Annotated in this window: 252 protein-coding genes and 3 tRNA genes (2 of these 255 running past the window's edge); 156 read left to right on the top strand and 99 right to left on the bottom strand. The window is 56.9% G+C overall.

Annotated elements, in window-relative coordinates:
* Both Q0903_RS04315 and Q0903_RS04310 read left to right on the top strand, forming a co-directional pair.
* Positions 1–142 carry the final stretch of an ABC transporter permease gene (locus tag Q0903_RS04315; RefSeq protein WP_299413143.1) on the top strand. Its footprint begins 971 nt before the window's first position, so 142 of the gene's 1113 nt are visible here — the last part of the coding sequence; the start codon falls outside the window, past its left edge; its stop codon occupies positions 140–142.
* The gene (locus Q0903_RS04310) at positions 142–1722 is read left to right on the top strand and encodes an ABC transporter ATP-binding protein (protein ID WP_299413141.1); all 1581 of its coding nucleotides are present in this window, start codon (positions 142–144) and stop codon (positions 1720–1722) included. Before Q0903_RS04315 ends, Q0903_RS04310 begins: the two co-directional genes overlap by 1 nt.
* Here Q0903_RS04310 and Q0903_RS04305 read toward each other — a convergent pair.
* Together Q0903_RS04305 and Q0903_RS04300 are read right to left on the bottom strand one after the other, a co-directional pair.
* Entirely contained in the window at positions 1719–2240 is a 522-nt protein-coding gene (locus Q0903_RS04305; protein ID WP_299413138.1) for a cysteine hydrolase family protein, read from the bottom strand. The two genes, Q0903_RS04310 and Q0903_RS04305, sit on opposite strands and share 4 nt — an antisense overlap.
* Before the next feature lie 11 nt (positions 2241–2251).
* Positions 2252–2398, bottom strand: a complete 147-nt coding sequence (locus tag Q0903_RS04300; protein ID WP_299025555.1) for a hypothetical protein — start codon at positions 2396–2398, stop codon at positions 2252–2254.
* A 91-nt stretch (positions 2399–2489) separates the two neighbouring features.
* Between Q0903_RS04300 and Q0903_RS04295 the strand changes: the two genes are divergently transcribed.
* Entirely contained in the window at positions 2490–3365 is an 876-nt protein-coding gene (locus tag Q0903_RS04295) for a LysR family transcriptional regulator (RefSeq protein WP_299413136.1), read from the top strand.
* A 14-nt stretch (positions 3366–3379) separates the two neighbouring features.
* On the opposite strand, the gene Q0903_RS04290 is transcribed toward Q0903_RS04295, so the two are convergent.
* The 3 genes from Q0903_RS04290 to Q0903_RS04280 form a co-directional block, all read right to left on the bottom strand.
* Positions 3380–4906, bottom strand: a complete 1527-nt coding sequence (locus tag Q0903_RS04290) for a serine hydrolase (RefSeq protein WP_299413133.1) — start codon at positions 4904–4906, stop codon at positions 3380–3382.
* Positions 4907–5157: 251 nt separating this feature from the next.
* The gene (locus Q0903_RS04285) at positions 5158–5481 is read right to left on the bottom strand and encodes a hypothetical protein (protein WP_299025548.1); all 324 of its coding nucleotides are present in this window, start codon (positions 5479–5481) and stop codon (positions 5158–5160) included.
* On the bottom strand, positions 5468–6190 hold the full coding sequence (locus Q0903_RS04280; RefSeq protein WP_299413131.1) for an HAD family hydrolase: 723 nt from the start codon (positions 6188–6190) through the stop codon (positions 5468–5470). The genes Q0903_RS04285 and Q0903_RS04280 overlap by 14 nt, the downstream gene beginning before the upstream one ends.
* 107 nt (positions 6191–6297) lie before the next feature.
* On the opposite strand from Q0903_RS04280, the gene clpS reads away from it, so the two are divergent.
* From clpS to Q0903_RS04250, 6 genes are all read left to right on the top strand, one after another.
* Entirely contained in the window at positions 6298–6636 is a 339-nt protein-coding gene (gene clpS, locus Q0903_RS04275) for an ATP-dependent Clp protease adapter ClpS (protein WP_299025542.1), read from the top strand.
* Positions 6637–6639: 3 nt separating this feature from the next.
* Entirely contained in the window at positions 6640–7632 is a 993-nt protein-coding gene (locus tag Q0903_RS04270) for a class I SAM-dependent methyltransferase (protein WP_299413128.1), read from the top strand.
* A 19-nt stretch (positions 7633–7651) separates the two neighbouring features.
* Positions 7652–8452, top strand: coding sequence for an SDR family oxidoreductase (locus Q0903_RS04265; protein WP_299413125.1), 801 nt, complete (start codon positions 7652–7654; stop codon positions 8450–8452).
* Positions 8453–8527: 75 nt separating this feature from the next.
* Entirely contained in the window at positions 8528–9418 is an 891-nt protein-coding gene (hemF, locus tag Q0903_RS04260) for an oxygen-dependent coproporphyrinogen oxidase (RefSeq protein WP_299413122.1), read from the top strand.
* Positions 9419–9485: 67 nt separating this feature from the next.
* Positions 9486–9562, top strand: a tRNA-Met gene (locus Q0903_RS04255).
* A 589-nt stretch (positions 9563–10151) separates the two neighbouring features.
* Positions 10152–11069 carry a helix-turn-helix transcriptional regulator gene (locus Q0903_RS04250; protein WP_299413120.1) on the top strand — a complete coding sequence of 306 codons (918 nt, stop codon included), beginning with the start codon at positions 10152–10154 and terminating at the stop codon, positions 11067–11069.
* A 114-nt stretch (positions 11070–11183) separates the two neighbouring features.
* Here Q0903_RS04250 and Q0903_RS04245 read toward each other — a convergent pair whose 3' ends face one another.
* The 4 genes from Q0903_RS04245 to Q0903_RS04230 all read right to left on the bottom strand — a co-directional run bounded on the left by Q0903_RS04245 (position 11184) and on the right by Q0903_RS04230 (position 16533).
* Entirely contained in the window at positions 11184–12857 is a 1674-nt protein-coding gene (locus tag Q0903_RS04245; protein ID WP_299413117.1) for an ABC transporter substrate-binding protein, read from the bottom strand.
* Positions 12858–13265: 408 nt separating this feature from the next.
* Entirely contained in the window at positions 13266–14438 is a 1173-nt protein-coding gene (locus Q0903_RS04240) for an amidohydrolase family protein (protein ID WP_299413114.1), read from the bottom strand.
* Positions 14439–14482: 44 nt separating this feature from the next.
* Complete coding sequence (locus Q0903_RS04235; RefSeq protein WP_299025521.1) at positions 14483–15292, bottom strand: division plane positioning ATPase MipZ; 810 nt, start codon at positions 15290–15292, stop codon at positions 14483–14485.
* A gap of 140 nt (positions 15293–15432) precedes the next feature.
* Positions 15433–16533, bottom strand: coding sequence for a sodium-dependent bicarbonate transport family permease (locus tag Q0903_RS04230; protein WP_299413110.1), 1101 nt, complete (start codon positions 16531–16533; stop codon positions 15433–15435).
* 113 nt (positions 16534–16646) lie between these two features.
* Between Q0903_RS04230 and Q0903_RS04225 the strand changes: the two genes are divergently transcribed.
* A complete protein-coding gene (locus Q0903_RS04225; RefSeq protein WP_299413107.1) occupies positions 16647–17495 on the top strand; it encodes a LysR family transcriptional regulator in 849 nt (282 codons plus the stop codon).
* A gap of 67 nt (positions 17496–17562) precedes the next feature.
* On the opposite strand, the gene Q0903_RS04220 is transcribed toward Q0903_RS04225, so the two are convergent.
* The 4 genes from Q0903_RS04220 to rplS all read right to left on the bottom strand — a co-directional run bounded on the left by Q0903_RS04220 (position 17563) and on the right by rplS (position 19509).
* Positions 17563–18126 (bottom strand): hypothetical protein, encoded by a 564-nt coding sequence (locus tag Q0903_RS04220; RefSeq protein WP_299413104.1) that lies wholly within the window; start codon positions 18124–18126, stop codon positions 17563–17565.
* A gap of 201 nt (positions 18127–18327) precedes the next feature.
* Positions 18328–18741 carry an ATP-dependent Clp protease adaptor ClpS gene (locus Q0903_RS04215; RefSeq protein ID WP_299413101.1) on the bottom strand — a complete coding sequence of 138 codons (414 nt, stop codon included), beginning with the start codon at positions 18739–18741 and terminating at the stop codon, positions 18328–18330.
* A gap of 166 nt (positions 18742–18907) precedes the next feature.
* On the bottom strand, positions 18908–19129 hold the full coding sequence (rpmE, locus tag Q0903_RS04210; protein WP_299025506.1) for a 50S ribosomal protein L31: 222 nt from the start codon (positions 19127–19129) through the stop codon (positions 18908–18910).
* Positions 19130–19134: 5 nt separating this feature from the next.
* A complete protein-coding gene (gene rplS / locus Q0903_RS04205) occupies positions 19135–19509 on the bottom strand; it encodes a 50S ribosomal protein L19 (protein WP_299025503.1) in 375 nt (124 codons plus the stop codon).
* A gap of 303 nt (positions 19510–19812) precedes the next feature.
* Between rplS and ppk2 the strand changes: the two genes are divergently transcribed.
* Together ppk2 and Q0903_RS04195 are read left to right on the top strand one after the other, a co-directional pair.
* Complete coding sequence (gene ppk2, locus Q0903_RS04200) at positions 19813–20706, top strand: polyphosphate kinase 2 (RefSeq protein ID WP_299025500.1); 894 nt, start codon at positions 19813–19815, stop codon at positions 20704–20706.
* Positions 20707–20949 (top strand): YdcH family protein, encoded by a 243-nt coding sequence (locus tag Q0903_RS04195; RefSeq protein ID WP_299413097.1) that lies wholly within the window; start codon positions 20707–20709, stop codon positions 20947–20949.
* A 7-nt stretch (positions 20950–20956) separates the two neighbouring features.
* On the opposite strand, the gene Q0903_RS04190 is transcribed toward Q0903_RS04195, so the two are convergent.
* The 14 genes from Q0903_RS04190 to ffh form a co-directional block, all read right to left on the bottom strand.
* A complete protein-coding gene (locus tag Q0903_RS04190) occupies positions 20957–21805 on the bottom strand; it encodes a GNAT family N-acetyltransferase (RefSeq protein WP_299413095.1) in 849 nt (282 codons plus the stop codon).
* 3 nt (positions 21806–21808) lie between these two features.
* Complete coding sequence (locus tag Q0903_RS04185) at positions 21809–22552, bottom strand: polysaccharide deacetylase (protein WP_299413092.1); 744 nt, start codon at positions 22550–22552, stop codon at positions 21809–21811.
* Positions 22545–23342 carry a tRNA (guanosine(37)-N1)-methyltransferase TrmD gene (gene trmD, locus Q0903_RS04180; RefSeq protein WP_299413089.1) on the bottom strand — a complete coding sequence of 266 codons (798 nt, stop codon included), beginning with the start codon at positions 23340–23342 and terminating at the stop codon, positions 22545–22547. Before trmD ends, Q0903_RS04185 begins: the two co-directional genes overlap by 8 nt.
* The gene (locus Q0903_RS04175) at positions 23339–24127 is read right to left on the bottom strand and encodes a hypothetical protein (protein WP_299413087.1); all 789 of its coding nucleotides are present in this window, start codon (positions 24125–24127) and stop codon (positions 23339–23341) included. The genes trmD and Q0903_RS04175 overlap by 4 nt, the downstream gene beginning before the upstream one ends.
* Complete coding sequence (locus tag Q0903_RS04170) at positions 24127–24915, bottom strand: hypothetical protein (protein WP_299413084.1); 789 nt, start codon at positions 24913–24915, stop codon at positions 24127–24129. The genes Q0903_RS04175 and Q0903_RS04170 overlap by 1 nt, the downstream gene beginning before the upstream one ends.
* 2 nt (positions 24916–24917) lie before the next feature.
* Positions 24918–25454, bottom strand: coding sequence for a ribosome maturation factor RimM (rimM, locus tag Q0903_RS04165; RefSeq protein ID WP_299025479.1), 537 nt, complete (start codon positions 25452–25454; stop codon positions 24918–24920).
* Positions 25451–25600 (bottom strand): hypothetical protein, encoded by a 150-nt coding sequence (locus Q0903_RS04160; RefSeq protein WP_299025478.1) that lies wholly within the window; start codon positions 25598–25600, stop codon positions 25451–25453. Before Q0903_RS04160 ends, rimM begins: the two co-directional genes overlap by 4 nt.
* Positions 25600–26229, bottom strand: coding sequence for a 5,6-dimethylbenzimidazole synthase (gene bluB / locus Q0903_RS04155; RefSeq protein ID WP_299025475.1), 630 nt, complete (start codon positions 26227–26229; stop codon positions 25600–25602). Before bluB ends, Q0903_RS04160 begins: the two co-directional genes overlap by 1 nt.
* A 30-nt stretch (positions 26230–26259) precedes the next feature.
* Entirely contained in the window at positions 26260–26664 is a 405-nt protein-coding gene (gene rpsP / locus Q0903_RS04150; protein ID WP_299025472.1) for a 30S ribosomal protein S16, read from the bottom strand.
* Positions 26665–26678: 14 nt separating this feature from the next.
* Positions 26679–26981 (bottom strand): chorismate mutase, encoded by a 303-nt coding sequence (locus Q0903_RS04145; protein ID WP_299025469.1) that lies wholly within the window; start codon positions 26979–26981, stop codon positions 26679–26681.
* Positions 26982–27081: 100 nt separating this feature from the next.
* Positions 27082–27594, bottom strand: a complete 513-nt coding sequence (locus Q0903_RS04140) for a GNAT family N-acetyltransferase (protein ID WP_299413080.1) — start codon at positions 27592–27594, stop codon at positions 27082–27084.
* Positions 27591–28115, bottom strand: a complete 525-nt coding sequence (locus Q0903_RS04135) for a GNAT family N-acetyltransferase (protein WP_299413077.1) — start codon at positions 28113–28115, stop codon at positions 27591–27593. The genes Q0903_RS04140 and Q0903_RS04135 overlap by 4 nt, the downstream gene beginning before the upstream one ends.
* Entirely contained in the window at positions 28115–28447 is a 333-nt protein-coding gene (locus Q0903_RS04130; protein WP_299025461.1) for an NIPSNAP family protein, read from the bottom strand. Before Q0903_RS04130 ends, Q0903_RS04135 begins: the two co-directional genes overlap by 1 nt.
* Positions 28444–29943 carry a signal recognition particle protein gene (ffh, locus tag Q0903_RS04125; RefSeq protein WP_299025460.1) on the bottom strand — a complete coding sequence of 500 codons (1500 nt, stop codon included), beginning with the start codon at positions 29941–29943 and terminating at the stop codon, positions 28444–28446. Before ffh ends, Q0903_RS04130 begins: the two co-directional genes overlap by 4 nt.
* 295 nt (positions 29944–30238) lie before the next feature.
* Between ffh and Q0903_RS04120 the strand changes: the two genes are divergently transcribed.
* Together Q0903_RS04120 and Q0903_RS04115 are read left to right on the top strand one after the other, a co-directional pair.
* Positions 30239–31117, top strand: a complete 879-nt coding sequence (locus Q0903_RS04120) for a LysR family transcriptional regulator (RefSeq protein WP_299025457.1) — start codon at positions 30239–30241, stop codon at positions 31115–31117.
* A gap of 34 nt (positions 31118–31151) precedes the next feature.
* Positions 31152–32057 carry a DMT family transporter gene (locus tag Q0903_RS04115; RefSeq protein ID WP_299413074.1) on the top strand — a complete coding sequence of 302 codons (906 nt, stop codon included), beginning with the start codon at positions 31152–31154 and terminating at the stop codon, positions 32055–32057.
* A gap of 210 nt (positions 32058–32267) precedes the next feature.
* Here the strand turns inward: Q0903_RS04115 and Q0903_RS04110 are convergent, their stop codons facing one another.
* Entirely contained in the window at positions 32268–32609 is a 342-nt protein-coding gene (locus Q0903_RS04110; RefSeq protein WP_299027682.1) for a metalloregulator ArsR/SmtB family transcription factor, read from the bottom strand.
* Between the two features lie 232 nt (positions 32610–32841).
* Here Q0903_RS04110 and Q0903_RS04105 point away from each other — a divergent pair, with 232 nt between their 5' ends.
* The 7 genes from Q0903_RS04105 (at position 32842) to Q0903_RS04075 (ending at position 36795) form a co-directional block, all read left to right on the top strand.
* Positions 32842–33210 (top strand): AtpZ/AtpI family protein, encoded by a 369-nt coding sequence (locus Q0903_RS04105; RefSeq protein WP_299025451.1) that lies wholly within the window; start codon positions 32842–32844, stop codon positions 33208–33210.
* A gap of 11 nt (positions 33211–33221) precedes the next feature.
* A complete protein-coding gene (locus tag Q0903_RS04100; RefSeq protein ID WP_299025448.1) occupies positions 33222–33971 on the top strand; it encodes a F0F1 ATP synthase subunit A in 750 nt (249 codons plus the stop codon).
* 66 nt (positions 33972–34037) lie between these two features.
* Entirely contained in the window at positions 34038–34262 is a 225-nt protein-coding gene (locus Q0903_RS04095) for a F0F1 ATP synthase subunit C (RefSeq protein WP_011567586.1), read from the top strand.
* A gap of 84 nt (positions 34263–34346) precedes the next feature.
* Complete coding sequence (locus tag Q0903_RS04090; RefSeq protein WP_299025444.1) at positions 34347–34880, top strand: F0F1 ATP synthase subunit B'; 534 nt, start codon at positions 34347–34349, stop codon at positions 34878–34880.
* A gap of 4 nt (positions 34881–34884) precedes the next feature.
* On the top strand, positions 34885–35445 hold the full coding sequence (locus Q0903_RS04085; RefSeq protein WP_299025439.1) for a F0F1 ATP synthase subunit B: 561 nt from the start codon (positions 34885–34887) through the stop codon (positions 35443–35445).
* Positions 35446–35540: 95 nt separating this feature from the next.
* Positions 35541–36023, top strand: a complete 483-nt coding sequence (locus tag Q0903_RS04080) for a DUF2867 domain-containing protein (protein ID WP_299413069.1) — start codon at positions 35541–35543, stop codon at positions 36021–36023.
* Positions 36024–36177: 154 nt separating this feature from the next.
* Positions 36178–36795: a septation protein IspZ gene (locus Q0903_RS04075; RefSeq protein WP_299413066.1), complete on the top strand. Its 618-nt coding sequence runs from the start codon at positions 36178–36180 to the stop codon at positions 36793–36795.
* Between the two features lie 21 nt (positions 36796–36816).
* On the opposite strand, the gene Q0903_RS04070 is transcribed toward Q0903_RS04075, so the two are convergent.
* A complete protein-coding gene (locus tag Q0903_RS04070; protein ID WP_299413064.1) occupies positions 36817–37584 on the bottom strand; it encodes an FCD domain-containing protein in 768 nt (255 codons plus the stop codon).
* A 98-nt stretch (positions 37585–37682) separates the two neighbouring features.
* On the opposite strand from Q0903_RS04070, the gene Q0903_RS04065 reads away from it, so the two are divergent.
* The 3 genes from Q0903_RS04065 (at position 37683) to Q0903_RS04055 (ending at position 42063) form a co-directional block, all read left to right on the top strand.
* Positions 37683–38099 (top strand): hypothetical protein, encoded by a 417-nt coding sequence (locus Q0903_RS04065; RefSeq protein WP_299413061.1) that lies wholly within the window; start codon positions 37683–37685, stop codon positions 38097–38099.
* A gap of 118 nt (positions 38100–38217) precedes the next feature.
* On the top strand, positions 38218–41673 hold the full coding sequence (gene smc / locus Q0903_RS04060; RefSeq protein ID WP_299413058.1) for a chromosome segregation protein SMC: 3456 nt from the start codon (positions 38218–38220) through the stop codon (positions 41671–41673).
* A 42-nt stretch (positions 41674–41715) separates the two neighbouring features.
* On the top strand, positions 41716–42063 hold the full coding sequence (locus Q0903_RS04055; protein ID WP_299413056.1) for a hypothetical protein: 348 nt from the start codon (positions 41716–41718) through the stop codon (positions 42061–42063).
* Here the strand turns inward: Q0903_RS04055 and Q0903_RS04050 are convergent.
* From Q0903_RS04050 to cobD, 4 genes are read right to left on the bottom strand one after another with little or no spacing between them, the layout of a single operon-like run.
* Entirely contained in the window at positions 42053–42451 is a 399-nt protein-coding gene (locus Q0903_RS04050; RefSeq protein ID WP_299413053.1) for a rhodanese-like domain-containing protein, read from the bottom strand. The genes Q0903_RS04055 and Q0903_RS04050 overlap by 11 nt on opposite strands.
* Complete coding sequence (locus Q0903_RS04045) at positions 42448–43638, bottom strand: lytic murein transglycosylase (protein WP_299025412.1); 1191 nt, start codon at positions 43636–43638, stop codon at positions 42448–42450. The genes Q0903_RS04050 and Q0903_RS04045 overlap by 4 nt, the downstream gene beginning before the upstream one ends.
* Positions 43639–43659: 21 nt before the next feature.
* On the bottom strand, positions 43660–44592 hold the full coding sequence (gene cbiB, locus Q0903_RS04040; protein ID WP_299413051.1) for an adenosylcobinamide-phosphate synthase CbiB: 933 nt from the start codon (positions 44590–44592) through the stop codon (positions 43660–43662).
* The gene (gene cobD / locus Q0903_RS04035; RefSeq protein WP_299413048.1) at positions 44592–45572 is read right to left on the bottom strand and encodes a threonine-phosphate decarboxylase CobD; all 981 of its coding nucleotides are present in this window, start codon (positions 45570–45572) and stop codon (positions 44592–44594) included. The genes cbiB and cobD overlap by 1 nt, the downstream gene beginning before the upstream one ends.
* Before the next feature lie 171 nt (positions 45573–45743).
* Between cobD and Q0903_RS04030 the strand changes: the two genes are divergently transcribed.
* Positions 45744–46139, top strand: a complete 396-nt coding sequence (locus tag Q0903_RS04030) for a response regulator (RefSeq protein ID WP_299413046.1) — start codon at positions 45744–45746, stop codon at positions 46137–46139.
* A gap of 3 nt (positions 46140–46142) precedes the next feature.
* On the opposite strand, the gene Q0903_RS04025 is transcribed toward Q0903_RS04030, so the two are convergent.
* Positions 46143–47117, bottom strand: coding sequence for a glutathione S-transferase family protein (locus Q0903_RS04025; protein ID WP_299413043.1), 975 nt, complete (start codon positions 47115–47117; stop codon positions 46143–46145).
* Between the two features lie 174 nt (positions 47118–47291).
* Here Q0903_RS04025 and Q0903_RS04020 point away from each other — a divergent pair, with 174 nt between their 5' ends.
* Positions 47292–47633 (top strand): hypothetical protein, encoded by a 342-nt coding sequence (locus Q0903_RS04020; RefSeq protein ID WP_299413040.1) that lies wholly within the window; start codon positions 47292–47294, stop codon positions 47631–47633.
* A 77-nt stretch (positions 47634–47710) separates the two neighbouring features.
* Here Q0903_RS04020 and Q0903_RS04015 read toward each other — a convergent pair whose 3' ends face one another.
* Positions 47711–48880, bottom strand: coding sequence for a MalY/PatB family protein (locus tag Q0903_RS04015; RefSeq protein ID WP_299413038.1), 1170 nt, complete (start codon positions 48878–48880; stop codon positions 47711–47713).
* A gap of 100 nt (positions 48881–48980) precedes the next feature.
* Between Q0903_RS04015 and def (Q0903_RS04010) the strand changes: the two genes are divergently transcribed.
* The 5 genes from def (Q0903_RS04010) to Q0903_RS03990 are packed head-to-tail and all read left to right on the top strand — an operon-like array spanning position 48981 to position 51647.
* Positions 48981–49499 (top strand): peptide deformylase, encoded by a 519-nt coding sequence (gene def / locus Q0903_RS04010; protein WP_299413036.1) that lies wholly within the window; start codon positions 48981–48983, stop codon positions 49497–49499.
* A complete protein-coding gene (gene def, locus Q0903_RS04005; RefSeq protein WP_299413033.1) occupies positions 49496–49990 on the top strand; it encodes a peptide deformylase in 495 nt (164 codons plus the stop codon). The genes def (Q0903_RS04010) and def (Q0903_RS04005) overlap by 4 nt, the downstream gene beginning before the upstream one ends.
* A complete protein-coding gene (def, locus tag Q0903_RS04000; protein ID WP_299413031.1) occupies positions 49987–50484 on the top strand; it encodes a peptide deformylase in 498 nt (165 codons plus the stop codon). The genes def (Q0903_RS04005) and def (Q0903_RS04000) overlap by 4 nt, the downstream gene beginning before the upstream one ends.
* A gap of 5 nt (positions 50485–50489) precedes the next feature.
* Positions 50490–51404 carry a methionyl-tRNA formyltransferase gene (gene fmt / locus Q0903_RS03995; RefSeq protein WP_299413028.1) on the top strand — a complete coding sequence of 305 codons (915 nt, stop codon included), beginning with the start codon at positions 50490–50492 and terminating at the stop codon, positions 51402–51404.
* Between the two features lie 6 nt (positions 51405–51410).
* The gene (locus Q0903_RS03990) at positions 51411–51647 is read left to right on the top strand and encodes a hypothetical protein (RefSeq protein ID WP_299025384.1); all 237 of its coding nucleotides are present in this window, start codon (positions 51411–51413) and stop codon (positions 51645–51647) included.
* 74 nt (positions 51648–51721) lie between these two features.
* Here the strand turns inward: Q0903_RS03990 and Q0903_RS03985 are convergent, their stop codons facing one another.
* Genes Q0903_RS03985 through Q0903_RS03960 form a run of 6 tightly spaced genes read right to left on the bottom strand, consistent with a single transcriptional unit; the run spans position 51722 to position 54838 of the window.
* Positions 51722–52345 carry a TRIC cation channel family protein gene (locus Q0903_RS03985; RefSeq protein ID WP_299025381.1) on the bottom strand — a complete coding sequence of 208 codons (624 nt, stop codon included), beginning with the start codon at positions 52343–52345 and terminating at the stop codon, positions 51722–51724.
* On the bottom strand, positions 52342–52737 hold the full coding sequence (locus tag Q0903_RS03980) for a hypothetical protein (protein ID WP_299025378.1): 396 nt from the start codon (positions 52735–52737) through the stop codon (positions 52342–52344). The genes Q0903_RS03985 and Q0903_RS03980 overlap by 4 nt, the downstream gene beginning before the upstream one ends.
* Positions 52734–53189: a ribonuclease HI gene (gene rnhA / locus Q0903_RS03975; protein ID WP_299025375.1), complete on the bottom strand. Its 456-nt coding sequence runs from the start codon at positions 53187–53189 to the stop codon at positions 52734–52736. Before rnhA ends, Q0903_RS03980 begins: the two co-directional genes overlap by 4 nt.
* Complete coding sequence (locus tag Q0903_RS03970; protein ID WP_299413024.1) at positions 53182–53775, bottom strand: class I SAM-dependent methyltransferase; 594 nt, start codon at positions 53773–53775, stop codon at positions 53182–53184. Before Q0903_RS03970 ends, rnhA begins: the two co-directional genes overlap by 8 nt.
* A complete protein-coding gene (locus Q0903_RS03965) occupies positions 53772–54224 on the bottom strand; it encodes a DUF3429 domain-containing protein (RefSeq protein WP_299025369.1) in 453 nt (150 codons plus the stop codon). The genes Q0903_RS03970 and Q0903_RS03965 overlap by 4 nt, the downstream gene beginning before the upstream one ends.
* Positions 54224–54838, bottom strand: coding sequence for a LysE family translocator (locus Q0903_RS03960; protein ID WP_299025366.1), 615 nt, complete (start codon positions 54836–54838; stop codon positions 54224–54226). Before Q0903_RS03960 ends, Q0903_RS03965 begins: the two co-directional genes overlap by 1 nt.
* A gap of 199 nt (positions 54839–55037) precedes the next feature.
* On the opposite strand from Q0903_RS03960, the gene Q0903_RS03955 reads away from it, so the two are divergent.
* The 4 genes from Q0903_RS03955 (at position 55038) to Q0903_RS03940 (ending at position 59993) form a co-directional block, all read left to right on the top strand.
* Entirely contained in the window at positions 55038–55460 is a 423-nt protein-coding gene (locus tag Q0903_RS03955) for a VOC family protein (RefSeq protein WP_299413020.1), read from the top strand.
* Positions 55461–55895: 435 nt separating this feature from the next.
* On the top strand, positions 55896–57365 hold the full coding sequence (gene xylB / locus Q0903_RS03950; protein ID WP_299413017.1) for a xylulokinase: 1470 nt from the start codon (positions 55896–55898) through the stop codon (positions 57363–57365).
* A complete protein-coding gene (gene xylA, locus Q0903_RS03945) occupies positions 57362–58669 on the top strand; it encodes a xylose isomerase (protein WP_299413014.1) in 1308 nt (435 codons plus the stop codon). The genes xylB and xylA overlap by 4 nt, the downstream gene beginning before the upstream one ends.
* A 73-nt stretch (positions 58670–58742) precedes the next feature.
* Entirely contained in the window at positions 58743–59993 is a 1251-nt protein-coding gene (locus Q0903_RS03940) for a cytochrome c peroxidase (protein WP_299414473.1), read from the top strand.
* On the opposite strand, the gene Q0903_RS03935 is transcribed toward Q0903_RS03940, so the two are convergent.
* Complete coding sequence (locus Q0903_RS03935) at positions 59976–61484, bottom strand: CRTAC1 family protein (protein ID WP_299413011.1); 1509 nt, start codon at positions 61482–61484, stop codon at positions 59976–59978. The genes Q0903_RS03940 and Q0903_RS03935 overlap by 18 nt on opposite strands.
* The gene (locus Q0903_RS03930) at positions 61474–62676 is read right to left on the bottom strand and encodes an ROK family protein (RefSeq protein WP_299413008.1); all 1203 of its coding nucleotides are present in this window, start codon (positions 62674–62676) and stop codon (positions 61474–61476) included. The genes Q0903_RS03935 and Q0903_RS03930 overlap by 11 nt, the downstream gene beginning before the upstream one ends.
* 212 nt (positions 62677–62888) lie before the next feature.
* Here Q0903_RS03930 and xylF point away from each other — a divergent pair, with 212 nt between their 5' ends.
* From xylF to Q0903_RS03905, 5 genes are all read left to right on the top strand, one after another.
* Positions 62889–63902, top strand: coding sequence for a D-xylose ABC transporter substrate-binding protein (gene xylF, locus Q0903_RS03925; protein WP_299413006.1), 1014 nt, complete (start codon positions 62889–62891; stop codon positions 63900–63902).
* Positions 63903–64033: 131 nt separating this feature from the next.
* Positions 64034–65299 carry a sugar ABC transporter permease gene (locus Q0903_RS03920; protein ID WP_299413004.1) on the top strand — a complete coding sequence of 422 codons (1266 nt, stop codon included), beginning with the start codon at positions 64034–64036 and terminating at the stop codon, positions 65297–65299.
* A 10-nt stretch (positions 65300–65309) separates the two neighbouring features.
* Entirely contained in the window at positions 65310–66056 is a 747-nt protein-coding gene (locus Q0903_RS03915; protein ID WP_299025346.1) for an ATP-binding cassette domain-containing protein, read from the top strand.
* Positions 66057–66426: 370 nt separating this feature from the next.
* Positions 66427–67368: an ROK family protein gene (locus Q0903_RS03910; protein ID WP_299413002.1), complete on the top strand. Its 942-nt coding sequence runs from the start codon at positions 66427–66429 to the stop codon at positions 67366–67368.
* Between the two features lie 33 nt (positions 67369–67401).
* Entirely contained in the window at positions 67402–68400 is a 999-nt protein-coding gene (locus Q0903_RS03905; protein WP_299412999.1) for an aldose epimerase family protein, read from the top strand.
* Between the two features lie 418 nt (positions 68401–68818).
* Here the strand turns inward: Q0903_RS03905 and ispH are convergent, their stop codons facing one another.
* Both ispH and Q0903_RS03895 read right to left on the bottom strand, forming a co-directional pair.
* Positions 68819–69769 carry a 4-hydroxy-3-methylbut-2-enyl diphosphate reductase gene (ispH, locus tag Q0903_RS03900; protein ID WP_299412996.1) on the bottom strand — a complete coding sequence of 317 codons (951 nt, stop codon included), beginning with the start codon at positions 69767–69769 and terminating at the stop codon, positions 68819–68821.
* 74 nt (positions 69770–69843) lie between these two features.
* The gene (locus Q0903_RS03895; protein ID WP_299025334.1) at positions 69844–70395 is read right to left on the bottom strand and encodes an NYN domain-containing protein; all 552 of its coding nucleotides are present in this window, start codon (positions 70393–70395) and stop codon (positions 69844–69846) included.
* A 125-nt stretch (positions 70396–70520) separates the two neighbouring features.
* On the opposite strand from Q0903_RS03895, the gene folK reads away from it, so the two are divergent.
* From folK to recO, 12 genes are all read left to right on the top strand, one after another.
* The gene (gene folK / locus Q0903_RS03890) at positions 70521–71111 is read left to right on the top strand and encodes a 2-amino-4-hydroxy-6-hydroxymethyldihydropteridine diphosphokinase (RefSeq protein ID WP_299025331.1); all 591 of its coding nucleotides are present in this window, start codon (positions 70521–70523) and stop codon (positions 71109–71111) included.
* A gap of 72 nt (positions 71112–71183) precedes the next feature.
* Positions 71184–71537, top strand: a complete 354-nt coding sequence (gene rpoZ, locus Q0903_RS03885) for a DNA-directed RNA polymerase subunit omega (protein ID WP_299025329.1) — start codon at positions 71184–71186, stop codon at positions 71535–71537.
* Positions 71538–71580: 43 nt separating this feature from the next.
* Positions 71581–73734, top strand: coding sequence for a bifunctional (p)ppGpp synthetase/guanosine-3',5'-bis(diphosphate) 3'-pyrophosphohydrolase (locus Q0903_RS03880; protein WP_299412992.1), 2154 nt, complete (start codon positions 71581–71583; stop codon positions 73732–73734).
* Positions 73731–74414, top strand: coding sequence for a DUF2062 domain-containing protein (locus Q0903_RS03875; RefSeq protein ID WP_299025323.1), 684 nt, complete (start codon positions 73731–73733; stop codon positions 74412–74414). Before Q0903_RS03880 ends, Q0903_RS03875 begins: the two co-directional genes overlap by 4 nt.
* Positions 74407–75159 (top strand): pyridoxine 5'-phosphate synthase, encoded by a 753-nt coding sequence (locus tag Q0903_RS03870; protein ID WP_299025320.1) that lies wholly within the window; start codon positions 74407–74409, stop codon positions 75157–75159. Before Q0903_RS03875 ends, Q0903_RS03870 begins: the two co-directional genes overlap by 8 nt.
* On the top strand, positions 75143–76618 hold the full coding sequence (locus tag Q0903_RS03865; RefSeq protein ID WP_299412989.1) for an alpha/beta fold hydrolase: 1476 nt from the start codon (positions 75143–75145) through the stop codon (positions 76616–76618). The genes Q0903_RS03870 and Q0903_RS03865 overlap by 17 nt, the downstream gene beginning before the upstream one ends.
* A gap of 2 nt (positions 76619–76620) precedes the next feature.
* Positions 76621–77034 (top strand): holo-ACP synthase, encoded by a 414-nt coding sequence (acpS, locus tag Q0903_RS03860; protein ID WP_299412986.1) that lies wholly within the window; start codon positions 76621–76623, stop codon positions 77032–77034.
* A 53-nt stretch (positions 77035–77087) separates the two neighbouring features.
* The gene (gene lepB, locus Q0903_RS03855; protein ID WP_299025312.1) at positions 77088–77924 is read left to right on the top strand and encodes a signal peptidase I; all 837 of its coding nucleotides are present in this window, start codon (positions 77088–77090) and stop codon (positions 77922–77924) included.
* A complete protein-coding gene (gene rnc / locus Q0903_RS03850; RefSeq protein WP_299025309.1) occupies positions 77921–78607 on the top strand; it encodes a ribonuclease III in 687 nt (228 codons plus the stop codon). Before lepB ends, rnc begins: the two co-directional genes overlap by 4 nt.
* Positions 78604–79548, top strand: coding sequence for a GTPase Era (gene era, locus Q0903_RS03845; RefSeq protein WP_299025307.1), 945 nt, complete (start codon positions 78604–78606; stop codon positions 79546–79548). The genes rnc and era overlap by 4 nt, the downstream gene beginning before the upstream one ends.
* 67 nt (positions 79549–79615) lie before the next feature.
* Positions 79616–79945, top strand: a complete 330-nt coding sequence (locus Q0903_RS03840) for a DUF1491 family protein (RefSeq protein WP_299025305.1) — start codon at positions 79616–79618, stop codon at positions 79943–79945.
* Positions 79945–80670, top strand: a complete 726-nt coding sequence (gene recO / locus Q0903_RS03835; RefSeq protein ID WP_299412983.1) for a DNA repair protein RecO — start codon at positions 79945–79947, stop codon at positions 80668–80670. Before Q0903_RS03840 ends, recO begins: the two co-directional genes overlap by 1 nt.
* On the opposite strand, the gene Q0903_RS03830 is transcribed toward recO, so the two are convergent.
* The 3 genes from Q0903_RS03830 to Q0903_RS03820 all read right to left on the bottom strand — a co-directional run bounded on the left by Q0903_RS03830 (position 80654) and on the right by Q0903_RS03820 (position 83394).
* Entirely contained in the window at positions 80654–81049 is a 396-nt protein-coding gene (locus tag Q0903_RS03830; protein ID WP_299412980.1) for an META domain-containing protein, read from the bottom strand. The two genes, recO and Q0903_RS03830, sit on opposite strands and share 17 nt — an antisense overlap.
* A complete protein-coding gene (locus Q0903_RS03825; RefSeq protein ID WP_299025298.1) occupies positions 81046–81567 on the bottom strand; it encodes a TetR/AcrR family transcriptional regulator in 522 nt (173 codons plus the stop codon). The genes Q0903_RS03830 and Q0903_RS03825 overlap by 4 nt, the downstream gene beginning before the upstream one ends.
* Before the next feature lie 141 nt (positions 81568–81708).
* On the bottom strand, positions 81709–83394 hold the full coding sequence (locus tag Q0903_RS03820; protein WP_299025295.1) for an acyl-CoA dehydrogenase family protein: 1686 nt from the start codon (positions 83392–83394) through the stop codon (positions 81709–81711).
* A gap of 144 nt (positions 83395–83538) precedes the next feature.
* Here Q0903_RS03820 and Q0903_RS03815 point away from each other — a divergent pair, with 144 nt between their 5' ends.
* Entirely contained in the window at positions 83539–84306 is a 768-nt protein-coding gene (locus Q0903_RS03815) for a sulfite exporter TauE/SafE family protein (protein WP_299412977.1), read from the top strand.
* Here the strand turns inward: Q0903_RS03815 and Q0903_RS03810 are convergent, their stop codons facing one another.
* Complete coding sequence (locus Q0903_RS03810) at positions 84307–84669, bottom strand: helix-turn-helix transcriptional regulator (RefSeq protein ID WP_299025290.1); 363 nt, start codon at positions 84667–84669, stop codon at positions 84307–84309.
* A 173-nt stretch (positions 84670–84842) separates the two neighbouring features.
* Here Q0903_RS03810 and Q0903_RS03805 point away from each other — a divergent pair, with 173 nt between their 5' ends.
* Both Q0903_RS03805 and Q0903_RS03800 read left to right on the top strand, forming a co-directional pair.
* On the top strand, positions 84843–85748 hold the full coding sequence (locus tag Q0903_RS03805) for a LysR family transcriptional regulator (protein ID WP_299412974.1): 906 nt from the start codon (positions 84843–84845) through the stop codon (positions 85746–85748).
* Positions 85749–85820: 72 nt separating this feature from the next.
* Complete coding sequence (locus tag Q0903_RS03800) at positions 85821–86537, top strand: hypothetical protein (protein WP_299025286.1); 717 nt, start codon at positions 85821–85823, stop codon at positions 86535–86537.
* A gap of 99 nt (positions 86538–86636) precedes the next feature.
* Here the strand turns inward: Q0903_RS03800 and Q0903_RS03795 are convergent, their stop codons facing one another.
* Positions 86637–88235, bottom strand: a complete 1599-nt coding sequence (locus Q0903_RS03795; protein ID WP_299025284.1) for a phosphoenolpyruvate carboxykinase — start codon at positions 88233–88235, stop codon at positions 86637–86639.
* A gap of 402 nt (positions 88236–88637) precedes the next feature.
* Here Q0903_RS03795 and Q0903_RS03790 point away from each other — a divergent pair, with 402 nt between their 5' ends.
* The 7 genes from Q0903_RS03790 to Q0903_RS03760 are packed head-to-tail and all read left to right on the top strand — an operon-like array spanning position 88638 to position 93995.
* Positions 88638–89339, top strand: coding sequence for a response regulator transcription factor (locus Q0903_RS03790; RefSeq protein ID WP_259999162.1), 702 nt, complete (start codon positions 88638–88640; stop codon positions 89337–89339).
* A 9-nt stretch (positions 89340–89348) separates the two neighbouring features.
* Entirely contained in the window at positions 89349–91067 is a 1719-nt protein-coding gene (locus Q0903_RS03785) for a sensor histidine kinase (protein WP_299025280.1), read from the top strand.
* A 3-nt stretch (positions 91068–91070) separates the two neighbouring features.
* Entirely contained in the window at positions 91071–91502 is a 432-nt protein-coding gene (locus Q0903_RS03780) for an HPr kinase/phosphatase C-terminal domain-containing protein (protein ID WP_299412969.1), read from the top strand.
* Positions 91499–92395, top strand: a complete 897-nt coding sequence (gene rapZ / locus Q0903_RS03775; RefSeq protein WP_299025277.1) for an RNase adapter RapZ — start codon at positions 91499–91501, stop codon at positions 92393–92395. The genes Q0903_RS03780 and rapZ overlap by 4 nt, the downstream gene beginning before the upstream one ends.
* Positions 92392–92784: a PTS fructose transporter subunit IIA gene (locus Q0903_RS03770; protein WP_299025275.1), complete on the top strand. Its 393-nt coding sequence runs from the start codon at positions 92392–92394 to the stop codon at positions 92782–92784. The genes rapZ and Q0903_RS03770 overlap by 4 nt, the downstream gene beginning before the upstream one ends.
* Positions 92785–92796: 12 nt before the next feature.
* Positions 92797–93066, top strand: coding sequence for an HPr family phosphocarrier protein (locus tag Q0903_RS03765; protein WP_299025273.1), 270 nt, complete (start codon positions 92797–92799; stop codon positions 93064–93066).
* Between the two features lie 59 nt (positions 93067–93125).
* Complete coding sequence (locus Q0903_RS03760) at positions 93126–93995, top strand: lysophospholipid acyltransferase family protein (RefSeq protein WP_299027674.1); 870 nt, start codon at positions 93126–93128, stop codon at positions 93993–93995.
* A gap of 95 nt (positions 93996–94090) precedes the next feature.
* Here the strand turns inward: Q0903_RS03760 and Q0903_RS03755 are convergent, their stop codons facing one another.
* Positions 94091–94966 carry a 3-hydroxybutyryl-CoA dehydrogenase gene (locus Q0903_RS03755; RefSeq protein WP_299025271.1) on the bottom strand — a complete coding sequence of 292 codons (876 nt, stop codon included), beginning with the start codon at positions 94964–94966 and terminating at the stop codon, positions 94091–94093.
* Between the two features lie 159 nt (positions 94967–95125).
* Here Q0903_RS03755 and Q0903_RS03750 point away from each other — a divergent pair, with 159 nt between their 5' ends.
* Complete coding sequence (locus tag Q0903_RS03750) at positions 95126–95959, top strand: DUF6473 family protein (protein WP_299412964.1); 834 nt, start codon at positions 95126–95128, stop codon at positions 95957–95959.
* 66 nt (positions 95960–96025) lie between these two features.
* Here the strand turns inward: Q0903_RS03750 and Q0903_RS03745 are convergent, their stop codons facing one another.
* The 6 genes from Q0903_RS03745 to Q0903_RS03720 all read right to left on the bottom strand — a co-directional run bounded on the left by Q0903_RS03745 (position 96026) and on the right by Q0903_RS03720 (position 100261).
* Positions 96026–96952, bottom strand: a complete 927-nt coding sequence (locus tag Q0903_RS03745) for an FAD-binding protein (protein WP_299412962.1) — start codon at positions 96950–96952, stop codon at positions 96026–96028.
* On the bottom strand, positions 96952–97710 hold the full coding sequence (locus tag Q0903_RS03740) for an electron transfer flavoprotein subunit beta/FixA family protein (RefSeq protein ID WP_299025265.1): 759 nt from the start codon (positions 97708–97710) through the stop codon (positions 96952–96954). Before Q0903_RS03740 ends, Q0903_RS03745 begins: the two co-directional genes overlap by 1 nt.
* Positions 97711–97943: 233 nt before the next feature.
* Positions 97944–98516 carry a cob(I)yrinic acid a,c-diamide adenosyltransferase gene (locus Q0903_RS03735; protein WP_299025263.1) on the bottom strand — a complete coding sequence of 191 codons (573 nt, stop codon included), beginning with the start codon at positions 98514–98516 and terminating at the stop codon, positions 97944–97946.
* A gap of 4 nt (positions 98517–98520) precedes the next feature.
* On the bottom strand, positions 98521–98718 hold the full coding sequence (locus tag Q0903_RS03730; protein WP_299025261.1) for a twin transmembrane helix small protein: 198 nt from the start codon (positions 98716–98718) through the stop codon (positions 98521–98523).
* A gap of 59 nt (positions 98719–98777) precedes the next feature.
* Entirely contained in the window at positions 98778–99605 is an 828-nt protein-coding gene (locus Q0903_RS03725; RefSeq protein ID WP_299412959.1) for an SDR family NAD(P)-dependent oxidoreductase, read from the bottom strand.
* 74 nt (positions 99606–99679) lie between these two features.
* Positions 99680–100261, bottom strand: a complete 582-nt coding sequence (locus Q0903_RS03720; protein ID WP_299412956.1) for an SH3 domain-containing protein — start codon at positions 100259–100261, stop codon at positions 99680–99682.
* A gap of 196 nt (positions 100262–100457) precedes the next feature.
* Here Q0903_RS03720 and parC point away from each other — a divergent pair, with 196 nt between their 5' ends.
* Genes parC through Q0903_RS03705 form a run of 3 tightly spaced genes read left to right on the top strand, consistent with a single transcriptional unit; the run spans position 100458 to position 105284 of the window.
* Complete coding sequence (gene parC / locus Q0903_RS03715; RefSeq protein WP_299412953.1) at positions 100458–102761, top strand: DNA topoisomerase IV subunit A; 2304 nt, start codon at positions 100458–100460, stop codon at positions 102759–102761.
* Entirely contained in the window at positions 102742–104079 is a 1338-nt protein-coding gene (locus tag Q0903_RS03710) for a DUF898 family protein (RefSeq protein WP_299412950.1), read from the top strand. The genes parC and Q0903_RS03710 overlap by 20 nt, the downstream gene beginning before the upstream one ends.
* Entirely contained in the window at positions 104076–105284 is a 1209-nt protein-coding gene (locus Q0903_RS03705; protein WP_299412947.1) for a M48 family metallopeptidase, read from the top strand. The genes Q0903_RS03710 and Q0903_RS03705 overlap by 4 nt, the downstream gene beginning before the upstream one ends.
* Here Q0903_RS03705 and Q0903_RS03700 read toward each other — a convergent pair.
* Positions 105281–106633, bottom strand: a complete 1353-nt coding sequence (locus Q0903_RS03700) for a cytochrome P450 (RefSeq protein ID WP_299412945.1) — start codon at positions 106631–106633, stop codon at positions 105281–105283. The genes Q0903_RS03705 and Q0903_RS03700 overlap by 4 nt on opposite strands.
* 127 nt (positions 106634–106760) lie before the next feature.
* Here Q0903_RS03700 and Q0903_RS03695 point away from each other — a divergent pair, with 127 nt between their 5' ends.
* The 9 genes from Q0903_RS03695 (at position 106761) to nusG (ending at position 114083) form a co-directional block, all read left to right on the top strand.
* Positions 106761–107369: a hypothetical protein gene (locus tag Q0903_RS03695; RefSeq protein WP_299412942.1), complete on the top strand. Its 609-nt coding sequence runs from the start codon at positions 106761–106763 to the stop codon at positions 107367–107369.
* A gap of 145 nt (positions 107370–107514) precedes the next feature.
* Positions 107515–108690 (top strand): elongation factor Tu, encoded by a 1176-nt coding sequence (tuf, locus tag Q0903_RS03690; protein WP_299025203.1) that lies wholly within the window; start codon positions 107515–107517, stop codon positions 108688–108690.
* A 142-nt stretch (positions 108691–108832) separates the two neighbouring features.
* Entirely contained in the window at positions 108833–109495 is a 663-nt protein-coding gene (locus Q0903_RS03685) for a CatB-related O-acetyltransferase (protein ID WP_299412941.1), read from the top strand.
* Between the two features lie 239 nt (positions 109496–109734).
* The gene (locus Q0903_RS03680; RefSeq protein WP_299412938.1) at positions 109735–110577 is read left to right on the top strand and encodes a MaoC family dehydratase N-terminal domain-containing protein; all 843 of its coding nucleotides are present in this window, start codon (positions 109735–109737) and stop codon (positions 110575–110577) included.
* A gap of 1 nt (position 110578) precedes the next feature.
* Positions 110579–111820: a CoA transferase gene (locus Q0903_RS03675; protein WP_299025241.1), complete on the top strand. Its 1242-nt coding sequence runs from the start codon at positions 110579–110581 to the stop codon at positions 111818–111820.
* Positions 111821–111991: 171 nt separating this feature from the next.
* A tRNA-Trp gene (locus tag Q0903_RS03670) sits at positions 111992–112067 on the top strand.
* Between the two features lie 194 nt (positions 112068–112261).
* The gene (locus tag Q0903_RS03665; protein WP_299412935.1) at positions 112262–113065 is read left to right on the top strand and encodes a hypothetical protein; all 804 of its coding nucleotides are present in this window, start codon (positions 112262–112264) and stop codon (positions 113063–113065) included.
* A 78-nt stretch (positions 113066–113143) separates the two neighbouring features.
* Entirely contained in the window at positions 113144–113341 is a 198-nt protein-coding gene (secE, locus tag Q0903_RS03660) for a preprotein translocase subunit SecE (RefSeq protein WP_299025237.1), read from the top strand.
* 208 nt (positions 113342–113549) lie between these two features.
* Positions 113550–114083 carry a transcription termination/antitermination protein NusG gene (gene nusG, locus Q0903_RS03655; RefSeq protein WP_299025235.1) on the top strand — a complete coding sequence of 178 codons (534 nt, stop codon included), beginning with the start codon at positions 113550–113552 and terminating at the stop codon, positions 114081–114083.
* A gap of 127 nt (positions 114084–114210) precedes the next feature.
* Here the strand turns inward: nusG and Q0903_RS03650 are convergent, their stop codons facing one another.
* Positions 114211–115497, bottom strand: coding sequence for a LysM peptidoglycan-binding domain-containing protein (locus Q0903_RS03650; protein ID WP_299412931.1), 1287 nt, complete (start codon positions 115495–115497; stop codon positions 114211–114213).
* Positions 115498–115779: 282 nt separating this feature from the next.
* Here Q0903_RS03650 and rplK point away from each other — a divergent pair, with 282 nt between their 5' ends.
* The 9 genes from rplK (at position 115780) to Q0903_RS03610 (ending at position 129468) form a co-directional block, all read left to right on the top strand.
* A complete protein-coding gene (gene rplK / locus Q0903_RS03645; protein WP_299025231.1) occupies positions 115780–116205 on the top strand; it encodes a 50S ribosomal protein L11 in 426 nt (141 codons plus the stop codon).
* 1 nt (position 116206) lies between these two features.
* The gene (gene rplA, locus Q0903_RS03640; protein WP_299412928.1) at positions 116207–116905 is read left to right on the top strand and encodes a 50S ribosomal protein L1; all 699 of its coding nucleotides are present in this window, start codon (positions 116207–116209) and stop codon (positions 116903–116905) included.
* 175 nt (positions 116906–117080) lie between these two features.
* Complete coding sequence (locus tag Q0903_RS03635) at positions 117081–117638, top strand: hypothetical protein (RefSeq protein ID WP_299412925.1); 558 nt, start codon at positions 117081–117083, stop codon at positions 117636–117638.
* A gap of 313 nt (positions 117639–117951) precedes the next feature.
* The gene (gene rplJ / locus Q0903_RS03630) at positions 117952–118464 is read left to right on the top strand and encodes a 50S ribosomal protein L10 (RefSeq protein WP_299025225.1); all 513 of its coding nucleotides are present in this window, start codon (positions 117952–117954) and stop codon (positions 118462–118464) included.
* A 77-nt stretch (positions 118465–118541) separates the two neighbouring features.
* A complete protein-coding gene (rplL, locus tag Q0903_RS03625) occupies positions 118542–118913 on the top strand; it encodes a 50S ribosomal protein L7/L12 (protein ID WP_064224117.1) in 372 nt (123 codons plus the stop codon).
* Between the two features lie 171 nt (positions 118914–119084).
* Positions 119085–119516 carry a GFA family protein gene (locus tag Q0903_RS19735; protein ID WP_366141474.1) on the top strand — a complete coding sequence of 144 codons (432 nt, stop codon included), beginning with the start codon at positions 119085–119087 and terminating at the stop codon, positions 119514–119516.
* Between the two features lie 399 nt (positions 119517–119915).
* A complete protein-coding gene (gene rpoB / locus Q0903_RS03620; protein WP_299412919.1) occupies positions 119916–124055 on the top strand; it encodes a DNA-directed RNA polymerase subunit beta in 4140 nt (1379 codons plus the stop codon).
* Positions 124056–124165: 110 nt separating this feature from the next.
* A complete protein-coding gene (gene rpoC / locus Q0903_RS03615; protein WP_299412916.1) occupies positions 124166–128416 on the top strand; it encodes a DNA-directed RNA polymerase subunit beta' in 4251 nt (1416 codons plus the stop codon).
* 185 nt (positions 128417–128601) lie between these two features.
* On the top strand, positions 128602–129468 hold the full coding sequence (locus tag Q0903_RS03610) for a DMT family transporter (protein WP_299412913.1): 867 nt from the start codon (positions 128602–128604) through the stop codon (positions 129466–129468).
* On the opposite strand, the gene Q0903_RS03605 is transcribed toward Q0903_RS03610, so the two are convergent.
* The gene (locus Q0903_RS03605) at positions 129457–130272 is read right to left on the bottom strand and encodes a putative rhamnosyl transferase (RefSeq protein WP_299412910.1); all 816 of its coding nucleotides are present in this window, start codon (positions 130270–130272) and stop codon (positions 129457–129459) included. The two genes, Q0903_RS03610 and Q0903_RS03605, sit on opposite strands and share 12 nt — an antisense overlap.
* Positions 130269–131081, bottom strand: coding sequence for a putative rhamnosyl transferase (locus Q0903_RS03600; protein WP_299412908.1), 813 nt, complete (start codon positions 131079–131081; stop codon positions 130269–130271). The genes Q0903_RS03605 and Q0903_RS03600 overlap by 4 nt, the downstream gene beginning before the upstream one ends.
* 347 nt (positions 131082–131428) lie before the next feature.
* Here Q0903_RS03600 and rpsL point away from each other — a divergent pair, with 347 nt between their 5' ends.
* From rpsL to tuf (Q0903_RS03575), 5 genes are all read left to right on the top strand, one after another.
* Positions 131429–131800, top strand: coding sequence for a 30S ribosomal protein S12 (rpsL, locus tag Q0903_RS03595; RefSeq protein ID WP_025063456.1), 372 nt, complete (start codon positions 131429–131431; stop codon positions 131798–131800).
* Positions 131801–131893: 93 nt separating this feature from the next.
* Complete coding sequence (gene rpsG, locus Q0903_RS03590) at positions 131894–132364, top strand: 30S ribosomal protein S7 (protein ID WP_299025209.1); 471 nt, start codon at positions 131894–131896, stop codon at positions 132362–132364.
* A 90-nt stretch (positions 132365–132454) separates the two neighbouring features.
* On the top strand, positions 132455–134575 hold the full coding sequence (fusA, locus tag Q0903_RS03585) for an elongation factor G (RefSeq protein WP_299412906.1): 2121 nt from the start codon (positions 132455–132457) through the stop codon (positions 134573–134575).
* A gap of 35 nt (positions 134576–134610) precedes the next feature.
* On the top strand, positions 134611–135084 hold the full coding sequence (locus Q0903_RS03580) for a hypothetical protein (protein WP_299025205.1): 474 nt from the start codon (positions 134611–134613) through the stop codon (positions 135082–135084).
* Positions 135085–135129: 45 nt separating this feature from the next.
* Complete coding sequence (gene tuf, locus Q0903_RS03575) at positions 135130–136305, top strand: elongation factor Tu (RefSeq protein WP_299025203.1); 1176 nt, start codon at positions 135130–135132, stop codon at positions 136303–136305.
* An 849-nt stretch (positions 136306–137154) separates the two neighbouring features.
* Here tuf (Q0903_RS03575) and Q0903_RS03570 read toward each other — a convergent pair.
* Positions 137155–138195, bottom strand: a complete 1041-nt coding sequence (locus Q0903_RS03570) for a fatty acid desaturase (RefSeq protein WP_299412903.1) — start codon at positions 138193–138195, stop codon at positions 137155–137157.
* Between the two features lie 431 nt (positions 138196–138626).
* Between Q0903_RS03570 and rpsJ the strand changes: the two genes are divergently transcribed.
* The 12 genes from rpsJ to rplP all read left to right on the top strand — a co-directional run bounded on the left by rpsJ (position 138627) and on the right by rplP (position 145807).
* Positions 138627–138944, top strand: a complete 318-nt coding sequence (gene rpsJ / locus Q0903_RS03565) for a 30S ribosomal protein S10 (protein ID WP_005849850.1) — start codon at positions 138627–138629, stop codon at positions 138942–138944.
* A gap of 18 nt (positions 138945–138962) precedes the next feature.
* On the top strand, positions 138963–139835 hold the full coding sequence (gene rplC, locus Q0903_RS03560) for a 50S ribosomal protein L3 (protein WP_299412899.1): 873 nt from the start codon (positions 138963–138965) through the stop codon (positions 139833–139835).
* Positions 139832–140449: a 50S ribosomal protein L4 gene (rplD, locus tag Q0903_RS03555; RefSeq protein ID WP_299025197.1), complete on the top strand. Its 618-nt coding sequence runs from the start codon at positions 139832–139834 to the stop codon at positions 140447–140449. Before rplC ends, rplD begins: the two co-directional genes overlap by 4 nt.
* Complete coding sequence (locus Q0903_RS03550; RefSeq protein ID WP_299025195.1) at positions 140446–140742, top strand: 50S ribosomal protein L23; 297 nt, start codon at positions 140446–140448, stop codon at positions 140740–140742. The genes rplD and Q0903_RS03550 overlap by 4 nt, the downstream gene beginning before the upstream one ends.
* A 242-nt stretch (positions 140743–140984) precedes the next feature.
* Positions 140985–141191 (top strand): cold-shock protein, encoded by a 207-nt coding sequence (locus Q0903_RS03545; protein WP_299025193.1) that lies wholly within the window; start codon positions 140985–140987, stop codon positions 141189–141191.
* Positions 141192–141526: 335 nt separating this feature from the next.
* Positions 141527–142126, top strand: a complete 600-nt coding sequence (locus Q0903_RS03540) for a hypothetical protein (RefSeq protein ID WP_299412894.1) — start codon at positions 141527–141529, stop codon at positions 142124–142126.
* Between the two features lie 109 nt (positions 142127–142235).
* Complete coding sequence (locus Q0903_RS03535) at positions 142236–142877, top strand: DUF3047 domain-containing protein (protein ID WP_299412892.1); 642 nt, start codon at positions 142236–142238, stop codon at positions 142875–142877.
* A 289-nt stretch (positions 142878–143166) separates the two neighbouring features.
* Positions 143167–144009 (top strand): 50S ribosomal protein L2, encoded by an 843-nt coding sequence (gene rplB, locus Q0903_RS03530; RefSeq protein ID WP_299025187.1) that lies wholly within the window; start codon positions 143167–143169, stop codon positions 144007–144009.
* A gap of 3 nt (positions 144010–144012) precedes the next feature.
* Positions 144013–144291: a 30S ribosomal protein S19 gene (gene rpsS, locus Q0903_RS03525; RefSeq protein WP_187431139.1), complete on the top strand. Its 279-nt coding sequence runs from the start codon at positions 144013–144015 to the stop codon at positions 144289–144291.
* Positions 144292–144294: 3 nt separating this feature from the next.
* Positions 144295–144675, top strand: a complete 381-nt coding sequence (rplV, locus tag Q0903_RS03520) for a 50S ribosomal protein L22 (protein ID WP_299025181.1) — start codon at positions 144295–144297, stop codon at positions 144673–144675.
* Positions 144675–145382 carry a 30S ribosomal protein S3 gene (gene rpsC, locus Q0903_RS03515; protein ID WP_299025179.1) on the top strand — a complete coding sequence of 236 codons (708 nt, stop codon included), beginning with the start codon at positions 144675–144677 and terminating at the stop codon, positions 145380–145382. Before rplV ends, rpsC begins: the two co-directional genes overlap by 1 nt.
* A gap of 11 nt (positions 145383–145393) precedes the next feature.
* Positions 145394–145807: a 50S ribosomal protein L16 gene (rplP, locus tag Q0903_RS03510; protein ID WP_299025177.1), complete on the top strand. Its 414-nt coding sequence runs from the start codon at positions 145394–145396 to the stop codon at positions 145805–145807.
* Positions 145808–145933: 126 nt separating this feature from the next.
* Here rplP and Q0903_RS03505 read toward each other — a convergent pair whose 3' ends face one another.
* Entirely contained in the window at positions 145934–146515 is a 582-nt protein-coding gene (locus tag Q0903_RS03505) for a thermonuclease family protein (RefSeq protein WP_299412888.1), read from the bottom strand.
* A 143-nt stretch (positions 146516–146658) separates the two neighbouring features.
* Here Q0903_RS03505 and Q0903_RS03500 point away from each other — a divergent pair, with 143 nt between their 5' ends.
* Positions 146659–146871: a hypothetical protein gene (locus tag Q0903_RS03500; protein ID WP_299412885.1), complete on the top strand. Its 213-nt coding sequence runs from the start codon at positions 146659–146661 to the stop codon at positions 146869–146871.
* A 71-nt stretch (positions 146872–146942) separates the two neighbouring features.
* Entirely contained in the window at positions 146943–147929 is a 987-nt protein-coding gene (locus Q0903_RS03495; RefSeq protein WP_299412882.1) for a TauD/TfdA family dioxygenase, read from the top strand.
* A 4-nt stretch (positions 147930–147933) separates the two neighbouring features.
* Here the strand turns inward: Q0903_RS03495 and Q0903_RS03490 are convergent, their stop codons facing one another.
* Positions 147934–148542, bottom strand: a complete 609-nt coding sequence (locus tag Q0903_RS03490; protein ID WP_299412880.1) for a 2OG-Fe(II) oxygenase family protein — start codon at positions 148540–148542, stop codon at positions 147934–147936.
* Positions 148543–148591: 49 nt separating this feature from the next.
* Complete coding sequence (locus tag Q0903_RS03485; RefSeq protein WP_299412877.1) at positions 148592–150199, bottom strand: hypothetical protein; 1608 nt, start codon at positions 150197–150199, stop codon at positions 148592–148594.
* A gap of 398 nt (positions 150200–150597) precedes the next feature.
* Here Q0903_RS03485 and rpmC point away from each other — a divergent pair, with 398 nt between their 5' ends.
* The 30 genes from rpmC to Q0903_RS03335 all read left to right on the top strand — a co-directional run bounded on the left by rpmC (position 150598) and on the right by Q0903_RS03335 (position 172175).
* Positions 150598–150804, top strand: a complete 207-nt coding sequence (rpmC, locus tag Q0903_RS03480; RefSeq protein WP_299025165.1) for a 50S ribosomal protein L29 — start codon at positions 150598–150600, stop codon at positions 150802–150804.
* 15 nt (positions 150805–150819) lie between these two features.
* Entirely contained in the window at positions 150820–151056 is a 237-nt protein-coding gene (gene rpsQ / locus Q0903_RS03475; RefSeq protein ID WP_025059476.1) for a 30S ribosomal protein S17, read from the top strand.
* Positions 151057–151168: 112 nt separating this feature from the next.
* Positions 151169–151537, top strand: coding sequence for a 50S ribosomal protein L14 (gene rplN / locus Q0903_RS03470; RefSeq protein WP_025045929.1), 369 nt, complete (start codon positions 151169–151171; stop codon positions 151535–151537).
* Positions 151538–151539: 2 nt separating this feature from the next.
* Positions 151540–151845 carry a 50S ribosomal protein L24 gene (gene rplX, locus Q0903_RS03465; RefSeq protein WP_299025162.1) on the top strand — a complete coding sequence of 102 codons (306 nt, stop codon included), beginning with the start codon at positions 151540–151542 and terminating at the stop codon, positions 151843–151845.
* Positions 151845–152408 (top strand): 50S ribosomal protein L5, encoded by a 564-nt coding sequence (gene rplE, locus Q0903_RS03460; RefSeq protein ID WP_299025161.1) that lies wholly within the window; start codon positions 151845–151847, stop codon positions 152406–152408. The genes rplX and rplE overlap by 1 nt, the downstream gene beginning before the upstream one ends.
* 16 nt (positions 152409–152424) lie before the next feature.
* On the top strand, positions 152425–152730 hold the full coding sequence (gene rpsN, locus Q0903_RS03455) for a 30S ribosomal protein S14 (RefSeq protein ID WP_299025160.1): 306 nt from the start codon (positions 152425–152427) through the stop codon (positions 152728–152730).
* Between the two features lie 12 nt (positions 152731–152742).
* The gene (gene rpsH / locus Q0903_RS03450; RefSeq protein ID WP_259999300.1) at positions 152743–153135 is read left to right on the top strand and encodes a 30S ribosomal protein S8; all 393 of its coding nucleotides are present in this window, start codon (positions 152743–152745) and stop codon (positions 153133–153135) included.
* 10 nt (positions 153136–153145) lie between these two features.
* On the top strand, positions 153146–153679 hold the full coding sequence (gene rplF, locus Q0903_RS03445; protein ID WP_299025158.1) for a 50S ribosomal protein L6: 534 nt from the start codon (positions 153146–153148) through the stop codon (positions 153677–153679).
* 12 nt (positions 153680–153691) lie between these two features.
* The gene (gene rplR / locus Q0903_RS03440; protein WP_299025156.1) at positions 153692–154051 is read left to right on the top strand and encodes a 50S ribosomal protein L18; all 360 of its coding nucleotides are present in this window, start codon (positions 153692–153694) and stop codon (positions 154049–154051) included.
* Between the two features lie 140 nt (positions 154052–154191).
* Positions 154192–154773, top strand: a complete 582-nt coding sequence (gene rpsE / locus Q0903_RS03435; RefSeq protein WP_299025154.1) for a 30S ribosomal protein S5 — start codon at positions 154192–154194, stop codon at positions 154771–154773.
* Positions 154774–154775: 2 nt separating this feature from the next.
* Complete coding sequence (gene rpmD / locus Q0903_RS03430) at positions 154776–154964, top strand: 50S ribosomal protein L30 (RefSeq protein WP_299025152.1); 189 nt, start codon at positions 154776–154778, stop codon at positions 154962–154964.
* Between the two features lie 184 nt (positions 154965–155148).
* On the top strand, positions 155149–156144 hold the full coding sequence (locus tag Q0903_RS03425) for an acyltransferase (RefSeq protein WP_299412870.1): 996 nt from the start codon (positions 155149–155151) through the stop codon (positions 156142–156144).
* 137 nt (positions 156145–156281) lie between these two features.
* Positions 156282–156764, top strand: a complete 483-nt coding sequence (rplO, locus tag Q0903_RS03420) for a 50S ribosomal protein L15 (protein WP_299025148.1) — start codon at positions 156282–156284, stop codon at positions 156762–156764.
* Between the two features lie 117 nt (positions 156765–156881).
* Positions 156882–158246 (top strand): preprotein translocase subunit SecY, encoded by a 1365-nt coding sequence (gene secY / locus Q0903_RS03415; RefSeq protein WP_299025146.1) that lies wholly within the window; start codon positions 156882–156884, stop codon positions 158244–158246.
* Positions 158243–158893, top strand: coding sequence for an adenylate kinase (locus Q0903_RS03410; protein ID WP_299412866.1), 651 nt, complete (start codon positions 158243–158245; stop codon positions 158891–158893). Before secY ends, Q0903_RS03410 begins: the two co-directional genes overlap by 4 nt.
* The gene (locus Q0903_RS03405) at positions 158886–159056 is read left to right on the top strand and encodes a hypothetical protein (protein ID WP_299412863.1); all 171 of its coding nucleotides are present in this window, start codon (positions 158886–158888) and stop codon (positions 159054–159056) included. Before Q0903_RS03410 ends, Q0903_RS03405 begins: the two co-directional genes overlap by 8 nt.
* Positions 159057–159335: 279 nt before the next feature.
* Complete coding sequence (gene rpsM, locus Q0903_RS03400) at positions 159336–159704, top strand: 30S ribosomal protein S13 (RefSeq protein WP_299412860.1); 369 nt, start codon at positions 159336–159338, stop codon at positions 159702–159704.
* 15 nt (positions 159705–159719) lie between these two features.
* Positions 159720–160109 carry a 30S ribosomal protein S11 gene (gene rpsK, locus Q0903_RS03395; RefSeq protein ID WP_299025138.1) on the top strand — a complete coding sequence of 130 codons (390 nt, stop codon included), beginning with the start codon at positions 159720–159722 and terminating at the stop codon, positions 160107–160109.
* Positions 160110–160227: 118 nt separating this feature from the next.
* Positions 160228–161244, top strand: a complete 1017-nt coding sequence (locus Q0903_RS03390) for a DNA-directed RNA polymerase subunit alpha (protein WP_025059518.1) — start codon at positions 160228–160230, stop codon at positions 161242–161244.
* Positions 161245–161399: 155 nt separating this feature from the next.
* Positions 161400–161816, top strand: coding sequence for a 50S ribosomal protein L17 (gene rplQ, locus Q0903_RS03385; protein WP_298858249.1), 417 nt, complete (start codon positions 161400–161402; stop codon positions 161814–161816).
* 135 nt (positions 161817–161951) lie between these two features.
* Positions 161952–163328, top strand: a complete 1377-nt coding sequence (locus Q0903_RS03380; RefSeq protein ID WP_299414469.1) for a trypsin-like peptidase domain-containing protein — start codon at positions 161952–161954, stop codon at positions 163326–163328.
* A gap of 3 nt (positions 163329–163331) precedes the next feature.
* A complete protein-coding gene (locus tag Q0903_RS03375; protein ID WP_299412857.1) occupies positions 163332–164636 on the top strand; it encodes a replication-associated recombination protein A in 1305 nt (434 codons plus the stop codon).
* 31 nt (positions 164637–164667) lie between these two features.
* A complete protein-coding gene (gene crcB, locus Q0903_RS03370) occupies positions 164668–165048 on the top strand; it encodes a fluoride efflux transporter CrcB (protein WP_299412854.1) in 381 nt (126 codons plus the stop codon).
* Complete coding sequence (locus tag Q0903_RS03365) at positions 165045–166094, top strand: RluA family pseudouridine synthase (RefSeq protein ID WP_299025129.1); 1050 nt, start codon at positions 165045–165047, stop codon at positions 166092–166094. The genes crcB and Q0903_RS03365 overlap by 4 nt, the downstream gene beginning before the upstream one ends.
* On the top strand, positions 166091–166771 hold the full coding sequence (locus Q0903_RS03360; protein ID WP_299412851.1) for an HAD-IA family hydrolase: 681 nt from the start codon (positions 166091–166093) through the stop codon (positions 166769–166771). The genes Q0903_RS03365 and Q0903_RS03360 overlap by 4 nt, the downstream gene beginning before the upstream one ends.
* Positions 166772–166774: 3 nt before the next feature.
* The gene (locus Q0903_RS03355) at positions 166775–167488 is read left to right on the top strand and encodes an ATP12 family protein (RefSeq protein WP_299412848.1); all 714 of its coding nucleotides are present in this window, start codon (positions 166775–166777) and stop codon (positions 167486–167488) included.
* 197 nt (positions 167489–167685) lie between these two features.
* Entirely contained in the window at positions 167686–168702 is a 1017-nt protein-coding gene (locus Q0903_RS03350; RefSeq protein ID WP_299412845.1) for an amino acid ABC transporter substrate-binding protein, read from the top strand.
* A 157-nt stretch (positions 168703–168859) separates the two neighbouring features.
* A complete protein-coding gene (locus tag Q0903_RS03345; protein ID WP_299412842.1) occupies positions 168860–170098 on the top strand; it encodes an ABC transporter permease subunit in 1239 nt (412 codons plus the stop codon).
* Between the two features lies 1 nt (position 170099).
* Positions 170100–171398, top strand: a complete 1299-nt coding sequence (locus Q0903_RS03340) for an amino acid ABC transporter permease (RefSeq protein WP_299025118.1) — start codon at positions 170100–170102, stop codon at positions 171396–171398.
* Between the two features lie 12 nt (positions 171399–171410).
* On the top strand, positions 171411–172175 hold the full coding sequence (locus Q0903_RS03335) for an amino acid ABC transporter ATP-binding protein (RefSeq protein ID WP_299025116.1): 765 nt from the start codon (positions 171411–171413) through the stop codon (positions 172173–172175).
* Positions 172176–172225: 50 nt separating this feature from the next.
* Here Q0903_RS03335 and Q0903_RS03330 read toward each other — a convergent pair whose 3' ends face one another.
* The 8 genes from Q0903_RS03330 to ttcA all read right to left on the bottom strand — a co-directional run bounded on the left by Q0903_RS03330 (position 172226) and on the right by ttcA (position 180144).
* Positions 172226–172720, bottom strand: coding sequence for a histidine phosphatase family protein (locus Q0903_RS03330; RefSeq protein ID WP_299412839.1), 495 nt, complete (start codon positions 172718–172720; stop codon positions 172226–172228).
* The gene (locus Q0903_RS03325) at positions 172721–173407 is read right to left on the bottom strand and encodes a ferredoxin (protein ID WP_299412836.1); all 687 of its coding nucleotides are present in this window, start codon (positions 173405–173407) and stop codon (positions 172721–172723) included. It lies immediately after the preceding gene.
* Complete coding sequence (gene argB, locus Q0903_RS03320; protein WP_299025108.1) at positions 173404–174267, bottom strand: acetylglutamate kinase; 864 nt, start codon at positions 174265–174267, stop codon at positions 173404–173406. Before argB ends, Q0903_RS03325 begins: the two co-directional genes overlap by 4 nt.
* A gap of 36 nt (positions 174268–174303) precedes the next feature.
* Positions 174304–174954, bottom strand: coding sequence for a ribosome biogenesis GTP-binding protein YihA/YsxC (gene yihA / locus Q0903_RS03315; RefSeq protein WP_299025106.1), 651 nt, complete (start codon positions 174952–174954; stop codon positions 174304–174306).
* Positions 174954–175691 (bottom strand): MOSC N-terminal beta barrel domain-containing protein, encoded by a 738-nt coding sequence (locus Q0903_RS03310; protein WP_299414466.1) that lies wholly within the window; start codon positions 175689–175691, stop codon positions 174954–174956. Before Q0903_RS03310 ends, yihA begins: the two co-directional genes overlap by 1 nt.
* On the bottom strand, positions 175691–177520 hold the full coding sequence (gene yidC, locus Q0903_RS03305) for a membrane protein insertase YidC (protein WP_299412832.1): 1830 nt from the start codon (positions 177518–177520) through the stop codon (positions 175691–175693). Before yidC ends, Q0903_RS03310 begins: the two co-directional genes overlap by 1 nt.
* A gap of 119 nt (positions 177521–177639) precedes the next feature.
* On the bottom strand, positions 177640–179157 hold the full coding sequence (locus Q0903_RS03300) for a bifunctional diguanylate cyclase/phosphodiesterase (protein ID WP_299414463.1): 1518 nt from the start codon (positions 179155–179157) through the stop codon (positions 177640–177642).
* A 147-nt stretch (positions 179158–179304) separates the two neighbouring features.
* Positions 179305–180144, bottom strand: a complete 840-nt coding sequence (ttcA, locus tag Q0903_RS03295; protein ID WP_299412829.1) for a tRNA 2-thiocytidine(32) synthetase TtcA — start codon at positions 180142–180144, stop codon at positions 179305–179307.
* Positions 180145–180216: 72 nt separating this feature from the next.
* On the opposite strand from ttcA, the gene Q0903_RS03290 reads away from it, so the two are divergent.
* Entirely contained in the window at positions 180217–180750 is a 534-nt protein-coding gene (locus tag Q0903_RS03290; RefSeq protein ID WP_299412826.1) for a DUF3833 domain-containing protein, read from the top strand.
* Here the strand turns inward: Q0903_RS03290 and Q0903_RS03285 are convergent.
* Genes Q0903_RS03285 through rpmH form a run of 4 tightly spaced genes read right to left on the bottom strand, consistent with a single transcriptional unit; the run spans position 180690 to position 182261 of the window.
* Positions 180690–181460, bottom strand: a complete 771-nt coding sequence (locus Q0903_RS03285; RefSeq protein WP_299412824.1) for a hypothetical protein — start codon at positions 181458–181460, stop codon at positions 180690–180692. The two genes, Q0903_RS03290 and Q0903_RS03285, sit on opposite strands and share 61 nt — an antisense overlap.
* A complete protein-coding gene (gene yidD / locus Q0903_RS03280) occupies positions 181461–181688 on the bottom strand; it encodes a membrane protein insertion efficiency factor YidD (protein ID WP_299412822.1) in 228 nt (75 codons plus the stop codon).
* Positions 181685–182104, bottom strand: coding sequence for a ribonuclease P protein component (gene rnpA, locus Q0903_RS03275; RefSeq protein ID WP_299412820.1), 420 nt, complete (start codon positions 182102–182104; stop codon positions 181685–181687). The genes yidD and rnpA overlap by 4 nt, the downstream gene beginning before the upstream one ends.
* Positions 182105–182126: 22 nt before the next feature.
* Entirely contained in the window at positions 182127–182261 is a 135-nt protein-coding gene (rpmH, locus tag Q0903_RS03270) for a 50S ribosomal protein L34 (RefSeq protein ID WP_025063397.1), read from the bottom strand.
* A 296-nt stretch (positions 182262–182557) separates the two neighbouring features.
* On the opposite strand from rpmH, the gene Q0903_RS03265 reads away from it, so the two are divergent.
* The 4 genes from Q0903_RS03265 to Q0903_RS03250 all read left to right on the top strand — a co-directional run bounded on the left by Q0903_RS03265 (position 182558) and on the right by Q0903_RS03250 (position 186321).
* Complete coding sequence (locus Q0903_RS03265) at positions 182558–183295, top strand: VTT domain-containing protein (protein ID WP_299412818.1); 738 nt, start codon at positions 182558–182560, stop codon at positions 183293–183295.
* A 1-nt stretch (position 183296) separates the two neighbouring features.
* A complete protein-coding gene (locus Q0903_RS03260; RefSeq protein ID WP_299412816.1) occupies positions 183297–184715 on the top strand; it encodes an FAD-dependent oxidoreductase in 1419 nt (472 codons plus the stop codon).
* 64 nt (positions 184716–184779) lie between these two features.
* Positions 184780–186165: a HAMP domain-containing sensor histidine kinase gene (locus tag Q0903_RS03255; protein ID WP_299412814.1), complete on the top strand. Its 1386-nt coding sequence runs from the start codon at positions 184780–184782 to the stop codon at positions 186163–186165.
* A 79-nt stretch (positions 186166–186244) separates the two neighbouring features.
* Positions 186245–186321 (top strand) — tRNA-Arg (locus Q0903_RS03250).
* Positions 186322–186487: 166 nt separating this feature from the next.
* Here the strand turns inward: Q0903_RS03250 and maiA are convergent.
* The 6 genes from maiA to hmgA all read right to left on the bottom strand — a co-directional run bounded on the left by maiA (position 186488) and on the right by hmgA (position 193028).
* On the bottom strand, positions 186488–187105 hold the full coding sequence (gene maiA / locus Q0903_RS03245) for a maleylacetoacetate isomerase (RefSeq protein WP_299412813.1): 618 nt from the start codon (positions 187103–187105) through the stop codon (positions 186488–186490).
* Entirely contained in the window at positions 187102–187281 is a 180-nt protein-coding gene (locus Q0903_RS03240) for a DUF2783 domain-containing protein (protein WP_299025086.1), read from the bottom strand. The genes maiA and Q0903_RS03240 overlap by 4 nt, the downstream gene beginning before the upstream one ends.
* 3 nt (positions 187282–187284) lie before the next feature.
* A complete protein-coding gene (locus Q0903_RS03235; RefSeq protein WP_299412810.1) occupies positions 187285–188904 on the bottom strand; it encodes an FAD-dependent oxidoreductase in 1620 nt (539 codons plus the stop codon).
* Positions 188905–189214: 310 nt separating this feature from the next.
* Entirely contained in the window at positions 189215–190165 is a 951-nt protein-coding gene (locus Q0903_RS03230; protein WP_299412808.1) for an MBL fold metallo-hydrolase, read from the bottom strand.
* Between the two features lie 20 nt (positions 190166–190185).
* Positions 190186–191439: a fumarylacetoacetase gene (fahA, locus tag Q0903_RS03225; protein WP_299412805.1), complete on the bottom strand. Its 1254-nt coding sequence runs from the start codon at positions 191437–191439 to the stop codon at positions 190186–190188.
* Positions 191440–191666: 227 nt separating this feature from the next.
* A complete protein-coding gene (gene hmgA / locus Q0903_RS03220; protein ID WP_299412802.1) occupies positions 191667–193028 on the bottom strand; it encodes a homogentisate 1,2-dioxygenase in 1362 nt (453 codons plus the stop codon).
* A gap of 73 nt (positions 193029–193101) precedes the next feature.
* Here hmgA and Q0903_RS03215 point away from each other — a divergent pair, with 73 nt between their 5' ends.
* A complete protein-coding gene (locus tag Q0903_RS03215; protein WP_299025076.1) occupies positions 193102–193530 on the top strand; it encodes a MarR family transcriptional regulator in 429 nt (142 codons plus the stop codon).
* A 44-nt stretch (positions 193531–193574) separates the two neighbouring features.
* On the opposite strand, the gene Q0903_RS03210 is transcribed toward Q0903_RS03215, so the two are convergent.
* The 3 genes from Q0903_RS03210 to Q0903_RS03200 all read right to left on the bottom strand — a co-directional run bounded on the left by Q0903_RS03210 (position 193575) and on the right by Q0903_RS03200 (position 195696).
* Positions 193575–194069: a copper chaperone PCu(A)C gene (locus tag Q0903_RS03210; RefSeq protein WP_299412800.1), complete on the bottom strand. Its 495-nt coding sequence runs from the start codon at positions 194067–194069 to the stop codon at positions 193575–193577.
* 73 nt (positions 194070–194142) lie between these two features.
* Entirely contained in the window at positions 194143–194499 is a 357-nt protein-coding gene (locus Q0903_RS03205; protein ID WP_299412798.1) for a hypothetical protein, read from the bottom strand.
* Between the two features lie 120 nt (positions 194500–194619).
* Positions 194620–195696 (bottom strand): trypsin-like peptidase domain-containing protein, encoded by a 1077-nt coding sequence (locus Q0903_RS03200; protein WP_299412796.1) that lies wholly within the window; start codon positions 195694–195696, stop codon positions 194620–194622.
* 134 nt (positions 195697–195830) lie between these two features.
* On the opposite strand from Q0903_RS03200, the gene Q0903_RS03195 reads away from it, so the two are divergent.
* The 3 genes from Q0903_RS03195 to Q0903_RS03185 all read left to right on the top strand — a co-directional run bounded on the left by Q0903_RS03195 (position 195831) and on the right by Q0903_RS03185 (position 198868).
* Positions 195831–196502 (top strand): response regulator transcription factor, encoded by a 672-nt coding sequence (locus Q0903_RS03195; protein ID WP_299412793.1) that lies wholly within the window; start codon positions 195831–195833, stop codon positions 196500–196502.
* Positions 196499–197833, top strand: coding sequence for a HAMP domain-containing sensor histidine kinase (locus Q0903_RS03190; RefSeq protein WP_366141471.1), 1335 nt, complete (start codon positions 196499–196501; stop codon positions 197831–197833). Before Q0903_RS03195 ends, Q0903_RS03190 begins: the two co-directional genes overlap by 4 nt.
* Before the next feature lie 69 nt (positions 197834–197902).
* On the top strand, positions 197903–198868 hold the full coding sequence (locus tag Q0903_RS03185) for an NADPH:quinone oxidoreductase family protein (RefSeq protein ID WP_299412790.1): 966 nt from the start codon (positions 197903–197905) through the stop codon (positions 198866–198868).
* 2 nt (positions 198869–198870) lie between these two features.
* Here Q0903_RS03185 and Q0903_RS03180 read toward each other — a convergent pair whose 3' ends face one another.
* A complete protein-coding gene (locus Q0903_RS03180) occupies positions 198871–199848 on the bottom strand; it encodes a DMT family transporter (protein WP_299025064.1) in 978 nt (325 codons plus the stop codon).
* 81 nt (positions 199849–199929) lie between these two features.
* On the opposite strand from Q0903_RS03180, the gene Q0903_RS03175 reads away from it, so the two are divergent.
* The 11 genes from Q0903_RS03175 to Q0903_RS03125 all read left to right on the top strand — a co-directional run bounded on the left by Q0903_RS03175 (position 199930) and on the right by Q0903_RS03125 (position 209154).
* Entirely contained in the window at positions 199930–200448 is a 519-nt protein-coding gene (locus Q0903_RS03175) for a carbon monoxide dehydrogenase subunit G (RefSeq protein ID WP_299412788.1), read from the top strand.
* A gap of 68 nt (positions 200449–200516) precedes the next feature.
* Positions 200517–201449 carry an ABC transporter ATP-binding protein gene (locus tag Q0903_RS03170; RefSeq protein ID WP_299412785.1) on the top strand — a complete coding sequence of 311 codons (933 nt, stop codon included), beginning with the start codon at positions 200517–200519 and terminating at the stop codon, positions 201447–201449.
* The gene (locus tag Q0903_RS03165) at positions 201446–202207 is read left to right on the top strand and encodes an ABC transporter permease (RefSeq protein ID WP_299025058.1); all 762 of its coding nucleotides are present in this window, start codon (positions 201446–201448) and stop codon (positions 202205–202207) included. The genes Q0903_RS03170 and Q0903_RS03165 overlap by 4 nt, the downstream gene beginning before the upstream one ends.
* Positions 202208–202256: 49 nt before the next feature.
* Positions 202257–203054 carry a S49 family peptidase gene (locus Q0903_RS03160; RefSeq protein ID WP_299412782.1) on the top strand — a complete coding sequence of 266 codons (798 nt, stop codon included), beginning with the start codon at positions 202257–202259 and terminating at the stop codon, positions 203052–203054.
* 165 nt (positions 203055–203219) lie between these two features.
* Complete coding sequence (locus tag Q0903_RS03155) at positions 203220–204182, top strand: calcium/sodium antiporter (RefSeq protein WP_299025054.1); 963 nt, start codon at positions 203220–203222, stop codon at positions 204180–204182.
* Positions 204183–204192: 10 nt separating this feature from the next.
* Positions 204193–204972 (top strand): SDR family oxidoreductase, encoded by a 780-nt coding sequence (locus Q0903_RS03150; protein ID WP_299412779.1) that lies wholly within the window; start codon positions 204193–204195, stop codon positions 204970–204972.
* Positions 204973–205257: 285 nt separating this feature from the next.
* Positions 205258–207123, top strand: coding sequence for an excinuclease ABC subunit UvrC (uvrC, locus tag Q0903_RS03145; protein ID WP_299025050.1), 1866 nt, complete (start codon positions 205258–205260; stop codon positions 207121–207123).
* A gap of 147 nt (positions 207124–207270) precedes the next feature.
* Positions 207271–207936 carry a CDP-diacylglycerol--glycerol-3-phosphate 3-phosphatidyltransferase gene (gene pgsA / locus Q0903_RS03140; RefSeq protein ID WP_299412776.1) on the top strand — a complete coding sequence of 222 codons (666 nt, stop codon included), beginning with the start codon at positions 207271–207273 and terminating at the stop codon, positions 207934–207936.
* Positions 207936–208181, top strand: a complete 246-nt coding sequence (moaD, locus tag Q0903_RS03135) for a molybdopterin converting factor subunit 1 (RefSeq protein WP_299412774.1) — start codon at positions 207936–207938, stop codon at positions 208179–208181. Before pgsA ends, moaD begins: the two co-directional genes overlap by 1 nt.
* Positions 208182–208625 carry a molybdenum cofactor biosynthesis protein MoaE gene (locus tag Q0903_RS03130; protein WP_299025045.1) on the top strand — a complete coding sequence of 148 codons (444 nt, stop codon included), beginning with the start codon at positions 208182–208184 and terminating at the stop codon, positions 208623–208625.
* Between the two features lie 82 nt (positions 208626–208707).
* Positions 208708–209154: a universal stress protein gene (locus tag Q0903_RS03125; RefSeq protein ID WP_299412771.1), complete on the top strand. Its 447-nt coding sequence runs from the start codon at positions 208708–208710 to the stop codon at positions 209152–209154.
* 9 nt (positions 209155–209163) lie between these two features.
* On the opposite strand, the gene Q0903_RS03120 is transcribed toward Q0903_RS03125, so the two are convergent.
* From Q0903_RS03120 to ubiA, 3 genes are all read right to left on the bottom strand, one after another.
* Complete coding sequence (locus tag Q0903_RS03120; RefSeq protein WP_025059625.1) at positions 209164–209490, bottom strand: hypothetical protein; 327 nt, start codon at positions 209488–209490, stop codon at positions 209164–209166.
* Positions 209487–211385: an OmpA family protein gene (locus tag Q0903_RS03115; protein WP_299025037.1), complete on the bottom strand. Its 1899-nt coding sequence runs from the start codon at positions 211383–211385 to the stop codon at positions 209487–209489. Before Q0903_RS03115 ends, Q0903_RS03120 begins: the two co-directional genes overlap by 4 nt.
* A gap of 63 nt (positions 211386–211448) precedes the next feature.
* The gene (ubiA, locus tag Q0903_RS03110) at positions 211449–212423 is read right to left on the bottom strand and encodes a 4-hydroxybenzoate octaprenyltransferase (RefSeq protein WP_299412767.1); all 975 of its coding nucleotides are present in this window, start codon (positions 212421–212423) and stop codon (positions 211449–211451) included.
* Positions 212424–212435: 12 nt separating this feature from the next.
* On the opposite strand from ubiA, the gene Q0903_RS03105 reads away from it, so the two are divergent.
* The 3 genes from Q0903_RS03105 to Q0903_RS03095 are packed head-to-tail and all read left to right on the top strand — an operon-like array spanning position 212436 to position 215163.
* A complete protein-coding gene (locus Q0903_RS03105; protein WP_299412765.1) occupies positions 212436–213158 on the top strand; it encodes a 16S rRNA (uracil(1498)-N(3))-methyltransferase in 723 nt (240 codons plus the stop codon).
* Between the two features lie 52 nt (positions 213159–213210).
* Positions 213211–213738: a hypothetical protein gene (locus Q0903_RS03100; RefSeq protein ID WP_299412763.1), complete on the top strand. Its 528-nt coding sequence runs from the start codon at positions 213211–213213 to the stop codon at positions 213736–213738.
* 54 nt (positions 213739–213792) lie between these two features.
* Positions 213793–215163 (top strand): glutamate--cysteine ligase, encoded by a 1371-nt coding sequence (locus tag Q0903_RS03095; RefSeq protein ID WP_299025029.1) that lies wholly within the window; start codon positions 213793–213795, stop codon positions 215161–215163.
* Here the strand turns inward: Q0903_RS03095 and Q0903_RS03090 are convergent.
* The 9 genes from Q0903_RS03090 to pyrC all read right to left on the bottom strand — a co-directional run.
* Positions 215160–215738, bottom strand: a complete 579-nt coding sequence (locus Q0903_RS03090) for a DUF805 domain-containing protein (protein ID WP_299025027.1) — start codon at positions 215736–215738, stop codon at positions 215160–215162. The genes Q0903_RS03095 and Q0903_RS03090 overlap by 4 nt on opposite strands.
* 136 nt (positions 215739–215874) lie before the next feature.
* On the bottom strand, positions 215875–216219 hold the full coding sequence (locus Q0903_RS03085) for a hypothetical protein (RefSeq protein ID WP_299412760.1): 345 nt from the start codon (positions 216217–216219) through the stop codon (positions 215875–215877).
* A 33-nt stretch (positions 216220–216252) separates the two neighbouring features.
* Complete coding sequence (locus tag Q0903_RS03080) at positions 216253–216690, bottom strand: hypothetical protein (protein WP_299412757.1); 438 nt, start codon at positions 216688–216690, stop codon at positions 216253–216255.
* 11 nt (positions 216691–216701) lie between these two features.
* The gene (locus Q0903_RS03075; RefSeq protein WP_299412755.1) at positions 216702–217148 is read right to left on the bottom strand and encodes a hypothetical protein; all 447 of its coding nucleotides are present in this window, start codon (positions 217146–217148) and stop codon (positions 216702–216704) included.
* 33 nt (positions 217149–217181) lie between these two features.
* The gene (locus tag Q0903_RS03070; RefSeq protein WP_299025020.1) at positions 217182–217715 is read right to left on the bottom strand and encodes a MarR family transcriptional regulator; all 534 of its coding nucleotides are present in this window, start codon (positions 217713–217715) and stop codon (positions 217182–217184) included.
* A 97-nt stretch (positions 217716–217812) separates the two neighbouring features.
* Positions 217813–218469 carry a hypothetical protein gene (locus Q0903_RS03065; RefSeq protein ID WP_299025018.1) on the bottom strand — a complete coding sequence of 219 codons (657 nt, stop codon included), beginning with the start codon at positions 218467–218469 and terminating at the stop codon, positions 217813–217815.
* Complete coding sequence (locus Q0903_RS03060; RefSeq protein WP_299412752.1) at positions 218466–218750, bottom strand: hypothetical protein; 285 nt, start codon at positions 218748–218750, stop codon at positions 218466–218468. The genes Q0903_RS03065 and Q0903_RS03060 overlap by 4 nt, the downstream gene beginning before the upstream one ends.
* Positions 218747–219355 carry a glycerol-3-phosphate 1-O-acyltransferase PlsY gene (gene plsY / locus Q0903_RS03055; protein ID WP_299412749.1) on the bottom strand — a complete coding sequence of 203 codons (609 nt, stop codon included), beginning with the start codon at positions 219353–219355 and terminating at the stop codon, positions 218747–218749. Before plsY ends, Q0903_RS03060 begins: the two co-directional genes overlap by 4 nt.
* Before the next feature lie 15 nt (positions 219356–219370).
* Positions 219371–219572, bottom strand: partial view of a dihydroorotase gene (pyrC, locus tag Q0903_RS03050; RefSeq protein ID WP_299412746.1) — the final stretch only. 1073 nt of this gene lie beyond the right edge of the window; the window shows 202 of its 1275 coding nt (coding positions 1074–1275); the start codon falls outside the window, past its right edge; the stop codon is at positions 219371–219373.

Below are 219572 nucleotides of genomic sequence, written 5' to 3'. Positions count from 1 at the left end.
GACCTTGCAAGCCAAGCAGAACCTACAGGCACCATGGCTCGCCTTTACTGCTTTTTTCACCTTTGCGATCATGCTGTCGCTGCTGGTATTTATCTTTGAGGGGGTCCGCGATGCGTTCGATCCCAGAAAGACCTTTAGCTGATGACGCCTCTTCTGGATGTAAAAGACCTTCGCGTGTCCTTCCGTCAGGATGGCGCACTAACCCCTGCGGTTAAGGGCATTTCGTTTCATTTAGAGCGGGGTGAGACTGTCGCGCTGGTGGGAGAGAGCGGGTCGGGTAAATCGGTATCGGCGCTCAGCACGGTGAGCCTGCTGGGTGAGACAGCTTTTGTAGAAGGGTCCGTCACCTACGAGGGACAGCAGATGATCGGCGCAAATGATGCGCTGTTGCGCAAAGTACGTGGCAACGACATCAGCTTTATCTTTCAAGAACCGATGACGTCGCTCAATCCGCTGCACACGATTGACAAACAGCTGGCAGAATCGCTGACATTGCATCAGGGGCTGACTGGTGACGCGCTGCGACAACGTATTCTGGAATTGCTGGAAAAGGTCGGTATCAACGATGCTGAAAGCCGCATGGGGGCATATCCACACCAATTGTCTGGTGGCCAGCGCCAGCGTGTGATGATCGCGATGGCCCTAGCGAACAAACCTGACGTGCTGATTGCGGATGAACCGACCACCGCGCTGGACGTGACCATTCAGGCGCAGATCCTCGATTTGCTGAAAGATCTGAAAGACAGTGAAGGCATGGGCCTTCTGTTTATTACCCACGATTTAGGTGTAGTGCGTCGCATCGCTGATCGGGTTTGCGTGATGCAGCATGGCGAGATTGTGGAGCAAGGCCCGACCACCGAAATCTTTGACAATCCACAGCATCCTTACACGCAGAAACTGTTGGGTGCGGAGCCTACCGGTAGCCCTGCGCCTGTGGCAGAGGATGCCGAAACCATTGCAGAGACCGAGAATTTAAAAATCTGGTTTCCCATTCAGCAGGGTTTGCTGCGCCGAACTGTGGGGCATGTAAAGGCTGTCAACGATGCCAGCCTGAGCGTGCGCGCGGGCGAAACGATTGGCATCGTCGGAGAGAGCGGATCAGGCAAGACTACGCTGGCCCTCGCGATCATGCGCCTTATCGCCTCCGAAGGGGGAATCCGTTTCATGGGCAATGACGTGCGCAAATGGTCCACCAAGGAACTGCGGCGTTTGCGCAAGGACATGCAGATTGTGTTTCAGGATCCCTTTGGCAGCCTGTCCCCGCGCATGACCTGCATGCAGATTATCGCTGAGGGTTTGACGATTCATAATGTTGATCCGACGCGCGACAAGCGCGAGTTGGTACATGACGTGATGGTAGAGGTGGGTCTGGACCCAGCCACAATGGACCGCTACCCGCACGAGTTTTCTGGCGGGCAGCGCCAGCGTATTGCCATTGCCCGTGCAATGGTTTTGCGCCCGCGCCTGCTGGTTCTGGATGAACCCACAAGTGCGTTGGATATGACCGTGCAGGTACAGATCGTTGATCTGCTGCGCGCATTGCAGGTCAAGTACGGACTGGCTTATCTGTTTATCAGCCATGATTTACGGGTCGTGCGCGCGATGTCGCACCGCGTGATGGTGATGAAACGGGGCGATGTGGTCGAATACGGCGATGTTAATGCGCTGTATGATAATCCGCAGACTGAATACACGCGCACACTGTTGCAGGCCGCGACCTAGATTACTGTCGCATAGGCTTGCGCCAGACCTGACATGAACGCTGCTTGCACCTGTGCGGCCGTCAGTTTTTGCCCGCCAAAGCTGGCTGATTTGGCGCCGCAAGCCTCGGCTACCACCGTTACATCATAGCCCAGATCACGGGCCGCACGGACGGTGGCATCTATGCACATCTGGCTCATTGCGCCGATCACCGTGAGGTGGGTAACGTCATGTGCTGTTAAGTGCGCGTGCAGTTCCGTCTCGTGAAAGCTGTTGGGCCTGTGTTTCAGGATCACCTGCTCATCTGTTTTTGGTGCTACGCTTTGATGGATCTCCGCGCCTTCGGTCGCTGGTCGAAAGAAGGGCGCAGTAGCCGAGAGTGCCTCATGGCGGATATGGATGATATGGCTACCCGCAGCCCGTGCATCAGCAAGCACCTTGGCCGCAGCTGTCGCGACTTTGTCCATATCTTCCACCGGCCACAGACCGCCGGTGAAATAATCGTTTTGAATATCCACGAGAATCAGGGCATTTGTCATGTTGGATTTCCTTACAGTTTTGTTGGGTCAATGCAGCGGGTCTTGCGGCGTTTGAACCAGCGGTGGCGTTTGTTTTCAGGCACCGAAGGAACATCGGTCACGCAAATTTCTCCGGTGCGGGTGGCTGTCATAAAGGTATGGGCGTAAATATTGATCATGGTCTGTCTCCTCTTGTGTGCTCTGATACTTGACCGAGAGGAGTTAGGATGCGAGTCATGCATATTGACGACATGTAAGTAAGGATAACATATGGACTGGCGAAGTCTGCCGCCGCTCTCTGCTTTGCGGGCCTTTGCGGCCTTTGCAGAGAAAGGAAATGTTATTGGTGCCGGCGATGCGCTGGGGGTATCGCATGCAGCGGTCAGTCAACAGCTCAGGGTGCTAGAGACGCATTTGAACGCGTCGCTTCTTGATAGATCGGGCCGCGCCATGCGTCTTACATCCGAGGGCGAGCAGCTGGCGCGCGCATTGCGCGGTGGCTTTGCGTTGATGGGTGAAGGGGTAGCGGCGCTAACGGGTGCGCGCGATGCGCGGCCTTTGCACATCTCGGTCACGCCAACGTTTGCAGCCTCTTGGTTGATGCCGCGTCTTGCAGGCTTTCGTGCGGCCCATCCCCAGATTGATCTGATGATTGATCCCACGCCCGAGGTGGTCAGTTTGGGCCCTGATGGCATTGATCTGGCCATTAGGTTTGGCACAGGCAATTGGCCTGATCTGGACGATACGCTGCTATGGGAAAGCACGATGGTCGTTGTTGGCGCGCCTGCGCTGGTGGGCGATGCGCCTTACACTGATCTGGATGCTCTCGCGCAATTTCCGTGGATGGAGGAATTTGGCAATTCAGAATCGACCAGCTGGCTGGAGAAACACGGTGTTACCCGCCGCGCAGCTGGCATGTTGCGGGTGCCGGGAAACCTATTGGTGGATGGTGCGCGCGACGGGCAGGGGATAGCGGTGACTGTGCGCCGCTTTGTTCAGCGCGATATAGAGGCGGGGCGCCTGCGTGTGCTGCATGAGGAAAAAGGCGGCCGCACAGGCTATCACATCGTAACACGCAAAGGGGTTATGCGCCCGCCACTCAAGGCCTTTGTCACATGGCTAAAGCGCGAAGGGCGAAACCCTTAGTGCATGCGGGCTGTTTAGCCCGGTCCGATCATAAAACAGCTCACGTTGCGGGCCTTCAACCTGCGGCATGCAAGGTCCGCTGTCTCTCGTGTCATTCCAAGGAAGTTAGCATCAAACCCTTGGGGTTTTCGGATTACCTTGCGCAGTGAGCCATTAAGCGTGGCCATTTCAGCCAGTGCAGTTTTGATCAACACCTTCTCCGCTGCATAGCGGCTGCCGTACCGTCCCACATTCACACCCCAATGCTGCCCGCCAGAGGTCGAAACGCGTGTGACGACTTCTTGTGGGGCTTTGGCTTTTTTCGCTTTGGGTTGCGCGTCGATCACGACCAGCCCTTTGGGACGCAGGGTAGGACGGATTGATGCCGTAGCCGCCGCGAGTACCACGTTTTCGACAGGTTTGGCCGCAGGCTGGGGTTTGGGTGCCAATGCTGTTGGTGTTTCTGCAGGAGCGGTGGTTTCGACGGCTTGAGCTACGGCTGCGGTGATCGCGCTGCTAAGTACGTCGCTGATGCCGTCTTCGATCGGGGCAGCAGCAACCACAACGGGCGCAGTCGATCCGGGCCGTAGTTGAGGCCGTTTCGAGGTGCTGACCGCGCGGATCAGGCGGATTGTTTTGCCTTTGGCGCCTGGGGCAGGCTTGCTCTGTGGCGCGGCTGCTTCGGGGGAGGCCTGGGCAATATATTCGGGCGCTTTGGGTTTGCGTAGCGGTGCGCGTGATGGCGCACGGCGGAACCCGAGGTCCATCAGCTCGGCCACTTTTGCATTGCGCGATGTTGTGGACTTGCCGCCAAAAACCGTCACGATGATCCGCTCGTTCCCTCGCTCGGCAGAGGCGGTGAGGTTAAAGCCCGCTGCACGGGTATAGCCGGTCTTGATTCCGTCCGCGCCTTTGTATGCATTCAGAAAGCGGCGGTTGGTGTGATTGACCTTTCGCACGCCCGCGTCGGCAGTAATGCGCGAAAACAGGTTGTAGTACTGTGGGAAGTCATAAAGCAGGTGGCGCCCCATTACTGTCATGTCGCGAGCGGTTGACTGGTGTCCCGCTTCGGTCAGACCGTGGGCGTTTTTGAATGTAGTGCGCGTCATGCCCAGCTGCTTTGCGGTGCGGTTCATCCGACGGGCAAATTTCGCTTCCGAGCCCGAGATTGCCTCGCCAATTGCCGTTGCCGCATCATTGGCGGATTTGATCGCAGCTGCACGGATCAGATACCGCAGCGCAATGCGCTGACCAGTCTTGAGGCCAAGCTTGCTTGGCGGCTCGGCGGCGGCGTTCTTGGAAATACGTACTTTGGTATCCAGCGAGATTTCGCCCCGCTCGATCGCTTGGAAGGCGATGTAAAGGGTCATCATCTTGGTCAGGGACGCAGGGTGCAGTCGCGTTTCCGCGTTGCGGGCGTGCAGCACTTTGCCCGTCCGCGCATCGATGACATAGGCCGCATAGGGTGCTGCCATCGCACTAACCGGTACGAGAACGAACAGCCAAATAGCCGCAAGAATGAATAGCCCGAAACGGGCCGGCTGCATGCGCCGCACCTTCATGATAACCTGCCTAATTCTGCCTCTGACCCCCGATTTTTCGAGTGGCCGTGTTTTTGATTAACCAAAAACTAGCATGAATTAGCGCGTCTGATAACCCTTGTTTTGAACGTATTTAGGACAAATTCTGCGGCGCAGCATAGCACATATGGGTGTGATTCACGCGTTAACCACAACACCCGCCAATGTGGCAGGAATGTGGCAGCAATCGGGCAGGCTTTGCCCCAATTCGCCCCGCTGAATCGCGCATTGATTCAATCCAGCGTTACAGAGCGATAATGCGGCTCAAGAAACCCCAGCTCGATGCCCAGAATACAGGGTGCGGGAATTAACGGACGCAAGGCATCTTGTAGTGCGCCCAGCAGGCCCTGCATAAAGGCATCATCACGGTGCGATTTTTGCAGCATCCGCAGGCGCAGCAAGACGTGGGTGTGGTGTGTTTCTTCCAGTGCATAGGCGCGGCCTTTGCATTCACCTGCACCGTCGTCATGGCTGTGGATCGCCTGTTCTATTGCGGCTAAAACCGCAGCTGCATCCAGTGGGATTTGGGATGAATAGCTCAGGTCAGCTTGCGGCATTGATGTCTCCTTGGGTGAGGGTTTGGATCAGGTCGGGCAGATCGCCAAGTGTATCAATAGCGTGGTAGTTTGGATGGTCCGGCGGCTCTGCATGCTCGACCGCCCACGTTAGGCCATGCGGGGCATATACCCCCCAACCTCCGGCCTCAATCATAGGGATCACATCGGACGCCATGGAATTGCCAACCATCAGCCCCTGATCGGCACCTGTGCCATGGTGCGCGAAGATCTCATTATACACCGCAGGCGTCTTGGCAGAGACGATTTCGACCCCGTCAAACAGATCGCGCAAACCCGACTGGGCCAGTTTGCGTTCCTGATCCAGCAGGTCGCCTTTGGTAATCACCAGCACTTTATGGCTGTGGCGCAATGTCTCGACGGTGTCGGCAGCATGGGGCAGCAGGTCGACACTATGGCTCAGCATATCGCGGCCCGCGTCGAGCAGTTGAGAGATGACATGCGCGGGCACGCGGCCCTGCGTGACCTCGATCGCCGTCTCGATCATCGAGAGGGTGAAGCCTTTGATCCCAAATCCGTAATGCGGCAAATTCCGCCGTTCGGCTGCGAGCAGACGATCCATCAACGTGTCACGATCTGTATGCTCTGCCAGCAGATCGGCAAAGTGATCGTGTGTCATCGCAAAGAAACGCTCGTTGTGCCAAAGCGTGTCATCGGCATCAAAACCGATGGTGGTCAGGGTAGGGGGCATCGCGGTCCACGCTCCTTTTCTATGACACGCCTCTTTTCTAAAGGGCGCTTCACGTTATATAGACATCACAACACCCCGACGCACATGCAATAACCGCAGGAGCAGCAATGCACCTTGATCCAATACACATGGCAGACCCGCAAGACGGTGACGAGACCGAATTGCTTACCAAGGTTAAGCCCAAGACCAAGCGGCCGCCGCTGTATAAGGTTATGTTGTTGAACGATGATTTCACGCCGATGGAATTTGTTGTGCACGTGCTCGAACGGTTTTTCGGCCTCAACCACGCGCAGGCGTTCGAGATAATGCTGACTGTACACAAAAAAGGTCTGGCCGTTGTCGGCGTGTTTAGCCACGAGATTGCCGAGACCAAAGTCGCGCAAGTTATGGATTTTGCGCGCAGGCATCAACATCCGCTGCAATGCACGATGGAAAAAGAAGAATAACCAATGATTGATCTGCGATTGCCGCTGGCGCTGGACGGTGGCGGCCTCGAGTGGCCTGATGACGGCAAAATTGCTGTTTTCGGCCCACCTGCCGATGCTGATCTGGATGGTATCCCCAAGGACCGTGCCCAGATCATTCAGGATTTCTATCCTGCACATGCTGCTTGGGCGGCCCGTGATTACGATGCTGCTGTGGTCAGCGAGGGGCGGTATGCCGCCGCAGTGGTCTGCCTTCCCCGTGCCAAACAAGAGGCGCGTGCGATGATCGCGCAGGCCTGCGCCGCTAGCGATGGTGTGGTTGTGATCGATGGTCAGAAAACAGACGGGATCGAGAGTATTCTAAAAGCTATGAAAGCCCGTGTCGGCGTCCATGGCCCTGTTACCAAAGGCCACGGCAAGTTGTTTTGGATCGACGCGCCTGCCGCGGACTTTTTTACCGATTGGGCTGCTGGGCCTGCGCGGACAGAAGGTGGTTTCTGGACGGCGCCTGGCGTGTTTTCGGCAGATGGTGTTGATCTGGCTTCCGCCTTGCTGGCTGATGCGTTGCCTGCAAAGCTGGGTAAACAAATCTGTGATCTGGGGGCAGGGTGGGGGTACCTCTCGGCCCATGCGCTGACCCGCGAAGGTGTCGAGGCAGTGCATCTGGTAGAGGCGAATTACATGGCGCTAGAATGTGCGCGCCGCAATGTAGCTGACCCGCGTGCGCAGTTTCATTGGGCGGATGCCACCGAATGGGCGCCTGCGCATAAATTCGATACGATCGTAATGAATCCTCCGTTCCATGTGGGCCGCGCTTCCGAGCCGCAAATCGGACAGGCTTTCGTCGCGTCAGCGGCGCGTCTGTTGGCACCGCAGGGTCATCTTTGGATGGTAGCGAATCGCCATTTGCCCTATGAGGCAGAGCTGAAAACCCGTTTTGCGCAGGTCGAAGAAGTCGGCGGCGACGCGCGGTTCAAGCTATTCCATGCGTTGCGGCCCCTGCGAAAGCGCCGCTGACCCCGTCAAAGGACACACCATGTCTTTCTCTATCTCTGGCAAGACCGCAATCGTTACGGGAGCGGCCAATGGTATTGGCCTCGCCATTGCGCGCACCTTTGCCGACAAAGGCGCCAATGTGATGTGCGCCGATATGGATGAAAAGCGGCTCAAGGAAGAGCTGGGCGAAAAGCGGGACGAGGGTAACATCCGATTTTTCGCAGGCGACCTGCGGCAGCGTTTGACTATTGCCAATCTGGTATCGGCCACCATTGATGCCTTTGATCAAGTCGATATTCTGGTCAACGCCTCGCGGCAGGTTATGGCAACAGATGCCTTGAACGTGGATGATACCAGCGTCGAGACTCTGATAGACCAGAACCTGATGACCGCCCTGCGCCTGTCACAGCAAGTGGCCAAGCGGATGATGAAACAAGCAGAGGATCAGCCCGAGGGTCAGGTTGGCTCTATCATCAATCTCAGTTCGGTTGCCGCGCATCACACGCATCCCGAATTGATGGGCTATTCCATCGCTTCTGCCGCGCTGGACCAGATGACCCGCTCTATGGCGCTGGCGTTGGCGCCTCACCGGATCAGGGTAAATGCGGTATCATTCGGGTCGGTGATGTCCGCCTCGCTGAAGGCCTCGGTGGCCGAGAACCGTGAGTGGCGTGATGACATTCGTAGTCATACGCCCTTGGGCCGTATTGCCGCCCCCGGCGAGTTGGTGGAGGCGGTACAGTTTCTGGCCGCTGACAGCTCCAGCTTTATGACAGGCGAGGTGATGGTGGTCGACGGGGGCAGGTCCCTGCTGGATGCGGTCAGTGCGCCCGCGCACTAGCCCATAATCTGCCTCTGTTCACGCGGATATAAGTGTGCTGTAAAGTGTCAGAAATATCTGACAGAGAGCACGACCATGACAAACGCCTTCGAGACCGAAAAAGACCGTGCCAGCGCATGGTTCCGCACCCTGCGAAACGATATTGTCGCGGCTTTTGAAGGGCTTGAGGATGGTCACGATACGGGTCCGCTGGCCGATATGGATGCAGGCCGTTTCGAGGTGAGCGAGACAACACGCACATCAGAGGATGGGTCAGACGCAGGGGGCGGTCTGATGAGCGTGATGCGCGGTGGTCGCGTTTTCGAAAAGGTCGGCGTCAATATCTCGACGGTTTACGGTACCCTTGGCGCACGCGCGCAAAAGGCGATGGCAGCACGCGGTGTTCCGGGGATGGAGGATGATCCGCGCTTTTGGGCGTCTGGCATCAGCCTTGTGGCGCATATGCAAAACCCGCATGCGCCGGCGGTCCATATGAACACGCGCATGTTCTGGACTCCGGGCGCGTGGTGGTTCGGCGGGGGGTCCGATCTCAACCCATGTATCGAGTATGACGAGGATACGGCGCATTTCCACGCGACCCAGCAGCAGCATCTCGATCCCCACGGTCAAGATATCTACCCCAAGCTAAAGGCATGGGCGGACGAATATTTCTATATCCCGCACCGCAATCGTGCGCGTGGAGTTGGTGGCATCTTTATGGACGACCGCAACACAGGTGATTGGGAGGCGGATTTTGCACTGACCCAAGACATAGGCCGCGCGTTTCTGCCGGCCTATGTTCCGCTGGTGGAAAAGCGCAAGCCGCAGGTCTGGACAGAGGCTGACAAGGACGCACAGCTGATCCATCGCGGGTTATATGCTGAGTATAATCTGGTCTATGACCGCGGCACCAAATTCGGGCTTGAAACGGGCCATGATGCCAACGCTGTCTTGATGAGCTTGCCACCACTTGCGAAATGGGTTTGAGGCCGGCACATTTGGTGTTGTTTCTGGCTTGACGTAGGCCAGCCGCTATCATAGTTCACGGCGCAGCGGCGTTATAGCTCAGTTGGTTAGAGCGAACGACTCATAATCGTTAGGTCCCTGGTTCAAATCCAGGTAACGCCACCACTTCTCCCTTGTGTAACACTGTACGGTAGATCGCCAAAACTGCGTGCTTTTTACATGCGATCCTCTTGTACCTGTGGTGTTTGAGTTGAAAGCTGGTGGATTGCTATCCTTTTTAGATCGTTTTTATAGGCTGAAAGCCCCGCAATTTGAATCAGCCAAATATACTTTCTGCGCCGTGTTTTTCCGCACTATAGTGCTGCACGTAGGCGTTATGCGGATCACCGTCCGTGTAATCTTGCGAACTTTAAATGTTTATCCGGTGCATTTCTCATTCGACGATACAGATAGAGACCTGATTTGTGCAGGTGTTGATTGGACGGGAGGCGGGACATTCTTTGCAAGGTAGTAGATTGAAACAAGCGATGAGATAAATATGTTTGTTAACAATGTCATGGGTTGGTACCGATCTGCTTGCACATCGCTATAAACTGCTTGAAATGGTGATGTTTCAGTTGCCTGATTACAGTGGTGAGTGGATTGGCATGCAGAGAGATTAGCGTTATTTGCCGCATCTGGCGGCGGTATCTACCTGCGACAAATTGCGCATTCCATTGAGATATAGCCAAAAATAGTTGGGTGGTTGGGTGACATGCACTATCTTTCTATTATGAAAAATTCTGACACGCCTCTGAGTACGGATACCTCCCGCCATGCGCTGATCAGCAGGCTGGCCCGCCGCGTCCGCGAAGTACGCAAGCAAAAGGGTTTGCCCCGCCGCGTTGTATCGGAGCTTTCCGGTGTATCGCCGCGCTATCTTGCCCAGCTTGAAGCGGGTGAGGGGAACATATCCATCGCTCTTCTTGAACGGGTTGCGCGCGCGCTTGACGTTCCGATCGAGGCGTTGATCGCCCGAAAGATCACCGTTGATTCCGAAGCGCAGCGGATCGCACGTTTGTATGAGGGGGCCTCGGACGATGTGCGCGCCCAGATCAAGGCGCTGCTAGGGTCGCAGGTGCAGGGCAATCCGCGCACGGGGCGCATTTGCCTCATGGGCTTGCGCGGCGCGGGCAAGACGACCTTGGGCAAAGCTGCTGCCGATGCGCTTGGCCTGCCCTTTGTTGAATTGAGTACCATGATCGAGGACGAAACGGGTATGCCGCTTTCCGAGGTGCTGTCGCTCTATGGTGCGGATGGTTACCGCAGGCTGGAGGCCGAGGCGCTGGAGCAGGTGATCAAACGTACGGGTCCGGTGCTCATGTCTGTCTCTGGCGGTTTGGTCGAGCAAGAAGCGCCCTTTGCACGGCTGCTGGAGCGGTTTCACACCATATGGCTGCGCACCAGCCCCGCCGAGCACGTCGAGCGTGTGCGCGCGCAGGGCCATCTGGAGCCGATCAAGGATCAACCACTTGCTGTCGCGCAGATTAAGTCACTGATGGATAAGCGTGAGCCGCTGTACGCACGGGCAGAAGCGCAGATCGATACAGCTGGCCGCAGTGCAACGCGTTCGCTGCAAGACCTTGTGTCGTTGATTGTCACAGAAAAATTTGTGAAGAAACCTGATATGTAGTCGGCAGAAGCAGCGAAAAGCTGGTGCGTCAAATTATAATACTCAGAACAAAGAAAGGGCCGCGTTATACGCGGCCCTTTTGAGTATTTCACCGTTAACATGTGGTGAGGAGGGTTAGCTCCACGCCATACGTGCAGGGTGGTATTCAAAGCTGATGTGGTGCTCGGCACCTGTCAGGCCCTCTTTGGTGTGGTTGTAGAGCGAACGCCAATACGGCTGGATCGTCACACCTTCGTCCTGAATCATCTGCTGGCCTTTGGCCATCAGTGCACGGCGTTTCTCCACATCGGCGGTTGCCAGTGCTTCAGTCAGCAGCGCGTCGAAATCGGCGTTGGACCAGCCGAATTCATTCCATGCTTCTCCGGAACGATAGGCAAGCGCCCAAATCTGCACGCCCAGAGGGCGGTGGTTCCAGTTGGTGGAGGAGAAGGAGTACTTCGTCCAGTCGTTCCAGAACGTGGAGCCGGGCAGGATTGTCCGCTTTACCTTGATACCGGCATCGCGCAGCTGTGCGGCAACGGCGTCTGTCGTGTCCTTGCGCCACGCATCATCAATCGAGAACAACTCGTGCTCGAAATCAGCCATGCCAGCTTCTTCCATCAGCGCCTTTGCGCCAGCTGGGTCGACCTTGCGGGCAGGAATTTCCGCAAACTCGGGGTGCATCGGACCAACGTGGTGGTTCGCCGCGACCAGACCTTTGCCAGCGTAACCCAGCTCCAGCAGAACGCTGTTGTCTACAGCCATTGTCAGGGCCTTGCGCACCCGTACGTCTTCATAGGGGCGCTTGCCGTCAACTTCGGCCAACTGGTTCGGGCGGATCACGATTGTCGCCGCAGTGGCAATTGAGTTTTCGACCCAGCCGTCAAGGCCTGACATAATGTCGATGAATTCACCTTCCATGGAATAGAACGCATCCACTTCCTCGGCTTCTGCTGCGGCAATCCATGCGGAAGGGTCTGTGCCGTAGTCGATATACTCCAGACGGTCGATGTAGGGGCCGCCATACACTTCGGTGCCCCACCATGTGTGATCCGGGTTTTTGACCAAGACGGCCTTTACGCCCACTTCGAGGGATTCTGGCAGATAAGCGCCTGTTCCAATCGGGTTTTCCGTCATGGCGTTGGCATCAAACGAGCTGTGCACAATCGCGGCAGGATAATCGGCCATACCTGCGATCAGCGTAATGTCGGATGCTGGCAGGTTCAGTTTAACAGTGTGGCTGTCGACGATTTCGATCACGCCTTCACCCGCTTTACCGGAATCCGCGTCGATAAGGGTCGCAAAGCGGCCCGCCATGGAGTTGCCTTCAAGGGACTTGTCGCACCAGCCTTCGATGTTGCGTGCAACATCTTCGGCAGTGAAATCGTCGCCATTGTTCCACTTCACGCCCTTGCGGACATTCAGCGTATAGACGGTTGCGTCATCGTTGATTTCCCAGCTTTCCAGCAGCGCGGGAGAGAAGGTACCATCGTTTTCGTAGATCGCCAGATACTCCAGCCAGCCGCGGGAGAAGTTCGCGATCTGTGACCAGTCGTAGGTACGCGGATCTTTGAGGGCACGCACTTCTTGCTGCATCCGTACGGTGCCGCCCATTTTTTTGTTGCCGTGGCCATCTGCAACGGCGGGCGTTGGCAGGCCGATCATTGCGTAGGCAGTCGCAGTGGTTGCGCCAAATGCGCTGGCCATTGCCAAAAACTCGCGACGGTTGACCGGATCGGCTTTGGCCTGCTCGGCGCTGTCCAGAATGGACTGCGGCAGCGGCTTGCCGGTGCGTGTGGTGAATGTCATGTTCTTCCTCTCTGTTGTACAATGGCTATGTGCAGTTTGGCACACCGCCACGAAAGACCCGCTATGGGCTCTGGTGATCGCAGGTTTGTCCTGCTTTTCCGCTGGTCACTGCGCACAAATGCAGTTCCCAAACGCGGTGGACTTATGATTGAGGGATATTATTGGCGCGTCAACCCTGACGGGCCTTTGCTGCACATCACAAACTGCAGATCGCACCGTGTATTCTTTGGGGTCATTCCGCAAGATAGACCCTAGATGCCGGTTCATGAGCTGTCAGCGACATTTCTGGTCTGTTTGGGTCGCTGCCGGACCAGTCTGGCGCTGATCTGCCGCCGCGAACTGCCAACAGCCCTCCCGCAACAAACAGAGAATTTTCACATATATCTTGGTGGATGTGTCCGCGCAGGATCAGGTCAGCAATGATTGCATCGGGCGCAGCGGGTTTCTCCCTGCCACCAGGGCTTCACAGTCGGTGGCGACACTGATCAATAAGTGATCGAGTGGTGTATCTTCGATGTATTGCGGGTCGAAACCCAACGCGCGTCTTGCATCCGTTGTGATCATGTCCAGCCAGTGGGCCATCGGCGGGTCGAGGTGCGCAGCAAGTGCGGCCAGATGCAAGGCTGCCATAGGATCAAACTGTCCCATCGGGCAGAATGCATCTGCTACATTGTCCGATCCGACAAGCACGCTTACCCCTGCCGCGCGCAATTCGCGCAAACGTGTTATTCCACGCCGGTCAGGCGTACCAGTGCGGCGGTCCTGAAGGTAGAGGTTCGTTGTCGGCAGCGCGCAGACCGTGATTCCTGCCCGTGCCAGCTTGTCCGCGATGCGCGCAAATGCACCTTCGTCACGGTTCATCAGGCTGACAGCATGACCACACAGGATCGGCCCGTCAAAGCCTGTCTCAAGGGCGAGATCGGCAACCATTTCCAGACCATTCAAATCGGCCAGCCCTTCATCAACATGAAAATCCAGCGGCAGAGCGTGCTTTTGCGCGGCCTCAAACATCATCCTGATGCCATCGTGCATATGGGTATGATTTTGTACAAAGGCGCCCAAGGCACCTTTGGCCTGTGCAGCTGCTTGCGCCAGTTGCGCCGTGAATGCGCGATCAGCCATACGGTCAACACCCGTCAGCGGGCTGAGTTGGAGGGTAACTTGCGGGGTCTCTTGGGCGATCTCACGCAGGATGTGCCAAGAGAGTGGTGGTAAAATACCGTCACCCCAATCGACATGGCTGCGCAGGGTTGTCACTCCTGCTTCCTGTGCTTCGCTCAATCCGCGTGATGCGCGCGCGCGGATGTCTTGTGCGGTCCAATTGACTTTATCGTTGTATTGCGCGGCAATCGCTGTTGCCAGATCACCCGCAACGGGGCCAAGCCGCCCGATGGTATAGCATTTGTCCAGATGGCAATGCGGTTCTGTCAAAGGCGGGATGACGATAGGCGCAGGTTGTGATGACGCAACGGTGTCCAGACCAGTAAGCTTACCGCTGCGTATGACGGGTGCACCGATCAGCAGATCACCCTGTTTGTGACCTCCAAAAGCCGCAGGATCGCGCAGCAGGGTCTTTGGCACAGCAATACTGCTGGGAAGCTCACCGTGCAAATCAGAAGGTCCGCTCAAAAATCTGCATCAACGCCGGGTAGTTTCAGGGCCTTGATCAGGTCGCGCAATTCCTGTCGCGCGGCAATGTTCGAGATATTCAGCTGTTTGACACCAATGTCCTTAAGATCAAGCAGCGTCAGGCCGCGCGGAAACAGCTCGCGAAAGATCACCCGCTCGTTGAAACCGGGGGCAATGCGAAAACCGATACGTTTGCTCAGGTTCTGGATCGCGCGCTCCATCTTGTCTTTGTTGACCATGCGCTGTGCACCCATGCGGTTGCGCACGACGACCCAGTCGATCGGGGGCAGGCCTGCCTGTGCGCGCAACTGTCGGGCGTTCCAGACCATTTCGGAATAGACCGAGGGGCCTGTGATCTTGTCACCCGAAGCATCGGTGTGGGCCAGTAGATCAAAGTCGATGAAGCTGTCGTTCAGCGGTGTGACCAGCGTATCAGCAAGGCTGTGCGCGACTTGGCTCAGCCGCGTGTGCGAGCCGGGGCAGTCGATGAGAATGAAATCGTTGTTGGGCTCAAGCTCGGCCACTGCTGCGGACAGGCGATGGTCATAGACGTTTTCGCCCGGTCCCAGATCACTGGCGTTGACCTCTGGTAGTTCGTGGCAGGTGGGGCTTGGCAAGTCCAGTCCCGCTTCCTTGAGAAAGGATTTGCGATTGTCTGAATACCGCCCGAACGTGCGCTGCCGCAAATCAAGATCCAGCGCGCTGACCTTGTGGCCCATGCGCGCCAGCGCGGTGGCCACATGCATCGAAACAGTTGATTTGCCCGCGCCGCCTTTTTCGTTTCCGACGACGATAATATGCGCCATGCCCGATGCCCTTTTTGCCATGTCTGCGGTGTCCGCAGGATGTTGTTTTTCGCACTATATGTAGGGTTAGGGTCTTTGAAAAGCGCCTTACGCCCCATTGCGTGTGCAGTGGGGCGTAAGGGTCACGGATGAATCAGTGCCTACAGACCGATGAAAATTTCCGCCAGCCAGATCCACAGTGGAATACTCAGGATCGCGACAGGCGTACCGAGGCCGGTTGAGGCACCGACGTAGGCTGATGCATTCGCTTCGGGCAGAGCGCCGCGCATAGTGGGCGGGCCGGAAATATCCGAACTGGACGCCGCCATGATTGCCAGCAACACAACACCTCCCGCAGAGAACTCTGTGATCTGATGCGCTACCATGCCAAGGCCAAACCCGATCAGACCATGTACCAGTGGCCCAGTCAGACCATAGAGAACGTAGGCATGAGCCACTTTGCGCAGCTCTGACAGGCGCGCCCATGCCTCCATCCCCATAACCAGCATAAGGATTGACAGAAGCCCGCGAAACAGCGGCTCGTAAAAGCTTTCGTAGACGCTCTCTGGACGGCCCAGAACACCGATGGCGATGCCAAGCAACAGCGCAGAAATTGCTGCACTTTGTACCGTATCGGTCAGGATCGTACCGACAAGGCCATGGGGTGCGGGCTGTTTATCACTGGGCCTCGGGCGTTTAGGCAGACCAGAGGCCAACCCATCCATTGTCATTGTTGCCACACCGTTCTGTGGCAGAGCCGCGGCGGCTGTCTCGGCACTGCGCGCTGCCGACATCTTTGCCAGCACAATTGCTGTGACAAGGGCCGCGATGTCCATGAAAGGGTAGAGGGCAGCAATGAACCCCTCATAGGCAATACCTTCAGCGTCCAGCATCGCCATTGCCGCCGCAAGGGTCGAAGCGGAGACAGCCCCGAACAAGCCCGCCGTGGCGTAGCCGTCTATCTTTGATACACCGCGCCACCGCGCCAATGTGCTACTGCCCAGAACCACGATTGCAATGCCCGCAACGATTGCACAGACAGCAGGCACAGCGAGGGCGATCAGATCAGCCTCACGGATCGAAATGCCCGCCCCCAGCCCGACTTTGAGCAAGAGCAGCATAACCACGAATTTGTAAACCGGCTCTGGGACCGCTAATTTACTGCCCAATGCTGCCAGCATCATGCCGCCCAAGAGGAACGCCAGCGTCGGCTTTTGTAGCTGGCTGATGATTGTCACGACAACGTCCGAGATCATGTCCATGGTGAAACCCTTTGGTGTTAAGTCTGTTCGGGCGGGTATGACGGGTATGGTTAAGATAAAAAAATATATCTTTTAATCGCTATCGTTCTATTATTTGGAACGAAGGAGGCGTCATGCTTAATTATCACCATCTACGGTACTTCTCGGCGGTGGCGCATGAGGGCAACCTGACCCGCGCAGCCGAAAAGCTGAACCTGTCACAATCTGCCCTGTCCACGCAGATCAAGGCCTTGGAAGCGCGGCTGGGCCAGGCGTTGTTTGACCGTGTGGGTCGGCAGTTGGTGTTGACCGAGGTGGGGCGCATAGCCCTTGACCACGCTGATCGTATTTTTGCTACGGGGGCCGAGCTTGAGGCGACGCTGGCGCAAACTTCGACCATATTGCCGCCCTTTCGCGTCGGCGCGCTTTCGACGCTGTCGCGCAATTTTCAGATGCAGTTTTTGCGGCCTGTTCTGGCGCGTGGTGGCTATGAAGTGATCCTGCGCTCCGGCGGGCCCGAGTTGCTGGAAACGCTCGGTGCGCTGGGTCTTGACGTGGTGCTGACAACCGAGCCACCGCAGAGCGGCAGTGCGGGCGGTTTCACCACCCACCGCATCGCATCCCAGCGCGTGGGCCTGCACGGCGCCGCGCACCGTTTGCATCACAAAACGCTGTTCGATTTGCTAAGCAATGAGCCATTGATCCTGCCAATGGGGGCCATTCGCATGGGGTTTGACAGTCTCATCGCGCGGCTGGGTATCAAACCTGAGATCGTAGCAGAGGCGGACGACATGGCGATGGTCCGCCTGCTGGCCCGTGAGGACGCAGGCGTGGCGCTAGCCCCTGACGTCGTGCTGGCAGACGAGATCGCGTCAGGCCGTCTCGCCACTGCACCCTTCGATCTGGAACTGACCGAAACCTTCTACGCCATCACTGCCCCGCGCAACTTTCCCCATCCGCTGCTGGCGGAGCTTTTGGGATAAAACGTCGGGTGTAAATGCGGTCACATGCCTTCAACAACACGGTGCGGTGTGCGTTGGGCAGATCTCTTTATTCGCAGGGCTGTCGCGGCTTTGAATTGGGAATTTCGGCTGCGACGAGGTAGACAAAATCCAGCTCGTCGATTGTGGAAACAACCACCCTTACGGGCAAGTGTCTTTCGACCGTGCTCTCCAGAACTCTGGTGAATTTTGTGCTGCGCTCTCCACACTCGTTCACGCCGATAAAATCCCCATTCTGAATTACCTGATCGGCCCAGCGGTCAAACGCTGCGATGACATACTGTTTGTCTATTTTCCGACCAACCGCAGCGCTGGAGTGCCAAGACGTACTGCACCCATCAAATGTATCTGTTTTGTCAGTTATCGCTGAAAGGCTTACATGCGCGTCTTTTGCCATCCAAACTTTGCCTTGGGAATTTGGCACCAATGAAACCGCTGTCTTATGCGGCAACCGCTCCAATCCGTCAGTAATGATTGTACCCTCGGCCAAAAGCGGCGCAACGCATCTTTCAAAGAACATTTCGGTGATCCTGAGCGCCGGTGTGTTTGGCTGTGACGCTGCGGGATGCGCCGCAGCCACGATGAACAGGAGTACGCATAGTTTAAGTTTCATGACGCACCATTGAGGCAAAGAAGATCCGCCTCACATTAGCGACTGTTCCATCCTCTTCAACCAATCCAACGCCATCCTTTGTTCGAAGCACCGCACAAGCAGAAACCTTGCGTCGGAGTACATAGCTTTGCCCAATCGCAGGGTCAGGCAGCTTTGACTGAAAATTAGATTTTTGAACCATTATCGCGACTGAAATATAGATTACCGTTGGAGAAAGAAGACATAGATTACAATCAAAGCAACGACAGGAAACAGGACCAGCGATAAAAACGGACTTGCCTCACGCGTGGGTATAGATTTCGTATTTTGATACCTGTCCCAATCCTGCAAGCTGTCAAAATCGACATAGAGAGAAGCATCATCAGAAGGGTTTTGTACAATCTGGAACACGACAGGTTCGTTCATGTCCTCGATGAACAGATCTAACCGCTTCTGAATTGTTGGCAGTTGAGCTTCCGGAAATATCGCCACTAACCCATGGCCTTTAGAATGTATTTCGCACGTTTTCTCAAAGGCTTCCCGTTCGCTTCGGCCAAAAACGAAACTATGTAACTCGACCACATCTTCCATCGGTGTGGTGGTGTTGTTTTCGATCTCAATACCAAGTCTGCGCACGTGGCACTCCTCGATGATGTCGGGGAACAAATGATGTTTGGTCTAAAGCGCGATAGGGTTGCATGCTGCATTCTTCGGACGCTGCACGAACGCACATTCCTCCGGAACGCAAAAGGCGCACCTCTTTGTAGAGATGCGCCTGATACGTGTACCGCGTGGGAATGGCTTAGAAGCCCAGACCTGCGTACTTGTTCTTGAACTTGGACACGCGGCCACCGGTGTCCATCAGGCGGCCAGAGGCGCCTGTCCATGCGGGGTGTACAGTCGGGTCGATATCAAGCGACAGCTGGTCGCCTTCCTTGCCCCATGTGGATTTCATTTCCAGGATCGTGCCGTCGGTCATCTTGACGTTGATCGTGTGGTATTCGGGATGTGTATCGGTTTTCATGTGACTTACCCCTTGGGTGCTTTGTAGTGTGCATTCTCGACGATACGCGCGGATTTACCACGGCGCGAACGCAGGTAATACAGCTTGGCGCGACGCACGCGGCCGCGGCGGACCACGGTGATGCTATCGATATTTGTGGAGTGCAGCGGGAATACACGCTCCACACCTTCGCCGAATGAGATTTTGCGAACAGTGAATGCGCCGGCGATGCCTTTGCCGTGCTTGCGGCTGATGCAAACACCTTCATAGTTCTGTACACGTGTGCGCGTACCCTCGGTGACTTTAAAGCCAACGCGGATGGTGTCGCCTGCGCGGAAATCGGGGATTTCCTTGGCGAGTTCGGCGATATGTTCCGCCTCGATCTGTGCAATCAGGTTCATCTGATGCGTCTCCTATGATGCTCGTGGTATGCCACGAAGTTTTGATATGATCCCAGAGCTTCGGTCTGTACTAACGGGTCTGCGCACAGCCCACCGGAGGTAGCATCGTCTTTGCTTTTGGATGTTTGCGACAGCAAACGGGTCCGGAATCGCTTTTGCGGCCCAGACTGGGTGCCGTATAGGCGTTGCGCACAAACGGATCAAGGGCCGAGTGACCTTTGCGATGTTTGATTCATGTCAAAGCAGATTTGTCCCCAACGTCTATATTTGGACCCAACCAAAACGGCATCAGAGAGGGTTGGTATGGCTGGGGCAAAAAACGATCAGGGCAAGCACATCCGAAGCACGCAAATCACGGGTTTTGAACAAGGTGAATATCCTTACAAGACACGTTTGTCGCGCAAGGCCTATGAGGCTGAAAAGGCCGCACTGCAGGTAGAATTGCTGAAGGTGCAGCATTGGGTCCAAGAGACAGATCAAAAGTTCGTTTTGCTGTTTGAGGGGCGCGATGCGGCGGGGAAGGGCGGGACTATCAAACGCTTTACCGAGCATCTCAACCCTCGCGCGGTTCGCGTTGTCGCCTTGAACAAGCCCACCGACGAAGAGCGCGGACAGTGGTATTTCCAGCGCTATATCAAACACCTGCCAACGTCCGGTGAAATGGTCCTCTATGACCGCTCGTGGTACAACCGCGCGGGTGTGGAGCGGGTGATGGGATTTTGCGAGCCTGCCGAATACCTTGAATTCATGCGCCAGACCCCTGATTTTGAACAGATGTTGACGCGCAGCGGCATCCGTTTGTTCAAATACTGGTTCTCGGTCACTCAAGAGGAGCAAAAGCAGCGATTTTCCTCGCGTGAAACTGATCCGCTCAAACGCTGGAAACTCTCTCCCATCGACCGCGCCAGTCTTGATAAATGGGACGACTATACCGAGGCGAAGGAGGCAATGTTTTTCTATACAGATACGGCAGATGCCCCTTGGACGGTTATCCGCTCGAATGACAAAAAGCGCGCGCGCCTGACCTGTATGCGGCACTTTCTCTCACAGTTGGATTATCCCGAAAAAGACACAGATGTCGCCCGTGCCCCTGATCCCAAGATTTTTCATCAGGCCGAGGCGTTGTTGCAGCAATCGCAGCACATCCTCGCGTCCTCGCTACACCCCGAACACCGCAAATCCCAGAAAGGAAAATGAATGTCACATACCCCGCACGAACTTGCCGAGGAATTTCCCGATCAGATGGCGCAAATGGCCGAGTTGCGACAGAATGATGCCCACTTTGTCAAATTGTCTGACAGCTATCACACGCTCAACCGCGCGATCCACCGCGCCGAGACAGATGTAGAGCCGACAAGCGATGACAACATGACACGGATGCGCCGCGAACGACTGGGACTAAAGGACGAGATAGCAACCTATCTGCGCGCCCACGTCTGAGGCCGCTCTAGTATAGCTTCATGTCCATCAGGACGATCTCGGAATACATGTGGTCAATCTCGGAAGGGTACATGCTGGTGCCTTTGTAGAACCTTGGCACTTCGATATCCTCGACCACACCGTTTTGCGCATCTTTGATCAGGCGGCTGTCAACGCTCAACACAGCCGCTTGATATGGCAACAGCGTATCTGCAACTGCTTGGGCATAACGTGCCAGCAGATCAGGCTGGCCCACATACAACACCTCATGGGTGACATATTCATCGCGTTTTTGTTTGACTGATAGAACCAGCGTCAGCGGCCCGTCCGGTGTTTCGATCACAACGGGCCTGAGGTTGAGGTCGGCGTGATCGCGCAAAACCTGTGTATCCGCAGGGTTCATCACCGCCTCTGCCAATGGGTCAAAGCTGTGTGGCAATACGTTGCCTTCTGTGCTGCGCCAGACCCGCCGCTGCGCATCGAGTACTTTGAACCCGATCCTGTCCACCAACGGCAAAGCAGCCCTGGCGCTGGTGAGGTTGGTAGAAGTGACTTCGGGATCTGCCATCGCCTTGTGCATCAAGGCTTCGCCCAGCCCCATACCACGGTGGGTTTTCAGTACGTACCAAGACGTCAGATTGCGGTAGCGCCGGAGGCCGCGCGGCGTATGGCGCAAGCTGTCGTTCATGCCCATTACACCTACCAGCGTGTCACCATCTCGCGCGGTTACGGCAAATTCGCCCTGTGGCCCGCCCCAGCGGTTTGCCAGTAATCGTGTCCATCCATCGGCCCCCCATTTCGCGCGGGGGAATGCCGCATGCATAAACGCCTCGACCTCATCGCGCTGGGCGGAAGTGGCGAATGTGATATCTACCATAGCTTACAACTCCTGCATGCTGGGCACAGATACCCACAGCCCGCGTGTGTGCGCGAACAAGCGGTCGGTAAAGGCCCAGATCGCCGCATTGGTTTGCAGGTGGTGGGTGACATAGCCGATAGACTTGGCCGCGTCCCCCGTGCGGCGCGCGCGTAAATGGTCCAGCAACATCGTCAGCATCTTGTCCTCTCCGCGAAAGACGCGGTCGTATTTCCAGCGGATCGGGTCAAGGTGCGCGTCTACATGGGTAAGTCCCGCCACATTCGCAGCATCCCCGCGCCCTTCATACGCGGACAAGAACGTATAGCCCCAATCGGGCAGATGCCGCCGCGTAGCATCGCCAATGCGGTTCCACGGCGGTACGAAGGCAGGCAGCAGGCGGGGCATAGCCACAGCTTCCAGCATCTCCCATCCACGGCGCAGATCATCGCGTTGCAGCGCCAGATCGCGGGTGTCGCCCACCTCCGAGGCAGGTGTGCCTTTGGGCTCGTGATTGATGTGGCGCAGGCCATGTTGCAGCACAAAGGTATGATCCGTATCGCGCAAACGCGCCGCCAGATCGGGCGATACGCCATCAGGAATGACAGAGATGTGGGCAGGTATTTTGTGGGTCTGCGATAGTGTCAAAAGTTGCTCTAGTGCGGGTGTCACCTGCTGCGCATCATCATCGCGCCACCACAGGTGCGGGCGCAGGCCCGCCGCGCTCCATTCAGCCAGCTCAGCGTCGAGTGCGGCCCAATCAGCCATCCTCACGCGCCTTATGAGCTGCCCACAGGTCGGGCCGCCGCTCTTGGGTCAGCTTGTGCGACATCTCGCGCCGCCATTTCGCAATCTCGGCATGGTTGCCGGACATCAGAACAGCAGGGATATCGCGGCCCTGCCACTGCGCGGGTTTGGTGTATTGCGGATGCTCCAGCAATCCGGCGGAGTGGCTCTCCTCCACGGTGCTTTCTGCGTTGCCCAGCACACCGGGCAGCAAGCGCACGGTGGCGTCAATCATGGCTTGGGCCGCCAGTTCGCCACCGGTCATCACGAAATCACCGAGGCTGACTTCGGTGATGCCGTAATGCTCGATCACCCGCTCGTCCACGCCCTCGAACCGACCACAAAGGATGGTCACGCCCGCACAACCTGCCAGATCGCGGGCCATCGCCTGATCAAAGCGCTGTCCGCGCGGTGACATATAGAGGATGGGCCAGCGGCCTTGCGCGCGCCCCTGCACAGCCTCGATCGCGGGGCCGACCACATCGGCACGCAGCACCATGCCTGCACCTCCCCCTGCAGGGGTATCATCGACGTTGCGGTGCTTTGTCAGGCCATGGGCGCGCAGATCATGCGCATGGCACTGCCACTGGCCTTCTTTCAGCGCACGGCCCGTCAGGCTTGCGCCCAAAACACCGGGGAAAAGCTCGGGGAACAGTGTGAGGACATGCGCCTGCCAGACATGCACGTAATCAGGAGTGTCACGCATGAGTTCGCGGGGCTTGAGCGTGGGCATCACCCGCTGTTTGCCGTGGGAGCGGTTTGGCGAGGTCATTGCGGTTTTCCTTTGCCCAGAAGCGCGGCTTTTGCAGCATTGCGGGCCTGAGTGTCTGTATGGGTTCGGTTAATGTCCAGCATCGCCGCGAGCATAGCGTCATTGACCCGCTTGTTCTGCGCAGCCGCGGGTACGAGGCTGGCGCGGATTGCATCGGGCACATCACACAGGTCCAGCACCGGATCAGCAGGGCCGAGGGGCAGCAGTGCGCAGTCCTCCAGCGCAAAGCTGTGGACGGGGGCGGGTACACGGCTGGTGACATTCTGCACTATTCTGTCCAGATCGGGGGCGGCGGGGTATTGCGCGCAAAACGCCTCAAAATCCAGCGACATGCCCGAAGATTTGACATGCTCAGCCCATGCAGATTGCTGCCAGTCCTGAGGGTTACGTGTGCCAAAGCAGATTACTACAGGCGTGTTGGGAAAAGCCGTGCGCGCGCGCTCCCACATCAAATACAGCAGGACGGGTGCTGCGCGATAATCGGCCAAGGCACCGCGTCCAGGCATATGGCCCGACAATTCCTCTGCGCTCAGCAGCAGTGTGCGGCGGGGCATTCCAGGCAGATCCGTTAGCAGCGCGTCCAGACGGCGGCTGACCTTGTCCAGCGCTTCATCGGTGCCGTATGTAGAGTAGCCGCGTGTCGCATGGATCAGCTCTTGCATCTGGCCTTTGAGACGGATCGCAACAGCGGGCATCAGCGCCTTGCGATTGGCCCGCAGCACGGCCTGCACCGTCGATGTGCCGGTCTTGTGAAACCCCGCATGCAGTACGATTTTGCGTGGCATCAGCGGTTGGCCGCCATCAGGTCACGTCGCGCCTGACGCACAGTTTCGTCATCCAGCTTTGAGCGGTTGAGCCGCAGCAGAGTGTCCTTGATCGCTTGCGTCGGTGTTTCGTTCAGTGCGCCGGGGGGCGGTGTGACAAAAGTCGCGCGGCGCACGGAGGGGACGTCCAGAATATCCAGTACCGCGTTCAGGGGCCCCAGCGGTGTCGTGCTCATTTCTTCCAGTGCAGTGGCGAGAACCTTGTGTTTGGGAAGTTCCTCTCTGACCCGCTCAACGATTGTCGCCAGATCGGCAGAGCGTTTGAAACGTGTCAGATACTCGTCCTCTTCCATTGTCATCCGGCGCGCGCGAAGATGCTGCGCATAGCAACTGCGCAACCATGGCTCTGCAGCGCGGGTGGAGAAAAAGTAGATTTGTTCGGCGTCAGGATGGACCATCTCGAACGCAACAGCGATGGCTTTCATCACTTTTGGGGCCGCACTGTAATCGCGCAGGCCGTGACGCCATGGCATGTGGCCCGACAGGTCCTCGGATGAGATGATGAACTGCTCGGCACTGTCGCTTTCCAGTTTTTGCGCCAGTTCTGCGGCCTCGTATTTCACCATCCCCAGATCAACTTCGCCACGGCTGATACTATATGCGCGGGCGGCCTCACATAGAGGGATCATTCCGCCACGTAAGACAATGCGGACGTCTGGGCGCAATGCCGCGCGATTGGCGCGCAGGGTGTGCTGCAGGCTGGTTGTGCCTGTCTTGTGGAAACCGGCATGGATGATAAAGCGCGGCACGCTTAGCCGTCGGTCGCTGTTGGTGCGGCATCTGGCAAGATGCCCTCGGGTGGGTCTGCCACTATGCGCCGTGTGGCGAGATCAACTGTTGGTACTGCCGCCTTGGTGAAGGGAAGAAATGTGGTGGTGGACGAGCCGCTCAGCTGAAGCTCCAGCAGATCGTCGGCACCGTTGTTCTGCACGGTTTTGACACGGCCCAACAGCACGCCACCTGTATCAAAGACATCGCAGCCGATAAGGTCGGCATGATAGAATTCGTCATCCGGCAAAGATGGAAGCTGGTCGCGGTGCGCAAAGAGCTTGGTGCCGCGCAGGGCATCGGCCTCTTCTTTTGTGGCAACTTCTGGCAGGCGGGCTGAAAAACCCGTCTTGATGGGCCGCAGAATAGCCAGCGCAAAATTGCGATTGCCAGCCTCATCCGTAAGCGGGCTATAGTTTTCGATATCAGAAGGTACAGCGCAAAAACTCTTGACGCGCAACTCACCCTGAACGCCGTAAGCGCCTGAAATCACACCAACACAGACGTGACTATCGCTCATTGCAGTAGCTCCGAATCCACACAGATTGTGCCTGTCCACTGGCCTTCGCCTGCGCTGCATTCCGCACGCATCAGCATCCCGTTGAGGTGAAAGCCCAGCACAGCCCCGACGCAAAGGGTGGCCACGAATTTTAGTAGTCGAAACATTAGCGTTCCTCGATATGCAGGGCGGCGGCGCGTGCCTCCCAGCCTTTGGTTTCAAGCTCTGGTGTCAGGGATACATCGGCTGGCCAGCCAAGGCAAAGGTAAGCCACAAGCGACCAGTCTTGTGGTGCATCCAGATCACGGCACAACTGCTGCGGATCAAGCACCGAAACCCAGCCGATGCCCAGCCCGCGGGTGCGCGCGTGCAGCCACATTAGTGTGATGGCCCCGACAACCGAATAGCGGCGCATCTCGGGCATGGTGGCGGCGCCAAGGCCCGCGCCTTTGGCTGTGCTGTCATCGCAAAAAACAGCAATATGTTCAGGTGCTTGGTCCATCCCCGACAGCTTGAGAGAAGCGTAGAGCGAGGCCTTGTCCCCCTCATAACCCTCCAGAGCTTTTGCATTGGCGTGGCGGTAGTTTTCAAGGGCGGCAGCGCGCGCAGCCTTGGAACGTACACGGATAACGCGCCACGGTTCTGACAGGCCAACGGAGGGGGCAAGGGAGAGGGTGGAGAGACACTCGGTTACAAGCGCCTCATCCACGGGGTCTGTGCGGAACTGGCGCACGTCGCGGCGCCAGCGCATCAGATCGTCTAGCCCGGCACGAAACTCATCAGAAAACGCGTGCATGCCGGGCTAAACCTTATCATTTACAGCAGCTTACTCGGTTGCTGCTTCTTCTGCTGCGGGTGCTTCCTCGGCGGGTGCGGCTGCTGCTTCTGCGGCGGCTGCGGCCTTGTCTGCCTTCTCCTGAACGCGCTCTTGGGCTTTCTTGCCGGGCGTGCCTTTTTTCGGGTTGTTACGCTCGGTTTTGGGGCGTGCGCCTGCGGCTTCGAGCATACGCTGAACGCGCTCTGTTGGCTGTGCGCCTTCGCCCAACCAGTACTCGACCCGCTCCATGTTCATCTTGACGCGGTCTTCGCTGTCTTTTGGCAGCAGGGGTGCATATGTGCCCAGCTTTTCGATGTAGCGGCCGTCGCGTGGCATGCGGCTGTCTGCTGCAACGATACGGTAGAAGGGGCGCTTTTTGGAGCCACCGCGGGCGAGGCGAATTTTCATAGCCATGGTATTGATTTCCTTTAGGTTTTATCTTGGTGTTGTTCGTGGTGCTGAATGACTTCAGCGATGATGAAGTTGAGAAACTTCTTGGCGAATTCGGGGTCTAAGTCAGCCCGTTTCGCCAAATCTTCGAGCCGTTCGATCTGTGCGGTTTCACGCGTAGGATCGGACGGGGGAAGGTCGTGCTCGGCTTTGAGTTTCCCCACAGCCTGAGTGTGTTTGAACCGCTCGCCCAATGTATAGACGAGGATGGCATCGAGGCGGTCGATGCTGGCGCGGTGTCCCTTGAGGACCTCGGCGGCGAGTTTTACAGCGTCGGTCATAGGGCCTCCGATTTGGTGTGCAGCGGGGGGGTGCGGTGCGTACACTGGGCGTACACCCCCTGTACACCGCCGCGTCGCAGCATTGATGTGGCATTGAAAGTCATGCGGCCACCTTTGGGTGGCGGTAGACATGCATTGTCTCGCCCATGAGTGTGCCTTCCCGTTCGAACACGGCACCCAGTCGGGTGGCAAGCGCGATGGAGCGGCTGTTGTCTGGCGCGGGGTAGCTGACGATGCTGTCCAGCCCTAGATGCTGAGCGGCATAGCTGCGTGCGGCCTGTGTCGCCTCAAAGGCGATTCCGCGACCTTCGGCTTGGGCTGTGACGTACCACGCCAGTTCAGGCTCTTCCCAGTCGGGACCGTTCAAGATGCCTGTGCCACCCAGAAAGGCATCGCTTTCTCGGTCGGCGATGTACCACATGCCATGCCCGTAGAGCGCCCAGTTGCCAAAGACGGCCATCATACCGCGGCGTGCATCAAATGCACTGCGCGGCCCGCCGACAAAGTGGCTGCGATCGGACGCAAAGAAATCGGTCAGTGCGGGCACGTCGGCCAGTTTGGGCGCGCGCAGGGTCAGACGCTCGGTCTGGAGGGTGGGGACATCATAGATCATGCTGCCACCTTCGGGTGGCGGTAGACGTGCAGCAACATTCCGTCGACGGTGGTGAAATCATCTTCGCGCACAGCACCGAGGCGCAGGGCCAAGGCCGCCGAGCGGGTGTTTTCGGGTGTGGTGCAACTGACAGCAGTATCCCAGCCCAGCACGCTAAACGCATAGTCCAGCGAGGCGCGGGCGGCCTCTTGGGCGATGCCGCGGCCTTCGGCCTGCTTAAAAACCGACCACGCAATTTCCGGTTCGGGCCAGTCATCTGGGTAAAAGCAACCGACAACGCCAAGTGGCGCGTCTGTTGTCTTGTCCGCGACCATCCAGCGGCCATAGCCGCGCAGGTGCCAGTGGCCGATAATCTCGCCCAGTTTGTCAAACGCCTGTACCCGCGTGTTGGGACCGCCCAGATGGATCGCGCGGTCACTCATGCGGAAAGCGGCGAAGGCTTCAAAATCGCTCCATTGCGGGCAGCGCAAGCGCAAGCGCTCGGTCTCCAACGTGGGGATATGGAGGGTGACAGCGTTCATTAGAGGCCCAGCTCATCCACGGTGGCGCCGTCGAACAGCGGCTTGGTAAAGGAGCGGTCATAGCGGCGGATACATTTGGTCGCCTTGGCGTGGGCATAGGCACGCAGGCATTCGGGATCGTCCCACATACGCGCGCGGTAGGCCTCGTAATCGGCCAGTGACGGGAAGGAGAAGTGGCAATAGGCGATGTCGTTCGGCCCTTCATGCGGCATGTGATAGCCGTGATGGGTGCCGCCGAGTTTGACGACAAGGTGCAGCCACGCTTTTGCGTAGATCTCGAACTCCGCCAATTTGTCGGGGTCGATTTCGTATCTGACGGTGCAGCTGATCATTTCTTTTTCCCGAAGCCCGAAAGGCCAGCGGGCAGGGTGATGCCACCGCCGCCCATGCCGGGGAGTTTGGAGTTGCCCATCTGGCGGGCTGCGGCCTCAAGTGCTTTGGGGTCCATGCCTTGGGCCATTGCAGCAGGGTCCATGCCGCCCTTGCCCATCATCTGTTTCATCGCGGCTTTCATCATGCCGCCTTTGCCTTTGCCCATCTTTTTCATCATGTCGGACATCTGGCGCTGCATTTTCATCAGCTTGTTCAGGTCGGAGACTTCCATGCCCGCCCCTTTGGCGATCCGCTTTTTACGGGATGCCTGAAGCAGCGCGGGGTTGGCGCGCTCTTTTTTGGTCATGGAGTTGATGAGGGCGATTTGTTGTTTCAGGACGCGGTCATCAAGGCCTGCGTCCTCGACCTGTTTGGCCATTTTGCCCATGCCGGGCATCATGCCCATCATGCCCTGCATGCCGCCCATCTTGATCATCTGTTCCAGCTGCATTTTGAGGTCGTTCATATTGAACTGACCCTTCGCCATGCGCTTCATCATCTTTTCGGCCTGTTCGGCCTCGATGGTTTCCTGTGCTTTTTCCACAAGGGCAACGATGTCGCCCATGCCAAGGATACGGCCCGCGATACGCTCTGGCTCGAACGTCTCGAGCGCGTCCATCTTTTCGCCGAGGCCCACGTATTTGATGGGCTGGCCTGTGACGGCGCGCATCGAGAGCGCGGCACCACCGCGTCCGTCACCGTCCATACGGGTGAGGACGACACCTGTGATGCCGATACGGTCGTTGAAGTTTTGCGCGGTTTGCACAGCGTCTTGGCCTGTCAGGCCGTCGACGACCAGCAGGGTTTCGCGGGGGCTGACCACATCGCGGACCTGCTCGACCTGCGTCATCAGCTCTTCGTCGATGGACAGGCGGCCTGCGGTATCCAGCATATAGACGTCATAGCCGCCGAGGCTTGCTTGGGTCTTGGTGCGTTTGGCGATCTGGACGGGGTTTTCGCCTTTGACGATGGGCAGGGTGTCCACGCCGATCTGCATGCCGAGGATTGCCAACTGCTCCATCGCGGCGGGGCGGTTCACGTCGAGCGACGCCATCAGAACGCGCTTGCCGTCTTTTTCGGTCAGACGTTTGGCGAGCTTGGCTGTGGTAGTAGTTTTACCGCCGCCCTGAAGGCCGACCATCAGAATGGGAGCGGGCGGGTTATCAACCTTGAGCGCGCCCGGCTCGCCCTCGCCGCGCAGCACGTCGATCAGCGCGTCATGCACGATTTTGACGACCTGCTGGCCCGGTGTGATGGATTTGGTGACGGCTTGGCCTGTGGCCTTTTCCTGCACTGCGTTCACAAAATCGCGCGCCACGGGCAGCGAAACGTCGGCCTCAAGCAAGGCCACGCGGACCTCGCGCAGGGCGGTTTTGACGTCCTCGTCAGATAGCGCGCCTTGTTTGGTCAGGCGGTCAAAGACTCCGGAGAGGCGTTCACTGAGATTCTCAAACATGGGCGGGAGCCCTTTCTGCGTCGGTTGCGGATGCCCCCAATTTAGGGGCGGCCGCGGGAATTAACAAATGCTCCAAAGCGGGAGGAGCAATAGAGTTTACCCCAGTGGGCGCAACGCGCTGACTGGGGGCGATCCTGAACAGGTCAGGACCGGAAGGCCTTGCTTCCGGAAAGTTGTCCCGCGTTTAGGCCGTGCAAGGACATGAGTCAAGCCACAGGTGGCATCTTGCACTTATGTGTGGATGGGCCAAGATGGGGGTTGCGCAGTTCGATGGCGCACATGGGGAACGGGCAGTATGCAGAACTGGGACGAAGTAAGGACCGCCTATCAGGTGGCGCGCAAAGGCACGGTCAGCGGGGCCGCCGATGCGCTGGGTGTGCATCATGCGACTGTCATCCGCCATATTGATGCATTGGAAGGGCGGCTGGGCGTCAAGCTGTTTCAACGACACGCACGGGGGTATACGCCCACCGAGGCAGGAGAGGACCTGTTGCGCGTTGCACAAGCCACCGAGGACCAGTTCGGCCAATTGGTGAGCCGTATCAAAGGGCATGGCACCAAAGTGACGGGCGATCTGGTCGTGACATCGCTGGTCGGGCTGGTACCGCGTATCGCGCCTTTGCTGGTGGCGTTTCAGACTGAATATCCCGAGTTGGTGGTGCGTTATCTGACGGGTGACCGCTTGTTCCGGCTGGAATACGGCGAGGCGCATGTGGCGATCCGCGCAGGCCGCGCGCCAGAGCAGCCCGACAATGTGGTTCAGCCCTTTGTCGATCTTGCGGTGGGACTATATGCAGCGCAAAGTTATGTCGCGCGGTACGGCGTGCCCGAGACCGTCGAGACATATGACGCGCACCGATTTGTCGGACATGAGGATGAAGATAACCGAGCCCCGTTTAACCAGTGGCTGGGCCAGACTGTACCGCGTGAGAATATCGTGTTTCGCAGTAATGACTCGCAGTCATTGGCCGCCGCAGTGGTGGCGGGTGCAGGGATCGGGTTTTTGACCCCTCAGGAGGCTGCGGCATACGACAATCTGGTGCGGGTCGCAGCACCGCGGCCTGAATGGTCTTCGCCGCTTTGGCTGGTGACGCATATGGATTTGCACCGCACAACGAAGGTGCAGGCCTTGCTGCAATTCCTGAAAACCCACGCCAAGGATGGCACGATATGAGCCGTGACATGTTCGCTCGGAAGCGCAGTATATAGTGTCGCCACAAACGCAGGGCCATTTTGCGATGTTGTTGTTCTCGGCCCTCGTGGCGGGGTCTTTTGCGCTGGGCGGGATGGTTGCCAACGAGATTGCGCCCTTGGCGCTGAACACTTTGCGCTTTGTCATTGCGGGTGTCGCTGTTGGCGCGGTGGCAGTTATCAGCACTGGCATCCCGCGCAGCGCCTTTGCGGCCCCTTGGCGTTATTTCCTGCTGGGCGGCCTCTTTGCCATCTATTTCGTGCTGATGTTTGAGGGGCTAAAGACCTCTGCGCCTGTTAGTTCGGCGGCGGTGTTTACATTAGTGCCTGCGATGGCGGGCGTGTTTGCGTGGTTTTTGCTGCGCCAGCGGATGACACCGCGCATGGCGCTGGCGCTGGGCATAGGGGGGATCGGCGCGCTGTGGGTGATCTTTCGCGCCGATATGGCCGCGCTGCTGGCGTTTGACGTGGGGCGCGGCGAGGTGATCTTTTTCTTCGGCTGCATTGCGCACGCGATTTATACACCGATGGTGCGGCGGCTGAACCGCGGGGAAAGTGCAGTTGTTTTTTCATTCGGAGTACTGGTCGCCGGGGCGCTGTTACTGGGCATCGTGGGCGCGCGTGATATTGTTGCAACTGACTGGAGCGGGCTGCGCTCGATGGTCTGGATTACGATCCTGTATGTCGCGCTGGGGGCGAGTGCGGTTACGTTTGTTCTGGTGCAATTTGCGACACTGCGCCTGCCGTCGGCCAAGGTCATGGCCTATACCTATCTGGTGCCCAGCTGGGTGATCGGATGGGAGGCCGCATTGGGCAACCCGCTGCCGCCTGTGATGATCGGCGCTGGCATCGCCCTGACTGTGCTGGCGCTGGTGCTGCTGCTACGCGATGACGATGCAGTCAAACAGACTCCGACCACATAATTTTGATGCCTTCGGGAACCACTTGCCCGTTTGACGGTTAATCAAGTGATACAAATAGGAGTATATAGAAATGCGTAACATTATTTATCTGGTTGGCCTGGTCGTAATCGTTTTGGCAATTGTACAGTTCGTTCTGTAACCTGCGATTAGATTTCGAGATTGAGGGAAGAGGGGGCTTTGGCCTCCTTTTTTCCGTTCTTGGGGGCGTTGCTAGTCCGGCGCGTCTGCGTTGTCGGGCAGCTCGTGTCGCAAGAACCGCTCGAACGCGTCGAGGTTCACAGGCTCGAACAGGCCAAACCCCTGCATCCAGACGGAAGCCGCGCGCATGGCGTCCGGCTCCAGCTTGCACCATTTTACGCGGCCGCGTTTTTCCTGTGTGATGAGACCTGCAGCGGTTAGCACACCCAGATGTTTGGAAATCGCTGCCAGCGAGACATCGAACGGCTCTGCCACATCCGTTACGGCCATATCATCCTCTAGCAGCATGGCGAGGATCGCGCGGCGTGTCGGATCGGCAAGGGCTGCAAAGGTGGTGTCGAGTGTGGGTGTCATAGCCATGAGCCATAGCGCGTAGAATGGGCGCTGGAAAGCGGTGACTGGCAAAGATCAACCAAATGGTTGAATAACAATATCGTTGCAAGATGCGGAGATTTGCCTGCGGCAAAGCGGCATCGAAGATTTTATTTTATTATATTTCAGTGGTTTAGGTCATGTCTTGCCCCCGTTGACTCGGGCGCGGTGGCGCAGTAGCTATCGCGACAGTTATCCCAGCGGGGCCACAGCAATGGACGACCAAGATCGCAAGGCAGAAATGGCGGCGATCGAGGCGCGGATTGCAGCGGCCAAAGGCGCACAGGCGCCCGAGCCACGGATGGACGAGCATTATTCAGGCGCGCAAATGGCGTGGCGGATGGTGATAGAGCTGGTGGCCGGTCTGGGGATCGGTTTCGGCATCGGATACGGGCTGGATCTGTTCTTTGGAACGCTGCCCATATTCATGGTGCTGTTTGTCATGCTGGGCCTCGCGGCCGGAGTGAAGACGATGCTCCGTTCTGCGCAGGAGATGCAGGACATGAAAGAGGCGCATGACGCCGGAATTGAATACGTCCCGAACAGGGGCGGACGGAAACAACCCGACGCGGGTGATGAGTAAGGGGCCAAAAGATGGCAACAGACGCAAAATCAGGTGAGCTTGTCTTCAAGCCGATGGAGCAGTTCGAAATCACGCCTTTGATGGGTGATGGTGCGATTGGTGCATTTACCTTCACCAACATGGCGCTTTGGACCGTGTTTGCAGTGATCGCGGTGTTCTTGCTGATGGTTGTCTCTACGCGTCACCGCGCAATCGTGCCAACCCGCGCCCAATCTGTGGCCGAGCTTGCATACGGTTTCATTTACAAGATGGTCGAGGACATCTGCGGCAAGGAAGGCGTCAAGTTTTTCCCTTACATCATGACGCTGTTCATGTTCATCGTTTGCGCCAACTTCCTTGGTCTGATCCCGACCGCCTTTACGCCGACGTCGCACTTTGCTGTGACTGTTGTGCTGGCCTTTGCGGTGTTTATCACGGTGACTGTGCTGGGCTTTGTCAAAAATGGTGTCGGCTTTCTGAGCTTGTTCTGGGTATCATCTGCCCCGCTGCCATTGCGCCCCATTCTGGCGGTGATCGAGCTTATCTCCTACTTCGTGCGCCCCGTGAGCCATTCCATTCGTTTGGCTGGCAACGTCATGGCGGGCCACGCGGTTATCAAAGTATTCGCGGGTTTCGCAGCGCTTGTAGCTGTGTCGCCCATCGCGATCCTCGGGATCACGGCGATGTACGGTCTGGAGGTCCTCGTGTCCTTCATTCAGGCCTACGTCTTTACGATCCTGACATGTGTGTACCTCAAGGACGCACTGCACCCGCATCACTAACGACTTAACTAACGACTGGGCGTGGGTTTCACCCACCCTACAACTTCCAACGCATAGGAGAATATCATGGAAGGCGAACTCGCACACATCGGCGCAGGTCTGGCAGCAATCGGTTCCGGCGCAGCCGCTATCGGTGTTGGTAACGTGGCTGGCAACTATCTGGCAGGCGCATTGCGCAACCCATCCGCAGCTGCATCGCAGACTGCAACACTCTTCATCGGCATCGCGTTCGCCGAAGCGCTGGGGATCTTCGCGTTCCTCGTAGCACTTCTGCTGATGTTCGCCGTTTAAGCGACTGACGTTTACTCCCTATGCTGGGGGCGGCGCGCAATGTTGCGCCGCCCTCTGGATTAAATGTTCTGACAGGAGGCCATGATGGCAACCGAAACCACAAGCGCTGAAGGCGTCGTTGAAGCAGGCCCCGGCATGCCGCAACTTGATTTCTCTACATGGGGAAATCAGATCTTTTGGCTGGTACTTGCACTTATCGCAATTTACCTGATCCTGTCCCGCGTGGCGCTGCCGCGCATCGCGGCTGTTCTGGCCGAGCGTCAGGGCACTATATCAAATGACATCGCTGCCGCCGAAGATCTGAAGGCCAAAGCGGTCGAAGCCGAGGCTGCCTATGACAAGGCGCTGGTTGATGCCCGCGCCGAGGCCCAGCGTATTATCGCGCAGGCCAAAGCGGACATGCAGGCTGATCTGGACAAAGCCATCGCATCGGCTGATGACCAGATTGCTGCGAAGGCTGCTGAATCCGAGAAAGCGATCTCGGAAATTCGTGCCGGTGCTGTGGAGAGCGTGAAAGCGGTCGCCAAAGACACGGCCAAAGAAATTGTTGCTGCGATGGGTGGTAAGGCTGATGCCAAGACCGTCACCGCAGCGATCACCGCACGGATGAAAGGATAACGTCATGCGTTTCACACTCACATCCGTTTCGGCCCTACTGGTTGCGACACCTGCCTTTGCGGCAAGCGGTCCGTTCTTCTCGCTCGGGAATACCGACTTTGTCGTATTGCTGGGTCTGTTGGTGTTTATCGGCATCCTTGTATATTTCAAGGTGCCTGGCCTGATTGGCGGAATGCTGGACAGCCGTGCCGATGGCATCAAGACCGAGATAGAAGAAGCGCGCAAGCTGCGTGAAGATGCACAGAGCTTGCTGGCCTCGTATGAGCGCAAGCAGAAGGAAGTGCAGGAGCAGGCCGACCGTATCGTCTCTGCTGCCAAGGAAGAAGCTGCCGCTGCGGGCGAACAAGCCCGTGTCGATCTGGCAAAGTCGGTCGAGCGCCGTTTGGCTGCCGCAGAAGAGCAGATCGGTTCTGCCGAAGCTGCCGCTATAAAAGAAGTGCGCGACCAAGCGATCCTGATCGCCATCGCCGCCTCACGCGATATTATCGGCAAGCAGATGACCGCTGCAGACGGCAACAAGCTGATCGAAGACGGTATTGCACAAGTGGATGCCAAGCTGCACTAAGACGCAGCTGATTGAAGATATGCGAAAGCCCTGCCAGTCTGGCGGGGCTTTTTGCGTTTTGTGTTGCTAGGATTTACCGAGAAGAGGGGACACGGATGATGAAGATCACCACTGGCCAGATCGAACTGGTGGCCCCGCGGGAGCGGTTGGACTATTTTGACCAGCGTTCGGTTGAGCTGCCAGCAGCGGTTACACCGATTGAGGCGTGGCGCGTCATCATGGCCGATCCCTTGCCGCTTTTGGGGCTGGCCTTTCGGCTGCGTGATGCGATCTCGGCGCGGTTCGGGGTCAAGCGGATCGGCGGGTTCTCGGGGGAGGTGCGGGGATTTGTACAAGAAGGCGACAGGCTGGATTTCTTTTTGGTGGAGACGGCAACTGATAATGTGTTGAGCCTGAGCGCGCGTGATCGTCATCTCGACGTGCTGACCTGTATCACAAGCGTCGAGCGGACCCTGACCATTACCTCCTCTGTAAAAGTGCATAACCTTTTTGGACGCGCCTATATGGTGGTGGTGGGACCCGCGCATAAACTGATTGTAAGCGCGATGTTGCGGCGGTTGCGGAGGGGTTTGCGCTGACCGATCAAATGCAACCATGCGGTGTTGCGTTGCGCCGTACCGGTAATGTGCCGCAGTGCGCCAGTGTGACGACGAAACCAGCGTTCGGTACATTGCCCTTTGGGCGCTTGTCTGCAGGCAGGTCGCGAATTTTCAAAGTTGAAGGCTATGAAGCATGAAACCTAAGCCGATGCATTCGGGTGTGAAAGCAGCATTTGAGTATGGCCCGACTATCGCATTCGTCGCGGCTTATCTGATTTTTCGCAATGAAACCTATCTGATCGCGGGCACTTCATACACGGGGTTTGTGGTGGTGATTGCGGCGTTCATCCCGATCTTTTTGCTGGCGATGGGAGTGTTGTGGTTTTTGACAGGCAAACTCGCGCGCATACAGGTTGCGACAGCGATCATGCTGCTTGTGTTTGGCGGCCTTAGCGTCTGGTTGAATGATCCGAGGTTGTTCAAAATGAAACCGACGGTCATCTACCTCGCGCTTGCGCTGATCCTCGGAGTCGGCTTGCTGCGGGGGCAATCGTGGCTGGAGTATATCATGGAGGACATGATCCCGCTGAAGCCGGAAGGCTGGAAGATATTGACGCAGCGGGTGATTGCGCTGTTTTTGCTGTCGGCCGCTGCGAATGAGTTGGTTTGGCGAACGCAATCGGAGGAATTCTGGGTGCTGTTCGAGACATTGGCAATGCCGATTGTTGTCTTGGGGTTCTTTTTGACGCAGATCGGGCTTTTTGTTGAATACGCGACGTTCAAGCCCACAAAAAAGAAGAAGAAACGTTAGGGGCTGCACCGCGCGGGTGTCTCACCCCTTTGTTTCCTGATCCAGCCTTTGTTGTGCAACTGCTTCGTTCCGCTGGGCGCGCTGCTGGTCCATCAAAGCGCGCTCCACATAGCTCAGGTGGGCCTCGATGGCGGCGCGGGCAGCAGGGGCATCGCGGGCCAGCAAAGCGTCGTGGATGGTGCGGTGCTGGTCCAGCAGGACGGTGCGTTTGGTCTGCTGTTTGAACATGATCTGGCGGTTGTAGAACACACCCCCGCGCAGCAGTTCGTACATGGAGCGCATCATGTGCAGCATCACCACGTTATGGCTGGCCTCGATGATGGCCATATGAAACTGCGCGTCCAGTGCTGCTTCGGCTTCTGCATCGGGGTTGACTTGGGCCGCTTCCATCTTGGCAAAAATCGCGCTGATCACAGCGAGATCGGTGTCGGAGCCGAGGCGGGCTGCACGTTCGGCTGCCAGCCCTTCCATGTCGCGGCGGAAGGTGAGGTAATCCATCGCTGCCTCGTCATGGCGGGCAAAAAGCGCGCCTAATGCGGGCGAGAAGGCGGAGCGCAGGGCATCGGCCACAAAGATACCCGCCCCCGCCTTTGCGCTGAGCAATCCGGCCTCTTGGAGCTGCGCAATCGCTTCACGCACCGAGGGGCGCGATACGCCGAGGCGCTCTGCCAGTTCCCGTTCGGGGGGCAGACGTTTGCCCGGTTGCAGGATGCCACGCAGGATCAGCTCTTCCACCTGTTTGACCACGGCGGAGGAGATTTTCTCGGGGGTGACGGGGCGAAACGGCATGGGCGGTCCTTTGATTGGTCAAATTATATGACCAACGGGGGTGTTGAGCAAGGGAGCCTGTTAACTCTGTATTAACGACGATGATGGAAGAATAGGGGATGGATAGAGGACTCTGGATATTGACCTGCGTGGTCGTGCTGCTGGTTGGGTGCAATACGGCTGGCCCGCATTTTCGCGGCTTGCCTGCCACGACTGTGACGGTCGATGGATCGACCTTTGATGTCCGCGTGCGGGATGAACTGGCGGAGGCTATCCGCACCAATATGGAATATGCGCCGCGCTTTGGCGTTATGCGCGAACGTGCAGGACGTGCGATGGCACTGGTAAGCGGGTGCGAAGTGAAAGAGGTGCGCGGGGACCAATCGCAAGCAACGGGCATATTGCGCTGTGGCAAAGGCCCACGGCGCACGCGACCTGTAACACCTGTCGCGCTGGACTGTGTTCCCGTCAGGGGAACAGAGGTGCAGCAATTGGGCGGTGTCTCTGTCGAAATTGACTGTGAAGCGGCGCTTTAGGCCCAATATGTTGTGGATAACTGGCTGTTGAGTGCTGGTGCTTGTGTGCAGCTGTTGACTCGCGCGGTGCAAAACCGTCACTCTGCCCGAGGCTCCGGAATCACCATGCAGGCGGCACATGCGCTTCTCGAAACTCAGGCTGACAGGCTTCAAAAGCTTTGTTGACCCCACCGATCTGATCATCGCGGATGGTTTGACGGGTGTTGTGGGGCCGAATGGCTGTGGGAAGTCGAACCTGCTGGAGGCGCTGCGCTGGGTCATGGGGGAAAACCGCCCCACGGCCATGCGCGGTGGCGGCATGGAGGACGTGATTTTTGCGGGGGCGGCCACGCGGCCCGCGCGCAACTTTGCCGAAGTTTCCCTGCAGATTGATAACAGTGAGCGGTTGGCCCCCGCGGGGTTCAACGAGAGTGATAACCTCGACATTGTTAGGCGCATCACCCGCGATGTGGGCAGTGCCTATAAAGCGGCGGGAAAGGATGTGCGCGCGCGCGATGTGCAGATGCTGTTTGCCGATGCCTCGACTGGTGCGCATAGCCCTGCTTTGGTGCGGCAAGGGCAGATTAGTGAACTGATCAACGCCAAGCCCAAGAACCGCCGCCGTATTCTGGAGGAAGCGGCGGGGATTTCGGGCCTCTATGCGCGGCGGCATGAGGCCGAGTTAAAGTTGAACGGGGCCGAGACCAATCTGGCCCGCGTGGATGACGTGATTGAGCAGTTGGCGGCGCAACTCGCGCAGTTGGCGCGGCAGGCGCGACAGGCGGCGCGGTATCGCGAGATTGGCGATCAGTTGCGGCGGAGCGAGGGCATGTTGCTGTACCGCCGCTGGCGCGAAGCAGATGATGCACGCGCACGGGCCGAGGATGAGTTGCGCCAGCGGGTGACAGCGGCGGCACAAGCTGAAGCTTTGGTGCGCAGCTGTGCCAAGGCGCGGCAGGAAGCGGAAGACGCCTTGCCCGCTCTGCGCGAAGAGGATGCGATTGCAGCAGCCGTGGTGCAGCGTCTGGTCGTGCAACGTGATACGCTGAGCGAGCGCGAGGCGCGTGCGACTGCGTTGATAGAGACATTGCAGGGCCGTATTGACCAGCTTGCCCGTGATATTGACCGCGAAAGCGGCCTGAACCGCGATGCGGGCGAAACGATCGAGCGGTTGGAATGGGAGGCGCGGGAACTGGCCAAGGCGGGTGAGGGGCACGAGGAAGCCTTGGAGCAGGCTGCGCTGACTGCCAAGGAAGCCGCCGCTGTATTGCAAACGCGCGAGGCTGATCTGAGCCAGCAGACCGAAGATGTGGCGCGGCTTGCCGCGCGCTACGGCTCGGCCGAGCGGCTGTTGGAGGATAACCGCAAGACGCAAGCCAAGTCCGAGGCCGAGGCCGTGCGCGCGCGGGAGGCCGTGGCAGCGAGTGAGGCTGCCCTTGCCAAAGCGGCAAGTGATTTTGATACGGCGACTGTAGCAGAGAAGGCGGCCGTGGCGGCGGCAGAGGCAGCCGACGCAGCCTTGATTGCAGCGGAAGACGCGCGGGCGCAAACCCAAGCGCGCGAGGCCGAAGCGCGGGCGGAACGCTCGGAAGCTGAGGGTGAGATGAACGCCCTGCGTGCAGAGACCACCGCCCTAGCCAAACTGGTAGAGCGGGACACGGCAGAGGGCGGCCAGATTTTGGACCGTTTGCAGGTGGAACACGGGTTCGAGAAGGCGCTGGGCGCGGCATTGGCCGATGATCTGCGGGCGCCCGAAGTGGATGCTGACGGGCCATCCGGGTGGTCCACGCTGGCGGCTTATTCGGACGTGCAACCCTTGCCTGCGGGCGTCACACCTCTGACCAATCATGTGTCTTGCCCTGATGTGCTGGACCGCCGTATGGCGCAGGTCGGGCTGGTAGATGCGGATGATGGCCCGCAGTTGCAGGCAGCCTTGCGCCCCGGTCAGCGGCTTGTCTCGCTTGAGGGGGATTTGTGGCGGTGGGACGGGTTCCGCGCTTGGGCCGAGGATGCGCCATCGGCTGCGGCGTTGCGGTTGCAGCAGTTGAACCGTCTGGAGGTTTTGAAGCAATCGTTGGAGCAGGCGAGCCAGCGCGCAGAAGGGGCGCGGGCCGCCCATGAGAGCCTGACAGCGCAGTTGGCCGCGCAAGCAGAGGCGGACAAGCGCGCGCGCGAGGCGCGGCGGGATGCGGACCGCGCAGTGGCCGATGCGGGCCGCGCGCTGAGCCGTGTGGAAGCGGACCGCAATCTGGCAGCAGGGCGTCTGGAATCGCTGGGCCTCGCCGTGACACGCCACGAGGAAGAAGCGATGGGCGCGCGGGCGCGGGTGCTGGAGGCCGAGCGGGCCTTGGCCGATCTAGGCGATCTGGGCGATGCACGCGCGGCTGTGGAAGATCTGCGCATGACCGTGGAGGCGGCGCGGATCACGATGATGTCGCGTCGTTCAGGCCACGACGAGTTGCGTCGTGAGGGCGAGGCACGGACCAAGCGTGCGCAGGAAGTGACCAAAGAGTTGAGCGGTTGGCGGCACCGTCTGGAGACCGCGGAAAAGCGCAGCGCCGAATTGGTCGAACGCAAGGAGGCGACGGAGGCAGAGCTGAAAGAAGCAGGTGCAGCGCCCGCCGAGATTGCCGCGCAGCGCGATAAATTGGGCGCACAGATCAGCACATCAGAGGCGCGGCGTGCGCAGGCGATGGACAAGCTGAGCACAGCGGAAGGCACCCTGCGTGAGGCCACATTGGCAGAGCGCGAAGCGGAGCGCACCGCATCCGAGGCCCGCGAAGCGCGCGCACGCTCTGAAGCGCGCAGCGATGCCGCGCGTGAGACGGTAGGTGCCGCAGCCGAGCGGATCGCAGAGGACCAGCAGCTAACCCCGAACCAGTTGCTAACGCAGTTGGATGCCAACCCCGATGATATCCCTGCCGCTGATACGCTGGAGGCGGATGTGAACCGTCTCAAACGCCAGCGCGATGCCTTGGGGGCCGTGAACCTGCGCGCCGAGGAAGACGCCAAGGACGTGCAGGTCGAGCATGACGAGTTGGTGCATGAAAAGGCCGATCTGGAAGAGGCGATCAAGACGCTGCGTTCCGGCATTGCCAGCCTGAACCGTGAAGGGCGCGAACGGTTGCTGACCGCGTTCGAGCAGGTGAACACGAATTTCTCGCTGCTGTTTACCCATCTGTTTGGCGGCGGCGAGGCCAATCTGGTGATGGTGGAGAGTGATGATCCGCTGGAGGCGGGCCTTGAGATTATGTGCCAGCCGCCGGGCAAAAAGCTGAGCACGCTCAGCTTGCTGAGCGGGGGTGAGCAGACGCTGACCGCTATGGCGCTGATCTTTGCGGTCTTCCTTGCCAATCCTGCACCGATTTGTGTGCTCGATGAGGTGGACGCGCCGCTGGATGATGCCAATGTGACGCGGTTCTGCGACCTGCTCGATGAGATGTGCCGCCAGACGGACACGCGGTTCCTCATCATCACGCACCACGCGGTGACCATGGCGCGGATGGACCGATTGTTCGGTGTGACCATGGCAGAGCAGGGCGTAAGCCAGCTTGTCTCGGTTGATCTGAAAAAGGCGGAAACGCTGGTCGCGTGATTGTGCGTGGTGTGCAGGCCGCGCGGCGGCTAGGCTAAGGTCATGCGCTATCTGATTGCCTTGTTAATGCTGCCGACATCCCTTTGGGCATCTGATTTTGCCATGCTGGAGGGCGACATGCCCCTGACGTATGATGAAGTTGTCACCATGACGGCCCGCCCTGTGGTCGAGTTTTATGAGGGTGGTCAATCGCGTTATTCGGCGGGTGGGGCGTATAGCTACAGCTATGAGGGCGGCGGGACGGCCTTTGGCACGTATTCCGTCGCTGCGGACGGGACAATTTGTATTCTGTACCGCAACGGGCGTGACCGCTGCGACCGATTTGTGCGCAGCCATGGCAGGCTGGTGATGCTGACGCAGGATGGCCAGCGGTTTGCGATCAGGCCTTAGGTTTTACCTGCTCCACCGGACCGCCTGCCTTTTCCCATGTGCTGAAGCCTTCTTTGATGTGCGCAGCGTCAAAGCCCATGTCCTGCAAGGTGGCCACCGAGATGGCCGAGCGCCAGCCAGAGGCGCAGTGAAAGACGAACTTTTTATCCTGCGCAAAGACATCTTTGAAATAGGGGCTGTCGGGATCGACCCAGAATTCGAGCATGCCACGCGGGCAATGGAAGCTGCCAGGGATGAAGCCGGTACGCTCCCGCTCGCGCGGGTCGCGCAGATCGACGATCTGCACGGCAGGGTCGTTGACCATGGCGATGGCATCCGCTGTCTCGATCTCCTCGATGCGGGCGCGGGCATTGGCGACCATCTGGGCGGCGGTGGTTTTGAGGGTCATCGTGTTTTCTTTCCCTCTAGCTTGGCGAGGAAGGCGGGGGTGGGCCATGCATCTGCTGGCAGTTTCAGGCGGATTTGCTCTTTTTGCACGGCGTCGCGGGTATTGGCGCCGAGGATGCCATCCACTTTGCCCACGTTATAGCCGCGCTGTTGCAACGCACGTTGCAGGCGTTTCATCTGGTTGCCGCTGAGGCCTTTTTCTGGATTGCCCGCGTTATAGACCTGTGCGCCATTGAGGCGGGTGGCGAAATAGGCGGCGGTCAGAACGTAGGTGAACGACTGGTTCCATTCGAAATAGACGTTGAAATTGGGATAGGCGAGGAAGGCAGGCCCGCGCCGCCCTTGGGGCAGGATCAGCGAGGCGCGCAGGTTGTTTGCCAGTCGCCCGTCGCGCGGTTTGACCCCCAGTTTGGCCCAGTCCGAGGCGCGCTTTTGCGTTTTCAGGCCGGTGAGGGACCAGTCGAAATTCTGCGGAACGATGACCTCGTCAATCCATGGCTCGCCTTTGCGCCAGCCGAGTGATCTGAGCATTTTGCCTGCCGAGACAAGCGCATCGGGCGCAGAGGTTTTGAGCGACACGCGGCCATCGCCATCGCCATCTGTGCCGTTTTCGATGATGTCGCGGGGCAGCATCTGGACCATCCCGATCTCGCCTGCCCATGCGCCTGTGGTCTTGGCGGGGTTGAACTGTCCGCGCTTGAACAGCTCCATCGCGGCAAAGACCTGCGGACGAAAGAGGTTGGGGCGGCGGCAATCATGGGCGAGGGTGACAAGCGCGTTGGCGGTGTTGAAGTTGCCCTGAATTTTGCCAAAGTCAGTCTCGAACGCCCAGAAGGCCAGCAGCACGCCACGGTCCACGCCGTACCGCTGTTCGACGGTGTTGAAGACGCGGGCATATTTCTTGCCGTTGGCGCGGCCACGGTTGATGCGGTCATTGGAAATCAGGCGGCGGGAGAAATCGACAAAGGGGCGCTGGAACACACCCTGCGAACGGTCGGCGCGCAGCACGGCGTTGTCTTTGCGCACGGAGGCGAGGAAACGCTCGGCGGTGGCTTTGTCGATGCCGTTGCGCGGTGCCTCGGACACGAGGCCCGATTTGAAGCTGCTAAAGCTGCCGCCACAAGCGGCGTGGGCTGCGGTGGCAAGGGGAGAGAGGGCCAGAAGGGCCGCGAGAAATGTGGAGCGCATGAAATACCTTTGATCTTTTACTTATCCGACAAATACCAACAGGGCGGTCAGGCCCAACATCAATCCCCATGCCTGCCAGAGGCGGCTTAGGGCAGCATCAATCTGCGCTGGGCCGATCTGGCGCGCACCTGCGCCGCCTACCCATGCAAACTGCTGCATTTCCCCATCATAGGCGCGCGGACCTGCCAAGGCTACATTAATAGCGCGTGCCATTGCCGCCTCGGGCCAGCCCGCATTGGGCGAGCGGTGGCGGCTGGCATCGGCATAGATGGCGCGCAGATCGCCCAGCACGCCTGCGGGCAATGCAATCAGCAGGCAGGTCAGGCGGGCGGGAATGAGATTGAGTGCATCGTCCATCACAGCAGCGGCCTTGCCGAAACGCTCGTATTTCGGGGTGCGGTAGCCGATCATGCTGTCGGCGGTGTTGACGGCCTTGTAGACCAGCAATGCAGGCAGACCGCCCACCAGAAACCAGAAGGCGGGGGCAATCACCCCGTCCGATAGGTTTTCGGCGGCGCTTTCAATGGCGGCGCGGGCGGTGGCAGGTTCGTCCATCTGCGTGGTATCGCGGCTGACGATCATGGCGACCGCACGGCGACCATCGCCGAGCGATACGCGCAATCCATCAGCCACAGCTGCCACATGTTGCACAAGCGAGCGGTGCGCCAAAAGGATCGCAGCGAGGATGATCTGGACTGCATCTCCGAGCAGGCCGAGTTGGAGGGCAATGCTCTTGACCACCGTCCCCAGCAGGTAGGCCCCAGTCATCAGCAACGCGAGGGCGAGGACGCCCGCAAGGATGCTGCCTGCCCCGTGGTTGAGCGTACGGTCGAGTGCGGTGACCGCGCGGCCCATCAGCACGGCAGGATGCGGCAGGCGCGACCAGAGCCAGCGCGGCTCTCCCATCACGGCGTCAAGCAACAGGGCAAAGAGGAGGAGGGTTGGAGTGCTCATTATTCGGGTGCTTTTATGGCGGAGCCGATCCTGCCCCATGCGTCAGGCGCAGGTAGGCCGAGGCGCAGCCAGCGCGGGTTATAGGAGAAAGTACGGCTCCAGACATGATGGCGGGCGAGGCGGGTTTGCCATATTGCGGCGTCGGGCACGTCATACAGGCGAAAAAGGCTGGTCCCGCCTACAGTTTTCGCTCCTGCCTGCTTCATCGCGGCATCAAGGCGGGCGGCATCATCTGTCAGGCGCTGGCGGGTGTTATGCGCCCAGTGCAGATCATTCAGGGCTGCCGTGCCGATGGTAAGGGCAGGGCCAGAGACAGGCCAGGGGCCCAGCATCTGGGCCAGTTCTTCGATCAACGCAGGGGCGCCTATCACAAAGCCCAAGCGCAGACCTGCCAGCCCCCAGAACTTGCCAAAACTTTTGAGAATCAGCGTGTCGGTGCGACCGGCTTGGGCGATGAGGGAGGCATCGGGCATCACGTCACAAAAGCTTTCGTCCACCACGCGCAGGGGGGCATTCAGATCCTGTGCGCTGAAGATACGTCCGTCGGGGTTGTTGGGATGCACGATGACTTGGGCGTCAGCGATTTGAGTGTCAGGGATATGAGGGTCTGGTGTGCTGTCTGCCACGTGCCAGCCTGCGGCGGAAAAGGCGGCGGCATGTTCGTTATAGGTCGGTGCTGCGATATGGACCCGACCTGCGCGGCGCAGGCGGGGAATCATTGCAATCGGCGCGGAGGCACCTGGCGTGGCGAGGATGGCTGCGCCTTCGGGGACCTGCCAGAAATCGCGCGCGGCGTCCAACAGCGCGGTTTGTGCGGCGTGATCGGGGAGGGCTGTCCATGCGTCCTGTGCCAGCTGGCCAATGGGGTATGCTACGGGATTGATGCCGGTCGAAAGGTCAATCCAATCGCGTCTTGCGCCGCCAAACCGACGTGCCGCTGCATCAATTCCACCACCGTGTTCTTGTATTTTTTTTACCAATTGGTTAACTCATATGTGGGGGCTGGCTGGAATCTGCCGATTTTTCAGACTCGTCAAAGCGGGGTTTGGTATAACTATCAATAGGTGGTTAAACTGACCGAGTAAAATCGCTTTTGGTTGGTTCCTCCCGCAGTTGTTTTACTGCTTTTCGATGTCCGAGGGGGCTTTGATATGACTGTCTGCGAATCCCGAACGACCAGCGTTCTCATCGTTGAGAGCGTGCCCGAGCTTGCCACTGTGTGGCAGCGCCATCTGCTGCGGCAGGGGATGAACGCGTGCTGTGTCAGAGGGCAGGAGGATGCCATAGCGCATCTGTCCCAAAACGAGACCGATATTATTATCCTTGATTTGGTAATTGAAGAAGGATCGGCGCTGGCGATTGCGGATTATGCCAATTACCGCCAGCCTGAAGCGCGGGTGATCTTTGTGACCAATACAAGCTTTTTCTCGGACGGGTCGATTTTTGCCCATTCGGCCAATGCGCGTGCATTTGTACAAAGCAATACGCCGCCAGAAGATCTGGCGGCGATGGCGGCGCATTACGGGGCAGAGCCGCGGGCGAGCTGACGCCTAACCGCGACCGTGTGGCGCGTGCCAGTCAATTACTGGATTTATCGGCATAATCCTGTTGGGATTTATGGTGTCGTGGCTGTAGTGGTAGTGGCGCACGATGTGATCGAAATGCACCGTTTCGGCCACGCCTTTCCATTGAAACAGCTCACGCGTGTAGGCCCATAGGTTGGGATAATCCACAATGCGCTTGCGGTTGCATTTGAAGTGCTGGTGATAGACCAGATCAAAGCGCACCAGTGTCGTGAACAACCGCCAGTCGGCCTCGGTGATGCGCGCGCCTGTCAGGTAGCGGTTGCGCGACAGGATATCCTCGATCCAGTCCAGCGTGTCGAACAGCGGATAGACGGCGGCGTCATATGCCTCTTGGGTCGTGGCAAATCCTGATTTGTAAACGCCGTTGTTGAACGTGTCATAGATACGCCCGTTCACGGCCTCGATATCTGGGTGCAGGGGGGCGTGCCAGTAATTGTCGGTATTGCCCGTGATGCCGTCGAAGGCGCTGTTGAACATGCGAATAATCTCGGACGATTCGTTTGACACGATGGTGGCGCGCTGTTTGTCCCACAGGATCGGCACAGTCACGCGGCCAGTGAAATCGGGCACGGCGCGGGTATAAATGTCGCGTGCGAAGGGCAGGCCGAATTGCGTGTCACCCGTGGCCCCGTCAAAATCGGTCTCGAACGTCCAGCCATCGCCCAGCATATCGGGGTGCACGACCGAGACGTCGATCAGGGGTGCAAGGCCTTTGAGCGCGCGGAATATCAAGGTGCGGTGCGCCCATGGGCAGGCATGGCTGACATAAAGATGATAGCGACCTGCCTCGGCCTGAAATCCGCCGTCGCCGGTGGGGCCTGCGCTGCCGTCTGCGGTGATCCAGTTGCGAAACCCTGCCTGGGTACGCTTGAACGCGCCGCCGCTTTCTTTGGTGTCGTACCATTTGTCGTGCCATTGGCCGTCGATGAGCAGTCCCATGGGGGTATCTCCTGTTGTTGCTTAACGCAGATGTAACAATGTGGTGGCACAGTGCGAAGACGCAGGCCCGCGCAGGAGCGGTGCGAAAATGCACATTGAGACATAAAGTTTCAAAAACGTGTTGCCATGCGAAACTATTGGAATACCTTGGCCGTGTAACGCTGGAGAAGAATCATGGATATATTTCTGCCCAAAGGATTTGAGCCGGGCCGTGCCCGCGCCCCGATGAGCCGCCCTGCACGCACGCAGCGCCTGTGTGTTGAGGCGGGCGGTGTGTATTATCCTGTGCTACGCCGTTGGGCTACGGGATTTGCCGTGGCCGCAGGGGACGCGCCTGAATTGCACGGTTTGGTGAACCTGTATGACGGGGCGACCCATCTGCATGAATGTCTGGTTACGGGCCATGAGGCCGCAGGTGGTGAGATGATTTTCACGGTCAAGAAGTCATCAGGTGTTGATTATACGGCCGCTGCGCATATCGGCGACGATGTCAAAGGGCAGAGCGCGCGGGGCTGACAAGCCGTTGCGACAACCGCAGAAAAAAGGGCGTCCCAATCGGGGCGCCCTTTCTCTTTTATTGTGTCCGGAGGGTCTTATTGCAGGTCTTTGAAGGCCTCAGCGAGGCGGTCACATGCCTCTTGGACCCGCGCGCGGGGGGTGGCGATGTTGAACCGCAGATAGCTTTCGCCGCCTTTGCCGAAGGTGGGGCCGTGGTTGGCCGCAATGCCTGCGCCCTGCTCGACCCTTTTGGTAAACTCCTTGCGGGTCATGCCTGTATCGGCAAAGTCGACCCACGCGAGGTATGTCGCCTCTAGCGGCATGGATTTAAGACCGGGGATGGCATTGACTGCTGTGTCGAACAAGCGGCGGTTGCCATCAAGATAGGCGATCAGATCATCGACCCACGCGGCCCCTTCGGGCGAATAGGCGGCGGTGGCCATGAAGAGGCCAAAGCTGTTGGGTGACAGACCCAGCGCCATCATCCGCGCGCCGAATTTCTCGCGCAGCGCGGGATCGGCGATGATGACATTGCCCGAGTGTGACCCTGCAATGTTAAAAGTTTTAGTGGTGGCAGTCATCATGACAAGGCGGTCTTCGATCCCGTCGATCAGCGCCATTGCCGTATGTTTCTGGTCTGGCATGACCAGATCATGGTGGATTTCATCCGAGACGAGCACCAGATCGTGACGCTTGGCAAAATCGGCCACGGCCTGCAATTCATCGCGGCGCCAGACGCAGCCTCCCGGATTATGGGGCGAACAGAGGATGACCATTTTTTCGTTGCCTGTCATTTGCGCATCGTAGGCGTCAAAATCCATGCGGTAGCGGCCGTTCTCCTGCACCATCTCGCACTCGACAACCTGCCGCTCGGCGGCGTTAATCACCTTGGCAAAGGCGTGATAGACGGGGGTGAACAGCACGACGCCGTCCCCTTTTTCGGTGAAGGCATCGACGCACATAGCGGTGCCGTTGACCAAACCGTGTGTGGTAAAGATGTGTGCCGGGTCCAGATCCCAGTTGTGACGCTCTTTCATCCACCACTGGATCGCCGCGCGGTATTTGCTGTCGTCGCCGAAATAGCCGTAAACGCCGTGGTTGACCATGTTCTGGACAGCGTCCTGCACCACGGGGGCGGTCGCAAAATCCATATCGGCCACCCACATCGAAATGCCTGTATCGGCGGGAACGCCATAGATGCTCTCCATTCCGTCCCATTTCACACAATGGGTGCCGCGGCGTTCAATCGGGGTGTCAAAGCTCATGGTGGGTCTCTCCGTCAGGGGTTTGGTGCAGGGTAGCGGTGCCAGACTTATGTGCAAGCCCTGCTTGCGGGATGCGGGGGCATGCCCTACATCAACTTGCATGAAACGCCCTATTCTTTATCACCCCGACCCCCGCCTGAAAAAGTCCTGCGCGCCCGTGCAGGATTTGACCGATGATTTGCGCACGCTGGCTGATGATATGCTGGCGACGATGTATGACGCGCCGGGTGTGGGGCTTGCCGCGCCGCAGGTGGGTGTGCTGAACCGCCTGATCGTGCTGGACTGTGTGAAAGCCGAAGGCGAGAAACCGCGCCCGCTGATCATGTTCAACCCGCAGATCGTCGCCAGCTCGGAAGAGCTGAATACCTATGAAGAAGGGTGCCTGAGTATTCCCGAGCAGTTTGCCGATGTGACGCGCCCCGCCGAGGTAGAAGTCACGTGGATTGACCGTGACGGTGTTGAGCAGCGCGAGGGGATGGACGGGCTGTGGGCCACCTGCGTGCAGCACGAGATTGACCATCTGGACGGCAAGCTGTTTATCGACCATCTCAAACCGCTGCGCCGTCAGATGATTACCCGTAAGATGGTGAAATTCAAACGTGAGCTGGCGCGCGGATGAGCGTGCTGGAGATCGTGAAGTGGCCTGATCCGTGTCTGATGGAAATCTGCCCTCCGGTCGAGACGATCACGCCCGAGATTGAAAAACTGGCCGCCGACATGTTGGAAACGATGTATGCAGCCCCCGGTCGCGGGTTGGCCGCGCCTCAGGTTGGGGTGCTGGCGCGGGTGTTTGTGATGGATGTAGGATGGAAAGAGGGCAAGCCTGACCCGCTGGTGTGTATCAATCCCATGTTGCAAGAAGTGAGCGAGGAGCGGGCGACCAATGCCGAAGGCTGCCTGAGCATCCCCGGTGTGAGCGCAGATATCTCGCGGCCCGCGCAGGTGCAGATGGTCTGGACAGGTCTCAACGGCGGTCGGTTTGTGCAAAGCTTTTGCGGGTTTGCCGCTGCCTGTGTGCAGCATGAGTTGGATCATCTGGACGGTGTGGTGACATTTGACCATCTGGATGCGGACACCCGCGCGGCACTGGAAGCGGAGTATGCGGCATGACGGTACGGACAATTCTGGAGTGGCCTGACAAGCGCCTGCGCATGCCCGCGCAGGAGGTGGACGCCATTGACGACACGGTGCGCGCCCACTGGCAGGACATGATCGACACGATGGACGCGATGCCTGGTGTAGGGCTTGGTGCGCCGCAGATCGGTGTGATGTTGCGGCTGGCGGTCGTTGACACCTCCGAGGCGCGGGACAAACGTATCAGGCTCGCCAATCCTGAAATAATAGATGCCTCGGCCATTATGAATGTGCACGAAGAAGCATCGCCCTGCCTGCCCGGTGTGTCGGCGAAGGTGTCGCGCCCGCGCGGGGTGCGTGTGCGCTATCTCGACGAGAGCGGCAGTGTGGTTGAGCGGGACTTTGTGGGGCTGGATGCGACCAGCGTGCAGCACCAGATCGACCATCTGGAGGGCAAGCTGTATTTCGAGCGGCTGAGCAAGGTGAAGCGCGACATGTTGCTGAAGCGTGCGCGCAAGTTGAGGGGCTAGAGCCAATGCGGATTGTATTCATGGGGACGCCGGATTTTTCGGTGCCGGTGTTGGACGCATTGGTGGAGGCGGGCCACGAGATTGCCGCCGTTTATTCCCAGCCACCGCGCCCTGCGGGACGGGGCAAGAAGGACCGTGCGAGCCCTGTGCATCAGCGGGCCGAGATTTTGGGGCTGGACGTGCGCACGCCTGTGTCGTTGCGCACGGATGAGGCGCTGACAGAGTTTATGGCGTTGAACGCAGATGTCGCGGTGGTGGTGGCCTATGGCTTAATCCTGCCCCAAGCGATACTGGACGCCCCTGTGCGGGGATGTTTGAACATCCACGCCAGCCTGCTGCCGCGCTGGCGGGGGGCTGCGCCCATTCACCGCGCTATTATGGCGGGGGATGCGCAGACGGGTGTATGCATCATGCAGATGGAAGCAGGGCTGGACACCGGCCCTGTACTGCTGCGCGAGGCTGTGGATATCGGTGCGCGCGAGACGACAGCACAGTTGCATGACCGTCTGAGCGTGCTGGGCGCGGATTTGATTGTGCGTGCGCTGGGCGCTTTGGACAGTCTTGCAGCGCAGGTGCAACCCGAAGACGGCGTGACCTATGCTGCCAAGATCGACAAGGCCGAGGCGCAGATTGACTGGGGCCGTCCCGCCGTTGAGATCGATCGGCAGATCCGCGGGCTGTCGCCCTTTCCGGGGGCGTGGTTTGAACATGACGGGGTGCGCATCAAAGTTCTGGGATCGCATCTGGTTGAGAATGCGGGGCCAGCGGGTGCGGTGTTGGACGGCGCGTTGCATGTGGCCTGTGGCGAGGGGGCTGTCGCGCTCACCCGCTTGCAAAAGGCGGGCAAAGGCGCGCAGGATGCCGAAACCTTCCAGCGCGGTGCGCAGATCGCTGTGGGCACAGATTTAGGCAGAGGATAGAACGCCATGTTTCCTACAATGATCGGAACAGTCGTTATTGCGGGTATTGTCGGCTATCTGGCTGAAAAGACACAGTTTACGCATAACGGTATTTTGCAGAGCATCATCATCTGTGTGGGCGGGGCGTTTGTGTTCTATTTTGTGCGACTTATGTTCGGCTTCGGGTTTTCCTCGCCGGGGTTGAACGCGATCGTATCGTCAATCGGGGCGCTGATTATTGTGCCGTTTCACTGGCGGAAATGACGGTCAGGGGGCGCTGCCCCCTTGGCCCTATGGGCCAATTCACCCGGAGGATTTAAGGCCAAGAAAAATAGAGGCTAGGCCTTGGGTGGTGTGCTTTTGTAGACGGGCAGGTGCCAGCCGAACTGGATGGAGCCAGCACGCAAGACCCATGTGACCGCTGCACCGATCAGAAGAATATAGGGTGTTTCGGGCAGGTAGGTTTTGAGCATTGCAGCGGTTGCCGCACCCGCGAAGGCGGCTGTCACGTAAAGCTCGCCCTGTTTGAGGACGACCGGGACGTCGCCCACCACCACATCGCGCATCAGCCCCCCCATGCAGCCTGTGACAATGCCCATGAGGATGATGATGGTGGGGGACTGGGCAAGGCTGATTGCGACACCTGCTCCTGCCGCGACAGCCACGGCGAGGGCGAGACTGTCGAGCCAGATGATCGCGCGCAGGCGTGATTCCAGCAGGTGGGCGGTGAAAAAGATAATAAGGGCTGCCGCTGCTGCCGCCCCGAGATAGGCGGGTTGGGCGATCCAGAATATCGGGTTTCTGTCGAGCAGCAGATCGCGGATAGTGCCACCGCCTACGGCTGTGAGGCAGGCGATAAAAGCAAAGCCCACCAGATCAAGCTGGGCGCGGCTGGCGACCAGCGCACCTGTGATCGCAAAGACGATGACAGCGGCGTAATCGAGGAAGGTGATGAGGGTCATAAGGTGGTTTTGATCCAGTCGAGGGCGCGGGCGTCTTTTGCGTCCAGCCCGTCCACGGCCGCATCGAGGGATATCCACGAGAACTGCAACAGCTGGCTGCTATGTGCGCAGAGATGCTGCCAGCGGTCGCGCACGGGGGGTACGATACGGCACAGGGCAAAGTGCCAATGTGCGTCAGGCTGGATATCTGGCGATGTGCCAATAGGCAGGGCGGCGCGGGTTTCGAGGCCGCTGACCGCATATAGATGGCGTGCAGCGGTAGCAGTCGCGGCCTGCTCCGTGTCTGACGGGGCGCTGAGCAGTTGCAGACCCTGTGTCGGATGTTGGCATATCGCGATGCGCCGTATCCCGCCGTCAGGATGCAAGGCTACAGGGCAGGCGACCAGTCTCATTTAGGTTTGAACGGGGCCATGCCAGCGCGGGCCAGCGCGTCTGCACGTTCGTTTTCGGGATGGCCTGCGTGCCCCTTTACCCATTCCCATGTAACGCGGTGGCGCGCGTTTGCGGCGTCAAGGCGCTGCCACAGCTCTACGTTTTTCACGGGTTTTTTCGCAGCATTTTTCCAGCCGTTTTTCTTCCAGCCGAAGATCCAGCCGGTGATGCCGTTTTTGACATAGTTGCTATCGGTCACCAGCGTGATTTCTGTATCGCGGTCCAGCGCCTCGAGCGCGTGGATAGCGGCGAGGAGTTCCATGCGGTTGTTGGTGGTATTGGCCTCGCCACCTTTCAACTCACGTTCTTTCACGACCTTGTCGCCGTCCATTGCCTGCATCAAGGCACCCCAGCCGCCCGGGCCGGGATTGCCTGAACAGGCGCCGTCTGTGTATGCGTAAAGTTTAGCCATATGCGGCGAGTGCTATCCAATCGGCATAGGTGCCGTCCAGCCCTTTACCGCTGCCGGTATGCTTTTTTGTGACGGTAAAGCCTGCTGTGGTCAGCAGACCGCGCAATTCTTCTTCGGTAACGTAGGTATATTGGCGGCCGATGCGGTCGCGGGCGGTTGTGTCGCCCAGTTTCATCGCCATGTGGAAGGTGCCGTTTGGTTCGAGAGCTATGTGCAGGGCATTCAGGATTGCGGGGAGGGTGCTGCGCGCTGCGTGTAGCAGGCTGAAGTTTGCCCAGATGCCATCGTATATATTGGTGCCGCTGATTTGTTCGAAGGTTTTGACTTCGGCGTGGATGTCGGGGCTTTTGGGGACCAGTGCGATCATTTCGGGGACGGCATCTGTAGCATGGACCTTTAGACCAGCCTTTGCCATGACGCCCGCCGCGGTGCCGGGGCCGCAGCCGAGGTCAAGTACGCGGCCACCGCTGGGAAGGGCTGCGATGAAGCTGGTGAGAAGCGGGTCGCTGCTGAGGTCGGCGTTGGTGAGGGAGGCATATTTCCGCGATTGGTCGGCGTAGATCTTGAGGGTTTCTGCATCGCTCATACGAAGGCCGTGATGGTAAGGCAGATGAGAACGATTGCTGTCAGGAGCAGCCGCAGGGACATCCACCATGAGGGGGTCAGACCCCAGCGGAAAAACGTAGTATCGAGGACGAGCAGGCCTGCAAAGCCGATCATCAGATTGAGGCTGGCTGTGTTTGGGCCGAAGCCCGTCATGAAGAAAGCCCATAGGGCAGGCAATACGGACAGGATATAGCCTGTTGTTGCGCGTGTGCCTGTCGCTTTGGTGGCAAAACCCCAAAGGACGCCGGACATGAAGGACAAAATGATCGCGCCATAGAAAAGCTGGACGTAGGGGCCTGTAAAACGTGCGCCAAGGGTGGTTGCGCTGAGGTCGTTAAGGGAGGGGCTGAGCACGGTTGCGGCCCCCCAAAGAAAGGGGATCAGACCTGCAAGGCCAAGCAGAAGAGGGGAGCGGGGAATGCCGTGCATCAGGCCCGCTCAAACGCCAAGCGGCCTGCGAGGGCGGCAAAGATCGCTGCGAAGGAGCGGCTGAGCCATGCCATCACACGCGGAGATCCCAGGAGTTGCGCGCGCGCTGCAGCGGCGAAGATGCCATAGAGAACAAAGACTGCAAAAGTGAGCGCCATGAAGACCGCGCCGAGCAGGGCCATTTCCGCTGTGGCAGTGGCAGGGACGCCCGACAGGAAGGGCGGCAGCAGGGCCAGAAAGAAGATCGACAGCTTCGGATTGAGAATGTTGATCAGCGCGCCGCGCCGCGCGATGCGCCAGCCGCTTTGTCTTGTGTCAGAGGCCTGAACATTGAGCGCACCGCCGTCCTTGAGCGCTTGCCATGCAAGGTAGAGCAGATAGGCAACGCCCGCCCATTTTACAGCGGTAAAGAGAAGCGCGGAGGTGTGTAGAACAGCAGCCAGACCCAGCGTTGCAGCAGCAAGGTGTGGGACTATGCCGAAGGTGCAGCCGAGGGCAGCCCAGAGCGCGGCGCGGCGTCCTTGGCCCAGACCGAGGGCGAGGGTATAGACCACGCCCGTGCCGGGAATGACGACGACGACGAGCGCGGTAAGCAGAAACTGGAGCGTGATCATAGGGAGCGGCCTTTGGGTTATGCGTTGTCTTAGGCTACGATGGAGCGGTGGGTGTTGTGAAGAGTGGAATGAGGGGGCGGCGCGAAGGAATTGCGGTATCCGCCAGGCGCCCGCTTTGCGGCCTTGGACACCCGCTGAGTGTGCCGCAAACCCTGCAAGTCTGACCCGCTGACTTCAAACGAGCACAGAGGAAAATTGTATGGTCGCCAGTCAATACTCATCGCTTGTTCCAGAACTGTCGTGTTCTGACTTTCCAGCGGGTCTGAAGTTCTACACGCAAGTGCTCGGTTTCGAGGTCATGCACGGGCGGGCTGAGAAGGGTTTTGCGTATCTTGGGCTTGGTCAGGTTCAAATTATGATTGAACAGACTAATGGCTTTTGGAGCACTGGGGAGATGCAAAAACCATATGGGAGAGGGATCAACTTTCAAATTCTCGTAGACAACGTCAGGCAGCTCCGCAGACGTGTCGGAAGCCATGGCATTTCAGTTTTCGCGGATTTGGAGACGTCATGGTATCGGATTGACGAGAAAGAGCGCGGTCAGATCGAATTTCTAATCCAAGATCCTGATGGATACCTTCTGAGGTTCAGTGAGTATATCGGTGATAGACCAATCACATAGCGTACTTTGCTGCCGTTAGGAGCGACACCGGTGGTCACCAGTTCTGGCTGACATGTTCTGAAAGTGCTTATCGCGGCTATGGTGCATGACCGTTTATCAGTGAGCATTCCCGGCGGCTGCCTTCAAACGGTGGTGCGCGATGAAGCGCTGTCACTGTACAGGGCTTGGATAGAACGGGCCAGATCAAGGCAAGCTTTCAATACCGACACTGCGCCAGAGGCGGCAGCAGTGATTTGTGTGCGCAAAACGGTTTGGTGATGCTGGGGCGTTGAGAGCGTTCCAAACCGCTCGGTTGAGCAAGTGTAAAGGCTATCGTTTCTTCATTGGCAGGACGGCGATACGCGTTCCATGCTCTGGCAGTTGATCCGAGTTGAAATCAAAAATGGGTGCTGCAGCCCTTTTTAATTTGACTGCTAAATTAAAAAGGGGCTAACAATGAAAATGACCAAAAAATGCTACATTGGATTTGACTTGGGGACCTCGGGCTTGCGCGGTCTGCTTGTGGATGAGGGCGGCGCGACCATTGCCTCGCATGAGGTGAGTTATGCGTCACAGCGCCCCGAGAGAGGGTGGAGCGAGCAAGATCCTGCAAACTGGATCGCCGCCTGTGGTGCTGTTGTGCAGCAGTTGCGTGCGCAAGTGCCGGACGAATGGGCCTGTGTCGCGGGCATTGGTGTGTCCGGCCACATGCACGGGGCGGTCCTGTTGGATCGCGGTGGCGCTGTGGTGCGGCCCTGTATGCTCTGGAATGATACACGCAGCCATATAGAGGCAGCGAGCCTTGATGGTGTGGACCGTGTGCGGGAGGTGTCGGGCAACATCGTCTTTCCCGGGTTTACAGCGCCCAAGCTCATGTGGGTCGCAACCCACGAGCCAGAGAATTTTTCGAAGACGGCTAAAGTCCTGCTGCCAGCGGCATATCTCAACTTTTGGCTCACCGGAGCTTATGTCGCGGATATGTCCGATTCTGCGGGAACATCTTGGCTTGATGTGGGCGCGCGGGATTGGTCACAGGAATTGCTGGACGCCAGCGGAATGACACGTTCGCAGATGCCCGACCTTGTCGAGGGGTCGCATGTGGCAGCAGCCTTGCGGGCTGATCTGGCGCGCGATTGGGGCCTTTCACCCGCTGTGCAGGTTGCGGGAGGCGCTGGTGACAATGCCGCGGCTGCCTGCGGCGCAGGCGTGTTGAAAGAGGGACAGGGCTTTATCTCGCTTGGTACATCCGGTGTTTTGCTGGCGGCACGCGATAGCTATGCGCCCAATGCTGCCTCGGCTGTGCACACGTTTTGCCATGCTGTGCCGGATCGCTGGTATCAGATGGGTGTAATTCTTGCGGCGACGGACTGTCTGAATTGGCTGGCTTCGGTGACGGGGCAAACGCCTGCGGCGCTGACATCTGCGTTGGGTGATACATTGACAGCGCCAAGTGATCTAAAGTTCATGCCGTATCTTTCCGGAGAGCGAACGCCGCATAACGACAGCCAAATTCGGGGCAGTTTCATCGGGCTGGATATCGGGACAACAACCAAAGATATGACGCACGCTGTCTTGGCGGGCGTGGCGTACGCGTTGCGCGACAGCTATGAGGCGTTAAAGACGACAGGTGTTGAACTGCATGAGGTTCTGGCTCTGGGTGGCGGGACGAAATCGCGTCTCTGGGTCGAGATGGTGGCCACTGTCCTGAACCTGCCGCTTGCCGTACCCGCAGATGGCGATTTTGGCGCGGCTTTGGGGGCTGCGCGTTTGGCGCAATGTGCGGTGACGGGTGCTGATCCTGCAACGGTCATGACTGCGCCTGATATCGACGAAATCATACAGCCAAACCCTGCCCTGATCGCCGCCTACGATGCCGGCTACATTCAGTACAAACGACTATATCCAGCAATGAAAGCCCTGTTATGAGCACCGATTTTTTCAAAGACATTTCACCGATCACATTCGCAGGGGCAGACAGCGCCGATCCCATGGCGTTCCATCACTATAACCCTGACGAGATGCTGGGCGGCAAACGGATGGAAGAGCATTTGCGTTTTGCCGTGGCCTATTGGCACAGCTTCGCATGGGAGGGGGGCGATCCGTTTGGTGGTCAAACGCTGGAGCGTCCTTGGCACCCGCAAGACACAATGGCGAATGCCAAGCTCAAAGCCGATGCCGCCTTCGAGATGTTTCGTATCCTTGGGGCGCCCTATTTTTGCTTTCACGATGCTGATGTGCGTCCCGAGGGCAGCAACTATGCCGAAAACACCAGCCGTCTGGACGAGATGACTGATTATTTCGGGACCAAGATGGAAGAAACCGGCACCAAGTTGCTGTGGGGGACCGCAAATACCTTTTCGCATCGCCGCTATATGTCGGGGGGATCTACAAACCCCGATCCTGACGTTTTTGCCTTTATGGCAGCGACAGTAAAAAGCTGCATGGACGCGACGCAAAAACTGGGCGGTGAGAACTATGTCCTGTGGGGCGGGCGCGAAGGCTATGAGACATTGCTCAACACCGATATGGGGCAGGAATTGGATCATATGGGCCGCTTCCTGAACATGGTGGTGGATTACAAACACAAGATTGGTTTCAAAGGTGCGATCTTGGTGGAGCCCAAGCCGCAGGAGCCGTCCAAACATCAATATGATTATGATGCGGCGACTTGTTTCGGGTTTTTGCAAAAGTACGGCCTTGAAAAAGAAGTGAAGCTGAATCTTGAGCAGGGTCATGCGATCCTTGCGGGCCACAGTTTCGAGCATGAGATAGCGACAGCGGCGGCACTGGGTGTGTTTGGCTCTATTGATATGAACCGCAATGATTATCAGTCGGGTTGGGACACCGACCAGTTCCCCAATAATGTGCCTGAAGTGGCATTGGCTTATTATCACATCCTCAAGGCAGGCGGTTTTGATACGGGTGGCACTAATTTCGACGCAAAGCTGCGGCGGCAGTCCCTCGATGCGGTAGATCTGATTGCCAGCCATGTCGGTGCGATGGATGTCTGTGCGCGCGGGTTGAAGGCGGCCCATGCGATGCTGGAGGACGGCGGTCTGGAGACAGCGTTGGCCGAGCGCTATGCGGGGTGGGAAACGCCTGAGGCCCGCGCGATGCTGGGGAGTGATCTTGGCAGCATTACCGATCGTGTTTTGGCGCAGGATATCAACCCGCAGCCACGTTCGGGGCGGCAGGAAATCCTTGAGAATTACGTAAACCGCTTTGTCTGATCGGTTCGGCACAGTCGGCCTTTGCGGGCTCGCGGCAGTGGTGGCGGTCCCGTTCACTCTGTGGGCGCAGACGCTGCCGCTGCCGCAGGCGGATGCGACTTTTGCCGCGTTTGGCGCAGACGAAGTAGCCCTTGGCAGGTTGCTGTTTTACGATCCCGTTTTGTCGGGGTCTCGCGAGGTGTCATGTGCCACATGTCATCATCCGCGTATGGCTACGGCGGATGGGGTCTCGCTGGGGCTGGGCGATGGGGCCAGCGGGCTGGGGCGTGACCGCGTGGTTGACCCCGACAACCTGCCAGAAGTTCGTATTCCGCGCAATGCGCCGGCCTTGTTCAATCTGGGCGCGGCGGAGTTCACAGTTTTTTTCCATGATGGTCGTTTGGAGGCTGATCCGGACAAACCGCATGGCATTCGCACACCACTGAGCGATGATATGCTGGCGGGGTTCGCCTCGGCCCTGTCTGCGCAGGCGATGTTTCCGGTGCTGTCGGCGGATGAAATGGCGGGGCACTACGGCGAGAATGATGTCGCCAAGGCGGTGCGTCAGGGGCTTTTGACGGGGCAGGGCGGTGCGTGGGATATCATCGCCACGCGGGTTTCCATGATCCCCGAATACCGCCAGCGGTTTGATGCGGTGATCGGAGAGGGAACCGAAATTACCTTTCCTGCCATATCAGATGCGCTTGCGGCGTTTATTGCGCAGGAGTGGCGCGCGGACCAAAGCCCGTTTGATCTGTACCTGCGCGAAGGCAAGCCACTGTCCGAAGAGGCGGCAGCGGGCATGGCTTTGTTTTACGGCAAGGCGGATTGCGCGGCCTGTCACACTGGACAATTCCAGACTGACCACAGCTTTCATGCGATTGCGATGCCGCAGATCGGCCCGGGCAAATCGGCACGCTTCGAGAGCCATGCGCGTGATACGGGACGTATGCGCGTGACGGGTGATCCCGCAGATGCCTATGCGTTTCGAACGCCATCGCTGCGCAATGTGGCGCTGACAGCCCCCTATGGGCACAGCGGTTCTTTTGCGACGTTGCGGGGGGTGGTTTTGCACCACCTTGATCCTGTTACCTCGCTGGAGAGTTACGATATCTCCCAAGCGGTTTTGCCGCCCATGGATGGCGCAGCTGATGATTGGTTTATGCAGCGTCGGGACGAGATTGCAGCTGTTGCCGCGGCAAATGATCTAGCGCCTGTTAGGCTGAACAGTCGCGAAGTGGACCAGATTATCGCATTTCTACATGCGTTGACCGATGACACGTCTTTGCGGGCGGGATCAGGTGTACCCGTGACAGTGCCAAGTGGTCTAAAAGTCGATCAATAGTCCACCCCCCTCGCGGGTCAGGGTGGTATGGGTGTTGGCAAGGAGCGTGACCCATTCGCTGATTTCGCGGTCTGGCCAGATGATACGTGCCTGCACGGTCTGCGCTTGTCCCAACCCGAAATGTTCGGGGACGAGCACGCCACCTGCGTGACCACCGCCAATCGTGATCTCGCGGGCGACTGTTTTGTTTGCGACCTTAAGTTCGATCCATGCCCCGACTGCGTTGCGATTTGGCGCGGCTTGGATGGGCGCGATGGTTACGAAGTTTCCCGCCTGCGTAGTGGTGTTTTGCCAGACCTCCAAAGGGGCGCGGCGGTTTACCACCGCCACATCAAGCAGGCCGTTGCGGTTGAGATCCACCAGTGCTGCGCCACGGCTACGGGCCATGCTGAGCAATCCTGCACTGCTGCCACGCTCGATAAAGCCGGTTGGCGTCTGGACCAACAGATTGTTTGGATCGTCAAAGGCACTGCCCGGCATCTGGTCGACATTGCCTTTTGTCACAAACAGATCATCCAGCCCGTCATTCTGTACATCACCAAACACAGCATGCCACCCCGTTGAGGGGCGCCCGTCGCCGCCCTCGTAGGGCATGTGGGCTGTCACGCCAAAGCTGTAGGAGGCGTCGCGGTAGGTCGGGCCTTCACCTTCACGCAGTTGCAACCGCTGATCGCCCATGGAGGTCAGATAGACATCCGGCAAGCCATCACCCGAAACATCGCGGCTGGCGATGCCCATGCCCCAAAGCTCATGCTTGAGCCATCCGTCCTCGGGGCCAAACAGGCGTGGTGTAGGCTCCATCGCCCAAAGCTGTTCCTGTCCGCCGCGCACATAGTAATGGCGATCATTCGAGACGCGCAGATCCTGCCGGCCTGCGCGCGCCCAATCGGTAAACAGCATCGACAGGGTGCAGAACCCCACGGTCAACAGGTCCGGCTCTTTGTAGGTCGCGTGCGCCGGGCGATATAGCTCATGCGCATCGCAGGCTTTGAAGGGGCCATCAGGGTCGCTGCGGTCAACGTAGTTTCCAAAAACCAGCGTTGGCCGTGTGTTCGCGCCTTCCCATGTGGCGGAAAAGGAGGTGGTCCAGCGGTCGGATGTCGGGAGGGCTACTTGCGTGAATTGACAGTCGCCGAGCCCGCGCAGCAATTTGTTTTCTCCCACGCGCAGGACAGCCAGATCGGTCTGGCCATCATTGTCAAAATCCAGCGGGTAAGCTCCGGTCACGCCAGTGAGGGCGAGGGCGTCGGGCGTCTCGACCCGAAAAGAAATCTGCGCTGTACTGGTGTTCCGAAAAAGTTTGGCAGATGCCGTTCCGCCTGCTGCATACAGTTCTGGCAGGGTGTCGCCATCGCAGTCAAAGGCGGCGATGCCACCGCCCACAAAATGTTCCCAGCCGCCTTCATAGACGTGATCGGGGACGCCGATTGGCGTGAATGACTGGGCATAAACAGGCGCGGCCCAGAGGCAGCAAAGGAGCCTATGCCACACGATCGAGGCCGTCGCGCAAGGACATCTCGGCCACGCCCACCAAGGCAAAGGCCGCGGCCCCCCGCTCCCACATAAAATCCCCCCATTTGTGTACGATAATATCGGGTGGGGGGGCATCGACCTGCACGATAGAGGAGCGGATCACCTCAATGACTTCTTCGGCATAGAGATGGTCGAATGACATTCGTTCACCCGATAGAATGATAAGCTCTGGATCGAAGAGGTTAATCAGGTTGGACAGGCCCATTGCAAAGATGCGGCTGGACCTGTCGATGATGCTTTTTGCAGTCGGGTCGCCTTTGCGTGCCGCGGTGAGCAGGTCTTGTATACTACGCTCGGCCCCGCCTTCCTTGAACAGTGATGTGTCAAATGAGGCTTCGCGCAGCAGCGCGTAGTCAGCGACATATGCCTCAAGGCAGCCACGCTGGCCGCAGCGGCACAATGCGCCGTCGAGCTGGACTTTGGTATGGCCGAACTCCGCACCGCAGCCGCGCGTGCCACGGTACACTTTGTTATCGATCACGATGCCCATACCGACGCCTGATTCAATCGTTACTACGATGAAATTGCCCGTATTTTGAGCGTTACCCAGATATTGTTCGGCCATGGCAACAAGATTTGCATCATTGTCGAGAAAGATCGGCAGGTTCACCGCCTCTTTCAGCATTCTGGCCAGTTCGAGGTTGCGGGTGTTGAGAAAGGGGGACCAATGCACAAACCCGCGTTTTGCATCCACGATGCCCGCAATCCCCAGACCGACAGCCGACAGATCCTCGAAGACATAGTCCACATCGGCCAGTGTCGCATCAATCGCCTGTTGGATCTGGGTAATCAGGATTTCGGGGGCAGGGCGGGTCTCGGTGCGGTGGTAGGTGTGCTGTGCGACGACTTCGCCGACAAAGTTAACAAGGACCACCGAGATTGTCGTTTCCGCCACTTTCAGCCCTGCCACGAGAAAGGCGTCTGCGCGCAGTTTGAGGTTCACGCGGGGGCGGCCGCGGCGCGACTGGCTTGTCAGCTCTTCCGGGATCACTTCTTCGATCAGGCCTTGGCGGATCATATCGGCTGTGACCGTTGTGACTGTTGCGGGCGAGATGTCTGTCAGTTGCGCCAGATCAATGCGGGCAATGCGTTTTGCGCGACGGATCGCGTCCAGAAGGGCCGATCGCGAGCTGTCTTTTGATAGGTCCATCGCTTCAAAATCCTCAAATTGCTGCCTGAACTTTAGTTCAGCGACCAAAGAAATTCTATGAAATTCGTCAGTGAAATAGGCGTTTAAGGGCGATTTCGGCCAATTTTTTCGTTTGATGCGACTATTTAATTTGCCAGAAGAATTAAAAATGCTAGAAAAGTTGCATGGCAACGTGCTGAGTCTAGGCGTTGATACATTTCTGGGAGGAAATCATGAAGAAAATTACTTTTGCCGCTACAACGGCGATGGCACTGGTTGCCGCATCCTATTCATACGCACAAGAAATGACCGTTGGCGTCAGCTGGTCCAACTTTCAGGAGGAGCGTTGGAAAACGGACGAGGCGGCAATCAAAGGCGCTTTGGAAGCTGCGGGCATCGGCTATCTTTCTGCGGACGCGCAGTCATCCTCTGGCAAGCAGTTGTCGGACATCGAGAACCTGATCGCACAGGGTGCGGATGCGCTGATCATTCTGGCGCAGGACGCGTCATCCGTTGGGCCGGCAGTGCAGGCAGCTGCGGACGAAGGCATTCCTGTCATCGCTTATGACCGTTTGATTGAAGACAGCCGCGTTTTTTATCTCACTTTTGACAATGTCGAAGTGGGCCGGATGCAGGCGCGTGCCGTGTTGGCAGCACAGCCGACAGGCAACTACGTGATGATCAAAGGCTCGCCAACCGATCCGAATGCCGACTTTTTGCGCGGTGGCCAGCAGGAAATCCTGCAAGAGGCTATCGACAGTGGTGCGATCACAATCGTGGGCGAAGCCTATACCGATGGCTGGGTTCCAGCGAACGCACAGCGGAATATGGAGCAAATCCTGACGGCCAATGACAACAAAGTTGATGCCGTGGTTGCGTCGAACGACGGCACAGCTGGTGGCGTTGTTGCCGCGCTTACAGCGCAAGGCATGGAAGGCATTCCAGTATCCGGTCAGGATGGCGATCACGCCGCTCTGAACCGCGTTGCAACAGGTACGCAGACAGTTTCAGTCTGGAAAGATGCACGCGCTTTGGGTCGTGAAGCTGGTGAAATCGCTGTTTCCTTGATCAAGGAAATGGAGGTTGACGGTGCGGCTGACTGGACCTCGCCAAGCGGGACAACAATGACTGCCAAGTTCCTTGCGCCTGTTCCTGTGACTGCCGACAACCTGAGTGTTGTTTTGGACGCGGGCTGGATCATGAAAGACGTTCTTTGCGCAGGTTCCGATAACGCTGCCTGTCAGTAATCCGGATCATTAATCCGTTCCCTCCGGTGCAAGCCGGAGGGAACACCAATATTCTTTCCCTGTTTCACTGTTGACGACAGCCTGCCCTCGGGCGGACTGTTCTGTGGTACACGAATGAAAAGGTTCTGCGCATGCGATCCCCCCTTCGAAATTTCCTTGACAAGCTCGGCATAGATCTGCGGCTCATGGGCATGATTGGTGCGCTTGTCCTGTTGTGGATCATGTTTGATCTGATCACTGGCGGGCGTTTCCTGACGCCCCGAAATGTTTTCAATATCTCGGTTCAGACTGTGTCTGTGGCGCTTATGGCGACAGGAATGGTGTTTGTTATTGTGATCCGCCATATCGACCTCTCGGTTGGGTCTATGTTGGGATTTATCGGCATGACAGTCGCCGCTTTGCAGGTCAAGTTTCTGCCCGAACTTGTGGGTTTCGGGCATTGGTCGATCTGGATCATTGCGGTTGTTGCAGCCATTCTAATGGGGGCGGTGATCGGGGCGGTACAGGGCTGGGTTATCGGCTATCTGTTGATCCCTTCGTTTATTGTGACGCTGGGTGGGTTGTTGATTTTTCGCGGTGCGATGTGGTGGGTGACGCAGGGGCAAACCGTTGCTCCGCTTGACCCCAACTTCAAACTTTTGGGCGGTGGCGCTGACGGCACGCTTGGAGAAACGCTGAGCTGGGGCTTTGGTGTTTTTGCGACGCTGGCGGCTGTCGCCCTGATGCTGATGAGCAGACGACGCAAGACAAACCACGGCTTCAAGGTGAAGCCTGTATGGGCCGAGGCGACACTGATTGGTCTCGCTGCGGGTCTGATCATGTGCTTTGTCTGGACGATGAATTCCTATCCGATTGCCAAGGGCGCATTGCCCCGCATCGCGCAGGCACGCGGTATCGAAGTGACCGAGGGGTTGGTCCTCAATCACGGTGTGGCGATCCCTGTTGTGATCTTGTTGATTGTGACCCTTCTGATGACCATCGTTGCGAGCCGCACGCGGTTTGGCCGCTATGTCTATGCGACGGGCGGCAACCCCGAAGCGGCAGAGCTGTCTGGCATTAACACCCGCTTGCTCACGGTCAAAGTATTCGGACTTTTGGGGGCACTGACCGGCTTGTCGGCTGCGGTAGCGTCTGCGCGACTGGGGGCGGTTGACGTGGGCCTTGGCACGCTGGACGAGTTGCGCGTGATTGCGGCGGCCGTTATCGGCGGCACGGCGCTGGCTGGTGGGGCAGGGACGATTTACGGCGCTGTAATCGGCGCGCTGGTGATGCAGACCCTTCAATCGGGCATGGCCTCGGCCAATGTTGATGCGCCACTGCAAAATATCGTGGTTGGTTTTGTACTGGTCTTTGCCGTCTGGATCGACATTGTGTACCGCCGCAAGACCGGCGTGTGAGGAGACCGTTATGACACAGAACACGCCACTTGTTGAAATGAAGAATATGCGCATTTCCTTTGGCGGCATCCATGCCGTTGATGACGTGTCCATTGACCTTCATCCTGGAGAAGTTGTGGGCCTGTTGGGTCACAATGGGGCAGGCAAGACCACACTTATCAAAATGCTGTCGGGGGCCTATGCCGCCGACAGTGGGGAAATCTGGATTGATGGTGAGAAAGCCACGATCAGAAACCCGCGCGACGCCCGTGCCTATAGCATCGAGACAATCTATCAAAAGTTGGCGCTGTCCGACAATCTGGATGCGGCGAGCAATCTGTTTCTGGGGCGCGAGTTGGTGACAGGGTCTGGCATGCTGGACGATGATGCAATGGAGGCGGAGACCCGTGAAATCCTCGGGCGGCTCAACCCCAACTTCAAGAAGTTCGGGGAGCCTGTTTCGGCCCTGTCAGGCGGGCAGCGCCAGTCGGTTGCGATTGCGCGGGCTGTCTATTTCAACGCCCGCATCCTGATTATGGACGAGCCGACGGCCGCGCTGGGGCCGCAAGAGACCGCGATGGTGTCCGAGCTTATCCAGCAGCTCAAGGCGGAAGGGATCGGTATTTTTCTGATCAGCCATGACATCCATGATGTGATGGATTTATGCGACCGCGCGAGCGTCATGAAGAACGGAAAGCTTGTGGGGACTGTCAATATCAACGACGTCACAGACGACGACCTGTTGAGCATGATTATTCTTGGCAAGCTGCCGTCCTGAGCGAAACGTCTTGAAAGTGTACCGCCTATGGCTTCCGCCCTCGAACAACTTCGAAAGATGACCGCCACCTTCTCTGATGCATGCGATGCGGCATTGGTAAAGCAACCGATGCGCCACGATTGCATGGCAAGCCTGTCTATGGGGTTAAAGGCCCTCAAAGCGGGCGAGCGGCAAGGCCTTTACAAAAGGGGAAGTAAGGCAGGCCAGTGTCCCGACACCGTTTGCGCTGGAGGTGTGCAATATGCTGGCCATCAGAAGCTGCCGAAACTCCTTGCTGATAGAAATTGAGCGTTCCGAGGTGAGGTCAAAGGTGCCAAAAGCGTTTCCGTATTGAATAGCTAACTCACGAACTCTTTAAACTGGTTTTTATATGCATAACCTTCCTTCCTCTGGCATGCGTCTTGTTGCTGATGTCGGCGGCACGAATACCCGAATGGCGCTGAGCTGCGATGGAGCGATCGTGCCCGGGACCGTGCGAGGCTATGCAAACGATGAATGGGACGATTTCTACCTTATACTTGCGTCATTTCTGGCTGCCCGGAACACGAAGCTTGACGAGATGGTGATTGCGGTCGCTGGTCCTGTTGACGATGGGCAGGCGCAGTTGACCAATCGCAGCTGGGTGATTGAGGCGTCGCACATCGGGGTGCGATTTGACTGTGGCAAAATCCACCTCCTCAATGATTTGAATGCGCTTGCGTATGCGACACAATCGCTGAACGACGGGCAGTTGCGACAGGTGCGTGTCGGCGTGTTACTTGAAACAAGCCCTGCCCAATCGTTGGTTGTGGGCGTGGGGACAGGTTTCAATGTAGGTCCTGTTCTGGAGCAATCAGGCGTTATGTTTTGCCCAGCTGTTGAAGCAGGCCATGCCACCCTTCCTTTTAGTGTTTCGCGCGAATTGATCCGCGCGGGTATCGACGTGGACCTGTTCGAGACAGTCGAGGCGTTGTTCTCTGGGCGGGGGTTCACACGGTTCTGCCAGCAGATGACGGGAGAGCCCGACCTTGATGGGCGCGCTGTAATTTCGGCTTACAAACAGGGCGGCCCCCAGAGCATATCAGCGGCTGTCGAGCTATATGCAAAGCTATTCGGGCGGCTGTTGGGGGATCTGTCGATGGCCTATATGCCAACCTCGGGCATGTATCTTGCGGGCAGTGTTGCAAGAGCGATTATGCAGGTTGCACAAGAAGCCTGTCTTGAAGGAATATCGAGGCATAGCCAGATTTCTGCCAGTTTCAACGCCCCTGTTTGGGTGATCGAAGATGATGCCGCTGCTCTTATCGGATGCATGGGATACGCATTTGACTGATGGCGCGGACATTGGCGAACGGGGTGGCTCTTTGTGAAAGAGATCATTGGCAAAGATGAAACGGGTGCACCTGTTCACCGCATTACACTGCGGCGGGAAGGGATGCGGGCGGCTGTTCTGAGCCATGGTGCTATTCTGCAAGACCTCAGGATTGCAGGACATGAGCGGTCCCTTGTGCTTGGGTACTCTGATCTGCAGGGCTACTTGAGCGACCAGAACTATTTCGGAGCGATGGTCGGGCGTGTTGCAAACCGGATCGGGGGCGGTTTGGCCCTTCTGGATGGGCAATCCCTGCAACTGGATCGTAACTTGCCCGACGGGCACCATCTGCATGGCGGTTCAGAGGGATCAGGGCGACGAAACTGGCGCGTTGTGGATCATTCCGAAACCCACGTTACTCTGGAAGACACGTTGCCTGACGGACATATGGGATATCCGGGCAATCTAACCGTTCAGGTGCATTTTTCCTTGCTGGAAGGGCAGACCCTTTCGGTTGATATTACAGCACAGTGTGATGCGTTGACCTTGTGTAATTTTGCGCATCACAGCTACTTCAATCTCGGATACGCCGAAACGATTACAGGGCATAGTCTGGAAGTTGCTGCGGACAGCTATGTCGCTGTCAGCGCCGCGGGAATCCCCACAGGGGAGTTGCGCAGAGTTACAGGGACGGCATTTGATTTTCGCGCTGGCAGGCGCTTGATGTCGGGGGAGCGCTACGACCACAATCTGTGCCTTGCAGACCAGCGGCGCGGATTGCAAAAAGTTGCCAGCCTGTGTTGCCCCGAGGGACGAACCCAGTTGGAAATCTCGACGACCGAGGCGGGTCTGCAAATCTATACAGGGCATGGGATCAAGGCCGCATATGATGGTATGGATAGGGTGCGCTATGGCCCATTCTCAGGCATCGCTCTGGAGCCACAAGGCTGGCCTGATGCACCGAACCACGCGGATTTCCCATCTGTTACGCTGGCTGTTGGTGAGACCTACCACCAGAAATCAACATTCCGGTTTGTTCATCCTGCGCGGTGATCGTTCTCTGGCAAACAACTTTTGACCTGAGGATGCAAAGACAGACCCCATGATAGGGAAACGGCTGCCGTTTCGCGGCAGGGGAGAGCAAGTGGCTGTTCAGGGCTAAACCAAATCATCCTGCTTGTGGTCTATTGAGCCGATAGGTGCGAAGCGCTTTGGGAATATTCGGCAGAGCTATAACAAGACGTGAGCAAAGCGTCTCGGAGAGCGGTAGCGCTAGAGCAGGCGTCAGCACAATGAAAAAGGCACATGGGCAGTCTGGCCCGCTGCCTTGTCCCGCCTCCGGTTTGAAGAGGGGGTTAACGTATGACGCATACCGGGCAATCAAAACCTCCGGTCAAAACCATAGTTGATTTCGGTGTTTCGCTTTACCTATCACTTGTTGGTAGTCATCAAGCGACGCTGAATCTGCGTATCAGGCTGTCTGTCGCAGAACGCGCGGCACTTTGAATTCTACGTTTTCCACTGCAGTCTCGACCAGCTCTTCGGTCACATCGTAGCGGGATTTGAATGCGTCAATGACTTCGTTGATGAGGACTTCGGGGGCGCTTGCCCCTGCGGTGATGCCAATGCTGGTGATGCCATCAAGGGCGCGCCAGTCGATATCGTCGGCCCGTTGGACCAGTTGCGCGTAAGAGCAGCCCGCGCGCGAGCCTACTTCAACAAGGCGTTTGGAGTTTGATGAGTTCGGCGCGCCGACCACCAGCATCGCGTCGCATTTTGGTGCCATGGCTTTCACCGCTTCTTGGCGGTTGGTGGTGGCGTAACAGATGTCTTCTTTGTGCGGTCCTACGATCGCAGGGAAGCGTGCCTGCAGAGCGGCAACAATATCTGCTGTGTCGTCGATGCTCAGCGTGGTTTGGGTGACATAGGCGAGTTTTGTCTCATCGCGCACGTGTACCGCTGCTACGTCTTCGGGAACTTCGACCAACAGAACTTCGCCTTCGGGAAGCTGGCCCATGGTACCGACGGTTTCGGGGTGGCCTTCATGGCCGATCATTATCATTTGCAAGCCAGCGTCATGGTGGCGCTGTGCCTCGATGTGGACCTTGCTGACCAGCGGACAAGTGGCATCGACATAGACCATATTGCGCGCTTGTGCGGCGCTGGGCACGGATTTCGGGACACCGTGGGCCGAGAAGATCACAGGGCGATCATCGGGACATTCGGAGAGTTCTTCGACGAAAACGGCACCTTTGTCGCGCAGGCTGTCGACGACAAATTTATTATGCACGATTTCGTGTCGGACAAAGACAGGCGCGCCCCATTTCTCGATCGCCATCTCGACAATTTTGATGGCGCGGTCCACGCCTGCGCAAAATCCGCGCGGTGCAGCGAGGTAGAGGGTAAGGGGGGGCTTGCTCATCAGTATCTCCGTCTTTGGGGATAGAGGTAAATGGGCAGGGCCGTCAGGTCCAGCAACGTTTTGCCGCAGAGGTTTTAATCCGCTGCTGGCGGGATATCACGGGGGGGACGGCGTATCACATCGCGCAGATCATCCAGTTCGATAAAGTTATCGGCCTGACGGCGCAGCTCGTCCGAGATCATGGGCGGTTGGCTGCGGATGGTGGAAACGACAGAAACACGCACACCCTGGCGCTGAAGCGAGGCCACAAGGGGGCGGAAATCACCATCGCCTGAAAAGATGACAATGTGGTCGACGCGGGGTGCAAGCTCCATCGCGTCCACGGCCAGCTCGATGTCCATGTTGCCTTTGATTTTACGGCGGCCCATGCTGTCGGTGTATTCGTTGGCGGTTTTTGTGACCATGGAAAAGCCGTTATAGTGCAGCCAGTCCACTAGGGGGCGGATTGGCGAATATTCGTCATTTTCCAGCAGTGCGGTATAATAGAAAGCGCGCAGTAGTTTACCACGACGCATAAATTCAGAGCGCAACAATTTGTAGTCGATGTCAAAACCGAGAGATTTCGAGGCAGCGTACAAGTTTGAGCCATCAATGAAGAGCGCGAGGCGCTCATCTTTGTAAAACATGGTTTTCCTCTAAAATCTCTGCATAAGGCAGGTGGGAAACGGGTGCTGAAATACCGTAAACTGTTGTCAGTCAACGGCTGTTAAGGTGTATGTAGATTATTCTGCAAATCGCACAAGGGCTTGTCATGGGGAAAAACAGCGCATCTTCGCTCAACTATGACGTGCAGTGCCTTTTGGCGCTTGGATCGAACCTTGAATTCGGGGAATCGGGTTCGGCAGAGGTGCTGGATCAGGCATTTGATATGCTGGGTGAGGCAGGTTTTGTGATTCGCGCCCGAAGCCGTTATTTCAACACTCCGGCGTTCCCTGCGGGGTCTGGTCCGGATTTTGTGAACGCGGCGGCTGTGGTGGAGGCAGATATGACTGCCGCGCAAGTGCTGGCAGGTTTGCACGCGGTTGAGGCGCAGATGGGCAGGCTGCGGGTGCAGCGCTGGGGGGCGCGGACGCTGGATCTGGATTTGATCGCGATGGGGCAAACTGTGCTGCCTGACCCGCAAACTCACCAATACTGGCGGGAATTGCCGCTGGAAGCGCAACAAATCGAAATACCGTCTGAATTGGTCTTGCCGCATCCGCGTCTTGCCGAGAGGGCATTTGTGCTGGTGCCGCTGCTGGAAGTCGCGCCTGACTGGGCGCACCCGATCACCGGAGATACAGTGCGCGCAATGCATGATGCGCTACCGCAAGGCCTGCGTGACGAGGTGGTCGCATTGTAATACCTGCTTGTAAATCAGGGCGAACGGGCCTAAGTACCGCTTTCTAGCTTGTATTCTGTATTGGAGCGTCCAATGGCCCGCGTCACCGTCGAAGATTGTGTTGATAAAGTCCCGAACCGGTTTGAACTGGTTATGCTTGCGGCACACCGCGCGCGCGAAATCTCGGCCGGTTCGGCCGTGACCGTTGATCGCGACAATGACAAAAATCCTGTCGTTTCGCTGCGTGAGATCGCGGACGAGACCCAAGCCGCTGATGATCTGCGCGAGCGCCTGATCGAAAGCAACCAGACCCAGATCGAAGTGGACGAGCCTGAAGAGGATGCCATGGCGATTCTTATGGGTGCCGAGCAGGACAAGCCCGAAGAGGACAGCATGTCCGAAGAGATGCTGCTGCGTCAGTTGATGGCGGCCCAAGGGCAGGGGTGATCGCGGCGGCATACCTTATGCTGCCCTAGGGTTGAGGCAGAGAATGACAACGACTGCCGATGACCTTGTCACATTGGTGCGGGGGTTTAACCCCAAAACAAACGAAGCGCTGATCCGCGACGCCTTCTCTTACGGTGCGCGGATGCACGAAGGGCAATTGCGCCACTCGGGCGAGCCTTATTTCACACATCCCGTTGCCGTTGCCGCCATTCTGGCAGAGCAACAGCTGGACGATGCGACCATTATCACCGCCCTGCTGCACGACACCATCGAAGACACGCCAGCATCCTATAACGAGGTCGAGCAGCTGTTCGGCTCGGAGGTGGCGGAGCTTGTTGACGGCGTCACCAAGCTTACAAATCTGCAGCTGAACTCATCCGAGACCAAGCAAGCCGAGAATTTTCGCAAGTTGTTCATGGCGATGGCCAAGGATTTGCGCGTTATTCTGGTGAAGCTGTCGGACCGTTTGCACAATATGCGCACGATCAAGGCGATGCGCCCGGAAAAGCAGGTGCAAAAAGCGCGTGAAACCATGGATATCTTTGCGCCGCTTGCGGGTCGTATGGGCATGCAATGGATGCGCGAAGAGCTGGAAGATCTGGCGTTTCAGGTTCTCAACCCCGAAGCGCGGACATCTATCATGCGCCGCTTTATCACGCTGCAAAAAGAGACGGGTGATGTGATCGAGCGGATCACAACCGATATGCGTAAAGAGCTGGCGCAAGCGGAGTTGGAGGCCGAGATTTTTGGCCGCGCAAAAAAGCCCTACTCGATCTGGCGCAAGATGGAGGAAAAGGAACAGTCGTTTTCGCGGCTGTCCGACATCTATGGCTTTCGGATCATCACGGACAGCGAGGAAGACTGTTACCGTGCGCTGGGTGCTATTCACCGCCGCTGGCGCGCAGTGCCGGGTCGTTTCAAGGATTACATCAGCCAGCCCAAGACCAATGGCTATCGTTCGATCCATACGACCGTGTCGGGGCGCGATGGCAAGCGGGTAGAAGTACAGATACGCACACGGCAGATGCATGATGTAGCCGAAACAGGTGTGGCCGCGCATTGGTCTTATCGCGACGGTGTACGTTCGCGGAACCCGTTTGCTGTGGATCCTGCAAAGTGGATTGCGCAGCTGACCGAGCAGTTTGACGGTGAGGACGATCACCAGAACTTTCTCGAGGCGGTAAAGCTGGAAATGTACACTGACAAGGTGTTCTGCTTCACGCCCAAAGGGGAAGTGATCAAGCTGCCCAAAGGGGCCACACCGATTGATTTTGCTTATGCGATCCATACGCGCATCGGATCGGCCTGTGTAGGGGCCAAGATTGACGGGCTCCGCGTGCCGCTGTGGACGCGGGTCAAGAACGGTCAGTCTGTCGAGATTATCACCGCCGAGGGGCAGACTCCGCAGGTGACGTGGCTGGACATTGCCACGACAGGCAAAGCCAAAACCGCCATCCGCCGTAGTCTGCGCCATGTCGACCGTGCGCGGTTTGCGAAGCTGGGCCGAGAGCTGGCCCGTTCGGCATTCGAGCAGGTGGGCAAAAAGGCCACCGACAAAGTGCTGGCGACAGCGGCGCGTGCGCTGCGTCTGGGCGATGTGGATGATTTGCTGGAGCAAATGGGCAGTGCTGAACTAACAGGCCGCGAGGTCGTGAGCGCGGTTTATCCAGAGCTCAGCAAGGTGCGCGGCGACGAAGTGGAGCGCAAGCGAGCTGTCATCGGTCTGGAACTGGGCCAGTCGTTTGACCGTGCGCCCTGTTGTGAGCCGCTTCCCGGTGAGCGGATTGTCGGCATCACCTTTCGCGGCAAGGGCGTGACCCTGCACGCGATAGACTGCGACCGACTGAGCGCATATGAGGAGCAGCCCGAACGCTGGCTGGACCTGCGCTGGCATGATGGTAGCCACCCTGCGGCCTATGGTGTCACGCTGGACGTGACGGTGTCGAATGATCCGGGTGTGCTGGGGCGCATCTGTACCCTGATTGGTGAAGCAGGGGCGAATATTGCCGATCTGAATTTTGTTGAGCGCAAGCCCGACTTCTTTCGTGTGCTGGTCCATGCGGAATTGCGGGACGCAGGGCAGCTGCATTCGCTGATGCTGACCCTTGAGGCAGAAAGTCACGTAGCGGCGATTACCAGATACCGCGATACAGGTGTACAGGCTGATGCGATTGCAGCCGTGGAGAACGCCCAGTGATTTTCAAACGCCGCGACCCCAAGCCGATGTTGCGCCGCATGGCCGAGCTGGTTTGGCCTCGCGGTGGCTGGGCGCGTGCGTTCCATTATGTAAAACACCGCATGCGGCGCCTGCCCGACAGCCCCGAGCGGATTGCGCGGGGCATATGGGCAGGTGTGTTTGTCACCTTCTCGCCGCTGTTCGGATTCCACTTTTTCATCGCTGTCCTGTTGGCCAAGCTGATGAAAGGCAATATCCTTGCCTCGCTGATGGCGACATTTGTAGGCAACCCGCTGACGTTTGTTTTCATCGCTCTGGCGTCGCTTAAATCGGGTCACTGGATTTTGGGGACCGAGCTGGAAGAGGGTGAGTTGCGCGCGCTGAGCCGCAAGTTTTCGGACGCGGGGAGTGATTTATGGCATAATACCATGGCCATTTTCACACCTGAAAAAATGGATTGGTCCGGCCTCGCGATTTTTTCGCGAGAGGTGTTCTATCCCTATCTGATCGGCGGCATTTTGCCCGGTATCTTCTTTGCCACGCTGAGCTATTATCTGGCTGTGCCGTTGTTGCAGGCTTACCAGCGCCGCCGCAAGGGATTGATCAAGGCGAAATTCGAAGCACTCAAGGCCAAGACTGCCGCTAAGGCGGAAGAGAAAAAGCTGGCTGCGAAAGAGAAAAAGGAAAAAGCGAATGGCTGAGCTGCAAAAGCTGCGTCTGGGTGTGAACATCGATCACGTGGCCACGGTGCGCAATGCGCGTGGGGGCGATACGCCCGATCCGCTGCGTGCTGCACGGATCGCGCAAGAGGCGGGTGCCGATGGCATCACCGCGCACCTGCGCGAAGACCGCCGCCACATCTCGGATGCGGATATTGAAGGTTTGATGGATATTCTGACCGTGCCGCTGAATTTCGAGATGGCGGCAACGCCTGAAATGCAGGCTATTGCCTTGCGCCATAAACCGCATGCCGTGTGCATCGTGCCGGAAAAACGCGAGGAGCGAACGACCGAAGGTGGTCTGGAAGTGGCACGCGAGGAAAACCGTCTGGCCCATTTCATCGCGCCTCTGCGTGAGGCGGGCAGCCGTGTGTCTATCTTTATTGCCGCCGAGCAGCGTCAGCTGGAGGCCGCGCACCGCATTGGCGCGCAGGTGGTCGAGCTGCATTCAGGGGCCTACTGCGATGCCTTTCACGAGGGGCGCTATGAGGATGCGGATGCAGAGCTGGCCAAACTACGGGATATGGCCACGTTTGGATACGAACTGGGGTTGGAAATGCATGTGGGTCACGGGCTGACCTATGACACAGTCTCGCCTGTGGCGGCTTTTCCCGAAGTGGTGGAGCTGAACATCGGGCATTTTCTGATTGGAGAGGCGATTTTTCTGGGGCTTGAGCCTGCAATCGCCGAGATGCGCCGCCTGATGGACGATGCGCGCGCTGTTTGATCGCGTTTTGCCGGTACTGGCCGTTGTGCTGGTGCTGGCGTCGCTGTGGCAGCTCGAAGGGGCACGGCGCGGGGTTGAGATCACGAACGGTTCTGTCGGACAGACCCCCGTTATCAGCTACACAATCGCGGATGCGAACGGTCCTGTTGTAGTGATCGCGCATGGCTTTGCGGGATCTGCACAGATGATGCAGGCCTATGCGCTTACGCTCGCGCGGTCCGGTTACCGCGTCCATAGCTTTGATTTTCTGGGCCATGGCCGCAATCCTGTCCCGATGTCAGGTGATGTGACCGTGATTGACGGCACCACGCGCCTGTTGGTCGAACAAACGCTGGATGTTGTCGCTGCTGTGGGTGACGCAGATGTACCTGTGGCGGTACTGGGCCATTCTATGGCGACGGATGTGCTTATCCGTGCGGCGCTGGATGATCGGGCGAACATTGGCCCGCTTGTGTTGCTGTCCGCATTCTCGCAGGCAGTCACCGAGGCGGAGCCTGCCGATATGCTGTTGATTTCGGGGCAGTGGGAGGGGCATTTGCGCGCCTTTGGCCTTGAGGCGGTGCAGATGGTGCAACTTGATGCTGTCGAAGACGCCGTCGTGCAAGCTGATGGTGTGATCCGTATGGCAATGGCAGCACCTTACACCGAACATGTCTCGATCCTGCACAGCAAGGCGGGTCAGATCGCCGCGCGTGACTGGTTGAACCGTGCCTTCAGCCACGAGGGAGCTGCGGCGCGGCCAGTTTCGGGGTGGTGGTTGATGGCGCTTTTGGCAGGGATCGTGGCGCTTGCGCGGCCTCTGGCGCGGTTGCTGCCGACTGGCGCGCGCGTTGCGGTCAACTTGCCCACGCGCGAGGTTTGGCTGCTGGCGTTGGTGCCTGCTGTCAGTGTGCCTGTGGTCGCGACCTATCTGGATGTGCGGCTGCTGCCTGTGATGGTCGCGGATTACCTTGCGTTGCATCTGTTTCTGACAGGCATGGTGCAGCTGGGTATCTTGTGGCGTGTGGGCGTGCGGGTTGGTGCCATCTCGGCTTTGGGCGTGGCGGCGATCCTGGTTTGGGGCTTGGGTGCGTTTGGCCTGGCACTGGACAGATATGGCGCAAATTTTGTGCCCACGTCCGAGCGGCTGTGGGTGATCGCGGCCCTGTGCATTGGCACGCTCCCGTTCATGGTAGCGGATGCGCTGGTGAGCCGCGGCGGCGATGCGCCGCTTTGGCAGCGGCTGGTGCTACGGGTCGCGTTTTTTGCGTCGCTCATGTGGGCGGTGTATCTGGATTTTGAAGGGCTGTTCTTCTTAATCCTGATCGCGCCTGTGATGGTGCTGTTCTACATCGTGTTTGGTTTGATGGGCCGCTGGGTGGCGCAGCGTGCGGGGCCGCTTACGTCGGGCGCTGGGCTGGGCCTGATCCTTGCATGGGCATTGGGCGTTAGTTTTCCGTTCTTTGCAGTAGGGGGTTAGGTATGATTTTGGGCATTGGCACTGATCTGGCCAATATCGAGCGTATCCAAGGCACGCTGGACCGCTTTGGCGTCCGTTTTCGCAACCGTGTGTTCACCGAGATTGAACAAGCGAAAGCGGAGCGGCGCAAAGACGTAGCAGGTACCTATGCGAAACGGTGGGCGGCCAAGGAGGCTTGCTCCAAGGCGCTGGGCACGGGGCTGCGCATGGGGATCAGTTGGCGCGATATGGCGGTGAGCAATTTGCGAACGGGCCAGCCTGTGATGGAAGTGACGGGTTGGGCGGCAGAGCGGTTGGCCAAGATGACGCCTGAAGGGCATGAGGCGATCATCCATGTGACCCTGACCGATGATCATCCCTGGGCGCAGGCCTTTGTCGTGATCGAGGCGCGGCCCACCAAGGCACCCGCACCTTGACACTGCGCGCTGCCCTGCGCATGTACCCCTGAGAGAACCCATAGGAGCGCCGCATGGCCAAGACGGAAAAAACAGGCAACGCCATCGTCGAGACGATCAAGACAGTTGTCTATGCCCTGTTGATTGCGGGCGTGTTCCGCACCTTGTTTTTTCAGCCGTTCTGGATCCCTTCCGGCTCTATGAAACAGACGCTGTTGATTGGTGATTTTCTGTTCGTGAACAAGATGGCTTATGGGTATTCCTATGCCTCTTGCCCCAGTGTCATAATCCCGCGGTTTGGCATCAACGTCGATGCGCAAAAGCTGTGTGGTGTGTTTGATGGTGACAACACGCGCCTTTGGGGCGGTGACCCCGAGCGCGGCGATGTTGTGGTGTTCCGCCATCCCACAACCGGGCGCGATTATATCAAACGGCTGATTGGCCTGCCGGGTGACAAGGTGCAGATTACCGAAGGTGTTGTTCAGATAAATGGCGAAGCTGTTCCTCAGGAACCTGATGGTGAATTCGAAGAGCTGATGGAGCTGCAAGGCCCGCAGGGGTTGCGCCCGCGCTGTGCTAACGGTGCCGTAGGCCAAGGCGGTATCTGCCTCAAGGAACGCAGCATCGAGACGTTGCCCAACGGGGCCAGCTATGCGGTGCTGAACATTGGCCCGCAGGCGTCTGACCGCACGGGCGTCTATACCGTGCCCGAGGGGCATTATTTCTTTATGGGTGATAACCGCGACAACTCTGCCGATAGCCGTTTGGCGCAGACGGCAGGGGGTGTGGGGTTTGTTCCTTATGAAAACCTGATTGGTCGCGCTGACCGGATTGTTTTCAGCTCGGGCGGACGTTCGATGCTGTTTTTCTGGACATGGCGCGGTGATCGCTTTTTCAAAGGGATCAAGTGAAGCTGTCTGCCGAACTCCGTGCGTTTCAAACGCGCCTTGGCTATGAATTCCAGACGCCACAACTGCTGAATGAGGCGGTGACACATGCGTCTATGTCCACGCCCAACCGCGACGATAACCAGCGATTGGAGTTTTTGGGCGACCGCGTTCTGGGACTGGTGATGGCAGAGGCGCTGTTGCAGTTGGACACAAACGCCTCGGAGGGGCAGTTGGCCCCGCGTTTCAATGCGTTGGTGCGCAAGGAAGCCTGTGCCGACGTGGCGCGGGAAATCGACATTGGTGAAGTGCTGCGCTTGGGCCGTTCCGAGATGTTGTCAGGCGGTCGGCGCAAGCAGGCGCTGCTGGGTGACGCGATGGAAGCTGTTATCGCGGCTGTCTATCTGGATGGCGGGTTTGACGCCGCACGTGCGCTGATCCTTCGATTGTGGGGGACGCGGACGACATCGGTGAAGGAAGATGCGCGGGATGCCAAGACATCGCTTCAGGAATGGGCGCAGGCGCGAGGTCTTGAGCCGCCAGCCTATGTGCTGACCAAACGCAGCGGGCCGGACCATGCGCCGATTTTCACGATTGCGGCCAAACTCTCGACCGGAGAGACGGCAAGTGCCACGGCAGGGGCGAAACGCGCTGCTGAACAAGATGCCGCAGCACTGCTGTTGGCCCGATTGGAGCAAGATACATGAACACCGAATCCGAGACTATCGCAGGCGACGGGGCATCAACCCGCGCGGGTTTTGTAGCCCTGATCGGCGAGCCGAATGCGGGTAAATCCACGCTGCTGAACCGGATGGTGGGGGCTAAAGTTTCGATTGTAACGCATAAGGTGCAGACCACCCGCGCGCGAATTCGTGGCGTTGCAATGCAGGGGCAAAGCCAGATTGTGTTTGTGGATACACCCGGCCTGTTTCAGCCCAAGCGGCGTCTGGACCGCGCCATGGTTGCTGCTGCGTGGGGCGGGGCATCGGATGCGGATGTCGTGGTGTTGCTGGTTGAAGCGCAGCGCGGCGTTACCGAAGGGGTCGGACGGATTCTGGAGCGGCTGAGCGAGATCAGTGAGGGCGCGCGCGTGGCATTGGCGATCAACAAGATTGACCGCGTTGAAGCGCCTGTTCTGCTGGGGTTAAGCCAGAAGCTGAACGATGCCTATCCGTTTATCGAGACCTTTATGATCTCGGCGGAAAAAGGGCATGGTGTCGAAGTGCTCAAGACCTGGTTGGCGGGTGAGGTCCCTGCGGGACCGTGGCTCTACCCCGAGGACCAAATCGCTGATCTGCCGATGCGGATGATTGCGGCAGAGATGACGCGCGAAAAGCTGACGCTGCGGCTGCACCAGGAACTGCCTTATCAGATGACTGTCGAGACAGAGAAATGGGAAGAGCGTAAAGACGGCTCTGCCCGCATCGACCAGCTGATTTATGTGGTGCGCGATGGTCACAAGGGGATCGTTCTGGGCAACAAGGGCGAGACGATCAAGGCTGTGGGCAAAGCTGCGCGGGAAGAAATGGAAGAGTTTCTGGGACGTAAGATACATCTGTTTTTGCAGGTAAAGGTACGGCCCAACTGGCTCGAGGAATCCGAGCGGTATTCCGAAATGGGGCTGGAGTTCAAGGACGGCAATCAGTGACGGCTGCCAGCGCCTGTGGCCCTTGTGGGATTGAGTTTACAGGAAAAATAAAGAAGCGGTTGGCGTCATGCCCCGTTTGACGGCGCGGTTCTGGGTCGATGCCTATCTGGCGCGGTTGCGGGTGTTTGATATTCCTGCATTTGTCGTGTCGCATGGGGATGACACGGGGGGGGCCGTTTTGGTGAAGCTGGCCACGCTTGATGGCAAGGCGGTCTTGTTTCAACGCAGCTTTGATCTGGCAAGTGGGGAGCGTATCTGGGCCGAGCTGGTTTCAGGTGACGAGCGGGATGTGGACGCGGCGGTTGCGCGGCAGCGCGGGTTTGATCCCGACCTGTGGGTGATCGAGGTCGAGGATCGTGCGGGCCGTCATTTGCTGGATGCCGAGGGGCTTGCCTGATGGAGTGGCGCGATCAGGGGATATTGCTCAGTTCGCGGCGACACGGGGAAACTTCAGCGATCATCGAAGTGTTTACGCCCCAGCAAGGGCGACATGCGGGTGTGGTGCGGGGTGGCACCAGCCGCAAGATAGCACCCATATTGCAGCCCGGTGCGCAGCTGGACGTGACGTGGCGTGCGCGACTGGAAGATCACATAGGTGCGTTTACTGTCGAGCCTGTGCGCAGCCGTGCGGCGGTGGCAATGGGGGGGCGTTTGGCGCTGGCGGGGCTGAATGCTGTTACGGGATTGTTGGGGTTCTGCCTGCCGGAGCGTGAACCGCATCTGTCGCTTTACCAGAGGACCGAACAGCTGCTGGATTTGTTGGGGCAAGAAGAGATTTGGCCGCTGGCCTATCTGCGTTGGGAAATGGCGCTGTTGGAGGAGTTGGGACACGGTCTTGACCTATCGCAGTGTGCGGTCACAGGCGCGCAGGATGGATTGATCTATGTCTCGCCAAAGTCGGGGCGGGCTGTGTCGCGCGAGGGTGCGGGGGACTGGGCGAGCAGGCTGTTGCCCCTGCCGGATGTATTGCGCGGTGTGGGTGAGGCGCATGATGCCGAGGTCGCGCAGGCGTTTCAGACTACAGGCTATTTTCTGGAGGCGCATTTGGCCGCTGGACTGGGTACGCGCCCTCTACCCGAAGCGCGTGCGCGGTTTGTAGAGGCATTCAGTCGATCACTTTAAAGACCATTTGCAGCCCTTCAGTGTTGGAGAGGATCAGCACGTCGCCGGCGACTTCTGACAGGGTTGCAGCCTCTAGCGCGCGCAGGAACGCAGTTTCGGCGGCCATTTCGGGACAGGCGATGCGGGTGCTGCCGATTGGACCTGCATCAAACCACGGATACGGGGCTGTCATCGCACCAAAGTAGCGGTTGCAGGGGCCTTGGCCTGCGATTTCGCCCTCTTTGGGGAATGTGAGCGTGGCAGTGGCGGGAAAAACCGCACCGCCCAGCTCTTTGAGGGTCCAGATGCGGTCTGCGCCGCCATAGGCACGCACGGTTTCATCGGCGCGGCAGGCCGATAGGGCAAGTGCAGCGAGGGCAACAGCAATGACGACCTTCATGCGAGGGCGACCACAGTATCAACCAGCGCGTCAAAGGCAGTCGGGGTGTCTGTTTCAGCCTGAATCTGGGGCAAGCCGATTAATGCGGCCAGAACCGCATCTCCAAACGCAGGATTGCGAAGGTCGAACTGGCGCAACAGGGTATTGATATAGGTCGTCCGCTCGGCGTCGACCTCGGCCAGGCTCGCGGCGACGATTGGATCACTTTGTGCCCACAGACGCAGCGCCGCCTCGTTACCGTTTTTCAGAATGCCGTGGCCAAAACTACGCAGGCGTGCATCGGGAGGGCCATCATCGCCCAAACGCTCAACCACATCGGCGAGAGCTTTGGCGTGCCAATGCCGTAGAAGGGCCGCGTGATAGGCGGGTACATCCTTGAAGTGCCAATAAAACGAGCCTTTGGTGGTGCCAAGTTGACGGGCCAGAGGTTCGGCCGCCAAGGCTTGGGGGCCTTGTGCGCATAAGGCTGCAAAACCTGCGTCGATCCATTTTTCGGGGGATAGTCTGGTGCTGCTCATACCTGCGGAGGTATGTCGGCACGGAGCGCACTGCAAGTGCGCGCTCCGATTGTTTCGGCGAAGTTCAGCCCAGAACGAACCGATCAATGACTTCTGCCTATTTTTTAACAGGGCGCCCCGCGGAACGCCCCATCACAACCGTTAGCCAAGGAGGCGGCGGGCGATGACTTGTGCCTGAATTTCGGCGGCACCCTCAAAGATGTTGAGAATACGCGCATCACACAGAACGCGGCTGATCTTGTATTCCAGCGCAAAGCCGTTGCCGCCGTGGATTTGCAAGCCGTTGTCTGCAGCGGCCCATGCCACGCGTGCGCCAAGCAGCTTGGCCATACCGGCCTCTACGTCACAGCGGCGGCCCTCGTCTTTCTCGAAGGCCGAGAAATAGGTGAGCTGACGGGCGACCATGATCTCGACCGCCATCATGGCCAGCTTGGACGTCACGCGCGGGAATTCAATCAGCGATTTGCCGAATTGTTTGCGGTCAATCGCGTACTGCATGGAGATATCGAGCGCGGATTGTGCCACGCCGATGGCGCGTGCGGCTGTTTGGATGCGCGCACTTTCGAAGGTTTCCATCAGCTGTTTGAAGCCTTTGCCTTCTTCGCCGCCCAACAGATTCTCGCCTTTGACGTGGAAGTTATCAAAAGCGATCTCGTATTCCTTCATGCCACGATAGCCAAGCACTTCGATCTCGCCGCCTGACATGCCCTCGGTCGGGAAGGGATTGGCGCAGTCGCCGGGCGTTTTCTCCGCGAGGAACATGGACAGACCTTTGTAGTTGTCTGTTGCGGGGTCCGTGCGCGCCATCAGCGTCATGATCTGGGTGCGCGAGGCGTGGGTGATCCACGTCTTGTTGCCTGTTACTTTGTAGTCGCCGTTGTCGTCCTTTACGGCACGTGTGCGCAAGCTGCCGAGGTCTGAACCTGTGTTCGGCTCTGTGAAGACTGCCGTGGGCAGGGTCTCGGCAGAGGACAGGCGGGGCAGCCACTTTTGCTTTTGCTCTTCGGTGCCACCAGCGATAATCAGTTCTGCTGCAATTTCGGAGCGTGTGGCAAGCGAACCCACACCGATGTAGCCGCGCGACAGCTCTTCAGACACGACGCACATCGAAGCTTTGGACAGGCCGAACCCGCCGTATTCTTCGGGGATGGTCAGGCCGAATACGCCCATTTCCGCCAGCTCGTCGATCACCGACAGGGGAATCAGCTCATCCTTGAGATGCCATTCGTGGGCAAAAGGCTCTACCTTCTCGACGGCATAGCGGCGGAACTGCTCGCGGATCATCTCAAGCTCGTCATCCAGGCCCGATGCGCCGACGGTCACATTTGCGGATTGTTCCTGCATCAGCTCAACCAGACGGCTGCGTGCCGCTTGGGTGTTGCCGCCTTGGGTGAGAGCCATGATCGCGGGCTCCATCATGCCGCGCTGGTCTTCCTGACTCAGGCCGAGGTCCTGAAGGCGGACGATTTCGCCCTGATTCATTTGGATACCGCCATAGACCTGCCAGAGGTATTCACCAAAGGCGATCTGGTGGATCAGGGCTTCGGTTTCGCCGAATTTTCCCTCGGCTTGCATCCGTTCGGCCCATGTTTGCATCTGGCGCAGGGATTGGGCGTAGGTGGCAAGCCATGCGAGACCATGTGCGGCTGTCTGGTTTTGTTCGACCAAGCCGTTGGAGACGCGGCCGCCGTCACTTACCATCGTGCGTACTGTTTCGGTCGCGCGGGCGAGAATCGCCTCAACCGGGCCTACGGCTGCTGCGGTCAGCGCCAGAAGATCATCGAGAAGTACCGGACCCTCGATATTCATTTGTCCGTCATGTGCCATCGTCTACATCCTTTTTCACTTAGCGTTCCGCATAATCACTTTGCAGGTGCAGCGCAACAAAGATACGTTTCGCTGCGGCAATTTGGTCGAAAGTTACGCCACCGATTTGCCTCGCGCCCTGCTGACCGTTTGATATGTAGGGCTATGGAAGCGTTTTTCCCAGTTTTATCCCCGTTCGAGCTAGCCATGGCTGCAATGGTTGCGATTGTTGCGGGCTTTGTCAAAGGCGTGGTGGGATTCGCCATGCCTCTCGTCTTTATATCAGGTCTGACGATTTTTATGCCCCCCGAACTTGCGTTGGCGGGTCTGATCGTGCCGACGCTGGCCACAAATGTGCAGCAAGCGTTGCGGCAAGGGGTGCAGGCGGCTGTCCGCTCTACGGTCGACTTCCGTGTGTTCCTCGGGGTTGGTTGCATTGCTCTGGTGGCTTGTGCGCAACTGGTGCGGGTCTTTCCCGAGCAGACGATGATGGCTGTTATCGGTATACCTGTTACCTTCTTTGCGCTGCTTCAGATCAGTGGTTACCAGCTGCGTTTGTCAGGCCGCAATGCAGGAATTGAGACTGTTGCTGGGGCAATCGCAGGTGCATTGGGGGGCTTGTCAGGTATCTGGGGGCCGCCCACTGTTGCTTATCTGACCGCGCTGAACACACCCAAACACGACCAGATGCGCGTGCAGGGAGTGATCTATGGGCTGGGAGCGGTCGCCCTTCTGGGCGCGCACATTGGCTCGGGCGTGTTGCGGAGCGAGACAATATGGTTTTCGCTGGCCATGGTTCCGAGCGCATTTTTCGGGATGTGGATCGGTCTGGCCGTTATGGACCGTATCGATCAAACCGTCTTTCGCCGTGCGACATTGTTTGTGCTGCTGGCGGCAGGGCTGAACCTTATCCGGCGCGCTTGGTTTGGCTGATTAGCCTTGTCGCGCGACCGTCATGCCCGACACATCTTCGATAAATGTGACGATTCGGGATTTCACTGTTTCGTCTTTGATTGAGGCCAGCGCCTGTACGATTTCCATACCGCTGTCCTGTTTGTCGATGCTGTTTTGCATACTGCCTTCGATGCCTTCAAAGAAGTACGACGGCGAGATGTCAAATATTTGGGCCAGCTCGAATAAACGGCTTGCTGCGATGCGGTTTGAGCCGATCTCGTATTTTTGAATTTGCTGGAACGACAGGCCGAGGCGCTGCGCTACATCGGTCTGGGAAAACCGTTTCAGGGTGCGGATTTGTTTGAGCTTTCGCCCGACGTGAACGTCTACTGGGTGTGCCATCAAGAAAGAACCTTAGGTTGTGTCACCTATATCTTTCCGAAAATTCCTCCATCCGATCAATTGGATACATTTAATAACTTTTCACGAATTTATGATCCAATGATTGTGCATTTATGGCACCATGATGGGTGATTTTTGTTGCATTGATGGGTGATTTGTTTACAGGTGTAGAAATGAACCAAACGGTCAAAATAGAAGATCTGGTCCAATCGTCGACGATTACACCGTCGCTGTTGTACGAGATGATGCGCTCCTTTTCGGGGCTGGCCGAGACGTTGAACCTCAGTCAAGCGGTCGAGGAATTGGGCAGCACGCGGCAGACTGTGCGCCGCCATATTGCCCAGCTCGAAGAAGCGATGGGCTTCAAGTTGTTTGATGTGCAACAGCGCCGGTATGTTCTGACAGACCGCGGTGCGCGCGCTTTGGCGCCTGCGCGGGTTTTGTTGGATCAAGGCTCTGTCTGGTATCGGGGCCAGTTCGAGCATGTTGCCGGCATGCTGAAATTTTCGTTCGATGATGGCAATGGCTGGATGTATCACCAGCAAGAACAACCCATTAGCATGGTTTGGTCGTGCAAATCAGATCTATTGCGCGTTTCTTTGCAGTCATGGGCTGCCGCAGGCGGGCAGTTGGAAAGCCCGCATATGGAGAAAATTCGCCCACATCTGGTGGCATATCGCGACAATGCCGAAGGGTGGATTTGTGTCGAAGTGGGTGAACAGTCTTTCTATTCGATCTGGTTTGGCTGGGCGCAGGCGCGCAGTAGCGTAGGGCGCAGTCTGAACCAGTTTCCGGGTGGTTCCGCTGTTGCAAGCCTTGCTGATGCGCCGTTTCAGGCCATCGGTATGGGGCACGGGATTCGTGTGGATCAGGTTGTGACGCGTCTGCCGTTAGGTGGCGACGAGAACCAGATGGAGCTTATAGCATTTGATCGTTTGCTGATGGGGGTGCAGTTGCCTGACGGCTCGCCCGCCATCGTTTCGGTCGTAGACAGGGCCTGCGAGATACGCATTTCCGGCCTGAACCAAGAGATTATGAAGAGGGTACCTGATATCGCAAAGATAGATTTTAAAGGTTAACACTAAATTTAAGGCAGACTGTTTCGGAATTCGCTACACTAATCATGTAGCGACAACCCGAGGCGATTCCTTATGACACTAGTCACCCTGCAGTCTACCGATCGATTTATGGCGAACAGCACCGAACTGTTTCAGCACTATGGTGTTGAAATGGAAGTAGGATATGACTTTGACCTCTATCGCGATATTTTGGAATTCGCCCGTCCCGAGCAGGAATTGGGCGCGCCATTTGACCCTGATGTGCACGAATTGACGCCAAGTAATGCGCTCTGGATGATTGGCAGAAATGCAACAGGAGAGATCATCCACACCCAAGCATTGCGTATGTTGGACATGAATGGTCAGTCTGTTGCAGAATATTTCACCCGCCGTTTCCGTGAGTTTCCACCCCCTGTGCCGGGTGTCGATCTGGCGCGGTCGCGGTTCAAGGCTGGCCCCTGCGCCAAGCGAAGCCGCGGACGTGTCTGCTATAATGGCGAGTTCTGGATCAAACCCGGTGATGCCACATTGCGGGGGCAGGGATTGTCTACTGTTCTGGGGCGCTACGCATTTTATCAGGCGATGCAGCATTGGGACCCCGACCATATGGTCGGATTTATGGCCGAGAAAGTGGCCTGCAAAGGCTTTCCCCAGCGTTTGGGTTGGATGAATACCCAGCCAGGTGCGCTGCGTTGGTTCTTTGAGGGGAGCGATAAACCCGTCGAGGGTTTTATGACGTTCATGGACCGCGACGATCTACACTATGTTCTTGAGTTGTCATTGAGTGAGCTAAAAGCAATGGCAGCGTAGATCGCTAAAATTGTATTGAAATAACGCTCCGGACCGACAGTAATAGAAAAGGCCGCTACAGTTCGTGTAGCGGCCTTTTAAATTTGAATTTTCGGATGGTTAGCGGATTGCAGCAGCTTTCACTTCGTCGTCGATATGCGGCATGTACTGCTCAAAGTTCTCGGAGAACATTTTTACCAACTTGGCGACCTGGCGGTCATAGGCCTCTGCATCGTCCCATGTACGGCGCGGATCCAGCAGGATGTCTGCGACACCCGCAACGGATTCGGGCACGTCAAAGCCAAAGTTCTCGTCAACTCGGAACTTGCCCGCAACCAATGAGCCGTCAAGCGCAGCTGTCAGCAGGGCACGGGTGGCACGGATTGGCATGCGCGAACCTGTGCCGTAAGCGCCGCCTGTCCAGCCTGTATTGACCAGCCAGCAAGTAGCACCATGCTCGGCGATCTTTTCGCGCAGCAGGTTGCCGTAGACCTCGGGACGGCGCGGCATGAACGGCGCCCCAAAGCAGGTCGAGAACGTAGGCTCAGGCTCGGTCACGCCGCGCTCTGTGCCTGCGACTTTGGAGGTGAAGCCAGACAGAAAGTGGTACATGGCCTGTGCGGGGGTCAGGCGCGCGATGGGCGGCAGGGTGCCAAAGGCATCGCAGGTCAGCATGATAATGTTCTTGGGGTGGCCGCCTGTCGCCTTTTTGGACGCATTCGAGATATAGTGTAGCGGGTAGGCGCAACGCATGTTTGCGGTGAGGCTGTCATCATCGAAGTCGAGGTCTTTGGTCTCTTCATCATAGACCATGTTCTCGATCACAGTGCCGAATTTCTCTGTAGTGGCGTAGATTTCGGGCTCTGCCTCGGCGCTCAGGTTGATGGTTTTGGCATAGCAACCACCCTCGAAGTTGAAGGTGCCTGTATCGGACCAGCCATGCTCGTCATCGCCGATAAGCGTGCGTGCAGGATCGGCGGACAGGGTGGTTTTGCCTGTACCTGAAAGGCCGAAAAAGATTGCAGTATCAACAGGATTGCCAATCGCGTGGTTGGCCGAGCAGTGCATCGGCATCACGCCTTTTTCTGGCAGCAGGTAGTTCAGCAGGGAGAACACGGATTTCTTGTTCTCGCCTGCATATTCCGTGCCGCCGATCAGGATCAGTTTGCGATCAAAATTCATCGCGATCACGGTCTCCGAACGGCAGTTGTGCTTGGCCGGATCAGCCTGAAAACTGGGGCAGTTGATGACTGTGAAGTCCGCCATATAATCGTCCAGCTGGTCGCGGTCGGGGCGGCGCATCATGTGGCGGATAAACAGATTGTGCCACGCAAGCTCGGTCACAAAGCGGACGTTGATCGCGTGCTTTGGATCTGCACCACCAACAAGGTCCTGAACAAAGTAATCGCCACCTTCCATATGGGCCAGCATATCGGTGTAGAGCGCGTCAAAACCAGCTTCGGACATCTCTGCATTATTGTCCCACCAGATGGTGTCTTTGACGCTGGAGGACATGACAACGTGTTTGTCTTTGGGTGAGCGGCCCGTGAATTTCCCGGTGGTGCAGAGGAAGGCGCCGCCTTTGCCCAATGTGCCCTCGCCGCGCTTGATCGCGGTTTCGATCAGTGCGGGCTCCATCAGGTTGTAATAGACATTGCCCAGCCCTTTGATCCCTTGGTGATCGAGGCTGAAGTTCGGGTTTACCCGTCCGGTTTGCATGCAATGTCTCCTTTGGAAACTGCGCGTCTTGCGCAGTAAAATGGGGAATGCCCGAGACCAAAAGCGCACGGGCGTACGTGGAATAGCGGCCTCATAACACGATGATTTGCGCGTTGAACAGGCGCGTTTGCATAGTTAGCGCCACCAGATCGGCATTTGCCCCAGCCTGTGCTGTTATGGCGTGTTCCCGCCTGACAAGTGTTGGTTGCCTGCATGCTATTATGCGGCACGTTAATCGCTAAATTCGCGAATGTGAGGCAATTTAGCCATTCCGAAACAAATTATGGCTGAAATGTGGCCATACCATCGCCCGATTCGCAATTTGGGATTGATTCGACTGCAAAAGGAGTGATCAATGCTTGAAAAAACAAAAATACATTGAGCAGCACAAGGAAACAGGCAATGTCAAAAATTGCATTGGTCGACGACGACAGGAATATCCTGACGTCTGTATCGATGACTCTCGAAGCCGAAGGTTTCGAAGTGGAAACGTATAACGACGGTCAGGCCGCATTGGACGCTTTTAACAAGCGGATGCCGGATATGGCTGTTTTGGATATAAAAATGCCGCGGATGGACGGGATGGACCTGCTCCAGCGTCTGCGACAGAAAACGGCGATGCCGGTGATCTTCCTCACGTCCAAGGATGATGAAATCGACGAAGTTCTGGGTCTGCGTATGGGTGCGGACGACTATGTCAAAAAGCCGTTCTCCCAGCGTTTGCTGGTTGAGCGTATCCGCGCATTGCTGCGCCGTCAGGACGCGGTTGCCACCGATGAGGTGGGCGATACCGAAGAGACCAAAGTGATGGAGCGCGGCGATCTGCGGATGGATCCGCTACGTCACGCCGTTAGCTGGAAGGGCAAGGACGTGTCCTTGACCGTGACAGAGTTCCTGCTGTTGCAGGCACTGGCCCAACGCCCCGGTTTCGTAAAATCGCGCGACCAGCTGATGGATGTAGCCTATGACGATCAGGTATACGTCGACGATCGCACCATCGACAGCCACATCAAGCGACTGCGCAAAAAGATGCGGACAGCGGATGACGAATTCTCCGCGATTGAGACACTCTACGGTATCGGTTACAGATATAACGAAGAGTAATCTGCCAGTATGGCGATTGTTGAGAGGAACTTCGTGCGCGATTTGACACCAGCCAGACGTGATGGTGATGTTGTACTGGGCGACGATTGGGTCGCTCCGGACAGCGCTGCGCCAAATGAAATCAGGGCGCGCCGCGAACGGCGCGGTCTGTTCTCATTGCGTGCCTCGCCGCTGACGCGCAAAATCATTACGTTCAACCTGATAGCGTTGAACGTGCTGGTGGCGGGTATCCTTTATCTCAACTCCTCACGCGAAAGTCTTGCCGTGCAGCGTGCGGCATCGCTGGTGTCAGAGGCTGAACTCATTGCAGATGTTGTCGAAGCACAGCTGCCTGAGGGGGCCACGGTTGACCTGTCAGTGGGCGAAGGCGTCGACATTGAAAAGACACTTGCGGGGCTTGACCTGCGCAGCGGTATTCAGGTGCTGGTATTTGATGCCGACGGTGCGCTGATTTCCCAGTTTGAGGGTGCAAGCGATGCCTTGGCCGAAGGACGGGCGGGCGGCAGCGAAAACAAGACAATCCTGACGGACGGACTTAGCTGGCTTTGGGATAATGTATCGGCCCCGTTTCAGGGCGAGGCTGCTGCCATTTCTATTGAAGAACGCCTAAAGCCTGTGATCGCAGCAGCACTGACAAGTGGCGCGCAGATCAAGGAAGACCGGGATGAACAGGGGGCAACCCTTCTCGCTGTGGCGACCCCTATCGAGCAAGACGGAACCGCAGTGGGCGCAGTCGCAATCGCCAGTGCCAGTGGCGAGATTGACCGCCTTGTTCGCGGGGAGCGTGAGCGCGTTTTGCAGATGTTTATCATCGCGACGCTGGTCTCTATCGGTCTTAGCCTCGTTCTGGCCTCGACCATTGCAAATCCGCTGGCTGATCTCGCCGCCGCTGCCGAATTGGGCCGCGACAAGGATGCCCGCAAGATGAATCCAGGCCGTATCCGTATCCCTGATTTAACAGCACGACCTGATGAGATCGGCCGTCTGTCTGGCGCGCTGCGTGGCATGATTTCCGCGCTGTACAACCGGATCGATGGTAACGAACAGTTTGCGGCCGACGTGGCACATGAAATCAAGAATCCGCTGGCCTCGCTCCGCTCTGCTGTAGGGACGCTGCGCATGATCAAGCGCGAAGACCAGCGGGACAAACTGCTTGATGTGATCGATCATGATGTACGCCGCCTTGACCGTCTGGTCAGCGATATTTCCAACGCGTCGCGTCTGGATAGTGAGCTGGTCAAAGAAGAGGAAGAGCCGTTCAACCTGATGAAGATGCTGGGCAACCTGGGTCAGTATCTGGGGGAAGACGCCAAGGGTAAAGGCATCGATTTTATCGTGGATCTGCCGAAAGACCCGATCATTGTGCAAGGCCTGGAGGCGCGGCTGGCACAAGTTTTTGTCAACCTCATCACAAATGCGATTTCCTTTTGCGAAGATGGCGATGCGATCCGTGTCTGGGCGCGCAAGCGTGAAAACCGTGTATTGATTGTGGTAGAAGACACCGGCCCCGGCATTCCGGATCAGGCGCTGGCCAAGATTTTCAAACGCTTCTATTCTCAGCGCCCTGACGAGCATTTTGGCAATAACTCCGGTCTGGGGCTTGCGATTTCCAAGCAAATCGTCGAGGCGCACGGCGGTGTCATCTGGGCCGAAAACATCCGCCCGACCGAGGCCGATCTGACCTCTGATCCGCTGGGTGCGCGTTTTGTTGTTGGTTTGCCGATCTGATCTATGAGCAGTCCTTCTGCAACTGTGCACGGGGGCTGTGTTGCCATCGCAGGCAAAGCTGTGCTGATCATCGGTCCGTCCGGCTCTGGCAAGTCGGCGCTTGCGCTTCAGTTGATTGCGCACGGGGCGGAGCTGATCGCGGATGACCGTACGATTTTGCGAAAAGACGGCAACAGCATTATCGCATCAGTACCCGAAACCATCGCGGGGATGATTGAGGCGCGCGGTGTTGGCCTGATTACGCTGCCGCATTTGCCAGACTGCAAAGTGGTTCTTGTGATCGACATGGGCGTTGTGGAGAGTGCGCGTATGCCGCAGCGGCATACCCATAGCGTGCTGGACATACAGCTGCCATGCCTTCACAAAGTCGAGACGCCCTATTTTCCCGCCGCTATCCTTGCGTATGTGCGCGGCACAGTTGCCGAGGTTGAATGACGCTACCTGATCCTGTTATCCGCCGTATTGTATTTGTGACTGGTCCTTCTGGTGCTGGTAGGTCATCAGCGTTGAACGTGCTGGAAGATGCCGGGTTTGAGGTAATCGACAACCTGCCAATGCGCCTGATGCCCGTCCTGTTTGACGAGGCCGAGCAGACCCGCCCGCTGGCCTTGGGCATTGATGCGCGCAACCGTGATTTTTCAACGAATATGGTAATTGATCTTTTGGGCAAGCTGTCCATGCGGGCAGGTGTCGTGGCTGAAATGCTCTTTCTGGATTGTAGCACCGAAGTTTTATTGCACCGGTTTTCCGAGACACGCCGCCGCCACCCGATGGCGCCTGCAGACCGCCCCGCCGAGGGTATACTCGCGGAGCAAGACTTGCTGGCCCCGCTACGTGCCCGTGCTGATATCCTGATCGATACCTCGGCGCTGAACGTTCATGAATTGCGCGCCGAGGTGGAGCATTGGTTCGCGCCGGATGGCAAGCGGCGGCTTGCTGTCACGGTGCAATCGTTTTCGTATAAGCGCGGCCTGCCACGCTCTGTCGATATGGTTTATGACTGCCGGTTTCTGAAAAATCCCTATTGGGAGCCGAGCCTGCGCGCTCTGAACGGGACTGATCCGCGTGTCGCGGCGCATGTGGCCACGGACCCGCGGTATACCGAGTTTGCGCAACGCGTGCTTGATCTTAGTTTGTTGATCCTTCCTGCGTGCCGTGAAGAAGGTAAAAGCCACTTTTCCATCGCGTTTGGCTGTACAGGCGGGCAGCACCGTTCGGTTGCTCTGGCCGAGGCGCACGCATTGCGCCTTGCAGAGGCGGGCTGGCAAGTGTCAATTAGGCACCGAGAGATACTCGCACGCCAACAAGCAGGGGCGCAGAAAACGTGATCGGAATAGTGATTGTTGCACATGGGGGATTGGCGCGGGAATATCTCGCGGCAATAGAACATGTGGTTGGGCCACTCAGCGGGGCCCGCGCGATCGAGATCACGGCAGACCATGACCGCAAGGCCAAACAAGCCGAAATCTGTGAGGCGGCAGATGCGGTGGACAAAGGACAAGGAGTGGTGGTTGTGACCGATCTGTTTGGTGGATCGCCCTCGAACCTGAGCTTGATGGCCTGTCAACCTGCGGGCCGGCGCATCGTCTATGGCGCAAACCTGCCGATGCTGATCAAACTCGCCAAGAGCCGCAACAAGCCACTCGCCGATGCCGTGCGTGCGGCATTGGAAGCGGGAAAGAAATATATTGATGCCCAGAACGTCAGTTCAGAATAACAAGGCGGCCCAATGACTAAAATTACCCTCGAAATCGTGAACGAAAAAGGCCTTCATGCGCGTGCCTCGGCGAAACTGGTCGAAGTCGTTGAGGGGTTTGATGCGCAGGCCGAGGTCAGCAAAGACGGCATGAATGCGTCGGGTGACAGTATCATGGGGCTTTTGATGTTGGCAGCAGCAAAGGGAAGCTTTATTGACATTGAAACTTCTGGCGCTGATGCGGATGCCCTTGCCGCTGCCCTGACTGCGCTGGTTGCCGACAAATTTGGCGAGGGCATGTAGCACACCCGCGTGCCTGTAAACTGAGCGAGGTTGCCCAAGTGGCAGAGAAAACCCAGTCAATCGGCTCTCACGATCCCGGTGATGCACGTCCTGAAAAGGCGAGCTTTAGCAAATACGACCGTCGTAGCCTGTCGTATGCGTCCACGTTTGAGGATCCTTGGAAATCACGGGTGATTTCTGTGATGGAATTGCTGACGGGCAAGCTGAAAATCCTGCGTCTTGTGCGGGAGTTTGAACGGCGCGGCGCACCGACAGGGCAAGGTTTCTGGCGCGCGGCACTGGATACCATGGGGATTGATCTGACCACCCCGCAATCACAACTTGACCTGATCCCTAAGGAAGGTCCTGTCATTGTTGTGGCGAACCACCCCCACGGAATGGTCGACGGGATGATCTTTGCAGACCTGATTGGTCGTGTGCGTCCCGACTACCGCATCCTCACACGCTCGCTGCTCACGTCGATTGATGAGGTGGCAGGCAGTTATATGATCCCTGTGCCGTTTCCTCATGACCCCGATGCGCAGCGCAAAGGGGTCGAAATGCGGGCAAACGCGATGAAGCACCTCAAGGAAGGTGGCGTGGTTGCCTTGTTCCCGTCTGGCACTGTAGCCGCGTCCGAGACATGGTGGGGGCCCGCCGTCGAGGCGGAGTGGAATGTATTCACAGCCAAGATGATCCGGCGTTCCGGTGCGCAGGTCGTACCGATGAAATTCCCTGGCCAGAACAGCCGCGCCTACCAGATCGCAAACCAGATCTCGCCAATGCTGCGTCAGGGCCTTTTGTTGCACGAAATCGTGCATAGCTGCGACAAACCCCAAGGCCCTATTGTCGGTGCCCCAATTCCGCAGACCGAAATCGATGCACGCGCCGATGATCCGCGTAGTTTTATGGCATGGCTGCGCGCCCAGACCCTCGCGTTGGGGGAATAGCCTGAATAGGCGCTGTTATTTTTCTTGGCTATAAATCCTCCGGGGGAATTGGCGCGTCAGCGGCAAGGGGGCTGGCCCCCTGCCTCCGATAATTATCAGCGCGTCGGCACCGGTGTTTCCCCCCGGTAATCATAGAATCCACGCTGGCTTTTACGGCCAAGCCAACCGGCCTCGACATATTTCGTAAGCAGGGGGCAGGGGCGGTATTTTGTGTCCGCCAGACCGTCATGCAACACATTCATGATCGCAAGGCAGGTATCGAGTCCGATAAAATCTGCCAACTCTAGCGGTCCCATCGGATGGTTCGCGCCCAGTTTCATGGAACTGTCGATAGATTGCACATTCCCGACCCCTTCATAGAGGGTATAGACCGCCTCGTTGATCATCGGCATCAGTATTCGGTTGACGATAAAGGCAGGAAAATCCTCGGCGGAGGCGGCTGTTTTGTTCAGCCTGTCCACAACTTCCTTGCAGGCAGCAAAGGTCGGCTCATCTGTTGCGATCCCTCGGATCAACTCGACCAGCTGCATTACTGGTACGGGGTTCATAAAGTGGAAGCCCATGAATTTCTCGGGTCGGTCCGTGCGGCTGGCCAGACGGGTAATTGAAATGGATGAGGTATTGGAAGTCAGGATTGTATGCGGTTTCAAATGTGGCAGCAGGTCTTCAAAGATCGCCTGTTTGACGGTCTCCCGCTCCGTTGCGGCTTCGATGATCAGGTCTGAAGGGCCCAGATCAGTCAGGGTTGTTGTCGTGCTGATGCGGGCCAGTGCGGCCTCCATATCCGCTTCGGATATTTTGCCGCGTCCGACCTGACGGCTCATGTTGCCGCGCATGATCTCCATCGCGGCAGTGAGCGCATCTGCACTGATATCGGTTAGCATGACGTCATAACCGGCCAGCGACATCACATGTGCGATGCCGTTGCCCATTTGTCCTGCACCAACGATGCCGATTGTCTGGATCTGCATAGGGTTTTCCTCTGATGGGGTTGCGCCCAGCTTACGGCGGAGTGTCGTGTCGCCGCAAGGGGCGGCGCTATTGAAAAACAGATGTAAATTCGCCCGTTAAGCAAATCGTAAGGGCCGCCCCAGCATGGTGCCTGCGGGTGATTAAAAGGGGTGGGCATTATGACCTACGATGTACTGGGGCCAGCGGCTCTGGATTATATGCCGTGTCGGTATGGCACGTCGAAACTTGTCTTTCGGGGGCCGAGGCGCGTGTTGGACGGGCCGTATATCGCGTTTTTGGGGGGCACACAGACATTTGGCAAATTTATTGAACAGCCCTTTCCGTTGAAGGTGGAGCATCTGACGGGTGTCACATCGGTTAATTTCGGGCAGATCAACGCAGGGCCGGATGTCTTTCTAAAGGAGGCGGAGGTGTTGGCAACAGCGCAAGCCGCGCGCGCTACGGTGCTAGAGGTCTTGGGGGCTGCGAATATGAGCAATCTGTTCTATGCTGTACACCCGCGCCGCAATGATCGCTTTTTGCACGCGTCAGGGCAGCTAAAGCGGCTGTATCCTGATGTGGATTTTACGCAGTTCAACTTTACCCAGCATATGCTGACGCATCTGCACCGGCGCGACGGAGAGCGGTTTGTGGTGGTTCAGCGAATGCTGCAACGCGCGTGGATGCGCAAGATGCGGCAGCTGTTGCCCCGTTTGGGTGGAAGGGTTGTTTTGCTGCGTATCATCGACTCAGACCGCGTTGGGCCTGCAGGTGATCGATGGGTCGATAGCGCAAGCCCTGCATTTGTTTCCGACAACATGCTGGAGGCACTGGCCCCGCTGGTGAATACGGTGGTTGATGTTCTGCGTGTTGCAGACGGGGCAGAGGGGCAGGATGCGGGCCTGATCTTTCATCAAATGGAAGCGGATGCGGTGCGGCTGGTTGCGGGGCCTTCGACCCACTCCGATGTCGCGCGTGCGCTCTTGCCGGTTCTGGACCGTGTGATGAAGTAGCCGCTAGATGCAAAAAGGCCCGCCGGTATGGCGGGCCTTTGTAGAATTCTGGATCGTCAAAGGTGTTTACAGTTTTTCGATCATGTCCGGTACGGCATCGAACAGATCGGCCACAAGACCAAAGTCCGCTACCTGAAAGATCGGCGCTTCTTCGTCTTTGTTAATAGCGACGATAATTTTGCTGTCTTTCATGCCGGCAAGGTGCTGGATCGCACCGGAAATGCCGACAGCAACATAAAGATCGGGTGCCACAACTTTGCCTGTCTGGCCAACCTGCCAGTCGTTGGGCGCATAGCCTGAATCAACCGCGGCGCGGGATGCGCCAACCGCTGCACCCAGCTTGTCCGCAAGGTCTTCGATCAGCTTGAACTGCTCTTCCGATCCAACACCACGCCCGCCAGAAACGACGATACCGGCAGATGTCAGCTCTGGACGGTCCGAGGCTGCAACCTTGTCCTCGACCCATTCGGACAAACCTGGGTTGGCCGCTGCCGAAACGGTTTCAACCGCTGCAGAACCACCTTCGCCAGCCGCATCAAACGTCGATGTGCGGAAAGTGATGATCTTCTTGGCGTCGGAAGATTTGACGGTCTGCATCGCGTTTCCCGCGTAGATCGGACGCTCGAATGTGTCGGCGTCGATCACAGCAGTGGCGTCAGAGATGATCATAACGTCGAGGAGGCCCGCGACACGCGCCATCACGTTCTTCGCATCCGTCGTGGAGGGGGCGACGATGTGGTCATAGTCACCCGCCAGTGAGACGATCAGTGCGGCAGTTGTCTCGGCCATGCGGTGGCCGAGGCTCTCGTCTTCGGCAACGAGGACTTTGGAGACACCAGCGATTTTCGAGGCGGCCTCGCCTGCTGCGGCAGCTGAACCACCACAAGCGAGCACAACCACATCACCCAACTGGGCCGCGGCAGTTACAGCCTTTGCTGTGGCATCCATTGCCAATTCGCCATTGTTTACTTCTGCAAGGAGTAGAACAGCCATTATACGGCCCCCGCTTCTTTGAGTTTCGCCATAAGCTCGTCGACCGAACCCACCTTGATACCTGCGGCGCGTGCTGCCGGTTCAACGGTTTTTACGATTTCCAGACGGTTAGACACTTCAACGCCATAGTCGGCAGGTGTCTTCTCATCCAGCGGCTTTTTCTTGGCCTTCATAATGTTGGGCAGCGATGCATAGCGCGGCTCGTTGAGGCGCAGATCGACTGTAACAACGGTTGGCATGTTGACTTTGATGGTCTGCAAACCGCCGTCGACTTCACGTGTCACCACGGCTTTGTCGCCCTCAATCGCCACTTCTGAAGCAAAGGTCGCCTGCGACCAGCCCATCAGAGCCGACAACATCTGGCCTGTCGCATTCATATCATTGTCGATCGCCTGCTTGCCGCACAGCACCAGACCTGGCTGCTCTTCGTCGACGATCCCTTTAAGGATTTTGGCAACGGTCAGCGGCTCGATATCGTGGTGGACGTCCTCGGAAGCAATCACAAGGATTGCACGGTCGGCACCCATGGCAAGAGCGGTACGCAGGGTTTCCTGCGCTTGCTTGACGCCAACGGATACAGCAATAACTTCGTCTGCCTGACCCGCTTCTTTAAGCCGGATCGCCTGCTCGACCGAAATCTCGTCGAACGGGTTCATGGACATTTTGACATTTGCAAGATCGACACCGGAACCGTCCGCTTTTACGCGTACTTTCACGTTATAGTCGATCACGCGCTTTACAGGTACGAGCACCTTCATGAGCGATTATCTCCTTGGTTGCGACTCAGCCCGAGGTTGGACCAGCCAGTAATCATGCGCTATGTCTAACGAAGCGGCCCCCGGCAAAACAGCGCAAAATCGCCGCATAGGGGTAGTGGCACGTCACGTTACACATTTTTTTCCAGCCCTAGGGCAAGAATGTTGCGCGGGTGTTTCAAACGGCAACCGCTCCTCGCTGATGTTCGCCTGACGGCTCAAACGCTCCTCGTAGCTTAGCGGTTTGCGCCTGGAACCCACAAAACATCGTCTTTTCCACCGTTGTTTGCCACCCGCGCGGCAACAAAAAACCAATCGCTTAGACGGTTGAGGTAACGGACGGCTGCATCATTTACGGTCTCTTGAGTGGCAAGCTCGGTCGCCAGCCGCTCGGCACGGCGCGCCACCGTCCGGCAGACATGCAGATTGGCGGCGAGTGCTGTGCCACCAGGCAAGATAAAGCTGCGCAGTGGCTCTAGAATGGCGTTCATCACATCAATCTCGGCCTCAAGCCTGTCTACCTGCGCAGGTGCCATGCGCAGCGGCGGATATTCGGCGTCGGCATCTTTTTCCATATCGGGGCGGCAGAGGTCAGCACCCAGATCGAACAGATCATTCTGAATGCGCGACAGGGCTTCGTCTGTCTCGCCCTCTGCAGTCAGGCGGGCCACACCGACAAAGCAGTTCAGCTCGTCCGAGGTGCCATATGCCTCTACGCGCACATCATGTTTGGCCACGCGGGCGCCATTGCCCAGTGCGGTATCGCCCTTGTCGCCTGTGCGCGTGTAGATTTTGTTTAGTACGACCATGGCCTTATTCCTTGATAAAGTAGACGTATGCCACGATCAGCAGCACAGCGATAAATTGCGCAATGATGCGGTAGCGCATCAGCTTATTAGAGTTGGCCTTGTTGAAGGCACCGCCGCCTGCGAACCCACCTAATCCAAGCATCAGGACAATGACGACCGCGATGATCGCGACGATAATCAGAATAAAGAACGGATCAGACACGGGCGGCTCCTTTGCGCTGTTGGTGTGCGATGTAGCGGTGATCGACGGTCCTGCAACCCCTAACGGGACAAGACGCGATCCAGCAGGCGTGTTGGCAGGATGCGGCGTAGGGTTCCGGCCAGATATGTCGGGGTTGTTACATAGTACCGCGCGCGGGGGCGAGGGGCCTCAACTGCGTGGATCAGCTTTTTAACAACAGCTTCGGGTGGCAGCTCAAACTTGTCGGGGCCGTTGTCGTTATACAGGCGCTGTGCCAGCACGGTTTCGTATTCTGACGCGCGGGCAGAATTCTCCCAATCGATCCACCGCTCGAAATGCGGGATTGAATTGGTGCGGATTTTGGACGTGATCGGACCGGGCTCAATCAGGATGGGCAGCACGCCTGTGCCGCGCATTTCAAGGCGCAGCGTGTCCGTCAGACCTTCAAGCGCGAATTTGGTGGCGTTATATGCGCCGCGCCATGGCTGAGCGACCAGCCCCAAGACCGACGAGCATTGCACGATCCGGCCATGCCCTTGGGCGCGCATTACAGGAATGATTGCGCGGGTTAGTGTGTGCCAGCCAAAGAAATTGGTCTCGAAAATCTCGCGCAGGGCTTCTGTGGGCAAATCCTCGACTGCACCCGGGGTGGCGTGGGCGCCATTGTTGAAAACAGCGTCCAGCGTGCCGCCGGTATGCTCCAGCACGTCTGCAAGCGCGCTAATGATGCTATCGGCATCGGCATAGTCGATCCGCGGGCTGTCGAACCCTTCGTCGCGCAGGCGTGCACAATCCAGTTCCGAGCGGCATGCAGCATAGACCTGCCAGCCTCGGTCACGCAATCCGTGGGCCGCTGCATATCCGATGCCGGAAGAGCATCCCGTGATCAGAATTGTACGTTGTGTCATGAAAAAAGGCCTCGCGGGTGAACGAGGCCTCAGATGCGCTGTTTTGCGCGGGTTTGCAATCGCAGGTGTGCGGATCAGCCGGAGGTGAGCAAGAAATCGGCCATCCAGCCGCTTTCGCCGCCGTCAACGGGGCGCATGCGCACCCATCCTTCGCCGTTATCTTCGAGGATCTGCACTTCCTCGCCGCGGGTCAGTCTGCTGACGATGCCGTAGTTGGTGGAGGGACCACCCCGCACGTTCACGCGGTTGCCCGATACAGTGCGAATGTCGCGGTTAACCTCGGTTCCATCGGAAGACGAGGTTGTGGCGATCAGGCTGGGCAGAATGATCTGTGGCGTATCGGCGCTGTCCAGAACGGTCGCGGTGCTGGCAATCGTCTCAGGCTGTGTCGCTTCGGCTGCGGCGTTGGTTACGTTGGTCAGGTTCAAGGCGACGCGGGTCACGCTGGGGGTGCTGTCGATTTTTGTGATGGAAGCGGTGTTGATAACAGCTTCTTCGGCAGGAGTCTCTGCCACGGGCTGCACGGATGCGGTTACTGCTTCTTGTGGCTCGGCGGCCGCCAGACGAGCGCTTGCAGGTTCAAAGTCGGACCCGCCGCTCATTTCATAAAAGGCAAAACCCAAAAAGCCGAATGTAAGTAGTATAAATGTTTTCACGCCGGCAACTCCCGCAAACCAATGAAGCCACCAAACAGGCTTCCCCCGCACCTCTCTAACAAACAAAACGATTCCTTTTTAGGGGGAAAATGAATAATCTAGACACGTCACAGGAATGACACGGTGTCGCATGGTGGATGCGCTTTTCGCGCAGCAGGCGCTTGTCGGCCTGCCGATGCGCAGCTAAACACGCGATATGTCAGACACCAAAAAACCTACTCCACCGCGCCATGAAGAAACATTCGAGCCGCTGCGCGTCGCGTTAGGGGATCGGTATTTGACCTATGCGTTGAGCACGATCATGCACCGCGCGCTGCCCGATGCGCGGGACGGGTTAAAACCTGTACATCGTCGCATTCTCTACGCGATGAGCCGTCTGCGCCTCAACTCGACCGGTGGGTTTCTCAAATCTGCCAAGATCAGTGGCGATACGATGGGGGATTTCCACCCGCACGGCGATGCCGCGATTTATGACGCGATGGCGCGCCTGGCACAGGATTTCAACGTCCGCTATCCGCTGGTGGACGGGCAGGGCAACTTTGGCAACATTGATGGCGATAATCCCGCCGCATCCCGATATACCGAAGCGCGGATGACTGCCGTTGCCGAGGCGATGCTGGAAGGGTTGTCCGAGAACGTCGTGGATTTCCGCGACAACTACGATGGCCGTCTGACAGAACCATCCGTCTTGCCTGCACAATTCCCGAACCTGCTGGCCAATGGCTCCTCCGGTATTGCGGTGGGCATGGCGACGAATATTCCGCCGCACAATATATCCGAGCTGTGTGATGCCTGTATCCACCTGATTAAATCACCAGACGCGCGTGATGATACGCTGCTCAACTACGTGCCGGGGCCGGATTTTCCGACGGGTGGGGTGATTGTGGAGCCGCCCGAGAATATCGCTGCTGCATATCGCACCGGTAAAGGTGGTTTCCGTCTTCGCTGTCGTTGGGAGGTCGAGGACCTTGGCCGAGGGCAATGGCAGATCGTCGTGACTGAGATTCCCTATCAGGTGCAGAAATCCAAGCTGATCGAAAAGATTGCCGAGGCCATCCAGACCAAGAAAATTCCCATTCTTGCAGATGTGCGCGACGAGAGTGCCGAAGACGTGCGCATGGTGCTGGAACCGCGCAGCAAGAACGTCGATCCCGAAGTTCTGATGGGCATGATGTTCCGCGCTTCCGATCTCGAAGTGCGCTTTTCGCTCAACATGAACGTGTTGATTGATGGGGTTACGCCGAAGGTTTGTTCGATGAAGGAAGTGCTGCGCGCCTTTCTTGATCATCGCCGCGAAGTGCTGGAGCGCCGCTCGCGCCACCGTCTGGAAAAGATCGATCATCGCCTTGAAGTGCTAGAAGGCTTTATCGTTGCCTTCCTGAACCTTGACCGCGTGATCGACATCATCCGCTACGATGATGAGCCCAAAGCGGCCTTGATGCGCGAGGACTGGGGCAAAACCCACGTCCGCGCCATGGACGAAAAGGACTATGTCTCGCCCGGCGCTGGTGAGGGCGAGCTTTCGGAGGTGCAGGCCGAAGCGATTCTGAACATGCGCCTGCGCAGCTTGCGCCGCCTCGAAGAGCTGGAATTGTTGCGCGAACAGTCCGAGTTGATGGAAGAACGCGCGGGCCTTGAGGATCTGTTGGAGAACGAAAGCCTGCAGTGGGACAGCATCACCGATCAGCTGCGCGAGACGAAAAAGCAGTTCGGCAAAGCCTACGCAGGCGGCGCGCGCCGTACGACATTCGCCGAAGCGGGTGAGATAGAGGATGTGCCTCTGGAAGCGATGATAGACCGTGAGCCGATCACTGTTGTCTGCTCGGAAATGGGCTGGATTCGCGCGATGACGGGCCACATCGATCTGGCGCGCGAGTTGAAGTTCAAAGATGGCGACAGTTCGCGATTTGTGTTCCATGCCGAGACGACGGACCGTTTGCTGGCCTTTGGCAGTAACGGACGGTTCTACACTGTCTCTGCCGCCAACCTGCCCGGTGGGCGCGGTATGGGAGAACCGCTGCGCCTGATGGTTGATCTGCCCAATGAAGTGCAGATCGTTGACCTGTTTATCCACAAACCAGAAGGCAAGCTGCTGGTCGCGTCCAGCGCGGGCGATGGTTTCATCGTGCCAGAGGCGGATGTTGTCGCGCAGACGCGGTCTGGCAAGCAGGTGCTGAATGTGCGCAGTGAGACCCGTGCGCTGATCTGCAAACCTGTCACAGGCGATAGCGTGGCTGCCGTGGGCGAGAACCGCAAGGTGTTGGTCTTTGGTCTGGACGAACTGCCCGAAATGGGCCGCGGCAAAGGCGTGCGGATGCAAAAGTACAAAGATGGCGGCCTGTCCGATGCCATTACCTTTACCCGCGCGGACGGGCTCAGCTGGCTTGATCCTGCGGGGCGCACCCGCACCGAGACGGCGCTGGAGGAATGGACTGGCAAGCGTGCCAGTGCAGGCCGCATGGCGCCACGTGGCTTCCCGCGTGACAACAAGTTTACCTGAGCCGGCATTGCCGCAGGCCGTTGCGGCCCCGCCGCCCGTCCCGACACACGGGCTGGGTGTCTGGTTTGTCGGCAACCGATCCGCGCTGTTCTGGCTCGCGCTGAAAACGGGCTTTTGGACAGTGCTCAGCCTTGGTTTCTACAGGTTTTGGATGAAGACGCGTCTGCGTCGCTGGTATTGGTCGTCGATCCGGCCTGGGGGGCACCCACTGGAATATGTCGGTGATCCTTGGGAAAAGCTGCTGGGGTTCTTTATCGCGGTGGTGATCCTGACCTTCTACATAGGCATTGTGAACCTGCTGCTTATGTTCGCCAGCTTCTCGTTATTCCAGAGCTCGTTCATCGGATATTTCGGTAGCGTGCTGGGCGTGATCCCGATCTGGTTCTACGCGCAATATCGCGCAAGGCGCTATGTGCTGGGCCGCACGCGCTGGCGGGGGGTGCGGTTCGGCCTTGAGAAAGGCGCGTGGGGCTATGCGTGGCGTGCGCTGGTGCATTGGATCATCACAATCTGTACGGCAGGTCTGCTCTGGCCGCGTATGACGTTTTATCTGGAGAAGTATAAGACGGATCGTACGTTCTTTGGCTCAGCCAAACTGGTGCAAGGGGGGCGTTGGACCATGCTGTACCGCGCTGCAGGGCCATTTGCTTTGGGGGTGGTGCTTGTGTTTTTGTTGGCAGTTTGGCTGGTGTGGCTGCAGCCGTTGATCCCGCAAAGTGATGCGCCGCTGGATGATTTGCTGGGTAGCATGGGGGCTGCGATTGATCTGGGCTATATGCCGTTTGACTGGACAGCGCCCCAACGTCTGTTCTTGTTCATCCCTGTCACGATGCTGCTTATCTATGGCGCGGTGCATTACCGGTTTGTCACCAAACGTATTTTGGCCGATCACAAGCATGCCGAGGGGGTGCAGATGCGCTCTAAGCTCAAAGGGCTGCGCATTTCCATGATCTATGTGCTGGGCACGACGATCGCCTACACCATTTTGGTGTTCGGAATTGTCGGCATTGTTGGTGTGGCCTTTGCGCTGTTGGGGCCTGATGCGATTCTTGAGGCGCAGATCGGCACGGGCGATCCGCTGGGTGATCTGCCGCAATGGCTGTCTGTGGTCATTATCGCGCTGCTTTATTTGTCAGTGTTTTTGTTCTGGGGCGTGCTGCACCATGTCTTCGTGACCTTCCCGCTCATGCGGCACATGGCTATAACGCTCAGCCTGCATAATGTGGTTGGCCTCAGCGATGTCAGCCAGCGTGCCCGCGATGAATTTGCCGAGGCCGAAGGCTTTGCCGAGGCGCTGGATCTGGGGGCCGCGATATGAGCATGCCGCCCGATCTGCCGCCCGTGTCGCTGGAAACAGCAGAGCCGAACCGCCCGAACGGGCGCGTCTATAACGGCCGCCACAGCGCATATTTCGACGGGGATACGCCCCTGCCGCGCAGCGTGACGCTGATGGTGGATACGCAGGCGCGGATGCTGGAAATTGGCCTGCCCGATAGTCCTGCGGTGGGGGTGCGTTGGCCGCTGGATGAAATCAGGCAGCTGGATGACACCGCCGGAAAAGAGGGGGTCATCCTGCGTTGGACAGGTGATCAGTTGGCGCGGTTGCATCTGTCTGATCCGACTGTGCTGCGCACCATGCCAAATCTGCGCCATTCTGCCCCGCCCAAGGGGCGCGGGCGGCTGGCGGCTTGGGCCTTTGGTGCGATGGCGGCGGTTGCTGTGCAGATTGGTGTGCTGGTGCCACTGCTGGCTGACCGTCTTGCGACCTTCGTGCCGCCTGCGGGCGAACGCGCGCTGGGCGAGGCGACTTTTGCGCAAATCCGTCAGGCACTGGCGGGCACTGGTCTGCCGCCATTGCCAACCTGTGACAGCGCCCAAGGGCTGACGGCGCTGGACAACATGCTGGTCTCGTTCGTGGGTGCGGAAAACGCCGACAATTATACCGTGTTCGTGCTGGATCATGAGATGGTGAATGCCTTTGCCCTGCCCGGTGGGTATATCGTGTTTTTCCGCGGCATGATCGACGCAGCCCAGAGCCCTAATGAAATCGCCGCTGTGCTGGCGCACGAAGTAGGCCATGTGGTCAACCGCGATCCGACCCGCCACGCGCTGCGCTCTGCCGGTAGCATCGGTATTCTTGGTCTGTTGTTCGGTGATTTTGCAGGCGGTGCGGCGGTGCTGTTCCTGACCGAGCAATTGATCAGTGCTAACTATGCCCAAAGCGCCGAGGCTGGGGCCGATGTCTACGCCTATAGCGCACTCGAGGAAGCGGGCGTGTCGCCGGCAGCTCTTGGTGATATGTTCGAAAGACTGCGTGATGAGTACGGCGACACGGATGGGATCGTATCGCATTTTGTCAGTCACCCGACCCTGACCAGCCGCATTTACGCTTCCCGCGCGGCGGCGCAGGACGACAAGAGATATGGCGACATCGTAACAGATGCGGAATGGGACGCGTTGAAAACCGTCTGCGACAACGATCCGCTGGCACCTGAAATTCTATTGCCGCCGCCGCTTGACTAGACAGGTTCTGCCGTCATCCAGACTCCGCCATCGGGGCGCAGTGTGATGATCATCTTTGGCTCTGGTGTGCGGCCTTGCACGGCTGAAAACCGGAAGCGCGACAGGAGCGTCGCAAGGATAATGACCGCTTCTTGCAGGGCGAAGGACGCGCCGATGCAGATGCGCGGCCCGTCACCGAAGGGCAGGTAGGCAAAGCGGTCAATCGCCTTACGGTCTTCGAACCGGTCGGGATTGAAGGCATCAGGATCCTCCCACAGATCGCGGTGCCGCCCCAAGGCATAGACAGGTATCATAACCGTATCACCTGGCTTGATCTCTGTGCCGCACAGCGTATCCTCGGTCAGTGCTGTGCGCGACAGTAGCCCTCCGGCTGGATAGAGCCTGAGTGTTTCGTCAATGACGCGGCGGATATAGGGAAGGTTTGCCAGATCGTCTGCCGTGGCCGCGCGCCCTTGCAAAGCGGCTTGCGCCTCGGCGCGGGCGCGGTCCTGTGCATCGGTGTCATACCCCATCAGATACAGTGCCCACGCGAGTGTTTGCGCCGTGGTTTCATGCCCTGCGACGATGAAGGTTAGTAAATTGTCGCGCAACTCGGCCGTAGTCATCGTACGGCCTGACTTGGGGTCTTCGGCAGCCAGCAACAGGTCCAGCAGGTCTGGCACGTCACTGGTCCCGCGTGCATGTCGCCGCTCAATCGCGGCATCGGCAGCCTCTTTGGTTACGTCCAGTTGTTTGAGCGCATGTGCGCGGCCTGGCCGTGGTATCCATGCGGGAAGGCCGAGAATATCCATGACACTGACGCGGCCTGCCTCGCTGATATATCCGTCTATAGCATCGTGAACGGCGGTGCGGTCCATCATATCATCGCCCGAGAATGTCACGTCGGCGATTACATCAAAGGTGGCCGTCACCATTTCCTGCGCGACGTCCACTGCACGCGGTCCAGCGGCGGCGATGCGGTCGCAGGTCCGCTCTGCGGCACTGCTCATTACAGGGGCCAATGCGCTAACGGTACGGTGGGCAAAGGCAGGGGCCGCCGCCCGCCGTTGCCAACGCCAATGGGCACCCTCGGCAATGAACAGAGATGATCCGATAGCGGGGTTAAGCAGCGCTTTGGTGACATTCGACTTTGGATAATTATCCAGTTTTTCGAGTAGGATCTCGCGAATGGCCTGCGGCTCCATTACCATATGCCAGCGGGTGAATGTCTGGCCCGAGTATATTGGCTGCTCCAGCGCTTGTTCGGGAATCGCCAACAGTACGTTATCCCGCAGGTTGCTGAGAGATTTCAAAATACCGGGGTTGTAGTTGATCAGGGGCGCACGGACAGGGGGATCAAGTGGTGGCATTCGGGTGCCTTTCGCTGGGCTTGCCGCTAACCTAGTCTGGCGCTGCGCTTTTGCCAACACGCGCGCGTGCATTGCACCGCCTTCAGCCATGCGGTATCGCAGGGCAAACAGTGAGGAGAGCGGCGTGATGGGTCGGATCAGTTTGTTACGCGTTTTTGGTATGATGCTGCTGGGGCTGAGTGTCGCAGCCTGTAATGGAGCGGCTGATCTCGGCAAGGCCGCCGTGCCGCTGGGCGATTTTAACCTCGGCCATAACATTGTTGTCGCGCCCAAGGTGCAAAAGGTCCCGCTGGGCCGTACGCTTGATACAGAAGTCATGAAAAAGATGCTGCAGGAGGCTGTGGCCGAGCGGTTTGACCGCTATGAGGGCGCGCGTCTCTATCACTTCGGCATCTCGATCGAGAGTTATTTCCTCGCCCCTCCGGGCGTACCTGTAGTGGCCGCACCCAAATCAGCAATGATTATACGCATCACTGTTTGGGACGATGCCAAGAATAAAAAGCTTACCTCCAAAGCGCACCAGATCACCGTATTGGAATCACTCGACCAAGGGCCGCTTGTGGGATCGGGCTATACCAAATCAGCAGAAGAGCAGTTCAAGAATCTAAGCCAGAATGCCGTTAAACAGATCGAGACGTTCTTGGTAAAACAGAACGCCGAAAAGGGCTGGTTTAACGAGGGTGTCGCGACTGCGGTGCCTGATGACAGTGATGGAACAGCAGCCGTAGGCGACTAGGCTGCGCCATGGCTGCACGCTTGTGCATGAAACTGCGCACAGGCTGCAAGAGCCGCTTGATTTTATTCCTCAGACCAAATATGCCGCGCGCCATATGCAATACGGGTCCGCTTTGGGCTCACGGAATTTTGGAAGGGCGCCCACCATGGCAAAGGAAAAGTTTGAACGTAACAAACCGCACGTCAACATTGGCACGATTGGCCACGTTGACCACGGTAAGACGACGCTGACAGCTGCGATCACCAAGTATTTTGGCGATTTCAAAGCGTATGACCAGATTGACGGCGCGCCCGAAGAAAAAGCACGCGGTATCACGATCTCGACAGCGCACGTTGAGTATGAAACCGAAGCGCGCCACTACGCGCACGTTGATTGCCCGGGCCACGCGGACTACGTCAAGAACATGATCACCGGTGCAGCGCAGATGGACGGCGCGATCCTGGTTGTGAACGCAGCAGACGGCCCAATGCCCCAGACGCGTGAGCACATCCTGCTCGGCCGTCAGGTTGGCATCCCGTATATGGTTGTTTACATGAACAAAGTTGATCAGGTCGACGATGACGAGCTGCTCGAACTGGTTGAAATGGAAATCCGTGAGCTGTTGTCCTCGTATGAGTATCCTGGCGACGACATTCCTGTGATCCCCGGCTCCGCTCTGGCAGCCATGGAAGGTCGCGATGAGGCGATCGGCGAAGAATCCATCAAGAAACTGATGGCCGCTGTGGACGAATACATCCCGACGCCAGCGCGCGCCGTGGACCAGCCGTTCCTGATGCCGGTCGAGGACGTATTCTCGATTTCCGGTCGTGGTACAGTTGTGACTGGCCGTGTTGAGCGTGGCGTGATCAACGTGGGCGACAGCATCGAGATCGTGGGTATCCGCGACACGAAAACAACGACCTGCACAGGCGTTGAAATGTTCCGCAAGCTGCTGGACCGTGGTGAGGCAGGCGATAACATCGGCGCATTGCTGCGCGGTATCGACCGTGAGGGTGTTGAGCGTGGCCAGGTGCTTTGCGCGCCCAAGTCCGTGAACCCGCACACCAAGTTCGAGGCCGAGGCGTATATCCTGACCAAGGAAGAGGGTGGCCGTCACACGCCATTCTTCGCGAACTACCGTCCACAGTTCTACTTCCGCACCACGGACGTCACCGGTACTGTTCAGCTGCCCGAGGGCACGGAAATGGTTATGCCGGGTGACAACCTGAAGTTCGACGTTGAGCTGATCGCACCGATCGCGATGGAGCAGGGCCTGCGCTTCGCGATCCGCGAAGGTGGCCGCACCGTCGGCGCGGGCGTTGTGTCGAAAATCACCGAGTAACTTCGCTTCGCGCAGGTCTCTGTGCGACAGCAAAGCAAAGGCCTCTCCGAAAGGAGGGGCCTTTGTTTCGTTTGGAGGGGGCAGCATTTGTTTGCAAATTTTGCCAAACGGGCGGATCATCCAGTAAATCGCAGGAGCCGATATGCCTGATACCCGTGAGAGTTTCGCCAACCCCACGACCTTGCACCCGATCCGTTTGCCAGATGGGTGCGCCCATGAAGGAACTGTCTTTTTGCGTTCAGCTTTGTCCCACCCTCGCATAACGGTGGGCGAATACAGCTATGCCAGCGCGCACACCCCACCCGATGACTGGGCCGCACATCTGGCCCCCTATCTATATGAATTCAGTCCAGAGCAGCTGATCATAGGAAAGTTCTGCCAGATCGCGGATGGGGTGCAGTTTATCACAGCATCCGCCAATCACCGCTATGATGGTATCTCCAGCTTTCCCTTCGCCGTATTTGGCGGAGGGCCGATGGCCAACCGTCCGTCGATGCCAGCAGCGGGTGCGGATACGCGTATTGGGCATGATGTCTGGATCGGTCAAGGAGCGCGGATTTTGCCCGGAGCCGAGATTGGCAATGGCGTTATCGTTGGTGCGGGGGCTGTTGTTCAGGGCTGCGTCGACGCCTATAGCATCGTAGCCGGTAATCCTGCCCGCGTTGTGCGCCACCGATTTTCACAAGAAGAAATCGACACTTTGCAGCGTTTGCAATGGTGGGATTGGCCTATCGACATGATCCTTGAAAACGAAGGTTTGATTTGCGGCGGAGATGTTCAGGCCCTCGCACGAAGAGCGACGTAGGGAAACCTTTGGGGCGTTTTGGGCGGGCATAGTGAAGTTCGCCCAAAAAATATGCAGTCCCTGCTGCATCGCAGAATTACGTGAGATTCGCGCAAAAGGTGTAGCAAATTCAACGCAAGCGGCAGTGGCTGCATTCGCAGCAATTTTCTATTGTATACGATGGTCTACCGATAACCCATTAATAATGCTTGATTTTTCCGAGGTCTGGACGACATTTAGTGCAACGAGGAGGCACTATTATGGATCAGATCAACCTTTCTGCATGGATTAACCGAAGTGAAGTCAGCACCGGTGAAGTTTCGGCGATGGGCGCGCAATCGGCACATGCGGTGTTGGGCAATCCTGATGTGGCGACACCGCGGAAGGGGGATGCACTTCCTGCTCTTTGGCACTGGTTCGGTTTCCCGCCAACGGCGTCAATGGCGCATCTCGGCCCTGACGGGCATCCGAGGCTCGGTGGTTTTATGCCGCCCGTTCGTTTGAACCGCCGCATGTGGGCAGGGGGCGCACTGGAGTTCATTTCACCCCTGCATGTCGGGGAGCGCCTGAGCCGTGAAACCCGTATTGCAAACGTGACCGAGAAATCGGGTGCAGCGGGCGACATGGTATTTGTCACATTGGAGCATGACATCAGCGGCGAGAATGGTCTGGCAGTGCGCGAGCAGCAGGATATTGTCTACTTGCAGATCCCCGACAGCTTCCGTGCGCCGCGCGCGATCACGCCCCCGACAGATAGCATTCGTGAGCCAGTAGAGATCACGACACCGCTGCTCTTCCGCTATTCCGCGATAACCTTCAACGCGCACCGCATCCATTATGATCTGCCCTACACCCAAGAGGTAGAGCATTACCCGGATCTGGTCGTGCATGGCCCGCTGCAGGCAAACTTGCTGATGGATATGGCAACACGCCATCGTGGGCGTGCGCCGAGCATGTTTTCATTCCGTGGTGTGCATCCTGTCTTTGCGTCCGACTCGGTGGAGATTTCGGCAAGCAAAACATCCGATGTGGAATGGTCGCTGTGTACGGTTGCACAGGGCAGCCATCAGGGCATGCAAGCCAGCGCAATATGGGAGATATGATATGAGCACGATTTTACAGGGTATGCGTGTCGTCGAAGGCTCGGCTTTTGTTGCGGTGCCGCTTGCGGGTATGACACTGGCACAGATGGGTGCGGATGTGATCCGTTTTGACCGCGTTGAAGGGGGGCTGGACGCAGGCCGCCTGCCACTGGCACCATCGGGGCAGAGTCTGTTTTGGGCGGGCCTGAACAAGGGCAAACGCTCGGTTGCGGTGGACATGAAATCTGAAGAGGGGCGAGAGCTGGTCACACGGATCGTCACTGCGCCAGGTGAGGACGCGGGAATGTTTCTGACGAACCTGCGCGTGCGCGGTTGGATGGATTACGACACCCTGCGCCAGCACCGAAAGGATTTGATCACAGTTACCCTTCTGGGGGATCGTCACGGCCGCCCGCAGGTCGATTATACAGTGAACCCAGCGTTGGGGGTGCCTGACATTACCGGCCCTGAAGGCCATGAAGGGCCTGTCGCAAATGCGGTTCCGGCATGGGATTTGCTGGCGGGTAATCTGTGTGTCAGTGCCTTGCTCGCGGCAGAGCGTCACCGCCTGCGCCGTGGCACTGGTCAAGAGGTTGAGCTGTCACTTAAAGACGTCGCCGCCGCTGCCATGGGTCACTTGGGTCTGATCGGGGATGCTGTTGTGAACGAGACAGCGCGCACCAAGTCGGGTAACGCGCTTTATGGTGCCTACGGGCAGGACTTTGTCTGCGCCGATGGTGCGCGCATTATGGTCATCGGGCTGACAGGTCGGCAGTGGTCGGGTCTGGTGAAGGCGACAGAATCCACCAACGCTTTGGGTGTTCTCGAGCAGCACAGTGGTCTGAGCCTGCGCGATGAAGGCAACCGCTGGACCTTGCGCCATGAGATTACTGAGATTCTCAAGCCATGGTTTGCTGCCCGCGCGCTTAGCGAGATTGGTCCGATGTTTGACGCGATGAAGCTGACATGGGCGCCGTTTCGCACGATCAAACAAGCTGTCGCGGAAGACCCCGATTTGAGCACGGCAAACCCGATGTTCAAAATGCTGGACCAGCCGGGCCTTGGCCGCTTTCCGGTGCCTGGTGCGCCGGTCACGTTTTCATCGGGACCACGTAAGGATCCGCAGGTTGCCCCAGTATTGGGGCAGCATACCGAAGAGGTCTTGGGTGACGTCGTGGGTATGACCGATGGCGAGATCGGCAAACTGTTCGACAAAGGTGTTGTGCAAAGCCCGTCATTCGCCCGCCCGCGCACTGCGGCCTGAACGCTGGCGAATTGAATTGAGGGAGCCTGTGCCATGCGCAGGCTCCCTTCTCATGAGAGGTCGATAGGCGCGGCGCAATGGCCTGTTGCAAAAACCTAGTGCAATTTGACCGATCTAGGCGCGATCCCTCTTGATCCTGACTGCAATCCAGAATAGGCCATGCCTCGGCATAGGGGTTTAGCTCAGTTGGTAGAGCATCGGTCTCCAAAACCGAGGGTCGTGGGTTCGAGTCCCTCAGCCCCTGCCAACTTTCCCCACAGGTCACAGATTTTTCGCGTCACCGCTCTGGATTGTTGCTGTTTTTTCAACAGCCGGATCTGGCGTGATTGATTGATCCCATACCGCGGCTAATGACAAATTTGCGCCACAAATCCTCCATTGAAAAGATGCAAATCTGGAGGATGGGTAAAGCCTGATATCCCAGCGCAACGGTATGGACAGATGACACAAGCCCAAAAGATTCCCACGCATGACAGCACAGAAGCAGAGCTGGACGCAGATTCTCTGAGTGCGATCCGGTCGATCCTTACCGAGGACACGCCAGTGGTACCTGCACCCAAAGCAGACCAAGCTGCACCTGCCTCAAGCAAGCTGCCGCGTGCGGTTGCAGGATTGCGCCGCAAAGCTGATGTGTTGCCCCCGTTGGAAGACCCGATTGCCGATCCCGAGGCCGAAGCCTATGCCGCACAGGTGCTTGCGCCCAAACGGGTCAAGCGTGGCTTCTCGCTCAGGCGTAAGCCCAAAGCGCCAAAAGCCGAAGCGCCAGCAGCTGCACAACCTCTTGCCGCCAAGCAAAAGGCGCCATCGGGCGAGGCACAAGGGGCGGGTGGTTTCATCGCGAATCTGACAGACAGGCTGCGCGGCTATCGCCCGACGCCTGCGCACATCGCTCTTGGTGCTTTCGCCTTGCTGGTTCTGATGCGCCCTTGGCTGGTTCTGGGGCTGACGTTCATCTTCTTATTCATCATGGTCGGGGTATTTTTAATCTTGGGATATGACGGTTTTTGGCAGGGCATGATGAAGGTCGGTCGCTGGTACGCAAATCGTCGCCCTGCGCGGGCGGCCGTACTGCATGCGCGTCTGGATGCTTTTGCCATGCGTTGGGATGCGGTGTTGGATCGGTTCCCCGAAGGTACGGTAGACGCGTTCTATTTGCCCGACTTTGGTGATCTGGCCACTGCCGAGCGTCGCCATGATGACGCGCTGGAGCGGCGTTTGGCAGGGATGCATGAAAAAGGGGCGTGACAGCGCCGCAATTGCAGCCTTGAAACACCGCCCCGCAGCCGTTAGATGCATCTAACACGACAATTCAGGATGTGATCCATGGCCACCACCAATCCGCTTCAGTTTATCCAGCAGGTCCGCGCCGAAGTGGCCAAAGTTGTTTGGCCCACACGTCGTGAGGTGATGTTGACCACGGTTATGGTGTTCATCCTCGCGGCGCTGACAGCTGTGTTCTTTGCGCTGGTCGATATCCTGATCCGTGGCGGATTGCAGTATGTCCTGAACATGTTTGGCTAAGGCCAAACTGCACGACCACAGGCGCAAAAACACGACAGACCCTTGAATCCCAATGGCACGTGGGCTAACCCGCAATCCTGCCCTGTAACGCGGTGCTGCGCGATTCGAGTTGCGTGTGTTGTGCTGTGGGGGTGAGGGGGCGACTAGCCCTGCAAGAGTATAAAATTCGCACGCGCAAGCAGCGCATAGGACAAGGACGACAGATCAAATGGCAAAACGGTGGTATTCGGTCAGCGTCCTTTCCAACTTCGAGAAAAAGATCGCCGAGCAGATCCGCACCACAGTGGCGGAACAAGAGCTTGAGGACCAGATCGACGAGGTGCTGGTGCCAACCGAAGAAGTGATTGAAGTTCGTCGCGGCAAAAAGGTCACGACAGAGCGCCGCTTTATGCCTGGTTATGTGCTGGTGCACATGGAGATGTCCGACAAAGGCTATCACCTGATCAACTCCATCAACCGTGTCACAGGGTTTTTGGGGCCACAGGGCCGCCCGATGCCAATGCGCGATGCCGAAGTCACGGCGATCCTTGGCCGTGTGCAGGAGGGCGAAGAAACCCCCCGTACGCTTATCCACTTCGAGATCGGCGAGCGCGTCAAAGTGGCCGACGGCCCTTTCGAGGATTTCGACGGCATGGTCGAGCAGGTGGACGAAGACAACCAGAAGCTCAAGGTTATGGTGTCAATTTTTGGTCGCGAAACACCCGTCGAGCTGGACTTCACACAGGTCAATAAACAGGTCTAGGCACTGCGCCTCTTTACGTGTAGCTTGCTTGGTGGCCTGAACGTGCAGGCCGAGAACACAGTAATAAAAACGCCGCTCCGTTGGGGGCGGCGTTTGTCATTCCAGTGATGCGATTTTTTTGCAGCGGCTATCTAAAGATCAGCAAATACCGCAGGGATGCCAGATCAGCGCGGTAGGATGCGATGGCCTGTTGAGCAGGTATGCCTAAAGGCGTTGCAGCCTCTGCCCATATGGCAAGTTTCGTTTGGGTGCTCTCTTCTATCTCACGCAGCAAAGGGCCATCGGGATAGTTCACGAGCAATCCGGTGTCTTTCATGATCTGACGGTGGCTGTTGTCAAAATCGTCCCACGCGGCCGACTTTTTTGACAGGTTGAGGCCTGACAGGGTGTTGATTGTTTCCTGATCGGCGGCGCCAATGCGCGCCCATGCTTCATTCGATACTATAACGGTGAAGGTCGGCGTATAGATACCGTTCTCCACCTCAGTGACACCACGTGTCGGGTTCCAGATGCCGCCCCCGCGCGCCGCGCCATGGGCCATCATAAACGTCAATGGCCCGTCACTTGCTTCGTCGTGGGTGCCATAGATTGCCGCGTTCTGTTGCTGCACACGTTTTGGCCCGATTGTGTCGAGACCCTCAAAATACGGGACCGGATAGTTGTTTCTGTTCAGAATGTTTTCGCCTGCAACCACGGGGTCATCTATGCTGTGCCAGATGTGTGCCGTTGGCGCGGCGATAAAGCCCAGCACATGTGCATCGTCAAAATAACCCGTCTCGGCGAGGTAACGATCATGCAGGTTCCAGAGTGAAACCGCGGTCTGCTCGGCAGAGCCGCCCATCAGCGGTATCATGGGCAGGGCGAGCAAAGGGTGCGATTTAGCCAGATAACTGTTGAGAACGTAGGTGGCATCGATCTGACCTGTTTTAACCAGCTCCAGCTGATCTATCGCAGATCTGTTCATCTCCTCGGGCGCTACAAATTTGACGCGCCCCTCTGTTGCCATCTCGATCTGTTCCAGAAAGGGATCGATGATCGCCGAGTTGATTACAAACCGCGGGTCGGAGACTTTGTTGAACGTCAGAACCACGGGCCCTTGCGTGTCTGTTTCAGGTGTGGTGCCTTGCGTTGTGTCTGGCACGACCTTGGCCTGCGCGGCAGTGTCACGACAAGGGACCATTAATTTCTGGCCGACAAACAGCAGGTTCGGATTGGCTGCCAAAGCGTCTTTGTTCGCCTCGACCAGTACCCCGAAGGCGCTGATGCCGTAAGCCCGGATGCTGATTTTGCTGAGGGTATCCCCGCGCGCGACGGTATAGTCTTTGCCGCATGTGATGGTGTCGCCTTGCGCAGAGCCTGCAAAAGGCGCGATGGCAATAGATAGGCCTGCTATAAGGCCGCGAATGTGAAACATCGTCTATCCGATTTCTGGTTCTAAATAATACTAATGAAGCAGAGGTGCGCCCTGATCGGCAATGATTCTTGTATCAATTCACATCCAGAGCGGGGCGTTTCGGCAGCGCCTGCGGATAGGTGTCATGGTAAGCTTGCATATTTGAGCAGATCGGTTTATGTGCGCAGCTGTTGCATTAGCGACATTTTTCGTGGGAGGCGGCGCGCACGCGTGCGGGCACCGGACCACGTAGCAACCTGACCTCGGGATCGCGTCTCGGGGAGCTTTAAAAGGAGAAGGCCAATGGCCAAGAAACTCGTCGGTACGATGAAGTTGCAAGTTAAAGCGGGTCAAGCAAACCCGTCCCCGCCCGTAGGCCCCGCACTGGGTCAGCGCGGCATCAACATCATGGAATTCTGTAAAGCGTTCAACGCCAAGACAGCGGACATGGAGCCAGGCGCACCTTGCCCCACCGTGATCAGCTATTATCAGGACAAGTCCTTTACAATGGACATCAAGACGCCACCTGCGTCCTACTACCTGAAAAAAGCGGCCAAAGTGAACTCGGGCGCAAAAACGCCTTCGCGTGAGACTGTTGGCACAATCACCGGCAAGCAGCTGCGCGAGATCGCAGAAGCGAAAATGGTCGATCTGTCCGCGAACGATGTCGAACAGGCAATGAAAATCATTCTGGGCTCCGCAAAGTCCATGGGCATCGAGGTTAAGTAAGATGGCTAAACTTGGAAAACGCATCCGCGCCGCACGTGAAGCATTCGTCGGCAAAGAGGACCTGACAGTTGAAGAAGCTGTGGCCCTGATCAAAGGCAACTCGAACACCAAGTTCGATGAGACCGTTGAAATCGCCATGAACCTCGGCATTGATCCACGTCACGCAGACCAGATGGTTCGCGGCGTTGTGGGCCTGCCAAACGGCACAGGCAAAGACGTTCGCGTTGCAGTATTTGCACGCGGCCCCAAAGCCGAAGAAGCCCAAGCAGCAGGTGCCGATATTGTTGGCGCCGAAGACCTGATGGAAATCGTGCAAGGCGGCAAGATCGACTTTGACCGTTGCATCGCGACACCTGACATGATGCCCGTTGTGGGCCGTTTGGGTAAAGTACTGGGTCCGCGTAACCTGATGCCAAACCCCAAAGTTGGTACAGTGACAATGGACGTGGCCGCAGCCGTGAAAGCGGCCAAAGGCGGCGAAGTGCAGTTCAAGGCTGAAAAGGGCGGTGTCGTCCATGCAGGCGTTGGCAAAGCATCCTTTGACGAAGCCAAGCTGGTCGAAAACATCCGCGCCTTCGTCGGTGCCGTTGCAAAAGCCAAACCAGCAGGCGCCAAAGGCTCCTACATGCAGAAAATCGCACTCAGCTCCACAATGGGTCCGGGCGTGACTGTTTCCGTAGACAACGCTGCATCCGAGTAATTTCGGTATCATGGAATTGAGGAAGGGCGCTCCGGTCGGAGCGCCCTTTTTCGTTTTATTTCAGTAGTCTAATGCTATTCAATCGTTGAAACGCATAGATTTATATGGCGATTTTTAAAACCATGCGAAATCTGACCCTCTGAGGGGGGGCGAAATTAGTCCTGCGGAGGTGTCAGTGTCAAAAGATGAAGGTCAAAATTATCTAGACGGGGCGGCCGGAAACCCATTTGCACGTGGGGCAGGCCAGATTGGATACCAAAATTTTCAAGCCGCCCAAAAGTGGCGACAAAGTACTCCATCCGTAAGATCAGCCAGCAGTCGCGGTGTCTCCGGTGGGTACGGCAGCAGTGTTTTCGATGAACTTGTCGGCTTTTCAGATTGGATTTTTGAACCGGTCGAAGAGTATTTTCAGACTCATTTGCCGCGTTGGATGGAAGTTGCTTTTCGGCTAATGTCGGCTTGCTTCTGCGCCTATTATGGGGCTTGGGCTTTTATTTCAGAACGCTACTCGGTGGTGGAACTTTTCTCATTTCCCCTAAGTAGTGAAGCGGGAGCTTTTTGGATACTCGCCGGACTAATTTGGGTTGTGGTATATGCAATCGCTCTTTGGGTGTTGGAACTCTGCTATTATTTGTTCAGAGTTGGATTAGGGGTCGTGCTATTATTGATCGTTTTGGCTGCTATAGTTGCTGCGGTTTATGGAGTTGCGTATTCGATCGATTTCTTTACCTAGGTGCTCCATCATGACGACGAAAGCTCAATAGTCGTTCAGTTTCGCCCTTGGCATTCCGGCGCATTGGCACTAGTTGGTTCCTTGCAATCAAGCGCACGATTCGTCGGGCGCTTTTTGTACTTCGTCCGAGATGGCGGGTGGGCTGGGAATTCAGTCCATAATTCCTGCCTGAGATGGGGAATGACTATGACTTTTCGTGAGCATGCTCTCGGACGGTCTTGGGAAGGACCCGTAAGGACCCGATGCTGGGCAATCGCCCAGTTGATACGAGCCTCGGAGGGTCAAACCCCTCCGAATAATTTGGAGAGAAACTGTGGATAGAGCACAAAAAGAACAGCTCGTCGATGAACTCGGCGAAATCTTTGAAAGCTCTGGCGTTGTAGTGGTAAGCCACTACGTCGGTCTGACAGTTGCTGAAATGCAGGACCTTCGTGCGCGCGCTCGCGCGGCAGGCGGGTCTGTGCGTGTTGCCAAAAACAGGCTCGCCAAGATCGCCCTTGAGGGCAAGCCATGTGCAAGCATTGCTGACCTTCTGACGGGTATGACCGTTCTGACCTTCTCTGAGGATCCCGTGGCTGCTGCCAAGGTTGCTCAGGAATTCGCCAAAGAGAATGACAAGCTTGTTATTCTCGGTGGTGCAATGGGTGAGAACGCGTTGGACGCCGCCGGTGTAGAAGCCGTGTCCAAAATGCCTTCGCGCGAGGAGCTTATCTCCACGATCGCGGGCATGCTGGGCGCACCTGCTTCCAACATCGCCGGGGCCATTGGCGCACCTGCAAGCAACATCGCATCCATCTTGTCAACAATCGAAGACAAGGCTGCGTAAGCAACATTCGTCATATCGGCGTAGCGGGGCATCCTGCGCGCTAGAAAACACACATTGTAAACGGAAAGAGCTAAAACATGGCTGATCTGAAAAAACTGGCAGAAGACATCGTTGGTCTGACACTGCTTGAAGCACAAGAACTGAAAACAATCCTCAAAGACGAGTACGGCATCGAGCCTGCAGCCGGTGGCGCAGTCATGATGGCGGGCCCAGCAGACGCCGGTGGCGCCGCTGAGGAGAAATCCGAATTCGACGTCGTTCTGAAGAACGCCGGCGCATCCAAAATCAACGTGATCAAAGAAGTTCGCGGCATCACGGGCCTCGGCCTGAAAGAAGCCAAAGACCTCGTTGAGGCCGGTGGCAAAATCAAAGAAGGCGTCGACAAAGCCGAAGCCGAAGACGTCAAAGCCAAGCTGGAAGCAGCTGGCGCGGAAGTCGAGCTGGCGTAAGCTGGTTGGAGGCGGGGCAACCCACCTCCTAGAAATAAGAGCGGCGGTCCTGAGAGGGGCCGCCGTTTTCATGTTTAGTGTCTGCTTTGCGGACAGAGTTGCCGTTCAGTTTTATGCTGCTTCCTGCTATTGAATGCCAAACAAGTTTGCAGTGAAAGACAGGTTATCAGAATGTCACGCGTAAATTCGGTGCGGTCAGGGCAATGTGCTTGTGGAGCAGTAACCTTTTCTGTTCGTGCGCCAAATACCTATGGCGCATGCCATTGCCGAATGTGTCGCCGTTGGTGTGGAGGCGTTTGGATGGGCGTTGTCTGTGACGAAATTATAGAAATAGGAGGTGACATTACCCATTGGAAATCTTCCAAAATTGGATCGCGCGGGTCTTGCAAACGGTGCGGATCGTCAATTTGGCATAAACCGCGTCACTCCAAAAAATACACTTTTGGTCAAGGTCTCTTTAACGATCAGGAAGATTGGACATTGACCCGAGAAATATTCTGCGAAGGCAAACCAATCCACTACGCATTTACGCAGGACCGACAGGTTCCATTAACTGGATTGGGAACTTTGGTAGCCCTACTTTCAGGAAGGCTTCCAAAGTAGGGCTGGGCTCAAAGGCGACGTTCGCACCTCACCTAGACTGTATGTGGCACTCCGCTAAATCCTTCTCCCCCTTGCCTTCCCCTCCGCTCCATCCTATGTGAAGCGTTCACACGGGCTTCGATGATTCGAGACCCGTTTTTTCTGTCGCACCATCAGGAGACCTAGAAACCCCCTTTGACACGATAACGTCACACGGAAGGGGGCGGGAAGAGATGTTGCGATAAACCTGTCTTAACAGGCGCTTTTCGAACCGAAGCGTCTTTTTGGAGAGGTCCACAGGTCGGAAGGGGTGCGGTGGGACGCGCTCCAGCATAGACCGGACTTAGCCGCTCTTATGGCTGTGCATCACGTCCCCGGTGATGGCGCAGTCGGCAAGAGACACGAAAGGTGACACGACATATGGCACAATCCTTCCTTGGCCAGAAGCGTCTACGTAAATATTATGGCAAAATCCGCGAAGTGCTGGAAATGCCGAACCTCATCGAGGTTCAAAAATCTTCTTACGATCTGTTCCTGAATTCCGGCGATGCCGAAACCCCCACCGATGGTGATGGTATTCAGGGCGTGTTCCAGTCGGTTTTCCCGATCAAGGACTTTAACGAGACTTCGATCCTCGAGTACGTCAAGTACGAGCTGGAAAAGCCGAAGTATGACGTTGAGGAATGCCAGCAGCGCGATATGACCTATTCAGCGCCGCTCAAGGTAACGCTCCGTCTGATCGTGTTTGATGTTGATGAGGATACGGGCGCGAAGTCTGTGAAAGACATCAAAGAGCAAGACGTGTTCATGGGCGATATGCCCCTAATGACACCGAATGGTACGTTCATCGTGAATGGTACCGAGCGTGTTATCGTGTCCCAGATGCACCGCTCACCCGGTGTGTTCTTTGACCATGACAAGGGCAAAACGCACTCTTCGGGCAAGTTGCTGTTTGCCTGCCGTATCATCCCCTATCGCGGCTCATGGCTCGACTTTGAATTCGACGCGAAGGACATTGTATTCGCGCGTATTGACCGTCGTCGCAAGCTGCCTGTCACCACGCTGCTGTATTCCCTTGGCCTAGACCAAGAAGCGATTATGGACGCCTATTACAACACCGTTACCTACAAGCTGGACGCGGGCAAAGGCTGGATTGCTCCGTTCTTCCCTGAGCGTGTGCGCGGTACCCGTCCAACCTATGACATCGTGGATGCGGACAGCGGCGAAATCCTGTTCGAAGCGGGCAAGAAAGTGACGCCACGCGCGGTCAAAAAACTGATCGACGAAGGCAATGTGACATCGCTGCTGGTTCCATATGACCACATCGCGGGCAAGTTTGTCTCCAAGGACATCATCAACGAAGAAACCGGTGCGATCTACGTCGAAGCCGGTGACGAGATGACGCTGGAGTATGACAAGGACGGCACACTTATCGGTGGGACCGCCAAAGAGCTGATTGACGCAGGTATCACCGAGATCCCACTCTTGGATATCGATAACGTCAATGTTGGCCCTTACATGCGTAACACGATGGCGGCAGACAAAAACATGAACCGCGACACCGCGCTCATGGATATCTACCGCGTCATGCGCCCGGGCGAACCACCCACAGTCGAGGCTGCGTCGAACCTGTTCGACACGCTCTTCTTTGATGGCGAACGCTATGACTTGTCCGCCGTTGGCCGCGTGAAGATGAACATGCGTCTCGCGCTCGACAAAGAAGACACCCAGCGCACGCTGGACCGTGATGATATCGTTCAGTGTATCAAGGCACTGGTGGATCTGCGTGACGGCCGTGGCGACATCGACGATATTGACCACCTCGGCAACCGTCGTGTGCGTTCCGTTGGTGAGCTGATGGAAAACCAGTACCGTGTTGGCCTGCTCCGCATGGAGCGCGCGATCAAAGAGCGGATGTCCTCCGTCGAGATCGACACTGTTATGCCACAAGACCTGATCAACGCGAAGCCAGCGGCTGCCGCGGTGCGTGAATTCTTCGGTTCCTCGCAGCTGTCGCAGTTCATGGACCAAACCAACCCGCTGTCCGAGGTTACGCACAAGCGTCGCCTCTCCGCGCTTGGGCCAGGTGGTCTGACACGCGAACGTGCCGGTTTCGAAGTACGTGACGTTCACCCGACCCACTATGGCCGGATGTGTCCGATTGAAACGCCTGAAGGTCCGAACATTGGTCTGATCAACTCGCTGGCGACCTTTGCCCGTGTGAATAAGTACGGCTTCATTGAAACACCCTACCGCAAGGTGACAGACGGTGTTGTATCGGACGAAGTACAGTACATGTCCGCGACCGAAGAGATGCGTCACACGGTGGCTCAGGCCAACGCGAACCTCGACGAGAACATGAAGTTCGTGAACGATCTGGTCTCCACACGGAAATCGGGTGACTACACATTGTCGCCTTCCATGAACGTGGACCTTATTGACGTATCACCCAAGCAGTTGGTCTCCGTGGCCGCCTCCTTGATCCCGTTCCTTGAGAATGACGATGCGAACAGGGCCTTGATGGGCTCGAACATGCAACGTCAGGCGGTTCCACTTTTGCAGGCCGAGGCACCACTCGTTGGTACCGGTATCGAAGAAGTTGTGGCACGCGATTCTGGTGCGGCTTACATGGCGAAACGCGCAGGCGTGATTGACCAAGTGGACGCAACGCGTATCGTTATCCGCGCAACCGAAGACCTTGAACTGGGTGACGCAGGCGTAGACATCTACCGCATGCGCAAATTCCAGCGCTCCAACCAGAACACCTGCATCAACCAGCGTCCGCTGGTGCAAGTAGGCGAGACGGTCCGCAAAGGTCAGGTCATCGCGGATGGCCCATCCACAGACATGGGTGAGTTGGCCCTTGGTAAAAACGTGGTTGTCGCGTTTATGCCTTGGAACGGCTACAACTATGAGGACTCCATCCTGATCTCCGAACGCGTTTCGCGTGATGACGTCTTCACCTCGATCCATATCGAAGAATTCGAAGTCGCCGCTCGTGATACAAAGCTTGGCCCAGAGGAAATCACACGCGATATTCCTAACGTTGGTGAAGAAGCGCTGCGCAACCTCGACGAGGCTGGCATCGTGTACATCGGCGCGGACGTAGAGCCGGGTGACATTCTGGTTGGTAAGATCACACCAAAAGGCGAAAGCCCGATGACGCCGGAAGAGAAACTCCTCCGCGCCATCTTTGGTGAAAAAGCCTCGGACGTGCGCGACACCTCGCTGCGCGTAAAGCCGGGTGATTTTGGCACGGTCGTCGAAGTACGTGTGTTCAACCGACACGGTGTGGAAAAAGACGAACGTGCGCTCCAGATCGAGCGTGAGGAAGTCGAACGCCTTGCACGTGACCGTGACGATGAGATGGCGATCCTTGATCGCAACATCTTTGCCCGTCTGCGTCAGATGATCCTTGGCAAAACAGCCGTCAAAGGCCCGAAAGGTGTCCGGCCTAACAGCCAGATCACCGAGGAAGTGCTGGACGAAGTTCTGACACGTGGTCAGTGGTGGCAGCTTGCCCTTGAGGACGAAGATGATGCGAAAATCGTCGAAGCCCTGAACGAGCAGTACGAGATCCAGAAACGGACCTTGGATGCGCGTTTCGAGGACAAAGTCGAGAAAGTACGCCGTGGGGATGATCTGCCCCCCGGTGTGATGAAGATGGTCAAAGTATTCGTCGCGGTGAAGCGCAAGCTTCAGCCCGGTGATAAAATGGCCGGTCGTCACGGGAACAAGGGCGTTATCTCCAAAGTCGTTCCAATGGAGGATATGCCGTTCCTCGCTGATGGTACTCCGGTTGATTTCTGTCTGAACCCGCTGGGCGTACCATCGCGCATGAACGTCGGTCAGATCCTCGAGACACACATGGGCTGGGCCGCACGCGGTCTGGGCATCAATGTCGACGAAGCGCTGCAAGAATATAAGCGTTCCGGCGATATGACCCCCGTGCGTGAAGCGATGAAGCTGGCCTACGGCGATGATGTCTATGACGAAGGCATCGCAGGCATGGACGAGGAAGAGCTTTTGGATGCGGCGGGTAACGTTACCCGCGGTGTACCGATCGCAACGCCTGTCTTTGATGGCGCGAAGGAAGCGGATGTGAATGACAGCCTTGCACGTGCAGGCTTTGACACATCCGGTCAGTCGGTCCTGTTTGATGGTCGCACAGGCGAGCAGTTCAGCCGCAAGGTTACTGTTGGCGTGAAATACCTGCTCAAACTGCACCACCTCGTGGACGACAAAATCCACGCGCGCTCTACCGGTCCATACTCGCTGGTCACCCAGCAGCCATTGGGCGGTAAAGCGCAATTCGGTGGTCAGCGCTTTGGTGAGATGGAGGTCTGGGCACTGGAAGCCTACGGCGCTGCATACACCTTGCAGGAAATGCTGACCGTGAAATCGGATGACGTGGCTGGCCGTACGAAGGTCTATGAAAGCATCGTCAAAGGCGAGGACAACTTCGAGGCAGGCATTCCTGAATCGTTCAATGTTCTGGTCAAAGAGGTCCGCGGACTGGGTCTCAATATGGAACTCCTGGATGCGGAGGACGAAGAGTAAGCGAGCACCAACGGTGCGCAACAAGTGCACACCCTACGTAGGGTGCGCATTCACTGCGCACCATTCGCCAAACTCTCCCCCGCTTTCTTGAACAAATCTAAGGACATCCAATGAACCAAGAACTTACAAACAACCCGTTTAATCCGGTTGCCCCCACCAAGACCTTTGACGAAATCAAGGTATCTCTGGCCTCGCCAGAGCGTATCCTGTCGTGGTCATTCGGTGAGATCAAAAAACCCGAAACCATCAACTACCGTACGTTCAAGCCTGAGCGTGATGGCCTGTTCTGTGCGCGTATCTTTGGCCCAATCAAAGACTACGAATGCCTGTGCGGCAAATACAAGCGCATGAAATATCGCGGCGTTGTCTGCGAAAAATGCGGTGTGGAAGTTACGCTGCAAAAAGTACGCCGTGAGCGGATGGGCCACATCGAGCTGGCGTCACCCGTTGCCCACATCTGGTTCCTGAAATCCCTGCCAAGCCGGATCGGCCTCATGCTCGACATGACGCTGCGCGATCTTGAGCGGGTTCTGTATTTCGAGAACTACGTCGTGATCGAGCCGGGTCTGACGGACCTCACCTACGGTCAGATGATGACCGAAGAAGAGTTCATGGACGCCCAAGACGCCTATGGCATGGACGCTTTCACCGCCAACATCGGCGCCGAAGCGATCCGCGAAATGCTGGCCGCGATTGACCTCGAAGCAGAAGCCGACCAGCTGCGCGAAGAGCTCAAAGAAGCCACAGGCGAATTGAAGCCGAAGAAGATCATCAAGCGCCTCAAGGTGGTTGAATCCTTCCTCGAATCCGGCAACCGCCCCGAGTGGATGGTTCTGACAGTGATCCCTGTGATCCCGCCAGAGCTGCGCCCGTTGGTGCCGCTGGATGGTGGCCGCTTTGCGACCTCCGACCTCAATGATCTGTACCGCCGCGTGATCAACCGTAACAACCGCCTCAAGCGTCTGATTGAGCTGCGTGCGCCCGACATCATCGTGCGCAACGAAAAGCGGATGTTGCAGGAATCAGTGGATGCGCTGTTTGACAACGGCCGTCGTGGCCGCGTGATCACAGGCGCCAACAAGCGTCCGTTGAAATCGCTCTCCGACATGCTGAAGGGTAAGCAGGGTCGCTTCCGTCAAAACCTTTTGGGCAAGCGCGTCGACTTCTCCGGGCGTTCCGTGATTGTGACCGGTCCCGAGCTGAAGCTGCACCAGTGCGGTCTGCCGAAAAAGATGGCCTTGGAACTGTTCAAGCCGTTCATCTATTCGCGTCTTGAAGCCAAAGGTCTGTCTTCGACAGTCAAGCAAGCCAAAAAGCTGGTCGAGAAAGAGCGTCCCGAAGTCTGGGATATCCTGGATGAAGTCATCCGCGAACACCCCGTCATGCTGAACCGTGCGCCTACCTTGCACCGTCTTGGCATTCAGGCCTTCGAACCCGTCCTGATCGAAGGTAAAGCCATCCAGCTGCACCCGCTGGTCTGTTCTGCCTTTAACGCCGACTTTGACGGTGACCAGATGGCTGTGCACGTCCCGCTGAGCCTTGAAGCACAGCTTGAAGCGCGCGTTTTGATGATGTCCACCAACAACGTTCTGTCGCCTGCAAACGGCGCGCCGATCATTGTTCCATCACAGGATATGATCCTCGGCCTGTACTACGTGACCCTTGCCCGTGACGGCATGGTTGGCGAAGGTAAGGTCTTTGGCAATGTGGATGAGGTGCAGCATGCTTTGGACGCAGGTGAAGTACACCTGCACGCCAACATCAAAGCGCGGATCAAGCAGATCGATGCCGAAGGCAACGAAATCGACGTGCGCTTTGACACGACCCCCGGTCGCGTTTTGCTGGGCGCGTTGCTGCCGCTTAATGCGAAAGCACCGTTCGATCTGGTGAACCGTTTGCTGCGCAAGAAAGAAGTGCAGCAGGTGATCGACACCGTCTACCGCTATTGCGGCCAGAAAGAATCCGTTATCTTCTGCGATCAGATCATGACAATGGGTTTCCGTCAGGCCTTCAAGGCAGGTATTTCGTTCGGTAAAGACGACATGCTGATCCCCGCAACCAAATGGCCGCTGGTAGAAGAAACCCGCGAGCAGGTGAAGGACTTTGAACAGCAGTACATGGACGGCCTGATCACTCAGGGCGAAAAGTACAACAAAGTTGTCGACGCATGGTCAAAGTGTAACGACAAAGTCACCGACGCGATGATGGGCTCCATCTCCGACACCACATACGCCGAGAATGGTTCCGAGAACGAGCCGAACTCAGTCTACATGATGGCGCACTCCGGTGCGCGTGGCTCGGTCACCCAGATGAAGCAGTTGGGCGGCATGCGCGGCCTGATGGCCAAGCCGAACGGCGACATCATCGAGACACCGATCATCTCGAACTTTAAGGAAGGTCTGACCGTTCTCGAGTACTTCAACTCCACCCACGGTGCCCGTAAGGGTCTGTCGGATACGGCTTTGAAAACTGCGAACTCAGGCTATCTGACGCGTCGTCTGGTGGACGTAGCACAGGACTGTATCGTGCGTATGCATGATTGCGGAACCGATGTTGCAATCACCGCGACTGCGGCCGTCAACGATGGCGAAGTTGTCTCCTCGCTGGCCGAGCGTTTGCTGGGCCGTGTCGTCGCCGAGGACATCATGCGCCCCGGCACAGACGAAGTGCTGATCGCTGCTGGTACCATCGTGGACGAGCGTTTGTCAGATATCCTTGACGAAGCGGCTGTCGCCTCTGCGCGCATCCGTTCGCCACTGACATGTGAAGCCGAAGAAGGCGTTTGCGCCATGTGTTATGGTCGTGACCTTGCACGCGGTACTCTTGTGAACCAAGGCGAGGCCGTTGGCATCATCGCGGCCCAGTCTATCGGCGAGCCGGGTACACAGCTGACAATGCGTACTTTCCACATTGGTGGTGTTGCGCAAGGTGGCCAGCAGTCCTTCCAAGAGGCGGGTCAGGCAGGTAAAATCCAGTTCGAGAATGCAAACACGCTGCAAAACTCGTCGGATGAAACCATGGTTATGGGCCGCAACATGAAGATGCTCATCATCGACGAAAACGGTGACGAGCGGGCGAGCCACAAAGTGGGCTACGGCACAAAGCTGTTTGTCAAAGAGGGTCAGGAAGTGGCGCGCGGCGACAAACTGTATGAGTGGGACCCCTACACGCTCCCTATCATTGCCGAAGCGGCAGCCACGGCCAAGCACGTCGATCTGATCTCGGGTATCTCCGTGAAAGACGAGACGGACGATGCAACAGGCATGACCCAGAAGATCGTGATCGACTGGCGTTCCGCTGCCAAGGGTAACGAGCTTAAGCCAGAGATCATTCTGGTAGGTGAAGATGGCGAACCTGTGCGCAATAGCGCGGGCAACCCGATCACCTATCCGATGTCTGTCGATGCTGTTATGTCCATCGAAGATGGCTCCGAAGTTCAGGCGGGTGACGTGCTGGCACGTATTCCGCGTGAGGGTGCCAAGACCAAGGACATCACCGGTGGTCTGCCCCGTGTGGCCGAACTCTTTGAGGCACGTCGCCCCAAAGATCACGCCATCATCGCGGAAATCGACGGCTATGTGCGCTACGGCAAGGACTACAAGAACAAGCGCCGCATCGCGATCGAGAGCTCGGAAGATCCGGATCACAAAGTCGAATACATGGTGCCAAAAGGCAAACACATCCCCGTAGCCGAAGGCGACTTCGTGCAGAAGGGCGATTACATCATGGACGGCAACCCTGCGCCGCATGACATTCTCGCCATTATGGGTGTGGAAGCGCTGGCGGATTACATGATCGACGAAGTTCAGGACGTCTACCGTCTGCAAGGTGTGAAGATTAACGACAAACACATCGAAGTCATCGTGCGCCAGATGCTGCAAAAGTGGGAGATCCAGGAATCTGGTGACACCACGCTTCTCAAAGGCGAGCATGTGGACAAGCAGGAATTCGACACCGCCAACGAAAAGGCACTGTCGAAGGGTGGCCGTCCTGCCAAGGGCGAGCCAATCTTGTTGGGCATCACCAAGGCGTCGCTTCAGACCCGCAGCTTCATCTCGGCGGCGTCCTTCCAGGAGACCACACGTGTTCTCACCGAAGCATCGGTACAGGGTAAGCGCGACAAGCTCGTGGGCCTCAAAGAGAACGTCATCGTGGGCCGCTTGATCCCTGCGGGCACAGGTGGGGCAACCCAGCAGATGCGCCGTGTGGCAAGCGACCGTGACAATGTCGTTGTTGAGGCACGCCGCATCGAGGCCGAAGAGGCAGCCCGCTTGGCCGCCCCCGAAGCACCGGCAGAGGACATCGTCGGTGGCGATGTGTTCACCTCCGCACCCAGCTTTGATGAGGAAAGCCGCGATTAATCAGCCGCGTCTGATCTGAAAGTCATAAAACGCCCCCGCAGCCTGTTGGTCGCGGGGGCGTTTTGCATTTGACCCGTCTATTTTACCTGCAATTGCTTGAAAAAATGTGGTGCGCGCAGGGGCCAGCCGCATTGCCCGTGCCTGCATCATAGGACAGGGTGGCGGTATCAAACTGGGAAAACTCAATGTCTCCGAATACCACTGGCGCGCTTCTCATGATGGCTTCTATGGGGGCCTTTGTGATGAACGACACGTTCCTCAAGCTAACAGACGGCGCGGTACCCCTGTTCCAACTGATCTTTGTCCGCGGGCTGTTGGCGACTGTGCTGGTGTATGTCCTTGCCCGTAGTCTGGGGGCGTTGCGCAGCACCATCAGCCGCCGCGACAAAGGATTGATAGCGCTACGCGGTCTGGCCGAGATCATCACCTCCTATTTCTTTCTCAATGCGCTGTTCAACATGCCATTGGGCAATCTGAACGCGATCATGCAGGTGGTGCCGCTGACGGTCACGCTCGGCTCTGCAGTCTTCTACCGCGAGGCCGTTGGCTGGCGCAGAATGTTGGCTATTCTGGTGGGGCTGTTCGGCGTCTTGCTGATTATCCGGCCGGGGGCAGAGGGGTTTAACATCTGGTCGCTCTATGCGCTGGGAGCCGTGTTATGTGTGACGGTGCGCGATCTGATCACGCGGCAATTGTCGCGCGAGGTGCCGGGTATGGCGGTTACGCTGGGCACAACGGTTTCAGTCATGGTAGCTGCAGGGCTGGCATCACTTACAGAAGACTGGGCCCCGATCACCACATCTGCAGCAGCCTGCATTACGGGGTCGGCAAGTTTCATCCTGATAGGATATTTCTGTAGTATTCAGGCGATGCGGACGGGTGATGTGTCGTTCAATGCACCCTTCCGCTATACGGGCCTGATCGGTGCCATGATTATCGGATTTCTTGTATTCGACGAAATCCCGAAGGCGCTGACCCTGCTGGGGGCTGCCATCGTCATCGCCACGGGCCTATTCACCTTTTACCGCGAGCGGAAACTGTCACGCGCGTGAGAAGACTGCCTGTACGTGTTCGTCATCAATCCCGAAGGTCCGCTTGATATGTGCAGCCTGCTCTGCATCCATCGGCTGGTAGTCAAAGACGTTTTTCTTGCCTGTCAGGCGACTGTCATTAAAGTCGTTGTGGCCGCGCATCATCATATCTTTGGCAGGGAAGGTCATTGTTGGCACTGTTTTCCATAGGTTTTGGTGCCCGTGGCTCATGATCGTATCATTGCTGCCTGCCTGCACGATCATCCCTAGCGCGATGGCGGAATAAGGATAGCTATAGGGCCACAGCTTTACGCCGTCGGCCCCCGCCGTGAACACATAGCCTTGGTTGAAGTCTACTGCGACAGATGAATGCCGCGCGGTAATTGCTGCAAGATCATGCGCTGTCTGTTTGAATTGCTCGACAAAAGTCAACGCCATTGCATCATCGTCGTCCAACCTGAACTGAAGGCAGGGCGCATCCAGCGACCCCCGCCAATGATTGATCGCACGCTTCATAATCATGCGGTGCGGTCGCGGCGGGTATTGCACGATCTGGCATTGCGGAATGGGCGCAGTCAGGGCCTTGAGCCGCGCGAGATGGCTGTCGGGGAAATGCTTTCCCGTCACAATCAAGAAGGTGAAATCAGGATCGGTCTGGGCCGCAATGCAGGGCAGGGTGATCGCCTCGAACAAGCGAAACCGCTCCTCCAGCCGCGCGGGATCATACAGTTTAGCCGCAACGGCGGCGCGGTCACCTGTGTTTGACTTAAACCCACCATCCCCCAGATAGGAAAAGCGACAAATGCCGACTGTGCGCAATGTCATACGTCCTTGAACACCTGTACTACATGGTCGATGTCGATGCCGAACCGCGTGCGAAACTCCTCGGCACGCTCAAAATCGAGCGGTATGACCTTAACGGGCTTCACCGGTTTTTGACGGCTGTCGTTTGACGCATTATGCCCGCGCACGAACATCTTGGGCTCGTCAAAGCTGACAGCGGGCATGAAGCGATTGATCTTGTTGTGGGCGAAATTCATGATGGTCAGATAACAATCCCCGCGCACCCACATACCAAGGGCTGCCACATCAAAGGGGCGAAAAATATCAATCGCGGCAATACCGTTGCGGCCGTATTCCGCGATATAGCCCTTGTTCCAGTCGAACGCGACGGCCTTGTGCTGGGCGGTCAGCCCCGCGCAATCATCAGCCGCCTTGCGCAACCGTTCCACAAAATCGAGAGCCACCGCATCGTCATCATCAAACCGGAACTGCAGGCAGGGCTTGCTGAAGTCCCGCCGCGCTGCATTCAGGATCTGCTTCATTACTTCGCGCTGTGGGCGGGGGGGCTCTGCGTGAATGCGTGCCTGCGGGATATCGGCAATCAGCGCATGCAACCGGGTCAGATGATGCGGAGGCAGCTGGTCGCCCACAACGATGATCAGTTCAAAATCAGGGTCAGTCTGTGCGCGCAGAGAGGGCAAGGCGACAGCTTCAAACAACCTGAAACGTTCGTCCAGTCGCGTGTCGTCATATAGATATGCAATGCGTTCCTCGATTGTGTCATGGTCCACCTGAAACCCGCCGATGGCAGGGTATGAGAACCGGCAAAGGCCAATCACCTGAAGTGTCACTGCGATCCTCGCATGTTTTTCGCAACTATGCGGGAGGGCGTGATGATTTGGCAAGGGGGCGGCGCTGTTGACACCCTTGGCGACTCTGCGTATAGGCAGCGTATCTCGCATCGGGGGGTCGCCCTTGTTGCTTATATCATACCGCATGTGGTCAAGATCCAGGCCGTCTTTATAGGCCCGATCCTCTGTTAGCATAGCCGCCTCGCTTACCTCGGTACGGAAGCGTAGCGGCCATATTGCTTTGGACCATCTGCCCCAGACACGCTGCCTGACGAACGCAGCATACGATTCACCGCAGGGGCCATGCGTGCCTGCACCTCAGACAGCAACACGGGGATAAAACCGGAATGCCAACGATTCAGCAGCTGATCCGCAAACCGCGCCAGCCAAAACGCAAATACTCCAAATCCATGCACCTGCAGGAATGCCCGCAAAAGCGCGGCGTCTGCACACGCGTTTATACAACCACTCCGAAAAAGCCTAACTCTGCGATGCGCAAAGTGGCCAAGGTTCGCCTGACGAACGGTTTCGAAGTCATCTCCTACATTCCGGGTGAAAGCCACAACCTTCAGGAGCACTCCGTGGTTCTGATCCGCGGCGGTCGTGTAAAAGACCTTCCCGGTGTGCGCTACCACATCCTGCGTGGTGTTCTCGATACGCAAGGCGTCAAAGATCGTAAGCAGCGCCGCTCCAAATATGGTGCCAAGCGTCCGAAGTAATTGTTCCCCGGTGCGCAGTGAATGCGCACCCTACATTTCCATCCGTAGGGTGCGCATTTATTGCGCACCACCCGCCAAGAGGAAGACACATCCATGTCACGCCGCCACGCCGCTGAAAAACGCGAAGTACTGCCAGACGCCAAATACGGTGATCTGGTTCTGACGAAATTCATGAACAACCTGATGATCGATGGCAAAAAAGCTGTTGCCGAGCGGATTGTTTACAACGCATTCGACCGCGTTGAAGCCAAAATCAAGCGCGCGCCTGTGGAAGTGTTCCACGAAGCGCTTGAGAACATCCAGCCAAGCGTCGAAGTGCGCTCACGCCGCGTTGGTGGTGCCACCTATCAGGTGCCCGTCGAAGTGCGCCCTGAGCGCCGCGTTGCATTGGCCATTCGTTGGTTGATCAAAGCGGCCCGCGCCCGCAACGAAAACACCATGGAAGAGCGCCTCGCAGGCGAGTTGATGGACGCTGTCCAGTCCCGTGGTACAGCCGTGAAAAAGCGTGAAGATACGCACAAGATGGCCGATGCGAACAAAGCATTCAGCCACTACCGCTGGTAAGATTTTAAGATCGGGGCCGCGATACGCGTGGCCCCAACTTTCCAAAAGGGTTTTCCCTTTTTCAAAGCACACTCCTGAGGAAGCTTTCAAATGGCACGCGACTATCCCCTCGAACTGTACCGCAACTTTGGTATCATCGCGCACATCGATGCGGGTAAAACCACATGTTCCGAACGCATTCTGTACTACACTGGCAAAGAGCATAACATTGGCGAAGTGCATGATGGCGCTGCGACCATGGACTGGATGGAGCAGGAGCAGGAACGGGGTATTACAATTACTTCCGCTGCGACGACAACATTCTGGGAGCGCACAGAAAACGGCCTTGAGGCCGACTCTGCCAAGCACCGTATGAACATCATCGACACTCCAGGCCACGTTGACTTCACAATCGAAGTCGAGCGTTCATTGGCCGTTCTCGATGGTGCGGTAACCGTTCTCGACGCCAACGCCGGTGTTGAGCCGCAGACAGAAACAGTATGGCGTCAGGCCGACCGTTACAAAGTCCCGCGCATCGTGTTCGTTAACAAAATGGATAAGATCGGCGCCGACTTCTACAACTGCGTCGACATGATCGCCAGCCGTACAGGCGCTGTGCCTGCTCCTATTCAAATTCCAATCGGTTCCGAGACCGAGCTGGAAGGCATGGTTGACCTTGTCACCATGGAAGAATGGGTTTGGGAAGGTGAAGATCTGGGCGCGACCTGGGTCAAAAAGCCAATTCGCGACAGCCTGAAAGAGACAGCTGACAAGTGGCGCGCACATCTGATCGAAAATGCGGTCGAGATGGACGATGACGCAATGGAAAACTATTTGATGGACGGCGCCGAGCCTGACGTCGATACACTTCGCAAGCTGATCCGTAAGGGTACACTTGCGATCAAATTCATCCCCGTGCTTTGCGGCTCGGCGTTCAAGAACAAAGGCGTTCAGCCTCTGCTCAACGCTGTGATCGACTATCTTCCGTCCCCGATGGACGTTGTGGATTACATGGGCTTCAAACCCGGTGACGAAGACGAAGTACGTGACATTCCGCGCCGTGCGGATGATGCCATGGCGTTCTCCGGCCTTGCTTTCAAAATCATGAACGACCCCTTCGTGGGCTCGCTTACGTTCACACGCATCTACTCCGGTACGCTCAACAAGGGCGACACGCTCTTGAACTCGACCAAGGGCAAGAAAGAGCGCGTTGGCCGTATGATGATGATGCACGCCATCGACCGTGAAGAAATCACCGAAGCATTTGCGGGTGACATCATTGCGCTTGCAGGTCTGAAAGACACCACAACAGGTGACACGCTTTGCGCCGTCAACGATCCTGTGGTTCTGGAAACGATGACCTTCCCGACACCGGTAATCGAGATCGCGGTAGAGCCTAAGACCAAGGCCGACCAAGAAAAGATGTCCACCGGTCTGGCCCGTCTGGCTGCCGAGGATCCATCCTTCACCGTTGAGACCGATATTGAATCCGGTCAGACGATCATGAAGGGTATGGGCGAACTTCACCTCGATATCCTTGTGGACCGTCTCAAGCGTGAATTCAAAGTCGAAGCAAACATCGGCGCGCCTCAGGTTGCTTACCGCGAGACCATCTCGCGCGAAGCAGAGATCACCTACACTCACAAGAAACAGTCCGGTGGTTCCGGTCAGTTTGCCGAAGTGAAGATGATCCTGATGCCAACCGAGCCAGGCGAAGGTTACTCCTTCGAGAGCCGCATCGTTGGTGGTGCTGTTCCGAAAGAATACATCCCTGGCGTTGAAAAGGGTATCAACTCGGTCATGGACTCCGGTCCGTTGGCGGGCTTCCCCGTCATCGACTTCAAAGTTGCTTTGATCGACGGTAAGTTCCACGATGTTGACTCCTCCGTTCTCGCGTTCGAGATCGCTGCTCGTATGGGCATGCGTGAAGGCATGCGCAAAGCGGGTGCCAAAATGCTCGAGCCGATTATGAAAGTCGAAGTGATTACACCTGAAGAATATACAGGTGGTATCATCGGCGATCTGACATCGCGTCGTGGTCAGGTACAGGGTCAGGACACCCGCGGTAACGCGATTGCCATTGACGCATTCGTACCGCTTGCCAACATGTTCGGATACATCAACACGTTGCGTTCCATGTCTTCGGGTCGTGCAAACTTCTCCATGCAGTTCGACCACTACGAGGGCGTGCCGCAGAACATCTCTGACGAGATTCAGGCAAAGTTTGCCTAATGCTAAGTCGCCGTAATTTTCTTGCCACAGGGGCCGTGTTTACACTGGCTGCCTGTGGTGAGCCGGGGCAACTGCTCGACGCATCTCTTGCGTCGGGTATCCGGATTACAGAAGTGACCGCGACCACGTCAGTAACGCGTGCAGAAACAGCGTTGCCGAAGGAACAGATTGTTGAAGCAGCCCGCGCCAAAGTCGCGGCTGCTTTGCAGTCAGGGAACCAAAGCGGTTCACGTGCGGTCAGGGCAGAAGTCGAGGTGGTGCAATTCTATATTGCAAATGCTGTTGCCGGCGTCCTTCTTGGAGGAAACCGGAGTTCCATCAACACAAAGATCACTCTGGTCGATGTGTCCACGGGGGAGGCGATAAGAGAGCCGTTTACCGTGTTCGGAATAACAGAAACTCGTCCAACGGTCTTGGGCGCTGCTTCGATCAAATCGCCGGCGGAAGAGTTGACGATCATTACAGACGATCTTGCCCGTCGGGCGCGCATCGCAGTGTACGGAAATTAACCGTCGGAACCATTCCGGCGAAAACTCAAAGAAGGAGCCATTACCATGGCAAAGGAAAAGTTTGAACGTAACAAACCGCACGTCAACATTGGCACGATTGGCCACGTTGACCACGGTAAGACGACGCTGACAGCTGCGATCACCAAGTATTTTGGCGATTTCAAAGCGTATGACCAGATTGACGGCGCGCCCGAAGAAAAAGCACGCGGTATCACGATCTCGACAGCGCACGTTGAGTATGAAACCGAAGCGCGCCACTACGCGCACGTTGATTGCCCGGGCCACGCGGACTACGTCAAGAACATGATCACCGGTGCAGCGCAGATGGACGGCGCGATCCTGGTTGTGAACGCAGCAGACGGCCCAATGCCCCAGACGCGTGAGCACATCCTGCTCGGCCGTCAGGTTGGCATCCCGTATATGGTTGTTTACATGAACAAAGTTGATCAGGTCGACGATGACGAGCTGCTCGAACTGGTTGAAATGGAAATCCGTGAGCTGTTGTCCTCGTATGAGTATCCTGGCGACGACATTCCTGTGATCCCCGGCTCCGCTCTGGCAGCCATGGAAGGTCGCGATGAGGCGATCGGCGAAGAATCCATCAAGAAACTGATGGCCGCTGTGGACGAATACATCCCGACGCCAGCGCGCGCCGTGGACCAGCCGTTCCTGATGCCGGTCGAGGACGTATTCTCGATTTCCGGTCGTGGTACAGTTGTGACTGGCCGTGTTGAGCGTGGCGTGATCAACGTGGGCGACAGCATCGAGATCGTGGGTATCCGCGACACGAAAACAACGACCTGCACAGGCGTTGAAATGTTCCGCAAGCTGCTGGACCGTGGTGAGGCAGGCGATAACATCGGCGCATTGCTGCGCGGTATCGACCGTGAGGGTGTTGAGCGTGGCCAGGTGCTTTGCGCGCCCAAGTCCGTGAACCCGCACACCAAGTTCGAGGCCGAGGCGTATATCCTGACCAAGGAAGAGGGTGGCCGTCACACGCCATTCTTCGCGAACTACCGTCCACAGTTCTACTTCCGCACCACGGACGTCACCGGTACTGTTCAGCTGCCCGAGGGCACGGAAATGGTTATGCCGGGTGACAACCTGAAGTTCGACGTTGAGCTGATCGCACCGATCGCGATGGAGCAGGGCCTGCGCTTCGCGATCCGCGAAGGTGGCCGCACCGTCGGCGCGGGCGTTGTGTCGAAAATCACCGAGTAACTTCGCTTCGCGCAGGTCTCTGTGCGACAGCAAAGCAAAGGCCTCTCCGAAAGGAGGGGCCTTTGTTTCGTTTGGAGGCAGCCGATCTCATCGACTGGTTCACCCGTAAATGCCATTACCATCGGGGGTGGGGGCGTAGCGTACCAGTGACGACCCGATCAGAAACTCCCTGGAATGGGCCGCTCTTATTCTCAGGCACCTTCATAAATTGTAGTTGCGCGTTCGTCTGGACTGGGCGTTGAAGATCGCGAAAATATGCAATGTCTGTGCGCGATCTTTGAAAAAGGGCCTATCTACTCACCTTAGCCGATAGGCTGGTGTAGTCATCCTATGGTTCTGGGAGCACGGCATGTTTCGGATGCGATCAGGTTTCGTACTACAGACGTTACTTACCTAACTCGGATTGACGGAGCCGCACTTGGCCGAGGGCGTGGCGAGTCTAGTCGTTATACCCGACCCTCCGTTGCGGCGGGGTGGGTGAGCGGTGTGATGTGCACAGCCTGACTGCTGCGCTGGGATACAGATAACGGCTTTAACTATAGCCAAAAAGCGCAGTGAGTCCGGCTCAAAGACTACTCTGGCTGGAGCTGGATCATTGGTGGCTCAGGTTTGCAGCCGGTGTGTGAAGCACTGTTTTACCTGTGCCGGATCAGATCACCCTAAATGACGGCACTGTTTAGGCAGGGTATATCAGCACAGGCTGACTGCTGGTCGCGATGTGCTGACCGATGGGTACTGATCCCTTCTTTGTCTCAAGAAGAGCCATTAACACCGAATACAGCAAGCCTAGAACCGCACGGTGTCGTTGGCCGAAAGGTTCGCCCCAAGCGGTATCTTTCGCTTGTCTTTTCAGGCGGGGACGTTCACCCGCCGCGCTTCCGCGAAAGATAGCAGGCGCTTGCCGTCCTCGTCCCACAGATGCAATCGCGCGTTGGCTATGCTTTCACGGATGGTCATGCGGTTCACATCTGCCAGCCCTTCATGGTCGCGCAGCACTTCGGGCAAGCGGTAGAACGGGATGCGGCTATAGAGGTGGTGAATGTGGTGAATCCCGATATTCGCGCTCAGCCACTGCAGCGGGGAGGGGAGGACATAGTGCGAGCTGCCTTGAAGAGCCGCATCATGCAGATCCCATTCCTGCTCTTCCTCCCAAACGGTGTGTTCGAATTGGTGCTGTACGTAGAACAGCCAGACACCCGCGGTCGCGGCAAGGAGGGTGGTTGGCACAAAGATCAGAAGGATCGGCATCAAACCGCCAAAGAACCAGATGACGGCCAATGCCGCGATAATTGCTGCATTTGTGCACATCGCACTTACCCAATAGCGCGCTTTTTCCATCAGACCCAAGGGCAGGCGGTTTTGCAGAAAGAAGATGAAGCCGGGTGCCAGACCGAACAGAACGATTGGATGGCGGTACATACGATACTGGATACGGCCCACACGGCTCAACGCGCGGTACTCGGCAATTGTCAGTGTGTTGATGTCGCCGATGCCGCGCCGTCCCAGATGCCCTGCGGAGCTGTGGTGGATTGCGTGACTGCGCCGCCAGACGTCATAGGGTGTCAGCGTCAGCACGCCAATGACGCGGCCTGTCCAATCGCTGAGACCGCGGTGTTTGAAGAAGGAGGCGTGCCCACAGTCATGCTGTATACAAAACAGCCGCAGCAAAAACGCCGCGTTGCAGACCGAGATTGCCAGTGTCAGCCAGGCGCTGATCGACAGGGACCACCACGCCAGCGCCCAAAGCGCAACAAACGGTCCCAATGTAATTCCCAGCTCGTAAAAGCTCCGCCCGGTGTGGGGTTCTCGGTAGTTGGCGAGGACCTTGACCCATTCGCGTGCGGGGCGGTTTTCGTTGGATTGCTGGAAAGAGCCTGAGTGTTTGGTCATGGAGCCTGCTTCTTATAACTGTTGACGACTTGATAAACCAAAGCGCCCGCCGAACAACGTCTATTACGCCGCGGCATCCCATAAACTTGATATAGAGCTATTTAGATACGGTTTACGTGCGGATTGGCCGCAGGTAATTGCGCTATTCTGTAACAGAGAGGTGCGGAAATGCGCTGCCTTTGCATCGGTATGCTACCCTAGGGATGGTGTTTGCTGATCAAGAGGAAGCTGTGCAACTGTGGTCGGCTTCGTACGGGTGTTCGTGCGGGGTAAAAACACACTTGCCCCTCTATGTGATTCCCCCTATAGGCCAACCCAACACCGCCGTGCGTTTGTTCGCGCTGCGAGTGTACATTTAAAGACGCGAAGAGGCGGAGCGATGAGCGTTCCCCCTCCAATCCGATCTCAATCCCAATGTAAGGGATATGCACATGGCTCAGAGCCAGAACATTCGTATTCGCCTGAAGGCGTTCGACTACCGTGTTCTCGATGCGTCCACTCAGGAAATCGTAAACACTGCCAAGCGCACAGGCGCTTCCGTTCGCGGCCCCATTCCGCTGCCGAACAAGATCGAAAAATTCACCGTTCTGCGTGGTCCCCACGTAGACAAGAAATCACGTGACCAGTTCGAAATCCGCACGCACAAGCGTTTGCTGGATATCGTTGATCCGACCCCACAGACCGTTGACGCGCTGATGAAGCTCGACCTCGCCGCTGGTGTGGATGTCGAGATCAAGCTGCAGTCATAAGCGTAGGAGGGTAATAGTATGTTGCGCTCAGGCGTTATTGCAAAAAAGATGGGCATGACCCGTCTGTTCATGGAAGACGGCAAGCAGATCCCTGTAACCGTTCTTCAGCTCGATAACCTTCAGGTTGTTGCACAGCGTACCATCGAAAAGGACGGCTATGTCGCTGTTCAGCTCGGTGCAGGTACGGCAAAAGTAAAACGCACATCCCAAGCGATGCGCGGCCACTTTGCAGCAGCAAAGGTTGAACCAAAGCGTAAAGTTGCAGAATTCCGCATCGACGCGGAAGCGATGCTGCCGGTTGGCGAAGAGATCATTGCCGATCACTACTTCGCGGGTCAGTACGTCGACGTTGCGGGCACTTCCATCGGTAAGGGCTTTCAGGGCGCGATGAAGCGTCACAACTTTGGCGGTCTGCGTGCCACACACGGTGTATCCATCTCACACCGTTCGCACGGTTCCACTGGTCAGTGTCAGGATCCCGGCAAGGTTTTCAAAGGCAAGAAAATGGCCGGTCACATGGGCGCAGCCCGCGTGACAACCCAGAACCTCGAAGTCGTCAAGACAGACACTGCTCGCGGCCTGATCATGGTCAAAGGCGCTGTTCCTGGCTCCAAGGGTGGTTGGGTTACGGTCAAGGATGCGGTTAAAAAGCCGTTCCCCGAGAACGCAATCGTCCCCGCCGCTCTGGCATCCGCCGCCCGTGAAGCTGCGAAAGCAGCCGAAGAAGCAGCCGCCGCAGCCGCAGCCGAGGCAGAAGCCGAAGCCAAGCGTCTGGCAGAAGAGCAAGCAGCCGCCGAAGCCGAAGCGCTGAAAGCAGCCGAAGCTGAAATCGCAGCCGAAGGTGCAGATGCACCCGCCGCTGACGAAGACAAGAAAGAAGGTGACGCATGAAACTAGATGTCATCAAACTCGACGGCGGCAAAGCCGGATCGATCGACCTGGACGAGGCCCTGTTTGGCCTTGAGCCACGCGCCGACGTTCTGCACCGTGTTGTCCGCTGGCAGCGTAACAACGCGCAGGCCGGTACCCACAAGGTAAAGACACGTCGCGAAGTCAGCTACTCCACCAAGAAGATCTACCGCCAAAAAGGCACCGGTGGCGCACGCCACGGCGCACGTTCGGCTCCGATCTTTCGTGGGGGCGGTATCTACAAGGGTCCAACACCCCGTAGCCACGGCCACGAGCTGACGAAAAAGTTCCGCAAACTGGGTCTGCGCATGGCGCTCTCCGCAAAGGCAAAAGCCGGCGCGTTGGTCATCATCGACGATGCAGCATCGGACGGGAAAACAGCCGCATTGGCCAAACAGGTGAAATCCCTTGGTTGGAAGCGCGCGCTGATCATTGACGGTGCATCCGTGAATGAAAACTTCCTGCAAGCCGCGCGCAACATTGAAGGTTTGGACATCCTGCCGACAATGGGCGCTAACGTATATGATATCCTGAAGCGTGATACACTTGTCATCACAAAAGCAGGTATCGAAGCACTGGAGGCCCGTTTGAAATGAGCGCGAAACCAGAACATTACGACATCATCCGCAAGCCGCTGATCACCGAAAAAGCAACAATGGCTTCCGAAGCCAACGCCGTTGTTTTCGAAGTGGCCATCGCTGCGAACAAGCCCATGATCAAAGAAGCTGTCGAAGCTCTCTTTGGTGTCAAAGTGAAGGCCGTGAATACGTCCATCACCAAAGGCAAGGTCAAGCGCTTCCGCGGTCAGCTGGGCACACGCAAAGACGTGAAGAAGGCATATGTGACGCTCGAAGAGGGTAACACCATCGACGTCTCCACCGGCCTGTAAGCTCGGACATAGTATTGCAGGGGCCTCCGCAGACGCGGGGGCCTTTTGCGTTTCGGGGAAAGGCGCCTAAATCCGCATCTGAGATTATAATGCTTGCTATTACGTCTACAAAGGCGCATTCGGGGCGGGCAACGTTACACTGTCTATCGCTACTACTGCTCCTTACGGCTCAGTCTTACGATCTTTACCTGACTTAGCCGACCTGCCGCATCCTGCGGGCAGACAATAAAAGGAATACACTGATGGCCAATGGCACAGTAAAATGGTTCAACTCCACTAAAGGCTTCGGCTTTATCGCGCCCGAAGGCGGCAGCAAAGACGTGTTCGTGCACATCTCCGCCGTTGAGCAAGCAGGCCTGACAGGTCTGTCCGATGATCAGAAAGTTACTTTCGACATCGAAGCCGGCCGTGACGGTCGCGAATCTGCGACAAACATCGCACTGGCATAAGCCAGCCTGCTCCCTAGGGGGGCGGAGTGCAGAGATTTGGAAGGGGCGCGGCTGCGGAGGCTGCGCCCCTTTCGCATGGGTTGTGCTACAGCGGTCGGCGCACACACATCGTTGGGTTTTTTGGGAAGCAGGACCAGAACCGCACATGTGCCGCCCCCTTTGGCAGTGCGCGCCAAAGCATGTACCCAGATAAGATCTATATGTTTCCAATGGTTGTGTCCTAATGGCCTCAAAAAAGTGCGAACTAGGTGCGCTGCCTTGTGCGACGAATTGTCCAGTGTAATAGAGATGGCGAAATATTCCGCTGCTGCCAGACAAACCCCAAAGAGACTACGATGGAAATGAACCCGATTTTGCTGGACGCGCTGCGTGCGGCACACCTAACCCTTTTCGCAGCTGGCATGGGTACGGTTCTCTTCCATGACTATCTTACGTTTCGCGGTCTGCGCATGCCGATCTGTGAAGGTGATATCAAATCTATCGAGCAACTGCATGCGTGGATCTTCTGGGCATTCATGGGGCTCTGGGCAACTGGCCTTGTGCTGATTTATGTGCGCACCGGGTTTGATCTATCCGCCTTCTCGCCGAAGCTCTGGATGAAAGTATCTTTGATGGTGCTGATGACACTCAACGGCACCATCATCCGCGCGCTGGTTCTGCCGCTGCTGAGGCGTAACATCGGCCGCTCGATGTCCAGCCTTCCACGCCGCGATTTAGCGGTCGCGTCCCAAGTTGCGATCTTCTCCATGTTCGGCTGGTCGTCGGGCCTTTTTTTGGGTTCCAGCACGTACCTTAAAACCGCTCCGTGGGATGTACTGCTCCCTGCTGCCGCGATCTGGTTTGGAATCTGTACAATCGGGGGGCAGCTAGCAGTGTTGTTTATCCGCGCTTTGACCAAGGGCGAGATTTCAGGTGCGGGTGCGTCAGGCGCCTGAAGGCTGGTGTGCGTTTACATGTTGTCGCTGACAACATTGTGACAGATGTTTTGTGGCTACCTTCAATTGCCTGAACTAGGTTCCCTCATGTCCATAAAGGGAGCAGCACATGCGTTTAACACTAACAGCAGCAGCACTAACACTGGCCGCAATGTCTGTATCGGCAGGACCAATCAGCTTTTCGAGCGGTTGGAGTGAGCAGCGTCTGTCGCTGTTTAGCTCAAATGACTATAGCTTTGGGAAGAATCTTAGCCTCGTCTCGGATGGCTCGGTTTCCATTGCATGGACACGTGTGGGACAGGCCGATTGGGGCGCATCGGGTGCGTCATGGCGCTGGTCCGTCGATCAATCGGTTCTGGCAACAAATCTTGCACGCAAGGGCGGCGATGACCGCAATATTTCCTTGTACTTCGTCTTTGTCCCAGAAGCGGTCGCGCCCAGCTTGCAGGGGAAAAATATACGCAGTCTCTTGGGCAATAAAGATGTGCGGATCATTCAATATGCATGGGGCGGCAACGCCAAGCGGGGGCAGGTTATCAAGTCGCCCTACGGACCAAGGGGGCAGGGCGTGACAATTGCGCTCAGGCAGGCTGGAACGGGATCGCATGGCGAAAAGGTGGACTTGGCGGCCGATTACGCCCGTGCGTTCGGGGGTGCCAAAGGCGCGCTTGTGGGTTTGGCTGTGTCCGGCGACAGTGACGACACCAAAAGCGTGATCCGTGCGTCGATTGGAAGCCTTTCGCTGCGATAGTTGGTTCGGTATTCCTTATTTCCCGTTTCCGCAGAGGGGACATGGTCTGAACAGGCTACCACCCCTTGACCCCATACCCTCTACACCCTAACAGACACCATCGGCACAGCCCCAGATTCGTCTGGGGCTTCGTTGTTGTTTTGTAGGTGCGCATGAATGCACACCCTACGGACAAACGGTAGGGTGTGCATTCATGCGCACCGGACCACACAAACTCTGGGACCTTCGGGGCCCTCTAACCACAGCGGACCTACGGGGCCGCATACAAGCAAAACGGAAGACAGAGAACATGGCACTCAAGTCGTACAAACCGACGACGCCAGGCCAGCGTGGGCTGGTACTGATTGACCGTTCGGAGCTTTGGAAAGGTCGCCCTGTCAAGGCCCTCACTGAGGGACTTAGCAAGCACGGCGGACGGAACAACACCGGACGGATTACAATGCGTCGCAAGGGTGGTGGTGCAAAGCGCCTCTACCGTATCGTCGATTTCAAGCGTAACAAACTGGACGTCACCGCGACGATCATGCGCATTGAATATGACCCGAACCGGACTGCGTTTATCGCACTCGTGAAATATGAAGACGGCGAGCAGGCCTATATCCTTGCTCCTCAGCGTATCGCCGTTGGTGATCAGGTCGTGGCATCCGCCAAGGCAGACATCAAGCCCGGCAACGCGATGCCATTCTCCGGCATGCCAATCGGTACCATCATCCACAACATCGAGATGAAGCCAGGCAAAGGCGGCCAGATCGCCCGTGCTGCCGGGACTTATGCTCAGTTCGTTGGTCGTGATGGTGGCTACGCCCAGATCCGCCTGTCTTCGGGTGAACTGCGCTTGGTACGTCAGGAATGCATGGCCACCGTTGGTGCCGTGTCCAACCCCGACAATTCGAACCAGAACTACGGTAAAGCAGGCCGCATGCGTCACAAGGGCATCCGCCCGAGTGTTCGTGGTGTTGTCATGAACCCGATCGACCACCCGCACGGTGGTGGTGAAGGCCGTACATCCGGTGGTCGTCACCCGGTTACCCCATGGGGCAAACCAACCAAGGGTGCCAAGACACGTAACAAGAAAAAAGCGTCAAGCAGCCTGATTATCCGGTCGCGCCACGCCAAGAAAAAGGGGCGTTAATATATGTCTCGTTCAGTATGGAAAGGTCCTTTTGTTGACTCTTATGTCCTCAAAAAGGCCGAAGCCTCCCGCGAGAGCGGTCGTAACGAAGTGATCAAGATCTGGTCGCGCCGTTCCACGATCCTCCCACAGTTTGTTGGCCTGACGTTCGGCGTCTACAACGGTCACAAGCACATCCCAGTAAACATCAGCGAAGAGATGATTGGTCAGAAGTTTGGTGAGTATTCACCAACCCGGACCTATTATGGTCACGCAGCTGATAAAAAAGCGAAGCGGAAATAAGCCATGAGCAAGGATAAAAATCCCCGCCGCGTGGCAGACAACGAGGCCCGCGCAAAACTGCGCATGCTGAAGACGTCTCCGCAGAAACTTAACCTCGTTGCCGCAATGATCCGCGGCAAGAAGGTCGACCGTGCTTTGACGGACCTGACTTTCTCCAAAAAACGTATCGCGATCGACGTGAAGAAATGCCTTCAGTCTGCGATTGCCAATGGCGAGAACAACCACAACCTCGACGTGGACGAGCTGATCGTGGCAGAAGCCTATGTCGGCAAGAACATGACACTCAAGCGTGGTCGTCCACGTGCGCGTGGCCGTTTCGGCAAGATCATGAAGCCGTTTGCGGAAATCACCATCGTCGTGCGTCAGGTTGAGGAGCAAGCATAATGGGTAATAAAGTCAATCCAATCGGCATGCGCCTTCAGGTTAACCGTACATGGGACAGCCGCTGGTATGCCGACACGAAGGATTACGGCGATCTTCTGCTGGAAGACCTCGCAATCCGTGCCTTCATCAAGAAAGAGTGCCATCAGGCGGGTATTTCCCGTGTGATCATCGAGCGTCCGCACAAAAAGTGCCGCGTCACGATCCACACAGCACGCCCCGGTGTCATCATCGGCAAGAAAGGTGCAGACATCGAAGGTCTGCGCAAAAAGCTGGCCCAGTTCACAGACAGCGAACTGCACCTCAACATCGTTGAAGTGCGCAAGCCTGAACTGGACGCAGCCCTTGTGGGTGAGAGCATTGCACAGCAGCTTGAGCGCCGTGTGTCCTTCCGTCGTGCGATGAAGCGCGCGGTACAGAACGCCATGCGTATGGGTGCCCTTGGTATTCGTGTGAACCTCGCAGGCCGTCTCGGCGGTGCCGAGATTGCGCGTACCGAATGGTACCGTGAAGGTCGCGTGCCGCTGCACACACTGCGTGCGGACATCGATTATGCACATGTTGAAGCTGCGACTGCCTATGGCATCATCGGCATCAAGACGTGGATCTTCAAAGGCGAGATCATGGAACATGATCCAGCTGCCCGTGACCGCAAGGCACAAGAAATGCAAGACGGCCCAGCACCTCGCGGTGCCGGCGGTCGGCGTTAAGGAGTAGATAGATGCTACAGCCAAAACGTACGAAATTCCGTAAGCAGTTCAAAGGCTCTATCAAGGGTCTTGCGAAGGGCGGGTCTGACCTGAACTTCGGCACCTACGGTCTCAAAGCAATCGAGCCTGAGCGTGTAACAGCGCGCCAGATCGAAGCTGCACGTCGTGCCATGACGCGTCACATGAAGCGTCAAGGCCGTGTCTGGATCCGTATTTTTCCAGACGTACCTGTCACCTCCAAGCCCGTTGAAGTACGGATGGGTAAAGGTAAAGGTTCCGTGGATTTCTGGGCAGCCAAGGTCAAACCCGGCCGTGTGATGTTCGAAATCGACGGCGTCAACGACGACATCGCACGCGAAGCCCTGCGCCTCGCCGCAATGAAGCTGCCGATCAAGACACGGGTCGTGGTCCGCGAGGATTGGTAAGCGGTGCGCATAAATGCGCACCCTACGTAGGGTGCGCACTTGCTGCGCACCTTCGCTGACCAAGATATAGAGATTAGGAAGCCCCCGCTGTGATACACGGCGGGGGCTTTTTAAATTTTCCAGAACTTATTGTCTAATTTGATTGCCAAATGGTTTTAATTTTCGGCGAACACCTTCAGGCTCAAAATGCTTGTATTTGCCCTTCGAGTAGTAACCTCCATCGAGAGCCAGGCCTGCTTTAATGATTTCAGCACCAATATCTGTGCCGTCCGGCAAATAGCAGGTGCCGATGAGTCTGTCGTAAGAGGTCTCACCTGTCAGTTCCACTCGAACTGAATGTCCCTTGCAGATTCTTATCAATTCCCACTTTGACTTTTGCCCCCAAGGGCGATCCAGCTCCGGCGCATCAATTCCTGCGAGGCGGACCTTAGTCTTACTTACAATAATTGTGTCTCCATCAATAACGTAAGCTCTCCCGCGCAATTCCCTCGATGATGGAATCGGGGGTGGGGGGGCATGAGTGGCTTTTGGTTGGTGCGCTTTAGGCTGCGTGGCTTGAGCTGTCGCAGCTTTGGGTTGGCTGGCGACCCTTCTGCGTTCTTTAGAAACGGCATTAAAATTTGTTGCGCTGTCACTGCCCCCATCTGCAAATCCATAGAGTATAAGTACAGCAGCAATGAAAATTCCAATAAACAACAATAATTCCAAAGATCACACCATAACAATCAAAGCTTTGTGAGATTACCTAAATAGTCACAACGAGAAAAGGCGGGCATGTATTTCCATTGGGGAGATTTCCTCTTAGGCTCATCTGCGTGCTGATTTAACGCTGTGAATCCGAGGACCACTCCATGAAACACGTTCCCAAACCCACCACCGACGAAGACCTTATCAAAGAGTTCCTCAACAAGGGTGGCTCCATAAAGAAGGGCAAGACCAAGCCGATGCCTGCCGATCTGGGGCTGTCCAACAACCAGTGGGGCAACAAGATGACCAAGGAGGAGAAGGCCTTGGTCAAGGAGCAAGAAGCGGCGCGGGCGCAGGCGAAGTCAAAGCGCGGCTGACTGTCTTCACCTGTCTTGCGTTCGGCCCGATCCTGCAGCAACATGTTGATATTCAATTAACAGGATTTACCATGAGCGCTATTCTCACTGAAAAACTCACCGGACCCGCCGCATGGGTCGCCTCTGACTTTCAGGGTGATGACAGTTGGATACATCACGTTTCGCCCGAAGATATTGCCGAGATTGATGCCGCGCTGGCAGGCGTTTGTGAAATGGGGCTTCGGTTCCCGAAGTTCTCCAAAGATGATTTCCCTTTGAACGGGTTTCAGGCGCGCTTTGCTGATTTCACCAAGGAATTAGAGGAGGGGCGGGGGTTTCTTCTTTTGCGCGGTCTTCCGGTTGAGCGGTATAGCCAAGAGCAGATCAATATCCTGACCTATGGCATCGGCCTGCATCTGGGAGAGCCGGTGGGCCAGAACCCCAAGGGCGATTTGTTGGGCAATGTGATGGCCGTTGGCGACCCGACCAAAAAGGAAACCCGTGTCTTCGAGACCAATCTTTATCTGCCCTATCACACCGACCCGTCCGATGTGGTCGGCCTCATGTGCCAGCGCCCTGCGAAGCGCGGCGGGCTGAGCAGTCTGGTCAGCGTGGCGTCGATATATAACGAAATTCTTGAAAACCACCGCGCGCTTCTGGGCCTGTTTTACAAGCAGTACTACTATGCGCATCTGGGTGAAGGGACGCCAAAGCTCTCCTCGCTGTTCTCGTACAACGAGGGCAAGCTAAGCTGTCGCTACCTGCGCCAGTATATTGAGCTGGGGCATGAAGTGATGGGCCTGCCGCTGTCGGCGGTAGAGATCGAAGCGCTGGATACCTTTGACGCTATTATGCATGATCCCAAATTGCGGATGGACATGATGCTAAAGCCAGGTGACCTGCAACTGGCCAATAACTATGCCGTACTGCACTCGCGCACAGATTTCGAGGATCATGCCGAAGAGGAAAAGCGCCGCAAAATGCTACGCTTGTGGCTCAAAATGCCCAATGCGCGCAAACCCGGGTCTGAATTTCCGGGCCGTAACGGATTTCCCGTGCCTGCATCGGTTTTCGCCTGACAGGTCAGCCCCAGCTATAATTGAACGATACCGAGATGCGGTCCTCTTCGGACATGTTCATGGGCACCTCGTGGCGAATGAAGCTCTCCCACAGCAGCACATCACCAACAGCGGGGGCCACATAGGCAAAGGTGCGCAGCTCTTCACGCGCGTCTTTGCGGCGGGCTGGGGCGGCCATCATCATCGGCAAACGCGGGTCTTCGAATTTGATCGCACTGGCCCCTTCTGGCATCGCCACATAGGTCGTGCCACTGATGACTGAATGCGGATGGATATGACCCGAATGGGTGCCACCTTCGGGCAGGATGTTGATCCAGATATCCTCCAGCTTCAATTCGCGCCCGTCCAGATTAAGCTCCAGATCCTCGGCAAAGGCTGCCACATGCGCATCAATCGCCTTGATCACATCGGCAAAGATCGGAAACCGCCAGCCGAGATCGGTCAGCGAGGCATAGGAGGTATACCCCGGATAGCCGTTCTCCTCACACCATTCCTGCCCCGCCTCGTCATCCTCGGCGATGGAATAGCATGACGCCTCCAATTCGGCGGGGTTAACATTGCCAAGCGGTGCTTGGTACAGGCGGGTCACAAAGAGGGATTTGATATGGGTCATTTCGGGACTATACGTCGGCCCGTTAGGTCATACCATATTGCAAATGCGCTTAGGTCCGCTCAAGCAAATCCGTATAGACGCTATCATCCGGTATTCGTATATCGGTGGGAACCAAATTTTGCCCGCCGCCCACGCGGACCATCAAGGTTTCACCAAAGAAGACATCGGCACCGGTGCCGTCCTCCCAAGCGGAAATGACCAAGTCATCGGGGAGATTTGGCAAATCCTGTTCGTCACGATAGTCAATAAACAAGGCGTCTTGTGTGCGGTCAAAATCTGTAATTAGAGGCGCAGTATAGTTATTAAAGTTATTGTTCACGATCCCGAAAGTATCGCGCCCTTCGCCGCCTGTTAGAATGTTATTATGGCTTGAAACGATCACATCATCCCCCAATCCGCCATTCACCACATTCGGCTCCAGAATACGGTAGGTCTGATCGTCAGATGCGCGGTATTCGATATCTCTGGACCCAATGACTGCAATGGTATCGTTGCCTTCGCCTCCAAAAAGTGCGTCCGGCCCAGTGTTGCGGTTGGCTGCTTCCGAGAAGTAGTCATCCCCCGGGCCACCATAAATCGTTTCTGCAACATCTGAGGTTCGGAAGACGTCATCACCTTCATCGCCGCTAATCCGTGCGCCGTTGCTTCGGACATAGGCGAAGTCATCCCCACCTCCGAGTTCGACCCTGAGAGAGTCGGGAATATCATCATCGGTCGCAATCAGCGTATCATTTCCGCCGGCACCAAAGATATCTTGATAACCGAGATATGACAGCTCTTCACCACGCTCAACCTCGCCGGGTAGATTAATGTCATCCAGCGTGATGCCATCGGCGTATCCCAATGCAATACTGGTGCTGGCCGCAGGCGCGTCGCCGACTGGCGCAAATGTCATGTTTAAGGTGGTCAGCCCGTCCTCGTCCCGCGACAGCGCAGCGGTTTCAAGTATCGGGTTGGTGGGCGAGCCACTGGCCGTAATGGTTAATCTTTCGGTGCCGGGGGTGAAGTCAGTGATGAAGACATTGGTATCCTCACTTGTATGTGGCTCAAACTCGGGCGCGTCAGGGTCAAAGCGGGGAAAGATCAACTCCACACGAAACGTATCATCGCCGTCTCCACCGCTCAGGATTTTGGTTATGCCGCCCCGCTCAATCGCGCCCGCTTCGTTTCGGACATGAAGAAAATCCTGACCCGCCTCACCAAAAAGGCTGACGGTCCCTTCTTCGACGTGACCGCGGTCTGAAAACAACTTATCATTGCCGTCGCCCCCATAGGCCGCGCTGTCAAATTCGGTCTGGCCCACATCGGCTCCAAAGAAGCTACTGATGCCCAGTTCGTCATTTCCTGCATTCCCGAACAAGGTGCTACGGGTGGATCCGCTCAGAATATCATCTCCCTGACCGCCACTGAGAAATGTCCCTGAGGTGACAAAAGCATACCCGCGATCATCGCCATCTCCGAGGGTTGCGTTGATGGTCGGGTTTTCGTCCTGCACCCTAACGGTATCGTTTCCATCAGTGCCAACATTGATGAGGGGTGGAGCCTCAACGTCAGGCGGCTCAGGACGCTTCTCCTCTGCCTCCACATCATCGCTTCCACTCGAAAATGCGGTCAAAAGCCCGACACCCATCAAAAGTGCCAAAATTCCCAGTTCCATTAATGATCTCCTGCCGAAATTACACCCTAAGGTTGCCCCCCCTGTTGAGTGGTCAACCGTTCATTTGATAACTCACTGATAAAATTCCAAATTGTGCTGAAATGACGGGTCATCAATGCGGATTGTCGATCATATGGAATCAGAGCGCTAACATCACCATGATTGTTCTCAAATCCTCTCCGAAGTTGTATTCCATTGGTCTCCACAGCCGCGCGGAGACCAAGCATCACAGCAGACGGTACGGCCCGCGCGTGCCGCATAAGGTAGAACCCTCGTATTCCTACGCCTTTGGGGTTGCGCTGCAAGGGCTTTGGGCCTAAACGGCACCTTCATCATGAACTCCATCAGAATCATGGTCACCCTCTTGGGGCCTACTGGTGATGTTGAAAGGAAATGGCATGATCGCCAAAGAACTGCACGACAAGACGCCGGACCAGCTCCGTGACGAGCTTGTGAACCTGAAAAAAGAAGCGTTCAACCTGCGTTTCCAGCAAGCCACCGGCCAGCTGGAAAACCCTGCACGCCTGCGCGCCGTCAAACGCGACGTGGCCCGTGTGAAAACAGTGTTGACCCAAAAAGCGGCATCTGCCGCAACAGACGCGTAAGAGGAGCCTAGACCTATGCCAAAGCGTATCCTGACAGGCACCGTAACCTCGGACGCCAACGAACAGACAGTCACCGTATCCGTAGAGCGCCGCTTTACGCACCCGGTTCTGAAAAAGACCATTCGTAAGTCCAAAAAATATCGGGCGCACGATGAAAACAACACGTTCAAAGTGGGCCAGCAGGTTCGCATCATTGAATGTGCACCACGTTCCAAAACCAAACGTTGGGAAGTGATCACTGCGGAAGCATGATCCTTTACGCATCGGCCCTCACGGTCCGGTGCGTTATCCATTCCGGATAGCAATATAATCGAAACCCTAGGGATCAGGCACGCATCGCCCCCTACAGGTCGGGAGAAACCAAATGATCCAGATGCAGACCAACCTGGATGTTGCTGACAACAGTGGCGCACGCCGCGTTCAGTGCATCAAGGTCCTGGGTGGTTCCAAGCGTAAATACGCATCCGTAGGCGACATCATTGTCGTCTCGGTCAAGGAAGCCATTCCACGCGGCCGTGTAAAGAAGGGTGACGTCCGTAAGGCCGTCGTCGTTCGCACCGCAAAAGAAGTACGTCGTGACGATGGCACAGCCATCCGCTTTGACCGCAACGCTGCTGTCATCCTGAACAACAACAACGAGCCCGTCGGCACCCGTATCTTCGGGCCGGTTGTTCGTGAGTTGCGCGGCAAGAACTTCATGAAAATCATCTCACTCGCTCCGGAGGTGCTGTAACCATGGCTGCTAAGCTGAGAAAAGGCGACAAGGTCGTCGTACTGGCCGGCAAGGACAAGGGTAAAGAGGGTACAATCTCTTCCGTTGATCCAAAGTCGGGCAAGTGCATCGTGGATGGCATCAATATGGCAATCCGCGCCACACGCCAGTCGCAGGAATCGCAAGGCGGTCGTATCCCAAAAGCGATGCCGATCGACCTGAGCAACCTCGCGCTCAAAGATGCCAACGGTAAGGCAACACGCGTTGGTTTTAAAATGGACGGCGACAAGAAAGTGCGCTTTGCCAAGACAACAGGGGACGTGATCTAATGCTTGACGATGCAAAATACACACCCCGCCTCAAGGCCGACTACAAGGACCGCATCCGTGCAGCCCTGAAAGAAGAGTTCGGCTATACCAACGACATGCAGATCCCGCGTCTGGACAAGATCGTCCTGAACATCGGTTGTGGCGCAGAAGCTGTACGTGACAGCAAGAAAGCCAAATCCGCTCAGGAAGACCTGACAGCGATCGCAGGCCAGAAGGCACTCACCACAATCGCCAAGAAATCCATCGCTGGTTTCCGCGTTCGTGAGGAAATGCCGCTGGGTGCGAAAGTGACCCTTCGTGGTGACCGCATGTATGAATTCCTTGATCGTCTGATCACGATTGCACTGCCCCGCGTCCGCGACTTTCGCGGCGTGAAAGGCACTTCTTTTGATGGCCGCGGCAACTATGCCATGGGTATGAAAGAGCACATCGTGTTCCCCGAAATCGACTTCGACAAAGTCGACGAGACTTGGGGTATGGACATCATCATCGCCACCACGGCGAAAACCGATGCCGAAGCGAAAGCCATGTTGAAGCTGTTCAACATGCCGTTCAATTCGTAAGCGGGAAGGAAAAGATATGGCTAAGAAATCCATGATCGCACGCGAAAAGAAGCGTGAAGCATTGGTCAAGAAATATGCCGAAAAGCGTGCTGCGCTGAAGGCAATCATCAACGATGAGACAAAGCCGATGGAAGAGCGTTTTCGCGCGACCCTCGACTTGGCAAAGCTGCCGCGCAACTCTTCGGCTGTGCGTTTGCACAACCGTTGCCAGCTGACCGGTCGTCCGCATGCCTATTATCGTAAACTGAAAATCTCGCGTATCGCGCTTCGTGATCTCGGCTCCGCTGGCCAGATCCCGGGCATGGTCAAGTCGAGCTGGTAAGGAGCGCATCAGATGAACGATCCTATCGCAGATATGCTGACACGCATCCGCAACAGCCAACTTCGCGGCAAATCCACAGTCATGACCCCAGCTTCCAAGCTGCGTGCATGGGTACTGGATGTGCTGGCCGACGAAGGCTACATCCGTGGTTATGAGAAGATGACGGGCGCCGATGGCCACCCCGCCATCGAGATCAGCCTGAAGTACTACGAAGGCGAGCCCGTCATTCGTGAACTCAAGCGCATCTCCAAGCCCGGTCGCCGCGTTTATATGGGCGCACAAGACCTCCCATCCGTCCGTCAGGGCTTGGGTGTGTCGATTGTCTCCACCCCGCAGGGTGTGATGTCGGACGCAAGCGCACGCGCAGCCAACGTTGGCGGCGAAGTGCTCTGCACCGTATTCTAAGGAGAACTAGATGTCTCGTATTGGTAAGAAACCGGTCGATCTGCCCAGCGGTGTAACCGCTTCGGTCAGTGGCCAGACCATCGAAGTGAAGGGCCCCAAGGGGACCCGCAGCTTTAAAGCAACCGATGATGTGACGATGACTGTCGAAGAAAACGCAGTCACCGTGACGCCACGCGGCAAGTCCAAGCGCGCGCGCCAGCAGTGGGGCATGTCCCGCACCATGGTGGGTAACCTTGTGACTGGCGTGACCGATGGTTTCAAGAAAGAGCTTGAAATTCAGGGTGTTGGTTATCGCGCTGCCATGACCGGCAACGTATTGAAACTGAACCTCGGCCTGTCTCACGACGTGAACTTCATACCGCCAGAAGGTGTGACCGTTACGGCGCCAAAGCAGACCGAAATCGTTGTGGAAGGCATTGACGAACAACTTGTTGGTCAAGTCGCTGCGAACATCCGCGCATGGCGCAAGCCCGAGCCCTATAAGGGCAAAGGCATCCGCTATAAGGGTGAATTCGTCTTCCGCAAAGAAGGCAAGAAGAAGTAAGGAACGCAACAGATGGCAAACAGCAAAAGACAACTGTTCATCAAACGCCGCTTGCGCGTTCGGAACAAACTTCGTCGCACGAACCGTGGGCGCATGCGCCTCTCCGTGCACCGCTCCAACAAGAACATCAGCGTTCAGCTGATCGACGATGTGAACGGCGTAACAGTCGCATCCGCCTCGTCGCTTGAAAAAGGTTTTGACTCAGTAGGCAAAAACAACGTCGAAGTGGCCTCCAAAGTGGGCGCGGCAATTGCCGAGCGCGCAAAGAAGGCCGGCGTTGAAGCGGCCTATTTTGACCGCGGTGGTTTCCTCTTCCACGGTAAAGTTAAGGCTTTGGCCGACGCAGCCCGTGAAGGCGGTTTGAAGATCTAAGAACTGGGGTGCGCAGTGAATGCGCACCCTACCTACCACACTGTAGGGTGCGCTTCACTGTGCATCTTCGATGACCCGGGAGCTCCGCTCACCAAGGGTTGTGACAACAGGGCACGCGCCCGCAAGCTAAGGAGGCCGACATGGCCAGAGACGACAACCGCGGCGGTAATCGCCGTAACCAGCGCGAAGAAGCGCCCGAATTCGCTGACCGCTTGGTCGCCATCAACCGCGTTTCCAAAACCGTAAAAGGTGGTAAGCGTTTTGGTTTTGCAGCGCTCGTTGTTGTAGGTGACCAGAAAGGCCGCGTAGGCTTTGGCAAAGGTAAAGCGAAAGAGGTCCCTGAGGCCATCCGCAAAGCCACCGAGCAGGCCAAGCGCCAGATGATCCGCGTGCAACTGCGCGAAGGTCGTACGCTGCACCACGATATGTCCGGCCGTCACGGCGCAGGCAAAGTCATCATGCGCACCGCGCCAGAGGGTACAGGCATCATCGCCGGTGGTCCAATGCGTGCCGTGTTCGAGATGCTCGGCGTCAAAGACGTTGTGTCCAAATCTATCGGTTCGCAGAACCCCTACAACATGATCCGCGCCACCATGGACGGATTGAAAAAAGAACAGTCGCCCCGTTCTGTCGCACAGCGTCGCGGTAAGAAAGTGGCCGACATTCTGCCCAAGCGTGAAGATGCATCCGATTCTTCCGCTCAAGTGGCTGAGGAGGCATAAGCATGGCCAAGACAATCGTAATCAAGCAGGTAGGCTCCCCTATCCGCCGCCCCGCAAAACAGCGTGCTACGCTGGTAGGTCTGGGCCTGAACAAAATGCACCGTGTACGCGAGCTGGAAGACACTCCTTCCGTGCGCGGGATGATTAACAAGATCAGCCACATGGTCGAGATCATCGAAGAAAAAGGCTAGGTCGAACGACCAACCACTCTTCAAAGTACATCGAAACGCCCCGTAGTTATCTGCGGGGCGTTTTGCGTATTTTGGCTAAAACCCTACAATCTGACTGATTTCGCCACGGAATTCCCCTAATCCTGTGGTTTCAAAGCGGTTAAGCGTTACCTACCAGCCAATAATAGACCATGAGCCTCTCCAGATGACACACCCGACAACCCGTCTTGATGCGATCGACAGCGCCAGAGGGATCGGTATTATCCTCGTGGTGTTTGGGCATGCATGGCGGGGTGCTTTTGGGGCAGGTCTCATTCCGAACAACGCGGTTTTTGCGGCAATTGACGCGGGCATTTACGCTTTTCACATGCCCCTGTTCTTTTTTCTGTCTGGATTGCTGTTCCTCGAAACTCTCGGGAAATACAAGACAACGGCCTTACTCAAAGGCCGCGTCACGCGTCTGTTGTGGCCTATGGCGTTGTGGACGTGGGTGTTCTTCGGGTTCAAACTTTTGGGCGGTACTGCGGTAAACACGCCCGTCACACTCACCGACTTCCCCCTTGTGCCGCTCCCCCCGTATGAGCATTTGTGGTTTCTCTGGGCGCTGTTCCTGTGTCATTACTTTTTGATCCTGCTTTATGCACCTCTGCCTCGCTGGATACCGCAAAGATATTGGCGCATTGGGGCAGGGACCATTGGGCTGGTTTTGGCATATATGTTGCCCAATATCTCTGTTCCCTCCCTGATCTGGGGGCCAATGGTGGCCCACATGCCCTATTTCCTGATCGGGATCGCAATCGGTGGCAGCGACAACCTTAAACGGGGGGGCAAGTTTACTGCCGTCCTCGGGGCTTGCTTGTTTCTGGGGTACATAGGCCTGTTTATGGCGGGCCAGCCGCTGGGCAATCCCATGATCGGTTCTGCCTTACTATTGATTTTTGGATGGATGGCATGGCCGCATGTGGACAACGGGGGTGAGACCCGTGTTTTGCAGGGTCTTCTCTATTTGGGTAAAACATCGATGGTGATCTATCTGACCCATACGATATTCTCGGCTACACTGCGCATCGCAATGCTCAAAATTGAGATCGACAGTCTGTCATTTATCTTGCTCGCCACCACTTTGATTGGCTTGATTGCGCCGCTCTTGGTTCTGGCGGTCGCCCGCAGGCTTCGCCTTACGAAACTGTTGGGCTTCTGAGGGGGCAGACCCTCTTGCCTCATACCTCACCTTCGCCTATACGCGCGCAGTGGACGGAGCCCCGCCCACCAGAATCGTAACGCCGCGTCTACCCGCTCCCGTCGCTGGGGGGTATTTCCGGCAAAAGGAGAAGCGACATGAAACTGCACGAACTTTCCGACAATCCAGGCGCCACGAAACCACGCAAGCGCGTTGGCCGTGGTCCAGGCTCCGGCACCGGTAAAATGGGTGGCCGTGGTATCAAAGGTCAAAAATCCCGTTCGGGTGTGGCGATCAAAGGGTATGAAGGTGGCCAGATGCCCCTCTACCAACGTCTGCCAAAGCGTGGCTTTAACAAGCCGAACCGTAAATCCTACTCCGCGATCAATCTGGGCCTGATCCAGAAATTCGTCGACGCGGGCAAGCTCGACATCAAATCGGTCATCACCGAAGACGCGCTGGTCGCTTCCGGTGTGGTACGTCGCAAGCGCGATGGCATCCGCATCCTTGCAAAAGGCGACGTGACTGCAAAGCTGAACCTTGATGTGACAGGCGCGTCCAAGTCCGCCATTGAAGCTGTTGAAAAGGCAGGCGGGAGCCTGACTGTAAAAGCAGCGGCGGCCGTAGAAGCGTCCGAGTAAGCCTTCGGTCTTGTGAGCGGCGTGCAAGCCGCTTACATAGTGCTGTAAGTTTTCCAAACGCCGCCCGCCGGAAAACGGTTCGGGCGGCGTTTTTGTTCTAAAAAAGAGAGCCCTCACATGGTATCTGCCGTCGAGAATATGGCCGCAAACTCAAGCTGGTCCGCCTTTGGCAAGGCGACCGACCTGCGCCACCGCATCCTTTTCACGCTGGGTCTGCTAATCGTTTACCGTTTGGGGACGTTTATCCCCGTGCCCGGTATCGACGGCGCCGCATTGCGCGAGTTTATGGAGAGCGCGGGGCAGGGCATCGGCGGTATGGTGTCGATGTTTACCGGTGGTGCCTTGGGCCGCATGGGTATCTTTGCACTGGGGATCATGCCCTATATCTCGGCCTCGATCATCGTGCAGCTTTTGACCTCGATGGTGCCAGCGCTTGAACAGCTCAAAAAAGAGGGTGAGCAGGGGCGCAAGAAGATCAACCAATATACCCGCTGGGGTACTGTGGCATTGGCCACGGTGCAATCATACGGTCTGGCTGTATCACTGCAGGCAGGTGAAATTGCCGCCGATCCTGGCGCATTCTTCATTGTCTCTTGTATGATCACACTTGTGGGCGGCACCATGTTCCTGATGTGGCTGGGTGAGCAGATCACCGCACGCGGTATCGGCAATGGCATCTCGCTCATTATTTTTGTCGGCATCATTGCCGAAGTCCCTGCCGCCATTGCGCAGTTCTTTGCCTCGGGCCGTTCGGGTGCGATCAGCCCTGCCGTGATCGTTGGCGTTCTGGTTATGGTGATCGCTACCATTATGTTCGTCGTGTTTATGGAGCGTGCCTTGCGCAAGATCCATATCCAGTACCCGCGCCGTCAGGTCGGCATGAAGGTTTATGACGGTGGCTCCAGCCACTTGCCCGTCAAGGTCAATCCGTCGGGCGTTATCCCTGCGATCTTCGCAAGCTCGCTGCTACTCTTGCCGGTCACAATTAGCACCTTTTCGGGCAACTCGACGAACCCTGTTATGTCGTGGCTGTTGGCAAACTTTGGCCCTGGTCAGCCGCTCTATTTGTTGTTCTTCATCCTGATGATCGTTTTCTTTGCGTATTTCTATACGTTCAACGTTGCTTTCAAACCTGACGATGTCGCAGATAACCTCAAAAACCAGAACGGCTTTATCCCCGGTATCCGCCCAGGAAAAAAGACAGCGGAGTATCTTGAGTATGTGGTCAACCGCGTGCTTGTCCTTGGTTCAGGGTATTTGGCGGCAGTCTGCATACTTCCCGAGATCCTACGCGGTCAATTCGCGATTCCATTCTATTTTGGCGGTACATCCGTACTGATTGTGGTATCCGTGACCATGGACACAATCCAACAGGTGCAAAGCCACCTGCTGGCGCATCAATATGAAGGCCTGTTGGAGAAATCGCAGTTGCGCGGTAAATCTGGCAAAGGTCGCAAGAAACGGAGCCCTGCACGCAAATGAACATTATTCTTCTGGGGCCCCCCGGTGCGGGCAAAGGCACACAAGCACGTCATCTCGTCGAGACACGTAATATGGTTCAGCTCAGCACGGGCGACATGCTGCGCGAGGCAAAAGACAGTGGAACTGAGATGGGCAATATCGTCGCCGATGTCATGGCCCGCGGTGCGTTGGTAACAGACGAAATCGTTATTGGTCTTATTCGTGAAAAGCTCACCGACAAGTCGGAGCACGGGGGATATATCTTTGACGGCTTCCCGCGCACCTTGGCTCAGGCGGATGCGTTGGGTGCTTTGATGCAGGCCGAAGGGCAAACCCTCGATTCTGTTATCGAAATGCGGGTGGATGACGAGGCCCTCGTTGATCGTATTACCGCACGTTCCACCTGCGCTGGCTGCGGTGAGGTCTATAACGACAACACCAAGCCTATCCCCGCCGATGGTGTTTGTACTTCCTGCGGTGAGAAAAAAGAGTTCAAGCGTCGCGCAGATGACAACGAGGAAAGCCTCAAAACCCGTTTGATGGCGTATTACAAACAGACCTCCCCATTGATCGGCTATTATTACGCCAAGGAGATGCTGGGTTCTGTTGACGGTCTGGGTACGATGGAAGAAGTTCAAAAAAGCATTGCTGCCGTGCTGGATGCCTAAAGGCGTCATCGCTGGGGCCTTCTTTGCGGGGGTCTGGGGCGAAGTCTCGATAGAGCAGGCGCTGCAATTCGATCCAAAACCGCTTTTGCGCTGCGCTGAATGTCACGGCAGGGTGTTTGCCCACAAAGACTATGCCGATGGTGCGGCGGCGGCATTTGAATAGAAAGCGGCACATTCGGGATGCTCAACAAAGTCGACATTTGACGGTGTTCAAACACGACATCCCGATGCGATTGGGTGAGTGGTTTCACAGGCTTTGCTACATGGGGTTGACCGCCCCTGCTAACCCTCCTAAAAGCCGCTATCCCACACGGGAATCGCGGGGTCGCCCCCCGCTTAGAACACCTCGATATGACTTAGGCCCGTAGGTAAAATGCCTCGGGCTTACGTTGTGAAAAAAGGGTCCGGCATTACGGACCCGCAACGAAAAGGAATTGCACACGTGGCACGTATTGCCGGCGTAAACATCCCGACTGCAAAGCGGGTTCCAATCGCCCTCACATATATCACTGGTATCGGAAACTCCTCCGCAGAGAAAATCTGCGAAGCTGTTGGCATCGACATGACGCGCCGCGTCAACGAGCTGTCGGATACCGAAGTCGTAAAAATCCGCGAGCACATCGACGAAAACTACTCCGTCGAAGGTGATTTGCGTCGCGACACGCAGATGAACATCAAACGTCTGATGGATCTGGGTTGCTACCGTGGCCTGCGCCACCGTCGTAATCTTCCTGTGCGCGGCCAGCGTACACACACCAATGCACGCACCCGCAAAGGCCCCGCAAAGGCCATTGCTGGCAAGAAGAAATAAGGGAGGGCATAGATCATGGCACGCGATACAAAACGCACCAAGAAGAAGGTCTCCAAGAACATCGCCGCAGGTGTGGCGCATGTGAACTCTTCTTTCAACAACACAAAAATCCTCATCTCCGATGTGCAGGGCAACGCGATTTCGTGGTCCTCTGCTGGCACGATGGGCTTCAAAGGGTCGCGTAAATCAACGCCCTATGCCGCCCAGATGGCTGCTGAAGATGCAGGCAAAAAAGCACAGGACCACGGCGTGAAAACGCTCGAGGTTGAAGTGCAAGGCGCAGGTTCCGGTCGCGAGAGTGCATTGCGCGCTCTGGCCGCTGCTGGTTTCAACATCACATCCATCCGTGACGTGACACCAATGGCCCACAACGGCTGCCGCCCACCAAAGCGCCGCCGCGTCTAAGCGACGACTGTTCTACAGAGGGTTCGCGCACTTTTGCGCGGACCCTTGAAGCTATTTCTGAAACCTCGGGAGTTTGCTCCGGACGGACATACGGATGCGAACAAGAATGGAGGGACTAATGATCCACAAAAATTGGGCCGAACTCATCAAGCCAACACAGCTTGACGTAAAACCCGGCAACGATCCTGCGCGTCAGGCCACGGTGATTGCAGAACCGCTCGAGCGCGGCTTTGGCCTCACAATGGGCAACGCGCTGCGTCGTGTATTGATGAGCTCGCTTCAGGGCGCAGCCATCACATCTGTACAAATTGACAATGTTTTGCATGAATTTTCCAGCGTTGCTGGCGTTCGTGAAGACGTGACCGACATTATCCTGAACCTCAAGGGCGTTTCCATCCGCATGGAAGTCGAAGGGCCAAAGCGCCTGTCGATCTCAGCGAAAGGCCCCGGCGTTGTGACGGCTGGCGATATCAGCGAATCTGCTGGCATCGAAATCCTGAACCGCGACCATGTGATCTGCCACCTCGACGATGGTGCAGACATCTATATGGAGCTGATGGTCAACACTGGCAAAGGCTACGTCTCTGCTGACAAGAACAAGCCTGAAGACGCGCCAATCGGTCTTATTCCGATCGACGCGATCTACTCGCCTGTGAAAAAAGTCAGCTATGATGTGCAGCCGACCCGCGAGGGCCAAGTGCTGGACTATGACAAGCTGACAATGAAGGTTGAGACCGACGGCTCCCTGACGCCTGACGATGCCGTGGCATTTGCCGCACGCATTTTGCAGGATCAGCTGGGCATCTTCGTCAACTTCGACGAGCCTGAGTCTGCGTCCCGTCAGGACGATGATGATGGCCTTGAGTTCAACCCGCTTCTGCTCAAGAAAGTGGACGAGCTGGAACTGTCTGTACGCTCCGCCAACTGCCTGAAGAACGACAATATCGTGTATATTGGCGATCTGATCCAGAAGACCGAAGCTGAAATGCTGCGCACCCCGAACTTTGGCCGCAAGTCCTTGAACGAGATCAAGGAAGTGTTGTCAGGCATGGGTCTGCACCTTGGCATGGACGTTGAGGACTGGCCGCCGGACAACATCGAAGATCTGGCCAAGAAGTTCGAAGACAACTTTTAAGGTGCGCCCATAGGGCACACCCTACGTAGGGTGCGCATTCATTGCGCACCTTACCCACGACCCGGGCAAAACCGCCCCAAGGAGAGTTGGCGCTACGCACGCCAGCCAGACAAAGTAAAACCGCCCGTAGAGGGCATATCTATTGGAGAACTAAAATGCGTCACGCACGTGGATACCGCCGTCTTAATCGCACACATGAGCACCGCAAGGCGCTTTGGGCCAACATGGCCGGCTCGCTGATCGAGCATGAGCAGATCAAGACAACATTGCCGAAAGCAAAAGAATTGCGCCCGATCATCGAAAAGATGATCACGCTTGCCAAGCGCGGCGACCTGCACGCGCGCCGTCAGGCCCGTGCGCGCCTCAAAGAAGACCAGTATGTCACAAAATTGTTCGACATCCTCGGCCCCCGCTACAAAGACCGCCAGGGTGGTTACGTGCGCGTGCTGAAAGCGGGTTTCCGCTATGGTGACATGGCGCCCATGGCGATCATCGAATTCGTAGACCGCGACCGTGATGCCAAAGGCGCCGCAGACAAAGCCCGCGTAGCAGCAGAAGACGCCGCAGAATAAAATTTCTCATCTTGATGAGGCGACAGGCCCTGCCATTTGGTGGGGCCTTTTGTTGTTTGCGGAGCACTAGAGTATTTTTGGCCGTGAAAGACAGAGCGGTTGCATGATACGCGGCGCGTGCGCATATCTTGGGTCATGAAGTACATTGCCTTGATATTCGCGCTGATCGCCACGCCACTAGTGGCACAGCAGGTCCCGCAATCCGCCGCTCAAATGCAGCTGAGTTTCGTTCCTGTGGTTAAACAGGCCGCGCCCGCCGTGGTGAACATCTATGCGCAGGTTGTGCGCGAAGTGCAGCGGACGCCGCTTCAGGCTGATCCGTTTTTTGAGCGGTTGTTTCGAGATCCGTTCGCTGACCCCAAGCCGCGTGTGCAAAACTCTCTGGGGTCTGGTGTAATTTTGTCTGCTGATGGGATTGTAGTGAGCAACTACCACGTTGTTGGCATGGCGACCGACATCCGCGTGGTGCTGAACGATCGACGCGAATTCTCGGCCCGCGTTTTGCTTGGGGATGAGGAGAGCGATCTGGCGATTCTGAAGATCGACACACCTGATGCGCTACCATTTCTGGACCTGCGCGCCAGTGACAGCGTGGAGGTTGGTGAGCTGGCACTTGCGATTGGCAACCCGTTCGGTGTGGGGCAGACTGTGAGCAGTGGTATTGTTTCGGGGCTTGCGCGCTCTGGCGGATCTGGTGGGCGCGGACGTGGCTATTTCATCCAGACCGACGCGCCAATCAACCCAGGCAATTCAGGTGGCGCGCTTGTAGACATGGCTGGGCGGTTGATTGGCGTGAATACATCGATTCTGACACGCTCTGGCGGCTCTAACGGGATCGGCTTTGCCATTCCTGCCGATCTGGTTGCCGCGTTCATGGCACAAGCCGAGGCAGGCCTCAGCGGGTTTGAACAGCCTTGGGCGGGGATTAGCGGTCAGCCATTGGATACCGAAATGGCAGCGACGCTCGGTTTTGACCGTTCGGGCGGGATTATCGTTTCGGGGCTGCATCCTGTCAGCCCGTTTTTGCAGGCTGGTCTGGATGTGGGCGATGTCATCCTGACGGTTGGGGGGCAGACGGTAAACACCCCGTCCGAGATGATCTACCGCATGAGCGTTGCAGGGCTTGAAGCGAAAGTGGATGTCGTGTTCAGCCGCGCGGGGGAGGAGCAGCGCACGCAGGTAGCTCTGATTGCCGCACCCGAAGATCCGCCGCGCGACCAGATCACACTGGGCGCGCGCAGCCTGTTGCCGGAACTGACGCTTGCGAGGATAAACCCCGCTGTGCTGGCTGAACTAAACCTGCCGCTGGAGGCTTCTGGCGTGGCTGTGATGCGGGCAGGCCCTTATGCAAGCCGCACAGGCTTGCGGGACGGCGATGTGATTGTAGCGCTCAATGGCGTGGCCATGTCCCACCCTGACGAGGCGGCAAAGCTGTTGTCGGGTGCTGTGAGGCGCATTGATTTGGTGGTGCAGCGCGGCGCGCAGCGCATTTCAATCCGGTTCAGGGGGTAGGCCATGGCGGATCTCTTTGGGGCAGCTCCGATCATACAGAGCGGCAATCGCCCGCTGGCTGACCGCTTGCGCCCCAAAACGCTGGCCGAGGTGATTGGCCAGTCCCAAGTGCTGGGCCCTGATGCACCGCTGAGCGTGATGCTTGAGGCGGGGACGCTAGGGTCGTTGATATTTTGGGGGCCGCCCGGTGTGGGCAAAACGACCATCGCGCGATTGCTCGCTAATGAATCCGATCTGCATTTTGTCCAGATCAGTGCCATTTTTAGCGGTGTACCAGAGTTGCGCCGTGTGTTTGATGGGGCAAAGATCAGACGGCAAAATGGTCAGGGCACGCTGTTGTTCGTCGATGAAATCCACCGTTTTAACAAGGCGCAGCAAGATGGATTCCTGCCTCACATGGAGGATGGCACAATCCTTTTGGTCGGGGCCACCACCGAGAACCCCAGTTTCGAATTGAACCGCGCAGTGCTGAGCCGTGCGCAGGTCATGGTGCTGGAGCGATTGGACACAGGCGACCTTGAGAAACTCGTCGCCCGTGCAGAAGAAGAACTGGGCGTTAAACTGCCGCTGGTTCCCCAAGCGCGTCAGGCACTGCTGGATATGGCTGACGGTGACGGGCGTGCGCTGCTGAACCTGATCGAGCAGATCGCCGCATGGAAAGCAGACGCGCCCTTGGACACTGCTGCCCTTGGCAAGCGCCTGAGCAAGCGTGCTGCGCAATATGACAAGGGTGGGGATGAGCATTACAACCTAATCTCGGCTTTGCATAAATCTGTTCGCGGCAGTGATCCAGACGCGGCGTTGTATTGGTTTGCGAGGATGCTGGAAGGCGGTGAGGACCCCCGCTATCTGGCCCGGCGGATCGTACGTATGGCGGTAGAGGATATCGGGCTGGCCGATCCGCAGGCGCAGGCGGTCTGTCTACAGTGCTGGGACACGTACGAGCGGCTCGGCTCCCCCGAGGGGGAGCTGGCGCTGTCGCAGGCCGTGATCTATCTGGCGCTCGCGCCCAAAAGCAACGCCAACTATGTGGCCTACAAAGGTGCGCGCAATGCTGCCAAGGCGACGGGATCAGAGCCGCCGCCCAAACATATCCTTAACGGGGCAACTTCCATGATGAAAGATATGGGTTATGGCGCGGACTATGCCTATGATCATGATGCCGAGGACGGGTTTTCGGGTCAGAACTATTTTCCTGACGGGATGGAGCGGCCCGCCCTTTACCAGCCAGTCGAGCGTGGCTTTGAGCGGGATTTGAAGAAACGCTTGGAGTATTTCGCAAAGCTGCGGGCGCAGCGAGAGAGTTGACTCTGCTGTCTGCGCGCGCGATGGGAGCAGCATGATTTCAACTGTCTTCCTTGTTGCCTTGGGCGGTGCCATTGGTGCCGCGTGCCGTTTTTTGGTCGGGGTCTTTGTGATGCGGATTGCGGGCGTGGCCGAGTTTCCATTGGCCATTCTTTCGATCAACGTCATCGGTTCCTTCCTGATGGGGGTGTTCGTGGTTGCAGCCGCACACAAGGGGCTTACGCATCTCAGCCCCTTTGTGATGACAGGCGTTCTGGGTGGCTTTACCACGTTTTCGGCTTTCTCGCTTGAGGCTGTAACACTTATGGAGCGGGGGCAGATCACTGCGGCGGGTGCCTATGTTGCGCTGTCTGTCGGGCTGAGTATTGGGGGATTGATGTTAGGGCTATGGATCGCGAGAGGATTATTCGCATGAGCCGCGTACAAACACTGACCGTCGCAGAGGGTGACGGGGATCAACGACTGGACCGCTGGTTCAAGCGGGTGTTCCCGCATGTCCCCCAAGGGCGTATCGAGAAAATGTGCCGTAAGGGTGAAATCCGCGTGGATGGAGGCCGTGTAAAGGGCTCGACTCGTGTCGAGGCAGGCCAGCAAATTCGCATCCCGCCGCTGCCTACAGGCGAGGCACCACCGCCGCCCAAACGCACTACCGTGACAGATGCAGAGGCCAAGATGATCCGCGCGTGCGTGATTTACCGCGACGATCATGTGATCGCACTGAACAAGCCACCCGGATTGCCCGTTCAAGGCGGGTCAGGGCAGGGCGAGCGGCATGTTGATGCGCTGTCCGAGGCGTTGATGTTTGATCTGGAGGAAAAGCCGCGGCTTGTTCACCGGTTGGACAAAGACACATCTGGCGTGTTGTTGCTGGCGCGTACGCGTGAGGCCGCCAAGGCGCTGACTGCCAATTTCCGTCACCGTGAGACGCGCAAGATTTATTGGGCTGCTGTTGCTGGTGCGCCGCATCCGCGCAACGGCACCATCAAATTCGGTCTGGTCAAGGCAGGCGGTCACGGCCCGCGCGGTGAGGGCGAGAAGATGTATGCCGTTCATCCCCGCGATGTCGACGATACCGAAGGGGCCAAACGTGCGACCACCGATTACTCGGTGTTGGAGCAGGTTGGGACACGCGCATCATGGATGGCGCTGAGCCCTGTAACAGGCCGCACCCACCAGTTGCGCGTGCATATGGCCGAAATCGGACACCCCATCGTTGGTGATGGTAAATATGGTGGTTCCGGTCAGGATAATATGGGCGATGGTTGGGGCGCGCAGCTTGGGGGGGATATCTCCAAAAAACTGCATCTTCACGCGCGTAGCCTTTCCATTCAGCACCCTGTGACCAAGGCCACGCTCAATTTGGTGGCACCCCTTCCCGAACACATGCAGCGCACGTGGGATACATTCGCTTGGTATACAAAATTTGCACCTGATGATCCGTTCGGAGACGACTGGGGATGAGCGCGACACCGTTGCGATTGGTGATCTTTGACGTCGACGGCACGCTTGTGGACAGTCAGGCTGACATTCTAGGCGCTATGCGCCTCGCGTTTGAGGGCGAAGGCTTGCCTGTGCCGACCCGCAGCGCGACTTTGGGTGTTGTCGGCCTTTCACTCGATGTTCTGATGCCGCAGTTGGCGCCGCAGTCTGATGCCGCGACGCTTGCGCGGCTGGTTCAGGGCTACAAAGACGCGTATATGACGCTGCGTGCTGATAAAAGCAGCGGTGTCTCCTCTCCCTTCTATCCCGGTGCGCGGGCGGTACTGGATGCGCTGCATGCCCAACCTGACACCCTGCTGGGCGTCGCCACAGGCAAATCGCGGCGCGGGCTGGACAAGTTAATCGAGGGGCACGGGCTGGAGGGTATGTTTGTGACCCAGCAAGTTGCTGATTTCCACCCGTCCAAACCGCACCCTTCAATGTTGATGCAGGCGCTCAGCGATACAGGCGTAGCGCAGGCGGATGCGGTGATGGTGGGCGATACAAGTTTTGATATGGATATGGCGCAAGCGGCGGGCGTCACAGGGATCGGCGTCAGTTGGGGCTATCACGGCCGTGTCCGTCTGGATGCGGCCCACTACATGATCGACGCGTTTGATGCGTTGCCGCCGCTGCTACAAACGATCTGGAAAGGCTGAGACATGAGCGACTGGAAAGCAAAACGGTTCTGGAAAGAGACAAGTGTTGTCGATGCTCCCACTGGTTTCACGGTTGTACTGGATGGCCGTCCCGTCAAGACGCCCGCAAAACAGCCTCTGCACGTCCCGACACATGCCATGGCCGCTGCGATTGCAGATGAATGGGATGCGCAGGAGGGTGTAATAAATCCGCACAGCATGCCCGTAACAAAAACGGCGAATGCGGCAATCGACAAAGTGACTGTGCAGCATGCCGAAGTGGCAGATATGCTGGCCGCATACGGGGACAGTGATCTGTTATGCTACCGTGCCGATGCTCCAGAGGAACTGGTGATGCGACAGGCCGAGCATTGGGATCCTATGCTGGACTGGGCCGATACCGCGCTGGGTGTGCGCCTGTTGCCACGCACAGGCGTGATTCACGCGCCCCAGGACCCTGCCGCACTAGAGGTGCTGACAGGCAATACCCATGCGCTGGATGCGTTCGAGCTTGCAGCCTTTCATGATCTGGTCAGCTTGTCCGGCTCGCTTATTCTGGGGTTTGCTGCCACGCTGGACGCACGACCCGCTGCACAGCTATGGGATTTGTCGCGTCTGGACGAAAACTGGCAAGAAGAGCAATGGGGCGAAGATGAAGACGCCACCGCCCTTGCCGAGATCAAGCGCACAGCGTTTTTGCATGCGAAGTGGATGTTTGACCTCGCCCAGACGCGATAGCTGAAAAAACAGCGTTGACGAAAGGTCAATGGAAGCAGGCACAGCTATTATCCGTGCAGAGTACTTGACCTTCATGCGGGAATCCGCCCAAAGTAATCGCCACTATGCGGGGTCGACCCGTGCAGTATCACCACCGGCGTGCAAAGTGCCGGTACTATCCGCCCAAAAAAGCGGCGGAAAATCAGGAAGAGGTAAAAATGAAAAAATCTATTATTCTCGGCGCGCTCACAATTGCAGGCTTGTCTGCTGGTGCAGCGGCAGCCGGTACTCTTGACGATGTCAAAGCACGCGGCTCGTTGAACTGCGGTGTGACAACAGGTCTGGTGGGCTTTGCTGCCCCTGACGCAAACGGCGAATGGCAGGGTTTTGACGTTGCAGTCTGCCGTGCGGTAGCTGCTGCTGTTCTGGGCGATGCAACTGCTGTGGAATTCGTTCCAACAACAGGTAAAACCCGCTTTACTGCTCTGGCTTCTGGCGAGATCGACATGCTGGCGCGTAACACCACATGGACATTTTCCCGCGACGTCGATCTGAAGTTCGATTTTGTCGGCGTAAACTACTATGACGGCCAAGGCTTCATGGTCCCCAAAGAGCTGGGCGTGTCCTCGGCCAAAGATCTTGATGGTGCTACTGTCTGCATTCAGACCGGTACAACAACCGAACTGAACCTGGCAGACTTCTTCCGCGCCAACAACATCTCGTATGAGCCAGTGCCAATCGAGACAAACTCCGAAGCACAGCAGCAGTACCTTGCCGGTGCATGTGACGTCTACACAACAGACGCTTCCGGTCTGGCGGCAACACGCGCTACATTCGAAAACCCCGACCAGCACGCACTGCTGCCCGAAATCGTATCCAAAGAGCCACTCGGCCCGCTGGTCCGTCACGGTGACAGCGAGTGGGGCGATGTTGTTCGCTGGACTCTGAATGCACTGATCACAGCTGAAGAGCTGGGCGTGTCCTCCGCGAACGTAAGCGAGATGGCAACATCCACTACGAACCCCGAAGTCGCGCGTCTGCTCGGCACCGAAGGTACACTGGGTGAAATGCTGGGTCTGGACGCAGATTGGGCCAAGCGCGCTATTGAGACCCAGGGCAACTATGGCGAGATCTTTGCAAAGAACATCGGCGAAGAGACACCAATCGGTCTGGCGCGTGGTTTGAACGCACAGTGGACAGACGGCGGCCTGCTGTACTCTCCCCCATTCCGCTAAATAGCTGAGCCAGAGGGCGCGGGAATTCCCGCGCCCTTTGTGCAATTCGACCAGACGAAACGAACAGACGACCAAACTACTTACGACCAAATAAATGACCCGGTACTGACGTCAAAAGACGCGTGATAAATAACCGGGACACACGGGGATAAATTTCATGTCGACACTTTCGGACCCTCCAAAGGGCTCGTTCCAGCTGTCTATGCTGTTGAACGACACACGGTACAGGTCGCTGACATTGCAGGTCATCGCGGCCATCGCTCTGGCGCTGGCTCTTGCATATCTTTACTCAAATTTAGCGGCCAACTTGCGCGCGGCGGGTTTGAATATATCTTTTGCGTTCTTGGGCAGCCCTGCGGGCTATGACATTAACCAGACGCTGATTGAGTATGACAGCCAATCCTCAAACATGCGCGCGGCATTTGTCGGCATTATCAACACGCTCCTTGTGGCCTTCCTGGCCTGTATCACAGCTACGATATTTGGCGTCATTGCCGGTGTGCTGCGCCTCTCGAACAACTGGCTGGTTCGCAAGCTGATGGCCGTTTACGTCGAGATCTTCCGCAACATTCCAGTACTAATCTGGATCATTATTATTTTCACGATCATGACCGCCGTGATGCCCAGCCCGCGGGATTTCCGCGGGGACGATCCGGCATCGTCGATGTTGATGGATATGTTCGCCTTTACGAACCGTGGCGTTTACGTGCCTGGTCCATACTTTACCCGCGGATTTGGCGGGGCCGAGGGCAGTGGTTTGAATTGGTTACTGGTAATTGCAACGCTAGTTGGATCCTTCATCGCAACACGTTTCTTCACCAAACGGGCAAACGCCATTCAAGAAGCGACAGGCGTGCGCCCCAGCACACTATGGAGCAACCTTGCCATCTGGTTTGTGCCCATCATCGCTGTCTGCTTCATCCTTGGCCTGAGCTGGGAAATGCCTGCACTTAAGGGGTTTAACTTTAGTGGGGGTATCAAAATTGGTGGCCCCCTGATCGCGCTCTGGTTTGCTTTGTCTATCTATACAGGTGCCTTCATCGCCGAGAACGTGCGTGCGGGTATTCAGGCGGTGTCCAAAGGCCAGACCGAAGCGGCTGCTGCTCTTGGATTGCGCTCGGGTCGGATCATGAACCTTGTTGTGCTGCCACAGGCCCTTCGGGTGATTATTCCGCCGCTGATCTCGCAGTATCTGAATATTACCAAAAACTCGTCACTGGCTATTGCGGTCGGCTACGCAGATATCACCGCGACACTGGGGGGGATTACCCTGAACCAGACAGGGCGTGCGATTGAATGTGTGCTGTTGTTGATGGCGTTCTACCTCGTCATCTCGCTGACGATTTCAACAGTGATGAACGTCTACAACAACTCGATGAAGTTGAAGGAGCGCTAAGATGTCAGATACGCATGAAAAATCTGTCGCCTTTGTGCGGACCACAGATATCGAGCAACAACCAGCACCGTCCAACGCGGCAGGCCCTGTTAAATGGATACGGGATAATCTGTTCGCGACGTGGCCCAATGCCTTGCTAACGGTTGCGGCAATCTATGTGATTTACCTCATTATGGCGTCTACCCTGCCGTGGATCTGGGGCGGCGTCTGGACTACCTCGTCACTGGCGGAGTGTCGCGAGGTCTTGCAGGGCAGGTCAGCAGCCTGTTTTTCGGTGCTGACAGAACGGTGGAACCAACTGCTGTTCGGCTTTAAATATCCAAGCGAATCATACTGGCGCCCGACACTTGCACTGGTGCTGTTGGCGCCTGCCTTGGCGCCTGTGTTGTTCTTTGATCTGCCACGCAAGTTGCTGGTTATGACGCTGCTGTTTCCCTTCATCGCCTATTGGTTGATCTGGGGCGGGACGATCTGGATACCGATCTTTGCACTTGTTGGCTTTATCGTTGGCTATTTTGTCTATGCGCGTTTTGTTGCACAGAACTTTGCACTGGGTTTTTTCGGCGGTGTCATTGCCGCGATGGTCACTTGGTATATTGCCGGGTTTATCATCGGGGCGATTTCGCCTGAAACACCTATGCTTGAGCCAGTCCCCTCCCGTGATCTGGGGGGCTTTATGCTCAACCTTATGTTGGGTCTGACCTGCGTGTCGTTGTCTATTCCGTTGGGCATCGCGCTGGCCTTGGGGCGTCAAAGCTCGATGCCGCTGATCAAATGGATTTGTGTGATTTTCATCGAATTCATTCGTGGTGTTCCGTTGATCACCCTTTTGTTCGTGGCAAGTGTGATGCTGGCGTACTTCTTCCCGCCAGAAGCGACCGTTGACCTGTTCTTGCGCGTTGTCATCATGATCACCATGTTCTCGGCAGCCTATATTGCCGAGGTAATCCGCGGCGGTTTGGCTGCATTGCCGAAAGGCCAGTATGAGGCTGCCGATAGCCTCGGCCTTGATTACGCACAGGCGATGCGCCTTATTATCCTTCCACAAGCTCTCAAAATCTCGATCCCTGGGATTGTGAACATCGCAGTAGGTCTGTTCAAGGATACGGTGCTTGTTTCCGTTATCTCGATGTTCGACCTTCTTGGTATGATCCGTGGTCCTATTCTAGCCTCCACCGATTGGAACGGTGTGTATTGGGAGCTGTTGGGCTTTGCCTCGCTTCTGTTCTTCGTCGTTTGTTACGGCATTTCACAATATTCGCAGTGGCTGGAACGCCGTCTCGCGACAGATCATCGTTAAGGAGCCCGAAACATGGCCGATACAAAACTTAAAGTGTCCGACGAAGTCGCGATTTCCATCCAGAACATGAACAAGTGGTATGGTACCTTTCACGTACTGCGCGACATTGATCTGACGGTGTATCAGGGTGAGCGTATCGTTATTTGCGGGCCGTCAGGCTCGGGTAAATCTACGCTCATCCGCTGCATCAATGCACTGGAAGAGCATCAGAAGGGCTCTATTGAAGTCGACGGGACATTGCTGTCTTCCGACCTCAAGAACATCGACAAGATTCGCTCCGAAGTGGGTATGTGTTTTCAGCACTTCAACCTCTTCCCGCATCTGAGCATTTTGGACAACCTGACGCTTGCGCCGATCTGGGTGCGTAAAACGCCCAAGAAAGAAGCCGAAGAAGTTGCGATGCACTACCTCGAGAAGGTAAAAATTCCTGATCAGGCAGACAAGTTCCCCGGTCAGCTGTCGGGTGGTCAACAGCAGCGTGTGGCGATTGCCCGTTCGCTCTGCATGAAGCCACGCATCATGCTGTTTGATGAGCCGACATCGGCACTGGACCCTGAAATGATCAAGGAAGTTCTCGACACAATGATCGAGCTTGCTGAAGAAGGTATGACCATGCTCTGCGTGACGCACGAGATGGGATTTGCCCGTCAGGTAGCCAACCGCGTTATCTTTATGGACCAGGGCCAGATCGTGGAACAGAACGAGCCGGAAGCGTTTTTCAACAATCCGCAAAGCCCACGAACGCAGCTGTTTCTTAGCCAGATTCTGGGCCACTAAGACGCGCCATATGTGGGTTTTCTATAAGGGGCGGGGGGAAACCTCCGCCCTTACTTTATGAGGTCACGGGGCACTATAAAATCAACTGGTGTTCCGCTGTGAAACGCCAGTTTGTCCCAACTGTGGATGCCGAAATCAGCAACTAACGTGGCGCAGGTAGGGTAGGTGGCAAATTCTGAGTGCGTGGGCGGCTGGCCTAACAGCATCTCGGCCAGCATCGCTGATCCAGGATTGTGGGCCACCATCAGAATACAGTCTTGCGTGCAATGGCGCAGCGCAGCTGCCATTGCTTCGGGTTCTGCCAAATAGAGATCCCGTGTGAAACGGGTCGGAACTTCGCCGAGGGTAAGCCCGATCAGTGTTTCACGGGTTCGCATGGCATCCGAGCATAAGATTTCGTCGGGGAGATATTTGTTCTTGCGCAGCCAGTCCCCAAGCGCGACGGCACTGCGTTGGCCGCGCGGGTTGAGGGGGCGCGCATGGTCTGTCTGTGCCGCTGTCGACCAATCGGATTTCGCGTGTCGCATCAGGATCAGGCGTTTCATTCAAACTCCTTTAAAGACATGCATATGTGCGGCAGATTGTGCCTGTGGCCGCCCGAAGGTCTGGCTGATCGGGCAGGCAAGGCGTGTGGCGCAGCCGTTGGTTACACATCCTGCGCCCGCTGCGCTGTTGATATAGGTCTTGCAGGTGGGGACATCATAGAAATGTTGGTCCGACAGCGCGTTAACGGGGCACGCGGGGATGCAAGGGCGTCCCACGCAGCTGTCGCAAGGGTTTTGTGGCCGTTGCGCGGGTAATGGCTGGCGTCCCGCAAAGACGATGCCGCCACGGTAAGAGATCATCAGCCCCGCGCGGATATGCACCAGCATGCCTGTAGGGCTGTCAAATGCTTCCCCTGTCTTTTTGGCCCACGAAATAAAGGGCGCGTAGGGTGGCCCGCCAAAGGGATAGACAACGGCGATACCACCCGCGGCTTCCATAATTTGGGGTAGGATGCGCTGGGACCAGCGATCAATCGGGTCGGCCAATCCGTCGCTGTGTTCATGGCTTTGAATAAAATGGTCCCAGAATTCAGGGGCAGTTCCTACCAAAACGACTGTTTGCGGCTTTTGATCGATATCCGTATGTGCACCGCCCATAGCCATCAGGCCATGCGGGGCGGCTAATGCTTCGACCTTGTCCAACAGTTTGCGCGCTTGCTTTTCCGGTGCCGTGCGCAGACGTGTCATCCTGCGCGGATGATGCTGCCTGCACCATGCTCGGTAAACAACTCTAGCAGGCAGGCATTGGGCGCACGACCGTCAAGTATAACGCAAGCCCGTACCCCTGCATTCAACGCGTCCAGCGCGGTCTGGGTTTTTGGGATCATCCCGCCGGCGATCGTGCCTTCTGCTGTCATTTCGGCGATTTGTTCAGGCGTCAGTTCCGTGAGGACTTCGCCAGCCGCGTTTTTGACGCCGGAAACATCGGTCAACAGCAGCAGGCGATCCGCCTTGAGTGATGCGGCAATAGCACCCGCTGCGGTATCACCATTGATGTTGAACGTCTCGCCCTGCATCCCCATGCCCAATGGGGCGATCACGGGGATTAGCTCCTTTTCTGCCATGTCGAGCAACAGGCGCGGGTTTACGGTGGTCGGCTTGCCAACAAGGCCCAATGCTGGGTCTTCAGGCTCACAAATGATCAGACCGCTGTCTTTTCCCGACACGCCGACAGCGCGGCCACCTTGGGCGGATATGGCCTGTACAATCTTGGCGTTCACGAGACCTGATAGCACCATTTCGACCACTTCCATGGTCGCGGCATCGGTTACACGTTTGCCGTTTACGAACTCTGATTTGATATTGAGCCGCTGGAGCATATCGTTGATCATCGGCCCGCCGCCGTGCACGATCACTGGGTTCACACCGACTTGTCGCATCAGCACTACGTCGCGGGCGAATTCCATCATCGCTTCGTCGCTGCCCATGGCATGACCGCCGAGTTTGATCACAACAGTCGCGTCATTATAGCGCTGCATGTAAGGCAGTGCTTGTGAGAGTGTGGCGGCGGTGGCAGCCCAATCGCGGTTCATATCTTGTTTTCTCATATCTACGGTCCCGTGGTCTGTCGGGATCATAGGCGCTTATTCCAGCGTGGCAATCACAGAGCGTAAGGTAGGAATGCCCCAACCTTTCTCAGATGAGGTCACGATGATCTCGGGGTAGGCGGCGGGGTGTTTTGCCAGCGCACCGCGCACCTGATCCAGTACCTTTGCGCGCTCTACTTCTTTGACCTTGTCCGCTTTTGTCAGCACAGCCTGAAACGTAACAGCGGCGCTGTCCAGCAGGCTCATAATCTCGTCATCGACTGATTTGACACCATGGCGCGCATCAATCAGCACAAAGGCACGGCGCAGCGTCTGGCGGCCTTGCAAGAATTGCTTGAGCAGGCGCTGCCATTTCTCAACAACTGGCAGGGGCGCATTTGCATAGCCATAACCTGGCAAATCAACGAGGTAGAGATCATCGCCGGCTGTGAAATAGTTGATCTCTTGCGTGCGGCCTGGTGTGTTTGAGGCGCGAGCCAGCGCCTTCATCCCTGTCAACGCGTTGATCAACGTCGACTTGCCGACATTCGAGCGGCCCGCAAAGCATACCTCAAGGCGGTCCGCCTCGGGCAAGCCTGACATAGCGACCACGCCTTTTACAAACTCGGTCTGGCCAGCGAATAGCAGTCGTCCTTTTTCCAGTGTGAACGCGTCGGGCTCCTCGGCGAGGGGGAAGGGCAGTTGCATCAGATAAGCTCCAGTTCGTCGCCGACGGTCACATCACCGGATTGGATTACAGTAACATAAATCCCGAAGTCCTGATGATCGAGCATATTCAGCGCTTTCAGTGTATCGACATCGCGAACGCCGGTATCGGTGTTGGCAGTGGTGGCAAGGCAGCGTGTGATACGCGCCTCAACCCGCAAGCGCGAGGTGCCGAGTTTCAGGTCTCGACCTATCCAGTCGAACTCGGCCCAAGCCGGCGCGCCCTCGAACCAGATATTCCCGCGCCACCGCTCGACCTGTAGTGGCGACTGGGAGAGGGCTTCAACAGCCGTATGCGAGGCATGGTTGCATAGGGAAATGGAGGCAAAAGGCGTATCGGTAAAGCCGCGTCCATCAAGGCGGAGGATACGCACAGGCTGTGCGCGGCTGTCGTCAACAAGAACACTCACCCAATCAAGCAAGGCCTTCGGGTCCGCGTCTGGCTGGACTGTCAGATCATCGAGATCGGGGTGGGTTAGTGTAAGGGTTTCGGACGCCTCTTCGAGCGAAGATGAGATTGCCATAAGCGCAGGCGATTTGGCCCCGCGGCTAAAGTTCTGGCATGCAGCCCATTCGCTGCTACCGGCTTTTGCTGCGTCATGGGCAATGGCCCATAGACGATCATAAGGCATTGATAGCCCTTCTGTCAGCGTGACACGCGGTAACGCCTCACGCCCGTGGCCTTTGATCGGGTGACGCCAGAGCGCCGTGACCTTCATCACTTTTTCGGCTCTGTCTTGGGCTTGCGGGTGAACCCGCCTTTGATGTTGCCCAGCAGGTCGGGTTTATACCCCTGGCTGCGCATAATGAGGTACTGTTGGGTGAAGGTGATGGTGTTGTTCGCGATCCAGTAGACCACCAGACCAGAGGCGAAGCTGCCCAGCATGAACATGAAGACCCATGGCATCCATGCAAAAATCATCTGCTGTGTGGGGTCAGTGGGGGCCGGGTTCAGTTTTTGCTGCAACCACATCGAGATGCCCAAGAGAAGCGGCAGAATTCCGATGAATACCAGCGCCATGATACTGCCAACTTCGGGTGTGCCCCACGGGAGTAGGCCATAAAAGTTGAATATCGAGGTTGGGTCAGGCGCGCTGAGATCCTGAAACGGGCCAAAGAATGGCGCATGGCGCAATTCGATCGTTACGAAGATCACCTTGTAAAGCGAGAAGAAAATCGGAATTTGCAGCAAGATGGGCAAACAACCAGCGGCAGGATTTACCTTTTCCTTCTTATAGAGCGCCATCATGCCTTGTTGCATCTTTTGGCGGTCGTCGCCGGCCTCTTCCTTCAGCTTTTCCATTTTCGGCTGAAGCTCTTTCATCTTGGCCATCGAGACGTAGGATTTGTAGGCCAAGGGGAACAAGAGCGCCTTGATGAACAGGGTCAGTGCAATGATCGCGACACCCATATTGCCGATCAGGATGTTGAACTGGTGCAGCAGCCAAAAGATTGGTTTGGTCAGGAAGGCGAACCACCCCCAATCAATCGAGTCGATGAAATTGTAAACGCCTGCGTCCTCATAGGCCTTCAGAACGTCCCATTCCTTTGCGCCCGCGAAGAACTGGGTTGTGTTACTGATCGTTTGCCCAGGGGCGACCGTCTGCACCGGGCTGACTGCCTCGGTCTGATAAATGTCGCGGCGCTCATCATATTTTGCAACGGATTTGAATGCGGTTCCTTGGGTCGGGATCAGAACGCTCATCCAGAAATGATCGGTAAAGCCGATCCAGCCGTTTTCCGTGATGTTGTTCTCTTGCGTGCGGGCGCCAGCGCGCGGGTTGAATTCAAACTCCGGCATCTCGTCCCAATCGGTTTCGGAGTATTCACCATCTGTCATGGTGACCACGCCTTCGTGCAGGATGAAGAAATTTTTCAGATCGGTCGGAATGCCGTGGCGTGCGAGCACTGCGTAAGGCGCGATAGAGGCGGCAATATCACCAGTGTTCTCGACGGACTGTGTGATAGTGAACAGAAAGTCACTGTCGATGGCGATTTGTTTTGTGAACAGCAGACCTGCGCCATTGTCCCAGCTCAGCGTTACAGGTGTATCAACGCCAAGCGTCTCACCGTCGGTCAGCTGCCATTCGGTATTCGGACCTGGCACGGCGCCTGGATCAACGCCTGCCGCCGCTGCCCAGCCATGCAATGCGTATTGTGCGTTCGGCTCGGTCGCGGGAAACAGGATTTCGACAGTAGTCGCATCTTCATCAAGGGATGTGCGGTAGTCATTGAGAAGCAATTCATCAATGCGGCCACCAAGAAGCGAGAGAGAACCACTCAAACGTGTTGTTTCAATCGACACACGCGGCGCTGTCTCAAGGGCGCTTGGGGCGGTGTCGGTGCTGGCCGTAGCGGCTGGCGCTGTTGCGGGTACATCTGCGCTCGGCGTGGCCAAGCTGCCTTCGGTGGGTGCGGTCTGCGAGGCGGTGGTCCCGTCAAGGGGTGTCTGTGGTTCTGGCGGTGGGAAGAGTACAAACCACACAAGGATCACAACAAAGCTGAGAGCTGTTGCAATGATAAGATTTTTGTTCTGATCGTTGTCCATTTGCACCGCTACCTGAAGTCTGAAAACTGTCTGGTGGGTACACAACGGGGGCGGCAAAAGGTCAAGCGGAATCGGGGGGCTGCTACCTAATTACGCGAATGGTTTTGAGCGGTTTCCAGCTATTTTTGACGTCCTTGCATGATCTGTGGCACGTCTAGCAGTTTTGCATTATGGGCATTGATCCAATCGATTGTTTGGTCAAATGGCATCGGGCGCGCGATGCCAAATCCCTGCACATGGTCACACCCGAGCTGCGCCAGCAGCACATGCTCGCCCACAGTCTCGACACCCTCAGCAAGTGTTTCGACCTGAAGACGCTCTGCCATTGTCAAGATCGCGCTGATCATGCGCTGCTGTTCGGGGTCGCGGTCGGCTTTCATGACAAAGCTGCGGTCAATTTTGATCCTGCAGACCGAGAAGCGGCGGATGGAGGCGATAGAGGCATTCCCCGTGCCGAAATCATCCAAATCTATACGGCACCCGAGTGCGCCCAAAGCATTGATATTTCGTGTAATCATATCATCAGGCGCGCTGGCTACAACAGTTTCCAATACCTCCACAGCCAGTCGGTCTGGTGTGAGTTCAAATCGGTCGAGATCCCATTTAATTTTCTCCAGCAGGCGTGGATTACTCAGCTCGGATCCGGCGAAATTCACACCGACCTGCGGGACCTCAACACCCTCGGTGTCCCACGCTTTGAGCGCGCGAAAGCTGTGATACATCATGACCTCGGCCAATCGCTCCAGCAGATTGGCTGCCTCGACAGCAGGGAGGAATTCAGCGGGTGGTATCACACCACGCACAGGGTGGGTCCATCGGGCCAATGCTTCAAAACCTGTGATGCGCCCTGTATCGGTGCAGATCTGCGGCTGGAACCATGGTGTGATTTCACCGCTATCGAGAGCGGCAAACACATCTTCATGCAAGGCACGACGGGTCTTACGCTCTTGATGCATTTGGTCGGAATAGGCGCGGATGCTGGACGCCCCGCGTGCCTGGGCGCTGCGCAGCGCGATGCAGGCGGCCTCCAGCCATTGTGCGGCTTGCTTGTCCGGCGCGCGGGAATGTTGGCAAAACCCGATACAAACGTCAGCATAAATGACAGTTCCATCAAGCGAGATCGGCTCTTCTGCGGCTGTCTGCAAGCGGCCCGCAAGTTGGATGCACAGTTCCAACGAAAGATGACGTACTGGAGAAACACAAACGGCAAAGCGGGCATCCCCTATCTGACCTATCACATCGCCATCACGCATGGCGGCTGTCAGGCGTTCGCCCATGCGATCAATCACGGCATCGCCCGCAGCGGGGCCAAAACGATCCACAAGGTCGGCGAAACCTTCGATTTCGACAACGTGGATACAAGAGTGCATCCCGCTCTCGCTTGCCTGTTCGAAAATCACCCCACACCTTTCAGCCATCGCAGCACGGGGAAGCAGCCCACCTCTGGTCATGGCGGCGCTGTTTAGATGCCCGACGGTTCCATTAATTCCCCCTGCCAAGAGGTAAATCGCGGGAAGTAGCGCGGCGACCACCAGCAACGCCCCTTCACCACCAAACCAGTACGCGGCGAGAGAGAATGCGGGAATAAACGCGAGAGCAGGAGGGCCGGTCAGGACATTGAAAATACGCATGCGCATTTCGGCCAAAGCAATGAAATAATTCTTCTTGGTCTTATCCGGCACAGGCGCCCCTCCTGATCGGAGCCGCTTGTGCGCTCTCCTTCCTCTACCGTAGCGAGAATCAGATCAATCGGGGGTTAACACGGTAGAAAAATCCGCGTTCATTTAATTCAAATTCTCTAAATCCCGCGAAAGTCCTGTAAAATCAAACAGATTTGGGTCAAGTAGGTGGGAGGGGCGTGCATTGGTCAGCGCGCGAAACATGATCTGTCGGCGGCCCGGATTGTTCTGCTCCCATGTATCGAGAATCGATTTCACCTGCTGGCGTTGTAATCCGTCCTGCGAGCCGCAGAGGTCACAAGGGATTATCGGGTATTGCATTGCGCTGGCAAATTTCTCGCAATCCGCCTCGGCCACATGGGCAAGGGGGCGGTAGACAAACAGATCTTTTTCTTCATTCAACAGTTTGGGCGGCATCGTGGCCAGCCTGCCGCCGTGAAAGAGGTTCATGAAGAACGTCTCGAGTATATCATCGCGATGGTGCCCCAGCACAACAGCCGAGCATCCCTCTTCACGTGCAATGCGGTACAGATTGCCGCGCCGAAGCCGCGAACACAGCGCGCAAAACGTACGCCCGCTCGGGATTTTATCCATTACGATTGAATAGGTGTCTTGGTACTCAATCCGGTGCGGCACGCCCATCTTTTGTAGAAACTCAGGAAGAACGGTCGCGGGAAAGCCGGGCTGCCCCTGATCGAGGTTGCAGGCCAGTAGTTCGACAGGGAGCAGGCCACGCCACTTTAATTCATGCAAGACCGCCAAGAGTGTGTAGCTGTCTTTGCCGCCTGACAGGCACACCAGCCACTTGGCGTCTTTCTCGATCATACCGTATTGCTCAATTGCTTCGCGGCTTTGCCGGATAAGGCGCTTGCGCAGTTTCTTGAATTCGGTTGTTTGGGGCGCGCCGTGGAAAAGCGCGTGAATTTCTTTCGTCTCGTCAAGCATGGCACGTTCCTTGGTCGGTTGATTTTATCTACATCACGTTACCTTTGAACTAAAGCCATAGGAGCGTGCGGGATGCGGTTTGCAATAGTTGGAGCGGTGATGGTCTTGGGCGCTTGCGTGGGCAAGCCCGCCTTGGACGATGGCAAGCTGTCGCAGATCGACTTCAATCTGGAAGAGTTCTTTGACGGTCGCGTGCTGGCCAAGGGGCAGTTTCAGGATGTCTTTGGCACAGTGCGGCGAAGGTTTGACGTTGTGGTTACGGGTACTTGGGATGGCACGACCCTAAAACTGGTTGAGGATTTTGCCTATGCCGACGGGACCACAGAGGAACGTATCTGGCGGCTGAAAAAGACAGGTCCAGTGGTTGCCGATCAAACCTGGACCGGCTTTGCGGACGGGGTACTGGGTGTCGCGCAGGGCCAAGAACGCGGCGATACATTTAATTGGAAATACCGGATTGATCTGCCTGTGCCGGATGGCACCTTGCGGTTGAGTTTTGATGACTGGATGTGGGATCTGGGCGGCGGGCGTGTGCTGAACCGTGCCTATATGAAGAAATACGGGGTCGATATCGGTGAAGTTCTCATCACGTTCGAGAAGCAATAGCTAGTCGCTACTGTCCAGCGTTTGACGGGACATAACACGCGCTGCGGGCGCTGACACGCGCAGGGCCTGTGCGTTCCGGCAATCATGACGATGAGGTCGAAGCTTGTCGGGCCAACGGGCTGCACGGCCAAGACAGATGATACGCCACTGATGATCTGCACAGGCGTGTCCCATTCCGGAGAGGTCAGGTAGAGCGTGCGGGTATCTTGTCGAGATAGTCTTGCGTCGCCGCTGGTGTCGGCCTCGATCACTTCGAGCAATTGGCCGAGCCGTGTTTGCGCCGCATTGGACTGATGAAATACCAATGGCCGCGTTTCGATGATCAACCGCTCACCCTTTGGAAAGAGCCAGTGATGCGCCTGCGGATCTGTTCTCACAATTAGATAGTTGAGCAGATTGCCGCGGCTGTCTTTGCTGATCCTGCGGTTGGTATAGGTCTGCTCGGCATAAAGCGGTAGGGCGTAGGTCCCAGGCGTGTTGTTTGGAAGAGCGTTGCCAAGGCGCAGTGTTTGTTGCGGCTCGCTCCCGAGGGGTTCCGGTGTGTCGGTGGGCGACAGAGCCAGCGTATCTGTTGTCGCGCGCGGAAAGGTTTGAGTCCGCAGATCACGGGTGAGCTCCCATATGAGCACCCCCAAAATCACGGTGGCCGCCGCAGCAATGAGAAGCGCGTTAAAGCGCCAGACCCATTTGAAAAACCCTGTGTCTATCATTTACTTCTTTTCCGGCACTGGATCGTACCCGTCGCCTCCGAAGGGGTGGCACCTGCCAATTCGGCGCGCAGCCAGCAAGCTGCCCCGAATTGCGCCGTGTTTTTCCAAGGCCTCTAGCGCATAGGCCGAACAGGTCGGTTGATAGCGACAATTAAAACCCACCCATGGGCTGAAGACCAACCGGTAGAAACGAACGGGCAAGGCCATAAGGTGGGCGAAGGGGGTCATTTCCGCGCGCCGTGCAGGATATCGAGCGCGCTATGCATGTCTTTGAGCAGTTGGTCAAAAGGCAGGGAGGCAGTGGCATCGCGGCGTCCGATGAGCACATAGTCGTGTCCCGACTGGCCTTTGAGCGGTAGGACAATGCGGGCAACCTCACGCAATCGGCGCTTGGCACGGTTGCGGGCAACAGCATTTCCTACCTTTTTGGAGCAGGTGTATCCTACACGAATACCAGTCTCTTCGCCCTCGGGTCGGCGCAACATTTGCACAACAAACCCCGATTTAGCGACCCGCTTACCGCGTGCGGCGCGGGTGAAATCGCGCCGCTGCGTCAAAACAGTGGGCGTTTCGCATGACAAAACCGCCGGTGACGCTGTCCCAACGGCGTTTGTGCCTGTCAGGTCGGTCTCCGGCGGTGTCATAACATTTGCCTTGGGCGCGTTTTTACGCGCTCAGCTCTTTGCGACCCTGTGCGCGGCGCGCATTGATGATCTTGCGGCCTGCTTTGGTTGCCATGCGCGCACGGAAACCGTGGCGGCGCTTGCGGACGAGGTTCGAAGGTTGAAAGGTGCGTTTCATCGCGTCCTGCTCCATCTATCTATTGTGTAGTGCGACCCGCGGATTCGCGCGTTCGCGTCATTTCAGACCCGTCCTCTAAAGGGCTGTGGACCCCAAGTCAAACCCTGTGACCGCCCAAATCGCTATATCTGCAATAAAACTCCGAACCGAGCCTGCGATATGTTTCAATCCTCGACGGATAAGCGCAAACTCGGGGGGGAATCCAACACGGATGATCAAGCGCGCGTGAGCGGGCTGTCTTTGTCGCTCGCAAAAGCGCATCTAGGTGTCAACCGAACGCTGTTGGAGCACGAGACATGACAGATACGAGCCAGAGCATGACAACCAAATCCCCCCTAGTGCGCTACGCGCCGCTTGCGATTATTGCATCGGTGGCGGTTGTGGGGGCATTTGTGCTGCGCGACTACATTGGTTTTGATGCGCTGCGTGACAACCGTGAGGCATTGATAGCTTTTCGGGATAGTAATTTCGTGCTGACTGTTGTGGGTTTTATCGCGGTGTATGTCGTGATTGTTACCTTTTCCCTTCCTGGCGCGTTGATTGCCACTCTGACGGGGGGATTTTTGTTCGGGACTTTTTTTGGTGCTGCAGTGAATGTGACCGCAGCAACGATGGGCGCCACGCTGATCTTTCTGGCCGCCCAGATGGGGCTTGGGGACAAATTGCGCGCACGGATGGAGACATCCAGCGGCTTGGTGGCGCGGATCAAAAAGGGTCTGGATGAAAACCAGTGGTCCATGTTGTTCTTTATTCGTCTTGTACCAGCCGTGCCGTTCTTTGTGGCCAATCTGATCCCTGCGTTCCTCGGTGTGCCACTGCGTCGGTTTGTGATCTCGACGTTTTTGGGCATTATACCCGGATCACTTGTTTACACCTCCGTTGGTGCGGGATTGGGGGAAGTATTTGCGCAGGGTGAGACGCCGAACCTTGGATTGATATTCGAGCCACACATCCTGCTGCCAATATTGGGGCTGTGCGTGTTGTCGGTGCTGCCCGTGATTATCAAAGCCGTGACCGGCAAGAAGGAACTCTAAGATGGAATTTATCAAAACCGACATTCTGGTCATCGGTGCAGGGTCAGGCGGGTTATCGGTTGCTGCGGGCGCTTCGCAGATGGGGGCTGACGTTGTGCTTTTGGAAGGGCACAAGATGGGGGGCGACTGCCTTAACTACGGATGTGTTCCCTCAAAGGCGCTGATCGCGACAGGTAAGGCTGCTTATAGCCAGCAGCATGGGGCCCAGTTTGGTGTGAAGGATGCGGCGGGCGTCGTCGATTATGCAGCGGCCAAGGATCATGTAGCGGATGTGATAGCGACGATAGCGCCCGTTGACAGCCAAGAGCGTTTTGAAGGTTTCGGCATCAGGGTTATCCGCGAATTCGGAAAATTTATCTCGCCGACAGAAGTGCAGGCGGGCGATACCATTATCAAAGCGCGCCGCATAGTTATCGCCACAGGCTCGTCCCCGCTTGTGCCGCCAATTCCGGGGTTGGATAGCGTACCCTATGAGACCAATGAGACGCTATTTGATTTACGTGAGACGCCCGAGCATCTGCTCATCATTGGCGGCGGGCCAATCGGCATGGAAATGGCACAGGCGCATGTGCGCATGGGCTGCAAGGTCACGGTGATCGAGGGTGCCAAAGCGCTGGGCAAGGATGATCCTGAGCTGGCCGAGGTTGTACTGACGTCTTTGAAGGACGAAGGCGTGGAAATTGCGGAAGAGGCATTGGCCGCAAAGATCAGCGGGCAGGCGGGTGCAATTGAGGTCGAGACGCAGGACGGGCGTGTGTTCAAAGGCTCCCATCTTCTGATGGCTGTTGGACGCAAAGCAAACGTAGATAAGCTGGAGCTAGGTGCGGGGGGCATCAAGCCTTCGCGGAACGGGATACAGGTCGATGATAGCATGCGCACCAGCAATCGCCGCGTTTACGCTATAGGGGATGTGGCCGGAGGACTGCAATTTACTCATGTGGCGGGATATCATGCCGGTGTCATTATCCGCTCGATGCTATTTGGCTTACCGTCCAAAGCCAAAACGGCCCACATTCCGTGGGCGACATATACTGACCCCGAGCTTGCGCAGGTTGGATTAACCGAGGCCGAGGCCCGCAAAAAGCACAGCAGTTCGCTGGAAGTGGTGCGATTTCATTATTCCCACAATGACCGAGCCATTGCAGAGCGCAAGACTAAAGGGTTCATCAAAGTCATGGTGGTCAAAGGGCGGCCTGTCGGTGCGTCAATTGTTGGATATCAGGCAGGCGAGTTGATCAATCTCTGGGCGTTGGCACTCGCCAACAAGATGAAGATGAGCCAGATCGCTGCAATGGTCGCGCCCTACCCAACTATTGGTGAGATCAACAAGCGCGCGGCGGGCGCTTACTTCAGCCCGCGTCTGTTCGAAAGCGATCTTGTAAAACGTGTGGTAGGCCTTGTTCAGCGGTTTATCCCGTGAGGTCTGCGACGCGCGTCTGCGACGGCGCCCCGCCCACCGTCCCGCGTGGCGCATAGGTGAAAGCATGATCAATTCGCTCTCCGGTCGTTTGCTGGTGCTCACCACGATATTTGTGATGATTGCCGAGGTGTTGATCTTTGTGCCGTCTATCGCGCGGTTTCGCGAAGACTATATGCTTAACCGTCTGGAGCGTGCGCAGATTGCATCGCTGACCCTGCTTGCCGACGATATGATTGACGCCGATCTTGAGGCGGAATTGCTGCGGAACGCTGAGGTCTTTAACGTGGTTTTGCGCCGTGATGAAATCCGTCAGCTTGTCCTGAGTTCGCCCATGCCGCGGGTGATCTCGGGGACAGTCGATTTGCGCGACAGCTCTGCGTTGACGCTGATTGGTGAAGCAACGCGGCGTATGATGACTGCAGAGAATGAGGTTATCCGCGTGATCGGTGCGCCTGTGCGGGATGCGGGACTGCTGATCGAGGTCACGATGGAGACTGCTCCGATGCGTGCGGCGATGATCGACTATGGCTTGCGCATTTTGGCACTGTCCGCCGTGATTTCTGTAATCACTGCGTTTTTGTTATTTATTGCGATGCGTATTCTTTTGGTCAAACCCATCAAGGGCGTTGTTGGACATATGCAACGCTATGCTGCGGCACCAGAGGACGCGCGCCGGATTATTGAGCCGACCGCCCGAGTGACAGAGCTGCGCGAAGCAGAGCAGGCGCTTAAATCCTTGCAAACCGAGCTGACGTCAGCCTTGCGTCAGAAAGAGCGGTTGGCTCAGCTAGGATCTGCGGTAAGCAAGATCAGCCATGATTTGCGCAATATCCTCACTTCGGCGCAGCTGTTCACAGACCGGATCGAAATGTCAGAGGATCCTGTTGTTGCCCGCATGGCACCAAAATTGGTGGGGTCAATCACCCGTGCGGTGCATCTGTGCGAATCGACACTTGCATTTGGTCGCGCGGAAGAGCCCAGCCCAACGCTGACCGTTGTGCGTCTGGCTGATATCGTCGAGGATGTTCTGGACAGTGAGCGTTTGGCCATCGGTAGCGCGGATATTGCGTTGGAGACCGATATCGCCGAACCTTTCGAAATACGCGCGGACCCTGAGCAGATGTACCGTGTGTTGGGGAACCTAATTCGCAATGCGCGACAGGCGATCGTCGCGTCTGGCAAGGCCGGTAGGATCACTCTGATCGCTTCGGAAAAACCAGAGGCTTGGCAGATTAGATTGCGTGATACGGGCCCCGGTCTGCCCGCTAAAGCGAAAGAGCATTTATTTTCGGCCTTTCAAGGTTCGGTTCGTAAGGGCGGCTCTGGCCTTGGCCTTGCCATTTCAGCCGAACTGGTTCGAGGTCATGGTGGCGATATTGTTTTGGTAGACACTGGCGGTGACGGTACGGAATTCTTGATCACATTACCCAAAGGGGACGGCACGATTTAAGGATTTTTTCCTGTGATGTGATTTTGCGCATGATGAGGGCTTGCATTGCCTGTGCGCTGCTACTAAACCGCCAGCAAGTGGACCGATAGCTCAGCTGGATAGAGTACCTGACTACGAATCAGGGGGTCGGGGGTTCGAATCCTCCTCGGTCCGCCACTACCCCTAGTTTCTGTAATGATGCGGCTAGCCCGATGCTTATGCTCGGCCTTTTGCTGCACCAAGGTGTTTTACATCATGCACGCTGATGCATGTTTGAAATACCGCTATGGCAAAACCGGCTGCTGATATGGTTGGATTTTCCGGTTTGACGGGACAGGGTGGATTAGCGGTCAGGATGCGCGGCGACAAAGGCTGGATGCGCGGAACAAGCTGTTTCCACTTTCTTGATTCGCGTACAGTCCGAATAATCCGCTCCCCAGCGGTTTGCGTTGTAAATCTGGGGCATCAATACAATGTCCGCAAGGCTTGGTGTCGCGCCACAACAGAACGGCGATTGATCGAACCCTTCCAGTATCGCCTCGAACGCAGCCATGCGCGGGGTAATAAAGTGTTGCATCCATTCGGTGCGCTGTGGCTCTTTGCCCTTGGTTGCAAATCCAACGACAGAGAGGTTGCACACCGGATGCAGATCAACCGCAATCGCATGGGCCAGGGCGGTCTGTTGTGCACGCGCGACAGGCTCTTTGGGGAGCAATCCGATGTCACGGGTTGCATCAAGGTATTCAAGAATGGCCAGTGATTGGGTCAGGCGGTGGCCGTCGATGTCAAGAACGGGAACAAACCCTTGCGGGTTACGCGCCATATGATCAGGACCAATGTGGTCACGGGCCAAAAGATCGACCGTGCGGATCTCATAGTCGATACCGGCGAGGTTGAGGGCGATCCGCACGCGGTAGCTGGCCGAAGACTTGGGATAATCCCACAAGATGACATTACTCATTTCGCGGCCTCCAATGCTGCTGTAAGCACTTTGCGGTCGCCGATGTGGTTTGCAAGCGTCAGGATCAGGCGGGCGTTGAACGCGTCGCTCTGCTCTTTATCCAGATCGGTATGAGCGCGGATAAGCTCGTCATAAAAGCCATCAGGGTCGGGCAGATTTGGGGTCAGGATTAACATTGGTCAGACCTTTCCAATCGCAATGTTCAGGGCGGCAGAGACAGCCTGTGGATCAAACTCAGGCCAGCGTGCAACGACATGCTGATCAGGACGAATAAGGTATACTGCGCATGCTTTTGTGCCCAGATAGCGGGCTTTGAGCGCATCAGAGGGTTTGGTGATTTCTACCACTTGTGCTGTTAGGCCATGCGCCTGCACGGCCTTTGCGCTGCACCCAATGGCGAGCAGGGTAAACCCGCCCCCCAGATGATCGAGGAGAAAGCCATCACCGTGTGGTGCATCAGGGCAGGTCATGCCAGGTCTGGCTTCATCAGGCCCTTCTAGCATGTCCTGGGCAAACAATGGGAAGCCTGCGTAGTTGCACGGCACTGACAGGCGGCCAGAGTTGACCAAAGGGCGGGCAAAGGGATGTTTATTTGCCAGATCCAGCACCGCGTTGCGAAAGGTTTTCGAAACTTCGGACTTGGGCGTCATAAAGTCCGTCGCGCGGGAGGAATTGAGGATATTTTCGTCTGCGCCATGCTCGCGCTCATGTGCGTAGGTATCGAGCAGGCTGTCGTCGGCCAACCCTTTGAGTACCAGATCAAGCTTCCAAGCCAGATTATCCGCGTCTTGCACACCCGAGTTCGCGCCCCGTGCGCCAAAGGGCGAGACTTGATGCGCGCTATCGCCAGCAAAGATCACATTGCCGTGGCGAAACTTCTCCATCCGTCGGCATTGGAACGTATAGATGGACGTCCATTCAAGCTCATATTCAGGCACATGACCCGCCTGAGAGGACAGCATTGCATCAACGCGGGCGCGGATGCGGGCAGGGTCCAGCTCCTTTTCGCGGTCAATGTCCCAGCCGAGCTGGAAATCAATGCGCCAGATGTCGTCGGGCTGCTTGTGCAACAATGCAGACTGGCCGCTGTCCTTGAACGGCGGCTCAAACCAGAACCAGCGCTCGGTCGGGAAATCGGCCTTCATATGCACGTCAGCGATCAGGAAGTTGTCCTCAAACACACGCCCGTCAAAGCTGAGGCCCATCATGTCACGCAATGGTGACCGTGCGCCATCACATGCAATCAGATAGTCGGCCTCGATCTGGTAGGGGCCATCAGGCGTCTCGACAGTTAGCGTGCTGTAACTGCCGTGGTTTTCCAATGCGGTGACACAGTTGCGCCCCCTGATTTCGATTGGCGCACCGTCAGCCTTTGCGCTGTTGATCGCATCGACGAGGTATTTCTCAAAATAGGGTTGTTGAAGATTAATGAAGGCCGGATTGCGGTGACCTGCTTCTGGCTGGAGGTTGAAGTCGAAAATCTTGTGGTCGTCATGGAAGACTTTGCCGACATTCCACACAACGCCCTTATCCACCATCTGCTGGCCCGCACCCAGCCGACTAGCGATGTCCAAGGTTCGCTTGGCAAAGCAGATCGCTTTGGAACCAAGACCTGCGCCGTCATGATCATCAAGCACCAAAGCAGGCGTACCTTTTTGCCCCAAATCAAGAGCAAGTGCGAGGCCGATAGGGCCACCGCCGACGATCACGACCGGATGGCGCACAGGGGCTTGGTCCTGTGCCGCGACTTTGCTGTACGGATAGAGTTGGAAGGCTGTCTTGTAACGTGTGGCGACCATAGTGTTCTCCTTTACAAAGTCGGAGGTTGCATTGCGCGCGCGTAAATACCGAAACCACCGGCGGCTACACCGGCGATTGTCCCGAATACCAAAAGGGCATTTGCGATTTTGCCGACGAGGCTGGAACGAAGAAAACTGCCTGTATTTGAAAGGTCGTTGTTCATCGCTTCATATCTCTGTGCTGCGGTCAATTTAGAGAAAGCCCGACGTGCGCCAGTCTGGACCAGTAAAGAAACCATGCAGATGGCAAACCCTAACCACAGGCTGAGGAGAGCTAGAAGAAACGCGGCCTCTGCTAGCTCCCACGCACTCATCCCTGCAAAGCCGCCCACATTTCCAGATCACGTTCTGCGGTCCAGATGCGGGGGTGAGTGATGCCGCGGGCTTCGTCATAGGCGCGGGCCACGTTGAAGGGCAGGCAATGCTCGTAAATCGCATAGTCGGCGAATTTGGGGTCGCACTCTGCGCGCACGGCGTCCCATGCCTGCTTGAGCGTGCCACCTTGGGCGGCCACGCGGGCAGCGGGGGCATAAGTAGAGTTGACGAAATCACGCGTGCTTTCGATTGCGCGGTTCACAGCGTCCTTGCCGATGAGCGCGCCACCGCGACCTGGTGCGATGGAATTCACGTCATAGGCCTTGATTGCGTCCAGTGTATTGCCCCAATCTGCAAAATGCCCGTCACCGCAGTAGCAGGCCGAGTGGTCTTCGACGATGTCGCCAGTGAACATCACGTTCTCGTCCGGCACATGGATCACGATGTCACCTGCGGTATGTGCGCGTCCAAGGTGCATAAGGTCAACACGGCGGTTGCCCAGATGTACGGTCATACGGTCGTTGAAGGTGGTGGTGGGGTAGGTCAGGCCCGGAATACTCTCGTGGCCTTCAAACAGACGGGGGAAGCGTTGGAACTCAGAGTCCCAATCCTCTTGGCCCCGCTCCATCACCATGCCGCGCGCGGCCTCGCCCATGATGATCTGGTCGGCACCATAGGCGGAGGCACCCAGCACGCGGACAGCGTGGTAATGGGTCAGTACAACATGGCTAATCGGTTTGTCGGTGACTTCGCGCACCTTTTCGATCACCTTATTCGCAAGGCGCGGGGTCGCCTGCGCCTCAACGATCATCACGCTTTCGTCGCCGATAATCACGCCGGAATTGGGATCGCCTTCAGCCGTGAACGCCCAGAGGTCGCGACCAATCTCGTCGAAGGTGATTGTTTTTTCGGTCATGTCGCCTTGGGAGGCAAATGCTTTGGCCATTTTGGTGTCCTTACTGGGATTTACGGGAATTTGACGGCGGGTTTGATGGTGCCGGTACAGCTGCCAAAGCCGATCAGGTAGCCATCACCTTTGGCGGCGCCGTGCAGGGCCAAAGTATCACCGTCTTCGATAAAGCTACGGGTCTGGCCATCGCCGATATCAATCGGCTCTTTGCCGCCCCATGACAGCTCCAGCAGGCTGCCGCGCTGGTGCTTTTCCGCGCCCGAGATGGTGCCGGAGCCCAGCAGATCGCCTGGCGTCATTGCACAGCCAGAACTTGCGTGGTGGGCCAGCTGCTGGGGGGCAGAGAAATACATCTCGCGATAGTTCGTCTCGCAGATCGTCTTGGCCTCGCCGCCTGCGGGCTGGATGGTGACAGAAAGGTCAATGTCGTAGAGCATCGGCTTGGGCTCGTGCAGATAGGGCAGCAGCTCCTTCTCGCGCGCGGGTGTGGAGGTGCGGAAGGGCTCAAGTGCGGCTCGTGTCACGATCCACGGGCTGATGGAGGTCGCGAACGCTTTGGCTTGGAAGGGGCCAAGGGGCTGGTACTCCCACGCCTGAATATCGCGCGCCGACCAGTCATTCAGCAGGACATAGCCGAAAATCATCTCTTCGGCCTGTGCGACAGAAACGGGGTGCCCAAGCTCGGATGCGGTGCCCACAATCGCGCCCATCTCAAGCTCGATATCAAGACGTTTGCAGGGTCCGAACGAAGGCGCATCGGCATCGGGCGCTTTGGTTTGCCCGTTGGGGCGGATGATATCCGTACCAGATACGACGACGGAGGATGCGCGCCCGTTATAGCCGATAGGAATGTGCAGCCAGTTGGGTGGTAAAGCGTTTTCAGCACCACGGAACATGGTGCCGACATTCACCGCGTGGTTCTTACCTGCATAAAAGTCGGTGTATTCGGCCACCACCATCGGCAGCTCCATGCGGGCATCAGCCATTGGCACTAGGTAAGGCGCGACTGCTGCTTGCTCTGCCGCGCCATCCGCAAGCATTTGTGTGAGGCGCTCGCGCAGGGCAGCCCATGCCTCGGGCCCCAACTCCATCACGTCGTTCCAGTATGGTACATCGAATACCGGATCTTCGGCCAGTTCGATCAGGCCCGCTTCTTCGGCGGCATACATATCAAGGATCATATCCCCGATCGCCACGCCACAACGCGGCTCAAGGCTGTTGGTGCTGAACACGCCGTAGGGCAGGTTGTTGAGCGGGAATTGGGTGTCGGCGCTGTTGGCGCTCTCTACCCATGATTTCTGTAGAGTCATTGTATTTCCTTTTATCCCTGTGCAGGCGCGCTGCACTTAATTTTAGTCGCCGCCGCCGCCACAATCGCCGCCGCTGTCTCCGCCAAACCAACCACCGCTGCTGCTACCGCTTTCACCGCTCTCTCGCCTAGTGTGTTTGCGAGCCGGGCGCGCGCCCCGCCGCATATCAAAGAACATGAACACGGCGCAGACGATGAGAAAGGCGAAAGTACCGAGAAGAATCTCCACTATTTCTTGCCCGGTGTTCCGTCGAACTTCTTCTCCAGATCGGTCCAGCAGTCAATGTAGTCGTCCTGCAAGGGCGCTTCGTTTGCCGCGAATGCCGTGAGGTGCTGGGGGAAGCGTGTCTCGAACATGAATGACATGGTGTTCTCCAGCTTTTCTGCACCCAAATCAGCGTTTGATGCCCCCTCAAAAGCGTTCTTGTCCGGCCCGTGGGGCAACATCATGTTGTGCAAGGACATGCCACCGGGGATGAACCCCTTAGGCTTGGCGTCATAGATGCCAAATATATTGCCCATCAGTTCGGACATGACGTTTTTGTGGTACCATGGTGGCCGAAAGGTATCCTCGGCTACCATCCAGCGATCACGGAACAGCACAAAATCAATGTTCGCGGTGCCTTCAACACCTGAATCGGCAGTCAGAACGGTAAAGATCGACGGATCGGGATGATCAAACAGGATCGCGCCGACGGGGCAGTAGGTGCGTAGATCGTATTTGCAGGGCGCATAGTTGCCATGCCATGCGACCACGTCCAGCGGTGAATGGCCGATCTTGGTCTCGTGGAATTGTCCTGCCCATTTGATCGTTACAGTTGAGGGCGCGTCGCGATCTTCATATGCCGCGACGGGCGTTTTGAAGTCGCGCGGGTTGGCCATACAGTTGGCCCCGATCGGACCACGTCCGGGCAGGTGGAATTTCTGGCCATAGTTTTCGCAGACAAAACCGCGGCAGGGCCCTTCGAGCACTTCAACGCGGTAGACAAGCCCACGCGGGATGATTGCGATCTCCTGCGGCTCGATGTCGATCACACCCAGCTCGGTCGCAAACCGAAGGCGACCTTCTTGGGGGACCACCAACAGTTCGGAATCCGCCGAGTAAAAATAGCTGTCCTTCATGCTTTCCGTGACAAGGTAGATATGGCTTGCCATGCCTACCTGGGTGTTCACATCACCTGCAGTCGTCATCGTGCGCATGCCTGTCAGCCATGTTAGCGGCTGGTCGCTGTGCGGCACAGGGTCCCAACGGTACTGGCCCAGCGAGATCACGTCGGGATCTACGTGCGGGGCAGACTTCCAATAAGGCAGGTCGATTTTTTCATAGCGGTGTGAGTGTTTGACAGAAGGGCGGATGCGGTAGCACCATGTACGCTCGTTTTGGTGGCTGGGCGCGGTAAAGGCAGTGCCGCTAAGCTGCTCTCCGTACAGGCCGTAGTTCACCTTCTGGGGGGAGTTCACGCCCTGCGGCAAAGCACCTGGCAACGCCTCGGTCTCGAAATCATTCCCAAAACCGGGCATGTAGCCTTCGGTTGTGCCTACCGGCGATGCGGCAGAGCGAAGTCCGTGGGGGGTAAGCTCTTTGTTCATCGGATTCCCTTTGCAGTGATGCTATCCAGATATTAGTTTGATTTGTAACTAACAATAGGTGGCGACGATAAATATGGATGATTCATTCGATCTGGGCCAGTTTCTGCCCTACGCTCTGAACCAAGCGGCAGAGGCGGCAAGTCTGGGCTTCCAAGCTCGCTATCGCCAACGCTATGGAATGTTGCGCACGGAATGGCGTGTACTGTTCCACTTGGGTCGCCATGGGGACATGACTGCAAAAGAGATTTGCGACCGCGCGAGCCTGCATAAGACCAAAGTTAGCCGTGCGGTCCACGCACTGGAAGAGAAACGCTTTTTACGCCGCACAGAACAAATTCATGACCGGCGCCATGAAACGCTGTCGCTGACCCCCAAGGGGCAGGCTGTCTATGCGGATCTCTATAAGGCAGCCAGAGCCTATGATGCGGCATTGTCTGCTCAATTTACATCTCAGGAGCGTGACGTGCTGGACCGGTGTTTGAAAAAACTTGCACAGAGTTAGACAGGGCACAAATTGCGCCCTGTCTGGCATTCTGACTGCCGAAGTCAGTCTGACATCTTGTGCCCGGAGTGGTCCATGCCTTTGTGATCATCTGCACTGCGTGCTTCGACGTTAAAGACAACGTCCAGCTTCCCCGCCTGTTCAAAAACCAGCGTTGCATTGATTTTGTCGCCTTCTTCAAAGGCAGTGCCACCAAGCCCCATGAACATCACATGCAACCCGCCTGGTTGCAGGGTAACAGTCTCACCGGCGGGAAGGGTGATGCCGTCCTGCTTGGTCATACGGGCTACGCCGTTGGCGTCTGTTTCCGAAAGGTGAAGCTCGATCCGTGGGATATCTGCAACTTGCACTTCGAGCAGCATATCCGCGGTGCTGCCTGTGTTCTCGATACTCAGATAGCCACCCGCGACATTGACGGCCTGTGCTTTTTCAAAGGTCTTGGGGTGTGCGACTATCAAGTCGGCCACGGTATAGTCGTGTGCAAAAGCAGCAGTCGTGGTGAGCAGTGCCGCAAAGGCGGTGTGGATAAGGAATTTCATTGTGTATGTCCTGTGATTTGGCAGCGCACAAAGCAGCTGCGATCTGTGTTATTCGATTAGGCTGTTCAACACATCATAGGACAGGGGGCGCCCTTGCAGGTGGCAGGGCGTATGGGGCGGCATCAGGCGTTTGGACCGTTGCCAGATTATCGAACTGTGCGGCAGTCCAGTGCAGCACGTAGCCTGACAAATAAACAGTGGCTGGCAAAGACGCTGAGGCCACAATATTACAGCTCTCGCAGCCACCGGCGATTGGCATGCCAAGATCACCGCAAATGTCCGACAATGCACCGCCAAGGGCGAGATATTCTGACATTTCTGGTGTAACTGGTGCGGCACCTGCGCGGTGCGCAAACGGCAGGCTGAGTAAGGCCAGAGTGACCAGTGCCAGAAGGGCCTGATAGATCTTGATATGCAGCGAACCGTTCATAGGCAAACGGTATACCCGCAAACGGGCAAGTTCTAGATGTCTTGCCTGCGGCATTCAGGCCCGATAGGAAAATAGCCCCCGAACCGTCCAGTTGTTTGGGCAGGTTCAGGGGCTGCGCGCTTAGGTCTGCTGCGGGGCGAGTGTACCGATGGTCACATCCAGCGTCAGTTCTTTGCCGCGGCGCAGAACGGTTACTGTCGCGGCATCTTCTGGCGTTTTGGAAGCAACCGCGCGAGTGAGATCCCGTAGTGCTGCAATGGTTGTTTCGTCAAAGCGCAAAATGATATCGCCCTTGCGTAGACCCGCCTGTGCCGCGGGGCTATCGGCACTGACGGCTTCAACCACAGCCCCTCTGGTCGCGTCAAACCCAAGCACCTGAGCGACCTCATCGCTCATCGGGCGGATGTTTACGCCCAGCCAGCCGCGCGTCACGCGGCCTTCTGTGGCCAGATCATCCACGATTTCACGCACAATGTCAGATGGCACGGCAAAGCCGATGCCGACTGACCCGCCTCCGGGCGACAGGATTGCGGTATTGACCCCAACCACTTCACCCTCATTGTTGAACAGTGGCCCCCCTGAGTTGCCGCGATTGATGGCTGCGTCGGTCTGGATGAACTCGTCATAAGGCCCGGCATTGATGTCGCGTGATTTGGCCGAGATAATCCCGCTGGTCACGGTTGAGCTCAGGCCGAAAGGATTGCCCACCGCCACAACCTCGTCACCCACGCGCATCGTGTCGGAGCTGCCGAAAGTGACAAATGGCAGGGTTGCATCGGGCTTGATCGACAAGAGTGCGATGTCAGTTGCAGGGTCACTGCCGAGCACTTCGGCCTCGTAGCTGCGCCCGTCCGTCAGGGTGACTTTGACCGACTGCGCGCCTTCTACCACATGGTGGTTGGTCACAATCTGTCCGTCGTCAGAGATGATAAAACCGGATCCAAGACCGTTGCGCTGCCTGTCCTGGGGCGCGTGCTGTTCGAACCTGCGGCGTAGTGTGTCAGGCAAGATGTCTGCGGTGTTCGCTGGGGCCGCTGCGGTCACTTCTATGAATACAACCGCTGGGCCGACCTCTTCTACCAGATCGCCGTAGCCACCAGGCGGTACGGCCAAGGCCGCGCCGGGCATGATGATTGGAGGCAGGGCCAATGCGGCGGCAAGCGCCAGAGGGGCGGATTTTGAGAGCAAAGATGTCATATGGTTCCTCGTGCATCTGTTTGCGATTGGACTACACTTGGTCCTCCAAGATTACCGCGCAGCCTGTATGGCCTATACAAATCTGTAACATGCATCGGGGTGCAGGCGACCGCGTAAATACCTATATAGATGGTATGAAAGTACTCGTGATCGAAGATGACCCTACCACTGGCAGCTATGTCGCACGCGGTTTGCGCGAAGAGGGCCATGTGGTTGATTTGCTGGCTGACGGGCGCGCGGGGCTGCTGGCGGCGATCAGCGGCGGCTATGATGTGCTCATCGTTGACCGGATGATGCCGCAGGTTGACGGGTTAACACTTGTGAAAACCCTGCGGGGTGCAGGCAACACGACGCCTGTTCTTTTTCTGACAGCAATGGGGTCGGTTGAGGACAGGATCGGTGGGCTGAACGCAGGGGGCGATGATTATCTGGTCAAGCCGTTCGCCTTTGGAGAACTGTCCGCGCGGGTTGCGGCCCTCGGGCGGCGACCGCAAGCGGTGGAGCAGCAGACAGTGCTGACAGCGGGCGATCTGACCCTTGATCTGCTGACCCGCAAGGTAATGCGCGCGGGGCAGGAGATTGATCTGCTGCCGCGTGAATTCACGCTGCTGGAGTTCTTGTTGCGCCGCAAAGGCCGCGTGCAGACCCGAACAATGCTGCTGGAAGGCGTATGGGATTTGTCCTTTGATCCAATGACAAATGTCGTCGAGACCCACATCAGCCGTTTGCGCGCCAAAGTCGACAAGCCGTTTGAGAAGGAACTTATCAAAACGGTGCGGGGCGCTGGCTACAGGATAGACGGGTGAAGGCGCTTTGGCGTTCCATGCCATTGCGTCTGGCTCTGGTGCTGGTTTTGCTGTTCGGCACTGTTAGTCTGCTAAGTCTTGCTGCCAGCTATGCATTTACGCGCGCTGCATTCGAACAGTCTATCCGTGATGATCTGGCACAGGATCTGGCGGGGTTCCGCGCGGCGCCCTCTGCCCGCGCAGTCGCCGTATTGGTGCAAGCAGAATCTGCAGATACCGATCCGGGGCGTCTGGTATTGAGCTATGCCAGTCCGTCCGGGCGCATTTATGGCAATGGGGCCGTGGCCCGCGATGACGAAGGGTTTCACATCATATCGCTTGAGGAGGGGCGCGCAACGCTCAACGGAGAGTATCTGGCCCTCAGTGCGCGCCTGTATGGGGGACGCCTGACCATTGCCCGCAGCCGCGCCGAGATTGAGGCGTTGCAGCCTGTTTTTCTGAACATCCTCTGGATCAGTCTGCTGCCTACAGTTCTGATTGCGCTGTCTGGCGGGCTTATCCTTGCGCGTCGCTCCCAGCGCCATGTGGAAGTGATCCGCGCTGCACTTGAGCGGATCACAGGGGGGAATTTGGGCGCGCGGGTCGTCACGGGAAAACGCTGGTCCGATGATCTGGTACGCATCGGGGGTGCGGTGAACACAATGGCGGATGCACAAGAACGGTCCGTCACTGCGCTGCGGCAGGTGTCTTCTGATATTGCGCATGATCTTAAAACGCCCGTGCAGCGGGTTTCGTTGCAACTGGAGGCTTTGCAAGAGGTGGTGAAAGAGACCCAAGCCAGCGAGTTGGTGGCCCAGACACGTGCCGAAGTCGAAGGTATCGCAAGCGTGTTTCAATCCCTGCTGCAATTGGCACAGGTCGAGAACGGCGCGCTACAAGCGGCTTTCGCCCCGGTTGATCTGGCACAGCTGTGCCTCACGATGGTCGATGTTTATGAGCCATCCGCGCAAAATGCAGGGCAAACGATATCATGTGATGTTGCGCCAGATGTACAGGTTATGGGCGAGAAAAACCTGCTGGGTCAGATGATTGCAAATCTGTTGGAAAATGCCCTGCGCCATAGCGGGACGGGCAGCAAGATATCTTTGTCATTGGTTTGTCGCGCGGGCACGGCTGAACTGACCGTCGCCGACACAGGTCCGGGTATCCCTGAAGAAGAGCGTGCACGCGTCGTGCAAAGGCTTTACCGTCTTGACCGCAGCCGCAATACGCCTGGCAACGGTCTGGGGCTTAGTCTGGTGGACGGTGTGGCGCGCCTGCATGGCGCACGACTTAACTTTGGGGATGCGAACCCGGGCCTGCGCGTGTGTGTTTCGTTTGAACCCGTTTAGGCTATCAGGCTTGAACTTGGGCCTGCGCAGGGTCACTCTGCCGGTGATACAACATCAAAGGACACCACAATGCAGGCCATGCAAGTAACACAGTACAACACGGATCTTGTCATGCGGGAACTGGATATGCCCGTGCCTGCACGCGGCGAGGTTGTTGTAAGGGTGGCTGCCTGCGGGTTGAATTTTGGTGATACGTTGCTGGTCAAGGGCAGCTATCAGGAAAAGCCTTCACTGCCTTTCACACCGGGGATGGAACTGGCAGGTGAAGTGACCGCAGTGGGCGATGGTGTGACGCAATTGCGCGTGGGGCAAAGAATTGCGGCCTATAGTGGTACGGGCGGTCTGGCAGAATACGTCGTGCTGTCCGAAGGAAAATGCGTGGGGCTGCCCGATGCGATGCCTTATAGCGATGCGGCGGCATTTCTGATCACGTATGGCACGAGCCATATCGCATTGGAGGCAAAGGCGGGGCTGCAGCCCAATGAACGCTTGTTGGTGCTGGGCGCCTCGGGCGGTGTAGGTTTGACGGCGGTTGAGCTGGGCAAACTCATGGGGGCCGAGGTGATTGCTTGCGCGCGTGGCGCTGAAAAGCTGGAAATTGCCGCTGACAAAGGGGCCGACCATTTGATTGATTCCGATGCAGATGACATCCGCGCAGCCGTCAAGGCGCTGGGCGGTGCGGATGTTGTTTATGATCCTATCGGGGGTGTGCAATTCGATGCCGCAATGCGGGCCTGTAATGTCGGCGCACGCCTGTTGCCGCTGGGGTTTGCCAGTGGTGAGGTGCCTCAAATTCCGGCGAATTACTTGCTGGTAAAGAATATGACAGTGCTTGGCTTCTACCTTGGTGGCTTTGCCAAACTGAACCCAGAGGCGATGACCCGCAGTTTCAAGAAGCTGATCGGCTGGTATCTGGAGGGCAAACTGGTGCCACACATCAGCCATACCCTACCATTGGCAGAGGCGAATGCAGGTCTGGATTTACTACGCACACGCCAAGCAACGGGCAAAGTTGTGATTGATCTGCGCAGCTGAGTTCAGTGGCGGCGTGCAACGGGGCGCTGGATGGTGCGCCGCGCCTTGGCCTGCTCGCGAAAAAATACGAAAAGTCCCGAGGACAGAATAAGCGCGATGCCTGTCCAAACCTCCCATGTTGGCAGATCGCCAAAGATGACAAGACCCCAGAATACCGCGAGGGGAAGCCCGATGTATTCAAACGGGGCAACAGTTGCTGCGTCAGCAAGACGGTAGGCTTGGCTCAGGCAATATCCGATAAGCGCGCCGTTCACGCCCATTCCCAGCAGCACCCATTGATCGCTGGCAGCAGGCCAGACCCAAGCGCGCAGTAAGAATTCGAGAGATGGATTAGTGACTTGAGCAGCATAGCGCCCATCTCCTGCAGCCAGATAAAATGCCACAGACACTACGAGAAAAGTGCACTGGATATAGATGGCAAGCGTCGATGCGGGCGCTTTGACCCCCAATTTGCGGGTCATCAACTGGTTAAGCGCATAGGTGAGCGCGGCAAGCACGGGCAGCAGCAGCACAATGCGCGATACCTCTAACGCATCAGGCGAAGCCCAGGGACGCTGCATAATGACCACACCGATAAACCCTACCAGTACGGCGCCCAGCCGCAGAGGGCCGACCTTTTCACCCAAAAGCGGGATCGACAGAAGTGTGATGAAAAGGGGCGCGACAAAGAACAGTGCCGTGACATCGGCCAAGGGCAAAACTGCAAGGGCGAGGAAAAAGCACATGTTGGCGATCACCACCAACACACCTCGCAAGACGTGCAGCCAAGGACGATCCGTACGCAATGCGGGCAACCCCCCCTCGAACTGAAGGAAGACAAGCGTCACCAGCAAACCGATCAACGAGCGAAAGAACACGATCTGGTGCAGCGGATAGCCGCTGGACAGTTGCTTTATCAGCATGTCGTTGAGAGAGATGCACAAAACCCCGAACAGCACAAAGGCGATTGCGGGGCCTGCACGGTTTACAGGCACTGTCATGGTGCCACCCTCTTCATTCCCGTTGCGGCTGTCCAGAAAAATTCATAGCGTCGGGGCCAACACATCAAGGAGAGCGCCCCCATGCAAATGTCAGATACCCGCCAGATCGCTGCCACACCCGCACAGGTCTACGCTGCGCTGCTCGATCCAGAAATGCTCAAGGCCTGCGTGCCTGGCGCAACCGAAGTCGCGGGCTCCCCCGAGGAGGGTTTTGTTGCGACCGTTGTGCAGAAGGTAGGGCCGGTTAAGGCCACGTTCAAAGGCGAAGTCACAATCAGTGATTTGGTGCCCGATACCTCGCTAAAGATCGATGGGGCAGGCAAAGGCGGGGCTGCTGGCTTTGCCAAAGGGGGGGCTGATGTGCGCCTTGCTGCTGTAGATGGCGGGTGTGAGCTGAGCTATGATGTCGAAGCAAAGGTTGGCGGCAAGTTGGCGCAATTGGGCAGCCGCATTATCGACGGCTTTGCCAAAAAAATGGCTGACCAGTTTTTCAATAACCTGCAATCCGCCCTCGAAGGGCCCGCAGATGCGGTGGAGGACGAAGCCGCGCAGACTGAGGAGCCCGCAAAGAAGGGCTGGTTCGGGCGCACCAAATCCTGACGCGGCGGCGCACTTGTGACAGGGGTGTGATCCAGTCTAGGTAGGGCTGTCCAATGCAGGAGACGCCCATGCCCGCTATTCTTGAAATTACAGCACTGCGCAAAGCATATGCCAGCGGCTTCGAGGCGCTCAAGGGCGTCGATCTGACGATTGACGAGGGCGAGATTCTTGCGCTGCTTGGTCCAAATGGTGCGGGCAAAACAACGCTGATTTCAACGATCTGCGGCATTACAACAGCGACCTCTGGCACAGTGCGAGTTGGTGGTCATGATACAATTGATGACTTTCGCGCGGCGCGTGCCATGATCGGTCTTGTTCCGCAAGAGATCAATCTCGAGCCTTTCGAGCGGGTGATCAACACGGTCAGGTTCTCTCGTGGTTTATTCGGCAAATCACCCAACCCCGCATTGATCGAGAAAATCTTGCGCCAGCTGTCCTTGTGGGACAAACGTGACAGCCAGATACGTGAGTTGTCGGGTGGCATGAAACGGCGCGTGCTGATCGCCAAAGCCCTGAGCCATGAGCCGCGTGTGCTTTTTCTGGATGAGCCGACTGCGGGCGTAGACGTAGAACTGCGCCGCGACATGTGGGAGATTGTGGCCGAACTGAAACGCGATGGTGTGACCATCATCCTGACAACCCATTACATCGAAGAAGCCGAAGCAATTGCCGATAGGATCGGCGTGATTGCTGCCGGAGAAATCCTGTTGGTCGAGGATAAGGATAAATTGATGGCGCGGATGGGTAAGAAGGAGCTTGAGGTCCAGCTGTCCGAAACCATTACCGAAATTCCTGCCAGCCTTGCTTCGGATGCGCTGCGCCTGTCAGAAGACGGCACAGCGTTAGTCTATACCTACGACACCCGCAGCGAACGCACGGGTATCACCAAACTGCTGTCAGAAGTCGCCGCCGCAGGTTTGACCTTGCGCGATGTGGTCACGCGGCAATCCAGCCTTGAGGATATTTTTGTGGACCTTGTAAATGACGGAGACGCATCATGAACTGGACTGCTGTAAAATCTATATATGTCTTCGAAATGGCGCGCTTCTTTCGCACCATCGCGCAGAGCTTTATCTCGCCGGTGCTGTCTACGTCTCTTTACTTCGTCGTGTTCGGTGCCGCCATCGGCAGCCGGATTCAAGAAGTTGAAGGCGTTTCATATGCTGCGTTCATTGTGCCGGGCCTCATCATGCTGAGTGTGATCACGCAGTCGATCTCAAATGCCAGTTTCGGCATCTATTTCCCGAAATTCATCGGCACGATATTCGAATTACTCTCGGCGCCTGTGAATTTTCTTGAGATTGTCATGGGGTATGTGGGCGCTGCCGCAACCAAGGCGCTGTTTATCGGCGTTATTATCCTTGCCACCGCCTTCCTGTTTGTAGATTTCGAGATTCAACACCCTTTGGCGATGATCGGCTTTCTGGTGCTGACCTGCATCAGCTTTTCGTTGATGGGGTTTATCATCGGCATCTGGGCAGGCAATTTTGAGCAGCTGCAGCTTGTGCCGCTATTGATCATCACGCCGTTGGTCTTTCTCGGTGGATCGTTCTATTCGATCTCGATGTTGCCCCCCGTCTGGCAGGTGATTTCTCACTTTAACCCAGTGGTTTATCTGATTTCGGGGTTCCGTTGGTCGTTCTTTGGTGCGGCGGACGTGCCTATCGGGATCAGCCTGTTCGCCATTGCGGCATTCACGGCTCTTTGTATGTCGGTAATCTGGTGGATTTTCAAAACCGGTTGGCGCATCCGGCAATAATCTTACGCACTGCCTTGTTGCGCGGCTTGCGTGGCTCTACATGTAGGCCATGAAAAACTGGCTCCCCTTTGTGAAAAGCGACCCGACCGTTGCCGTTATCCGCCTGTCGGGGATGATCGGCACCTCGGGCCGTGGTGCGTTGAATGATGCAAGCCTCGCACCTGTGTTAGAAAAGGCCTTTTCCAAAGGCAAACCCGTCGCTGTCGCCCTCGAAGTGAACTCGCCCGGCGGCAGCCCTGTGCAATCCTCGCTGATTGGTGCGCGTATCAGGCGGCTGGCGGAGGAAAAGGACATCCCTGTGATCGCCTTTGTTGAAGATGTGGCCGCTTCCGGGGGGTACTGGCTGGCGGCTGCAGCGGATGAAATCTATGCCGATACATCTTCTGTCGTCGGCTCCATCGGCGTTATCTCTGCGGGCTTCGGCCTGCATGAGTTGTTAGCAAAGAACGGTGTTGAACGGCGGGTCTACACAGCGGGCAATTCAAAATCCATGCTCGATCCCTTCCGCCCCGAAAAAGAAGAGGACGTCGCACGGCTCAAAGAGCTGTTGGAAGACATCCACGAGAATTTCAAAGACCATGTGAACACGCGGCGTGCGGGTAAATTGGCTGAGGGGCGTGATCTGTTCACGGGCGAAATCTGGCTGGCCCGCAAAGCGATCGAGGTTGGGTTGATCGACGGCATCGGCCACATCAAACCACATCTGCAAGAGCGGTTTGGCAAAAAGGTTCAGATGCGCCGATACGGCACAAAAAAAGGGTTGCTGAGCCGCTTTGGCGCGCAGATCGTTGGCGATGCACTGCACGGCGTCGAAGAGCGTGCACAATTTGCACGGTTCGGGCTGTAATATGATCCTGAAAATCGTTGCACTTTTTCTGGTTTTTATTGGTGTGCTTGGCTGGTTTGGCAAAATGCACTGGATCGGTGGCAAAAGCCTGACACAGCGAAAATGTAGCGGGTGCGGCCGATACCGCATTGGTAAAGGGCCCTGTGCCTGTGGAGGGAAACGGGGATGATTACCGCGTGGCTGTTGTCGGGGCTGGGGCTGCTTATTCTGCTGCTGGCAGGTGATGCTTTGGTTAAAGGTGCGGTCAATCTTAGTCTGCGCGTGGGTATTCCGGCGCTGATTGTCAGCCTGACAATTGTGGCCTTTGGCACCTCTGCACCCGAGCTTTTGATTTCGATCAAGGCAGTGCTGGACGATGTTCCAGGCATTGCAATGGGCAATGTGGTTGGGTCGAACACAGCGAATATTTTGCTGGTTTTGGGGGTGCCTGCGCTGCTTGCGACCATGCACACTTCTGAGTGCAGCACCCGCAAATCCTTCAATCACATGATCGCTGCGACAGCGCTTTTCATCGCCCTTGCCTATCGTGGCGTGTTTGACTGGATTGCAGCGATTGCCTTGCTTTCGGCGCTTGCATTTATGTTGATCGATGCTGCTCGGGATGCACGCGCACACCGTAACGCCGACGTTGCTTGTGCCTCTGACGATGAAGAAGACCTTGAGGGTGTTGACCCCGACATGCCTGGCTGGCGGATCGGCCTGTTTTTGGTGCTGGGTTTGGTTGGTTTGCCTTTGGGCGCGTCACTGCTGGTGGATAATGCCACGATTATCGCTAAGGAGTTCGGTGTGAGTGACACGGTCATCGGTCTTACGCTGGTAGCCATCGGGACATCACTGCCCGAGCTTGCAACCACAGTCGTCGCAGCTCTTCGCCGTCAGGCTGATGTAGCGCTGGGCAATGTCATCGGGTCGAATATGTTTAACCTGCTGGCAATTATCGGCATCGCGAGCCTTGTCGGACCTATCGAAGTGGATCCGGCGTTCCTGCGCTTTGACCTGTGGGTTATGCTAGGTGCATCGTTGCTGTTGATCCCTTTTGTCTATTTGGGCCAAAACATTACACGGCTCTGGGGAATTGTGCTGGTCGCGCTATATGTCACCTATCTCTACGTGGTATTGGCGGGTTAAGGGCGACACGATGAAACGAGCATTAGTTACGGGCGCAGGCAAGCGTCTCGGCCGCGCTATGGCGCTATACTTGGCCGGGCGTGGTCATGACGTTGCAGTGCATTACGCGGCATCTTCGGAAGCAGCAGACGCGGTGGTGACCGAGATTATGGCAATGGGTCGAAACGCTGTTGCGCTGCAAGCAGACCTTCTTGAACTGGAGGCGATGGAAGCGTTGCTGCCTGAGGCGGCGCAGGCGCTGGGCGGTCCCGTGACCTGTCTTGTGAACAACGCGTCGATATTCGAATATGACCGTCTCACCACTGCCACGCGAGAGAGTTGGGATCGGCATATCAACTCAAATCTACGCGCGCCATTTGTGCTGTCACAGGCGATGGCGGCCCAAGGGCTTGTCGCGACAGAAGATCCATCAGGGGAGCCTGTTGCCACAGGGCTGATCGTCAATATGGTGGACCAGCGTGTGCGCAAACTGACACCAGAGTTCATGACATATACGCTTGCCAAGATGGGGTTGTGGGCACTGACGCAGACCACAGCCCAAGCGTTGGCACCGCATGTGCGTGTCAACGCCATCGGTCCGGGACCTACACTGCAAGGTAGCCGTCAGACGCAATCACATTTTGAGGCGCAGCGCGCTGCAACTGTACTAAGGCGCGGTGCAAACCCCGACGACATTACCGCGGCACTGGGCTATTTTCTGGACGCTAAGAGTGTGACTGGCCAACTTGTTTGTGTAGACGGAGGGCAGCATCTGGGATGGCAAACGCCTGATGTGCTGGGCGTCGAGTAATCCTGCCGCTGGGTAAAGTTTTGCACGTCACGATTGAAAGGTTTACAACTGTTACGAAATTCGCGCTCTAATCCCCTGTTTTACATAGTTGAAATAAATTTACTTAATGAAAGCAAAGGTTTAAGATTTTGCCTATTTTTTAAGCAAGTTAACGAAGCCCCTTAAAAACAACAAAAATTTGTTTCGATCAAGAACTTATACGCAGAGTTATCCACAGCAAAAGTGGACATGTTTCTGGTTGCTGTGGCTGCTAAACCGTGAAGAGAAAGTGAGAATCAAACAGGCATGTCAGAGACTGAAAACACACCACCCACAGGCCACGCTGTAATCCAGAGCTATTTGAAAACGCTGGATGGATCCCCGGGTGTGTACAGGATGCTCGATAGCGAAAGCCGCGTTCTGTATGTGGGCAAAGCGCGCAACCTGAGAGCGCGTGTAAGCAATTATGCGCGCCCCTCTGGCCACAGCGCGCGCATCGCGCGGATGATCGACAACACTAGTTCGATGATGTTTCTTACTACAAAGACTGAGACAGAAGCACTGCTGCTAGAGCAGAACCTGATCAAGCAGCTGAAGCCGAAGTTCAACGTGCTGCTGCGCGACGACAAGAGCTTTCCAAACATTCTCGTGACGTCAGAACATGACTATCCCCAAATTAAAAAACACCGTGGCGCGAAGAAGGAAAAGGGCGCCTATTACGGCCCCTTTGCCAGTGCCGGGGCGGTAAACCGGACGCTGAACCAATTGCAACGCGTTTTTTTGCTGCGTGACTGCTCTAACAGCCAGTTTGAGTCGCGCACGCGGCCCTGTCTACAATATCAGATCAAGCGGTGTTCGGCCCCTTGTGTCGACAAGATCAGTGCAGAAGCCTACCGACAGACAGTTGAGGATGCGCAGAAATTTCTATCGGGCAAAAGCACTGGCATCCAGACGCGGCTGGCCTCTGAAATGGCAAAAGCATCAGAAGAGATGGAGTTTGAACGCGCGGCAGCGCTGCGCGACCGCATTAAGGCACTAACGCAAGTACAGACGACACAAGGTATCAACCCCAAAGGCGTGACCGAAGCGGATATCATCGCGCTGCATCTGTCTGACGGGCAGGCTTGTGTGCAGGTATTCTTCATCCGCTCGGGTCAGAACTGGGGCAACCATGATTACTATCCCCGCGTGGGTGATGATGTTGAGGCGTCCGAAGTGCTGGAGGCTTTTATCGGCCAGTTTTACGACCAGCGGGAGCCGCCGCGCCAGTTGATCCTCAGCCATGAGATAGAAAACCCCGATCTGATGTCTGCTGCTCTTGCCACCAAGATCGACCGTAAGGTTGAACTGCTGGTCCCACAGCGCGGCGAGAAAGCGGAGTTGGTGGACGGTGCGTTGCGTAATGCCCGCGAAAGCCTTGCACGCAAAATGGCAGAAAGCGCCACACAAGCAAAGCTGTTGCGTGGTCTGGCCGAAGCGTTTGAGCTGCCCAAACCGCCCGAACGGATTGAGATCTATGATAACTCCCATATTCAGGGTGCATTTGCCGTGGGTGCTATGGTGGTCGCAGGCTCGGAAGGCATGATTAAAAACCAGTACCGTAAATTCAATATCCGAGGGGACGAGCTGACCCCCGGTGATGACTTTGGCATGATGAAAGAAGTGCTGACACGCCGCTTTAAGCGTCTGCTCAAGGAAGACCCTGATCGCAAGGAGGGCCATTGGCCCGATCTGCTGTTGATCGACGGCGGTGCAGGACAGGTCAGTGCTGTGCGTGACATTATGCGCGAGTACGGGGTTGAGGACATTCCTATGGTTGGCGTTGCCAAAGGCGTGGACCGTGATGCGGGTAAAGAGGAATTCTACCGCACGGGGAAACCCGTCATGGCCCTGCGGCACAATGATCCGGTTTTGTATTTCATCCAGCGGATGCGGGATGAGGCGCACCGTTTTGCAATCGGCACTCACAGGGCCAAACGGGCGAAATCCGTTGGTGCAACACCACTGGATGATGTGCCAGGCGTAGGGGCTGCGCGCAAACGTGCATTGCTGGCGCATTTTGGTTCGGCCAAAGCGGTGGCGCGGGCCAATCTGCATGATCTCAAGGCCGTTGAGGGCGTGTCCGGCGCACTGGCCGACACGATCTATGCCTACTTTCATGAAAAGGGGTAAGCATCAGCCGTTGATGGTGCATGATCTTCAGACTGGGTTGAGTTTACAGGCGAAATGAAGATACGGGACGCAGGCGTATTGGCGGGCATCTGCTTTTGGTAGTTGATCGTGCTTTTACGTAGCATAAGGGCGGTGTAGGGTTCGCAAATGAAGTGGAATTTACCCAATATTCTGACGGTTATCCGTCTGCTTGCAGCCCCCGCCGTGGCGGTGATGTTTTTGTATTTCACCCGTCCCTATGCGGACTGGTTCGCGCTGTTGCTTTTTGTGTCGGCGGCTGTGACCGACTGGTTTGATGGCTATCTGGCCCGCGCATGGAAGCAGGAGACCAAGCTGGGCGCGATGCTGGACCCGATTGCCGACAAGGCGATGGTTGTGATTGCCTTGATGGTCATCATCGGCTTTTCCAGCTGGTCACCGTGGCTTGTGCTACCGGCCACCGTTATTTTGTTCCGCGAAGTGTTTGTGTCGGGCCTGCGGGAATATCTTGGCGATACGGCTGGTACGCTAAAAGTTACCAAGCTGGCTAAGTGGAAAACTGCGCTTCAGATGACGGCAATCGCTGTTTTGTTCAGCCAAGGTGTTTTCGAGCATTATTTGGGGATGAGCATTTACGGTATGGATACGGAACTGGTGCAGGCCATTTTGAGTGGCGCTGAAGAAGATGTTCTCGGGCTGGGCTGGAAAGCCTTCGCAATGGAATGGTCAGGCCGTCTGGGTCTATGGCTGTTGTGGCTGGCTGCCGGTTTGACGGCGATCACAGGCTGGGATTATCTGATGAAAGCCATGCCGCATCTTAAGGAGGGCCGTTAATGGATGTATTGTATTTTGCATGGGTAAGAGAGCGCATCGGCTTGCCGCGTGAAACGGTCCAGACCGATGCCGGAACTGTACGCGCGTTGGTCGCCGAACTTAGCGCGCGCGAAGAGCGTTATGCAGCTGCTTTCGCGGATATTTCGGCGCTTCGGGTGGCGTTGGATCAGGAATTGTCGGATTTTAATGCGTCCTTGTCCGGCGTGCGCGAAGTGGCGTTTTTCCCCCCCATGACGGGGGGCTAGATGCGGATATCGGTGCAGGAGGCTCCTTTTGATCTGGGTGCGGAAACAGCGGCTTTTGCGTCAGGACACCGTGATATCGGTGCGGTGGTGACCTTTACGGGTATTGTGCGCGATCTGCCGGATGACCCGATGGAAGCGATGGAGATCGAGCACTATCCAGGCATGACCGAAAAAGCGATTGTGGCTATGGCCGAGCAAGCGAAAGAACGGTTTTCGCTTGGCGATGTTTTGGTTATCCATCGCCATGGTCGCCTGCTTCCTGGGGATATGATTATGATGGTGGGCACAGCGGCACGCCACCGCACCAATGCATTTGAGGCGGCGACGTTTTTGATGGACTACCTCAAATCACGCGCTCCGTTCTGGAAGCGTGAAGTCTCGGCTTCGGGGGCCACATGGGTGGCTGCGACCGAAGAAGACGAAGTCGCGTTGACCCGCTGGTAGACCGCGCCGGTCTTGATCCAAATCAAAGGCCAAATGCTTTTTTATGCTAGGAACCGTCCAACATCTTCATAGAGGACGGGTTATGATTACTTCTATCATTGTGGGCATTGACGGCTCTGATGCCGCGCAGCGTGCGCTTGTGCTGGGCTGTAGCATTGCAAAGCAATATGGCGCGCGCATGCAGATCTGCCATACGCCGCGGCAAGAGACTGTGACCTATGCCGCTGAAGCGATATCAGGTTTCTACGTTGGTCCAAACGCAGCAGAACAAGAGCTGCTTGCAGAGGCCGCTGAAAAGCTGTGTGCGCAAGCAAAAGTCATTGCGGCACAGGAAGGGGTCGAAAACGTGGAGGTACATGTGGGGCAGGGTGATCCTGCTTCCGAAGTGCTGGATCTCGCGGAAGCCTCAAAGGCTGATCTGATTGTAACGGGCAGACGTGGTTTGGGCGGACTGGGTGCTTTGGTGCTGGGCAGCACATCCAGCCAAATCAGTAAACATGCGAAATGTGCCTGTCTTACTGTCCCTTAGGCGTGTGATTTAGCCCGCGCGCTGGCTATCAATATAGGCGCGCATTTCTTCGGCTTCATGGCGGGCGTCGCGCAGGCCATCCATCGCGGCGCGCAGCTCAGCTTCGGTTTGGGACAGCTGGTTTGTTAACTCTGCCTCGCGTTGTTGCAAGTATGTTATTGCCTGATCGCGTGTCTCTTCCGCTTCGTGCAATTCCTGACTCATCCGGTCCAGCTGAGCGACATCATCTGCAGCTACGCGGGTAAAGCGGTGCAGTAGCCAGTTGGCAAACCATCCCATGCAAAACGCAACAAACAGAATGATTGCGGTCGCCAGTACAAATTCAAATCGGCTCATTCTGTGGCACTTTCTTCAGTCGTCGTATCAGTGGCGTTATCACCGCTTTGTGCAGTGTTTTCCAGAGTTGTTTCATCGGGTGTCGCAGCGGTATCCGGCCGGATCAAGCGAAATTCGATCCGGCGGTTCGCTTCGCGACCGGCTTCTGTACCGTTGTCTGCAACGGGGCTTGCTTCGCCATATCCTACAGCTTTGAAAGACCCTGTCACAACGCGGCGTGCGCGCAATTCGTTCAGGACTGATTCTGCACGGCTCTGGCTGAGGGCGAGGTTCATTTCTTCGCGGCCCTGACTATCGGTATAGCCTTGAATTTCCAGTTGCAGATCACCGCATCGTTTAAGAACGGTTGCGATATCATCCATTGTTCCCAGCGCAGAAGCGTCAATAGTTGCTGAGCCGGGTTCAAAGTTGATCTTGCCTGCCGCAACGATCCCGCCGATTTCGGCTTCGCATTCATCAGGCGTTGGCAGTCCCAGTACAGGGTCTAGTTTTTTCTGGTAGGTGACGTTTACGTCAAATGAAGTACCTTCACCCAGCTTGCCCGCCAGCAGTGCGGCGATCTCGGTTGAGGCGTCAGGATTACCTGTATTGCCTGTCAGAACCAGTGTTTCAGGTGTGACTGTAACAACACCGTTGCTGAGTTCACCCAACCCTTCCAGCCCTGCAAGAACGCGCGCGGCCCAATCCAGCGGCAGATCGTCAACCACCCGTGTGGCCGTATATACCTTGTCCGAGCCAAAGCGGGCTTTGGCAAAGCTGCTGGTGAGTTCGCGCAATGCATCATCGTTCACGCGTCCGCGCAGCTGCACTTGGCCTTCGGGGCTGAGGGTCGCGGTGAACTCTGGCGGGCCTGCATCGGGGTCTTGCGCCTGTGGTAGTTTGGATTGCAGCGCAAACACCTCAGGCAACGCATTTTCCAGTTCTCCTACAACGGTATCAAAATCCGATTGTCGCGTTCCGGGAGCTGCCAGTAGGGAAATATCAGCATCAACGATGGTAACTGATCCTGCGCCCAGCTTGGTAAGGGCGTTGATAGATGCTGTGACTGCATCGGCCCAGCGCGGGCTTGGAACACCCAGACCTACAGTACAGCGCGGGCTTTCCGCGCCCGCAGCCTTCGCAGCGCCGATAATCCGCTCGGCTGCGAGGTCCGTATCGGCAGAGCATGCGTCAAAGCTCGCTTCGCCATCCGTAATCTGAAAGCGGGTGGTGAATGGTGTAATGACAGGACGCGGCGCAGACACGTCAAGCTCGAGTGTGATGCGGCTAGGCGTCATGCGGCGCATGTTTTGTTCCAGCTGCGCTTTTTCTTGCGCACTGTCAGTAATTGCTGTGATGGCCACGCGGCTGGCCTGTACCGACACTTTGGCCCGCGGCAGGCTGCTCATTGCGGCGAGAGCGAATTCCATCGCACTGTCCCAACCTTCGGGCGCGGGATAATCTGCCGCTTCGAGCAGGTCGGTCACTCCTGTGGACCCTGCGAGGCTGTTAAAGCGTGCGATGACGTAGTCACGGTCTGTGCTGGTCGGGATCAGGCCAATGACGGACAAACCGCTGTCATTGCGCAAAATCTCTACCGAGAATGTTGGCGGCGCTAATGCCTCTTGGGCGGCCACGTTCATATCGTCGATAACTCGCGCGGCGTCTACGACAGAGCCTGCTGTTGTCAGCGCAGAAAAACGCACCGCTTCTGTGGGGGCCACGCCGGAGAGCGAGACTTGCAGCCCGTTTGCCTCGACCTCTGCCCATGTCATTCCTTTTTCATCCAGCGCATCGCGCACGCCGATCTCTGAAGAATCCTCAATCAGTCTGACCGAAAAATTTGCAGCGACCAGCGACACCACTGCAGCGGCAGCAAATGTCAGGAAGATGGTGAGCAGGGAAGAGAGGCGCATAGGCTCTTTCAAAACAGTTTAATATCTAGGCAGTGGTGTACGATGGTGTGCGGCGTGGTGCAATCACAGGAGTAGGGCTGCGGCGAAAAAGAGAAGCGGGATCACGCCAGTATCGCGGTTGGCCCGAAACAATTGCATCATTTTGTCAGAATTGGTGATGTCCAGACCCCGTAATTGCCATGCCATGTGCCAGCCCATCGCCCAAGGCCCTGCAACCGCCACAGCCAAGGCCAGCACGGACGGGTTGGGCAGGACGGCAAAAACAACGGCAATGCCCATCAACCCTACTGTTGCCATCAGAAATCTGCGCAACCATTTTCCCGAATTCTCGCCAAACAGACGGGCTGTTGATTTCACTCCGATCAGGGCATCGTCTTCGGTGTCCTGATGGGCATAGATTGTATCGTAAAAAAGCGTCCACGCGATCCCCGCGAGGTAGAGAACAACGGCTGGCGCGTCCAGACGCCCTGTATGCGCTGTCCACGCCAGCAAGGCGCCCCAGTTGAAGGCAAGGCCTAGAAACGCTTGGGGCCACCACGTAAACCGCTTGGCAAAAGGATAGATCGCCACAGGAAGCAGTGCCAGCACGCCAAGGCGGATCGCCGCAGCATTGAAAGTGAGCAGGATCAGGAAGGATAGGAGGGCTTGTACCACCATCCAGATAACCGCCCCGCGCACGCTGACCTGTCCCGAAGGGATGGGCCGCGAACGGGTGCGTGCCACCTGCGCGTCGATATCGCGGTCTGATATATCGTTCCACGTACAGCCCGCTCCGCGCATCAGGAACGCGCCAATCGCACACCCGATAAATATCCAAAGGTCAAACCATGTCGCCTTGCCGTCATACAGCATCGCCAGCGACAATCCCCACCAGCACGGCAACAGCAATAACCAGGTTCCGATCGGCCTGTCTGCACGACTGAGCCGCAGATAGGGCCGTGTTGCGGCGGGCGCAAAGCGGTCAACCCAGTTGCGGGCATAGGCATCTGCAACGACACCAATGTCGCTCTGCTCTGGTGGTGGGGCGTTGTCTTGCATATATCCATTCCTATGGACGCGAAAATTAGACTTTATGTAGATCACCCTTTAGGGGCGGGGCAATCGGTTCCTTTGGACCGCGCGCAGGCGCATTACCTGTTTGGTGTCATGCGCAAGACTGTGGGCGCACAGGTGCTGTTGTTCAACGGAAAAGACGGCGAATGGCGCGCAAGTGTCGCGGAGGCGGGCAAACGTGGTGGTACGCTGATCTGTGAGGCGCAGACCAAGCCCTTGCAAATGCCACCCGACCTCTGGCTGTGCTTTGCACCGATCAAAAAGGCGCGCACGGATTTTATCGTGGAAAAAGCGACTGAGATGGGTGCCTCGCGAATCGTCCCCATGCAGACCGAATTTACGAATTCGGGTGGTTTCAAACGTGACCGTTTGCAGGCTCATGCGGTTGAGGCGGCAGAGCAGTGCGGCGGCACTTACGTGCCTTTGGTAGATGATATTGCCCGGATCGACCGCATTTTGGCCGGATGGGACACCTCCCGTCAGATCATGTTCTGTGACGAGACGCTGAGTGTGAGCCCAACAGCTTTGACCCTTTCGGGTGCAACGCCTTGGGCTATTTTTATTGGTCCCGAAGGTGGTTTCTCGCCGCGGGAGCGGGAGCGGCTGCGGGGGCTGGCGCACGCCACGCCCGTTTCGCTGGGGCCGCGGATATTGCGCGCAGATACAGCGGCGGTGGCTGCCATGACAGTGTGGCAACAGGCATTGGGGGACTGGACATGAAAAGCCACGAGAAATCGAAAACGGGCCTCGCTGCCTATGGGAGAGTTGGCCAGTGAATTTCTTTCGTCCCGAGGCCAAAGCCGCCCTTTGGCGTTGGCGTGAGGTTGTGCTGGCGGTTGGTCTGGCGGCGCTTGGGCTGTGGTGGATAATCGGACCAGGCAGGCTTTTGGCTATACCAGGTTGGGCATTTGTCATTGGAGCAGCTGCATTAACAGTGATTGGTGTGCAGCGCGCACGGTTTCGCGGCAAAGACGATGGCGTTGGCGCGGTGCAGGTGGATGAAGGTCAGATCGCTTACTTTGGGCCGCTCACAGGCGGTGTTGTATCCCTCACTGCACTTGAGCGGCTGAGCCTTGATGCCACATCACAGCCCCCTCATTGGCGCCTTGATGCGCCCGAACAGGCTGCGGTGCTAATTCCTGTGAACGCCGCCGGTGCGGATGCCCTTTTTGATGCATTTGCGACTTTGCCCGGTCTACGCACCGAGCGGATGCTAGCCGAACTGGGCACGCGCCGCGCCCACGCAGTCGTGATTTGGGAACGCACCCCCTTGCGTCCTGCCCACACGCTGCTGCATTGACGACCAGACGAATCTCCGCAAGGCTGCGGAGCAGACCCAATCGGAGCGCACAGCATGTCTATTCCACAATCCGGCGGCGGGCCGATCGAGCACTTTGACCAATTGGCCCAGTATCTTGCAGATGGCTGCAAGCCCAAAGCAGACTGGCGCATCGGCACCGAGCATGAAAAGTTCGGCTACTGCAAAGATACCAACCTGCCACTGCCCTATGAGGGCGAGCGCTCGATCCGCGTGATGCTGGAGGGGCTGCGCGACCGCCATAACTGGTCCCCCGTAGAAGAGGGCGGCAAGTTGATCGGTCTTGAAAAAGACGGTGCGAATGTATCGCTGGAGCCGGGTGGGCAGCTGGAACTGTCGGGTGCACCCGTCGAGACGATCCACGAGACATGCGACGAGGTAAACACCCACCTGCGCGAAGTGCGCGATGTGGCTGACGAGATTGGTGTAGGCTTCATCGGGTTGGGTGCAGCACCCGAATGGACGCACGAGCAGATGGACCTGATGCCAAAGGGCCGCTACGCGCTGATGAACGATTATATGACCAAGGTTGGCACGATGGGCCGCGTCATGATGCGGCGGACCTGTACGGTACAAGTAAACCTCGATTTCGGGTCAGAAGCGGACATGGTGCAAAAAATGCGCGTTGCTGTGGCGTTGCAGCCTGTGGCGACGGCTCTGTTCGCGAACTCGCCCTTCTTTGAAGGCAAGGTAAACGGTCATAAATCATGGCGTAGCCGCGTGTGGCGTGATCTGGACGATGCCCGTACAGGCATGATTCCATTTGTATTCGAGGATGGCTTCGGGTTCGAGCGTTGGGTTGATTATGCCCTCGATGTGCCGATGTATTTTGTTTACCGCGATGGCAAATATATCGACGCTCTTGGCATGTCGTTTCGTGATTTTATGGCTGGAAAACTACCTGCTTTGCCGGGTGAGACACCGACACTTAGCGATTGGGCGGATCATCTGACCACAGCCTTCCCCGAAGCGCGCATGAAGAAATTTATAGAAATGCGGGGCGCTGACGGTGGCCCATGGCGCCGCCTGTGTGCGCTCCCTGCGTTCTGGGTAGGGCTTATGTATGATCAGGCCGCACTGGATGGTGCATGGGATCTGGTCAAAGGCTGGGATGCTGACACGCGCGAGCAGATGCGTGTCGCAGCCTCGGTTGACGGGCTGCAAGCGCAGGTCAATGGTATCAACCTGCATGACATCGCGCGTGAGGCAGTTGCCCTGTCCGAAGCCGGATTGAAATCACGCGCTCGCAGCGGCGCAGGTGGCTTGGTACCGGACGAGACACACTTTTTGAACGCGCTAAAAGAAAGCATCGAGACAGGCAAAACCCCTGCGGATGAGCTGCTTGATTGCTATAACGGCGAATGGAGTGGTGACATCAGCCGCATTTATGCGGATTTCTCCTATTAGACGCCTGATGCTGGTTTGAGCACATGGCTGCGGTAATAGTCTGAAATCTCGGCTTTTCGCGCAGCTTCTTGTTCGGGTGTGACCTGCCGTTCTTTATCAAACAACAGGGCGTAGCCTTGCATGGCGCGCTGGTGCGTATCCAGCGTGGCCGTGCTCCCCACTGTCTTTGGCACAGCGCGCTTGGGTGATCCGTGCACAGAGGTGCGGTTCACAGAGGGCATGGCATAAATCACCATCAGGATCAGCCAGCCCACCATAGGAATACAGTTAAGCAGCCAGACAAATCCTGACATGCCCACATCATGCAAACGGCGGATAGACAAGCTCATCAAGGGTAGGAACGTGATTGCACTGACGATGACAGAATAGAGGTCAAACATGCCAAACGTCGGGATGAGGCTGTCGGGGTTGAGGGCGATCCACTCAAAAACCATCACGATGTCGGCTACAAGTGCGATACCAAACACAAAACTGAATGTAATATAGGGCCACCAGTATTCCGACCGCGTCGCGCGCCCCGAAAAATTGAACATATGCACAATCGATTGCGTCAGTGCGTCGATGGGTCCTGTCATGTGGTCGTTCCTCTTTGCCTGCGTAAAATATGGCGGATGGCCGTGGCGCAATAAGGGGAGGAATGTGGTAAATCAGGGGCAGTATAGGGAAAACGGCCAACACGCACGTCGGCCGCTTTGTGTGACAGGTGGTGGTTTATGCAGTGGCGGGTTTCGCCTTGGCACTATCCATCATAAGGGCGCGCAGGGTTCCTACCGCTTGGGTAAAGCCCAGCCCGAGGCAGAGTGCGGCGAACCCAAGTGCGGCAAGAAAACCTGCAAGCGGTGCGTCGGCCAGCAGGGGCAGCATAGCCCCGACCAGTATGACACCCCCCGCGCCGATTGCGGCAAATCCGGTAGCAATAGTCACAGCAGCGGCTCGGGCGGTGGCGCGGCTTTGCGGGCAATCGCCCAACAGGGCGCCGATGCGCAAGATCATTATTGCCAGCGCAGTCAGCGCGCCAAAGCCAAGGGCCATATAGAGAAGAGCAAGTACAATCATGGTATGTTCCTTTTTTGATGGTTGTTTTAAGTGTCAGTGGCTGCGCGGGATCGCGAAAAAGTCGCGCCGCAAGCAGTGATAGAGGGTGCCAAAGAAGTAGGCCCATGCTGGTGCAAAGATCATGCCAAATCCGGTGTAAGCCATGCCTAGGCCAAATAAGTCTTCATCCCCTGTGATAGCAGCGAGGGTCGCAACCAGCAGCAGGGCAAGCACCATGACCCTGAACGCCAACCACGCTAGATCGTGCGGTTCCCCGTCGTGGTGGCGCAGGTACCACAACAGAAGTGGTGTGCCGATCACCAGATACACAGGCCCGCCAAGGGCCAGCGCAAAAACAGGGATGAATAGCGCCCAGAAACTGGCGGCGGTAAACAGGACAGGACCACCGACAAGTGCAACAAAGAACGCAACAGGATCAATGATATAGCGGGGCGGATACGGGAGGACCGGCGGGGTGATGAGAGTCTGCATGATCATTCCTTTCACAAGCGGACAAAGCGGAGGTAGACAAGGGTGAACAGGGCCGCGAGAGGCGGAGCACCGATCAGACCAAAGCCCATAGAGATAGCGGCAAACATGATTGGCCCCGGCTCAAAAATAGCGATCGAGAAAGCCGCGCCGATGGGGAGCATCCACAAGAGCGAAACCAGTGACAGGCCCACAATACGCCCCACCTGTGGGGCATGTCTGCGCAAATGATAGATCAGTACGGGTGTCCCGATGCAGAAATAGAGAGTTGCACCAATGACGCTAAGTACGCTTAAAATGCCCATGAAACTGCGCAGGTCTTGGCTGTGATATACCAGATCAAGCAGCCACAGCGGCCCGATTAGCACGCTGGCAAGAAGTGCAGGTGCAGCGAGCAATGCCGCGAAAAAACCCAGCCAGTGAATATCGTTTACTTCAGAGATTTTACGTATTTCTGTCATGAGAGAAATCCTTGGATAAATAGAAGAGGCGGGTTAGCCATCCTTGCCTTTGGGCAGGAAACGCGCGATGCGCCCACCCAGACGGATTGCAGCCATTTGTACGGAACGGGGCAGGCGCGAGACGTCGGTATACCAGCCGTCAAACATCTGCATTGTGTCGAGGGTTTCTTTGATCCGCGCTTGCACGGCGGGGGGCGTTGCGTCGTCTGCCGCCTCGCGTTGCACATCTTCAAGGGCGCGCAGGGTGGGTAGGTATTCGCGCTCTCTGCGGCTCTCGATCACAGTATTAACCAGTTCGAACATATCGCGGATCGAGGTGAAGTGATCGCGGCGGTCGCCCAGTTTGCGCTGGGATTTGACCATGCCGAGGCTTTGCAGCTCTTTCAGCCCGTTAGAGACATTGGAGCGCGCCAGATTAAGCAGCTCGCAAATCTCGTCGGCGCTGAGAGGATCGGGTGTAATGTGGAGCAGCGCATGGATTTGTGCGACCGACCGGTTGGTGCCCCACTTGGCACCCATATCCCCCCAGTGGAGGATAAAGTTCTGCATGGCGGGTGTCAGGTGCATGGGGCGACTCATTCATTAATTTCTGTATTAACAGAAATAACGGAAATCACCAAAGATGCAAGTAATTTCTGTAATGACAGAAATTTGTAGCTTGGCTTTACTCCCGACGGTCAAGGCTCAGACTAAAGATGCCAGATGAAATTTTCATCTGCTCCAGAGTTTGTGCATTGTCTGTTGTGACATAGCGCAGCTGTATCTTCGCCTGTGATATGCGCAGAGGCGAAAGGTGGCCGGGCCCTGCAATTACTTTGTAGCTGAGAGCGCAGGTTAGACTGCCTTCTTGTCTGTTCTGTCCTGTCGTGGCCAATGCCACAACGCGCCGCCCGTCATACAGGCGCATCTGTTCAGGGCATCCTTCGGCGCGAATTAGCCTGCTGATCACCTCAACAGGGTCCAACACACCTGCTGGTACTTGATTGATATCTGAAAGGTCGGTCTGCTCTGAGGCTGGTGTGATATTTGTTGCTGTGGCGCGGCCATTTGTGATGTCGATCATCACGCGCCGTTGCTTGCGCGATGACTTACTGTCACCAGTAAATCGCGCGGTCCGGCCTGAGCCTTTGCTAACGCCAACGAATGTGCCGTTAAAGACGCCAAGCGGAGTGTTGTTTAGTGTCGAGCGCAGGGTGCTACGTTGGCCCTTCGCCTCAAAACTAAGTAGCCCAAGTGGTTTGCCAGCAAGTGTGACGTCAAAGTCCTGTGCTAGTGCTGGTGGGGCGCAAAGGATAAAGCATAGGGCGGCAAGATATCTCATGCGTCCACGTGTCCGTCTGGGCTGTAGGCTTTCACAAATGTGACGACTTTTTCATGTGGCATCTCGCAGGGGGCAAGCTGACCGCCTTGTGTCAGATCATAGAAATTGAGACTGATATAGTCGCTGCCGTCCAATGCCTCTGCCACAAGCTTGGTAGAGCGCCCCTGATTGAAATCAGATCGGGTAGCAGTGTAGCGGGTGGCACCTGCATATCCCGTAGTGGTGCCAAGGGGAATCGCGTGCAGGGCCTCGGCAAACCCTGTAGGAGCAGCCGATCTCACCCTTTTTGGCCGATCTTAGGCTCGGTTCCTGCGCGGATACGGGCAATATTGGCGCGGTGGCGCCAAATGGTGATGATCGTCAGGATCAGGCACAGCACATAGCCGCTGCCATAGCCCATGAGAACCACCAGAATACTTGAAGCCGCGGCCGCGATCATACCGCCCATCGACGATTGGCGCGTAAGTGCCGCGCCGACAAGCCATGCTGCACAAACAGCAATCCCCACAGGCCATGCAAGCGCCAGCATGATGCCAATAAACGTGGCCACACCTTTGCCGCCCTTGAACTTGAGCCATACAGGATAGCAATGCCCGATCATCGCGGCGAGGGCGGCCAGCTGTGCCGCGTCTTCTCCGGCCAATGCGCGCGCCACCAATAGTGCTACAGCGCCCTTGGCCGCGTCTAATACGAGTGTGGCGGCAGCGGCTGGTTTAGAGCCGGTGCGCAGTACGTTTGTCGCACCAATGTTGCCTGATCCGATTTCGCGCAGATTTCCCAGCCCCATCACCCGCGCCACGACTACACCGAAAGGGATCGAACCGATCAGATAGCCCAGTATTGCCCAGAGCAGCAGCACAGTAAGGGTATTTTCAATTAGCGGCATGGGGGTTCTTCCACCTTATCGTTCAAAGACGCAGGACCCTGCGACATAAGTTGCGAGGACTTTACCCTGCATCCGCACTCCGTCAAACGGCGTATTACGCGATTTTGAGCGGAGTGTTGCACGGTCCATCACAAATGGCGCGTGAGGATCGAACAGGACCAGATCGGCAGGCGCACCTTCGGTCAGCCGCCCCGAAGGCAGGCCCAGACGTTGTGCT

This window comes from uncultured Sulfitobacter sp. (assembly GCF_947502895.1).
GTDB lineage: Bacteria > Pseudomonadota > Alphaproteobacteria > Rhodobacterales > Rhodobacteraceae > Sulfitobacter.
The sequence above is the reverse complement of the archived record's forward strand: the minus strand, read 5'-3'. Positions and strand labels throughout refer to the sequence as shown.

Excerpts from the sequence above, each read along its gene's own strand:
- Q0903_RS04310 (WP_299413141.1), top strand. The coding sequence starts at position 142 with ATGACGCCTCTTCTGGATGTAAAAGACCTTCGCGTGTCCTTCCGTCAG.
- Q0903_RS04305 (WP_299413138.1), bottom strand. The coding sequence starts at position 2,240 with ATGACAAATGCCCTGATTCTCGTGGATATTCAAAACGATTATTTCACC.
- Q0903_RS04300 (WP_299025555.1), bottom strand. The coding sequence starts at position 2,398 with ATGATCAATATTTACGCCCATACCTTTATGACAGCCACCCGCACCGGA.
- Q0903_RS04295 (WP_299413136.1), top strand. The coding sequence starts at position 2,490 with ATGGACTGGCGAAGTCTGCCGCCGCTCTCTGCTTTGCGGGCCTTTGCG.
- Q0903_RS04290 (WP_299413133.1), bottom strand. The coding sequence starts at position 4,906 with ATGAAGGTGCGGCGCATGCAGCCGGCCCGTTTCGGGCTATTCATTCTT.
- Q0903_RS04285 (WP_299025548.1), bottom strand. The coding sequence starts at position 5,481 with ATGCCGCAAGCTGACCTGAGCTATTCATCCCAAATCCCACTGGATGCA.
- Q0903_RS04280 (WP_299413131.1), bottom strand. The coding sequence starts at position 6,190 with ATGCCCCCTACCCTGACCACCATCGGTTTTGATGCCGATGACACGCTT.
- clpS (WP_299025542.1), top strand. The coding sequence starts at position 6,298 with ATGCACCTTGATCCAATACACATGGCAGACCCGCAAGACGGTGACGAG.
- Q0903_RS04270 (WP_299413128.1), top strand. The coding sequence starts at position 6,640 with ATGATTGATCTGCGATTGCCGCTGGCGCTGGACGGTGGCGGCCTCGAG.
- Q0903_RS04265 (WP_299413125.1), top strand. The coding sequence starts at position 7,652 with ATGTCTTTCTCTATCTCTGGCAAGACCGCAATCGTTACGGGAGCGGCC.
- hemF (WP_299413122.1), top strand. The coding sequence starts at position 8,528 with ATGACAAACGCCTTCGAGACCGAAAAAGACCGTGCCAGCGCATGGTTC.
- Q0903_RS04250 (WP_299413120.1), top strand. The coding sequence starts at position 10,152 with ATGCACTATCTTTCTATTATGAAAAATTCTGACACGCCTCTGAGTACG.
- Q0903_RS04245 (WP_299413117.1), bottom strand. The coding sequence starts at position 12,857 with ATGACATTCACCACACGCACCGGCAAGCCGCTGCCGCAGTCCATTCTG.
- Q0903_RS04235 (WP_299025521.1), bottom strand. The coding sequence starts at position 15,292 with ATGGCGCATATTATCGTCGTCGGAAACGAAAAAGGCGGCGCGGGCAAA.
- Q0903_RS04230 (WP_299413110.1), bottom strand. The coding sequence starts at position 16,533 with ATGGACATGATCTCGGACGTTGTCGTGACAATCATCAGCCAGCTACAA.
- Q0903_RS04225 (WP_299413107.1), top strand. The coding sequence starts at position 16,647 with ATGCTTAATTATCACCATCTACGGTACTTCTCGGCGGTGGCGCATGAG.
- Q0903_RS04220 (WP_299413104.1), bottom strand. The coding sequence starts at position 18,126 with ATGAAACTTAAACTATGCGTACTCCTGTTCATCGTGGCTGCGGCGCAT.
- rpmE (WP_299025506.1), bottom strand. The coding sequence starts at position 19,129 with ATGAAAACCGATACACATCCCGAATACCACACGATCAACGTCAAGATG.
- rplS (WP_299025503.1), bottom strand. The coding sequence starts at position 19,509 with ATGAACCTGATTGCACAGATCGAGGCGGAACATATCGCCGAACTCGCC.
- ppk2 (WP_299025500.1), top strand. The coding sequence starts at position 19,813 with ATGGCTGGGGCAAAAAACGATCAGGGCAAGCACATCCGAAGCACGCAA.
- Q0903_RS04195 (WP_299413097.1), top strand. The coding sequence starts at position 20,707 with ATGTCACATACCCCGCACGAACTTGCCGAGGAATTTCCCGATCAGATG.
- Q0903_RS04190 (WP_299413095.1), bottom strand. The coding sequence starts at position 21,805 with ATGGTAGATATCACATTCGCCACTTCCGCCCAGCGCGATGAGGTCGAG.
- Q0903_RS04185 (WP_299413092.1), bottom strand. The coding sequence starts at position 22,552 with ATGGCTGATTGGGCCGCACTCGACGCTGAGCTGGCTGAATGGAGCGCG.
- trmD (WP_299413089.1), bottom strand. The coding sequence starts at position 23,342 with ATGACCTCGCCAAACCGCTCCCACGGCAAACAGCGGGTGATGCCCACG.
- Q0903_RS04175 (WP_299413087.1), bottom strand. The coding sequence starts at position 24,127 with ATGCCACGCAAAATCGTACTGCATGCGGGGTTTCACAAGACCGGCACA.
- rimM (WP_299025479.1), bottom strand. The coding sequence starts at position 25,454 with ATGAGCGATAGTCACGTCTGTGTTGGTGTGATTTCAGGCGCTTACGGC.
- Q0903_RS04160 (WP_299025478.1), bottom strand. The coding sequence starts at position 25,600 with ATGTTTCGACTACTAAAATTCGTGGCCACCCTTTGCGTCGGGGCTGTG.
- bluB (WP_299025475.1), bottom strand. The coding sequence starts at position 26,229 with ATGCACGCGTTTTCTGATGAGTTTCGTGCCGGGCTAGACGATCTGATG.
- rpsP (WP_299025472.1), bottom strand. The coding sequence starts at position 26,664 with ATGGCTATGAAAATTCGCCTCGCCCGCGGTGGCTCCAAAAAGCGCCCC.
- Q0903_RS04145 (WP_299025469.1), bottom strand. The coding sequence starts at position 26,981 with ATGACCGACGCTGTAAAACTCGCCGCCGAGGTCCTCAAGGGACACCGC.
- Q0903_RS04140 (WP_299413080.1), bottom strand. The coding sequence starts at position 27,594 with ATGATCTATGATGTCCCCACCCTCCAGACCGAGCGTCTGACCCTGCGC.
- Q0903_RS04135 (WP_299413077.1), bottom strand. The coding sequence starts at position 28,115 with ATGAACGCTGTCACCCTCCATATCCCCACGTTGGAGACCGAGCGCTTG.
- Q0903_RS04130 (WP_299025461.1), bottom strand. The coding sequence starts at position 28,447 with ATGATCAGCTGCACCGTCAGATACGAAATCGACCCCGACAAATTGGCG.
- ffh (WP_299025460.1), bottom strand. The coding sequence starts at position 29,943 with ATGTTTGAGAATCTCAGTGAACGCCTCTCCGGAGTCTTTGACCGCCTG.
- Q0903_RS04120 (WP_299025457.1), top strand. The coding sequence starts at position 30,239 with ATGCAGAACTGGGACGAAGTAAGGACCGCCTATCAGGTGGCGCGCAAA.
- Q0903_RS04110 (WP_299027682.1), bottom strand. The coding sequence starts at position 32,609 with ATGACACCCACACTCGACACCACCTTTGCAGCCCTTGCCGATCCGACA.
- Q0903_RS04105 (WP_299025451.1), top strand. The coding sequence starts at position 32,842 with ATGGACGACCAAGATCGCAAGGCAGAAATGGCGGCGATCGAGGCGCGG.
- Q0903_RS04100 (WP_299025448.1), top strand. The coding sequence starts at position 33,222 with ATGGCAACAGACGCAAAATCAGGTGAGCTTGTCTTCAAGCCGATGGAG.
- Q0903_RS04095 (WP_011567586.1), top strand. The coding sequence starts at position 34,038 with ATGGAAGGCGAACTCGCACACATCGGCGCAGGTCTGGCAGCAATCGGT.
- Q0903_RS04090 (WP_299025444.1), top strand. The coding sequence starts at position 34,347 with ATGGCAACCGAAACCACAAGCGCTGAAGGCGTCGTTGAAGCAGGCCCC.
- Q0903_RS04085 (WP_299025439.1), top strand. The coding sequence starts at position 34,885 with ATGCGTTTCACACTCACATCCGTTTCGGCCCTACTGGTTGCGACACCT.
- Q0903_RS04080 (WP_299413069.1), top strand. The coding sequence starts at position 35,541 with ATGATGAAGATCACCACTGGCCAGATCGAACTGGTGGCCCCGCGGGAG.
- Q0903_RS04075 (WP_299413066.1), top strand. The coding sequence starts at position 36,178 with ATGAAACCTAAGCCGATGCATTCGGGTGTGAAAGCAGCATTTGAGTAT.
- Q0903_RS04070 (WP_299413064.1), bottom strand. The coding sequence starts at position 37,584 with ATGCCGTTTCGCCCCGTCACCCCCGAGAAAATCTCCTCCGCCGTGGTC.
- Q0903_RS04065 (WP_299413061.1), top strand. The coding sequence starts at position 37,683 with ATGGATAGAGGACTCTGGATATTGACCTGCGTGGTCGTGCTGCTGGTT.
- smc (WP_299413058.1), top strand. The coding sequence starts at position 38,218 with ATGCGCTTCTCGAAACTCAGGCTGACAGGCTTCAAAAGCTTTGTTGAC.
- Q0903_RS04055 (WP_299413056.1), top strand. The coding sequence starts at position 41,716 with ATGCGCTATCTGATTGCCTTGTTAATGCTGCCGACATCCCTTTGGGCA.
- Q0903_RS04050 (WP_299413053.1), bottom strand. The coding sequence starts at position 42,451 with ATGACCCTCAAAACCACCGCCGCCCAGATGGTCGCCAATGCCCGCGCC.
- Q0903_RS04045 (WP_299025412.1), bottom strand. The coding sequence starts at position 43,638 with ATGCGCTCCACATTTCTCGCGGCCCTTCTGGCCCTCTCTCCCCTTGCC.
- cbiB (WP_299413051.1), bottom strand. The coding sequence starts at position 44,592 with ATGAGCACTCCAACCCTCCTCCTCTTTGCCCTGTTGCTTGACGCCGTG.
- Q0903_RS04030 (WP_299413046.1), top strand. The coding sequence starts at position 45,744 with ATGACTGTCTGCGAATCCCGAACGACCAGCGTTCTCATCGTTGAGAGC.
- Q0903_RS04025 (WP_299413043.1), bottom strand. The coding sequence starts at position 47,117 with ATGGGACTGCTCATCGACGGCCAATGGCACGACAAATGGTACGACACC.
- Q0903_RS04020 (WP_299413040.1), top strand. The coding sequence starts at position 47,292 with ATGGATATATTTCTGCCCAAAGGATTTGAGCCGGGCCGTGCCCGCGCC.
- Q0903_RS04015 (WP_299413038.1), bottom strand. The coding sequence starts at position 48,880 with ATGAGCTTTGACACCCCGATTGAACGCCGCGGCACCCATTGTGTGAAA.
- def (WP_299413036.1), top strand. The coding sequence starts at position 48,981 with ATGAAACGCCCTATTCTTTATCACCCCGACCCCCGCCTGAAAAAGTCC.
- def (WP_299413033.1), top strand. The coding sequence starts at position 49,496 with ATGAGCGTGCTGGAGATCGTGAAGTGGCCTGATCCGTGTCTGATGGAA.
- def (WP_299413031.1), top strand. The coding sequence starts at position 49,987 with ATGACGGTACGGACAATTCTGGAGTGGCCTGACAAGCGCCTGCGCATG.
- fmt (WP_299413028.1), top strand. The coding sequence starts at position 50,490 with ATGCGGATTGTATTCATGGGGACGCCGGATTTTTCGGTGCCGGTGTTG.
- Q0903_RS03990 (WP_299025384.1), top strand. The coding sequence starts at position 51,411 with ATGTTTCCTACAATGATCGGAACAGTCGTTATTGCGGGTATTGTCGGC.
- Q0903_RS03985 (WP_299025381.1), bottom strand. The coding sequence starts at position 52,345 with ATGACCCTCATCACCTTCCTCGATTACGCCGCTGTCATCGTCTTTGCG.
- Q0903_RS03980 (WP_299025378.1), bottom strand. The coding sequence starts at position 52,737 with ATGAGACTGGTCGCCTGCCCTGTAGCCTTGCATCCTGACGGCGGGATA.
- rnhA (WP_299025375.1), bottom strand. The coding sequence starts at position 53,189 with ATGGCTAAACTTTACGCATACACAGACGGCGCCTGTTCAGGCAATCCC.
- Q0903_RS03970 (WP_299413024.1), bottom strand. The coding sequence starts at position 53,775 with ATGAGCGATGCAGAAACCCTCAAGATCTACGCCGACCAATCGCGGAAA.
- Q0903_RS03965 (WP_299025369.1), bottom strand. The coding sequence starts at position 54,224 with ATGCACGGCATTCCCCGCTCCCCTCTTCTGCTTGGCCTTGCAGGTCTG.
- Q0903_RS03960 (WP_299025366.1), bottom strand. The coding sequence starts at position 54,838 with ATGATCACGCTCCAGTTTCTGCTTACCGCGCTCGTCGTCGTCGTCATT.
- Q0903_RS03955 (WP_299413020.1), top strand. The coding sequence starts at position 55,038 with ATGGTCGCCAGTCAATACTCATCGCTTGTTCCAGAACTGTCGTGTTCT.
- xylB (WP_299413017.1), top strand. The coding sequence starts at position 55,896 with ATGAAAATGACCAAAAAATGCTACATTGGATTTGACTTGGGGACCTCG.
- xylA (WP_299413014.1), top strand. The coding sequence starts at position 57,362 with ATGAGCACCGATTTTTTCAAAGACATTTCACCGATCACATTCGCAGGG.
- Q0903_RS03930 (WP_299413008.1), bottom strand. The coding sequence starts at position 62,676 with ATGGACCTATCAAAAGACAGCTCGCGATCGGCCCTTCTGGACGCGATC.
- xylF (WP_299413006.1), top strand. The coding sequence starts at position 62,889 with ATGAAGAAAATTACTTTTGCCGCTACAACGGCGATGGCACTGGTTGCC.
- Q0903_RS03920 (WP_299413004.1), top strand. The coding sequence starts at position 64,034 with ATGCGATCCCCCCTTCGAAATTTCCTTGACAAGCTCGGCATAGATCTG.
- Q0903_RS03915 (WP_299025346.1), top strand. The coding sequence starts at position 65,310 with ATGACACAGAACACGCCACTTGTTGAAATGAAGAATATGCGCATTTCC.
- Q0903_RS03910 (WP_299413002.1), top strand. The coding sequence starts at position 66,427 with ATGCATAACCTTCCTTCCTCTGGCATGCGTCTTGTTGCTGATGTCGGC.
- ispH (WP_299412996.1), bottom strand. The coding sequence starts at position 69,769 with ATGAGCAAGCCCCCCCTTACCCTCTACCTCGCTGCACCGCGCGGATTT.
- Q0903_RS03895 (WP_299025334.1), bottom strand. The coding sequence starts at position 70,395 with ATGTTTTACAAAGATGAGCGCCTCGCGCTCTTCATTGATGGCTCAAAC.
- folK (WP_299025331.1), top strand. The coding sequence starts at position 70,521 with ATGGGGAAAAACAGCGCATCTTCGCTCAACTATGACGTGCAGTGCCTT.
- rpoZ (WP_299025329.1), top strand. The coding sequence starts at position 71,184 with ATGGCCCGCGTCACCGTCGAAGATTGTGTTGATAAAGTCCCGAACCGG.
- Q0903_RS03880 (WP_299412992.1), top strand. The coding sequence starts at position 71,581 with ATGACAACGACTGCCGATGACCTTGTCACATTGGTGCGGGGGTTTAAC.
- Q0903_RS03870 (WP_299025320.1), top strand. The coding sequence starts at position 74,407 with ATGGCTGAGCTGCAAAAGCTGCGTCTGGGTGTGAACATCGATCACGTG.
- Q0903_RS03865 (WP_299412989.1), top strand. The coding sequence starts at position 75,143 with ATGCGCGCGCTGTTTGATCGCGTTTTGCCGGTACTGGCCGTTGTGCTG.
- acpS (WP_299412986.1), top strand. The coding sequence starts at position 76,621 with ATGATTTTGGGCATTGGCACTGATCTGGCCAATATCGAGCGTATCCAA.
- lepB (WP_299025312.1), top strand. The coding sequence starts at position 77,088 with ATGGCCAAGACGGAAAAAACAGGCAACGCCATCGTCGAGACGATCAAG.
- era (WP_299025307.1), top strand. The coding sequence starts at position 78,604 with ATGAACACCGAATCCGAGACTATCGCAGGCGACGGGGCATCAACCCGC.
- Q0903_RS03840 (WP_299025305.1), top strand. The coding sequence starts at position 79,616 with ATGCCCCGTTTGACGGCGCGGTTCTGGGTCGATGCCTATCTGGCGCGG.
- recO (WP_299412983.1), top strand. The coding sequence starts at position 79,945 with ATGGAGTGGCGCGATCAGGGGATATTGCTCAGTTCGCGGCGACACGGG.
- Q0903_RS03830 (WP_299412980.1), bottom strand. The coding sequence starts at position 81,049 with ATGAAGGTCGTCATTGCTGTTGCCCTCGCTGCACTTGCCCTATCGGCC.
- Q0903_RS03825 (WP_299025298.1), bottom strand. The coding sequence starts at position 81,567 with ATGAGCAGCACCAGACTATCCCCCGAAAAATGGATCGACGCAGGTTTT.
- Q0903_RS03820 (WP_299025295.1), bottom strand. The coding sequence starts at position 83,394 with ATGGCACATGACGGACAAATGAATATCGAGGGTCCGGTACTTCTCGAT.
- Q0903_RS03815 (WP_299412977.1), top strand. The coding sequence starts at position 83,539 with ATGGAAGCGTTTTTCCCAGTTTTATCCCCGTTCGAGCTAGCCATGGCT.
- Q0903_RS03810 (WP_299025290.1), bottom strand. The coding sequence starts at position 84,669 with ATGGCACACCCAGTAGACGTTCACGTCGGGCGAAAGCTCAAACAAATC.
- Q0903_RS03805 (WP_299412974.1), top strand. The coding sequence starts at position 84,843 with ATGAACCAAACGGTCAAAATAGAAGATCTGGTCCAATCGTCGACGATT.
- Q0903_RS03800 (WP_299025286.1), top strand. The coding sequence starts at position 85,821 with ATGACACTAGTCACCCTGCAGTCTACCGATCGATTTATGGCGAACAGC.
- Q0903_RS03795 (WP_299025284.1), bottom strand. The coding sequence starts at position 88,235 with ATGCAAACCGGACGGGTAAACCCGAACTTCAGCCTCGATCACCAAGGG.
- Q0903_RS03790 (WP_259999162.1), top strand. The coding sequence starts at position 88,638 with ATGTCAAAAATTGCATTGGTCGACGACGACAGGAATATCCTGACGTCT.
- Q0903_RS03785 (WP_299025280.1), top strand. The coding sequence starts at position 89,349 with ATGGCGATTGTTGAGAGGAACTTCGTGCGCGATTTGACACCAGCCAGA.
- Q0903_RS03780 (WP_299412969.1), top strand. The coding sequence starts at position 91,071 with ATGAGCAGTCCTTCTGCAACTGTGCACGGGGGCTGTGTTGCCATCGCA.
- rapZ (WP_299025277.1), top strand. The coding sequence starts at position 91,499 with ATGACGCTACCTGATCCTGTTATCCGCCGTATTGTATTTGTGACTGGT.
- Q0903_RS03765 (WP_299025273.1), top strand. The coding sequence starts at position 92,797 with ATGACTAAAATTACCCTCGAAATCGTGAACGAAAAAGGCCTTCATGCG.
- Q0903_RS03755 (WP_299025271.1), bottom strand. The coding sequence starts at position 94,966 with ATGCAGATCCAGACAATCGGCATCGTTGGTGCAGGACAAATGGGCAAC.
- Q0903_RS03750 (WP_299412964.1), top strand. The coding sequence starts at position 95,126 with ATGACCTACGATGTACTGGGGCCAGCGGCTCTGGATTATATGCCGTGT.
- Q0903_RS03745 (WP_299412962.1), bottom strand. The coding sequence starts at position 96,952 with ATGGCTGTTCTACTCCTTGCAGAAGTAAACAATGGCGAATTGGCAATG.
- Q0903_RS03740 (WP_299025265.1), bottom strand. The coding sequence starts at position 97,710 with ATGAAGGTGCTCGTACCTGTAAAGCGCGTGATCGACTATAACGTGAAA.
- Q0903_RS03735 (WP_299025263.1), bottom strand. The coding sequence starts at position 98,516 with ATGGTCGTACTAAACAAAATCTACACGCGCACAGGCGACAAGGGCGAT.
- Q0903_RS03725 (WP_299412959.1), bottom strand. The coding sequence starts at position 99,605 with ATGACACAACGTACAATTCTGATCACGGGATGCTCTTCCGGCATCGGA.
- parC (WP_299412953.1), top strand. The coding sequence starts at position 100,458 with ATGTCAGACACCAAAAAACCTACTCCACCGCGCCATGAAGAAACATTC.
- Q0903_RS03705 (WP_299412947.1), top strand. The coding sequence starts at position 104,076 with ATGAGCATGCCGCCCGATCTGCCGCCCGTGTCGCTGGAAACAGCAGAG.
- Q0903_RS03700 (WP_299412945.1), bottom strand. The coding sequence starts at position 106,633 with ATGCCACCACTTGATCCCCCTGTCCGTGCGCCCCTGATCAACTACAAC.
- Q0903_RS03695 (WP_299412942.1), top strand. The coding sequence starts at position 106,761 with ATGGGTCGGATCAGTTTGTTACGCGTTTTTGGTATGATGCTGCTGGGG.
- tuf (WP_299025203.1), top strand. The coding sequence starts at position 107,515 with ATGGCAAAGGAAAAGTTTGAACGTAACAAACCGCACGTCAACATTGGC.
- Q0903_RS03685 (WP_299412941.1), top strand. The coding sequence starts at position 108,833 with ATGCCTGATACCCGTGAGAGTTTCGCCAACCCCACGACCTTGCACCCG.
- Q0903_RS03680 (WP_299412938.1), top strand. The coding sequence starts at position 109,735 with ATGGATCAGATCAACCTTTCTGCATGGATTAACCGAAGTGAAGTCAGC.
- Q0903_RS03675 (WP_299025241.1), top strand. The coding sequence starts at position 110,579 with ATGAGCACGATTTTACAGGGTATGCGTGTCGTCGAAGGCTCGGCTTTT.
- Q0903_RS03665 (WP_299412935.1), top strand. The coding sequence starts at position 112,262 with ATGACACAAGCCCAAAAGATTCCCACGCATGACAGCACAGAAGCAGAG.
- secE (WP_299025237.1), top strand. The coding sequence starts at position 113,144 with ATGGCCACCACCAATCCGCTTCAGTTTATCCAGCAGGTCCGCGCCGAA.
- nusG (WP_299025235.1), top strand. The coding sequence starts at position 113,550 with ATGGCAAAACGGTGGTATTCGGTCAGCGTCCTTTCCAACTTCGAGAAA.
- Q0903_RS03650 (WP_299412931.1), bottom strand. The coding sequence starts at position 115,497 with ATGTTTCACATTCGCGGCCTTATAGCAGGCCTATCTATTGCCATCGCG.
- rplK (WP_299025231.1), top strand. The coding sequence starts at position 115,780 with ATGGCCAAGAAACTCGTCGGTACGATGAAGTTGCAAGTTAAAGCGGGT.
- rplA (WP_299412928.1), top strand. The coding sequence starts at position 116,207 with ATGGCTAAACTTGGAAAACGCATCCGCGCCGCACGTGAAGCATTCGTC.
- rplL (WP_064224117.1), top strand. The coding sequence starts at position 118,542 with ATGGCTGATCTGAAAAAACTGGCAGAAGACATCGTTGGTCTGACACTG.
- Q0903_RS19735 (WP_366141474.1), top strand. The coding sequence starts at position 119,085 with ATGTCACGCGTAAATTCGGTGCGGTCAGGGCAATGTGCTTGTGGAGCA.
- rpoB (WP_299412919.1), top strand. The coding sequence starts at position 119,916 with ATGGCACAATCCTTCCTTGGCCAGAAGCGTCTACGTAAATATTATGGC.
- rpoC (WP_299412916.1), top strand. The coding sequence starts at position 124,166 with ATGAACCAAGAACTTACAAACAACCCGTTTAATCCGGTTGCCCCCACC.
- Q0903_RS03610 (WP_299412913.1), top strand. The coding sequence starts at position 128,602 with ATGTCTCCGAATACCACTGGCGCGCTTCTCATGATGGCTTCTATGGGG.
- Q0903_RS03605 (WP_299412910.1), bottom strand. The coding sequence starts at position 130,272 with ATGACATTGCGCACAGTCGGCATTTGTCGCTTTTCCTATCTGGGGGAT.
- rpsL (WP_025063456.1), top strand. The coding sequence starts at position 131,429 with ATGCCAACGATTCAGCAGCTGATCCGCAAACCGCGCCAGCCAAAACGC.
- rpsG (WP_299025209.1), top strand. The coding sequence starts at position 131,894 with ATGTCACGCCGCCACGCCGCTGAAAAACGCGAAGTACTGCCAGACGCC.
- fusA (WP_299412906.1), top strand. The coding sequence starts at position 132,455 with ATGGCACGCGACTATCCCCTCGAACTGTACCGCAACTTTGGTATCATC.
- tuf (WP_299025203.1), top strand. The coding sequence starts at position 135,130 with ATGGCAAAGGAAAAGTTTGAACGTAACAAACCGCACGTCAACATTGGC.
- Q0903_RS03570 (WP_299412903.1), bottom strand. The coding sequence starts at position 138,195 with ATGACCAAACACTCAGGCTCTTTCCAGCAATCCAACGAAAACCGCCCC.
- rpsJ (WP_005849850.1), top strand. The coding sequence starts at position 138,627 with ATGGCTCAGAGCCAGAACATTCGTATTCGCCTGAAGGCGTTCGACTAC.
- rplC (WP_299412899.1), top strand. The coding sequence starts at position 138,963 with ATGTTGCGCTCAGGCGTTATTGCAAAAAAGATGGGCATGACCCGTCTG.
- rplD (WP_299025197.1), top strand. The coding sequence starts at position 139,832 with ATGAAACTAGATGTCATCAAACTCGACGGCGGCAAAGCCGGATCGATC.
- Q0903_RS03550 (WP_299025195.1), top strand. The coding sequence starts at position 140,446 with ATGAGCGCGAAACCAGAACATTACGACATCATCCGCAAGCCGCTGATC.
- Q0903_RS03545 (WP_299025193.1), top strand. The coding sequence starts at position 140,985 with ATGGCCAATGGCACAGTAAAATGGTTCAACTCCACTAAAGGCTTCGGC.
- Q0903_RS03540 (WP_299412894.1), top strand. The coding sequence starts at position 141,527 with ATGGAAATGAACCCGATTTTGCTGGACGCGCTGCGTGCGGCACACCTA.
- Q0903_RS03535 (WP_299412892.1), top strand. The coding sequence starts at position 142,236 with ATGCGTTTAACACTAACAGCAGCAGCACTAACACTGGCCGCAATGTCT.
- rplB (WP_299025187.1), top strand. The coding sequence starts at position 143,167 with ATGGCACTCAAGTCGTACAAACCGACGACGCCAGGCCAGCGTGGGCTG.
- rpsS (WP_187431139.1), top strand. The coding sequence starts at position 144,013 with ATGTCTCGTTCAGTATGGAAAGGTCCTTTTGTTGACTCTTATGTCCTC.
- rplV (WP_299025181.1), top strand. The coding sequence starts at position 144,295 with ATGAGCAAGGATAAAAATCCCCGCCGCGTGGCAGACAACGAGGCCCGC.
- rpsC (WP_299025179.1), top strand. The coding sequence starts at position 144,675 with ATGGGTAATAAAGTCAATCCAATCGGCATGCGCCTTCAGGTTAACCGT.
- rplP (WP_299025177.1), top strand. The coding sequence starts at position 145,394 with ATGCTACAGCCAAAACGTACGAAATTCCGTAAGCAGTTCAAAGGCTCT.
- Q0903_RS03500 (WP_299412885.1), top strand. The coding sequence starts at position 146,659 with ATGAAACACGTTCCCAAACCCACCACCGACGAAGACCTTATCAAAGAG.
- Q0903_RS03495 (WP_299412882.1), top strand. The coding sequence starts at position 146,943 with ATGAGCGCTATTCTCACTGAAAAACTCACCGGACCCGCCGCATGGGTC.
- Q0903_RS03490 (WP_299412880.1), bottom strand. The coding sequence starts at position 148,542 with ATGACCCATATCAAATCCCTCTTTGTGACCCGCCTGTACCAAGCACCG.
- Q0903_RS03485 (WP_299412877.1), bottom strand. The coding sequence starts at position 150,199 with ATGGAACTGGGAATTTTGGCACTTTTGATGGGTGTCGGGCTTTTGACC.
- rpmC (WP_299025165.1), top strand. The coding sequence starts at position 150,598 with ATGATCGCCAAAGAACTGCACGACAAGACGCCGGACCAGCTCCGTGAC.
- rpsQ (WP_025059476.1), top strand. The coding sequence starts at position 150,820 with ATGCCAAAGCGTATCCTGACAGGCACCGTAACCTCGGACGCCAACGAA.
- rplN (WP_025045929.1), top strand. The coding sequence starts at position 151,169 with ATGATCCAGATGCAGACCAACCTGGATGTTGCTGACAACAGTGGCGCA.
- rplX (WP_299025162.1), top strand. The coding sequence starts at position 151,540 with ATGGCTGCTAAGCTGAGAAAAGGCGACAAGGTCGTCGTACTGGCCGGC.
- rplE (WP_299025161.1), top strand. The coding sequence starts at position 151,845 with ATGCTTGACGATGCAAAATACACACCCCGCCTCAAGGCCGACTACAAG.
- rpsN (WP_299025160.1), top strand. The coding sequence starts at position 152,425 with ATGGCTAAGAAATCCATGATCGCACGCGAAAAGAAGCGTGAAGCATTG.
- rpsH (WP_259999300.1), top strand. The coding sequence starts at position 152,743 with ATGAACGATCCTATCGCAGATATGCTGACACGCATCCGCAACAGCCAA.
- rplF (WP_299025158.1), top strand. The coding sequence starts at position 153,146 with ATGTCTCGTATTGGTAAGAAACCGGTCGATCTGCCCAGCGGTGTAACC.
- rplR (WP_299025156.1), top strand. The coding sequence starts at position 153,692 with ATGGCAAACAGCAAAAGACAACTGTTCATCAAACGCCGCTTGCGCGTT.
- rpsE (WP_299025154.1), top strand. The coding sequence starts at position 154,192 with ATGGCCAGAGACGACAACCGCGGCGGTAATCGCCGTAACCAGCGCGAA.
- rpmD (WP_299025152.1), top strand. The coding sequence starts at position 154,776 with ATGGCCAAGACAATCGTAATCAAGCAGGTAGGCTCCCCTATCCGCCGC.
- Q0903_RS03425 (WP_299412870.1), top strand. The coding sequence starts at position 155,149 with ATGACACACCCGACAACCCGTCTTGATGCGATCGACAGCGCCAGAGGG.
- rplO (WP_299025148.1), top strand. The coding sequence starts at position 156,282 with ATGAAACTGCACGAACTTTCCGACAATCCAGGCGCCACGAAACCACGC.
- secY (WP_299025146.1), top strand. The coding sequence starts at position 156,882 with ATGGTATCTGCCGTCGAGAATATGGCCGCAAACTCAAGCTGGTCCGCC.
- Q0903_RS03410 (WP_299412866.1), top strand. The coding sequence starts at position 158,243 with ATGAACATTATTCTTCTGGGGCCCCCCGGTGCGGGCAAAGGCACACAA.
- Q0903_RS03405 (WP_299412863.1), top strand. The coding sequence starts at position 158,886 with ATGCCTAAAGGCGTCATCGCTGGGGCCTTCTTTGCGGGGGTCTGGGGC.
- rpsK (WP_299025138.1), top strand. The coding sequence starts at position 159,720 with ATGGCACGCGATACAAAACGCACCAAGAAGAAGGTCTCCAAGAACATC.
- Q0903_RS03390 (WP_025059518.1), top strand. The coding sequence starts at position 160,228 with ATGATCCACAAAAATTGGGCCGAACTCATCAAGCCAACACAGCTTGAC.
- rplQ (WP_298858249.1), top strand. The coding sequence starts at position 161,400 with ATGCGTCACGCACGTGGATACCGCCGTCTTAATCGCACACATGAGCAC.
- Q0903_RS03380 (WP_299414469.1), top strand. The coding sequence starts at position 161,952 with ATGAAGTACATTGCCTTGATATTCGCGCTGATCGCCACGCCACTAGTG.
- Q0903_RS03375 (WP_299412857.1), top strand. The coding sequence starts at position 163,332 with ATGGCGGATCTCTTTGGGGCAGCTCCGATCATACAGAGCGGCAATCGC.
- crcB (WP_299412854.1), top strand. The coding sequence starts at position 164,668 with ATGATTTCAACTGTCTTCCTTGTTGCCTTGGGCGGTGCCATTGGTGCC.
- Q0903_RS03365 (WP_299025129.1), top strand. The coding sequence starts at position 165,045 with ATGAGCCGCGTACAAACACTGACCGTCGCAGAGGGTGACGGGGATCAA.
- Q0903_RS03360 (WP_299412851.1), top strand. The coding sequence starts at position 166,091 with ATGAGCGCGACACCGTTGCGATTGGTGATCTTTGACGTCGACGGCACG.
- Q0903_RS03355 (WP_299412848.1), top strand. The coding sequence starts at position 166,775 with ATGAGCGACTGGAAAGCAAAACGGTTCTGGAAAGAGACAAGTGTTGTC.
- Q0903_RS03350 (WP_299412845.1), top strand. The coding sequence starts at position 167,686 with ATGAAAAAATCTATTATTCTCGGCGCGCTCACAATTGCAGGCTTGTCT.
- Q0903_RS03345 (WP_299412842.1), top strand. The coding sequence starts at position 168,860 with ATGTCGACACTTTCGGACCCTCCAAAGGGCTCGTTCCAGCTGTCTATG.
- Q0903_RS03340 (WP_299025118.1), top strand. The coding sequence starts at position 170,100 with ATGTCAGATACGCATGAAAAATCTGTCGCCTTTGTGCGGACCACAGAT.
- Q0903_RS03335 (WP_299025116.1), top strand. The coding sequence starts at position 171,411 with ATGGCCGATACAAAACTTAAAGTGTCCGACGAAGTCGCGATTTCCATC.
- Q0903_RS03330 (WP_299412839.1), bottom strand. The coding sequence starts at position 172,720 with ATGAAACGCCTGATCCTGATGCGACACGCGAAATCCGATTGGTCGACA.
- Q0903_RS03325 (WP_299412836.1), bottom strand. The coding sequence starts at position 173,407 with ATGACACGTCTGCGCACGGCACCGGAAAAGCAAGCGCGCAAACTGTTG.
- argB (WP_299025108.1), bottom strand. The coding sequence starts at position 174,267 with ATGAGAAAACAAGATATGAACCGCGATTGGGCTGCCACCGCCGCCACA.
- yihA (WP_299025106.1), bottom strand. The coding sequence starts at position 174,954 with ATGCAACTGCCCTTCCCCCTCGCCGAGGAGCCCGACGCGTTCACACTG.
- Q0903_RS03310 (WP_299414466.1), bottom strand. The coding sequence starts at position 175,691 with ATGAAGGTCACGGCGCTCTGGCGTCACCCGATCAAAGGCCACGGGCGT.
- yidC (WP_299412832.1), bottom strand. The coding sequence starts at position 177,520 with ATGGACAACGATCAGAACAAAAATCTTATCATTGCAACAGCTCTCAGC.
- Q0903_RS03300 (WP_299414463.1), bottom strand. The coding sequence starts at position 179,157 with ATGCGCATGCGTATTTTCAATGTCCTGACCGGCCCTCCTGCTCTCGCG.
- ttcA (WP_299412829.1), bottom strand. The coding sequence starts at position 180,144 with ATGCTTGACGAGACGAAAGAAATTCACGCGCTTTTCCACGGCGCGCCC.
- Q0903_RS03290 (WP_299412826.1), top strand. The coding sequence starts at position 180,217 with ATGCGGTTTGCAATAGTTGGAGCGGTGATGGTCTTGGGCGCTTGCGTG.
- Q0903_RS03285 (WP_299412824.1), bottom strand. The coding sequence starts at position 181,460 with ATGATAGACACAGGGTTTTTCAAATGGGTCTGGCGCTTTAACGCGCTT.
- yidD (WP_299412822.1), bottom strand. The coding sequence starts at position 181,688 with ATGACCCCCTTCGCCCACCTTATGGCCTTGCCCGTTCGTTTCTACCGG.
- rnpA (WP_299412820.1), bottom strand. The coding sequence starts at position 182,104 with ATGACACCGCCGGAGACCGACCTGACAGGCACAAACGCCGTTGGGACA.
- rpmH (WP_025063397.1), bottom strand. The coding sequence starts at position 182,261 with ATGAAACGCACCTTTCAACCTTCGAACCTCGTCCGCAAGCGCCGCCAC.
- Q0903_RS03265 (WP_299412818.1), top strand. The coding sequence starts at position 182,558 with ATGACAGATACGAGCCAGAGCATGACAACCAAATCCCCCCTAGTGCGC.
- Q0903_RS03260 (WP_299412816.1), top strand. The coding sequence starts at position 183,297 with ATGGAATTTATCAAAACCGACATTCTGGTCATCGGTGCAGGGTCAGGC.
- Q0903_RS03255 (WP_299412814.1), top strand. The coding sequence starts at position 184,780 with ATGATCAATTCGCTCTCCGGTCGTTTGCTGGTGCTCACCACGATATTT.
- maiA (WP_299412813.1), bottom strand. The coding sequence starts at position 187,105 with ATGAGTAATGTCATCTTGTGGGATTATCCCAAGTCTTCGGCCAGCTAC.
- Q0903_RS03240 (WP_299025086.1), bottom strand. The coding sequence starts at position 187,281 with ATGTTAATCCTGACCCCAAATCTGCCCGACCCTGATGGCTTTTATGAC.
- Q0903_RS03235 (WP_299412810.1), bottom strand. The coding sequence starts at position 188,904 with ATGGTCGCCACACGTTACAAGACAGCCTTCCAACTCTATCCGTACAGC.
- Q0903_RS03230 (WP_299412808.1), bottom strand. The coding sequence starts at position 190,165 with ATGGCCAAAGCATTTGCCTCCCAAGGCGACATGACCGAAAAAACAATC.
- fahA (WP_299412805.1), bottom strand. The coding sequence starts at position 191,439 with ATGACTCTACAGAAATCATGGGTAGAGAGCGCCAACAGCGCCGACACC.
- hmgA (WP_299412802.1), bottom strand. The coding sequence starts at position 193,028 with ATGAACAAAGAGCTTACCCCCCACGGACTTCGCTCTGCCGCATCGCCG.
- Q0903_RS03215 (WP_299025076.1), top strand. The coding sequence starts at position 193,102 with ATGGATGATTCATTCGATCTGGGCCAGTTTCTGCCCTACGCTCTGAAC.
- Q0903_RS03210 (WP_299412800.1), bottom strand. The coding sequence starts at position 194,069 with ATGAAATTCCTTATCCACACCGCCTTTGCGGCACTGCTCACCACGACT.
- Q0903_RS03205 (WP_299412798.1), bottom strand. The coding sequence starts at position 194,499 with ATGAACGGTTCGCTGCATATCAAGATCTATCAGGCCCTTCTGGCACTG.
- Q0903_RS03200 (WP_299412796.1), bottom strand. The coding sequence starts at position 195,696 with ATGACATCTTTGCTCTCAAAATCCGCCCCTCTGGCGCTTGCCGCCGCA.
- Q0903_RS03195 (WP_299412793.1), top strand. The coding sequence starts at position 195,831 with ATGAAAGTACTCGTGATCGAAGATGACCCTACCACTGGCAGCTATGTC.
- Q0903_RS03185 (WP_299412790.1), top strand. The coding sequence starts at position 197,903 with ATGCAGGCCATGCAAGTAACACAGTACAACACGGATCTTGTCATGCGG.
- Q0903_RS03180 (WP_299025064.1), bottom strand. The coding sequence starts at position 199,848 with ATGACAGTGCCTGTAAACCGTGCAGGCCCCGCAATCGCCTTTGTGCTG.
- Q0903_RS03175 (WP_299412788.1), top strand. The coding sequence starts at position 199,930 with ATGCAAATGTCAGATACCCGCCAGATCGCTGCCACACCCGCACAGGTC.
- Q0903_RS03170 (WP_299412785.1), top strand. The coding sequence starts at position 200,517 with ATGCCCGCTATTCTTGAAATTACAGCACTGCGCAAAGCATATGCCAGC.
- Q0903_RS03165 (WP_299025058.1), top strand. The coding sequence starts at position 201,446 with ATGAACTGGACTGCTGTAAAATCTATATATGTCTTCGAAATGGCGCGC.
- Q0903_RS03160 (WP_299412782.1), top strand. The coding sequence starts at position 202,257 with ATGAAAAACTGGCTCCCCTTTGTGAAAAGCGACCCGACCGTTGCCGTT.
- Q0903_RS03155 (WP_299025054.1), top strand. The coding sequence starts at position 203,220 with ATGATTACCGCGTGGCTGTTGTCGGGGCTGGGGCTGCTTATTCTGCTG.
- Q0903_RS03150 (WP_299412779.1), top strand. The coding sequence starts at position 204,193 with ATGAAACGAGCATTAGTTACGGGCGCAGGCAAGCGTCTCGGCCGCGCT.
- uvrC (WP_299025050.1), top strand. The coding sequence starts at position 205,258 with ATGTCAGAGACTGAAAACACACCACCCACAGGCCACGCTGTAATCCAG.
- pgsA (WP_299412776.1), top strand. The coding sequence starts at position 207,271 with ATGAAGTGGAATTTACCCAATATTCTGACGGTTATCCGTCTGCTTGCA.
- moaD (WP_299412774.1), top strand. The coding sequence starts at position 207,936 with ATGGATGTATTGTATTTTGCATGGGTAAGAGAGCGCATCGGCTTGCCG.
- Q0903_RS03130 (WP_299025045.1), top strand. The coding sequence starts at position 208,182 with ATGCGGATATCGGTGCAGGAGGCTCCTTTTGATCTGGGTGCGGAAACA.
- Q0903_RS03125 (WP_299412771.1), top strand. The coding sequence starts at position 208,708 with ATGATTACTTCTATCATTGTGGGCATTGACGGCTCTGATGCCGCGCAG.
- Q0903_RS03120 (WP_025059625.1), bottom strand. The coding sequence starts at position 209,490 with ATGAGCCGATTTGAATTTGTACTGGCGACCGCAATCATTCTGTTTGTT.
- Q0903_RS03115 (WP_299025037.1), bottom strand. The coding sequence starts at position 211,385 with ATGCGCCTCTCTTCCCTGCTCACCATCTTCCTGACATTTGCTGCCGCT.
- ubiA (WP_299412767.1), bottom strand. The coding sequence starts at position 212,423 with ATGCAAGACAACGCCCCACCACCAGAGCAGAGCGACATTGGTGTCGTT.
- Q0903_RS03105 (WP_299412765.1), top strand. The coding sequence starts at position 212,436 with ATGGACGCGAAAATTAGACTTTATGTAGATCACCCTTTAGGGGCGGGG.
- Q0903_RS03095 (WP_299025029.1), top strand. The coding sequence starts at position 213,793 with ATGTCTATTCCACAATCCGGCGGCGGGCCGATCGAGCACTTTGACCAA.
- Q0903_RS03090 (WP_299025027.1), bottom strand. The coding sequence starts at position 215,738 with ATGACAGGACCCATCGACGCACTGACGCAATCGATTGTGCATATGTTC.
- Q0903_RS03085 (WP_299412760.1), bottom strand. The coding sequence starts at position 216,219 with ATGATTGTACTTGCTCTTCTCTATATGGCCCTTGGCTTTGGCGCGCTG.
- Q0903_RS03080 (WP_299412757.1), bottom strand. The coding sequence starts at position 216,690 with ATGCAGACTCTCATCACCCCGCCGGTCCTCCCGTATCCGCCCCGCTAT.
- Q0903_RS03075 (WP_299412755.1), bottom strand. The coding sequence starts at position 217,148 with ATGACAGAAATACGTAAAATCTCTGAAGTAAACGATATTCACTGGCTG.
- Q0903_RS03070 (WP_299025020.1), bottom strand. The coding sequence starts at position 217,715 with ATGCACCTGACACCCGCCATGCAGAACTTTATCCTCCACTGGGGGGAT.
- Q0903_RS03065 (WP_299025018.1), bottom strand. The coding sequence starts at position 218,469 with ATGAGATATCTTGCCGCCCTATGCTTTATCCTTTGCGCCCCACCAGCA.
- plsY (WP_299412749.1), bottom strand. The coding sequence starts at position 219,355 with ATGCCGCTAATTGAAAATACCCTTACTGTGCTGCTGCTCTGGGCAATA.